This window comes from Aeribacillus sp. FSL K6-2848 (assembly GCF_038004325.1).
Lineage (GTDB): Bacteria > Bacillota > Bacilli > Bacillales > Aeribacillaceae > Aeribacillus > Aeribacillus composti.
Window position 1 is genome coordinate 723357 of sequence record NZ_JBBOQQ010000001.1, and the last position, 230686, is coordinate 954042.

219 protein-coding genes, 1 tRNA gene, 4 pseudogenes and 1 CRISPR repeat array (2 of these 225 only partly in view) are annotated in these 230686 nt (G+C 39.0%); of the genes and pseudogenes, 186 read left to right on the plus strand and 38 right to left on the minus strand.

The genetic code is table 11. From position 1 onward, the window contains the following. The 8 genes from uca to NSS70_RS03645 form a co-directional block, all read left to right on the plus strand. Positions 1–1094 carry the 3' end of an urea carboxylase gene (gene uca, locus NSS70_RS03610; protein WP_340880946.1) on the plus strand. It extends 2545 nt beyond the left edge of the window, so the window shows 1094 of its 3639 coding nt (coding positions 2546–3639); its start codon lies beyond the left edge, outside the window; it ends in the stop codon at positions 1092–1094. Further along, on the plus strand, positions 1091–2863 hold the full coding sequence (gene atzF, locus NSS70_RS03615) for an allophanate hydrolase (protein WP_144598064.1): 1773 nt from the start codon (positions 1091–1093) through the stop codon (positions 2861–2863). Before uca ends, atzF begins: the two co-directional genes overlap by 4 nt. A gap of 638 nt (positions 2864–3501) precedes the next feature. Then, positions 3502–4050, plus strand: coding sequence for an SAR2788 family putative toxin (locus NSS70_RS03620; RefSeq protein ID WP_130156700.1), 549 nt, complete (start codon positions 3502–3504; stop codon positions 4048–4050). 28 nt (positions 4051–4078) lie between these two features. Further along, positions 4079–4597 carry a DUF7878 domain-containing protein gene (locus NSS70_RS03625; RefSeq protein WP_144598063.1) on the plus strand — a complete coding sequence of 173 codons (519 nt, stop codon included), beginning with the start codon at positions 4079–4081 and terminating at the stop codon, positions 4595–4597. Positions 4598–4875: 278 nt separating this feature from the next. Further along, a complete protein-coding gene (locus NSS70_RS03630) occupies positions 4876–5394 on the plus strand; it encodes a DUF7878 domain-containing protein (protein WP_144598062.1) in 519 nt (172 codons plus the stop codon). Between the two features lie 130 nt (positions 5395–5524). After that, entirely contained in the window at positions 5525–5842 is a 318-nt protein-coding gene (locus NSS70_RS03635) for a hypothetical protein (RefSeq protein ID WP_063389257.1), read from the plus strand. Positions 5843–6183: 341 nt separating this feature from the next. Next, positions 6184–7083: an ABC transporter ATP-binding protein gene (locus NSS70_RS03640; protein ID WP_144598061.1), complete on the plus strand. Its 900-nt coding sequence runs from the start codon at positions 6184–6186 to the stop codon at positions 7081–7083. Then, complete coding sequence (locus tag NSS70_RS03645) at positions 7076–8329, plus strand: ABC transporter permease (protein WP_063389255.1); 1254 nt, start codon at positions 7076–7078, stop codon at positions 8327–8329. The genes NSS70_RS03640 and NSS70_RS03645 overlap by 8 nt, the downstream gene beginning before the upstream one ends. 274 nt (positions 8330–8603) lie before the next feature. Here NSS70_RS03645 and NSS70_RS03650 read toward each other — a convergent pair whose 3' ends face one another. Next, on the minus strand, positions 8604–10229 hold the full coding sequence (locus NSS70_RS03650) for a methyl-accepting chemotaxis protein (protein WP_340854837.1): 1626 nt from the start codon (positions 10227–10229) through the stop codon (positions 8604–8606). Between the two features lie 205 nt (positions 10230–10434). Here NSS70_RS03650 and NSS70_RS20765 point away from each other — a divergent pair, with 205 nt between their 5' ends. After that, complete coding sequence (locus NSS70_RS20765) at positions 10435–10518, plus strand: putative holin-like toxin (protein ID WP_375338799.1); 84 nt, start codon at positions 10435–10437, stop codon at positions 10516–10518. Here NSS70_RS20765 and NSS70_RS03655 read toward each other — a convergent pair. After that, positions 10487–10657: a hypothetical protein gene (locus NSS70_RS03655; RefSeq protein WP_157727905.1), complete on the minus strand. Its 171-nt coding sequence runs from the start codon at positions 10655–10657 to the stop codon at positions 10487–10489. The two genes, NSS70_RS20765 and NSS70_RS03655, sit on opposite strands and share 32 nt — an antisense overlap. A gap of 291 nt (positions 10658–10948) precedes the next feature. Between NSS70_RS03655 and NSS70_RS03660 the strand changes: the two genes are divergently transcribed. The 12 genes from NSS70_RS03660 to NSS70_RS03715 all read left to right on the plus strand — a co-directional run bounded on the left by NSS70_RS03660 (position 10949) and on the right by NSS70_RS03715 (position 26537). Beyond that, positions 10949–13018, plus strand: a complete 2070-nt coding sequence (locus tag NSS70_RS03660) for a bifunctional aldolase/short-chain dehydrogenase (RefSeq protein WP_340880947.1) — start codon at positions 10949–10951, stop codon at positions 13016–13018. A gap of 415 nt (positions 13019–13433) precedes the next feature. Next, a complete protein-coding gene (locus NSS70_RS03665; protein ID WP_066246791.1) occupies positions 13434–14204 on the plus strand; it encodes a DeoR/GlpR family DNA-binding transcription regulator in 771 nt (256 codons plus the stop codon). A gap of 126 nt (positions 14205–14330) precedes the next feature. Continuing rightward, positions 14331–14759: an RbsD/FucU family protein gene (locus tag NSS70_RS03670; RefSeq protein ID WP_340880948.1), complete on the plus strand. Its 429-nt coding sequence runs from the start codon at positions 14331–14333 to the stop codon at positions 14757–14759. Positions 14760–14825: 66 nt separating this feature from the next. Beyond that, positions 14826–16355: a xylulokinase gene (gene xylB, locus NSS70_RS03675; protein WP_340880949.1), complete on the plus strand. Its 1530-nt coding sequence runs from the start codon at positions 14826–14828 to the stop codon at positions 16353–16355. Positions 16356–16390: 35 nt separating this feature from the next. After that, on the plus strand, positions 16391–17059 hold the full coding sequence (locus NSS70_RS03680) for a transaldolase family protein (protein ID WP_066246789.1): 669 nt from the start codon (positions 16391–16393) through the stop codon (positions 17057–17059). A gap of 60 nt (positions 17060–17119) precedes the next feature. Then, a complete protein-coding gene (locus NSS70_RS03685; protein WP_063389248.1) occupies positions 17120–18625 on the plus strand; it encodes a sugar ABC transporter ATP-binding protein in 1506 nt (501 codons plus the stop codon). Positions 18626–18692: 67 nt separating this feature from the next. Further along, positions 18693–19691: an ABC transporter permease gene (locus NSS70_RS03690; RefSeq protein WP_063389247.1), complete on the plus strand. Its 999-nt coding sequence runs from the start codon at positions 18693–18695 to the stop codon at positions 19689–19691. Between the two features lie 104 nt (positions 19692–19795). Further along, entirely contained in the window at positions 19796–20752 is a 957-nt protein-coding gene (locus NSS70_RS03695) for an ABC transporter substrate-binding protein (RefSeq protein ID WP_340882465.1), read from the plus strand. Positions 20753–20898: 146 nt separating this feature from the next. After that, complete coding sequence (locus NSS70_RS03700; RefSeq protein ID WP_066246786.1) at positions 20899–21549, plus strand: class II aldolase/adducin family protein; 651 nt, start codon at positions 20899–20901, stop codon at positions 21547–21549. A gap of 29 nt (positions 21550–21578) precedes the next feature. After that, on the plus strand, positions 21579–23051 hold the full coding sequence (locus NSS70_RS03705) for a rhamnulokinase (RefSeq protein ID WP_339194299.1): 1473 nt from the start codon (positions 21579–21581) through the stop codon (positions 23049–23051). Between the two features lie 23 nt (positions 23052–23074). Then, positions 23075–24862 carry an L-fucose isomerase gene (locus NSS70_RS03710; RefSeq protein WP_094245159.1) on the plus strand — a complete coding sequence of 596 codons (1788 nt, stop codon included), beginning with the start codon at positions 23075–23077 and terminating at the stop codon, positions 24860–24862. Positions 24863–24887: 25 nt separating this feature from the next. After that, positions 24888–26537: a ribulokinase gene (locus NSS70_RS03715; RefSeq protein WP_130156712.1), complete on the plus strand. Its 1650-nt coding sequence runs from the start codon at positions 24888–24890 to the stop codon at positions 26535–26537. Positions 26538–26827: 290 nt separating this feature from the next. Here the strand turns inward: NSS70_RS03715 and NSS70_RS03720 are convergent, their stop codons facing one another. The 3 genes from NSS70_RS03720 to NSS70_RS03730 are packed head-to-tail and all read right to left on the minus strand — an operon-like array spanning position 26828 to position 29376. Continuing rightward, the gene (locus NSS70_RS03720; protein WP_063389242.1) at positions 26828–28009 is read right to left on the minus strand and encodes an acetyl-CoA C-acetyltransferase; all 1182 of its coding nucleotides are present in this window, start codon (positions 28007–28009) and stop codon (positions 26828–26830) included. After that, on the minus strand, positions 28010–28663 hold the full coding sequence (locus NSS70_RS03725) for a CoA transferase subunit B (protein ID WP_063389241.1): 654 nt from the start codon (positions 28661–28663) through the stop codon (positions 28010–28012). A 17-nt stretch (positions 28664–28680) separates the two neighbouring features. Further along, complete coding sequence (locus NSS70_RS03730; protein WP_445290578.1) at positions 28681–29376, minus strand: CoA transferase subunit A; 696 nt, start codon at positions 29374–29376, stop codon at positions 28681–28683. Positions 29377–29492: 116 nt separating this feature from the next. Here NSS70_RS03730 and NSS70_RS03735 point away from each other — a divergent pair, with 116 nt between their 5' ends. The 11 genes from NSS70_RS03735 to NSS70_RS03785 all read left to right on the plus strand — a co-directional run bounded on the left by NSS70_RS03735 (position 29493) and on the right by NSS70_RS03785 (position 44842). Continuing rightward, complete coding sequence (locus NSS70_RS03735) at positions 29493–30374, plus strand: LysR family transcriptional regulator (RefSeq protein WP_340789674.1); 882 nt, start codon at positions 29493–29495, stop codon at positions 30372–30374. Positions 30375–30926: 552 nt separating this feature from the next. Then, positions 30927–33074 (plus strand): hydantoinase/oxoprolinase family protein, encoded by a 2148-nt coding sequence (locus NSS70_RS03740; protein ID WP_063389238.1) that lies wholly within the window; start codon positions 30927–30929, stop codon positions 33072–33074. 22 nt (positions 33075–33096) lie between these two features. Beyond that, positions 33097–35376, plus strand: coding sequence for a hydantoinase B/oxoprolinase family protein (locus NSS70_RS03745; RefSeq protein WP_340880951.1), 2280 nt, complete (start codon positions 33097–33099; stop codon positions 35374–35376). Between the two features lie 4 nt (positions 35377–35380). Then, positions 35381–35881 (plus strand): acetone carboxylase subunit gamma, encoded by a 501-nt coding sequence (locus tag NSS70_RS03750; protein WP_063389236.1) that lies wholly within the window; start codon positions 35381–35383, stop codon positions 35879–35881. Positions 35882–36400: 519 nt separating this feature from the next. After that, the gene (locus tag NSS70_RS03755) at positions 36401–38389 is read left to right on the plus strand and encodes a sigma-54-dependent Fis family transcriptional regulator (RefSeq protein WP_339198815.1); all 1989 of its coding nucleotides are present in this window, start codon (positions 36401–36403) and stop codon (positions 38387–38389) included. A gap of 232 nt (positions 38390–38621) precedes the next feature. Beyond that, entirely contained in the window at positions 38622–39050 is a 429-nt protein-coding gene (locus tag NSS70_RS03760; RefSeq protein WP_339195668.1) for a DUF2935 domain-containing protein, read from the plus strand. A gap of 459 nt (positions 39051–39509) precedes the next feature. After that, positions 39510–40610 (plus strand): sensor histidine kinase, encoded by a 1101-nt coding sequence (locus NSS70_RS03765; RefSeq protein WP_340880952.1) that lies wholly within the window; start codon positions 39510–39512, stop codon positions 40608–40610. Further along, complete coding sequence (locus NSS70_RS03770) at positions 40607–41245, plus strand: response regulator (protein WP_339194310.1); 639 nt, start codon at positions 40607–40609, stop codon at positions 41243–41245. The genes NSS70_RS03765 and NSS70_RS03770 overlap by 4 nt, the downstream gene beginning before the upstream one ends. 273 nt (positions 41246–41518) lie before the next feature. Beyond that, positions 41519–42451, plus strand: a complete 933-nt coding sequence (locus NSS70_RS03775; RefSeq protein ID WP_327848465.1) for an ABC transporter ATP-binding protein — start codon at positions 41519–41521, stop codon at positions 42449–42451. A gap of 13 nt (positions 42452–42464) precedes the next feature. Continuing rightward, the gene (locus NSS70_RS03780) at positions 42465–43730 is read left to right on the plus strand and encodes an ABC transporter permease (protein WP_340880953.1); all 1266 of its coding nucleotides are present in this window, start codon (positions 42465–42467) and stop codon (positions 43728–43730) included. Then, complete coding sequence (locus NSS70_RS03785) at positions 43727–44842, plus strand: ABC transporter permease (RefSeq protein ID WP_340880954.1); 1116 nt, start codon at positions 43727–43729, stop codon at positions 44840–44842. Before NSS70_RS03780 ends, NSS70_RS03785 begins: the two co-directional genes overlap by 4 nt. 40 nt (positions 44843–44882) lie before the next feature. Here NSS70_RS03785 and NSS70_RS03790 read toward each other — a convergent pair whose 3' ends face one another. Then, the gene (locus NSS70_RS03790; RefSeq protein ID WP_130156726.1) at positions 44883–46580 is read right to left on the minus strand and encodes an ABC transporter ATP-binding protein; all 1698 of its coding nucleotides are present in this window, start codon (positions 46578–46580) and stop codon (positions 44883–44885) included. A gap of 534 nt (positions 46581–47114) precedes the next feature. Between NSS70_RS03790 and rraA the strand changes: the two genes are divergently transcribed. The 3 genes and pseudogenes from rraA to NSS70_RS03805 all read left to right on the plus strand — a co-directional run bounded on the left by rraA (position 47115) and on the right by NSS70_RS03805 (position 51451). Beyond that, positions 47115–47603 (plus strand): ribonuclease E activity regulator RraA, encoded by a 489-nt coding sequence (gene rraA / locus NSS70_RS03795; protein WP_066248830.1) that lies wholly within the window; start codon positions 47115–47117, stop codon positions 47601–47603. 946 nt (positions 47604–48549) lie between these two features. After that, positions 48550–49770 (plus strand): annotated as a pseudogene (locus NSS70_RS03800) (transposase). A gap of 76 nt (positions 49771–49846) precedes the next feature. Then, positions 49847–51451: an MFS transporter gene (locus NSS70_RS03805; protein WP_066248868.1), complete on the plus strand. Its 1605-nt coding sequence runs from the start codon at positions 49847–49849 to the stop codon at positions 51449–51451. A gap of 183 nt (positions 51452–51634) precedes the next feature. Here the strand turns inward: NSS70_RS03805 and NSS70_RS03810 are convergent, their stop codons facing one another. Further along, a complete protein-coding gene (locus NSS70_RS03810) occupies positions 51635–52513 on the minus strand; it encodes an IS982 family transposase (RefSeq protein WP_327848482.1) in 879 nt (292 codons plus the stop codon). Positions 52514–52625: 112 nt separating this feature from the next. Continuing rightward, positions 52626–53099, minus strand: a complete 474-nt coding sequence (locus tag NSS70_RS03815) for a ferritin-like domain-containing protein (protein WP_339211012.1) — start codon at positions 53097–53099, stop codon at positions 52626–52628. A 334-nt stretch (positions 53100–53433) separates the two neighbouring features. Between NSS70_RS03815 and NSS70_RS03820 the strand changes: the two genes are divergently transcribed. From NSS70_RS03820 to NSS70_RS03840, 5 genes are all read left to right on the plus strand, one after another. Further along, positions 53434–53973, plus strand: a complete 540-nt coding sequence (locus tag NSS70_RS03820; protein ID WP_066248832.1) for an O-acetyl-ADP-ribose deacetylase — start codon at positions 53434–53436, stop codon at positions 53971–53973. A 354-nt stretch (positions 53974–54327) separates the two neighbouring features. Next, positions 54328–55038 carry an AAA family ATPase gene (locus NSS70_RS03825; protein ID WP_339211014.1) on the plus strand — a complete coding sequence of 237 codons (711 nt, stop codon included), beginning with the start codon at positions 54328–54330 and terminating at the stop codon, positions 55036–55038. Between the two features lie 92 nt (positions 55039–55130). Continuing rightward, positions 55131–55604, plus strand: coding sequence for a Cys-tRNA(Pro) deacylase (gene ybaK / locus NSS70_RS03830; protein ID WP_130158380.1), 474 nt, complete (start codon positions 55131–55133; stop codon positions 55602–55604). 148 nt (positions 55605–55752) lie between these two features. Then, positions 55753–56043, plus strand: a complete 291-nt coding sequence (locus NSS70_RS03835) for a phasin family protein (RefSeq protein ID WP_063389222.1) — start codon at positions 55753–55755, stop codon at positions 56041–56043. 45 nt (positions 56044–56088) lie between these two features. Then, a complete protein-coding gene (locus NSS70_RS03840; RefSeq protein WP_144597365.1) occupies positions 56089–57768 on the plus strand; it encodes an ABC1 kinase family protein in 1680 nt (559 codons plus the stop codon). 223 nt (positions 57769–57991) lie between these two features. Here NSS70_RS03840 and NSS70_RS03845 read toward each other — a convergent pair whose 3' ends face one another. After that, on the minus strand, positions 57992–58798 hold the full coding sequence (locus NSS70_RS03845; RefSeq protein WP_066248838.1) for a glycosyltransferase family 8 protein: 807 nt from the start codon (positions 58796–58798) through the stop codon (positions 57992–57994). 201 nt (positions 58799–58999) lie between these two features. Between NSS70_RS03845 and NSS70_RS03850 the strand changes: the two genes are divergently transcribed. The 8 genes from NSS70_RS03850 (at position 59000) to NSS70_RS03885 (ending at position 69842) form a co-directional block, all read left to right on the plus strand. Then, positions 59000–61219 carry a helix-turn-helix domain-containing protein gene (locus NSS70_RS03850; RefSeq protein ID WP_130158384.1) on the plus strand — a complete coding sequence of 740 codons (2220 nt, stop codon included), beginning with the start codon at positions 59000–59002 and terminating at the stop codon, positions 61217–61219. A 142-nt stretch (positions 61220–61361) separates the two neighbouring features. Beyond that, positions 61362–62216: a 3-hydroxyacyl-CoA dehydrogenase family protein gene (locus tag NSS70_RS03855; protein WP_063389218.1), complete on the plus strand. Its 855-nt coding sequence runs from the start codon at positions 61362–61364 to the stop codon at positions 62214–62216. A 22-nt stretch (positions 62217–62238) separates the two neighbouring features. After that, on the plus strand, positions 62239–63018 hold the full coding sequence (locus NSS70_RS03860) for an enoyl-CoA hydratase/isomerase family protein (RefSeq protein ID WP_130158386.1): 780 nt from the start codon (positions 62239–62241) through the stop codon (positions 63016–63018). Between the two features lie 160 nt (positions 63019–63178). Continuing rightward, positions 63179–64732, plus strand: a complete 1554-nt coding sequence (locus tag NSS70_RS03865) for a class I adenylate-forming enzyme family protein (protein WP_130158388.1) — start codon at positions 63179–63181, stop codon at positions 64730–64732. Positions 64733–65539: 807 nt separating this feature from the next. Further along, positions 65540–67258 carry an acyl-CoA dehydrogenase family protein gene (locus tag NSS70_RS03870; RefSeq protein ID WP_327873236.1) on the plus strand — a complete coding sequence of 573 codons (1719 nt, stop codon included), beginning with the start codon at positions 65540–65542 and terminating at the stop codon, positions 67256–67258. A gap of 320 nt (positions 67259–67578) precedes the next feature. Further along, on the plus strand, positions 67579–67926 hold the full coding sequence (locus tag NSS70_RS03875) for a hypothetical protein (RefSeq protein ID WP_094245181.1): 348 nt from the start codon (positions 67579–67581) through the stop codon (positions 67924–67926). Positions 67927–68012: 86 nt separating this feature from the next. Continuing rightward, complete coding sequence (locus NSS70_RS03880) at positions 68013–69236, plus strand: FAD-dependent oxidoreductase (protein WP_340789700.1); 1224 nt, start codon at positions 68013–68015, stop codon at positions 69234–69236. Between the two features lie 33 nt (positions 69237–69269). After that, on the plus strand, positions 69270–69842 hold the full coding sequence (locus tag NSS70_RS03885) for a hypothetical protein (protein WP_340880955.1): 573 nt from the start codon (positions 69270–69272) through the stop codon (positions 69840–69842). Positions 69843–70765: 923 nt separating this feature from the next. Here NSS70_RS03885 and NSS70_RS03890 read toward each other — a convergent pair. From NSS70_RS03890 to NSS70_RS03900, 3 genes are all read right to left on the minus strand, one after another. After that, complete coding sequence (locus NSS70_RS03890) at positions 70766–72034, minus strand: phenylacetate--CoA ligase family protein (protein WP_339194335.1); 1269 nt, start codon at positions 72032–72034, stop codon at positions 70766–70768. A 118-nt stretch (positions 72035–72152) separates the two neighbouring features. Further along, a complete protein-coding gene (locus NSS70_RS03895) occupies positions 72153–72923 on the minus strand; it encodes an IclR family transcriptional regulator (protein ID WP_340880956.1) in 771 nt (256 codons plus the stop codon). Positions 72924–72937: 14 nt separating this feature from the next. After that, on the minus strand, positions 72938–73738 hold the full coding sequence (locus NSS70_RS03900; RefSeq protein ID WP_066248859.1) for an IclR family transcriptional regulator: 801 nt from the start codon (positions 73736–73738) through the stop codon (positions 72938–72940). 138 nt (positions 73739–73876) lie between these two features. On the opposite strand from NSS70_RS03900, the gene NSS70_RS03905 reads away from it, so the two are divergent. From NSS70_RS03905 to NSS70_RS04010, 19 genes and pseudogenes are all read left to right on the plus strand, one after another. Further along, complete coding sequence (locus tag NSS70_RS03905; RefSeq protein WP_340880957.1) at positions 73877–74827, plus strand: fumarylacetoacetate hydrolase family protein; 951 nt, start codon at positions 73877–73879, stop codon at positions 74825–74827. Continuing rightward, a complete protein-coding gene (locus tag NSS70_RS03910) occupies positions 74824–75303 on the plus strand; it encodes a DinB family protein (RefSeq protein WP_340880958.1) in 480 nt (159 codons plus the stop codon). Before NSS70_RS03905 ends, NSS70_RS03910 begins: the two co-directional genes overlap by 4 nt. Positions 75304–75327: 24 nt before the next feature. Further along, on the plus strand, positions 75328–76440 hold the full coding sequence (locus NSS70_RS03915) for a cupin domain-containing protein (RefSeq protein WP_063389206.1): 1113 nt from the start codon (positions 75328–75330) through the stop codon (positions 76438–76440). A gap of 643 nt (positions 76441–77083) precedes the next feature. Next, positions 77084–78694, plus strand: a complete 1611-nt coding sequence (locus NSS70_RS03925) for an IS1634 family transposase (protein WP_340880959.1) — start codon at positions 77084–77086, stop codon at positions 78692–78694. A 174-nt stretch (positions 78695–78868) separates the two neighbouring features. Beyond that, a pseudogene (locus NSS70_RS03930) lies at positions 78869–79066 on the plus strand (group II intron maturase-specific domain-containing protein); the annotation flags it as partial. Positions 79067–79460: 394 nt separating this feature from the next. Continuing rightward, on the plus strand, positions 79461–79805 hold the full coding sequence (gene flaG / locus NSS70_RS03935) for a flagellar protein FlaG (RefSeq protein ID WP_063389205.1): 345 nt from the start codon (positions 79461–79463) through the stop codon (positions 79803–79805). Between the two features lie 15 nt (positions 79806–79820). After that, positions 79821–81299 (plus strand): flagellar hook-associated protein 2, encoded by a 1479-nt coding sequence (locus NSS70_RS03940; protein ID WP_340880961.1) that lies wholly within the window; start codon positions 79821–79823, stop codon positions 81297–81299. A gap of 56 nt (positions 81300–81355) precedes the next feature. Beyond that, a complete protein-coding gene (gene fliS, locus NSS70_RS03945; protein WP_063389203.1) occupies positions 81356–81757 on the plus strand; it encodes a flagellar export chaperone FliS in 402 nt (133 codons plus the stop codon). Further along, entirely contained in the window at positions 81757–82110 is a 354-nt protein-coding gene (locus NSS70_RS03950) for a flagellar protein FliT (protein WP_130158802.1), read from the plus strand. The genes fliS and NSS70_RS03950 overlap by 1 nt, the downstream gene beginning before the upstream one ends. Positions 82111–82282: 172 nt before the next feature. Then, entirely contained in the window at positions 82283–82834 is a 552-nt protein-coding gene (gene hpf / locus NSS70_RS03955; RefSeq protein ID WP_340880962.1) for a ribosome hibernation-promoting factor, HPF/YfiA family, read from the plus strand. A gap of 187 nt (positions 82835–83021) precedes the next feature. After that, the gene (gene secA, locus NSS70_RS03960) at positions 83022–85532 is read left to right on the plus strand and encodes a preprotein translocase subunit SecA (RefSeq protein ID WP_063389200.1); all 2511 of its coding nucleotides are present in this window, start codon (positions 83022–83024) and stop codon (positions 85530–85532) included. Between the two features lie 137 nt (positions 85533–85669). Beyond that, positions 85670–86771, plus strand: a protein-coding gene (gene prfB, locus NSS70_RS03965; RefSeq protein ID WP_130158800.1) for a peptide chain release factor 2 whose coding sequence is annotated in 2 segments (ribosomal slippage) — positions 85670–85741 and positions 85743–86771 — 1101 coding nt in all. Because the reading frame shifts where the segments join, the coding sequence is not laid out codon by codon here. 359 nt (positions 86772–87130) lie between these two features. Then, positions 87131–87463: a cytochrome c551 gene (gene cccB, locus NSS70_RS03970; protein ID WP_063389198.1), complete on the plus strand. Its 333-nt coding sequence runs from the start codon at positions 87131–87133 to the stop codon at positions 87461–87463. A 314-nt stretch (positions 87464–87777) separates the two neighbouring features. Continuing rightward, a complete protein-coding gene (gene ftsE, locus NSS70_RS03975) occupies positions 87778–88464 on the plus strand; it encodes a cell division ATP-binding protein FtsE (RefSeq protein WP_340880963.1) in 687 nt (228 codons plus the stop codon). Then, positions 88457–89347, plus strand: a complete 891-nt coding sequence (gene ftsX / locus NSS70_RS03980) for a permease-like cell division protein FtsX (protein WP_340880964.1) — start codon at positions 88457–88459, stop codon at positions 89345–89347. Before ftsE ends, ftsX begins: the two co-directional genes overlap by 8 nt. Before the next feature lie 72 nt (positions 89348–89419). Continuing rightward, complete coding sequence (locus NSS70_RS03985; protein WP_340880965.1) at positions 89420–90706, plus strand: murein hydrolase activator EnvC family protein; 1287 nt, start codon at positions 89420–89422, stop codon at positions 90704–90706. Between the two features lie 499 nt (positions 90707–91205). Continuing rightward, positions 91206–92651 (plus strand): S41 family peptidase, encoded by a 1446-nt coding sequence (locus tag NSS70_RS03990; RefSeq protein ID WP_340880966.1) that lies wholly within the window; start codon positions 91206–91208, stop codon positions 92649–92651. A 127-nt stretch (positions 92652–92778) separates the two neighbouring features. After that, positions 92779–94332, plus strand: a pseudogene (locus tag NSS70_RS20770) (IS3 family transposase). Between the two features lie 551 nt (positions 94333–94883). Beyond that, complete coding sequence (locus NSS70_RS04010) at positions 94884–96074, plus strand: PDZ domain-containing protein (protein WP_340880969.1); 1191 nt, start codon at positions 94884–94886, stop codon at positions 96072–96074. Positions 96075–96389: 315 nt separating this feature from the next. Here NSS70_RS04010 and NSS70_RS04015 read toward each other — a convergent pair whose 3' ends face one another. The 5 genes from NSS70_RS04015 to NSS70_RS04035 all read right to left on the minus strand — a co-directional run bounded on the left by NSS70_RS04015 (position 96390) and on the right by NSS70_RS04035 (position 100849). Continuing rightward, the gene (locus NSS70_RS04015) at positions 96390–97436 is read right to left on the minus strand and encodes a flavin-containing monooxygenase (protein WP_340880970.1); all 1047 of its coding nucleotides are present in this window, start codon (positions 97434–97436) and stop codon (positions 96390–96392) included. A 21-nt stretch (positions 97437–97457) separates the two neighbouring features. Continuing rightward, positions 97458–98369 carry a cation diffusion facilitator family transporter gene (locus NSS70_RS04020; RefSeq protein WP_340807126.1) on the minus strand — a complete coding sequence of 304 codons (912 nt, stop codon included), beginning with the start codon at positions 98367–98369 and terminating at the stop codon, positions 97458–97460. Positions 98370–98383: 14 nt separating this feature from the next. After that, positions 98384–98692, minus strand: coding sequence for an ArsR/SmtB family transcription factor (locus tag NSS70_RS04025; RefSeq protein WP_063389190.1), 309 nt, complete (start codon positions 98690–98692; stop codon positions 98384–98386). 662 nt (positions 98693–99354) lie between these two features. Continuing rightward, a complete protein-coding gene (gene chrA / locus NSS70_RS04030; protein WP_340880971.1) occupies positions 99355–100527 on the minus strand; it encodes a chromate efflux transporter in 1173 nt (390 codons plus the stop codon). A gap of 1 nt (position 100528) precedes the next feature. Then, positions 100529–100849, minus strand: a complete 321-nt coding sequence (locus tag NSS70_RS04035; RefSeq protein ID WP_063389188.1) for a PadR family transcriptional regulator — start codon at positions 100847–100849, stop codon at positions 100529–100531. 213 nt (positions 100850–101062) lie between these two features. On the opposite strand from NSS70_RS04035, the gene NSS70_RS04040 reads away from it, so the two are divergent. Then, on the plus strand, positions 101063–103141 hold the full coding sequence (locus NSS70_RS04040) for a heavy metal translocating P-type ATPase (protein WP_340880972.1): 2079 nt from the start codon (positions 101063–101065) through the stop codon (positions 103139–103141). A gap of 146 nt (positions 103142–103287) precedes the next feature. Next, positions 103288–104175: an ROK family protein gene (locus NSS70_RS04045; protein ID WP_340807118.1), complete on the plus strand. Its 888-nt coding sequence runs from the start codon at positions 103288–103290 to the stop codon at positions 104173–104175. A 547-nt stretch (positions 104176–104722) separates the two neighbouring features. Here the strand turns inward: NSS70_RS04045 and NSS70_RS04050 are convergent. Further along, positions 104723–105277: a hypothetical protein gene (locus NSS70_RS04050; RefSeq protein ID WP_157404848.1), complete on the minus strand. Its 555-nt coding sequence runs from the start codon at positions 105275–105277 to the stop codon at positions 104723–104725. Positions 105278–105302: 25 nt separating this feature from the next. Beyond that, a complete protein-coding gene (locus NSS70_RS04055) occupies positions 105303–106307 on the minus strand; it encodes a transposase (RefSeq protein WP_152642860.1) in 1005 nt (334 codons plus the stop codon). A 156-nt stretch (positions 106308–106463) separates the two neighbouring features. Here NSS70_RS04055 and NSS70_RS04060 point away from each other — a divergent pair, with 156 nt between their 5' ends. The 5 genes from NSS70_RS04060 to uvrA all read left to right on the plus strand — a co-directional run bounded on the left by NSS70_RS04060 (position 106464) and on the right by uvrA (position 113787). Further along, a complete protein-coding gene (locus NSS70_RS04060; RefSeq protein ID WP_094245809.1) occupies positions 106464–107825 on the plus strand; it encodes an IS4 family transposase in 1362 nt (453 codons plus the stop codon). 72 nt (positions 107826–107897) lie between these two features. Beyond that, a complete protein-coding gene (locus NSS70_RS04065) occupies positions 107898–108068 on the plus strand; it encodes a hypothetical protein (protein WP_340880973.1) in 171 nt (56 codons plus the stop codon). A 497-nt stretch (positions 108069–108565) separates the two neighbouring features. Beyond that, on the plus strand, positions 108566–108796 hold the full coding sequence (locus tag NSS70_RS04070) for a CsbA family protein (RefSeq protein ID WP_063389185.1): 231 nt from the start codon (positions 108566–108568) through the stop codon (positions 108794–108796). A gap of 125 nt (positions 108797–108921) precedes the next feature. After that, on the plus strand, positions 108922–110904 hold the full coding sequence (gene uvrB / locus NSS70_RS04075) for an excinuclease ABC subunit UvrB (protein ID WP_063389184.1): 1983 nt from the start codon (positions 108922–108924) through the stop codon (positions 110902–110904). A gap of 6 nt (positions 110905–110910) precedes the next feature. Beyond that, positions 110911–113787: an excinuclease ABC subunit UvrA gene (gene uvrA, locus NSS70_RS04080; protein WP_063389183.1), complete on the plus strand. Its 2877-nt coding sequence runs from the start codon at positions 110911–110913 to the stop codon at positions 113785–113787. A 433-nt stretch (positions 113788–114220) separates the two neighbouring features. Here uvrA and NSS70_RS04085 read toward each other — a convergent pair whose 3' ends face one another. Next, on the minus strand, positions 114221–115384 hold the full coding sequence (locus NSS70_RS04085) for an acyl-CoA dehydrogenase family protein (RefSeq protein ID WP_340880974.1): 1164 nt from the start codon (positions 115382–115384) through the stop codon (positions 114221–114223). Between the two features lie 193 nt (positions 115385–115577). Between NSS70_RS04085 and NSS70_RS04090 the strand changes: the two are divergent. The 4 genes and pseudogenes from NSS70_RS04090 (at position 115578) to NSS70_RS04105 (ending at position 118751) form a co-directional block, all read left to right on the plus strand. Continuing rightward, positions 115578–116293: pseudogene (locus NSS70_RS04090) on the plus strand (amino acid ABC transporter ATP-binding protein). Between the two features lie 63 nt (positions 116294–116356). Then, the gene (locus tag NSS70_RS04095) at positions 116357–117211 is read left to right on the plus strand and encodes an amino acid ABC transporter substrate-binding protein (RefSeq protein WP_340880975.1); all 855 of its coding nucleotides are present in this window, start codon (positions 116357–116359) and stop codon (positions 117209–117211) included. An 86-nt stretch (positions 117212–117297) separates the two neighbouring features. After that, on the plus strand, positions 117298–117996 hold the full coding sequence (locus NSS70_RS04100) for an amino acid ABC transporter permease (RefSeq protein WP_340882472.1): 699 nt from the start codon (positions 117298–117300) through the stop codon (positions 117994–117996). Positions 117997–118022: 26 nt separating this feature from the next. After that, positions 118023–118751, plus strand: coding sequence for an amino acid ABC transporter permease (locus NSS70_RS04105; RefSeq protein ID WP_063389179.1), 729 nt, complete (start codon positions 118023–118025; stop codon positions 118749–118751). A gap of 703 nt (positions 118752–119454) precedes the next feature. On the opposite strand, the gene sda is transcribed toward NSS70_RS04105, so the two are convergent. Beyond that, positions 119455–119610, minus strand: a complete 156-nt coding sequence (gene sda, locus NSS70_RS04110) for a sporulation histidine kinase inhibitor Sda (RefSeq protein WP_094245206.1) — start codon at positions 119608–119610, stop codon at positions 119455–119457. A 237-nt stretch (positions 119611–119847) separates the two neighbouring features. Here sda and NSS70_RS04115 point away from each other — a divergent pair, with 237 nt between their 5' ends. The 22 genes from NSS70_RS04115 (at position 119848) to NSS70_RS04220 (ending at position 138404) form a co-directional block, all read left to right on the plus strand. Further along, positions 119848–120207, plus strand: coding sequence for a phage holin family protein (locus tag NSS70_RS04115; protein ID WP_063389178.1), 360 nt, complete (start codon positions 119848–119850; stop codon positions 120205–120207). Positions 120208–120270: 63 nt separating this feature from the next. Next, complete coding sequence (locus tag NSS70_RS04120; RefSeq protein ID WP_340880976.1) at positions 120271–121188, plus strand: metallophosphoesterase; 918 nt, start codon at positions 120271–120273, stop codon at positions 121186–121188. Positions 121189–121315: 127 nt separating this feature from the next. Then, positions 121316–122251 (plus strand): HPr(Ser) kinase/phosphatase, encoded by a 936-nt coding sequence (gene hprK, locus NSS70_RS04125; RefSeq protein ID WP_063389176.1) that lies wholly within the window; start codon positions 121316–121318, stop codon positions 122249–122251. A 25-nt stretch (positions 122252–122276) separates the two neighbouring features. After that, complete coding sequence (gene lgt / locus NSS70_RS04130) at positions 122277–123086, plus strand: prolipoprotein diacylglyceryl transferase (protein ID WP_340880977.1); 810 nt, start codon at positions 122277–122279, stop codon at positions 123084–123086. 26 nt (positions 123087–123112) lie between these two features. Then, complete coding sequence (locus tag NSS70_RS04135; RefSeq protein ID WP_340880978.1) at positions 123113–124057, plus strand: nucleoside recognition domain-containing protein; 945 nt, start codon at positions 123113–123115, stop codon at positions 124055–124057. Further along, a complete protein-coding gene (gene ppaX / locus NSS70_RS04140; RefSeq protein WP_340880979.1) occupies positions 124047–124685 on the plus strand; it encodes a pyrophosphatase PpaX in 639 nt (212 codons plus the stop codon). Before NSS70_RS04135 ends, ppaX begins: the two co-directional genes overlap by 11 nt. Before the next feature lie 5 nt (positions 124686–124690). Then, the gene (locus tag NSS70_RS04145) at positions 124691–125197 is read left to right on the plus strand and encodes an acyltransferase (protein WP_066249061.1); all 507 of its coding nucleotides are present in this window, start codon (positions 124691–124693) and stop codon (positions 125195–125197) included. Positions 125198–125374: 177 nt separating this feature from the next. Beyond that, positions 125375–126547: an ATP phosphoribosyltransferase regulatory subunit gene (locus tag NSS70_RS04150; RefSeq protein WP_340880980.1), complete on the plus strand. Its 1173-nt coding sequence runs from the start codon at positions 125375–125377 to the stop codon at positions 126545–126547. A 5-nt stretch (positions 126548–126552) separates the two neighbouring features. Then, a complete protein-coding gene (gene hisG, locus NSS70_RS04155; protein ID WP_063389289.1) occupies positions 126553–127191 on the plus strand; it encodes an ATP phosphoribosyltransferase in 639 nt (212 codons plus the stop codon). After that, entirely contained in the window at positions 127188–128483 is a 1296-nt protein-coding gene (gene hisD, locus NSS70_RS04160; RefSeq protein WP_327873130.1) for a histidinol dehydrogenase, read from the plus strand. The genes hisG and hisD overlap by 4 nt, the downstream gene beginning before the upstream one ends. Beyond that, the gene (gene hisB / locus NSS70_RS04165; protein WP_063389171.1) at positions 128476–129063 is read left to right on the plus strand and encodes an imidazoleglycerol-phosphate dehydratase HisB; all 588 of its coding nucleotides are present in this window, start codon (positions 128476–128478) and stop codon (positions 129061–129063) included. The genes hisD and hisB overlap by 8 nt, the downstream gene beginning before the upstream one ends. A 2-nt stretch (positions 129064–129065) precedes the next feature. Further along, complete coding sequence (gene hisH / locus NSS70_RS04170; RefSeq protein ID WP_327873131.1) at positions 129066–129677, plus strand: imidazole glycerol phosphate synthase subunit HisH; 612 nt, start codon at positions 129066–129068, stop codon at positions 129675–129677. Between the two features lie 4 nt (positions 129678–129681). Next, complete coding sequence (gene hisA / locus NSS70_RS04175; protein ID WP_066249069.1) at positions 129682–130419, plus strand: 1-(5-phosphoribosyl)-5-[(5-phosphoribosylamino)methylideneamino]imidazole-4-carboxamide isomerase; 738 nt, start codon at positions 129682–129684, stop codon at positions 130417–130419. After that, complete coding sequence (hisF, locus tag NSS70_RS04180) at positions 130416–131174, plus strand: imidazole glycerol phosphate synthase subunit HisF (protein ID WP_063389168.1); 759 nt, start codon at positions 130416–130418, stop codon at positions 131172–131174. Before hisA ends, hisF begins: the two co-directional genes overlap by 4 nt. Then, complete coding sequence (gene hisIE / locus NSS70_RS04185; protein WP_339194365.1) at positions 131171–131788, plus strand: bifunctional phosphoribosyl-AMP cyclohydrolase/phosphoribosyl-ATP diphosphatase HisIE; 618 nt, start codon at positions 131171–131173, stop codon at positions 131786–131788. Before hisF ends, hisIE begins: the two co-directional genes overlap by 4 nt. A gap of 81 nt (positions 131789–131869) precedes the next feature. Next, entirely contained in the window at positions 131870–133300 is a 1431-nt protein-coding gene (locus NSS70_RS04190; RefSeq protein ID WP_339194367.1) for a tetratricopeptide repeat protein, read from the plus strand. Between the two features lie 99 nt (positions 133301–133399). Beyond that, complete coding sequence (gene trxB, locus NSS70_RS04195) at positions 133400–134347, plus strand: thioredoxin-disulfide reductase (RefSeq protein ID WP_063389165.1); 948 nt, start codon at positions 133400–133402, stop codon at positions 134345–134347. Between the two features lie 289 nt (positions 134348–134636). Next, positions 134637–135095, plus strand: a complete 459-nt coding sequence (locus NSS70_RS04200) for an 8-oxo-dGTP diphosphatase (protein WP_063389164.1) — start codon at positions 134637–134639, stop codon at positions 135093–135095. A 207-nt stretch (positions 135096–135302) separates the two neighbouring features. After that, positions 135303–136187 carry an RNase adapter RapZ gene (rapZ, locus tag NSS70_RS04205; RefSeq protein WP_186439301.1) on the plus strand — a complete coding sequence of 295 codons (885 nt, stop codon included), beginning with the start codon at positions 135303–135305 and terminating at the stop codon, positions 136185–136187. Between the two features lie 2 nt (positions 136188–136189). Continuing rightward, positions 136190–137146 (plus strand): gluconeogenesis factor YvcK family protein, encoded by a 957-nt coding sequence (locus tag NSS70_RS04210; RefSeq protein WP_339194370.1) that lies wholly within the window; start codon positions 136190–136192, stop codon positions 137144–137146. Between the two features lie 23 nt (positions 137147–137169). Then, positions 137170–138120, plus strand: a complete 951-nt coding sequence (gene whiA / locus NSS70_RS04215) for a DNA-binding protein WhiA (RefSeq protein WP_063389162.1) — start codon at positions 137170–137172, stop codon at positions 138118–138120. Positions 138121–138146: 26 nt separating this feature from the next. Then, on the plus strand, positions 138147–138404 hold the full coding sequence (locus tag NSS70_RS04220) for an HPr family phosphocarrier protein (RefSeq protein ID WP_063389161.1): 258 nt from the start codon (positions 138147–138149) through the stop codon (positions 138402–138404). Between the two features lie 706 nt (positions 138405–139110). On the opposite strand, the gene clpP is transcribed toward NSS70_RS04220, so the two are convergent. Continuing rightward, entirely contained in the window at positions 139111–139689 is a 579-nt protein-coding gene (gene clpP / locus NSS70_RS04225) for an ATP-dependent Clp endopeptidase proteolytic subunit ClpP (RefSeq protein WP_063389160.1), read from the minus strand. Positions 139690–139952: 263 nt separating this feature from the next. Between clpP and NSS70_RS04230 the strand changes: the two genes are divergently transcribed. From NSS70_RS04230 to NSS70_RS04250, 5 genes are all read left to right on the plus strand, one after another. Beyond that, positions 139953–140028: transfer RNA gene (locus NSS70_RS04230), tRNA-Arg, on the plus strand. 1017 nt (positions 140029–141045) lie between these two features. After that, the gene (locus tag NSS70_RS04235; protein ID WP_066249117.1) at positions 141046–141690 is read left to right on the plus strand and encodes a LytTR family DNA-binding domain-containing protein; all 645 of its coding nucleotides are present in this window, start codon (positions 141046–141048) and stop codon (positions 141688–141690) included. 141 nt (positions 141691–141831) lie between these two features. After that, entirely contained in the window at positions 141832–142230 is a 399-nt protein-coding gene (gene tnpA, locus NSS70_RS04240) for an IS200/IS605 family transposase (RefSeq protein ID WP_094245197.1), read from the plus strand. 11 nt (positions 142231–142241) lie between these two features. Further along, entirely contained in the window at positions 142242–143354 is a 1113-nt protein-coding gene (locus NSS70_RS04245) for an RNA-guided endonuclease InsQ/TnpB family protein (protein ID WP_003353586.1), read from the plus strand. A gap of 253 nt (positions 143355–143607) precedes the next feature. Continuing rightward, positions 143608–145122 (plus strand): acetyl-CoA hydrolase/transferase family protein, encoded by a 1515-nt coding sequence (locus tag NSS70_RS04250; RefSeq protein ID WP_339198902.1) that lies wholly within the window; start codon positions 143608–143610, stop codon positions 145120–145122. Between the two features lie 1048 nt (positions 145123–146170). Here NSS70_RS04250 and NSS70_RS04255 read toward each other — a convergent pair. Continuing rightward, positions 146171–147298: a glycerate kinase gene (locus tag NSS70_RS04255; RefSeq protein WP_339198905.1), complete on the minus strand. Its 1128-nt coding sequence runs from the start codon at positions 147296–147298 to the stop codon at positions 146171–146173. Position 147299: 1 nt separating this feature from the next. Then, positions 147300–148130, minus strand: coding sequence for a MurR/RpiR family transcriptional regulator (locus NSS70_RS04260; RefSeq protein ID WP_339198907.1), 831 nt, complete (start codon positions 148128–148130; stop codon positions 147300–147302). 157 nt (positions 148131–148287) lie between these two features. On the opposite strand from NSS70_RS04260, the gene NSS70_RS04265 reads away from it, so the two are divergent. Continuing rightward, on the plus strand, positions 148288–149613 hold the full coding sequence (locus NSS70_RS04265; RefSeq protein WP_063388732.1) for a 6-phospho-alpha-glucosidase: 1326 nt from the start codon (positions 148288–148290) through the stop codon (positions 149611–149613). Between the two features lie 96 nt (positions 149614–149709). Then, positions 149710–151770 (plus strand): glucose-specific PTS transporter subunit IIBC, encoded by a 2061-nt coding sequence (gene ptsG, locus NSS70_RS04270; protein ID WP_340880981.1) that lies wholly within the window; start codon positions 149710–149712, stop codon positions 151768–151770. Between the two features lie 377 nt (positions 151771–152147). On the opposite strand, the gene tnpC is transcribed toward ptsG, so the two are convergent. The 3 genes from tnpC to tnpA (NSS70_RS04285) all read right to left on the minus strand — a co-directional run bounded on the left by tnpC (position 152148) and on the right by tnpA (NSS70_RS04285) (position 154457). Continuing rightward, positions 152148–153725 carry an IS66 family transposase gene (gene tnpC / locus NSS70_RS04275; protein WP_094245431.1) on the minus strand — a complete coding sequence of 526 codons (1578 nt, stop codon included), beginning with the start codon at positions 153723–153725 and terminating at the stop codon, positions 152148–152150. Between the two features lie 61 nt (positions 153726–153786). Then, positions 153787–154143 (minus strand): IS66 family insertion sequence element accessory protein TnpB, encoded by a 357-nt coding sequence (gene tnpB / locus NSS70_RS04280; protein ID WP_003352857.1) that lies wholly within the window; start codon positions 154141–154143, stop codon positions 153787–153789. After that, entirely contained in the window at positions 154137–154457 is a 321-nt protein-coding gene (gene tnpA, locus NSS70_RS04285; protein WP_003352856.1) for an IS66 family insertion sequence element accessory protein TnpA, read from the minus strand. The genes tnpB and tnpA (NSS70_RS04285) overlap by 7 nt, the downstream gene beginning before the upstream one ends. 479 nt (positions 154458–154936) lie before the next feature. Between tnpA (NSS70_RS04285) and NSS70_RS04290 the strand changes: the two genes are divergently transcribed. After that, positions 154937–155383: an aminoacyl-tRNA deacylase gene (locus tag NSS70_RS04290; protein WP_340880982.1), complete on the plus strand. Its 447-nt coding sequence runs from the start codon at positions 154937–154939 to the stop codon at positions 155381–155383. A gap of 646 nt (positions 155384–156029) precedes the next feature. On the opposite strand, the gene NSS70_RS04295 is transcribed toward NSS70_RS04290, so the two are convergent. Then, on the minus strand, positions 156030–157211 hold the full coding sequence (locus tag NSS70_RS04295) for an IS701 family transposase (protein WP_063388773.1): 1182 nt from the start codon (positions 157209–157211) through the stop codon (positions 156030–156032). A 223-nt stretch (positions 157212–157434) separates the two neighbouring features. Here NSS70_RS04295 and NSS70_RS04300 point away from each other — a divergent pair, with 223 nt between their 5' ends. The 10 genes from NSS70_RS04300 (at position 157435) to cas6 (ending at position 168437) form a co-directional block, all read left to right on the plus strand. Continuing rightward, the gene (locus NSS70_RS04300; protein ID WP_327847969.1) at positions 157435–157569 is read left to right on the plus strand and encodes a hypothetical protein; all 135 of its coding nucleotides are present in this window, start codon (positions 157435–157437) and stop codon (positions 157567–157569) included. 258 nt (positions 157570–157827) lie between these two features. Further along, entirely contained in the window at positions 157828–159114 is a 1287-nt protein-coding gene (locus tag NSS70_RS04305; protein WP_340734194.1) for an IS110 family transposase, read from the plus strand. Between the two features lie 415 nt (positions 159115–159529). Further along, positions 159530–161500 (plus strand): TIGR02556 family CRISPR-associated protein, encoded by a 1971-nt coding sequence (locus tag NSS70_RS04310; RefSeq protein ID WP_339198920.1) that lies wholly within the window; start codon positions 159530–159532, stop codon positions 161498–161500. 184 nt (positions 161501–161684) lie between these two features. Further along, positions 161685–162623, plus strand: a complete 939-nt coding sequence (cas7b, locus tag NSS70_RS04315) for a type I-B CRISPR-associated protein Cas7/Csh2 (RefSeq protein ID WP_339198922.1) — start codon at positions 161685–161687, stop codon at positions 162621–162623. A 15-nt stretch (positions 162624–162638) separates the two neighbouring features. After that, positions 162639–163373 carry a type I-B CRISPR-associated protein Cas5b gene (gene cas5b, locus NSS70_RS04320; RefSeq protein ID WP_339198925.1) on the plus strand — a complete coding sequence of 245 codons (735 nt, stop codon included), beginning with the start codon at positions 162639–162641 and terminating at the stop codon, positions 163371–163373. Between the two features lie 45 nt (positions 163374–163418). Further along, the gene (gene cas3, locus NSS70_RS04325; protein ID WP_340880983.1) at positions 163419–165902 is read left to right on the plus strand and encodes a CRISPR-associated helicase Cas3'; all 2484 of its coding nucleotides are present in this window, start codon (positions 163419–163421) and stop codon (positions 165900–165902) included. Next, positions 165890–166402 (plus strand): CRISPR-associated protein Cas4, encoded by a 513-nt coding sequence (gene cas4, locus NSS70_RS04330; protein WP_339198929.1) that lies wholly within the window; start codon positions 165890–165892, stop codon positions 166400–166402. The genes cas3 and cas4 overlap by 13 nt, the downstream gene beginning before the upstream one ends. Continuing rightward, the gene (gene cas1b / locus NSS70_RS04335; protein ID WP_339198931.1) at positions 166402–167409 is read left to right on the plus strand and encodes a type I-B CRISPR-associated endonuclease Cas1b; all 1008 of its coding nucleotides are present in this window, start codon (positions 166402–166404) and stop codon (positions 167407–167409) included. Before cas4 ends, cas1b begins: the two co-directional genes overlap by 1 nt. Before the next feature lie 8 nt (positions 167410–167417). Beyond that, positions 167418–167621, plus strand: coding sequence for a CRISPR-associated endonuclease Cas2 (cas2, locus tag NSS70_RS04340; RefSeq protein WP_340880984.1), 204 nt, complete (start codon positions 167418–167420; stop codon positions 167619–167621). Between the two features lie 69 nt (positions 167622–167690). Continuing rightward, positions 167691–168437: a CRISPR-associated endoribonuclease Cas6 gene (cas6, locus tag NSS70_RS04345; RefSeq protein ID WP_339198934.1), complete on the plus strand. Its 747-nt coding sequence runs from the start codon at positions 167691–167693 to the stop codon at positions 168435–168437. 199 nt (positions 168438–168636) lie between these two features. Beyond that, a CRISPR array of direct repeats spans positions 168637–170525; the repeat unit is 30 nt; unit sequence GTTTTTATCTTAACTATGAGGGATTGAAAC. A gap of 98 nt (positions 170526–170623) precedes the next feature. On the opposite strand, the gene NSS70_RS04350 is transcribed toward cas6, so the two are convergent. The 3 genes from NSS70_RS04350 to NSS70_RS04360 all read right to left on the minus strand — a co-directional run bounded on the left by NSS70_RS04350 (position 170624) and on the right by NSS70_RS04360 (position 172739). Next, entirely contained in the window at positions 170624–171847 is a 1224-nt protein-coding gene (locus NSS70_RS04350) for a tyrosine-type recombinase/integrase (protein ID WP_340880985.1), read from the minus strand. 76 nt (positions 171848–171923) lie between these two features. After that, on the minus strand, positions 171924–172385 hold the full coding sequence (locus NSS70_RS04355) for an ImmA/IrrE family metallo-endopeptidase (RefSeq protein WP_340880986.1): 462 nt from the start codon (positions 172383–172385) through the stop codon (positions 171924–171926). 9 nt (positions 172386–172394) lie between these two features. Next, complete coding sequence (locus NSS70_RS04360) at positions 172395–172739, minus strand: helix-turn-helix domain-containing protein (protein ID WP_144597896.1); 345 nt, start codon at positions 172737–172739, stop codon at positions 172395–172397. Positions 172740–172921: 182 nt separating this feature from the next. Between NSS70_RS04360 and NSS70_RS04365 the strand changes: the two genes are divergently transcribed. The 5 genes from NSS70_RS04365 to NSS70_RS04385 are packed head-to-tail and all read left to right on the plus strand — an operon-like array spanning position 172922 to position 174901. Next, entirely contained in the window at positions 172922–173179 is a 258-nt protein-coding gene (locus tag NSS70_RS04365; protein WP_340880987.1) for a helix-turn-helix transcriptional regulator, read from the plus strand. After that, positions 173176–173799 (plus strand): BRO-N domain-containing protein, encoded by a 624-nt coding sequence (locus tag NSS70_RS04370; protein WP_311066912.1) that lies wholly within the window; start codon positions 173176–173178, stop codon positions 173797–173799. The genes NSS70_RS04365 and NSS70_RS04370 overlap by 4 nt, the downstream gene beginning before the upstream one ends. A 15-nt stretch (positions 173800–173814) precedes the next feature. Beyond that, positions 173815–174120 (plus strand): helix-turn-helix domain-containing protein, encoded by a 306-nt coding sequence (locus tag NSS70_RS04375; RefSeq protein ID WP_340880988.1) that lies wholly within the window; start codon positions 173815–173817, stop codon positions 174118–174120. 6 nt (positions 174121–174126) lie between these two features. Next, positions 174127–174582 (plus strand): hypothetical protein, encoded by a 456-nt coding sequence (locus tag NSS70_RS04380; protein ID WP_340880989.1) that lies wholly within the window; start codon positions 174127–174129, stop codon positions 174580–174582. A gap of 43 nt (positions 174583–174625) precedes the next feature. Further along, positions 174626–174901: a hypothetical protein gene (locus tag NSS70_RS04385; protein ID WP_340880990.1), complete on the plus strand. Its 276-nt coding sequence runs from the start codon at positions 174626–174628 to the stop codon at positions 174899–174901. Here NSS70_RS04385 and NSS70_RS04390 read toward each other — a convergent pair. Next, complete coding sequence (locus tag NSS70_RS04390) at positions 174895–175698, minus strand: TIGR02391 family protein (protein WP_340880991.1); 804 nt, start codon at positions 175696–175698, stop codon at positions 174895–174897. The two genes, NSS70_RS04385 and NSS70_RS04390, sit on opposite strands and share 7 nt — an antisense overlap. Positions 175699–175772: 74 nt before the next feature. Between NSS70_RS04390 and NSS70_RS04395 the strand changes: the two genes are divergently transcribed. The 12 genes from NSS70_RS04395 to NSS70_RS04450 all read left to right on the plus strand — a co-directional run bounded on the left by NSS70_RS04395 (position 175773) and on the right by NSS70_RS04450 (position 182711). Continuing rightward, the gene (locus NSS70_RS04395; protein ID WP_340880992.1) at positions 175773–176537 is read left to right on the plus strand and encodes a phage antirepressor KilAC domain-containing protein; all 765 of its coding nucleotides are present in this window, start codon (positions 175773–175775) and stop codon (positions 176535–176537) included. A gap of 263 nt (positions 176538–176800) precedes the next feature. Beyond that, on the plus strand, positions 176801–176965 hold the full coding sequence (locus tag NSS70_RS04400; RefSeq protein ID WP_340880993.1) for a hypothetical protein: 165 nt from the start codon (positions 176801–176803) through the stop codon (positions 176963–176965). Positions 176966–177155: 190 nt separating this feature from the next. Then, positions 177156–177428 (plus strand): DNA-entry nuclease, encoded by a 273-nt coding sequence (locus NSS70_RS04405; RefSeq protein WP_340880994.1) that lies wholly within the window; start codon positions 177156–177158, stop codon positions 177426–177428. A gap of 207 nt (positions 177429–177635) precedes the next feature. Then, on the plus strand, positions 177636–178400 hold the full coding sequence (locus NSS70_RS04410) for a DnaD domain protein (protein WP_340880995.1): 765 nt from the start codon (positions 177636–177638) through the stop codon (positions 178398–178400). Then, positions 178401–178664: a replicative helicase loader/inhibitor gene (locus tag NSS70_RS04415; RefSeq protein ID WP_340880996.1), complete on the plus strand. Its 264-nt coding sequence runs from the start codon at positions 178401–178403 to the stop codon at positions 178662–178664. It abuts the gene before it with no gap. Beyond that, entirely contained in the window at positions 178661–179914 is a 1254-nt protein-coding gene (locus NSS70_RS04420) for a replicative DNA helicase (RefSeq protein WP_340880997.1), read from the plus strand. The genes NSS70_RS04415 and NSS70_RS04420 overlap by 4 nt, the downstream gene beginning before the upstream one ends. Next, positions 179889–180344: a hypothetical protein gene (locus tag NSS70_RS04425; RefSeq protein ID WP_340880998.1), complete on the plus strand. Its 456-nt coding sequence runs from the start codon at positions 179889–179891 to the stop codon at positions 180342–180344. Before NSS70_RS04420 ends, NSS70_RS04425 begins: the two co-directional genes overlap by 26 nt. Next, the gene (locus NSS70_RS04430; RefSeq protein WP_340880999.1) at positions 180319–180519 is read left to right on the plus strand and encodes a Fur-regulated basic protein FbpA; all 201 of its coding nucleotides are present in this window, start codon (positions 180319–180321) and stop codon (positions 180517–180519) included. Before NSS70_RS04425 ends, NSS70_RS04430 begins: the two co-directional genes overlap by 26 nt. Positions 180520–180538: 19 nt before the next feature. Next, positions 180539–180730: a hypothetical protein gene (locus NSS70_RS04435; RefSeq protein ID WP_340881000.1), complete on the plus strand. Its 192-nt coding sequence runs from the start codon at positions 180539–180541 to the stop codon at positions 180728–180730. After that, entirely contained in the window at positions 180730–181170 is a 441-nt protein-coding gene (locus NSS70_RS04440; protein ID WP_340882474.1) for a RusA family crossover junction endodeoxyribonuclease, read from the plus strand. Before NSS70_RS04435 ends, NSS70_RS04440 begins: the two co-directional genes overlap by 1 nt. 16 nt (positions 181171–181186) lie before the next feature. Continuing rightward, complete coding sequence (locus NSS70_RS04445; protein ID WP_340881001.1) at positions 181187–181831, plus strand: 2-methylcitrate dehydratase; 645 nt, start codon at positions 181187–181189, stop codon at positions 181829–181831. 67 nt (positions 181832–181898) lie between these two features. Then, a complete protein-coding gene (locus NSS70_RS04450) occupies positions 181899–182711 on the plus strand; it encodes a DNA adenine methylase (protein ID WP_340881002.1) in 813 nt (270 codons plus the stop codon). Positions 182712–182929: 218 nt separating this feature from the next. Here the strand turns inward: NSS70_RS04450 and NSS70_RS20775 are convergent, their stop codons facing one another. Beyond that, positions 182930–183016 carry a type I toxin-antitoxin system Fst family toxin gene (locus tag NSS70_RS20775; RefSeq protein WP_445290595.1) on the minus strand — a complete coding sequence of 29 codons (87 nt, stop codon included), beginning with the start codon at positions 183014–183016 and terminating at the stop codon, positions 182930–182932. A gap of 291 nt (positions 183017–183307) precedes the next feature. On the opposite strand from NSS70_RS20775, the gene NSS70_RS04455 reads away from it, so the two are divergent. From NSS70_RS04455 to NSS70_RS04475, 5 genes are all read left to right on the plus strand, one after another. After that, entirely contained in the window at positions 183308–183508 is a 201-nt protein-coding gene (locus NSS70_RS04455) for an XtrA/YqaO family protein (RefSeq protein ID WP_340881003.1), read from the plus strand. Beyond that, positions 183505–183972: a hypothetical protein gene (locus tag NSS70_RS04460; RefSeq protein WP_340881004.1), complete on the plus strand. Its 468-nt coding sequence runs from the start codon at positions 183505–183507 to the stop codon at positions 183970–183972. Before NSS70_RS04455 ends, NSS70_RS04460 begins: the two co-directional genes overlap by 4 nt. A gap of 87 nt (positions 183973–184059) precedes the next feature. Further along, entirely contained in the window at positions 184060–184506 is a 447-nt protein-coding gene (locus NSS70_RS04465) for an ArpU family phage packaging/lysis transcriptional regulator (protein ID WP_340881005.1), read from the plus strand. A gap of 157 nt (positions 184507–184663) precedes the next feature. Further along, entirely contained in the window at positions 184664–185389 is a 726-nt protein-coding gene (locus tag NSS70_RS04470) for a hypothetical protein (protein ID WP_340882476.1), read from the plus strand. A 2-nt stretch (positions 185390–185391) separates the two neighbouring features. Next, positions 185392–186144 (plus strand): Panacea domain-containing protein, encoded by a 753-nt coding sequence (locus NSS70_RS04475; protein ID WP_340881006.1) that lies wholly within the window; start codon positions 185392–185394, stop codon positions 186142–186144. Between the two features lie 284 nt (positions 186145–186428). Here the strand turns inward: NSS70_RS04475 and NSS70_RS04480 are convergent, their stop codons facing one another. Further along, positions 186429–187205 carry a DUF6602 domain-containing protein gene (locus NSS70_RS04480; RefSeq protein ID WP_340881007.1) on the minus strand — a complete coding sequence of 259 codons (777 nt, stop codon included), beginning with the start codon at positions 187203–187205 and terminating at the stop codon, positions 186429–186431. A 491-nt stretch (positions 187206–187696) separates the two neighbouring features. Here NSS70_RS04480 and NSS70_RS04485 point away from each other — a divergent pair, with 491 nt between their 5' ends. The 22 genes from NSS70_RS04485 to NSS70_RS04590 all read left to right on the plus strand — a co-directional run bounded on the left by NSS70_RS04485 (position 187697) and on the right by NSS70_RS04590 (position 204652). Then, positions 187697–188098: a hypothetical protein gene (locus tag NSS70_RS04485; RefSeq protein WP_340881008.1), complete on the plus strand. Its 402-nt coding sequence runs from the start codon at positions 187697–187699 to the stop codon at positions 188096–188098. Positions 188099–188139: 41 nt separating this feature from the next. Continuing rightward, complete coding sequence (locus tag NSS70_RS04490; protein ID WP_340881009.1) at positions 188140–189285, plus strand: IS3 family transposase; 1146 nt, start codon at positions 188140–188142, stop codon at positions 189283–189285. A 229-nt stretch (positions 189286–189514) separates the two neighbouring features. Further along, complete coding sequence (locus NSS70_RS04495; protein ID WP_340881010.1) at positions 189515–189937, plus strand: hypothetical protein; 423 nt, start codon at positions 189515–189517, stop codon at positions 189935–189937. Between the two features lie 51 nt (positions 189938–189988). After that, complete coding sequence (locus NSS70_RS04500) at positions 189989–190279, plus strand: HNH endonuclease (RefSeq protein WP_340881011.1); 291 nt, start codon at positions 189989–189991, stop codon at positions 190277–190279. A gap of 120 nt (positions 190280–190399) precedes the next feature. Continuing rightward, positions 190400–190768, plus strand: coding sequence for a hypothetical protein (locus NSS70_RS04505; RefSeq protein ID WP_340881012.1), 369 nt, complete (start codon positions 190400–190402; stop codon positions 190766–190768). Then, on the plus strand, positions 190755–192446 hold the full coding sequence (locus tag NSS70_RS04510) for a terminase large subunit (RefSeq protein ID WP_340881013.1): 1692 nt from the start codon (positions 190755–190757) through the stop codon (positions 192444–192446). Before NSS70_RS04505 ends, NSS70_RS04510 begins: the two co-directional genes overlap by 14 nt. A 13-nt stretch (positions 192447–192459) precedes the next feature. Next, entirely contained in the window at positions 192460–193656 is a 1197-nt protein-coding gene (locus tag NSS70_RS04515) for a phage portal protein (protein ID WP_340881014.1), read from the plus strand. Continuing rightward, positions 193634–194368, plus strand: coding sequence for a head maturation protease, ClpP-related (locus NSS70_RS04520; RefSeq protein ID WP_340881015.1), 735 nt, complete (start codon positions 193634–193636; stop codon positions 194366–194368). Before NSS70_RS04515 ends, NSS70_RS04520 begins: the two co-directional genes overlap by 23 nt. After that, complete coding sequence (locus tag NSS70_RS04525) at positions 194358–195602, plus strand: phage major capsid protein (protein ID WP_340881016.1); 1245 nt, start codon at positions 194358–194360, stop codon at positions 195600–195602. The genes NSS70_RS04520 and NSS70_RS04525 overlap by 11 nt, the downstream gene beginning before the upstream one ends. Positions 195603–195647: 45 nt before the next feature. Continuing rightward, positions 195648–195842: a hypothetical protein gene (locus NSS70_RS04530; RefSeq protein ID WP_340881017.1), complete on the plus strand. Its 195-nt coding sequence runs from the start codon at positions 195648–195650 to the stop codon at positions 195840–195842. 2 nt (positions 195843–195844) lie between these two features. Then, entirely contained in the window at positions 195845–196135 is a 291-nt protein-coding gene (locus NSS70_RS04535) for a head-tail connector protein (protein ID WP_340881018.1), read from the plus strand. Continuing rightward, the gene (locus tag NSS70_RS04540; protein WP_340881019.1) at positions 196116–196424 is read left to right on the plus strand and encodes a phage head closure protein; all 309 of its coding nucleotides are present in this window, start codon (positions 196116–196118) and stop codon (positions 196422–196424) included. The genes NSS70_RS04535 and NSS70_RS04540 overlap by 20 nt, the downstream gene beginning before the upstream one ends. Next, on the plus strand, positions 196417–196779 hold the full coding sequence (locus NSS70_RS04545; RefSeq protein WP_340881020.1) for an HK97 gp10 family phage protein: 363 nt from the start codon (positions 196417–196419) through the stop codon (positions 196777–196779). Before NSS70_RS04540 ends, NSS70_RS04545 begins: the two co-directional genes overlap by 8 nt. Next, the gene (locus NSS70_RS04550; RefSeq protein WP_144597948.1) at positions 196776–197090 is read left to right on the plus strand and encodes a hypothetical protein; all 315 of its coding nucleotides are present in this window, start codon (positions 196776–196778) and stop codon (positions 197088–197090) included. The genes NSS70_RS04545 and NSS70_RS04550 overlap by 4 nt, the downstream gene beginning before the upstream one ends. Position 197091: 1 nt before the next feature. Then, the gene (locus NSS70_RS04555) at positions 197092–197673 is read left to right on the plus strand and encodes a major tail protein (protein WP_340881021.1); all 582 of its coding nucleotides are present in this window, start codon (positions 197092–197094) and stop codon (positions 197671–197673) included. Positions 197674–197676: 3 nt separating this feature from the next. Continuing rightward, entirely contained in the window at positions 197677–198024 is a 348-nt protein-coding gene (locus NSS70_RS04560) for a hypothetical protein (protein WP_340881022.1), read from the plus strand. A 214-nt stretch (positions 198025–198238) separates the two neighbouring features. Beyond that, the gene (locus NSS70_RS04565) at positions 198239–201175 is read left to right on the plus strand and encodes a replication protein (protein WP_340881023.1); all 2937 of its coding nucleotides are present in this window, start codon (positions 198239–198241) and stop codon (positions 201173–201175) included. After that, the gene (locus NSS70_RS04570; protein ID WP_340881024.1) at positions 201172–201564 is read left to right on the plus strand and encodes a distal tail protein Dit; all 393 of its coding nucleotides are present in this window, start codon (positions 201172–201174) and stop codon (positions 201562–201564) included. Before NSS70_RS04565 ends, NSS70_RS04570 begins: the two co-directional genes overlap by 4 nt. A gap of 3 nt (positions 201565–201567) precedes the next feature. After that, positions 201568–201933 carry a phage tail fiber protein gene (locus NSS70_RS04575; protein WP_340881025.1) on the plus strand — a complete coding sequence of 122 codons (366 nt, stop codon included), beginning with the start codon at positions 201568–201570 and terminating at the stop codon, positions 201931–201933. A gap of 12 nt (positions 201934–201945) precedes the next feature. Further along, the gene (locus NSS70_RS04580) at positions 201946–203457 is read left to right on the plus strand and encodes a prophage endopeptidase tail family protein (protein WP_340881026.1); all 1512 of its coding nucleotides are present in this window, start codon (positions 201946–201948) and stop codon (positions 203455–203457) included. Positions 203458–203561: 104 nt separating this feature from the next. Next, positions 203562–203960 (plus strand): phage holin family protein, encoded by a 399-nt coding sequence (locus NSS70_RS04585; protein ID WP_340881027.1) that lies wholly within the window; start codon positions 203562–203564, stop codon positions 203958–203960. After that, positions 203960–204652: an N-acetylmuramoyl-L-alanine amidase gene (locus NSS70_RS04590; RefSeq protein ID WP_340881028.1), complete on the plus strand. Its 693-nt coding sequence runs from the start codon at positions 203960–203962 to the stop codon at positions 204650–204652. Before NSS70_RS04585 ends, NSS70_RS04590 begins: the two co-directional genes overlap by 1 nt. Positions 204653–204727: 75 nt before the next feature. Here NSS70_RS04590 and NSS70_RS04595 read toward each other — a convergent pair whose 3' ends face one another. The 3 genes from NSS70_RS04595 to NSS70_RS04605 all read right to left on the minus strand — a co-directional run bounded on the left by NSS70_RS04595 (position 204728) and on the right by NSS70_RS04605 (position 205484). Further along, on the minus strand, positions 204728–204934 hold the full coding sequence (locus NSS70_RS04595) for a hypothetical protein (RefSeq protein WP_144598561.1): 207 nt from the start codon (positions 204932–204934) through the stop codon (positions 204728–204730). 77 nt (positions 204935–205011) lie between these two features. Continuing rightward, a complete protein-coding gene (locus NSS70_RS04600) occupies positions 205012–205137 on the minus strand; it encodes a hypothetical protein (RefSeq protein ID WP_144598560.1) in 126 nt (41 codons plus the stop codon). A 131-nt stretch (positions 205138–205268) separates the two neighbouring features. After that, positions 205269–205484, minus strand: coding sequence for a hypothetical protein (locus NSS70_RS04605; protein ID WP_144598559.1), 216 nt, complete (start codon positions 205482–205484; stop codon positions 205269–205271). 134 nt (positions 205485–205618) lie between these two features. Between NSS70_RS04605 and NSS70_RS04610 the strand changes: the two genes are divergently transcribed. The 17 genes from NSS70_RS04610 to NSS70_RS04690 all read left to right on the plus strand — a co-directional run bounded on the left by NSS70_RS04610 (position 205619) and on the right by NSS70_RS04690 (position 223790). Beyond that, positions 205619–206113, plus strand: coding sequence for a hypothetical protein (locus NSS70_RS04610; RefSeq protein ID WP_144598558.1), 495 nt, complete (start codon positions 205619–205621; stop codon positions 206111–206113). A gap of 934 nt (positions 206114–207047) precedes the next feature. Continuing rightward, the gene (gene liaG, locus NSS70_RS04615; protein ID WP_445290579.1) at positions 207048–207959 is read left to right on the plus strand and encodes a LiaG family protein; all 912 of its coding nucleotides are present in this window, start codon (positions 207048–207050) and stop codon (positions 207957–207959) included. A 634-nt stretch (positions 207960–208593) separates the two neighbouring features. Beyond that, positions 208594–210981 (plus strand): type III-A CRISPR-associated protein Cas10/Csm1, encoded by a 2388-nt coding sequence (gene cas10, locus NSS70_RS04620; RefSeq protein WP_339194403.1) that lies wholly within the window; start codon positions 208594–208596, stop codon positions 210979–210981. Beyond that, a complete protein-coding gene (gene csm2 / locus NSS70_RS04625; RefSeq protein ID WP_339194405.1) occupies positions 210978–211562 on the plus strand; it encodes a type III-A CRISPR-associated protein Csm2 in 585 nt (194 codons plus the stop codon). The genes cas10 and csm2 overlap by 4 nt, the downstream gene beginning before the upstream one ends. Before the next feature lie 16 nt (positions 211563–211578). Beyond that, entirely contained in the window at positions 211579–212346 is a 768-nt protein-coding gene (gene csm3 / locus NSS70_RS04630) for a type III-A CRISPR-associated RAMP protein Csm3 (protein WP_339194409.1), read from the plus strand. Further along, the gene (csm4, locus tag NSS70_RS04635; RefSeq protein WP_339194412.1) at positions 212343–213395 is read left to right on the plus strand and encodes a type III-A CRISPR-associated RAMP protein Csm4; all 1053 of its coding nucleotides are present in this window, start codon (positions 212343–212345) and stop codon (positions 213393–213395) included. The genes csm3 and csm4 overlap by 4 nt, the downstream gene beginning before the upstream one ends. Next, a complete protein-coding gene (gene csm5 / locus NSS70_RS04640; RefSeq protein ID WP_339194414.1) occupies positions 213392–214489 on the plus strand; it encodes a type III-A CRISPR-associated RAMP protein Csm5 in 1098 nt (365 codons plus the stop codon). The genes csm4 and csm5 overlap by 4 nt, the downstream gene beginning before the upstream one ends. A gap of 25 nt (positions 214490–214514) precedes the next feature. After that, a complete protein-coding gene (csx20, locus tag NSS70_RS04645) occupies positions 214515–214901 on the plus strand; it encodes a CRISPR-associated protein Csx20 (protein WP_339194417.1) in 387 nt (128 codons plus the stop codon). Positions 214902–215112: 211 nt separating this feature from the next. Beyond that, on the plus strand, positions 215113–216297 hold the full coding sequence (locus tag NSS70_RS04650) for a CRISPR-associated protein (protein WP_340881030.1): 1185 nt from the start codon (positions 215113–215115) through the stop codon (positions 216295–216297). Positions 216298–216314: 17 nt separating this feature from the next. Continuing rightward, positions 216315–217646 carry a TIGR02221 family CRISPR-associated protein gene (csx2, locus tag NSS70_RS04655; RefSeq protein WP_340881031.1) on the plus strand — a complete coding sequence of 444 codons (1332 nt, stop codon included), beginning with the start codon at positions 216315–216317 and terminating at the stop codon, positions 217644–217646. An 829-nt stretch (positions 217647–218475) separates the two neighbouring features. After that, positions 218476–218622, plus strand: coding sequence for a hypothetical protein (locus tag NSS70_RS04660; RefSeq protein WP_340881032.1), 147 nt, complete (start codon positions 218476–218478; stop codon positions 218620–218622). Between the two features lie 65 nt (positions 218623–218687). Beyond that, positions 218688–218819, plus strand: coding sequence for a hypothetical protein (locus tag NSS70_RS04665; RefSeq protein ID WP_339211048.1), 132 nt, complete (start codon positions 218688–218690; stop codon positions 218817–218819). Positions 218820–219011: 192 nt separating this feature from the next. Further along, positions 219012–219140, plus strand: coding sequence for a hypothetical protein (locus NSS70_RS04670; protein WP_340881033.1), 129 nt, complete (start codon positions 219012–219014; stop codon positions 219138–219140). 382 nt (positions 219141–219522) lie between these two features. Further along, on the plus strand, positions 219523–220947 hold the full coding sequence (locus NSS70_RS04675; RefSeq protein ID WP_340881034.1) for an 8-oxoguanine deaminase: 1425 nt from the start codon (positions 219523–219525) through the stop codon (positions 220945–220947). A gap of 17 nt (positions 220948–220964) precedes the next feature. Beyond that, the gene (locus tag NSS70_RS04680; protein WP_066249138.1) at positions 220965–221747 is read left to right on the plus strand and encodes an ABC transporter ATP-binding protein; all 783 of its coding nucleotides are present in this window, start codon (positions 220965–220967) and stop codon (positions 221745–221747) included. Beyond that, the gene (locus NSS70_RS04685) at positions 221748–222608 is read left to right on the plus strand and encodes an ABC transporter permease (protein WP_063386965.1); all 861 of its coding nucleotides are present in this window, start codon (positions 221748–221750) and stop codon (positions 222606–222608) included. It begins immediately after the preceding gene. Between the two features lie 150 nt (positions 222609–222758). Further along, positions 222759–223790 carry an ABC transporter substrate-binding protein gene (locus NSS70_RS04690; RefSeq protein WP_327862679.1) on the plus strand — a complete coding sequence of 344 codons (1032 nt, stop codon included), beginning with the start codon at positions 222759–222761 and terminating at the stop codon, positions 223788–223790. A gap of 136 nt (positions 223791–223926) precedes the next feature. On the opposite strand, the gene yvfG is transcribed toward NSS70_RS04690, so the two are convergent. Next, on the minus strand, positions 223927–224142 hold the full coding sequence (yvfG, locus tag NSS70_RS04695) for a protein YvfG (RefSeq protein WP_063386963.1): 216 nt from the start codon (positions 224140–224142) through the stop codon (positions 223927–223929). Between the two features lie 74 nt (positions 224143–224216). Here yvfG and rpoN point away from each other — a divergent pair, with 74 nt between their 5' ends. The 7 genes from rpoN to gpmI form a co-directional block, all read left to right on the plus strand. Continuing rightward, positions 224217–225521, plus strand: coding sequence for an RNA polymerase factor sigma-54 (rpoN, locus tag NSS70_RS04700; RefSeq protein WP_339194458.1), 1305 nt, complete (start codon positions 224217–224219; stop codon positions 225519–225521). Between the two features lie 15 nt (positions 225522–225536). Further along, positions 225537–225788 (plus strand): glutaredoxin family protein, encoded by a 252-nt coding sequence (locus NSS70_RS04705; protein ID WP_063386962.1) that lies wholly within the window; start codon positions 225537–225539, stop codon positions 225786–225788. Positions 225789–225912: 124 nt separating this feature from the next. Beyond that, on the plus strand, positions 225913–226935 hold the full coding sequence (locus NSS70_RS04710) for a sugar-binding transcriptional regulator (protein WP_066249144.1): 1023 nt from the start codon (positions 225913–225915) through the stop codon (positions 226933–226935). Between the two features lie 49 nt (positions 226936–226984). Beyond that, the gene (gene gap, locus NSS70_RS04715; RefSeq protein ID WP_063386960.1) at positions 226985–227992 is read left to right on the plus strand and encodes a type I glyceraldehyde-3-phosphate dehydrogenase; all 1008 of its coding nucleotides are present in this window, start codon (positions 226985–226987) and stop codon (positions 227990–227992) included. Positions 227993–228138: 146 nt separating this feature from the next. Then, positions 228139–229323 (plus strand): phosphoglycerate kinase, encoded by a 1185-nt coding sequence (locus NSS70_RS04720; protein WP_130156827.1) that lies wholly within the window; start codon positions 228139–228141, stop codon positions 229321–229323. 34 nt (positions 229324–229357) lie between these two features. Continuing rightward, positions 229358–230119: a triose-phosphate isomerase gene (gene tpiA / locus NSS70_RS04725; protein ID WP_339194463.1), complete on the plus strand. Its 762-nt coding sequence runs from the start codon at positions 229358–229360 to the stop codon at positions 230117–230119. Further along, positions 230112–230686 carry the 5' end (the start) of a 2,3-bisphosphoglycerate-independent phosphoglycerate mutase gene (gene gpmI / locus NSS70_RS04730; protein ID WP_066249157.1) on the plus strand. It continues 961 nt past the right edge of the window, so the window shows 575 of its 1536 coding nt (coding positions 1–575); its start codon is at positions 230112–230114; its stop codon lies beyond the right edge, outside the window. The genes tpiA and gpmI overlap by 8 nt, the downstream gene beginning before the upstream one ends.

Below are 230686 nucleotides of genomic sequence, written 5' to 3' on the forward strand. Positions count from 1 at the left end.
CGGGCATTCGGTCTTTGCAAGTGCACATTGACCCATCGAAAATGTCCGTTCGCGAGGCTTGTCAAAAAATTTTAGAAATTGATCGCGAGCTTCCGCCGCTGGAATCGATAAAAGTCCCTTCACGTATTGTTCGGCTGCCTCTTTCCTGGGATGATCCGGCTACTCAATTGGCCATTGAACGCTACCAGAAAAACGTCCGTTCCGATGCTCCGTGGTGTCCGAGTAATTTGGAATTCATCAGGCGCATAAATGGCTTAAAAAGCATTGATGATGTAAAGAAAATTGTATTTGATGCAAAATATCTTGTTTTAGGATTAGGCGACGTCTATCTTGGCGCTCCAGTAGCCATTCCAATTGATCCTCGGCACCGTTTAGTCACAACAAAATATAACCCTGCCCGGACTTGGACGCCTGAAAATGCGGTAGGAATTGGCGGTTCGTATTTATGTGTATATGGAATGGAAGGTCCTGGAGGCTATCAATTTGTCGGCCGGACGATTCAAATGTGGAATAAATTCCGGACAACGAAGAGTTTTGAACAAGGAAAACCTTGGCTATTGCGGTTTTTCGATCAAATTCAGTTTTACCCAGTAGATGCGGAACAGTTGCTGCAATTGCGGGAAGATTTTCTTAGAGGAAGGTTTGAAGTGGAAATAACAGAAACAGCGTTTGATCTTGGCGAATATTTAAAATTCTTGGATTCGATCAAAGATAGTGCCGAAACTTTCCGCATGCGGCAGCAGGAAGCTTTTCAAGCAGAGCGAGAACGGTGGAAGCAGCTAGGATTGGCGGAATATATATCAGAGCATGAACCAATGAAAGAAGGGCAAGAGGAAAATATCCCTCCAGGTGCTGAGGTTGTTCGTTCTTCCATGCCTGGAAGTGTATGGAAAGTTCTTGTGTCTCCTGGACAGCAAGTTAAGAAAGGCGATGTTCTGATGATTGAAGAAAGCATGAAAATGGAGTTTCCGCAGCTGGCCCCGTGCGATGGACAAATAGTAAATGTTTACGTGAAACCAGGGGACGAGGTGCAATCAGGACAATTGATTGTCAGCATTTTAAAGCAGAAAGAACGAGAGGAGGTTCTCAAATGAAATCGGTCAAACATTTTCCTCAACCTTTGACGATTGCGCGGTTGAGAGAGATGTACCTTAACAATGAATTGACTCCCGAAGAAGTAGTCGTTGAAATCATTCATCGAGTTAAACAAGATGAGGATATGAATATATGGATTACCCCTCCGGCAATGGAAAGAATTCAGCCTTATCTAGACAGGCTTGCTTCACTGGATCGGAAAAGCTTGCCATTATGGGGAATTCCATTTGCTATTAAAGACAACATTGATTTAGCCGGGGTTCCGACAACTGCAGCTTGCCCCCAATATGCTTATATACCAGAAAAAAGCGCAACAGTGGTTGAGCGGTTAATTGCAGCAGGTGCAATCCCATTAGGAAAAACAAATTTAGATCAGTTTGCCACTGGGCTTGTCGGTACAAGAAGTCCTTATGGAGAAACGAAAAATGCCTTAAAAGAAGAACTGATCAGCGGGGGATCAAGCTCTGGATCTGCGGTGGCCGTTGCACGAGGCCATGCAGCGTTTGCACTCGGAACGGACACTGCTGGGTCCGGACGAGTGCCGGCAGCCTTAAATCGCTTAGTCGGATTTAAGCCGAGCAGGGGAGCCTGGCCGACCGCTGGAGTAGTTCCGGCTTGCGCAAGCCTTGATTGTGTGACAGTTTTTGCGCACAATTTGCAGGATGCATTGGAAGTTGATCGAATTGTGCGCGGCGAGGATGAAACAGATCCTTGGTCACGCTATTTCCCGAACGTATCGCCGAAAAGTCCGAGCAAAATTTGTTTGCCGAAACAACCGCTTTCGTTTTTTGGCCCATTTCGTGAAGGATATAGGAATGCATGGATGAAAACGATGAAAAGATTGGAACGTTTGCGTCTTCCGATTGAGTATATCGATTATGATTTGTTTTCCGAAGCGGCGTCTCTTCTTTATGAAGGTCCTTGGGTGGCGGAAAGATGGGCGGATTTAGGTGATTTTGTGAAAGCAAATACAGAAGATGTGTTTTCCGTTACGGAAAAAGTCCTTTCTTCCGGAGCTTCTCCTGATCATACGGCAGCATCAGCTTTTCAAGCGATGCACAGGATCCAATCAATCAAGCATAAAGTGAAAAAATTGTTAAAAGATGCAGTATTAGTTTTGCCTACTTGTGGCGGTACTTGGACGCGCGAACAAGTTAGGCTCGATCCGATTCGCACAAATAACGAAATGGGAAAATACACCAATCACTGTAATCTTTTGGATCTGTCGGCAATCGCCATTCCGGCAGAGGATGCGGAAGCAAATGTTCCTTTTGGCATGACGATGTTTTCGCTGGCAGAACAGGAAGGATTGATATTCGGACTTGCTTCTCAATTTTTAGGAGAGATTCTAACAGAAAATTTTCAACCGCAAAAAAATACGACTTTTGTTGCCGTCTGCGGTTTGCATATGAGAGGGTTTCCGCTCGAAAATGAAATGCATCAATTCGGCGGCAAATTCGTATGTGAAGCAACAACTGCTCCTAATTACCGGCTGTATAAGCTGCCTACGGATCCTGCCAAACCTGGGCTTATCAAAACAAACCACAATGGCGCCTCCATTCAATTGGAGATATGGGAAATGCCATTAGCTTCATTTGGTGCTTTTACAGCATCTATTCCAGAACCTTTAAGTATAGGAACAGTAGAACTGATCAACGGAAACAAAGTGCCGGGCTTTCTTTGTGAAGCGTATATAGCCAATCAAGCGGAGGATATTACAGCTTTTGGAGGATGGCGTTCCTATTGCCTGAAAGAACTCAATTCATAATACAAAAGCCGTCAAACATGTTGGCGGCTTTTTCACGTTCAAGCGCAAAATTCTAATTTTAAGAGATTGACAGGATGGAGTGACTGAACTATTTAGATAAAATCGACGTGTACGTACAGTGTATTAGGAGACAGAAAGTTAGCTGCATACTTCTGTTTTGTTTATTTTTTAAACTGTAAAATACGACTTTTACCTCTGCTGGTTACTTGAATATTGAAAATACCAATGTATCAATTCATTTCCAAATTGCTTGAAAAAATAGTATTTCCTCTTATTTAGATTTATTACATAAAATTTTAAAATATTGTATTTAAATTCCAATTTTGGTAAAATTACTATATATAGTAAAAATAACTAGGAGGTGTGGGAATTTATAAAAATTAAGAAAACTATTTTTTTTATAATATTCTTCATCTTCTTAGCTTCATGCAATCATCAATTATCCTATGATCAAAAAATTGATTGTAATCAGAATTGGGCTCTATGCTCCATACAGAAGGAATATGCTGATCCTAACTCTTTAACAGACACACCTATAAAAATTGCCATTATTGATAGTGGAATTGATGAAGAAAAGGCTCGTGTCAAAGTATCAAAAAGGTTCAACGAGAAAAATAATCAAATAGATTCATACGGACATGGTACAGCGGTTGCTAGTATCATTAGAGAATGGAGAAATCATTACTCAACATTTTGATGTAGTGTTGCAAGAAATTGACGGCACCGATTTTATTGCAACACTCATTGATCAAGATACTGGAGAATCTTACCAGATCAATACCATTGATGCTCAAGCTTCGGTTCTGCCGGCGGTTATAATCGGAGTAGTTGCAAAACATGGAATCAAGTATGCCATAAAAAAATTTGGAAAAAAACTTATCGTTAAGTCGATAAAAAGCTCTAAAGCCGTTCTTAACACATTTGCAAAGGCAGCCGTTAAAGCAGCAAAAAGTAAAGTTTCCAAATTCAATGTAAGTAATAAGCATTTAAAAAATGCTGGAGGTAATTTTTCTAAATTCAATACTACTGATAAAAGCCAAATACGTAATTGGGTTAAAGAAGGATTAAATTCTAAGAACGCATCTTATTCTTTAAATCCAGAGGAAGAAAAAAAGAATGCGGATTTGTCATTTGTAGTTATAGCGGACCTTGGTAAAGTAATAGGTACAAAAGGTCAGAAAAAATAAAAATTGTAGTAGGGTGGGATGGTGAAATATGGACAGCATATCCAATCAATTAGAGTTTGTCTATCACTTTACAACCGATGAATCTTACATTCCTAAAAAGTGGAAAAAAGATTCTGCTATCGTACTTAGAGTTGATGGAGATTTTGACATAAAAGTAGATGGAATCTCCTATTTCCGAGATGATATCGCATTGTTGGAGTTTTATTTATACCTAGAGAGATGGCTCGCCATTATCGAAAGTGGCAAATATGATATCCCGGAATTTCATTATTATACTCTTGAAATTGACGAAGATGAGCCGTTAATTTCAATCATCCCTTTTGACAATAACGATAAGGCTCGACTCACTTCTATTTGGAGAAAGGAACCGTTTGATCCTGTATTTAAGATGGATTATATAGTGAACCAATTGACAGAATTACGCGATCAATTAAAAAAAGATATCGAGGCACATTATAACATTTCAGTAGAACCGTTTATTGATAAATTTCCGATAAAAGCTTTAGCAGTTGTAGACAAAAAAAAGGGTAAGACGAAATGGCTTTAGTCATTGAACGTTACTTGTTAAAGACTATGTCAATGTTTGTAGTTGATAACATTTCTTGGGGCTGCCTATTATTTTTGAAGCCCCATTTATTTTTTCAAAAAGTGTCCGAATTATGCTAATTCAACACTACTGATAAAAGCCAAGTACGCAATCGAATGAAAAGGATTCAATTCTATAAATCCAGAGGTAGAAACAAAGAATGCTGATTTATCATTGTAGTGATAACCACTCGGTAAAACATAGGTACGAAAGAGTAATAGGGGATGGGATGGTGAAATATGGACAGCATATCCAGTCAAATAGAATTTGTCTATCACTTTACAACCGATGAATCTTATATTCCTAAAAAGTTGAAAAAGAATGCTGCCATTGTGCTTAGAGTTAGTGGAGATTTTGACATAAAAGTAGATGGAATCTCCTATTTCCGAGATGATATCGCATTGTTGGAGTTTTATTTATACCTAGAGAGATGGCTCGCCATTATCGAAAGTGACAAATATGATATCCCGGAATTTCATTATTATACTCTTGAAATTGACGAAGATGAGCCGTTGATTTCAATCATCCCTTTTGACAATAACGATAAGGCTCGACTCACATCTATTTGGAGAAAGGAACCGTTTGATCCTGTATTTAAGATGGATTATATAGTGAACCAATTGACAGAATTACGCGATCAATTAAAAAAAGATATCGAGGCACATTATAGTATTTCAGTAGAACCGTTTATTGATAAATTTCCCATTAGAGCTTTAGCTGTCATCGATAAAAAGAGAGGCAAGAAGAAATGGTTTTAGTATTCTGTAAAAAATTAGGGATACAAATCCTTTAGAGTATAGGAACAGTAGAACTGATCAACGGAAACAAAGTGTCGGGCTTTCTTTTGGAAGGCGTATATCGCCAATCGATTCGAGGATATTACAGATTTTGGAGGATGGCGTTCCTATTGCCGAAAAGAAGCCGAATCATAATGGCAAAAGTGGCTGTCAAAGTAGTCGATTTTTTCGGCTTATAGGTGCCCTTTCAATATTCAATGTTTATGTTTTTCGTTTCCAAAAGATTTTGGCTTTCTGGACAACTGCTTTTCCTATGTTTCCCTATCTTGATCATGTCCTTCGGGAATCTTATGAAGGACTTTTTCTATGCACGCCATTTTCATTCTGTCCTTCAAAAGTTATGACGGACATTCAGTATATGCAATTTCCTTTTTTTGGATTCCATCACCTCCATGAAGGACGTTTATAAATTTTATTAGATTATTTTTGTCCTTTACAGTGGCATTTCTTCAAAATCCATCCTCAGTTCGGATTCTAAAATCAAATCAGTGAACCTTTAAGTAATAAAAAAAGGTTTCTGCCTTTTTGTTCATCTCAACATTTATTAAATGGAGAGATGCTTCCAAAAGTTTGAACAACTTTTGTGAAGCATCCTCCTGTTTTAATTATGTGGTTTAAATATTTTTAACATAGTTTTCATATCATCATTGTCACTAACGATGTTTCACTTGTGAGTTAGACAGAAATTTAAAACGATACTGAACTTTTTTCTTGTTTGATCCGTATTAAAAGATGAGAGGAGGAAAATACATGACGTTGAAGCTAGAGCAAGTGACGAAAAAATTTGGCGATTTCACCGCTGTGGATAAGCTGTCTTTATCCATTCCGGAAAAAGAAATGTTTGGTTTTTTAGGGGCAAACGGTGCCGGAAAAACGACAACATTTCGCATGATTTTAGGGCTGCTGGCACCAACTGAAGGAACCATTACATGGAATGGAGAAAAAATTGATTATAGCACGAGCCCGTATATCGGATATTTGCCCGAAGAGCGGGGATTGTACCCGAAATTAAAGGTAAAGGATCAGATTGTCTATTTAGCCAGATTAAGAGGGATGAACAAAAAAGATGCGCTGAAGGAGCTGGCAAATTGGCTCGAACGGTTTAAAGTGCCGGAGTACGCTGAAAAAAAAGTCGAAGAGCTGTCGAAAGGAAACCAGCAAAAAATTCAATTTATTGCTGCTGTCATACATAAACCGAAGCTGCTCATCTTGGATGAACCGTTTAGCGGATTGGATCCGGTCAATGTTGAGCAATTGAAAGAGGCTGTCATTGATTTGAAAAATGCCGGTACATCCATTGTGTTTTCCAGCCATCGGATGGAGCACGTTGAGGAATTATGTGAACATTTATGCATATTACATAGGGGAAGCCCTGTAGTTCATGGGTCGCTCAAAGAAATTAAACGTTCCTTTGGCAAAAAAAATCTCGTGATTCATGCGGATTTTGATCTCAATTTCTTGAAGGATTTCCCAGGTGTCGTAAAAGCCAAGACAACAGTTGAAGGGATTCAATTGCAAATTGAAAGAGAAGAGACCGCACAACAATTGTTACAGGAGATTGTCGATAAAGGATTTATTCGCAAATTCCAAATAGAAGAGCCTTCATTACATGATATTTTTATAGAGAAAGTGGGTGCGGCCTATGCATAACTTTTGGACTGTTTTGTTCCACACTTATTTTACCAAACTAAGATCGAAGCAATTTATCATTTCCACGGTTATTACATTGCTTATTATTCTAGTTTTGGGAAACATATCAAAAATTATTGATTTTTTTAATTCTGGTGAAAATCAAGAACGCCTTGCAGTCATTGATCAATCAAATTCTTTATTTGAACCGTTTAAAAAGCAATTAAAAGAAGTTAATCCGGACATTCAATTGCAAAAAACTAATGCTTCCGAAGAAGAGCTGAAAAAGAATGTATTAAATGATGAGATCAAAGGGTATCTCGTTTTATCTTTAAATGATGAAAACCGGCCGATGGCGGTATATAAAGCAGCGTCTCTTGCAGACTCAACCGTTCCAAACGATTTGCAATATGCCCTCCAACAAGTGAGCATGGTATGGACAGCAGGTCAATTGAAATTGACGCAAGAGGAACTGATGAAGCTGAATGCGCCAGTATCTTTTGAAATGGAAGCGTTGAATGCCAACGCAAAAACGGTGGAAGAATTGAATCAAGCGAGAGGTCTCGTATATGTACTTTTATTTGTAATATATTTTGCAGTGATCATGTATGCAAATATGATTGCGATGGAGGTAGCAGTAGAAAAATCTTCTAGAGTGATGGAAATTTTAATTTCCAGTGTTCCTCCTATTACACAAATGTTTGCGAAAATTTTAGGTGTTGCTCTATTGAGTTTAACGCAGCTTGCCTTATGGCTTATTGTCGGCTACGTTTCCATTAAACAGAATTTAGAATCGATGGATGGAGGATTTTTCTCTTTCTTTGGATTCCAAAACACGTCGTTGTCGACCATTCTATATGCAGTCATTTTCTTTATTTTAGGCTATTTATTATATGCGACGATGGCTGCCTTTCTAGGCTCGCTGGTCAGTCGTATAGAAGATGTTCAGCAGTTGATCACTCCGATGATTTTAACGGTTGTGGCGGGCTTTATGCTAGCGATATTTGGTTTGAGCAATCCGGAAGCTTCCTATGTTACGATCACATCATACATTCCGCCGTTTACCCCGATGCTGATGTTTTTGCGGGTTGGAATGCTGGATCTTCCAATTTGGGAGCCGCTTTTAGGAATCGGTTTATTAATAGCATCCATTGCTATATTAGCTGTCTTCGGGGCAAGAGTTTACAAAGGCGGCGTATTGATGTACGGAAAATCCAATGCGCTTAAAGATATTAAAAAAGCTTTACAGCTATCGAAAAATAAATAAAGAAGACATTACGCAAAATGGTTTTCTTTTGATTTTGAGCAGATAATAATAAACGTAGCAAGCAGCCCGATTCCTATATACTAGGAGTTTGGCTGCTTAATTTTTTGGAAGCTTTGATAATGATGAAAATGAGTCAATTTCTGCGCAGTATTTTTTCTCAACTACCGAAGTTGGGGGATCTCCCTTTTGCATTTTCGATTATTCCTGCAAATATTCGCTTCTTGACGATGTGATTTTTAATAGTAAAGAGAAAATCCCCAGTCAATCAAGACATTTATTGTAATTGAAAGCGGTTTAAAATTTTTTGAAGATGTATGACAGCATCGGAAAGAATAACTGATTCCTTTGCAAGCTCATGGATCCCTTCAATATGTTCCTCCAATGCTGCCGTTGTTTCGTTGACTGTGTTGGTGAAATCATGTGCGATTAAGTTTACATTTTCTATTAAACCTTTTAAATTGTTGCCGTTTTCACGAATGTTTATGACGTTTTCTCGATTATGCTTTAACAGAGAATGAATGTCTGAAAACATTCGCTTAAATGTCTGCATGCTTTCTTTTGTTCCAGATATAGACAAGGAAGCTTGATCAACACTTTCTTCATTTTTTTTGACGGCAGTAACGGCATGAGCTAAATCATTTCTCGTTTCTTCCAACGAAGATAAAATTTTAGCCGCAAAAGAATTTGTATCATCTGCCAGTTTGCTCACTTCTGCAGCTACAATCGCAAAACCTTTTCCAGATTCACCTGCTCTCGCTGCTTCAATGGAAGCATTTAATGCTAAAAGGTTCGTTTGCTTGGCAATTGCTGTGATCGCAGAAGCCATTTCCATCGCTTGATCCGCTTTTTTGGATACCATTTGGATGAGAGAAGTTGCCTTTTTCGTGTCATTTTCAATATTTAGCATAAGCTGTTCCGTTTTTTCAATCATTTGTTGCCCTTCATCTGCTGAACGCATCGTTGATTGAGCGTATTCAACAACACGTTCAATTTCCGATCCCATATTTGATACACCTTCTATCATCGAATTTGCCAGTTCGCTAACTTTTTTAAACGAATCGGTCTGCTGTTTGGAGCCTTCGCGGAACACTTCCATTGTTGCAGCAACTTCATCAAAAATTTCCGATAAGCGATTCGCTTCTTTTTTTTGATCTTGACTGACCTTCTTGACAGTTTTGACGGCATTGGCAAACTCGCTTAAAATCGACCGGATTCCAAAAATAATTTTATTGATTTCATAACCTATTTGATGAAACTCATTGCGTTTGCCGACAATATCTACTTCGACATGAAGGTTGCCTGATGATACAGTACGTGTGACGTTATACCATTGTCTAAGATTAGAAGTGAACGAGCGGTAAACAAAGAAGCTGTTTACTGCACTGGCGCAAATAGTTACGAAAAATAAAATAATTGCTTGACGAAAAGATAATTGCATAAATAAAGCTGTCATGAGGCAAAGAAAGCTTGGCAAAAACGATAGCATGGCAAAATTCATTTGCAAGTACGGGCGATGAATGAGTCTTCCTAACCGGATATTATAACGTTTTCCAGTACTGTCTGTAACGAGCGGACAGCTCGCATCAACAAGAATTTCTCCTGTATCACGGATATACAGCTGCAAAAGCGGTTCTTTTGTTGTAGCGGCTTTTTTGCCGACCTCATCCGAAAATACTCTTCCTTCACGAAGGCGATTGGTATGTAGCGGAGAATATCCTGTTTCATCTACGACCAAAAAATATTCGTCTTGGCCCAGCCTTTCATCGAACGTTTTTCGAATTTTGTCGAGCTGTTCGGTTAGCGGAAGCTGAGGATCTAGCTGTTTCTTAATGATATCGCTTACATTCACGACTTTTTTGAGTGCTTGTTGAGCAGCTTTTTTCTTTATTAAACGGCTCATACTTCTCCCTCCCCTTACTACAAATGTATACCCCATTTACAGAATTTTCAATAATTATTTACTAAAAATTTAATTTCTAGTAAAAAAGGAACAAATGTTCTATTTTTATAGATTCAAAATTTAGTATTTGATATAATGAAAATGCAATTGAACGGTAGACTCAAGGGTGGTTGGCATTTACCCCGTACAGAAAGGGGGTGTGCCGATGACAGTATTCGAAGCGTTAATGTTTGCAATCAGTTTTTCAAGCCTTATAATTACAATGCTGTCAAATCCGCAAAAAAAATAATCCACCCTTGAGCTGATAGCAGTGGTGGATTATTTTTTACCTGCTGCCTGATCCCCTTGAAGGGAACCGTCTGTTGCAGGGCCAAGGGTGTCGCAGCACCTTTGGTCGTCTGGTTGTTGATGCAATTTTTCAACTTCATTATACATTATTCCCCTCGTCTTGTAAAAGAGAGCCACTATATGATTCTGCTTGATTATATTCCCTTCATATTTTGATCCTTTTTATTATGTTGATTTACCTTTTATTTTTCCCTTGAGTGAAAAATCCCAAAATAATAGACGTGAAATCAACAAGTAAACAATATACGTTTCAAATCTTAGCTATAAATAAAATATTCAAAACAAAAAAACAAAAATAAAAAAATATATTCAATAATAAACAATCATATGTTATATTTAAAATAAATAAAAACAAAAATGGAGGTCAACAGATGGTCAAAAGTTTGTGGGATTCAGAAAAAGCTAAAAAATTGTCGGAAGGTTTGGAACAGTTAGTCTACCGTTCCAATTTAATCGGAGCTGATCGCGCTGTATGCAACTGGGGCGGAGGCAACACTTCAATGAAAACAATTGAAAGCGATTTCCGCGGCCGTGAAATTGAAGTCATGTGGGTAAAAGGAAGCGGTTCAGATTTAGCGACAATGAAAGCACACAATTTTACAGGACTTAAATTGGAAGATATCCGCCCGCTTATAGAACGAGATGAAATGTCCGATGAAGAAATGGTTGCCTATTTATCTCATTGCATGATTGATCACAAGCATCCACGCCCTTCGATTGAAACTTTGCTGCACGCATTTCTTCCGTTTAAGCATGTTGATCACACGCATCCTGATGCGATTATCAGCATTTGCTGTGCGGACAACGGAAAGCAAATTGCTGAGGAGATTTACGGCAACCGATTTGTTTGGGTGCCTTACGTGCGTCCTGGATTTACGCTTTCCAAAATGATTGCTGAAGGCGTGAAAAACAACCCGAATGCAGAGTTAGTGTTGATGGAAAAACACGGCTTAGTCACATGGGGCGATACTTCAGAGGAATGCTATGCAAAAACGATTTCTATTATTAATGAAGCAGAAAACTATATAAAAGAGCGAATCGATGAAGAAAAAGCATTTGGCGGATTAAAATATAAAGCCCTTTCCAAAGATGAAAGAAAAGAAATCCTAGCGGAAATATTGCCAGTTATTCGTGGTGCTGTAAGCGATGAAAGAAAAATGATTTTAACTTGGGATGACGGAGAGGATGTTCTTCAGTTTGTTAACAGTCGAAACGCAAAAGAACTTTCTCAAATAGGCGCAGCATGCCCTGATCATTTAGTTCACACGAAGCGGGTTCCTTTATACATCGAATGGGATCCGCAAACAGAAAATAAAGAGCAATTAAAGGAAAAAATAAAAGAAGGAGTTTCCAATTATAAAAAAGACTACAAAGCTTATTTTGAGCGGAACAAAAACGAAGGGGACAAAATGTTTGAAGCTGCCCCTAGAGTAATCTTAATTCCTGGTATTGGAATGGTGAATACAGGGAAAAACGAAAAAATGTCAAGGATCAGCGGAGCTCTTTATCATCGCGCCATCGCTGTCATGAAAGGGACAGATGCGATCGGGAAGTTCGTCTCATTAAACGAAAATGAGTCTTATAATGTAGAATATTGGCCGCTTGAGCTCTACAAATTAACGCTTGCTCCGCCAGAAGCAGAATTTTCGCGCAAAGTGGCTTTTGTCACAGGCGGTGCAGGAGGAATTGGCAGTGCGACGTGCCGACGTCTAGCCAGCGAAGGCGCACATGTTGTTATCGCTGATTTAAACATCGAAGGAGCAGAGGAAAAAGCTAAAGAAATTAACGAAAAATATGGCGAAAATCGTGCAATTGCCGTCAAAATGGACGTAACAAAAGAGGAAGAAGTGCAAGCTGCCTTTAAAGAAGCTGCCCTTGCCTTCGGCGGAGTCGATATTATTGTCAACAACGCTGGACTTGCTACATCCAGTCCGTTCGATGAAACAACTTTGCAAGAATGGAATTTAAATATGAACGTTCTTGGTACAGGATACTTTTTAGTAGCTCGCGAAGCGTTTAAACAAATGAAGAAGCAAGGTATTGGCGGGAATATGGTATTTGTTGGCTCGAAAAATTCAATTTATGCTGGAAAGAATGCGGCTGCTTACAGTGCTGCAAAGGCGCTTGAAACTCATTTGGCAAGATGTATTGCTGCTGAAGGCGGCCAATACGGAATACGTGTAAACTCCGTTCTTCCGGATGCCGTTCTTCAAGGCTCTGCAATATGGGATTCCAAGTGGCGTGAAGAGCGTGCAAGAGCTTATGGAATTTCACCGGATGAATTAGAAGATTATTATAAAAAACGAACAACATTATTAGTAAATGTGTATCCTGAAGACATTGCAGAGGCGATTGCATTTTTTGCATCTTCTAAAGCTGAAAAAACAACCGGATGCATGATCACAGTTGACGGAGGTGTTCCAGCGGCATTTACTAGATAATCTTTCAACAATACAAAAGAGCAATAGCCTATTGGCCATTGCTCTTCATGAAAATTCTCCACATAACAGTTATCGGTTATTATAACGAATTCGTGAATAAGAAAGATTTAATCATTGCAGCAGGTCATCCCCCTTCAACAACGTACGGAGACTTAACCATCAGGAGGCTTCCGGAAAGCGGAAAAGGGCATAAAAACCTTTTCCGCTTTAAAAGATAATAGATGCGCTGTGAGAAAACTGCTTTGAGCCTGATGCGCTAAAAATATTGGTGACAATGATTTAATGATTCATTTTATAATGTGGTATATTATTTTCTGGCAGCGCTTGAAATCTTTAGGACATATTGGGGTAATGTGGTATATTATTTTCTGATAACTATTGAAAAACTTTTGAACATATTGGGGGGACGTGCAAGGTGCTTGTAGCCGAAAGACATAGGAAAATAGTTGAAATCGTTAACAAAAAATTAAGTGTACGAGTATCGGAGCTTAGCAAAATGTTTTCAGTCACGGAGGAGACGATACGAAGAGATTTAGAAAAGCTGGAAAAGGAAGGGAGGCTTCTGCGCAGCCACGGGGGAGCGGTCAGCATTGAAAGAGACCAGCAGCTCGAATTGTCCTATTTAGAACGTGAAGTCACAAATGCCAAAGAAAAAAAAGCAATCGCTGCAGAAGCAGTTAAGCTCATACAACCAGGAGACCAGATTGTTTTAGATGCAAGTTCGACGGCATGGTATATGGCAAAGGAACTGCCAAATGTACCACTAACAGTTATAACAAATTCCATTAGAGTAGCAATTGAATTAAGTGTCAAAGATCAAATTAAAGTCATGTCAACCGGCGGAATGCTCTCTTCAAAATCATTATCGTATATTGGTCCTCTCGCAGAACGATCTTTGGAAACATACCATGTCAATAAAGCTTTCCTATCCTGTAAAGGTGTGCATCTTGAAGGCGGACTCAGCGATTCGAATGAATGGCAAGCATTAATAAAAAAGCAGATGATGGAGATAGCAGATAAAACCATTTTACTAGTTGACTCCAGCAAGTTTGGCGTTCGGACGTTCGCTTTAATCAATCATATTGAGAAAGTAGACGAAATTATTACAGATTCCAATATCCATCCAGCATATAAAAAAGAGTTTGAGGGAAAAAACACAAAAATCACAATCGTTCCTTTATCGTAAAAGGGGTCAAATTGTTTCAAAATAAAACAAAAAAAACAAAAAATTTTTTATAATAACACTCTTTATTTTTTTTGGTATATTTGATAATATAAAAACAAACAAAAATAAACAAAGGTTGTGTAAGCGTTGTTAAAAGGTATTCCAAAGAATCTTTCTCCTGAGCTGTTAAAAATTTTGATGGAAATGGGCCATGGTGACGAAATTGTCATTGCAGACGGGAATTTTCCGGCAGCAAATTTTGCTCAAAGATTGGTTCGAGCTGACGGACATGGTGTTCCTGAGCTGTTGGATTCTATCTTAGATTTGTTTCCGTTGGATACTTTTGTGGATAAACCGGTGGCTCTCATGCAAGTAGTAAACCAAAATGAAAGCAAACCGTCCATTTGGGACGAATATAAAAAACTTCTGGAGAAAAAATGTTCCGAACCATGGGATATAGAATTTATGGAGAGATTCAGCTTTTATGAAAGAGCCAAAAATGCTTATGCAATTATCGCAACGAGCGAGAGTGCGCTTTATGCCAATATCATTTTAAAAAAAGGTGTCATTTCATAATAGATTTCATTGGGAAACTAGTACATTTTCCGTTCAAGATGGAAGCGATAGGATGGTGGAGACAATATGGTGCAAAAATTTATTCTTGCTCATGATCTTGGGACAAGCGGAAATAAATCCACATTAATATCGCCGGACGGTGAAATCATAGCTCATACTACCTATCAATATTCCACCATTTTTTTGAAGCAGCATTGGGTTGAACAAAATCCGAATGATTGGTGGGATTCCGTGGCAAATGCATCAAAACAACTTATTGCAGAAGCAAAAATTGATCCGAAACAAATTGCATGCATTACGTTCAGCGGCCAGATGATGGGGGCTGTCCCAGTCAATCATAAAGGAGAAGCTGTAAGAAATGCAATTATTTGGGCTGATATGCGTTCGGCGCAAAAAACAGAAACAATTGCAGAAAAGATAGGAATGAAAGAACACTATGAAATTACTGGAAACAGATTATCCCCATCCTATTCTGCAGCAAAAATTAATTGGATTCAAGAAAATGAACCAGCTGTTCATAAAGAAACATTTAAATATTTACAAGCAAAAGATTATATAATTGCTAAACTAACGGGTAAATTTGCCACCGACTATTCTGATGCAAGCGGCACGAATCTATTAAATATTAAAAAGAAAGAATGGTCGGAAGAATTAATAAAATTATGGCAAATTGATGATGAAAAATTGCCTGAGATTTTGCCTTCAACAGCGGTTGTTGGTGAAGTTCATTCAAAGGCGGCGGAAGAAACAGGTCTGATGCCTGGTACACCTGTTGTAATGGGCGGTGCAGATGGGTGTTGTGCTGCATTAGGTGCAGGTGCGATTGATGAGGGAGATATTTTTAATTACATTGGCTCTTCTTCCTGGATCTCATTTTCATCATCTCGTCCAGTTTTTGATCAAGAAATGCGGACATTCAATTTTATCCATTTGGATGAAAATAAATATATTCCCATCGGAACGATGCAAGCAGCAGGGACTTCCTTTCAATGGTTAAGAGACATACTGTTTCAAGACGTTTTGAAAACGGATGCAGCGAAGCATATTTATGAAATGATGAATGAAGAGGCTGAAAGCTCACCAATCGGCTCCAATCAATTGATTTTTCTTCCGTATTTAATGGGGGAGCGGTCTCCTTGGTGGAATCCAAACGCAAAAGGCAGTTTCATAGGATTAACGATCAATCATAAACGTTCTGATTTGATTCGTGCTGTTTTGGAAGGGATTTCAATGAATTTAAAACTTATTTTCGATGCTCTGCAAGAAAATTATGATCGGCCATTTCAAGACATATGGCTGTTTGGAGGCGGAGCGAAAAGCAGAATATGGCGGCAAATGCTGGCTGATCTTTTCGGTGTTACCATCCGTATACCGAAAATTTTGGATGAAACGACCTCAATGGGCGCTGCGGTTGCAGGCGGTGTAGGAGTAGGCCTTCTGAAAGATTTGACAGCAGCGAAAGCTTGGTGTGTTGAAGCTGAATCATTTGAACCAGATCAACGCAACCATCAATCTTATCAAACAGCTTTGAAAGCGTTTGAACAAGTTTATAAACAAGTGGAGCCGATTTTTAATCAATGGAACGGGGTTGAATAAATGTACAAACAATTGTGCGAGAAAGGGGGAAAATCATGGACATTTATTTAGACACCGCAAATGAACAAGAAATAGAATTTGCTTCAAAATATGGCTTTTTAGCAGGGATTACAACAAATCCAAGCATTATTTCAAGAGAAAATAGAGAGTTTCGGCAAATTATTGTGGATATTTCCTCCAAAATTAATGGAGAAGTCTGGTGCCAGGTAACAGGAGAAACAGCTGAAGAAATGATCCTTGAAGGGAGAGAAATGTCCACATGGGGAAAAGATATTGTCATTAAACTCCCGATGACTGAAGAAGGATTATCCGCAGCTTATCAATTGAAACAGGAAGGCATAAAGGTGAATATGACTCTTATTTATACACTGCCTCAAGTTGTATTAGCTGCCAAAGCAGGGGTGGATTTTATAAGCCCTTACATCGGAAGAATGGATGATCATGCGATTGACGGGCTGCAATTTATTAAAGAGGCAAAAGAAATTATTCATCAAATGCATGCGGAAACGAAAGTTATTGGAGCAAGCATCCGAAATCCGCAGGTTGTCGTTGATCTTGCAAAATCAGGCGCAGATGCTGTAACGATGCCATTTTATATTTTTAAGAAAATGTTTGCGTCAGATCTTACAAATATCGGGTTAAAAGGGTTTTTAAATGATTGGAAGCAGTACCAATCCGCGAAAAAATCTGAAAAATCTTATTAATGTAAAAGTGGAACAAAAATTCAGGACGGATAATGACAGTTACGTAAAGTAGGTGATAGGATGTCAGCTCAATTATTAAGAATGGAAGGGATAAGCAAAAGTTTTCCTGGAGTAAAGGCATTATCAAAAGTTCGACTGGATTTAAATTATGGGGAAGTTCTAGCATTAGTTGGCGAAAATGGTGCTGGAAAATCGACTTTAATGAAAATTTTGTCTGGAGTCTATCAAAAAGATGAAGGTGAAATCTACTTAGAAGGCAACAAAGTTGAAATTCCTAATGCGAAAGCAGCACAGGAAATGGGCATTAGCATTATACACCAAGAACTAAATTTAATGCCTGATTTAACGGTTGCCCAAAACATTTTTATTGGCAGGGAGCCTCGCACCGGATTTAATTTCTTTTTGAAGGAAAAGGAATTGAATGAAAAAACAGCAGAGTTGCTTGAGAAACTCAATATTAATTTAAATCCTAAAGAAACAGTATCAGATTTAACAGTGGCAAAGCAGCAGATGGTGGAGATTGTGAAAGCGTTATCTTACAATGCGAAAATTATCGTGATGGACGAACCAACTGCCGCTTTGACGGAATCTGAAATTAAAACATTATTTGATTTAATTGAAAATTTAAAAAACAAAGGTGTTGGCATCATTTATATTTCACACAGAATGGAAGAATTGAAAGTCATTTCTGACCGAATAACAGTCATGCGCGACGGTCAATACATCGACACGTTATATACGAAAGATACAGATATGAAAAAGGTTATTTCGTTAATGGTAGGCCGTCACATCCAGGATGAATCTCGCCCTACAACGACGGTTTCAAAAGAGGCTGAAACAGTCCTGGAAGTGAAAAACTTATCGACCAAAAACTTTTTAGAAAATATCAGCTTTACTTTGAAAAAAGGAGAAATTTTAGGCTTTGCCGGTTTAATGGGAGCTGGACGCACAGAAGTAGCAAGAGCCATTTTCGGTGCTGACAAAATCGATGAAGGGCAAATTTTTATCAATGGAAAAGAAGTGAAAATCAATAAGCCTGAAGATGCAGTAAAGCACGGAATCGCCTATTTGTCTGAGGACAGAAAGCGATATGGCTTAATGCTTGAAATGGACGTGAATTCGAATATTTTAATTTCTTCACTGAGCAATTATGTGAATTGGCTGACCTTTGTCAATGACTCAAAAGGATATGTAACATCAGAAGAGTATGTAAAGTCGCTGAAAATTAAAACGCCAAGCATCAAACAGCTAGCGAAGAATTTATCGGGAGGAAACCAGCAAAAAATTGTCATTGCCAAATGGCTTGCTAAAAACTGCGACATTTTAATCTTTGATGAACCTACACGCGGAATTGATGTTGGGGCGAAAACTGAAATATATCAGCTGCTAAATGAACTGGCTCAGCAAGGAAAATCCATTATTATGATTTCTTCCGAATTACCGGAAATATTAAGAATGAGCCATCGAATCATCGTCATGTGTGAAGGAAGAATCACCGGAGAGTTGACAAACGAAGAAGCATCTCAAGAAAAGATTATGGATTATGCAACACGAACTAGATCATAAATTGTAAGTTCGATTGAAGTGTCCTTTATGTCAAAAGGATTTGGAATACAAAACGAGGAGGATCAATATGAGTACAGGAACTGCACCTAACACAGAGACAAAAAAGAGTGGAAATCTATTAAAATCCAATGCACTGCAACAAATATTGGCATTTGCTAGTTTAATTGTACTTATTCTGTTTTTTACCATTTCCTCCGATAACTTTTTAAATTGGACTAATATTACTGGGATATTATTATCAACGACAGTTATCGGAATCATGGCGTTAGGAACTACATTTGTTATTATGACTGGAGGAATTGACCTTTCCATTGGTACAGGAATGACGCTATGTGCTGTTATGACAGGGGTATTTATCGTCTTTTGGGATTTGCCAATTATAGTCGGCATTTTAGGCGGAATTTTGACTGGTGCATTAATGGGATTTATAAGCGGATTCAGTGTTTCAAAATTAAAAATTCCTCCATTTATTGCAACATTGGCGATGATGATGATCGCGAAAGGATTAGCACTTGTTATTTCAGATGCAACTCCAATTTATTTTAGTGATAAACCTAGCTTCAGTGAAATTGCATTAGGTTCAATTATACCAGGATTTAATTTGCCTAACGGTGTCCTAATTTTCATTATTATGGCAATTATTGCAGGAATTTTATTAACGAAATCTATTTTTGGCCGCTTTACAACTTCTATTGGAAGCAATGAAGAAGCGACAAGATTATCCGGTATCAATACGGATAAATGGAAAATCATCATTTACACGGTTGCAGGTGTGTTTACAGGAATAGCAGGAGTTTTAATGGCTTCAAGGCTTAATTCAGCACAGCCTGCTTTGGGAGCCGGGTATGAGTTGGAAGCAATTGCAGCTGTCGTTATCGGGGGGACTTCGTTAAGTGGTGGTAAAGGAACTATTTTAGGAACAGTTATTGGGGCTCTTATTATGAGCGTATTAACAAACGGTTTGAGAATTATGTCAATCCCTCAAGAATGGCAGACAGTTGTTGTTGGATTTGTCATTTTGGTTGCAGTTTATATCGATATTATCCGTCGAGGCAAAAGCAGTTAAATTCCGTTTTTTATCTCTAGTTACAAACTAGAGTTAAAAAATAAAAAAATTATAAGGGGGAAAATTCAGTGAAGAAATGGTTGTTAACTCTATGCGGTATTTTAATGTTGTCGCTCATTTTGTCAGCATGCGGAAGCTCCTCGAAAAACGAGAGCGAAGGAAGCTCTGAATCCGCAGGAGGCGACAGTGGAAAACCCTATATCGCTATTGTCTCTAAAGGATTCCAGCATCAATTCTGGCAAGCTGTTAAAAAAGGTGCTGAACAAGCAGCAAAAGAGTTTGACGTAGAAATTACGTTTGAAGGTCCAGAAAGTGAATCTCAAGTCGACAAACAAATTGAAATGTTAAGAACAGCTATTGATAAAAAGCCGGATGCAATTGGTTTTGCTGCTCTAGACAGCCAAGCATCAATTCCTTTATTAAAAGAAGCTGATGAAAAAGGTATTCCGATTATTGCATTTGACTCAGGGGTTGACAGCGATATTCCTTTGGCAACTGCATCTACAGATAACAAAGCTGCTGCAGCGTTAGCGGCAGACAAAATGGCTGAAAAAATTGGAGGCAAAGGAAAAGTTGCGCTAATTGTTCATGACCAAACAAGTATAACTGGTGTTAACCGCCGAGATGGATTTGTTGAGAGAATAAAAGAAAAATATCCAGATATTGAAATTGTCGACATTCAATATGGCGGCGGTGACCAATTAAAATCTACAGACTTAGCGAAAGCAATCATCCAAGCGCATCCTGACTTAAAAGGGATCTATGGTGCCAACGAAGGTTCAGCGATCGGTGTAATTAATGCAGTAAAAGAAATGAATAAACAAGGCAAAATTGTTGTCATCGGCTTTGACTCTGGTAAACAGCAAATTGAAGCGATTAAAGACGGTACAATGGCAGGAGCCATTACACAAAATCCGGTCGGTATCGGCTATGAAACAGAAAAAGCTGCTGTTCAAGCAATCAATGGCGAGAAAGTAGAAAAGGTTATTGACACAGGATTCTATTGGTATGACAAAACCAATCTTGATAATGAAGAAATTAAATCTGCCATTTACGAATAATAACCTGAAAGCTGGGGATGCATTTTGCAGCCCCAGTTATACAAATACTTGAAGGGGAAAAAGATTAACCAGCTCATAAAAACAGGGTGAAACGAAACTTAAAAATTGTTTTCAAGATGATAAACATATACTAGAGGTGGAATTTAATGTCAGCAGTAATCGGAGAACTAAAAAAATATGCACATAAAATTGTAGATGCTGGTTTAGTTGTTGGAGCCGGTGGAAATCTTAGCATGCGTGATGGTGAATATATGTACATTTCACCAAGCGGCTTTGATTTAAAGGAGATTGAAGATGATCAATGGGTTAAAGTAAAAATTGACACTGGAGAAGTTTTTGGAGATTTAAAACCTTCCTCCGAATTGCTCATGCATTTAGAATGCTTTCGGCGAAATCCAGAAATCAATGCAGTGTTGCATGCGCATCCTAGCTACTCTGTTGGAGTCTCTAGTGCAGGGAAAGATATCCCAATGCTTTTCCCCGATTTTCCTGCAATGGTAAAGAAAGTTTCCTACTTAGATTATATTATTCCTACAACCAATCTTTTAGCAGATGCTGTTGGAGAAGTCATCCATGACAGCGATGTCATTGTGATGAGGAACCATGGAGTGCTCACAGTCGGCAAAACGATGAAAGAAGCATTTTTTTATATGCAATTAACCGAAGAATCAGCAAAAGTATTTACCATCGCTTCAACTGTTGGTACTCCGAGAATTTTAACGGAACAAGAGTGCGAAGATTTACGAAATTTGTCATCCGAAAAGTATCGGGCCAGTCTGTTAAAGAAGAAGTCATAAACAGGCTTTTTTACGGGAGTGCGAATGACATGAAAAGAGTACTAGCTTTTGATTTGGGTGCTTCGAATGGTCGATTAATACTCGGAGAATATGAAAATAAAAAATTAAACATAACAGAAATTCACCGTTTTCAAAATAACCCCATCACGATCGGAGATCATTTGCATTGGGATTTAAACTACTTATTTACTGAAATGAAAAAAGGAATAAAAAAATTTGTCGAGGTTTATGGAAAAAGGATCGATGGAATTGGTTTTGATACGTGGGGAGTAGATTTCGGTCTCATTTCCGAGGAAGGAGATCTATTAGAAAACCCGTATTCTTATCGGGATACACATACCGTTCTCTTTATGGATGAAGTCCATGAGAAGATAGATAAGAAAAAACTTTTTCAAATGACTGGCGTAGAGCCAGCTGCCATCAATACGCTTTATCAGCTGTATGCGATTTTGAAAACAAGGCCTGAGCTAATAGAAAAGGCAAAATATATATTAATGACACCGAGTCTGTTCGCCTATTTGTTTACAGGGGAAATCAAAAATGAATTTACAATCTCGTCGACTTCTCAACTATTAAATTGGGAAAAAAAAGATTGGGATGAGACGATTTTAAATAAGCTGTTTGCAGATAAGGTGAATTTTGCACCTCTGGCAGAAACGAATCGCATTTTGGCCAAAACGAAAGCATCTATTAATAAGGAATTAGGGATCGATCCGGCCAATGTCATCGCGGTTCCAGGACACGATACAGCTTGTGCTTTAGGTGCCATGCCGATCCAAAATGATCAAACAAGCTGTTTTATGAGCTGCGGAACATGGGTGCTGATCGGTGTCACGGTGGAAAAGCCGGTTGTTTCAGATGAAGCTTATGAATGGGGCTTCACAAATGAAGGAACATTTGACGGGAAGTTCCGTTTGCAAAAAAACAATACCGGCTTATGGTTTATTCAACAGTGTAAAAAAGAATGGAACGATAATGGCGAAGGCATCTCCTATGAAGAAGAAAGCCGGCTGATAGAAGAAGCAGAACCGTTCCGTTCTTTTATAAATCCAAATGATCCATCGTTTTTTAACCCGCCAAGTATGCTGAAAGCCATTCAAGATTATTGTCAAAAAACTTCGCAGCCTATTCCGGAAACGAAAGGGCAATTTTTGAGATGTATATTGGAAAGCTTAGCTTTTCAATACCGTTTCGTGATCGAACGGCTGGAAAATTTAATCCACCATAACATCCGGTCGATTCATATGGGAGGCGGGGGAATACAAAACAAATGGTTTTGTCGATTTATTGCTGGCGCCGCAAAGCGTACCGTTTATGCAGGGCCGGTGGAAGCCAGCGCAATCGGCAATATGCTTTCTCAATTAATTGCCCTTGGAGAAATTGCAGACTTAGAAGAAGCAAGAAAAATTGTTACCAACTCCTTTAGCTTTAAAACATATGAACCCGAAAACTGTGATCATTGGGAAAAACATTATAAATCATTTCTAGCAATCATTAAATAAATAACATACAGGAGGAATGAAAGATGGCAAAAGATCCACGATATGTAGGAAATCTACCAAAGATAGGAATACGCCCGACGATCGACGGCAGAAGAAAAGGAGTTCGTGAATCATTAGAAGAAACAACAATGAACATGGCAAAAGCTGTAGCTAAATTACTGGAGGAAAATGTTTTTTATTATAATGGACAGCCAGTGGAATGTGTGATTGCAGATACATGTATTGGAGGAGTAAAAGAAGCGGCAGAAGCAGCTGAAAAGTTTGCAAGAGAAGGCGTTGGCGTTTCGATTACTGTTACTCCATGCTGGTGCTATGGAACGGAAACAATGGATATGGATCCTCACATTCCGAAAGCAGTTTGGGGATTCAATGGAACAGAAAGACCTGGCGCTGTCTATTTAGCTGCTGTTCTAGCAGGTTATAACCAAAAAGGACTTCCTGCCTTTGGAATTTACGGTAAGGATGTTCAAGATGCAGGAGATACGAATATACCTGAAGATGTAAAAGAGAAGCTCATTCGTTTTGCAAAAGCAGGACTGGCTGTTGCTATGATGAAGGGTAAATCTTATCTCTCCATTGGATCTGTATCAATGGGAATTGCAGGAAGTGTTGTGCAAGAAGACTTTTTCCAAAACTATCTTGGAATGAGAAATGAATATGTGGATATGAGCGAATTCGTGCGCAGAATTGAACTGGAAATTTACGATAAAGAGGAATATGAAAGAGCCTTAAAATGGGTGAAGGAAAACTGTAAAGTTGGTCCGGACAACAATCGCGACGACTTTAAAAGAACAGAAGAGCAGAAGGAAAAAGATTGGGAAATCAGCGTAAAAATGGCTCTTATCGCACGCGACTTAATGGTTGGCAATAAAAAATTAGAAGAAATGGGATATGGAGAAGAAGCTCTAGGAAGAAACGCCATTGTTGCTGGTTTCCAAGGACAGCGTCAATGGACCGACTATTTCCCAAATGGAGATTTTATGGAAACGATTTTAAATTCATCTTTTGACTGGAACGGAAAAAGAGCCCCATATATTTTTGCAACGGAAAATGATAACTTGAACGGCATTTCCATGTTGTTCGGCTACCTTTTAACTAATACGGCGCAAATTTTTGCCGACGTGAGAACTTATTGGAGTCCGGAGGCTGTCAAGCGGGTAACTGGCTATACTCTTGAAGGGAGAGCGGCAAACGGAATCATCCATTTAATTAATTCTGGAGCGGCTGCATTGGATGGAACAGGAGAACAAACAAAAGACGGCAAACCAGTTATTAAACCATACTACGAATTGACAGATGAAGATATTAAAAAATGCTTGGAAGCAACACAATTTAGACCTGCTTCAACTGAATACTTCAGAGGCGGCGGATATTCAACTGACTTTTTAACAAAAGGCGGCATGCCTGTAACGATTTCGCGCTTAAATATTGTTAAAGGGCTGGGTCCTGTTCTGCAAATTGCAGAAGGATATACGGTTGATTTGCCGGAAGAAGTTCATGACGTGCTTGACAAACGGACCGATCCAACTTGGCCTACCACTTGGTTTGTTCCGAATCTAACCGGAGAAGGTGCATTTAAAGATGTTTACTCGGTTATGAATAACTGGGGAGCCAACCATTGTTCCATCAGCTATGGTCATATTGGAGCCGATTTAATCACGCTGGCATCCATTCTTCGCATTCCGGTAAATATGCACAATGTACCTGAGGAAAAAATATTCAGACCAGATGCTTGGAGCATGTTTGGAACAAAAGATCTTGAAGGCGCTGATTACAGAGCATGTAAAAACTTTGGGCCGATCTATAAATAACAAGTAACAAAGGAACGGGATGCTTATGAAAAAATACGCAATCGGAGTAGATTTTGGGACTGAATCTGGAAGAGTTGTCTTAGTAGATGTTGCAACTGGTGAGGTTGCTGGTACTCATTCCACACAATATAAACATGGAGTCATAACGGAAACTCTTCCTCATAAGCAGAAGAAGCTGAAAAACAGTACAGCTCTTCAGCACCCGCAAGATTATTTAGATGTGCTGGAAACGTCCATCCCGAGAGTGTTAGAGGATTCCGGGGTGAGCAAAGATGATATCGTCGGCATAGGAATTGATTTTACATCCTGTACAATTCTGCCTGTCGATGAACAATTAACACCATTATGTTTTCAGGAAAAATGGAAAGACGAGCCGCATGCATGGGTAAAATTATGGAAACATCATGCAGCGCAGCCAGAAGCAGATACAATTAATCAATTAGCAAGCGAGTCGAATGAAGAATGGTTAAAGCGTTATGGTGGAAAAATTTCGTCAGAATGGATGCTGCCGAAAATATTAGAAATTATACATGATCGTGAGGAGCTCTATCATGAAGCGGCATTGTTCCTTGAAGCAGCTGATTGGCTGACGTCGCTGATGGTCGGTGAAGTGAAACGAAATAGCTGTTCTGCCGGCTATAAAGGAATGTGGCATAAACAGGAAGGCTATGTAAGAAAAGAATTTTTAAAAAGACTTCATCCATTGATGGAAAATATTTATGAAACAAAACTGTCGGGTGAAGTGGTTCCGATCGGCAGCAAGGCTGGCGAGCTGACGGAAGAGTTTGCAGCAAAAATTGGACTAAAACCAAAAACACCGGTTGCCATTGGAATTATAGATGCTCATGCTGCTGTTCCAGGTGCAGGAGTTACCGCACCTGGAAGCATGGTTATGGTTATGGGAACCTCCACCTGTCATATGCTGTTAAGCACAAAAGAAGAGTTTGTCGAAGGAATCAGCGGAGTCGTCGAAGATGGAATAATCCCTGGCTACTACGGATATGAGGCAGGCCAGGCTGCTGTTGGCGACATTTTTGCATGGTTTGTCAAAGAGCTTGTGCCGGGTTATGTCGAAAGAGAAGCGGAGGCCAAAAATCTATCTATTCATCAATATTTGGAACAAAAAGCCAGCACATTGCCTCCAGGATCAAAAGGATTGCTGGCATTGGATTGGCATAATGGAAATAGAACTCCGTTAGTTGATGCCAATTTGTCAGGTTTATTAGTCGGTCTTACGCTGAATACAAAACCTGAAGAAATTTACCGTGCATTAATTGAATCAACAGCATTCGGGACACGCTTGATCATTGAAAGCTTTGAGAATGCAGGAATCGAAATTAATGAATTGGTTGCATGCGGCGGACTGCCTCATCAAAATGAAATGCTCATGCAAATATATGCAGATGTAACGGCAAGACCAATCAAGATCGCATCTAACAAAATCACATCAGCCATCGGAGCTGCAATGTTCGGAGCTGTTGCTGCAGGATCAAAACTAGGTGGATACGATACGATCGAAGAAGCAGCAGCAAATATGGCCAAATTAAAAGACAAAGTTTTTTATCCGAAACAGGATCACGTAGAAAAATATAATTTGTATTATGAAGAGTATAAAAAATTGGTAAACTATTTCGGCCGCGGAACGAACAATGTGATGAAAAAAATAAAAAATTAATACAAAATACGGGGGTGTCTAATAAGTCGCTTTTACGGCTTATTGATGCCCCCTTTAATGTTTTGAAACGTTGATATATCGATGTTTATGATTTTTTGCTTTCAATGGGGCCTGATTTTATGGAGGCTTCTTTTTTTATTTTGCACTGGCGCACAAAACTACTGATGCTAAATGTTTTAATAGAATCAAAGCTTGATGCAAAATGGCGATTATGTTTCTATTAAATCAATATAATAATTAGTTTGGTCAAATTCACTCTTTTTGTTTATAGATTTCAAATTATATCCATTTTATTTTACTTCAATCATCACGGCATCTCCCTGACCGCTTCCAGAACAGATCGCTGCGATTCCAATCCCTCCTCCGCGACGGCGTAATTCGTACGCTAGTGTCAAAAGAATACGCGCGCCGCTTGCGCCGATTGGGTGACCAAGGGCAACAGCACCGCCATTTACATTCACTTTTTCCGGATCGATTCCCGCAATTTTTATACTAGCGAGTGCAACTACTGCGAATGCTTCATTAATTTCGAACAAGTCGATATCATCGACAGATTTCCCCGTCTTTTTCAATAGCTCAAGAATGACAAGGCCCGGTGTTATTGGAAAATTTTCTGCTTCAACCGCAACTTCTGCATGGCCAATGATGGTTGCAAGAACGTTTTTACCTTCTCTTTTTGCCCGTTCATCGCTCATCAGTACAAGCGCTGCAGCTCCATCATTAATTCCAGGTGCGTTGCCGGCTGTAATCGTTCCATCTTTGTCAAATACAGGAGGTAATGTTGCCAGAATCTCTTTCGTTGTGTCTTTTCGCGGTGATTCATCTTTATAAATGACAAGCGGGCTGCCTTTACGCTGTGGAATTTCAACCGCTGCAATCTCTTCTGCCATCTTGCCTTCTTCGATTGCTGCAATTGCTCTTTTATGGCTTCTCACAGCCCAATTGTCCTGTTCTTCACGCGATATTTCATACTCTTTCGCAATTTTGTTTCCGTACGTCCCCATATGAACACCAGTAAAACTGCATGACAGGCCATCATGAATCATTAAATCAACCATCTGTGCATTACCCATTCTTAACCCCCATCTTGCGTTCTTCAATGCATATGGAGCGTTTGACATTGACTCCATGCCGCCTGCCAAAATGATTTCTTCGTCGCCTGCCCGAATGATTTGATCAGCCATTGTTACACTGCGAAGACCGGATGCACAAACTTTATTCACTGTTTCTGTTTTAATGCTCCAAGGAATACCTGCTTCACGTGCTGCCTGGCGCGACGGGATCTGTCCCTGTCCAGCCTGAAGAACATTTCCGAAAATGACTTCATTCACATCTTCAGGCTTTACTTCTGCTCGCATTAAAGCCTCTTTCATCGAAATACCGCCAAGCTGTGATGCTGTTAATTGAGCAAGCGATCCGTTAAATTTTCCAATCGGGGTACGCGCTCCTTCTAAAATAACTGTCTTTACCATTTAATTCACCTCCGAAAGTTCAGGAGAAACTGTGAATTTTGCCTCTGTTTTTGCTATCACTTCATCAACTGAAACACCATCCATTGTTTCAATCAGCACCATCCCTTGATCTGTAAAGTCAAACACGGCTAAATCGGTAATCAATCGATGGACGACGCCTTTTCCAGTAAGTGGAAGTGTACATTCTTTCTTCACTTTCGATTCCCCGCTCTTGTTCAAATGTTCCATAATGACGATGACACGTTTCGCACCGTTTACAAGATCCATTGCTCCGCCCATACCTTTGACCATTTTTCCTGGAATCATCCAATTGGCTAAATCGCCGTTCTCTGAAACTTCCATACCTCCTAAAATAGCAAGATCAATATGTCCTCCACGAACCATTGCAAATGATTCGGCACTGTCAAAAAATGAAGCGCCGAGCACTGTAGTAATCGTTTCTTTACCAGCGTTAATCAAATCGGGATCTTCCTCCCCTTCAACCGGATAAGGTCCAATGCCAAGCAGCCCATTTTCTGAATGTAATAAGATGTTGAAATTGGACGGAATCTCATTGGCAATAAGTGTTGGCATTCCGATGCCAAGATTGACAATCATTCCGTTTTCAATTTCCTTTACCGCACGCTTAACAATCTTTAATCGATTGTTAGACATCCTGATCACTCCTTCTTTTATTTAGTAACCACTGTTCTCCGCTCAATGCGTTTTTTATAATTCGTTCCTACCAGTAAGCGTTGAACATAAATACATGGTGTGTGAATTTCGTCCGGATCAAGTTCACCAGGTTCAACAATTTGTTCCACTTCCGCTATGGTGATTTTACCTGCCATTGCGGCAAGCGGATTAAAATTTCGCGCTGTTTTCCGATACACAAGATTCCCATAAGTATCAGCCTTCCACGCTTTTACAAAAGCAAAATCTGCAACGATGGCTTCCTCTAGCAAATATGTTTTTCCGTTGAACTCTCTTTCTTCTTTTCCTTTTGCGATCGGCGTTCCGACACCTGTTGCGGTATAAAAAGCCGGAATTCCTGCTCCGCCTGCTCTCATTCGTTCTGCAAGAGTACCTTGTGGTATAAGTTCTACTTCTAAATCGCCGCTTAAAAATTGCTGTTCAAAAATTTTATTTTCCCCGACGTAGGAAGCGACCATTTTTTTTATTTGTTTATTTTTGAGTAGAAGACCAAGTCCCCAATCATCGACACCACAATTGTTGCTGTAAATAGTCAAATTCTTTGTCCTCTTGTCACGTAAAGCTTGAATAGTCTTTTCTGGAATTCCGCACAACCCAAATCCGCCTACAACAATGGATGCACCGTCTTGAATGTCTGAAACCGCTTCCGAAAATGAATTCATGATTTTGTTCATGAACATCTCCTCCTTTCTTTGTCTTATGTAAGAGTTTACATTCCCATTATCTATAAGTAAAATAGATAAAAAGAATACAATTTATTCCAATAGTGAATAAATAAGGGGGGAGTATGGTGGAATTTCGTGATATTCAATCTTTCATTGATGTTGCCAATCATAACAGCTTTACAAAGGCTGCTGAATATTCCTACTTATCACAGCCTTCATTGAGCAAAGCCGTTAAAAAGCTTGAAGCTGAGCTGCATGTTGAACTGATCGAAAGGTCAACTCGTCATCTCCGTTTGACAGATGCAGGTCAAATTGTATATCAGCAAGGAAAAAAATTGATTGAAACGTTGGAAGAAATGAAAATGTTATTAGATGAACTTTCTAATCTTGCGACTGGAGAGATTAAGATGGGGGTTCCGCCGCTCATTGGAACTTTGTTTTTTCCTTCTATTGCTAGAATGTTTCATCAAAACTATCCGAATGTGAAACTTGAACTTATAGAGCTTGGGGCAAAGGTCATCGAACAATTAGTGGAAGAAGGAGAGATTGACATTGGCATAGTTGTACTGCCTGTAGACGAATCCGTTTTTCATATTCATCCGTTTATTACAGAAGAATTTGTCTTGTTTATTCATCGCGACCACCCAATTGCACAAAAACAAACAGTTTCAATACATGAATTAAAAGATGAACCGTTTATATTGTTTTCAAAAAACTTCAAACTCCACGATTACATCATCAACACATGTAAAAATGCAGGCTTTACTCCAATTGTTTCATATGAAAGCTCGCAATGGGATTTAATTCTTGAGCTTGTTTCATCAAAACTAGGTATTACTTTAATGCCGAAAATGATTTTTCATAAACAGAACAGCCCCAACATCACGATTGTTCCACTTAAAGATCCGCCTCTTCTTTGGAGACTCGGCATCATTACGAGAAAAGGTAGATATCACTCATTTGCTTTAAAAAAATTGCTGGAAATGCTTAAAGAAAATCCATTATGATTTTTCAAACGTATTTATCGTTTCGATAATGGGGACTTTCATCAAAGTATCAACTGTTTCCGGTGAAAATTTGAGAACATTCAAACTTGTTTTTTACTTAGAAACAAAATGAAACTGCAGTTATTGTTCATCAAATTTTCCATCATAAAATTAGGACGGTACAATAGTGGCTTTGTCATTCAAGTCGTCTTTGTTGTCCCTTGGAAAATTCCTTGTCGTTATTTTTATGTTTACTAGACTAAAAGATGGTCTATTTTTTTACAAAAAATCTCTTGATCGAGCTTAAGCTGTCTGTCGAATAGTATGGAGCAAGCAACAAAATTCTATGGGCAAATTGCAACAAATTCTTTTTTAGCTGTATTGTTGTACGAAAAAATTGTAGCGAAACAGTGTAGCGATTCACTACAATTCATCATTCTCTTTCACCATTCTCTAATTTACGAAAGCCTTTTCTCTCCTTAATTTTTTGATAATTTTTAATATTGGCACGAATGTTGCAAAGTAAAAAGCGAAAACAAAATCAATTTTTGAAAAAAGAAAGGAGAGAAATGGATGGAAGCAGTAACAACTCGGAATGCACAAATACTTGCTATCGATGCAGGGGGAACGATGACAGATACCTTCATTATTGACGACAATGGTGAATTTGTCGTCGGAAAAGCACAATCCACACCTGAAGATGAATCAATTGGTCTTCTCAACTCTGCAAGGGATGCACTAACTTACTGGAACACAACAGTAGAAGAAGAATTTCCTAAATTGCTTGCGGGTGTCTACTCCGGAACAGCGATGCTGAATCGTCTCGTGTCAAGGAAAGGACGCCGCGTCGGTCTGATCGTTAATAAAGGGATGGAGGATTTCCATCGAATGGGCCGGGCGATCCAGGCTTACCTAGGATATTCTTATTCAGACCGTTTACACTTGAATACTCATCGTTACGATCCTCCACTTGTACCGAGAGAATTGACAAGAGGCGTAACAGAAAGAGTCGATTTATTTGGAAACGTTGTCATTCCGCTTTATGAACATGAAGTGGAACCAGCAGTATTGGACCTTCTGGAACAGGATGTCGAAGCAATTGTGATCAGTTTGCTTCATTCTTACAAATATCCGCAGCATGAACGAAAAATTAGGGATATTGCAAAGGAAGTCATGAAGAAAGTCGGAAAAGAAGTGCCTGTGTTTGCATCGGTTGATTATTACCCTGTTAGAAAAGAGTCTCACCGCACAAATACAACCATTATTGAAGCATATGCAGCAGACCCGTCTCGGGAGACATTGTCGAAAATTGATAACATGTTAAGAAATCACGGGGCAAAATTTGATCTTCGGGTCATGGCCAGCCACGGTGGAACGATAAGTACGCGAGCAAATGAACTGGCAAGAACGCTCGTTTCAGGTCCGATTGGGGGAGTAGTTGGCGCGAAATATCTTGGTGAACAACTCGGTATTCGCAATATTGCATGTTCGGATATCGGCGGAACAAGTTTTGATATGGCGCTTATTACTCAAGGGGATTTGAGTATTAATACAAGCCCAGATATGGCAAGGCTTGTACTATCATTACCGCTTGTTTCCATGGATACTGTTGGAGCTGGGGCCGGCAGCTTTGTGCGAGTGGATCCGAACTTCAAATCATTAACACTTGGACCGGACAGCGCAGGTTCGAGAGTCGGCGTTTGTTATCCGGAAGGCGGTATAGAAACGGTAACAGTAACCGACTGCCACGTTGTTCTTGGACTAATCAACCCGGATAATTTCCTTGGCGGCGAGGTTAAGCTATATCCGGAAAGAGCCTATGAAGCATTGAAGAAGCAGGTCGCCGATCCGCTCGGATTATCTGTTGAAGACGCAGCATACGGTGTTATCGATCTGCTTGAGTCGCAACTGCGCAATTACCTTGAATCTATGATCCTTGGAAAAGGGTATTCGCCATCTCAATATGTATGCTTCTCTTATGGAGGCGGTGGTCCGCTTCATACTGCCGGCTACACAAAAGGTCTTGGCTTTGAAGATGTTCTAGTACCGGCGTGGGCAGCTGGATTTTCTGCTTTTGGCTGCGGTGCGGCAGACTTTGAATACCGCTATGATAAAACACTTGATATCAATGTAAACAACGGAGATGAAGACAGCAGTAAGCTGAAGGCAGGTAAAGAATTGCAGGATGCTTGGGATGAACTAATCGAAAAAGTGGCAGCTGAATTTGAGAAAAATAACTTTAAACGACAAGATGTGAGTTTCCGTCTTTATTTCCGCATGCAGTACCAAGGTCAGCTAAACGACCTTGAAATTGAATCGCCGATTCAAAAGTTTAAGGATATTAACGACTGGGAAGAGCTTGTCAAAGCATTCGAAGAAACGTATGCGAGAATTTACGCAAAAGCGGCCAAATCGCCTGAACTCGGTTACAGCATCACAGGAGCAATCGTACGCGGTATTGTTGAAGTGGCAAAGCCGAAAATTCCTGAGGAGCCTTTATCTGGAGAAACTCCGCCGTCAGAAGCGTTTCTTGGCCAGCGTGATGTGTACTGGAAGGGCGAGTGGATCAAGGCAAACATTTGGGAAATGGAAAAATTGAAGCCAGGGAACAAAATCGGTGCATTTTCAATTTTAGAATCTCCAGCCACAACGTTTGTGATTCCGCCTGGTTTTGAAACATATCTTGATGAGCATCGCATTTTCCACTTAAAAGAACTTTAAGGAAAAAGGAGGGTATTTTTTCATGACGATTGCTGAAAAAACAATACAAAGCCAGAAAAATATTGGTTGGCACGGAAAAACACTCAAGCAAATGCGCAAAGAAATTGATGAAATCAGCCGAGAGACAGGACATTACGCAGGTTTAAAAACATTGCCATTAAAAGAATCATATCCAATCCGCTATGAAAAGATCTTTTCAAAATTGCGGGGAGGAGTTGTGCATGCAAGGGAAACGGCCAAAAGAGTGGCGGCCTCCCCGATTGTTGAGCAAGAAGGGGAATTATGCTTTACTTTATACACTCCGGAAGGAGATTCGATTGTAACTTCTACTGGAATTATCATTCACGTCGGGACGATGGGCGCAGCGATTAAATACATGATTAAAAACGATTATGAAGAGAATCCGGGAATTGAAGACGGAGATATTTTCTGTAACAATGATTGCCAGATCGGAAATGTGCACCCATGTGACGTTCATACAATTGTTCCAATCTTTTACGAGGGCGAGCTGATAGGCTGGGTTGGCGGAGTTACCCACGTAATTGATGTTGGGGCGACTGCACCAGGAAGTATGACCGTTGGACCAGTTAGCCGTTACGATGACGGTTATCAAGTGGCCTGCCGTAAAATCGGTAAAAACGATACGCTCTTAAAAGATTGGCTTATTGAAAGCCAGCGTTCTGTCCGAACAACAAAGTACTGGCTTCTTGATGAACGGACTCGCGTTGCCGGCTGCCATATGATCAGAGATCTTGTCCTTGATATTATCAAGGAGGAAGGCGTCGACACTTATAAACAATTTATTCGCGAGGTAATTGAGGATGGACGGCGCGGTTTTGTCAATCAAGTAAAAACGTTGCTGATTCCGGGTAAATACCGCCAAGTTTCATTTGTGGACGTACCGTATAAAAACCTAGATGTTCCTCCTTACGCTCGTGTAAACACGATTATGCATGCCCCAACAGAACTGACTGTTCACAAAGATGGCAAGTTCCAAATCGACTTTGAAGGCGTTAACAGATGGGGATGGCACAGCTACAATGCTACACCTGTTTCGATTACGAGCGGAATATGGGTCATGATGTCGCAAACGCTCATCCCGAACGATCGGGTTAATGATGGCGCTTATTATGCGAGCCAGTTCGACTTGCCTTACGGTTCATGGCTAAATCCGGACGATATTCGGACCGCTCACAGCTATGCATGGCACTTCCTTGTATCTGCATGGAGTCCATTATGGCGTGCACTTAGCCGCAACTACTTTGCACGCGGGTATTTAGAAGAAGTTAACGCCGGAAATGCCAACACTTCTAACTGGCTGCAAGGAGGAGGATATAACCAATTTAACGAAAATCATGCCGTTAACAGCTTCGAATCAGCAGCCGAAGGGGTCGGAGCAAGTGCGGTAAGAGACGGTATTAACCATGCGGCAGCCATCTGGAACCCTGAAGGTGATATGGGAGATATGGAAATTTGGGAGCTCGCAGAACCGCTTCTTTATTTGGGACGAAGCATAAAACCAAATACAGCAGGGTATGGAAAATACCGGGGAGGCAGCGGCTACGAGACTTTGCGGATGGTATATGGTGCAAAAGACTGGACGATGTTCTTTATGGGAAATGGCTTTATGTCAAGTGACTGCGGTTTAATGGGAGGCTATCCAGCAGCATCAGGATACCGTTTTGAAGCACATGGAACGAATTTGAAAGAACGGATCGAAAAAAGACTGCCTATTCCTACAGGGGGAGACAGTGATCCAGATAATCCAGAATACGATACTTTAATGGAAGCAAAGGAAATTATCCGTGATAAGCAATCCATTACAACAGAAACAATTTTTGAAAATTACGATCTGTATTTAAATTACCTTCGTGGGGGTCCTGGTTTTGGGGATCCGCTTGAGCGCAAGCCGAAAATGATTGAGGATGATTTAAATGAAGGACTGCTGCTGCCGCGTTATGCAGAAAGCGTTTACGGAGCAGTTGTCAGCAAAAATGAAAAAGGCAAGTATATCGTTGATGAAAAAGCGACAGAAAAACGCCGCAAAAAAATAAGAAAAGAGCGTCTAAAGCGCGGGGTTCCTGTAAAAGAATGGATGGAGCAGGAGAGACAAAAAATTCTAAACAAAGAAGCGGCTGTGCAGGTTCGTCATATGTATGCCGGCAGCTTTGCCTTAAGTGAAAAATTTGCGAATGAGTTTAAACAGTTCTGGAATCTGCCGACAGAATGGCATTTATCAGAAGATGAGTTAGGTGTACCAACCTTTGGAGCAAAAATAAATCATCAGAAAAAAACGGGGTGAGAACATGGCACAATATGATCGTAAGACGATTGAAGAGCTGATCGACGGAACAATTGATTTTTACAAATTAAAAGAAATGCTTTCAAATTTTAAGGATACTGACCGATTTGATAAATATATCAGCATTTTGCAGGAAAGAGTTCCATGGGATGATCCAATTCTATTGCCGGCTGGACTTCACCTTTATATCGTTTTGAAGCCAGATGGCAAACGAGTCGTAAAGTGTGATTGCGGACATGAATTTTGTGAGGCAAGTGACAACTGGAAACTTCATGCGCTTATATACGTTCGTGATACAGAGGAAAAAATGGTGGAGCTGTATCCGAAACTGCTTGCTCCAGATCCGGAGTGGCAGGTTATACGTGAATACTATTGCCCAAATTGTGCAAGTCAACTGGAGGTAGAAGCTGTAACACCTTGGTATCCAATCTTAAAAGATTTTGAACCAGATATTGATGCATTTTACAATGAATGGCTGAAGCGTCCGATACCTCAAGTGAAATAAATCATCAATCAGGAGTTCGTTTCTGACTAAAGGCTGACACAATCGAACAGCAAGTGGATAACCTAGTGTTTTCATCACAAAGGTTATCCACTTTTATTTAAAGCAGTTTTAAAAAAACTATAGAAAGTTGACACATTATTTCATTTTTAGAGAGAATACCATAAAGAAACAGAATTTTTTACGACAAGCAGTTCAAAACGTATTGCTCAAAATTAATCTGTCGCATGCACACTTGAGCAAATGCGTTAAACATTTGACATCGTTTTGATAAAGCGTTGGTGAACGCATGAATTTGATTCAAAAGATTAAAAATGCGAATCTAGACACTTGATATCTTCGAGTAAATACGTTAATAATTGTGGTAACACTTGTCACTTCCTTGCTTATCATCACTGGTGTGTAATTCCTTAAGAACTACGGGGGTGGTAAGTTTTTTGCTTTTAAAGCCCCCGAATAAAGTATTTTTATAATTTATTTTCGAAAAATTTTGATAATATGTTCAAGAGGAGGGGGGAGTACATGGGCAATCCATATATATCTATTTTCTCTACGCACAACTTGCCAGATAAAAAAAGAGATTTGGAAACTTTATGGGAAATGTTTGTGGAAAGATCGTGGGAAGATAAAATATCGGGCAAAATACGAAAAAATGTTTTAGATTCTTGGAGCCGCTGTCAGGAAACTGGAGTTGACCCGATGCAATTGCAAACGAAGGCAGCTTTAACAGAATACGAATTAAATCATCTGTTAAAAGGATCTGAGCTATATCAAATTGCGAAACCGATTATTGATAATTTATTTTATAAGTTGAAAGGTACTCGGTATCTTATCACGCTGACAGATGAAAACGGTTGCATAATTTATTTAAAAGGTGAACCGTATGTTTTGCGGGAAGCGGAAAAAATGAATTTCACAGTTGGCATGGACTGGAGCGAAAATGCAGCAGGTACAAATGCGATTGGAACGTGTATCGTCACCCAAAATCCCATTCAAATTTTTTCTGCAGAACACTTTTGTCAAGGATGTCATCCATGGACATGTTCTTCAGCTCCTATCATTCATCCCTTCACAAAAGAGGTCATCGGTGTCATCGATTTTACAGGATTTTGGGAAGATGCTCAGCCTCATACACTTGGTTTAGCTGTATCCACTGCACAAGTGATTGAAAAACAGCTTGCATACGTCTATATGAAAGTGAATAACTATTTAATAGATTATTTTTTTCAATGTGCAAATAAATGGAAAAATGATCATATTCTAGTACTGAACCATGCCTTTTATGTTGTGAAGAGCAGTGAAAAGCTAATGGAATTATTTAACCTGAAACATGCAGGAGATTTGACGGTAAATCCTGATTTTCATCCTTTAATAAATGAGATGAAAAGGATGTCCAAATTCTCTGCGAAAAACGATATTTCCAGCGATTTGATGGTTCGAGATTTCAAGGTTTTAGCAATCGAGCCGATTCATTTTAAAGGGGAAGTTGCTGGATATATGGTCGTGTTGAAGGATAACAAAAAGGTATTCCGTACCACTGCGCGATACATTCTCAAGGATGAACCATGGAACGATATTATTGGGACATCGGATGCATTGTTAACAGCACTAAACAAATGTTATAAAGCTGCTCCTTCAAATGTTCCGATTCTTCTGTTGGGAGAAAGCGGTACAGGAAAGGAAAAAATTGCAAAATCAATACATCAATCCAGTCAGAGAAGAGACAAACCTTTTTTAGCAATAAACTGTGGCGCAATTCCGAAAGAATTGATTGGAAGTGAACTGTTCGGTTACGAAAGTGGAACTTTTACCGGAGGTTCGAAAGAAGGGAAGAAAGGAAAATTTGAGGAAGCAAACGAAGGAACCTTGTTTTTAGATGAAATCGGCGAGATGCCGCTAGATCTGCAAGTCCATTTGCTTAGGGTGCTGCAAGAAAAGGAGATTATGAGGCTGGGTTCATCTCAAACGATTCCAATTAATGTGAGAATTATTGCTGCAACGAATAAGAACTTATATGCCTTGTGTAAACAAGGGCTTTTTCGCGAAGACTTATTTTTTAGACTTAACGTTGTTACGGTTAATATTCCTCCTCTTCGTGAGCGAAGGGAAGATATTCCTCTGATTGCTGATTATTTCTTAAAAAAATTTGCAAAAAAGTATGCGAGAGAATCCCTTTCCATTGCGCAAGAAACTTTAAATTACTTTTTAGAATATTCGTGGCCCGGCAACATAAGAGAAATGCAAAATGTCATTGAGTATGCCGTCATATTTAGTGATTCTCCTGTTATTAGGATAGAAGACTTACCGGCATACTTTATTGAAAACAGAATGAGCCTCTCCATCAATAACCAGCTTAAAGATTTATCTTTAATTGAAATCGAAGAGCAAAAAGTGCTTGTCAGGCTTTTAGAGGAAACAGGCTGGAATTTATCAGCTGTCGCCAAAAAAATGAATATTGCCAGGTCCACTCTTTATCGGAAGTTAAAAAAATATCAGCTAAAACAAACATAAGCCGATTTTCTCGCGTAAATCCAATCATATTCACTAAACTCTTCACATGTCATCACATCTCAAATTTTTTAAAACAAAAAAATGCCTAGGCAAGGCGCTTTTTTTACGGTGTCATAGTTAATAGAAGCTAGTGTGTTGAAAAATAAAAAGATCCTCAAGCAAAATGAGCTATCATACCTTATCCATTCCTTCCATACAATTGAAATGAACGACGATCATGGGAGGATGGATGATGCAATTTTATTACGGTCAGCAAATGCCGCTTCGCATATTGGATGAAGCGGAGTTTTGGAAGCATCAAGAGGAAGAGCATACTGTTGTGATCCGAGAGCTTGTGGCAAATTTAGAGCAAAACTATGTAGATGCTTTGTTAAATTGGGAAGAAGAATTGTCGAAGACGCATCAAAAGGTTGTGCGCTATATTGAGTCTGTCATACGCTCCCCTTACTATATTCCAGCAAAGCTTTATCAACGAGTATTGAATTTGGTGTCATTTTGCTTAAAGCAAAGTCTCGATTTTATTAAATTATGCCGGCAAATTAAAACGGAAAGCGCTGCTGTTCGAAAAAATCCGACCGCCAAAGTTGTTTTGGACCATATTATTCGTGAATCAGAATATTTTGTCGGCATAGCGCAAGTGCTGTTGTATGGCAGCAAGTAAATTTTCAAGGGAATTCCTTTTTTGAAGGAGTTTCCTTTTTGTTTTCCTGGATTTTATTATTATATCTACGATGTGTAATTTAGAGAGTATGAGGATATTTTTACATACTATGGAATACTAGTAAGAAAAAATTTTATTTATAAAAACCGCTGGAATATTGATTTTTATGCGGTTTTTACATTAACTAATTAGATATAGGAATTGTTATTGTTAGTTATAGGATTTAGTTAAAGACATCGGTTAGATTAAACCGGTGTCTTTAATTATAGAGGTTGTTATTTAGAAATGTTGAATTCTAAAATCACAGGGTAATTATTTTGGAGAGAAAAAGGGAGGAGTTCAGTATTTTAATTAATTGGTACATGATTTGAGAAAGGTCCGACATTTCTTTTGAAAAGCCGTTGACATTCTTTTATAGTTTCAGTAGGTTGATAGTAGATTACAAAGGGTGGGATGTCAGTGAAGGCTTTTTTATTCAGAGTGTTCGTTTTTGCTGTTTTATGGACGTACTTTTTATTTTCAGCTTTTTTGGATCATTCAGCACATCTCACCTTATTGGTATTTTTAAGTGCTTGTACAATTGGCTGCTATTATTTTCTGCCTGTTGTCAAAAATCCTCTTCTGTTGTACATCATCGTGGATCTCTTCATTTTGTCAGCGGGATGGCTTCAGTCTGCTGCAGGCAATCATGCCTCTCTTTTATTAATTTTATATCTTTATGTCGAAGCAATTTTTCAGCTGAGAAAACAGTCCTTTCGTCTGTTTGCCGTTATTCATGTTTTTGTTTCGATTTTGATCGCCATATTCCTGCCTAATCCTTTTGAATGGCTGACGGCGTTTGCTATATTTACTTTCATTTCTGTTGTTTTAAATGAATATATCTTTGAAAGGAAGGAACAAAGGGAGCTGTATGAACAATTATTGGGGGAATATAGAAGATTAAAGCGTATCAGCTATGAAAACGAGCGGTCGGCCAGATTGGAAGAACGAACGAGAATTGCCCGTGATATTCATGATTCTGTCGGGCATAAATTAACGGCATTACTGATGCAGCTTGAGATGCTCTCGATCAAAGAGAAAAGGAAGGAATATGTAGAATTAAAATCTTTAGTTCGCGAAAGTTTAGAGGAAACGAGACATGCAGTTAGGGCGCTAAAAATGGATGAAAGTGAAGGGATTTCGTCAGTGCTCCAGCTCATTCGCAAGCTGGAATCGGAAAGTCATATTATGGTGCATTTTACGACGAAGCAAGGGGTTTTGTCGGCCCGTCTTACTAATCAGCAAAATGTCGTTATGTACCGAGTCATCCAAGAGGCGCTAACGAATGCGATGCGGCATGCGCAATCAAGGGAAGTGTATATCATATTAGGAAAAAATGCGATCGGTGACTTGGAATTTACGATAAAAAACCGGATATCGGATGCCAAACCGTTTCAAAAAGGCTTCGGTTTAACGAATATGAAAGAGCGTGTGAAAGAAGCTGGAGGAAGCTTGAACATATTTCAAACAAATGATGAGTTTGTTGTTCATGGGACTTTGCCAATAAAGGAGTATGAATGATGACCATCCGTATTTTACTTGTTGAAGATCAAGCCATTGTCCGCCAAGGCTTGAAAATGATGATCGAACAGGACGAGCAATTAAAAGTAGTCGCTGAAGCTGAGCATGGGTTAAAAGCAATCGAAATAATGGAAAAGACAATTGTAGACCTGATATTAATGGATATTCGCATGCCAGTTATGAACGGAGTGGAAGCGACTAAAAAAATAAAAGAGCGGTGGCCTGATGCGAAAATTCTTATTTTAACAACGTTTAATGATGAGGAATATGCCGTACAGACGTTGAAGGACGGGGCGAGCGGTTTTTTGCTGAAGACATCTGAACCGGCAAAGCTGATTGATGCGATACATAGCTGCATGAAAGGTGGGATGTCCATTCATGAAGATGTAGCGGCAAAAATGGTACCGAAGCTGCTGGAAAAGCCAAAAAAAGAGATGGTGAACGTGCCTTTAACACCGCGTGAGCTGGCGATTGTGAAGCTTGTCGGCGAAGGAAAAACGAACAAAGAAATTGCGTCTGACCTTCATTTGTCCATCGGAACTGTCAAAAACCACATGACGCAAATTTTAAATAAGCTTGGGCTGCGGGACAGAACACAGCTCGCCATTTATGCCATTAAACATGATATTTGCTAGCGGTTTGATTAGGATCGGCTATTTAGGCCGGTCTTTTTTTGTATTGAAATAATGCCGTGAAATTTCAAAAGCAGTATGTTAATGAAGCATTCACAATTGAAAAATGTTTGTTTCGACTCGGAATGTTTGCTGATTTTCAACGTTATTCCTAGAGACTTTGTAAATGTATGACCTAAGTCATAGTTTTTCAGTAAAAAGAGTGACTGCAGATAGTATGTGAGAAAGTGTGGACGCTGTAATATACAAATAGAACGTTGAGAGGGAGGATAAAAAATGCTGGAAGCTGTTGAAATAACGAAAAGGTTTAAACAAACGCATGCTGTAAACGGTGTGAATTTATTTTTGGAAAGAGGGGAAATCATCGGGCTTTTGGGGCCAAACGGCGCCGGCAAATCGACCACCATTTCAATTATTTCTACTCTGATTCCGCCGACAAGCGGTGATGTTCGTTTGCATAACGAAAGTGTCATCAAGAGGCCGGAAAAGCTCAGAAAAATTTTAGGGGTTGTACCGCAAGAAATTGCATTATATCCCGATTTATCAGCGCGGGAAAATTTGCTGTTTTTCGGCAAAATTTATCGGCTGTCAGGTTCGCAATTAAAACAGAAGGTAGAGGAAGTTTTGGAAATGATCGGTTTAACGGATCGCCAGCATGATCTTGTCAAAAATTTTTCAGGCGGAATGAAGAGAAGATTGAACATCGGTGCTGCCTTGCTGCACGAACCTGAATTGATCATTATGGATGAACCGACAGTCGGCATTGATCCGCAATCAAGAAATTATATTTTGGAAACGGTCAAAAGGTTAAATAAGGAGAAAAAAATGACCGTATTGTACACGAGCCATTATATGGAGGAAGTCGAATTTTTATGCAATCGCATTTACATTATGGATAAAGGGAATATTTTGGCGGCCGGTACTAAAGAGGAGATAAAAAATATTTTATCGGCAGAAAACACAATCCAAATTACTGTCGAGCGCGTGAACGATTCATTTATTCAAGCGCTGCGTGATCATCCGGTTGTCAATCGCGTGACTGTGCAAGATCGGGTAATTACCGTATTAACGCCAAAGGAAGCGAATGCTTTTTCCATATTGTTCAAAATTGCTGAGGAAACAAACACAATGTTGACATCTATCGAGATTAAAACACCTACTTTGGAAGATGTGTTTCTTCATTTAACTGGAAGAGCATTACGAAATTAAAAGGGTGATGATCATGATTGGACAATTTATTAAGAAACAATTTTTAATAATGATCCGCAATAAGCAGGAATTGCTTCTTCTATTAGTAATGCCGTTCACTCTTATATCTATTTTAGGTTTTGCGCTTACAAGTGTAATGGACAGCAAAAAAATGGATATTCAAGCGAAAGTAGCGATTGTCGAACATGGCAATGAACAAGAGGACTTCGAAAAATTTGCCAACGACGTAAAAAACGTGCAAATGCCGGATGAGGAAAAGGAATTTCTATTAAAACAAGTGGAAAAAATGATGCCTATTTCCATTTTAAAACAAGAAATTTTAGGCTCAAAAGAGCTGGAACCGTATATACAAATGGCAGAGTTTCAGCCTTCTGAATTGGAGGAAATCCGTGAAAATGACAAATATACAGTCATTGTTGAAGTGCCGGAGTATTTTTCATACACGTTGTTAAACCATTTAATATTTGGTGAGAAAACGAAGCCGAAGCTTAGTATATATGTCAACGAAGGCAAAGAAATTACAGCCCAATTTGTTCAAGAGCTCATCACTGAATTTCAAGAGCAATATTCTTTGATTTCTAAACTGGATCAGGCTGGCTTAAACGAATCACTTGAACTGCCTGTCGCAAAAGTAAAGGGAGAAATGGAAACCGTGACAAAACGGGAGCCAGTTAATTCTTTTACTTATTATACAGTCGGCATAAGCGTTATGTTTGTGTTGTATCTGGCCTCGTATATTTCGTCTCATGCTTTGCAAGAAAAACAGTCGAACGCATTCCATCGTTTGTTGCTTGCCAATGTACCGAAAAATTTATACATGGCTGCTATTTTCATAACTTCCTTGATCATTGCCTTTTTTCAGCTCTCCTTGTTATATGCTTTAGCAGCCGTTTTTTACAGTGTCAAGTGGCCGGATCTCGTCTCGTTTATCATTGTTACGCTTGCTCTTTGTGTGGCAGTCGGAGGAATAGGAACCTTTTTAACATCATTGAGCTATCGAATAAATTCAGATAATGTTTCCATTTTCTTCTCAAGCGGAGTCGTTTCTATTTTGGCTTTTCTTGGCGGCAGCTATTTCCCGGTTTCGCAAATGTCGGAATTTATGCACAAATTGGGGGATATGACGCCAAATGGAGCCGGCATGACAGCTTATTTAAAAATTTTGCAAGGCTATGATCTGTCGCAATTTATTTGGACTGTCATATACTTATGTCTTTTCGGTTTTGTTATGTTCGTATTGAGCTTGCTAGTTTTCCCAAAAAGGGGTGAAATGGCGTGATCGGAGTTTTGACAGCAAAGCTGCGTCTTTTTATCCGGAAGCCTTGGCTATTTTTAATGGTGTCGATCCTTTCTGTCGTTTTTGCTATGCTCATCAGTTCCGTAAACAAACAGACTATAGTTGTCCCAGTATACAGCGCACTGCCTGAAAGTGAAGTGAAGGAAATCATTCACTCTCTTGAGCAGTATAATCTATTTTCGTTTAAAAGGATGAAAAAAGAGGAAGTTGAAAAGCTGGTTGGCGAAGGTAAGGCGGAAGCAGGTGTGGAGCTTAAAAAGGACGATTTCCGCATAATCGTTGCTTCCAATACCCCCAATAGCTATTTGGTTCAGCAAACGGTTCAAAAAGTTTACGCAAAAGCATTACAATCCAAGTCGATCATCGATCAGGTGAAGGAAAAACAAGGAGAATCAAGCGCAAAGCAAGTGGCAAAATCGCTTGCGGAAGCGAAAAACGATCCGGTGTTTACCGTAGAGACAAAACATTTCCGTGCGGATGAAACTGTTATCATCAACAGCAAAATGCAATCGATTTTCGGCAGTGTCTTATTTTTTGTCATTTATACGATTGCGTACAACGTTTTCAATATATTAATGGAAAAGCGAAACGGCATTTGGGATCGAATGATTTTGTCGCCGGTCAAAAAATGGGAGATGTATACCGGAAATTTAATTTACAGTTTTGCAACCGGCTATATTCAGGTGGCGCTTATTTTTGCAGTCTTTCACTTTGTGTTTGATGTAGATTTCAGCGATAAATTTTGGTTTGTGCTCGTATTGCTCATCCCTTATGTACTGGCAATTGTCGCAATATCAATTTTTATAGTAGGAATTGTCAATAATGAGCAGCAGTTTCATGCGGTGCTTCCGCTTGTTTCTGTCAGCATGGCGATGCTCGGAGGAGCTTATTGGCCGCTGGAAATTGTTTCTTCGGATGCACTTCTCTTGCTTTCAAAATTTGTCCCCGTTACGTATGGAATGGACCTGTTAAAAGGGGCGGTAGTTTACGGCTACTCATTCAGCGATTTGCTCTATCCGATGAGCATCCTATTCTTGATGGCTGTTGTGTTCATGGGGTTAGGGATCAACATTATGGAGCGGAAACGGGCTTAAGCGGTCAGCTTCCATTTGTAAATTATATGCGGCTCCCGCCTTAATCGTTGGCGGGAGCAAAATTTTGCATTTGTCGGCTGACAAGCTTTTGATACAACGGATGGGACTGCAACAGCTCATTATGTGTTCCCTGACCGGTAATTTTACCATTTTCGAGGACGATGATTAAATCTGCATTAATAATAGTTGAAAGTCGATGGGCGATGACAAATGTTGTACGATTTTTCATAAGATGAAGGAGAGCGTTTTGCACTTTTTGCTCGGAGTTGCTGTCTAAATTGGATGTAGCTTCATCCAGCAGAAGAATTTTTGGATTTCTCAACAGTGCCCTCGCGATGGCAATGCGCTGACGCTGCCCACCGGATAGCTTGATCCCTCTTTCGCCGACTTCCGTTTCATAGCCGTCTTGCATTTGTTCGATGAATTCATCTACATTAGCCAATTGCGCGGCTTTTCTCACTTCTTCTTCGCTGACTGTACGATTTAGCCCGTAGCAAATATTTTCACGAATCGTGCCAGACATAATCGGGCTTTCTTGAGAAACGTAACCGATCTGTTGGCGCCACTCAAAAAGCGGAAATTCGCGAATGTCGGTATTCCCTAATTTTATTGCCCCGTTTGTTGGCTGATAGAACCGTTCAATAAGGGAAAAAATAGTTGTTTTACCAGCACCGCTTGGTCCGACGATCGCGACGGTTTGGCCGGGCTTCACTTCAAAATGAACGTTTTGCAAAATCGTTTTTCCTTTTTCATAAGCAAACGAGATGTTTTGAAACACGATTGGTTTATGAACATCAATTCTTGTATTTCCATTATTATGTTCTGTTTCTGTATTCAAAAGCTGCTGAATTCGTTCTGTCGCACCCATTGCCTTTTGGAAAGCTGTAAAAAATCCTGCCATTTGGCTAAAAGGTACAATAATTTGCACCATATATATTATGATGGCAACGAGCGAACCTGCGGATAATTCCCCTCTGGCAACACGAATTCCTCCATAGCCGATAATGACGACTAACACCGCCATAATAATCGTTGTCATTAAAGGTGAAATAATCGCTTGGATTTTTGCTTCCTTCAAGCCGAATCGGAACAACTGCTGAATTTTTTGATTTCCGTTTTGTTTTTCGACAGGTTCGGCAATGTTTGATTTTACCAACCGGATATCGCTCAGCACGCGGCCTAGATTGCCGCTGAAAGTGGCCATTTCGTCTTGGGTTTGCATGGAAATTTTATAGATTTTCTGTCCAAGTGGAAGAACCAATACGATAGCAAGCGGTACAAAAATAAACAGAATGAGCGTCATTTTCCAATCAATGATAATTAAAATAGCGACAGCCCCTAAGACCGTAACAATTCCTGAAACGAAATTAGCTAAATGCTCGGTCACGAGCGACTTTACTGTATAAGTGTCCTGTGTTATGCGGCTCATCAATTCTCCAGATTCATGGCGGTCAAAATAAGGTATCGGCAAATACAGCACATGGTTCCAAAGCTTTGAACGGATTTTTGCCACAATATATTCGCCAATATAAGACATAAGATAATAGGAGAAGCCTGATGTAGTTGACTGAAGAATAAAAACTGCAATCAATAAAAAGATTAAATGAGTTTCAATACTTGAAGTTGAAAAACGATCAATCAAATCCCGTGTAAAGATCGGAACGACTAATCCTGTAGCTGCTTCCAAAAGACTTAATACGATTGCCGCAACAAAAATCCAGAAAGGAGGGTTAGCCATTTTTATCAACTTTTTAAAATTTTGCCATGAAGTTTGATTTTTTTCAAAATTCTCCACAACGAATCTCTCCTTTACGTTCGGGCCATTTTGAATCAGGATTGCTGGATAGCTTCTCTCCTTCTTAGTTTTATCTTAAAACCTGACGTAACGTTAGAATCAATATATTTTTTGAAAAAATTGATTTAAATTTTGAAATTGTATGGAAAGGAAGAATTGCGGCTGTCTAAGTGGAACAGATTTGACGGCTCAGTCCTTTTCATATCATTAAAACGGTTACATGAAGCCCGCCTCTAAGCAAGTGGGAGGGGGGAGTTCATCGAAATATTTTAAAGAAAGAATTAATGAATCACTAAGTGCAATAGAGAAGAGTTTGGCTTTGTGTTGCGCCGGCTAGTATCCAGCAAGCCCGGCCAAACAACGAAAAGCGAGCGCGAATCTTGACCTTTGATTATTTTTTCAATTTGAAAGGGATTTACTTCTTGGTTGTCAAAATATATTTTTGTATCAATCATAGATGGGAAAGGAGAATTCATCATGAAAACTGCTGATTTATGCGATCAATATTTAGAAAAGCTTCAAGTTTGTAAATTGCCGCTTATCAGTTATGGGGGAAAAAAGAAATTTTCAGGTCCAATTGCAACGGTTGAAGTGTTTGAAGATAATGTGCTAGTTCGTCAAGCTCTAGAAACGATCCCAAAAGGTTCAGTTCTTGTTGTGGATGGAAAAGGTTCACGAAACTGCGCGCTTTTAGGAGATCGTTTAGCTCAGATTGCATGTGAACGTGAATTATCTGGCGTGATTATAAATGGATGTATACGCGACTCCGCTGAAATTGCGACGATGCCGATTGGGGTAAAGGCACTCGGCACCTGTCCGGTTAAAAGTAAAAAAGAAGGGAAAGGAAGCCGTGATGTCGCACTTGAATTTGGTGAAGTGCGCTGGACCCCAAATGCGTATGTGTATGCTGACAATGATGGCATTGTTGTTTCGGAGGAGTCCCTAAATATCGATTCATTTGATTGATTCGCATACCGTCATTATGTAGGAATCATAGTAAAGGTACGCATAAGTGATAAGCAGTCAAATGATACAGAATACAAATTGAAAAAAATGTTTTTTTCTAAATACATGCGTGTACAGCAGCATACATAATAACAACAGTTCAGCAATGTAAGATTTATGGATATAAGTCAGATTTTTGAACACAAATTTTTTCATGAAGTTCCTGTCCGTATAAGTGTGGTAAGGCAGTGACACTCGACAATGAGCCTCTGCGGGCGTGATTCTTCTGTCAAGAAGGAGATGTGTAAAACATCGGCAGGCAATCATGTCCGTTGCTCCAGTAAAGTTGCTGTAATCTCCATTCTATTTAATGTATATTAAATGTACGTTTTTTATTGGTATTGACGATTTAAAAAAGAAATAAAAGATTTTCGGGTCGTTTTTACTGTAGAAGCGGAAAAACAAATTGACAAAAAATTCAATGTAACTAAGACATTTTCCATAAAAAGGGGTGTGATATACAAAATTACTCCTCAGAGCTGAAGGATTTCTACTTCACTTGATATGACGGGTACTAGCCCGTTCGCAACTTTATTATAGAGAGTAAAGGCATATATCCTTATTTGGTAAGCCCAAAATGCTTCAAATAGTCGAGAAGAGAATACTGGTGAGATGGCACATACATTCTAAAAAGAACATTGTAATTACTGTTTGAGGAAAGAATATACAAACTAGGGGGAAACAGAAGAAATTGAAACCATTTATGTACTTTTCGTAGTAGATTAATAGGGTAACTTGACAAGCTCTTTTATCGATTGTTACAGTTTATTCATAAAATATCAAAGCAGTGTGCTAGTAATTTTACTTTTTACTGTAGATGGGCAAATGAACTACATAATCTGTAGGTGAGCAAATTATCTAACAAATATTTACATCCAAATAAGAAAATAGGCATGCCCCCGCCTCCTTGGTTAAAATAGATGTGCCAACAAACCATTTATACAAGAAGGTTCATGTCTTATGAATAGATTAGCACATTGGCACTTTATTTATTAAAAACCTATCATGAAGCATTCCGTTCATCTTGAAGATGCGATGATTATGAAAGGCTTTCTAAAACATTTACTGATCACTACCTGGGAACTTTCACCGAATCATCGCTCGACACTTAGCCATTTTTCTCAAAAAAACCTGGAATGAAGAGACATTACTTCGCAAACTCAGTATCAGTAGGGGATGCTTCATCGCATTGAACGCATTGCTAAACATGAAAATCAATCCATTTTTGTTTCGCTCGACGATACAATTTGGCAAAAAAAAACAAATCCTTCGTCACGGACAAAGCATATCATTCAAGGATGTTGATTGGAATGATTCTCACGCCGATAAATAGTTAATCTGGGTACATTCTCTCGCTTGGCTCACGGTTCATGTGATGACTCAAGACTTTCTCTTTCGTGTTTCGCCCCTACGACAATACGGCTGGGGAAAAAAGTGGAAACTTGCGGTTGAAATGCCTTCTTCTTTGGATGTGAACCGTCCCGTTTATGTGCTAATGGACTCTTGGTATCAATCTCAAACGCTCATGGAAGCTTGCTTGAAAAAAAGATTCCACGTGATTGCAACGCTCAAGACCAATCGTTTTTTATCCAAAAGACATGGCGGTTCAGGCAAAGGAGTTTGACCACTCTCTTTGAAAGACACTCATCTCGTCCATGGTGGGAGAAGAACGTTATCGCGTTGACCGCTACGAAGGGGCGCACAAAAGTATCAGATATGCCGTGGTGCTACTCTGCTTAAAAAGACGATCAACCATGACGCTTGACAATCTTCATTGCGTTTTGAGTACCGATCGAAAGCTATGTAACAAAGACATCTTTGCGCTACTATGTCGACGTTGGTCGATCGATTCTTTTTCCATCAAGCGAAAGACCACTAAGCCCGATGGGTACCGTATTAGCAGGCGTTGGGCGGTGAAACGGTATTGGATTCTAGTTTTATTAGTTTATGTGTACAGTATGACGAGAAATCCAACAGCGACTTTAACTAGAAGGGACGCATCTTTGTCGAGTTTATTTATCAGAAAACAAAGCAAGATACTCCCAAAAAAACAGTTTCATATAGCAAAAGGGATACTTGTTTGTTGTTTTTTTTAGATGACAATTGTTGTGTAATTTACATGGCGTAACTATAGTTATTTATTGTATTTTTAAAGTAAGGGAGTGACTTATTTGAAAGAAAAAGCATCTAGCCAAACATGGGCAATGATATTATTTACAATTGGCGTGTTTATGGCTGCTTTAGATAATGGAATCATTAGTGCTGCACTGACAACGATTAACAATTCGTTCGAAGTTTCTGCTAATTGGGGGGCATGGGGAGTTACCCTTTATACATTAGGATTAGCTATCAGTGTCCCGATCATCGGAAAAATATCGGATCGATATGGACGAAAAAAATTATTTATTGTTGAAATTGCTTTGTTTGGTTTGGGATCTTTACTTGTTGCTTTAAGCCCAAATTTTATTTTTTATTTAAGTGCTCGATTCTTACAGGCTCTTGGTGGAGGGGGAATCTTCATTATCGGTAGTTCACATGTACTAAGTACGATGCCGGTTGAAAAACAAGGAAAAGCCCTTGGAATGTTGGGTGGAATGAATGGGATTGCCGCCGTTTTGGGACCGAATATTGGCAGCATGTTATTAGATTTAACAGGTAAATGGCATGTATTATTTTTTATCAATGTCCCGATAGCGATATTTTTAATTATCTTTGGATGGGTAAAATTAGAAGAAACGAAAGACCCGGAAACTGGGCGTCTCGATTTGTTCGGAACGGTTTTACTATCTCTTTCCGTTTTAGGAATCATGTATGGATTGACGAATATCGAAGGTGTCGAATTTGTAGACAGCTTGTTGAGCCCAAATGTGTATGGTTTTATTTTATCGGGGATTGTTCTTTTCATTGCTTTGATTTTTCATGAAAGCAAACTCGAAAGAAATGGCGGCGACCCTGTTCTTCCTTATCGTTTGTTAAAACAACCTACGTACCTTTTAACTTTATTAATAGGGACTTTCTCTGGGGCGTTGCTGGCAGCCATGATTTTTATCCCGGCATTTACAGAACAAGTGCTCGGGATTGCGTCAGAAAATTCCGGGTATTGGTTAACACCCCTTGCAATAATGGCGGGAATCGGTGCATCTATGGGTGGAGCATTCGTTGATAAAAGAGGACCAATTTCAGCGGTGATATTATCGGGAATCATAACTTCCATCGGTTTTCTCTTGTTCCCGACATGGATTGATTCAAAATGGCAGTTCATTATTTCTTCGTCGGTTGCAGGTTTGGGAATGGGAATACTTCTCGGTGCCCCGTTAAATATTTTAGCGACAGAAACGCTGAAGTCGGATAAAGGTTCCGCACTTTCTACCTTATCGTTAAGCCGACAAATCGGTATGACCCTCGCTCCAACGATCTACGCAGGTTTCATCGCTAGGGGATTCAATCACATTCCCGAGTTATTTAAATCCCATTTTCCTATTATACTAAAGGAAAAGATAGGAGGGACGAGTTTAAGTTCGGAAGCCATGAAGGAGTTTTACCAACTATCTCAACAATTTGGTACGTCATCTGGGGAATTTTCCGAAAATCAGATGCTGGGAATCATCAATCAAGTCAAAGATCCAGGGTTAAAAGAAGTGATCCAATCGAGTGTCGATCAAATCACCTTAATGGCAGCACAAGATGGTTACAATGGACTCTTTTATTCTGCCGTAACCTTAGCGATCATGACAATTTTCGTTACTTTGATCCTAATTCCCATTCGCAAAAGAAAACTTGGGGAGACAAAGCAAGTTCATTCTTCATAAGCAGTTGATCATGTTTAAAGATGTTCACTTTTCATAAAGAATGAAGATCACCGGGAGGAGAAATGAAATTCGGTTAGTTAAGATGGTTTACATTTATCCGTTGGCTTTTACCTCCTAAATTCTTGCAAAAGAGAAATAACCTACAAAAATGTATATGACATTACCCATGGTGCTAGTTGAGCGTCAACGCTCAACTAGCCCAAGAACAACGAGCGAATAGGCCAATAAAATGGCATCAAGCGCCGTTTCAAATCCAGAGATCGAATTGGCGCGAATTTTCGTGATCCGAAATGAATCCACTAAAACCGAGAACGCGGTTTCGACGATTTTGCGTTTTCGTTTCATCCATTGTTTCCATTCTTTTGATTGCACCACACGTTGATTTTTTCGGGCAGGCGTCCAAAAAGCGATCTTGTATTCATCGTACAGCTTCTTTTGCAGGGCTTGGCTCACATATCCTTTGTCGCCAAGTGTATACGGATGAGGAAGTTGAGTCATCACTGTTTCCGCAGCTGTCCGATCGTGGCAGGATGCCTCGGTCAGGACATATCCCATCGGAAGCGCTTGGTCGGTAATCTGAAGATGAAGCTTAAACCCATAGTAAACCATCTTTTTGGATGCACAATACCCAATATCTGCGATTCCTTGAAATCGTTTGACGCGATACATTCGTGCGTGGTGGCAGAGTTCAATGGGTAAGCTGTCCACTACCGCATAAGCGTGATGTTGTCCACGTTTGGCGAGTTGGTGACGAATCCATTTGATCGCCCAACGCAAAGAACGGCATCGACGGTTGTATCGAGAGCGCTCTAGGAACTTTTCCTTGGTGAACAGGTTTCCAATGACAAATCGATGCCAAGCCCGTTCCGAAGTAAAACCCAGCAATTTTCCAAGAACGTGAATGGCGATGATAACCTCATCCTCTTGCTTCAACAAATGACGATTTCGACGTTGCAAATACATCTGAATACAAGACAGTTGTGCTGATACAACGAATAAGATCGCGGTATATTGCTTTTGAATTTTTGCTTGGTTTATTGTAAAATGAAAGTGCTCTTGCATGGAACTTCTCCTTTTGAATGTTTGTTCGCACTTTCATTTTAAAGGAGATCCTCATGCAAGGGCTGTTTTTATGTCTCGAGATTTTATCTAGCACCACGGGTATATGACATTATCATTGTACACACATTTTAGCCGATTGTATCAATCGGCTTTTTTTTTGTATGTCATGTAAAGCCTGATTCAAAAGGTCAAGATGTTTTATGTTTTTATCTAAAATTTGTTGAACAAGTCTGTAGCTTTGGTCATCTAAAGTTCCATTTACAATGTTCTGTGATATTTCAATACCACGTTTTTCACCAGCTAGTGCATCTTTTACTATATGGTCCGGTTCATTGTTGTGGTCTGTTAACATTTTAAATATCTCCATACTTTTCCCTTTGATTCCAGGATGATCAACTGGTTTTCCGCCAAGATCTTGTATTCTTTTCGTTATCTCCATCGCATGTTGCTGATGATTTTGCTGTAACTGTTGTAACAGTAATTTAAGTTCCGGTTGCTTAGCACGATTTATATATTCATTATAAGCGTGAATTGCCATATAATTTCCTTTTAAAAATTCATTTAAACTGTTTATAGCACGTCTCACTTCATGTCCTCCGCAATTTATTTTTAAAAGTATTTATAGTTTGATTTGTGTGGTAAAAAAATATGCAAGCTTTATTGTAACAGTTGGTCTTATATGTATTTTCCGATTTATATTTGTTATGATAAGACAAAGAAGAAATGGTTGTATGATGTCAATATGAAAACTCCTAAAGGTCGCACAATTGAGACATCATTGAATTGTTCAAATTCGTTCAAAAAACGATCGTGGATATAACACAATAAGGTTTAAAGTATCGTCTAATAGGGTTTCCGTAACTAGGAGCTGACTGTCAGTATACAAATTCATATTTGTATAAAAACGGAGGTTGATATTAATGAAAATCGTTATTAACGATACTGAATTGGAGGTAATAAAAGGCGATATTACAAAGTGTACTGTTGACGCGATTGTTAATGCGGCTAACAACGGACTTTTGGGAGGCGGGGGTGTCGACGGCGCGATCCATAGAGCAGGCGGGCCGGAGATTATGGAGGAATGCAAAAAGATCAGGGAAAGAACAGGAGGATGTCCGACCGGGGAAGCAGTTATTACTACTGCAGGAAATTTGCCCGCCAAATACGTTATTCATACTGTCGGACCAATATGGAAGGGAGGAGCCTATCAAGAAAGGGAGCTGCTAAGAAATTGCTACATAAACTCCTTAAAGCTTGCGGAAGAGCATTTCGTGAAAACGATCGCATTTCCAAATATCAGTACTGGTGTTTATCGTTTTCCAAAGCATGAAGCGGCCCAAATTGCTTTAGAGACCGTTAAGGAGTGTATTCAAAATCAATTCATCCGAAGCATTCAATCAATATTGTTCGTTTGTTTTGATGACGAAAATTATCATATTTACAAGACGATGATCAGATAGGAAAAAACTCTTTTTTCGAATCAATGTCCACAATACAAAAAGCATTTATTCGTTGGCGAGCTTTAATAGTAAACAATAAGTTTTTGCGACATATTTATCAAAAACTAAGAAAATATGCAGCGTTGAGACGAAAATATCCATCGCCCGTTTCGTTTATAATGAAACTTTTTCAATGAATGCAGAAATTTGGAAGTCGGAATACAACATTTGATGATTTTCAAAGCGATCAACTTCAAAGGTCGCAATATTCCAAAAAATTTTTTCCATAAAACATCAAGCAATCGGCAGTTGTTTATTTTATGTGAAATGTGCACAGTGAATATGAAAATACGAACGACTTTGGAGATGAATTCAATGTATTTGAAAAGCCTCGAAATTTTAAGAAATAAAGAAATTGATTTAAATAGCTACCCGTTTTCGATTCCTGCAATAAAAAATTTAAAATCCATTTCGTTTCGTTCCAATATTACTTTTTTTGTCGGGGAAAACGGTTCCGGAAAATCAACGCTCCTTGAGGCAATAGCTTATCAGTGTGGCTTTAATACAGCCGGAGGAGGCAAAAACAATAATTTTCATGTAGATGCTTCCGATGCGGCCCTTGGGGAATACATACGGCTGTCATGGATGCCAAAAGTGACGAACGGGTTTTTTTTGCGAGCTGAGACCTTTTATCATTTTGCGTCGTATCTCGATACAATTCCTGAAAGTCTCCCTTATTATGGAGGCCGTTCTCTTCACAAACAGTCGCACGGGGAAGCTTTTCTCTCACTTTTAACAAATCGTTTTGGAAAAAAAGCGATCTATCTGTTGGATGAGCCTGAAGCAGCACTTTCACCTGCTAGACAGCTGACTTTATTAAGGATCATAAAAGATTTGGAAAACGATGCGCAGTTTATTATTTCTACTCATTCTCCCATTTTACTCGGCTATCCAAATGCCCAAATCTTAAATTTTGATGAACATCCGCTAAAGGAAGTAAAATATGAAGAAACTATGCATTATATTATTACTAGGCGGTTTCTCGAAAATAGAAAAAAGGTGTTAAGTGAACTGTTTAACGATTGAGACACAACAGCCTGTGTTGGGGATGCCGTCCATTTATATTTTTCATCACATCACTCATCCTAAAATATTCTGCTTTTGGAGAGGTATAAACAATGAACACAAAAACAAACGCAATGCGAATTCTTGATAAAGAAAAAATACATTACAACGTGATTACTTACGATGTCCAAAAGGGGAAGGTTGATGGGATTTCTGTTGCACAAATGATTGGCAGAAGCCCTGAATCAGTATATAAAACATTAGTTGCTAAGAGCAGCGCCGGCAACATTTATGTATTTGTCATCCCTGTTGAGGCAGAATTAGATTTAAAAAAAGCTGCGAAAATAACAGGAGAGAAAAAAATCGAAATGCTGCCAGTAAAAGATTTACAAAAATGGACAGGCTATATCCGCGGAGGCTGTTCGCCGATCGGCATGAAGAAACATTACCCGACGATTATCGATTCAACTGCATTGGAACACGAGCATATTATTGTCAGCGGGGGCAAAATCGGCGTGCAAATGGAGCTCAGCGTCAAAGATTTGCAGCAAGTAACAGAAGCGAAGCTGGAAGATGTGACGAAATAACAAAAATAGCCGAATTTTATAAGATGTGGCTGTTGTTTTACACTTCGAAAAGAAAGTGAAGGAATTTTACTGAATAAAATAGAAGATTAAGGTGATAACAAGGATAAAGCCTCGTGTTGAAATTCGAAAGAAATGGAGGGCAAGCATAATGGATTTATTCAAAAAGGGATTGGCGTTCGGACTTGGTTTAGCTGTAGCAAGCAAAGAACAAGTGAAAAAATTTGTAGATGAACTCGTGAAAAAAGGCGAGATATCGATTGAAGAATCAAAAGAAGTTTTTAACCAGCTAATCAAGCGCGGTGAAGAAGAAAAAACTGAACTGCAGCGTCTTGTTCGAGAGCAAGTGGCTCAGGTGATCAACAAACTAGATATAGCAACGAAGGAGGATATCCGAGAACTGGAAGAAAAGATTCGCAAATTGGAAAAGGAAGATGAGTAAAAGAGGACCTGTTAAAAGGTCCTTTGTTGTTGAGGAGGCGGTAAAGTGGTTGGAAAAAGGATGCGGCATATTGGCCGTTATCGGGATATCGCGTCTGCTTTAATTCGCAATGGATTTGGATTCGTCGTAGAGGAAATGGGTATTTCGCAATTTCTTTCTTTGCCGCAAAAAGCTTTTTTTGGCAGAAAAACTGAGCATCATTCCAAAACGATAGGTGAACGGGTAAGGCTTGTATTGGAAGAATTAGGCCCGACATTTATAAAATTAGGTCAAATTGCGAGCACCCGTCCTGATTTGCTGCCGGAGGAGATTATTAGTGAATTGGAAAAATTGCAGGATCGAGTTCCGCCTTTTTCTTTTGATGAGGTGCGTGAGATTGTTCAATCAGAATTGGGCGGTGAAATAGAAAAAATTTTTCGGCACTTTGATCATGCTCCGTTAGCTGCTGCTTCAATAGGACAAGTTCATCAAGCCGTTTTGCATTCGGGTGAAAAAGTGGCTATAAAAATTCAACGCCCTCATATTTCGAATGTGATTGAAACGGACTTAGAAATTCTTCAAGATTTAGCGGTATTAGCGGAGCATAGGCTAAAATGGGCTGCAAAGTATCAGGTCAGGGACATGATTGAAGAGTTTTCAAAGGCTCTTCGTGCTGAGCTCGATTATACCATTGAAGCCCGAAATGCAGACAAATTTTCTAAACAGAGTGCAAATGAACAAGCTGTCTACATTCCGAAAGTGTTTTGGGAGTACTCGACGAAAAGAGTATTAACAATGGAATATGTAGAAGGAATTAAACTAAATGAGATTGAAAAACTAAAAACAAATGGATACCATTTGGATCATATTACAGAAATTTTATCAAAAGAAATTTTCCGGCAAATATTTATAGATGGTTTTTTTCATGCCGATCCCCATCCTGGAAATGTCATCATTAAGCAGGGCGGAATCATTGCCTTCATTGATTTCGGAATGACCGGCCGGCTTACATCGGACATGAAGCATCATTTCTCATCATTAGTGATTTCTTTAATGAGGCAGAGTACGGATGGCGTCATGAAAGCCATTTTGCGCATGGGCATCGTTCCTGAAGATATCGATTTAAAGCAATTGAGAGCGGACATCGAAGATTTACGGGAAAAGTATTACGGTGTTCCGTTACACCAAGTCAGCATCGGTGAAGCTGTGAACGACCTTTTTCGAGCAGCTTTCAAACATTCCATCAAAATCCCTTCTGATTTAACACTATTAGGAAAAACGCTTTTGACGGTTGAAGGCGTGGTCGAAAAATTGAATCCAGATTTTAGAATTATCGATGTTGCTGAGCCTTTTGGTCGCCGGCTGGCAAAGGAGCGCTTGCATCCGAAGTATATCGCTGAAAATGCATGGAAACACGTAACAGATTATACAGAACTGCTAATGGATTTTCCAGCTTATGTAGCAGAGATCGCTTCTTTAATGAAGCGGGGCAGACTCCGCCATGAGATCACGATTCCGGAATTAGATCTTTTTCTGAAAAAACTTGACCGCATCAGCAATCGGTTATCGTTCAGCATCGTGCTATTGGCATTCAGTATTATTATGGTAGGGATTATTATTGGTTCTTCAATGGGAAGGCAATCAACACTGCTTTGGAAAATTCCAGCGATTGAAATCGGTTTTGGCGTAGCAACGCTCATGTTTTTGTGGCTGTTATTTTCCATTTTTAAGTCAGGAAAGTTTTAGTCAAAAAGAGCCGTCCAGAAAGTCAAATCCCCATTGAAAACAAAAAATCATTAACGTCGATATATCAACGTTTTCTAAAACATTAATTCATATCTCCAAAAGAATTTAAAAAAGTACTTGACTAAATGTAAGAAAGGGGTGTCAATAAGCCGAAAAAACGACTTATTAGACAAGCCCCTTTTATTAACGCGGAGATGTGATGATAAATGTTTTTTGCCGCTCTTTATAGTATTTCGTACTTTTTATAAAAAGCTCCCAGCTCTCCTTTATAGTTTTTTTGCCAAGGCTTGTCTTTCCCGCAATAATGGATAAAAACAGTATTCTCTTTTATCCACTCCATCCCATGCTTTGCATTTGGAAGCAATTTAATAATTTCATAATATCTTGCATCATAATTGTATCGATAACAATCAACAGGTTTAATTTTATCCCAGTATAAAGCATTGAGCACATCTTGATCAGGAAGGACAAGCTTTAAACGGTTTTCATTAATAAATGCATAGATATCTTCCAATTTCACTTCTTTCCGAATCCGTTCCAAATTCATAAGCAAAACGCCCGTATTAAAATATCCTTTCGCATTCGGGGTTTTAAGCCTTAATTTATTAAAAAGGTTGGCAACTTTTGTAGAATGTGTATGTTCAGAAGCAATAAACAAGCAATTTTCAAAATCACTATAGTAAAAATCTTTGATGGGATTGATTACAACGATGTCGGGATCAAGGTACAGAATTCGGTCCAAATCGTCTGGCAAAAATTGATGGGAAGCTAATCGATAATACATTTCTGATGTATAATGGCGAAAAACGGGTGCATCTTCAAAGAGCTTAGGGTCTACGTATATTGGATATAAACTTTGGTTATGACGTTTTACAAATTGATCCAATTCGTGTAAATCTTGATCGGAAATATTTGAATACATGATATATATCGAAAATTTTTCTTCAATATTATTTTGGAATAATGAATTTAACATAACTTTCAGCGGGGGAATATAATTTGAATTCAGTGTGACAAGAATATTGATCATTTGTACCATCCTCGCAAAAGATCGTAGCAAAATTTTTAAAAGCGTGGATAAAGCCACAGCTATTTAACAAATTACCATCAACGTTTTCATTTTTCAAATAAAATTTGTACGCAGCATTTGTTTTTGTTTAAATTGAATTATAGCATGTTTTTCATTTTTTGAAATATTGACACAAGCTTCTTCAAAAAGGAGGAGTCCTCTTTGACAGAATCAAAACGGGAAAAATTAATGAGAAAGATTGAAAATCATTTGCGAAAAACGGCTAGACATCTAGTGAAAATTGATACGGAGGAAGAGGCATTGCAATTTTTGGCTGATTCCTTCCGCTCCCAGTTTTCATGTGATTTTGTCGGCATCATTTTACAAGAGGGAGAGGAGCTGAGTTTGAAAGTTTGGAGCGGAGATTTGCAGAAAATAACGGAATCCTTTCCGCTGCAGGTTCAAAACTGTTCGCCGAATCTCCTTCACCAAAGCTTAACATATGATAAAGCAGAGCAAGCAGGCGACTGTCAGTTTACCAATTTAATGAAAAAAGAAAAAGTAAAAACGTGGTTTACAGTTCCTCTCAAAGACGATATGAGCAGCTTGGGCTTTTGCATTATTGCCTATCTTGACTACGTACCTCTGTTGGATATGAAGGCACATTTTGATGAATTCGGCAAAGATGTAGCTGTTGCAATTGCAATGGCAAAACAAAAAGAAGCACAAATTAAAAAAATCGAAGGGATCGAGTGGATCAGCAAAAATTTGTCGCTTGATGTGCCGCTTGAAAAAAATATTGAAACACTTGTGGAACGCGCCGGAAAAGGAACTAATGCAAGGATGGCTTGTATTTATTTATATAACGAAAAAGAAAATCATTTTATTTTTCAGCCTCCATCCTATGGTCCATTTGAAAAACCGGAACGGATTAATATTGAAACAAATTATGTTTTAAAGGAATACTTTCCGTTTTTGGATACTCCAGGCGGGTCTGAACTGACCGTTCCATTAATATTTGATTTGAAAACAATCGGTGTGCTTCATGTAGAAGAGAAACAAAAGGGAGTTTTTAATGAAGATGATTTGGAGATATTAAAGCTGCTTTCCAATCATATTGCCGCTATTTTGGAAAATGCCCGTTTATATAAAAACGAAAAGGAGCATAAAGAACGTCTTTACTTTCTGCTTGATTATCAGCACGCCCTCGTGAAAGAAACAGTTGAACATGACAATTTTGACGGTATTACGTCTGCTTTAAGAAGTCTTTTTTCCAAATCCGTCCTTTTGTTCGACCGTTTTATGAGGCCGATTTCTTGTTCCTTCCATCATTATGATTTATCAAATAAAGATGTAGAAAGGCTGATGGGCAGCGGAAATAAAGAGAGATTGATAGAAAACGGAAGGAAACTCCACATCCAATTGGATGACGGGGAAGAGCTTCATTTCCGGCTGTGGAAGGTGAACGGCGGAGGAAATTTGCTTGGGTTTTTGGCTGTCGAAATTGGCGAAAATGACATGGATGAATTTGATCAGCTGACAATTGATTTGGCAAGAAATATTTGTTCGATCCAATTTATCAAGCAGAAGCTTGTTTTGGATACAAAAGAGCAGGTAAAGGATAGCTTTGTCAGCAAATTGCTTGTGGAACGTATAGAGGATCAAGAGCGGATTTTACAATATGCGAATTTATTCCAATGGAACTTATTTCATCAGCACCGATTAGCGGTGTTGTCGATTTTATTAGATGAGAAGGAAACGGAAAACAGTAATTTGCTTGTTCAACAATCTAAAAAAACATTGATTTGGGACCAGTTGAAAACACAAATTTCCCGTTTCAGCAAAGAAATTATCATGGCGACAAACGATGGAAACTATATATTGATTGTTCCGGTAAAAGAAGAAGGCAAGCATCCAAAAAACTATTGGAAAGTATTTTATAGAAATATAAAAAATTGGGTTCGAGAAGGCAATATTGAATGCCAAGTATTCATGGGGATCGGCGGTAAAACTGAAAATTTAAATGATTATTATATTAGCTATCAGCAGGCTATCCAAGCTTTGAATGTCGTGTTTCACAGGTTTCGCCACAAAGGGTTTGCTTTGTTTGAGGAATTGGGTGCTTACACTATTTTACATCATTTAGATAATAAAGAAGCGGTGGAATTTTTCATCAAAAGGCATCTTGAACCGTTATTGAATTATTCGGAAGGGAAAAGTATGGATTTATTCCATACGCTGCGAGCGTTCCTTTATAACAACGGAAATATTAAAAATTCGGCAGAAGAGCTGTTTATTCATCGAAGCTCCCTTCTTTATCGTCTTGAAAAGATTGAATCGCTGCTGGAAATTGATTTAAATGATGCTGATCATCGATTTAATATGATGATGGCTTATAAGCTTTATGACCTGTATTATTCAAAAACAACTGAAAGAATATAAAAGCGCCACAGCGTTTTTTCCACAAAATTGTTGATAGAAGAGAAGCTTTTTCCGTATTTTGTAGGTGTTTATTTCATTTTATATTTTCTATAATAATTTACAGAATATTAATAAAGTTATGTTTTTAAAAGGAGTTGTGACTATGACGATATCTAAAGTCGGGGTAGTTGGAGCAGGCTCGATGGGAAGCGGCATCGCCAATTTGGCCGCCATTTCAGGATTTCAAGTTATCTTGCATGATGTCGAACAAAAATTTCTTGATAACGGCTTATCAAGAATAAATAAATTTATGGAAAAAAGCGTTGCAAAAGGAAAAATGACCGAAGAGCAAAAAAAGGAAGTTTTGGAACGAATTCAAGTTACGACAAATTTGGAGGATTTTAAACAGGCTGATATTGTGATTGAAGCTGTTATAGAAGATTTGGAAGTGAAAAAAAGCGTTTTCGCGAAATTGGATCAAATTACATCTGACCATGTGATTTTGGCAACAAATACTTCTTCCATGTCCATAACAGAGATTGCGTCTGCAACGAACAGGCCGGAACGCGTCGCAGGAATGCATTTCTTCAATCCTGCGCAGATCATGAAATTAGTGGAAGTTGTTCGAGGATATAAAACAAGCGATGAAACAGTAGTAGAACTGAAGGAATTTGCGAAAAAGCTGAATAAAGAGCCGGTGGAAGTGAAAAAAGACACTCCAGGATTTATTGTCAACCGTATTATGATTCCGCAATTTATTGAAGCGATTAAGCTGCTCGAAGAAGGGGTAGCTACAGCGGAAGATATTGATAAAGCGGTTACGCTCGGGCTGAACTATCCTATGGGGCCGTTCACACTTCAAGATTTTGCCGGTGTTGATATCGGCTACTACGTAATGGAATATATGAAAAATGAGTTTAATGATAATCGTTTCGCACCTCCAATGCTTCTAAAGCAATTAGTAAGAGCAGGAAGACTTGGAAGGAAAACAGGAGCCGGTTTTTACGACTATGACTAATCATGAGAATGGAGGACTGAAGATGAGCTTGGAATTTTTAACATGCGATATTGAACAGCATGTAGCAGTTGTCACCATCAACCGCCCGCCTGTCAACCCGCTGAATTCAAAAGTATTTAAAGAGCTTGTAACCGTTTTTAACGAGCTGGAAGAAAACAGCCAAGTAAGAGTCATTATTTTAACAGGCAGCGGTGAAAAAGCATTTGTTGCCGGAGCAGATATTAACGAAATGGCTGATCTCGATCTTGTTGGCATGATGAATATGAACCGTGTGTCAAGGGAAGCTTTTTCAAAAATTGAAAACGCATCCAAACCTGTCATTGCTGCCATTAACGGTCTTGCTTTAGGCGGAGGCTTAGAGCTTGCATTGGCTTGTGATCTGCGGATTTGCTCGGAAAAAGCTAAATTTGCTTTCCCTGAAGTCGGTCTTGGCATTATTCCTGGCGGCGGAGGCACCCAGCGTCTGCAAAAAATTGTCGGTCAAGGCATTGCTAAAGAATTACTTTATTTTGGCGACATGTTTGATGCTAACAGAGCGTTGGAGCTTCATATAGTGAACAAAGTTGTACCTGGCGAAGAACTGCTGGCAACTGCCAAACAATGGGCAGAAAAGCTAGCCCAAAAACCGCCTGTAGCTCTTCGTATGCTGAAAATAGCTGTCAATGCTGGCAGCAATGCTGATCTGGAAACAGGATTGACCCTTGAAGCATCTAGTTTTGCCAATGCCTTTTCAACAGAAGATCGAAAAGAAGGATTGAAAGCGTTTGTAGAAAAGCGCAAGCCGGTTTACGTTGGAAAATAATAAAAGCGATACAACCGACTTCATGTTGAAAAGGTTATTTTATATAGAAAAAGTCATCGAACAAATCATGTAATTTCACGAAGTGTCCGATATGAAATGACTCAGGATGCTTCGTGTCTTACATGTTTTGAATATTTGCGTAAGAGGAGATGGCGAAGCAATGAACAATTATTTGTTTTCGGTGTACGAGTTGGTAGAACATACGGTGAAAGCCTATAAAGATAAAGAAGTGCTCTATGACCTGAAAAACAGATTGACCTATGGCGAATTTTTTCAAGAAGCTAACCGGCTGGCTGCGGGTTTGAAAAAGCTGGGGATCAACAAGGGAGATCGAGTCGCTGTTTGCTTGCCAAACTGGAACGAAACAGCCGTTATTTTTGTAGCAGCGGCCAAAATAGGTGCAATTCTAGTTCCGTTTAATCCGAAGTATAAGCATCACGAAGTGGAATACATTCTCAAAAATTCGGAGCCAAAAGTGTTGTTTGTAACGGAACAGTTTGATGAAAACATTGGATTTAAGCAAGCGTTCCAAGTTGTAAAAACTTTGATTTCTGTTCGTTTTGAACATCCTGATCTATTATCCTATCAAGAAGTAGCGTCTTCCGCGTCAGAAGATGCTCCAGCTGAAAAGCTTGATGTCAACAACGATTTGTTTTGTTTATTGTATACATCAGGAACGACAGGCATTCCGAAAGGTGTAATGATTAGCCATCGCGCCATTGTTCAATCAGCTAATATTATGGCTAAAACGATTAGATGTACTGAAAAAGATGTGTTTATCGTTCCTGCTCCTTTATTCCATATTTTTGGAATGGCCGTCAATTTGTTTTGTGCGATCTCTTGCGGCGCAAGAATCATTTTGCAAGAGAAATATCATCCGAAGGAAACATTAAAATTAATTGAACAGGAAAAAGTGACGATCAAACAAGGAGTTCCCGCCATGTTTATAAAAGAATTAGAACAAGAAGATTTTGAAGATTATGACCTTTCTTCATTGCGAGCGGGTATTGTCGGGGCATCACCTATTCCACCAAACAAAGTGAAAGAAATTCGGGAGCGGATGGGAATAAACTTGTGCCAATCATACGGAATTACCGAAACAGGATCTGTTACTGCGACTGACTATGATGAACAGGATGAACGAGTGATATTGGAAACTGTAGGAAAACCGATCGAAGGTGTAAAGCTGAAAATTGTAGACGAAAATCGGCAGGAGCTCCCTCCAGGCGAAGTTGGTGAAATTGCCATCCACAGCTTTGGCACCATGAAAGGGTATTACAAAATGAAGGAACAAACAGAGCAGGTTTTGGATAAAGAAGGATGGTTTTATACGGGAGATCTCGGAGTGTTGGATGAAAAAGGAAACCTTCGTTTCGTCGGGCGAAAAAAAGAAATGATCATTCGTGGAGGCTTCAACATTTATCCGCAGGAAGTCGAGGCAGTTTTAACTAAACACCCTCAAGTTGTCGAAGCAGCTGTCATAGGCTTGCCTGATGAAGTAATGGGCGAATCAGTTTGTGCTGTTATAAAGCTGAAAAAAGGCGCAGCTTGCACAGAGGAAGAATTAAAAGAGTTTGTTAAAGCGCAAATGGCATCATACAAAGTTCCAAACAAAATTATTTTCACAGAAGATTTTCCTGTCACAGCGAGCGGTAAAATTCAAAAGGTAAGACTGAAAGATCAAGTGATGGAAAAATTTAATTTCAATGCGTAAATGGTTCGATGAAAAGAAGAGTTTAAGAACAGCTTATCGGCTGAAACATTGAAACTCCGGCGATGATTTGGAAAATATCGGGATATCTTATGAAGTAAGCATCAATTCCATATAATGTTTCCTGTTGGTTTCTTTACACTGCCGGCCGGCATTATTTATGTAACTCGTCGTAACGGACAGTTTTGCCATGGTATTGAAGTCATTCATGCGTTTGATGTTCATGTGCGATTTGGAAGCTGGTTTATTGACTGAATAATTGAGTTAGAATTTCCGAAAATTCAGATAAAATAACAATATCTCAAATCTATTATTTTTACTTCCAATCTTTTGAAATTTGAAAACGATTGCAAAAAATGTTCATAAGCGTTTGATGATTGTGCATGCTCATTTGATTTCATTTGCGAGATCCGGATTTTCTTAATCTTTTGGCGGCTCCCTGCTTCTATTCTTGTCTTTTTTCGATATTGCAGCAGCAATTACTTACCTTCCATATAATTTGTCGTCTCTTGATGAGCTTTTCAGCCGTTATTTCGGCTGACTCCGCCTCTTTTTTTGGACGCAAAGGAAAATTGATGTATGATTTGGAATTTCCCGCTATTCTTTCGTGCCTTTAGCTTTTGTTCTTTCCATTATGTATGTGATGCCATTATGTTTTGCGCTTCCATTCAGCAAGCTTATACAGATGCCGGTGGTTATGGGGACTGTTTTCAGCTTATTGGTGCAAATGCACTTTTCTTGTTTTTGCTCTAATAACAGGTGAAGCAGCTTTGGGAGAAAATGAATGGTAAAAAACAGAGGTGTTATAAAATGGAACAATTTTCAAGCAACCCTTTTTTGAAAAAAGTGATTTCTTTAGATGATATATTTACACCGGAGAATTTTACTGAAGAACATCGCATGATAGCTAGCACTGCATCAGCCTATGTGGAACAAGAAGTTTTGCCTGTTTTGCCGGAAATAGAAAAACAACAATTTGATCAATCGATTGAGCTCTTAAGAAAAGCAGGAGAATTAGGTCTATTAGGATCAGATGTGCCTGAAGAATACGGAGGGCTTGATTTAGACAAAATCAGCTCGGTTATCATCATGGAGGAAATTGGAAAGACGAGATCTTTTTCAACAACATTTGGAGGGCAAATTGGAATTGGCTCCCTTCCGATTGTGTATTATGGAACAGACGAACAAAAGGAAAAATATTTGCCTTACGTAGTTAGCGGCGAAAAAATTGGTGCGTATGCATTGACAGAACCGTCGGCAGGAACGGATGCCTTAAGTATCAAAACGTCAGCACGATTGTCTGATGACGGCAAATACTATTTAATTAATGGCGAAAAACAATTTATTACTAATGCATCTTTTGCAGATTTCTTTATTTTGTACGCGAAAGTGGACGGTGAGAAGTTCACCGCCTTTATTGTCGATAAAAACAGTGAAGGGATTACAATAGGACCGGAAGAAAAGAAAATGGGTTTAAAAGGCTCTTCAACAACACCGGTCATTTTGGAGGATGTAAAAGTTCCGGTTGAAAATGTATTAGGGGAAATTGGCAGGGGACATTTGATTGCGTTTAACATTTTGAATAACGGCCGCCATAAAATATCAGCGGCAAGCCTCGGCATGGCAAAAAGAGCATTGGAGCTCGCCGTTCAGCATGTAACAGAGCGGAAACAATTTAATCGGCTGCTGTCGCAATTTCCGTTAATTCAAGAAAAAATAGCCGACATAGCTGCAAAAATATTTACGATTGAAAGCATGGTATATCGTTCTGCCGGCGAGTTGGATCGGGGATATCAGTACTGTAAAGAAAATAATATTCCGTATAGAGATATTTTAAAGCAATTTGCAGTGGAAGCTTCGATCAACAAGGTGTTTGCCTCCGAAGCGCTGGATATCATTGTGGATGAAGCGCTGCAAATGCATGGCGGATACGGTTATATTTCCGAATATGAAGTGGAGCACCTTTACCGCGATTCAAGGATTAACAGAATATTTGAAGGAACAAACGAGATTAACCGGATGATTATTGCCCAAACACTGCTGCAATCAAAAGCGGAATGGACGGATTTCAGAAAGCTGGATGAAGGTCCATCTGAAGAAATGGCGCAGGAGTGGGAGCTGCTGTCCAACTTGAGAAGGCTCGCGGGACAAGCGATGGAAATGATTTTACAGTCATCTGAAAATTATAAGGAAGAACAAGAAATTTTAGCATGGTTGGCAAATTTGGCTATTTCGATTTATGCAATTGAAAGCAATTTATTTCGAGTGGAAAAATTACTTGCAAATAAAGCTCAGAAAAAAATAAAAGAAAAGAAACTATTGGCAAAAATTTTCGCATATGAGGCATCTAGTAAAATTGTGTCGGAAATGTTCAAGTTCAGTGTGTTACACGATGAACAAATAAAGCAGCAAAAAGAAAAATTATTTAAAACGATTCAATCAAGCAACAATGATTTTGTTCATGATAAACGATTGATAGCATCTGCCGTTATATCTGCCGGAAATTATTCAGGCATTCACAAGCTATAATCGATTTTTTCTTACGTGGAAGTCCGATAAGTTCCAAAAATAATTCAAGTAGGGCTGTTCAGGAAGTCAATTCTCCATTGAAAACAAAAATCATAAGATCATATATAACGTTTCTAAAACATTTAAGGGGGCGTCATAAGCCGAAAAAACGACTTATTTGACAGCCCCCTTAATATATTTCGATTTTTGTTTGAAGGGGCTGTCCAAAAAAAGTCAGTTACCCTGACTTTTTGGAGCCCCTTTATTTTAGGGACTTATCGGACAGACCATTTTTTCTATCTTGTTTATATCCTTCAGATGTCTTATGAAGGACTTTTCTTATGCTCTCTTTTTTAATTACGTTCTCCAAACGTTTTATGACGGACATTCAGCACATACAATTGCTTCTTGTTGAACTTCATTACCTATATGAAGGACATTTGCAAATTTTATTCGATTATTTTGTCCTTCACGGTAGTATTTCTCCCAAATCCTTCATTTTAGAAATTCATCGGACAGCCCCTTTCAGCATGTATGAGCTGATGCCGCAATCCCAAACTCAACATATACCTTATCGAGCTCCCGCAAAGAAAATCTGGCACCTTGCAGACGCGAGGGGCATTCAATTTAAAAAAATAGCAAAGGTATTTTATTTGTCCCGCATAGAGGAACAAATGAGTGACGAATAAAGAAAAAATGCCATTATAATAGAATCATAGTAAGCGTTTCCATCAATCAATCCATCCATTTCATTTATGTAAAGGAGAGATATGTCATGAGCAACAAGCGTACAGTTGTCGTTGTAGGCGCCGGTCCAGTTGGCCTTGTAGCAGGATTGGCACTTAAAAAAAGAGGAATTTCTTCTGTCGTGATTGAAGCAGAGCCGAAAGGGCGGCCAAGACCTGGAAGCCGAGCAATTTATATTCATAACGCAACGTTGAAGCTGCTTGAAAGCATTGATGAAGGACTTGGTTTTGAAATTGCGAGAAATGGTGTTGTCTGGCCGATAAAACGCACGATTTATAAAGGGAAAGAAGTGTACGTAAGAAATTACGGTGTGACGGATACTAGTGATCCGACAACGCTTCCGCCATTTACGTCATTACATCAAAATCATATTGAATCGATTATATATGATTATTGTGAAAAAGCCGGCGTTGAATTTGTATGGGATACCCCTGTGAAAGAAGTGATTTCAGAAGAAGACGGCATTAAAGTGGTGACAGAAAAAGGGGATGTTTGGGAAGCGGAATATGTGATTGGTTGTGACGGCGCTCGTTCTGTCGTCCGTGAAACAGCAGGATTAAAATTTGAAGGGCCAAGAACAAAAGATACATTTCTTGTCGTTGATGTTGAAGAAGATGAAAATGATCCGCTGCCGCTTGAAAGGGTTTTCCACTATCAGCATCCGGCAATGGGCGGGCGGAATGTGATGTTTGTACCGTTCAAAGGCGGGTGGAGAATCGACCTTCAACTGCTGGAAGACGATAATCCAGATGAATATTCAGAAGTGGAAGGAGTAAAAAAATGGCTTCCGAAAGTTATGGATCCTAAATATGCAGAACGGATTACGTGGGTATCATCATACAGATTTCATCAAGTTGTCGCCAATTCATATACAGACGAAAAACGAAGAGTTCTGTTGGCAGGAGAAGCTGCCCACTTATTTGCACCATTTGGTGCTAGAGGGCTGAATTCGGGGGTTCCTGATGCTTTAATTGCTGTTAAAGGAATTGAAAAGGCTCTTGATGCTTCAAGCGAAGAGAAAAGACGCGAAGCGATTGAAAAAGCGGCAAATGAACGGAGAATTGCAGGCTTGTGGAATCGCAACAGCTCTTCGACTGCATTGCATCACCTGCAAGGAAATTCTCCAGAAATGAATTTAAAAAGGGAAATTGCTGCATCTTTAACAGCCATTGTGCCGAAATTAGGAAGATGGCTTGATGAAGGCCCTTATGGCCCGAAATTTGGTCCGCCTGAATTAACAACAAAATATTAATCGCTTTTGATTTTATATAAAGGGGTGGAAAACATGTCAATTACGCTCATTGAGAACCATGCTTCATATGATTTCAAGCATGAACGAGTCAATAAAATGGCGGATCGTCTGCTAAACATTAACTGGTACCAGCATGTCGGAACAATTCATGATGACGTCCAGAATAAAGCAGAAAAATTTTTGCAATCACTGAATATAGCAAATTACGAAATTAAGTGGATTTCAAAAGATGAAATTGGAAATATATACGATACCATTCGGTTAACTAACAGCTCTTTATGGGAAGCATTGAAGGTGCTGCCTGACAGGCTGAAAGAGAAAATTGATCAATCCGGACAAGAGGAAATTTTGAACGAAATCGTCTATCACTTGCCGGAAGCTGTATTTCATGAAGTCTATAAAGGTGCCTTCAAAACATTTTCAGATGAATCATTCATTCGGTTTTTAGTTGGCCATGCCATGTACATCAGCGTGTTGGCATGCGCTTGGGAATTGGTTGCAAATATAAACGAATGGGGAGAAAATCCATTTGCCTATTTAGTTGATATTTTAGAAATGGGACATATTCCATTAGGTTCAAACAACCAAACATTTTATATCATGTAGGGGTTCCATATGTGTGCGGCAGCCATATTTTCGTGCGAAAAGCATGTAAAGGAATCGCTGAAGCTGTTGGATGCACCGCATGTCATTATATTAAGTCATTACACGAAAAAGAAATGCAAGTTTTGTCAGAAAAAAGCCGTTTTTAAGTTTGAAGAATAAAATTATGCAAAATAGCAGCCTTGTCTTCTTACAGATGAAGCAAGGCTGCTTTATGTGCGCCCGGCATGTACATGAACTATAGGGTGTAAGTCCCGAACCCCGAAGACAGAAGTAGAGGTTAGCTCAACGAAAGGGTGTCCGTGGTGACGCGGAATCTGAAGGAAGCTGGAGGCAAAACACCGGTCTGAGGAACACGAACCTCATATAAGGCTAGGTATGATTGAGTGAGTTTGCATAACAAAACAAAGCTCTTTCTGTCGAAGGTCATATCGAGTAAATGAGGCGGATAGATGGTGTGAAAGTGCATGTACTTACCCGGGGAGGTCTGGCGGATATGTGAAGTACTCTTCATAACCTACTTAGTGATAAGTAGCTGAACCGTCAGAAGTCAGCAGAGGTCATAGTATTAGTTGGTCTAGAACAACTAAGAAGGACCGAACAATTAAGAGAGAATAGCCCTTGGCATTCAGTGAGTCATGATGAACACAGAAAACGTAGTACCTCACTTGAGGGAGGAAGCGGTGAATCCCGTGGGAGACCTCTTGGAGGGTGGAGTGACCACTGGCATAAAGAGAACAGCTATTCACGGAAGTTATGAAAACTTGCGTCAATTATCTTAATTGAACCGCCGTATACGGAACCGTACATACGGTGGTGTGAGAGGACGGGAGTTAATCGCTCCCTCCTACTCGATTTTTTGGAGATAAGAAAATCTTTATCCTTTTCTAGTTGTTCGGAAAACGTTTTCAAAAATATATAAGTGTTTATCTTTTTTTTCGATTGTCCACAACCCTTCTTGCTTTCATTGTAAAGCGAGGCAGCTCGTTGTCTGGAACTTTTTCAACTTGAATTCTTAAACCGACTCGTTCTCTTAATTTTGTTGCGAGGATAGGCACGATTTGTTCAGAATCGGATTCAATTTCCACTTTGATTTGATCCATTTCATTTTCTGTGTAGTACACGATGCGAAATTCTTTCACTTCTTTGAATTCGCGAATAATGGATTCAATGGAAGACGGGTAAATGTTAATGCCCCGTATTATGACCATATCGTCTGCGCGGCCGAGAATTCCTCCAGGGAAAAATTGATAAGAATTGCCGCATTCACATTGCTGATCAGACCGGATCACGATATCGCCTGTCCGATAGCGAATAACCGGATAGCTTTCTCTTCCTAAATTGGTTAATACTAATTCTCCTTTTTCACCAACTTCCACCGGCTCCAACGTGTTAGGATTGATCACTTCTACAATAAACTCCGATTCATTGACATGAATCCCTTTTTGTTCTGAACAAGAATAACCGTATGCTCCCATTTCTGTCATGCCTACGTGGTCATATAAAACGGCTCCCCACAAACTTTCAATTTGCTTTCGTGTAGAAGGGACAGAGGCTCCAGGTTCACCAGCCGTAATGATTTTTTGGACAGGGCCATTTTTAATATCAATGCCGTTTTCTTCCGCTACTTCCGCCAGATGTAAAGCGTAGCTTGGAGTACAGACTAGTACTGTTGCTCTGTTTTCTATCATGCTTCTCAATCGCTCAATCGAAGTTTGGCTGCCGGATGAAATCGAAAGGGCACCTAATCGTTTTGCTCCTTCAAATGCAGCCCAAAATCCAATAAAAGGACCGAACGAAAAGGCGAAAAATACTCTGTCTTTTTTCGTAACTCCGCTGGAGCGATAAACTTCCAGCCAGCATGTTTCCCACCATTCAAAGCTTTTTTTTGTATCTAAAATTTTCAGCGGTTTCCCTGAAGTGCCGGAAGTTTGATGGTATCTTACATATTCCTCTAAAGGGTATGAATGGTTTTTGCCGTATGGAGGATGATTGTTTTGATCATCGACCAATTCCTTTTTCATTGTGAAAGGAAGCTTTTTCACTTCTTCCAAAGATTGCAGCGGAAGCTTTAAACCGGCAAGTTTTTCTTTATAAAATTCATTATGATTCAAAACAAAATGTAACAATCGATTCAGTTTTTGCAATTGCAGCGACCTAAGTTCGTTTTCTTGTGTTTGTACTGTATGAACCATGAATATTCCTCCCTTTTAGACTTGTAGCTAGTTTCTTATCATAGTCAGAAAAGAAAGAAAAAGGAATATTCTAGTTCTTTTATACAAAACAAAAAATTCAAAATTTTAAAAAATGTACTCATTTTCCGTCGATATAACCTAAATGCTCTGATATGCTTTTAGCTGCTTGCGTAATATGTTCAATAAAGACTGGAAACCGATCATCTGTCATTCTGGAAGTTGAGCCAATCATGGACAGTGAAGACACCACTTTGCCGGAATAATCGCGAATTGGTGCTGCGATCCCGACATACCCGACATAAAATTGGTCTTTTGATATGGCAAATCCTTGTTTTTTAATTTTTTTTAACTCATTTTTTAAAATGTCTGGATCGGTGATCGTATAGGGAGTGTATGCATATAATTTTTTCGACAAAACTTTTTCAATTGTTCGTTTGTTTTGATAAGCCAGAATGCATAACCCTTCACTTGTGCAATGAATCGGATTTTTCCGCCCTATATATGTTAACAGCCGATCGGGCTGGCTGCTTTCAATTCGGAACAAATACACTACTTGATCCTCTTCCAGAAGACAAATATGGGCGGATTCATTTAATGTGTGAACAAGCCTTTTTACAATGGGCAGCGCTTCTTTGTACAACTCATGATTGCTGAAAATCACGCCTCCTAATGTTAGAATCGAAAGGCCTAATCGATACTTGTTTGTCCGGGGATTTTTTGATAAAAATCCTTCCTTTACAAGCAATGAAACAAGGCGATGGGCGCTGCTTTTGGAAATATTTAATTTTTTTGATATTTCGGTAATCCCTAGCTCTTTTTGTTTATGTGTAAAAAGACGCAGAATTTTCATTGCGTTCTTCACAGATGACAGCAAATATTTTTCGCTCATGTTAGTCCTCCAGTCTAGTCGTCATTTCCGAACAATTGCTTCGTTTTTCTCTGTTTTATTAATTCAGAAATTCTTTCTCCCGCATTCACCACTTTTTTTATAAGCTGCTTGATGTTAATGGAATTGATTCGCTTCGTAGAGCCGGTGATGTTCACTGCTGCAACCACTTTGTTATGTTCATTAAAAATGGGCGCACCGATTCCGATGATCCCTTTTTGGAACTCTTGATTGCAAACGGCGTAGCCTTCTTTTTTTATTTTCAAAAGCTTTTCTTTTAATTGCTCGGGTGAAGTGATCGTGTTCGGACCGTATTTTTTGAAGGGCTGCGAGCAAATTTTCTCGATTACTTCTTCGTCTTCAAAGGCTAAAATGGCTTGACCGGGACTTGTGCAGTAGACAGGATTCCTTCTGCCGATATGGGTATATTCTTTTTTTGAAGGATACGTGCATTCAATTTTTTGCAAATAAATAATTTCGGTGCCTTCTAATATGGAAATGTGCGAATTTTCGCCTGTCTCCTCTGTTAAAACATTTAGAACCGGCGTCGCCTCATTTAAAATTTTCAATTGGGAGCTAACGATGCTTGTTAATGTCAAGATCGAAGCACCTAAACTGTAATGATTTGTGTTTATATCTTTGTATACAAATCCTTCGCTGGCTAAGCTTGTTAAAAGTCTGTGGGCAGTGCTTTTTCCGATATTTAGCTTTTCGGCTATTTCTGACACACCCAGTTCCGGTTCGTCCATTGAAAAGCTTTTCAAAATTTTTAAAGCGTTTTCAACAGAAGAAATTCTTTTTTTATTTTGAGAAGTCATCCATATCACCTGTAAAAAATTTTTTGATTGATGAGGAAATCCATTTTTGTTCTGTATATAAGAAAAATAATGTATTTTTAGATTTTTTTCAATATTAAGATGGTAACAAGACCATAATCAATGAAAGGGGTTTCAATAGTGAAACTGATCACGTTTACAGAACAAGGCGTCACACGCATCGGTGCAATTGAGGATGGAAAAGTGATTGATCTGCATGCCGCATTTGAAAAAAAGCTGGAATCAGAAGGGAAATTGCGCTTCAAACAAATTGCTGAGGCGTATGTGCCGGCAGATATGAACGGATTTTTGCAAGGCGGAAAGGAAAGCTTGGACTATGCAAAAGAAGCAGTTGCATTTGCTTTAAAACATGAAAAATATAAAGGAAAGCAGCTTGTGTTTTCCAAAGAAGATGTAAAAGTGGAAGCACCAGTGCCGTCGCCGGGGAAAATGATTTGCGTAGGCCATAACTACAGGGAGCATATTTTGGAAATGGGAAGAGAGATTCCTCCATATCCTGTAGTTTTTGCGAAATTCGCGAATACTGTCATCGGACCGGAGGATGACATTCCTCATTATCCAATTTCCGATCAGCTGGATTATGAAGCTGAGTTTGCTTTTGTGATTGGAAAACGGGCGCGCAATGTTTCCCAAGCAGAAGCATTGGATTATGTTGCAGGCTATACAATTGTGAATGATGTGACTTACCGGGATCTTCAACGCCGTACGCTGCAATGGCTTCAAGGCAAGACAGTGGATGGAAGCGCTCCGATGGGACCGTGGTTAGTAACAACCGATGAGCTGTCAGATCCTTCTGGGCTGGAAGTAGTCTTAACGGTTAACGGTGAAGAACGTCAGCGTTCTAACACGAAAAATCTTGTCTTTTCCGTACAGTACTTGGTTGAATTTCTATCTGGACTTATGACCCTTGAGCCGGGAGATGTCATTTTGACAGGAACTCCAGGAGGTGTTGGTGTAGCAAGAGACCCTCAAGTATTTTTAAAAGATGGAGATGTTGTCCGCATCGAGATAGACGGCATCGGTGCATTAGAAAATAAAGTGAAAAAAGTGATGGGGGAGATCAGCGAATGACTAATATGAACGAAGCGATTGAAAGCATAAAACAATCCATTGACCAAATGATTGAAACTGCAAAAAGTCTTTCAGAAGAGACCATTCGTTGGAATCCATCAGAAGAAGAATGGTCCATCATGCAAATTCTTTGCCATGTTGAAGAAGCGATTCCATACTGGTTAAACGAAATTGAGCGGCTGCTTGAGTCGCCGGGTGCAGAATGGGGAAGAGGACTTACGGATGAAAACAGGCTTGCTGCTGTTGCTAATACAGAAAAACGTGAAGTTTCAGACGTGCTAAACAAGCTTGAAAACGTAAAAGATCAAGTGGAAAAAGTGTTGAGCAAGCTGTCAGAAGAAGATTTAAAATCAGAGGCCCCGAGCCGCAATCCTCGTTTCGGAACAAAACCGATGTCTTTTATTGTCGACCACCTGCTTGTCGAACATGCAAGCAAGCATTATAGCCAAATTCAACGTAATTTATCAAAGCTTTAAAAGAATAGAGGAGGTTAGTTCATCATGGCGGAAAAAAATGAGTTTTTTAAAAGTAAAATTGTCCGAGATTTCACAAAAGATATTGAGCAATACCATCTAGGACCGCTTTGGGATGCTATTCCAGATTTAATGCATCGCCAGCCAACTCCGCAAGCTGAAGCGTATCTTTGGAAATGGAAAACCCTTTATAAAAAATTGATGGAAGCAACTGAAATTTTTACTCCTGAGCGCGGCGGGGAAAGACGGGCGATTTATTTTCAAAATCCTGGATTGACTTATCGAAAGCCTTGGGGATGGGCATCAACAACACAAACGCTTTATGCTGCCGTACAATTAATTCTTCCCGGTGAAGTAGCGCCTTCGCATCGACATTCGCAAAGTGCGCTGCGCTTTATCAGTCAAGGAAAAGGCGCTTATACAATTGTGCAAGGCGAGCGGATTTTTATGGAGGAAGGCGATTATCTCATTACTCCGAAAGGGCTTTGGCATGGTCATGGACATCCGGGTGATGAGCCGATGATTTGGATGGACTGCCTTGATATTCCAACTATCTATTCGATTGGCGGCACGTTCTTTGATCCTTATCCAGACGGAATTGAACAACCGAAAGTTCCTGATAATTACTCATCGCAAAGATATGAAGGCGGCATGGTTCGTCCAATTTCTGACCGTGAACCAAAAATCGCTCCGTTAGGGTCTTATAAATGGAAGCAGACTGAAGCAGCTATTCAAGGTTTAAAACGCTTTGATCCAGATCCGTACGATGGATATGCGGTTGAATATATCAATCCTTCAACAGGCAAACAAGCCAATCCGACGATTTCCGCTTGGATGCAATTGCTTCCAAAAGGGTTTCATTCAAAAGCTCACCGTCATACGCACTCGACTATTTACCATGTCTATAAGGGATCTGGGTACAGTATTATCAACGGTGTGCGCTTTGATTGGGAAAGCGGCGATTTCTTCGTTGTTCCGAATTGGGCGTGGCATGAGCATGTTGCCGAAAAAGATTCTTACCTGTTCTCTGCGAATGATTTGCCGATTATGGAAAGATTTGATGTGGAACGTGAAGAAGCTTATGAAGAAAATAATGGATTCCAACAAGTGACCGATGAATTTCAACCTGTATTCGTTTAAACTTAGCAAGCATAATGGAGCAGTTGACGGTCCAAATTAAAACTGAACCTTTTGACGAGGTTTTCAAAACCCCTTTTTCACAAAGCTATTGTTGAAAAAGGGGTTTTGTTTTTTAGCGCGCCCAGCTAAGGTGTAATGGAAGATGGACAGTTTCATAACACCGAAAAGGGTACCCCGCAGGGCGGAGTCATTTCGTCTCTTTTAGCGAACAGCTACCTGCATTATATGGACACGATATGAAAGAAGAAGTTCCTACACTTAGGAGAACTGTGCGATACGCAGATGATTTCGTGATCATGTGTCGCACGAAAAACGAGGCGCTGGAGAACATTCAAGTACTAAAAGCCATCATGAAGAAACTCGACCTTGAAATCAACACAGAGATCCAAACTGGTCAGCCTATGGGACGACACAAACGGATTTGACTTTCTAGATCTACACCATCGGAAATTTCCTGTGATGAACAAGGGTGGCTCAAAAGTTTATCTCAAGTTTGACACCATTTCACTACATGTGGATAACTAAAGGTGATTATACCAATAGTTATCCACTTTTTTTATCGAAAATATAATCATTATGTAGTGTTATGTGGATAACTTTTGTATATCCAATAATATGTAATATATGTTATACTATTAGTGCTATGTATATTCGAATTAATAAGCAAAAAAATAAAAATGGTTCTGTTCGTCAATATCTACAAATATGTCGTACATTTCGTGTAGACAATAAAGTTCGGCAACAAACGCTTTGTAATCTAGGGAGGTTAGAACATTTATTAGAGAATGGCTCTGTCGATAACATAATCGAGGGATTAGCCAAATTTTCAGAGCGTTACTTTGACCGAATTCACGGGCAAGGCTCTTCCTCTTCTGTCTCCGTGCTTTGGACAAAAGAGTTTGGGCCGGTTTATCTGTTCCGAAAGGTATGGGAAAAGTTAGGGCTTGGTCGGCTATTACGTAAAATCATGGATGATTCCGAGGCTGCTTCTCAGTATGACGAAGCCATTTTTGCTATGGTGTTAAACCGTCTCATGGATTCCAATAGTAAGCATTATATCTTCAAACAATGGATCGACACGATTTATGCAGAAGGTCTTTCAGACATTCAACTCCATCACTACTATCGTGCATTAGACTTCTTAAGTGAACAAAAAGAAAAAATTGAGGAACAACTTTATGGACATTTAACCGATTTAACCTCATTAGAAGTAGATATCGTGTTTTACGACACGACAAGCACCTATTTCGAAGGAGAGGAAGCAGACGAACTGCTGGCTCACTATGGTTACTCCAAAGATCATCGTGGAGATCGAAAACAAGTCGTGATTGGCTTATTAATGACCAAAACAGGGATTCCGATTGGGCATCAAGTCTTCCCTGGAAACATGCATGATACGAAGACATTTGGCATGGTGGTTGGAGATCTGAAGAAGCGCTATCCTATTCAGAAAGTCATTCTAGTGGGAGACCGCGGAATGGTTAGTGAAGCCAACTTAGATCAAATTCGTGAACTGGGCATGGAATATATTGTGGGTGTCAAATTACGAAAGTCGAAGAAAGCCCAAGAGCTATTATCCATCCGTGGGCCATATAAGAAGGTTCTCCCGAATCTAAAAGTGAAGTCAAAGAAAATCGATGGCGAAACGTATGTACTCTGTTACAATCCGGACGCTGAAGAACGTGATCGAGCGAGTCGTCAAGTCGTGTTAGAAAACCTTCAATCGAAGCTTGATGAACTCGGTCCATCTGGACTCGTCAAAAACCGTGCGTATTCCAAGTTTTTAACGATAGAAAAAGCATCGGCCAAAATTGATGAAGAGAAGGTATCCAATGACGAAAAGTTTGACGGAAAGTACGCCATTCGGACCAACTCGTCATTAACGGATGAAGAGGCAGCACTTGCCTATAAAGAGTTGTGGAGAGTGGAACAAGCCTTTCGTAACCTGAAGTCGAATCTAGAACTTCGCCCGATGTACCATCGAGTGGAATCTCGTATTCGAGGCCATATCATGGTTTGTTTCCTTGCGCTTGTCATGGAATCCTTTTTGGCCTATAAGCTAAAAGAAATAGGATGCCAAACAAGTGTAAAGGATATTTTGCATGATGTAAGCCAGATGAAGGCCTCGAAAATACGCGTGAATGGTGAAGAGCAAATCGTTCGTACAGAATTACAAGGTCAAGCAAATCTAGCATTTGAAGCACTTGTCACACAAGCGCCTCCTAGAGTATTAGAAAAAAACACGTGCCACTAACAAGTGTAGTGGTACGGTGTTGTGGGTAAAGTCCAAAACACCAGTATTTTCGGGCTTTTCTTTAGTGTACTCTGTCAAACTTGAGTTTATGTCATGTCTCACATTTCCAAGTAAGAAAGCCATGAAGAAAATGAAAATGAATTTAAGGAATATACGAGTCCAAGGAACAAGCGATTTATGGACATCAAAGAACTGGTGAAAGGGCTCAATCGAATTTTACAAGGATTTAAGAATTACTACAGTATTTCGTCCATCGCCAAGAAGTGGCTAAATAAAGTGGACTGGTATGTATTAGAAAGACTTACTCTGTACTGGAATAAGAAGAAGAACCAAAGGAAGAAACATGCGAGAATGAAAGAAGTTATAAAATGAACACAAGGCTTATTAGTGAAATTAGCAAGTTAGACAAGAACGAAAGCCAAAGGAAGAACGTCGGAAAGCCGTATGAGGGAAAACCTCACGTACGGTTTGATGAGGGGAAGCTGAGAGCAAAAGAGACAGCATAGGCTGTCCCTTTGAAAACAGTTCTACTCTACTAGTAAATTGGAAGGCTTACCCATCTTAAACGACCTAAGCTTTTAGAAGAATAAAAAATGGTTGTGTGGATTTTAAGCAGCCCTTCAGCTTACCGATTTCATAAACTCAATATTTTAAAAATTAAGAAATCATTTCAATAAAGTTATGAATGTTTTGTCAAAAGATGCTAAAACAAGGCAATTTTTTACCGATAAATAAAATAGCAAGAATTCCTCGGAGGAGAAGGAATATGGGAATACAAAAGATAACCGGTGTTAATAATAATGCTTTTTTGCAGGATATGCAAGGAAAAGAGGAAAAATTGTCAATGCCTGAAAACCAGCAGCCTGTCCAAGAAGAAGAAAAAAAAGCTAAAGTTACGCTGGAGGAAGCAATTGAGGATTTGAACAATTTTTTGAAGCCGATTAAAACATCGATTCAATTTGTACTTCATGAAGAACTGAAAGAATATTTTGTACAAGTTGTCAATGTAGAGACGAACGAAGTCATCAGGGAAATTCCTCCGAAAAAAATGCTTGATATATATGCGGCAATGGCAGAGCTGATGGGATTAATCGTGGATCGGAAAATTTAACTAGGGGTGGAAACAATGCGAATTGTCGGTTTGGCAAGCGGAATGGACATTGACGCTCTCGTAAAAGATTTAATGAAGGCGGAAAGAATTCCGCTCGATAAAATGGTCCAACAAAAGCAAATTTTTGAATGGCAGCGCGACAGCTACAGGGAAATCAACAAGCTGTTGGACGAATTGGACAGATTGATTTTTGACGGCGTATACAGACTGTCGAATTTCCGGCAAAAAAAAGTGACGAGCTCTGATGAGTCAGCTGTTGTGGCAAAGGCAATCAACGCTTCAGCTAATACGTCAACAGCGATTGAAGTCCAACAATTGGCTAAGGCTGCCACATATAGTGCAGCAACGTTAAATAATTTTACATCTGGTGCAAGAACGCTAAAATTTGAAGTGACCGATCCAGGTTCAACAGAAACGAGAGAAGTGACGATTAATATTGGTGAAAATGATACGCTTGATGATGTTATCTACAAAATCAACAGCTCAAATCTAGGCGTTACGGGGATGAAATTAAAGGATTCATCTGGTGTGGAAAGGCTCGTTTTAACGAATAATAAAACAGGTGAAGGCGGAACGATTAAAGCTGCCGATAGTGAAACATTTGATTTTTTGCAAAGCCTAGGTTTTTCACTTAATAAAACAACGTTTAACCTAATCCCCGAAACTGCGGGTCAAAATGCAAAAGTTAAAATCAACGGCTACGAAACTGTCCAAACATCTAATACATTTACGATTGCGGGGATTGAATATACAATTAAAAATGTAACGACAAGTCCTGTTACGATTTCTACATCAACAGATGTTGATGCAATTCTCGATACTATTGTAAAATTTGTTAATAAATATAATGAAGTGATTGAAAAGATTAATGGCAAATTAACAGAAGAACGCTTCCGGAATTTTCCTCCTCTAACGGATGAACAAAAAGAGGAAATGACGGAAAAGCAAATCGAGCTGTGGGAAGAAAAAGCGAAAAGCGGCCTTCTTCGCGGCGATGCGATTTTAACAAGCGGTCTTAATCAAATGCGGTTGGATTTATATTCTCCTGTCGCCGGAGATACTTTGAAAGGGTTTAAGCAGCTTACGGATATTGGGATTTCAACAACAGCCAATTATTTGGACCGAGGCAAACTTACAATTGATGAAAATAAACTCCGGGAAAAAATTCAGGAAAATCCAGAAGCGATCTATAAACTATTTATGTCTGACGGCGAATCTTACAATGATAAAGGGATTGCCCGCCGTCTCCGCGATTCTTTGAAAGGTATGATGACAAAAATCAAAGACAAAGCGGGAACGTCTTTGTCTACAAATGACCAGTTTACGATTGGAAAAAACTTAAAAGATTTGGATAATCGAATCAATGCCTTTCAAGATCGGCTTGTACAAATCGAATCAAGATATTATCGGCAATTTACGGCAATGGAACAGGCGATTCAGCGGGCGAACCAACAGTCAGCATATTTAATGCAATTATTTGGAGGCGGCGCTTAATCGTCTGCCTTTACTATTTACTTTTTAATGGATATGATATCTGAGGAGTGTCTTAAATGGCAATGAACAATCCTTATCAATCTTATTTGGAAAACAGCGTACAAACTGCATCACCAGGTGAACTCACGTTAATGCTTTATAACGGGTGTTTAAAATTTTTAAAGCTTGCGAAAAAAGCAATAGAAGAAAAATCTATCCAACAAAAAAACGAAAATTTGCAAAAAGCACAAAGAATCATTTGTGAACTAATGGCCACGCTAAATATGGATATTGAGATTTCTAAAAATATGTACGCACTGTATGAGTACATGAATCGACGGCTTGTTGAGGCCAATTTTAAAAACGATGTCACCATTATTGAAGAAGTGGAAGGATATGTGACAGAGTTCAGAGATACGTGGAAAGAAGTAATCCAAATCAACCGGAAACAGCGGCATAGTGAAGGCGGACAAGCGTAATGGACGAAGTGGAAAAATTGTTGGAAATAACGGAAGAGTTAGTGGAATTGACAAAACGGTCTAAAGATCAACATCGCGACCGTGATCAAGTGATACAAAAAATAGAAGACTTGCTGGCAAAACGGGAGGAGTTAACAAAAAGCATGAATCCTCCCTTCACGCCCAAGGAGAAAGAAGCAGGGAGAAAAATTATCCAATTGAATCAAATTCTTGTTGAGCAGCTTAAACTAATAAAACAAGAGATACAACATGATATCGTCAAGATGAAAGCCCAGAAAGAGATGGCAAAAAAATATATGAACTCTTATGCGAATGCCACTATTGATGGCATTTTTTATGATAAGAAAAAATAGCAATATATGTACAAAAAGACACGATCATGTAGCGATGGATGAAAGTGTGAAAATCGTTTTCCCCGCTCATCAGCATTCATAAAATGTTCACGATTTTTTTTATTTTGTGAAAGGAAAAACGAACGAAACATCGAACTATATATATATCCCTTAATAAAAGGAGGAGCTCAATATGAAATACAACATTAGAGGGGAAAACATTGAAGTAACTCCAGCATTAAGAGAATATGTACAAAAAAAATTATCTAAACTTGAACGTTATTTTGATAATGGAGTACAAGCCGATGCAAATGTGAATTTAAAATATTATAATGACAAAGAATCTAAAATTGAAGTAACGATTCCAATGACGCATTTAGTGATGCGTGCTGAGGAATATCATGAAGATATGTATGCTGCGATTGATCTTGTCGTTGATAAGCTTGAACGTCAGATCCGCAAGCATAAAACAAGAGTAAACCGGAAGCTTCGTGAACAACAAGTTGATGCTAAATATTTCATCAATGCGGAAACGAATGATGATACTGATGTGAATGAAGAGGATATCGAACTTGTAAAAACAAAACGGTTCAATTTAAAGCCGATGGATACTGAGGAAGCTATTTTGCAAATGAACATGCTCGGCCATAACTTCTTTGTTTTTACGAACTCTGATACAAATAGAACAAATGTTGTCTACCGCAGAAAAGACGGCCGCTATGGATTAATTGAACCGAATGAATAAAATTTATTATATAAAAAAAGTGCAGCCTACCTTGGCTGTACTTTTTTTACCTTCAAGCAAATAAAATGTAGACAAATGGGACGGGTTTATGGAAAGACTTTCACACAGCAAAAGTTGTACGCTTGGAAAAGCAGTGATAAAATTTAAAAGAAAATAAAATAATAAAATAAATTAAGGAGCGTTAAAGATGCTTGGACTTTTAAATAAAGTGTTTGATCCGAATAAACGCACTTTAGCTCGTTATGAAAAAATAGCTGAAAAAATAAATGCTCTCGGTCCAGATATGAGAAAGCTTTCTGATTTGGAATTGAGGTCAAAAACAGCTGAGTTTGCGGAACGGCTTGAAAAGGGAGAAACACTCGATGATCTGCTTGTGGAAGCCTATGCAGTTGTAAGAGAAGCCGCTCACAGAGTGCTCGGCCTGTATCCATATAAAGTACAGCTTATGGGAGCTATTGCCCTTCACGAAGGCAATATTGCGGAAATGAAGACAGGTGAAGGGAAAACATTAACCTCAACGATGCCTGTTTACTTAAATGCGTTGACGCGGAAAGGCGTTCACGTCGTTACCGTCAATGAATATTTGGCAAGCCGGGACGCAAAAGAAATGGGCAAAATTTTTGAATTTCTCGGCATGACTGTTGGTTTAAATTTAAACGGTATGTCAAAAGAGGAGAAAAAGGCTGCTTACGAAGCTGATATCACCTATTCAACAAATAACGAACTTGGGTTTGATTATTTGCGCGACAATATGGTTTTATACAAGGAACAAAAAGTGCAGCGCCCTCTGCATTTTGCGGTAATCGATGAGGTAGACTCCATTTTAATTGATGAAGCAAGAACTCCGCTTATTATTTCTGGACAAGCACAAAAATCCACCAAACTGTATATTCAGGCAAATGCTTTTGTCAGAACGCTTCAAAAGGATAAAGATTATACTTATGATGAAAAAACGAAATCCGTTCAACTTACAGAAGAAGGGATTGAAAAAGCGGAGCGTGCTTTCCATATTGATAATTTGTTCGATTTAAAAAACGTTACACTAAACCATCATATCAGCAATGCGCTGAAAGCCCACGTCGTCATGCATAAAGACGTGGATTATGTTGTTGAAGACGGACAAGTGATCATTGTAGACCAATTTACCGGACGGTTAATGAAAGGCCGCCGTTACAGCGACGGTTTGCATCAGGCAATCGAAGCGAAAGAAGGCCTTGAAATTCAAAATGAAAGCATGACGTTGGCAACGATCACGTTCCAAAACTATTTCCGAATGTATGAAAAGCTGGCGGGAATGACAGGTACTGCGAAAACAGAAGAAGAAGAATTTCGCAACATTTATAACATGCAGGTTATTACCATCCCGACAAACAAGCCGGTTATCCGCGAAGATCGTCCGGACCTCGTTTACCGTACAATGGAGGGGAAATTTAAAGCGGTTGTAGAAGACATCGTTCAGCGGCACATGATTGGTCAGCCTGTTCTAGTAGGTACAGTCGCGGTTGAAACATCTGAATTGCTTTCTAATATGCTTAAGAAGCGGGGAATTCCGCACAATGTGTTGAATGCAAAAAACCATGCAAAGGAAGCAGAAATTATTGAACAAGCCGGACAAAAGAATGCTGTGACGATCGCGACAAATATGGCCGGACGGGGAACGGATATAAAGCTCGGCGAAGGCGTAAAAGAGTTGGGTGGATTAGCCGTCATCGGCACAGAACGCCATGAATCCCGAAGAATTGACAATCAGCTGAGAGGACGTTCTGGACGTCAAGGAGACCCGGGTGTTACGCAGTTTTATTTGTCAATGGAAGATGAACTGATGCGCCGATTCGGTTCAGAAAGTATGATGAGCATGATGGATCGGCTTGGAATGGACGATTCCCAGCCGATTCAAAGCAAAATGATTACCCGTGCTGTGGAATCGGCGCAAAAACGGGTGGAAGGAAACAACTTTGATGCGCGGAAGCAGCTTCTTCAATATGATGATGTGCTCCGTCAGCAGCGTGAAATTATTTATAAACAAAGAGATGAAGTGCTTGAATCTGAAAATCTGCGAGAAAATGTTGAAGACATGATTCAACAAACAATTACCCGTGTTGTACAGTCATTTACGCCTGAAGAAGAGCTTCCGGAAGACTGGAACCTTGAAGGATTAGTCGACTGGGTAAAAGCCAATATTTTGGATGAAGCAGATGACTTTAATGTAAATGACCTTCGCGGAAAAGAATCGGATGAAATCATTGATATCATTTGGGAAAAAGCGAAGAAGCGTTATGATGAGAAAGAAGCTGCTTTTGGCGAGGAAAACATGCGTGAATTTGAACGAGTCATTGTACTCCGCGCCGTTGATACAAAATGGATGGATCACATCGATGCAATGGATCATCTTCGCCAAGGCATTCATTTACGTGCATACGGACAAACTGATCCGCTTCGTGAATATCAATTGGAAGGCTACACAATGTTTGAAAATATGATTGCGTCCATCCAAGAAGAGGTTACAAAATATATAATGAAAGCTGAAATTCAAAACAATTTGGAACGTCAGGAAGTGGCGGTCGGCGAAGCCGTGCAGCCGAAAGAAGGAGACGCCCAGACGAAAAAGAAACCAGTCAGAAAAGCAAAAGAGGTTGGCCGCAACGAGCCATGTCCGTGCGGAAGCGGCAAAAAATACAAACATTGTTGCGGAAGATAACGATTTTAAATAGAATGGGTGTGGCGAGATGTCAGTCTCGCCTGTCCCATAAATTTTTTAACTAATGTATAAGTGGACAAAGCGAATCTGCAAAAATATAGTATACTGTGCAAAAAATTTTTAGAGGTGATGGACTAATGGATTTAGTAGAAATTCGGAATGAACTGGAGAAAATGGCTAAACGATTAGCGGATTTTAGGGGGTCTCTTTGACTTAGAAGAGAAGGAAGCACGCATAAAAAAATTAGAGGAGCAAATGGCTGCGCCAAATTTTTGGGATGACCAGCAAGCAGCTCAGAAGGTAATTAATGAAGCAAACGCCTTAAAAGATCTTGTCGGAGAATTTAACCATTTAAATGAATCATATGAAAATCTTCAAGTAACTTACGAGCTTATTAAAGAAGAGCCGGATGATGATTTGCAAAGAGAGCTTGAATCCGAATTGAAAAAATTAACGAAGGAATTGAATAATTTTGAATTACAGCTTCTTTTAAATGAGCCTTACGATAAAAACAACGCGATTTTAGAGCTTCATCCGGGAGCAGGAGGGACGGAATCTCAGGACTGGGCATCTATGCTCCTGCGAATGTATACGAGATGGGCGGAAAAGAAAGGATTTAAAGTTGAAACGATCGATTATCTTCCGGGTGATGAAGCAGGAATAAAAAGTGTAACGCTGTTAATTAAAGGACACAATGCATACGGCTATTTAAAAGCGGAAAAAGGAGTCCATCGGTTAGTGCGCATTTCTCCTTTTGATGCATCAGGCCGCCGCCATACTTCTTTTGTTTCCTGCGAAGTGATGCCAGAATTTAATGATGAAATCGATATTGAAATTAGAAGCGAGGATTTGAAAATTGACACGTACCGTTCAAGCGGTGCGGGAGGGCAGCACGTAAATACGACCGACTCGGCGGTACGGATTACACACTTGCCAACTGGAATTGTCGTGACATGCCAAACGGAGCGCTCTCAAATTAAAAACAGAGAACGAGCAATGAAAATGTTAAAATCTAAGCTATACCAATTAAAAATTGAAGAGCAGGAAAAAGAATTAGCGGAAATTCGAGGAGAGCAAAAGGAAATTGGCTGGGGTAGCCAAATCCGTTCTTATGTCTTCCATCCATATTCATTGGTGAAAGATCACCGGACAAATGTCGAAATCGGCAACGTCCAAGCTGTAATGGATGGGGAAATTGATGCATTTATTGATGCATATTTAAGAGCAAAATTGTCTTAAGGCTGTTATGAAAAGGATGATGACGCGTTTACAAAAGATGAGCGAATAGAACTGTGATGCGGAAAAATGACGAAGAAAAACTGCCCTAAATTCCATTTGATTAGAGAACTTGTGGGGCTGTCCAGAAAGTCAAAATCCATTGAAACGAAACATCATAAACATTGATATATCAACATTTAAAACATTAAAGGGGCGTCTATAAGGCGTAAAAACGACTTATTAGACACCCTTTTTCTTTTTTATCAATATTCAAGTTATTTTCACAGGATTGTCAAATGTTGGTCAATTTGTTTCAGATTGAAACCTCAATAATTAGGTTATAATATCTTCGAGACTAATTGGCGAAGGGGGATTTCGCAGTGAAAAAGTTCTTGATCTTAGTATTTGGTCTTTCACTCGTATTAGCTGCATGCGGGGGCGGCGGGAATGACCAAGAAAGCGGAACAAATGGCGGAACAGATCAAGCTGAGAATACTGCATCTGCAGAAGATCTGATAAAACAAAATTGTACAAGCTGCCATGGACAAAATCTTGAAGGTGCTTCCGGTCCGAGTTTACAGAAAGTTGGAAGCAAATATAGCAAAGATGAAATAAAAGATATTATTTTAAACGGCAAAGGCGCTATGCCAAAAGGTTTATTGAACGATAGCGAAGCAGATGTTGTCGCTGAGTGGCTTGCAGGACAAAAGTAACATAAGAAGCGAGGGGACATGATCACCCTCGCTTTTTTATGCTATAGAAAAAAATAGCAGATAATAGAAAATTTTGTACTTTTTTTTACAAGAATTTTAAAAATTTTCCCTCGGAATATGATATTGAAACAAAAATGTAATATGAAAAGGTCTATTTTTGACGAAAAATGATGTTATAATGTTTTTTGTGGAAAGGATGTAAGATTTGTTTTCTGCTTCATAATTAATAGACGAATAGAAAATAACATTAGTTTCAAGTTATAAAAATTTTTTTGACTAAGTAATGAAATAATTCAATGACTTCAGGTGATAGCATGATCGAAATGAAGGATGTTTATAAAACCTATTCGAATGGTGTTTTGGCCATTAACGGTATTTCAATAAAAATCAATCAAGGCGAATTTGTATACATCGTAGGTCCTAGCGGTGCTGGAAAGTCGACATTTATCAAATTGATGTATCGGGAAGAAAAGCCTACAAAAGGTAGTATTGTCATAAACGGTATACAACTAGAAAACTTAAAAGAAAAAGAAGTGCCGTATTTGCGGAGAAATATCGGGGTTGTCTTTCAAGATTTTAAATTATTGCCGAAATTGACTGTTTATGAGAATGTTGCCTTCGCTTTGGAAGTGATCGGGGAAAATCCGAAGAACATTAAAAAGAAAGTATTAAATGTCCTTGATCTTGTGCAATTGAAGCATAAGGCCCGTTTCTTCCCTGACGAATTGTCTGGCGGTGAACAGCAGCGCGTATCAATTGCTAGATCCATAGTAAACAATCCGCCTGTTGTAATAGCAGACGAGCCGACAGGGAATTTGGACCCTGAAACCTCTTGGGAGATTATGAGATTGCTAGAGGAAATCAACAATCGGGGCACAACGGTGTTAATGGCCACCCACAATAAAGTGATCGTGAACACGATTCGAAAGCGGGTTATCGCTATTGAGGACGGCAAAATTGTGCGCGATGAGGCGAGAGGGGAGTATGGTCTTTATGAATAAAACTCTCGGTCGTCATTTGCGGGAGGCGATAAAAAGTCTTGGGCGAAATGCTTGGATGTCCATAGCCTCTATATCAGCCGTAACAGTGACCCTTCTTTTGGTCGGCACGTTTTTGGTTATTATGATGAATTTAAATAATATCGCCAGCAACATTGAAGAAGATGTTGAAATAACCGTGCTAATTGACAGGACAGCAGATCAAAACGCTCAAAACCAACTTGAATCGAAATTGAAAAATCTAGAAAAAGTGGAGAACGTCCAATTTTCTTCCAAAGACCAGGAGCTGGAAAAATTAATTAAAAGCTTCGGTGAAAAAGGAGAGTCATTCAAGCTATTTGAACAGGATAATCCTTTAAACGATGTTTTCATCGTCAAAACGAAAGTTCCCGAAGATACTCCAGTTGTAGCGGAAGAAATTAAAAAAATGCGCTATGTCGAAAATGTTCAATATGGAGAAGAAACTGTGAAAAAATTGTTTGAAGTTGTCAACGTTTCAAGAAATATCGGCATAGTCTTGATCATAGGGCTTGTGTTTACTGCGATGTTTTTAATCTCAAACACTATAAAAATCACTATATTTGCCCGCAGACGAGAAATAGAAATTATGAAACTGGTTGGTGCAACAAACTGGTTTATACGCTGGCCGTTCTTTTTAGAAGGTTTGTTTTTAGGAGCGCTGGGAGCTGTCATACCAATTACAGTTTTAGTTGTCAGCTACAATAGCTTAGTAAATATTGCCGTTCCTTATATTCAAGGTTCTTTTGTTGAGTTGTTGCCATTTTCTCCTTTTGTTTTTCAAATATCGGCTATCTTATTGTTAATCGGCGTCTTAATCGGCATATGGGGAAGCTTAATGTCTGTTCGAAAGTTTTTGAAAGTGTAGTTTATCTTAGGCAGCTCTTGCCATACCAGATCGAATTGATTGAAAACATGAATTAAGAGGAGGAACCGGATTGTGAAAAAGAGAATAGTGACATTAAGTCTTACAGCTATATTGGGGACAAGCGGGGTATTTGTACCGCTGAGCAAAAGCGCTTATGCGTCATCCTTTGAGGAGAAAAAAGCAAGAATTCAAAATGAGCGGTCCAATGTTCAATCGAATATAGAGAGCAAGAAAAGTGAAGTAAAAGAATTAGAGACAAAACAAAATCAACTTAATCAAGAGATTAAAAAGTTAGATGAAAAATTGCTGGATACTGGTGAAAAAATCGAAGAGAAAGAGAATGAAATCAAGAAAACTAAAACTGAAATTGAACAGTTGAAAAAACAAATTGCTGAAGTAAAAAAACGGATTGAAAAGCGGAATGAACTGTTAAAAGAACGGGCAAAATCCTTGCAGGAAGCCGGAGGTACAATCAGCTATCTCGACGTTATCTTAGGTGCGAAAAGCTTCAATGATTTTGTAACTCGTATAAGCGCTGTTACAACGATCGTTGATGCGGATCAAAAAATTATTGAAGAGCATGAAAGAGATATGAAACTGAAAGAGGAAGCGGAGGCGAAATTAAACAAGCAGCTGTCCTCTTTGGAAGAAGCTTTATCTGAATTGGCTTCATTGAAACAAGAGTTAGATAAGCAAATTGATGAAAAAGATAAATTGTTGGCGCAATTGGAAGCGGAACATGGCCAGGCAATGGATCAATTAGAAGATTTGGTGCATCAAGATGCTATGCTGGAAAAGCAGCAAAAAATGATTGAACAACAGCAGCAAGAATTTTTAAAAAGACTAGAAGAAGAAAAGGCTAGACAGGCTCAAGCTTCACAATCTGCTTCTAAATCAAGCGATAAAGCTGCTGCTTCAAGCGATGGCGGATCTTCACCAGAACCATCTGTATCATCAGCTGCAGGAAGCGGATCATTTATCTGGCCGGCTTCAGGTGTTCTTACCTCTAAAATGGGTATGAGATGGGGCGAGTTACATGCAGGAATTGATATTGCGAAACGGGGAACGGTTCCAGTTTACGCTTCTGCTGGCGGCACGGTTAGTTATGCTGGACAAATGAACGGCTACGGCAATGTGATTATGATCATCCATAATATTAACGGTAAAACGTATACTACACTTTACGGGCATTTGAGAAGCATTAACGTTTCAAGTGGTCAAAAAGTGAGCCAAGGTCAGTTTATTGGATATATGGGAAATACAGGAAGATCAACAGGACAGCACTTGCATTTTGAAGTACATAACGGAACATGGCGGGGCAAATCCAGCGCGATCAATCCTTTAAGCGTTCTTCCATAAAAATTTATTAACAATGCACAATAAGCTCTTAAGGGAAGAAGAGTTTGTTGTGCATTGTTATTTTTTTATAAATTGCAAAACAGTTTTCTTCTGATCGTGTTTCATCGATGCAAAAAATAGAGGAAACGGGAGATTACATCAAGCTTCAATGGATTGATTTTCACAATAATTCTTTTTCATGTAGTGATAGATAATTACAAAAAATATAGTTTCTCCTCTCGTATGATTATGCCGGTGTAGGCAGTTTGCTTGACTAAAAGAAAAGGAAAGCGTTTCATGAGAACAAAACACCTTACCCATTTTCAAAGCAAAGATGACCGTTGGCTGATTTTCTGTTTTCTTGATGGAACCTGGCTAGAAGCGGTCAAATTCTTGTCAAAGGGCGGTATATTAAGTTTTTTTGAATTGCTTTTCCTTTTCCTGTAATCCGCACATGATTTGTACAAGCTTTGCATACGCTATAAATAATTCGGATTGTTGGAAAGGAAGGCAAAAACATATGAAACAAATAATAAAATTGATTACAGTGTTTTGGATAGTGACCAGTTCCATCGTCGTTTTGGATGTGCACGGTCATGCTGAAAATAATGAATCGCTGGAAAATAAAACAATTGCTGCATCTGCGCAAAGTGCAGATGAAACCATTCCAGGATTGGAGAAATTTATAAAAACGTATGAATTAATTTCTGAAAAATATGTCCATCCAGTCGACAAAAAACGTCTCCTAGAAGGTGCCATTCAAGGGATGCTATCTTCTTTAGGCGATCCATACTCAGTCTATATGGATAAAGAAACTGTTAGACAATTTACAGAGTCACTTGATTCTTCATTTGAAGGAATCGGTGCCGAAATCGGGATGAACAACGGCAAAATAACCATTATTTCACCATTTAAAAATTCGCCGGCGGAAAAAGCGGGCTTAAAGCCAAATGATGAAATTGTGAAAATTGATGGTAAAACAGTTTCCAGTTCAGATCTTCATGATGCAGTACTGAAAATCAGAGGAGAAAAAGGAACAACCGTCAAACTTACGATACGCCGCCCTGGAAGTAAAGATTTATTGTTTTTTGAAGTAAAGCGGGATGAGATTCCGATTGAAACAGTGTTCAGCTCCGAAATCAATAAAAATGGCAAGCGGTTAGGCGTCTTGCATATTACTTCATTTTCTGAAAGGACAGCTGATGACTTTAAACAAAAGCTAAAAATGTTAGAAAAAAAGAAAATTAACGGTCTAGTCATCGATGTTCGCGGCAATCCGGGGGGATATTTGCAGGCTGTAGAGCAAATTTTGCAGCAGCTCGTCCCTAATCATGCACCATATATTCAAATAGAAAAGAGAGACGGAAAAAGGGAGATGTATTATTCAACATTAAAAGAAAAGAAGCATTATCCTATTGCAGTCTTAATTGACAACGGCAGCGCATCTGCTTCGGAAATTTTGGCAGCTGCGTTGAAAGAAGCAGGAGGGTATGCCATTGTCGGCGAAAAATCCTTTGGAAAGGGAACAGTTCAGCAAACAATACCGCTGGATGATGGAAGCAACATAAAGCTGACGTTATACAAATGGTTGACTCCTAAAGGAAATTGGATTCATGAAAAAGGTGTGGAACCAACGGTAAAAATATCGCAGCCGGATTATTTTAAAGCTGGACCGCTCGATATTTTACAGCCATTAAAAAAAGAGATGAATAATGAACAAGTTCGCATTGCACAAATATTATTATCAGGATTAGGTTATGATCCTGGGAGAAAAGACGGTTATTTCAGTGCAGAAACCGAGCTGGCTGTAAAGGCGTTTCAAAAAATGAACGGTTTATCCGTGACGGGGAAGTTGGATCAAAAAACAGCTATAAAAATGAATGAATTGATCACAAAAGAAACTCGTTCAAAACAAAATGACTTGCAGCTGCAAACTGCCATTTCACTATTAGCACGATCTTCTTAAGTATTGAAAAAATACGGCAGCTTTTCTGTTGCATTTTGTTTAAGGGGCTGTCTAATAATGATATGCTCCCCTTAAGGTAGACAGATTAAAATATAAAAAATCTGTTTTACCTTAGGGGGAGTTTTCTATGTATAAGCAATATACTACAGAGTTCAAACTTGAAGTTTTACTTGCATATGAAAACCGAGAATGTACTATTCAAGAGCTTTGTAAAAGGTATCAAATTACTAAATATTCTTTAAGGCAATGGATAAATGAATTTGAGGAATTTGGAATAGAGGGTTTAGAACGTTCAAATTCTTGGAAAGGTTATACCAAAGAACTTAAGGAAGCAGCTGTAAAAGATTATTTATCTAGTGAGTTCTCACAGTACGAGATTGTCAGGAAATATGGTATTTCAAGTAGATCGGTACTTCAACGATGGATTAAGAAGTATAATAGCCATAGAGATTTAAAGGATACGTCGAAAGGAAAGACAAGCTCTATGACTAAAGGAAGAAAAACGACTTGGAATGAACGGATACAAATTGTGCTTGATTGTTTAGGGAACGGAAAAGATTATAAAAAAACAGCAGAGACTTATGAAGTTACTTATCAACAAGTATATCAATGGGTGAAGAAGTATGAAAATGGTGGAGAAGAAGCGCTGAAAGACAAACGAGGAAGAAAAAAAGAAGAAGCAGAGTTATCTCCAGAAGAGAAAATGAAACTGGAGATGAAAAAGTTAGAAAGAGAAAATGAGCGCTTACGTGCGGAGAATCTATTTTTAAAAAAGTTAGAGGAAATCGAAAGGAGGCGAAAGTAAACCAAATCCGTTTTGAAGACAAGTATATCGCAATCCGGGAACTTCATGAGAAAGAAAACCTAAGCATAATCTTATTATGTGAAATCGCCGGTATTTCACGAGCTGCTTACTATAAGTGGTTAAAACGTTCGCCTTCCTCCCGAGAACTTCAGAATGAAGAAATCGTAAACGAGATGAAAGTTCTCCATGAGAAAGTTGAAGGCATCTATGGTTACCGTCGAATGACGTTGAATATAAATCGAAAGCTTGGTCAGAACTTCAATCACAAACGAATTTATAGACTGATGAAAGTTGTCGATATACAATCTGTTATTCGAAAAAAGAAGAAATCTTATAAACGATCTACTCCTCAACATGTTGCAGAAAATATATTGAATCGTGAATTCACAGCGGAAAAGCCAAATGAAAAATGGGTAACTGATGTCACAGAATTAAAATATGGTTCATCAAAGAAAGCCTATTTAAGTGCTATTCTTGATCTATATGATGGATCAATTGTGAGCTATGTTTTAGGACATTCCAATAATAATCATCTTGTATTCAAAACGTTGGATCAAGCCACCGCACTTTTAAAAGGAGAGCATCCACTTATTCATAGTGACCGTGGGTTCCAATATACCTCTCATGGTTTTAAACGTAGGATAGACCAAGCAGGGATGACACAAAGTATGTCAAGAGTAGGCAGATGTTGATAATGGGCCAATGGAATCTTTTTGGGGAACGCTCAAATGCGAGAAGTATTATTTACATAAGTATCAGACCTTTGAAGAATTAGCTCTTGCGATGGATGAGTACATCCGCTTTTATAATTATGAAAGGTATCAAAAAAGATTAAACGGCCTTAGCCCCATGGAATATAGAGCTAAAGCCGCTTAGGTATATTTTTATTATTTCTACTGTCTACTTGACAGGGGGCAGTTCATAAGTCGTTTTTACGGCTTATTGACGCCCCTTTAATGTTTTAGAAACGTTGATATATCGATGTTTATGATTTTTTGTTTTCAATAGGGATTTCACTTTATGGACAGCCTCTAAATGAGATTTCGCTTCCTTGTGCAGGCTTTTCAGTTGAGAAAATTTCTGCTTTCATATCGTAGTGAAATTTACAATTATTTATGCATACAGAGGATGGACGCAGCTTTATGACAATAAGGCTGCGTTTTCTTTTAAATCATCGGGAAGTGACAGAGCGGCATTGTTAAGTGGCTGTTTCCTTGCTCAATTTTTTGATCAATTTGCTGCAAGTCTGATTCATTCAGCTTTTTAGAAAAAAGCGGTATGAAGCCAAAAAAGCCGCTGCTCCATGAATTTGGTCAATCGGCCTTTTTACCTATTTCCAGTTTTTTATATGACGTTCTAGCTTCTTTTTTAAAAGATTTGATAAAATAGAGGAAAGTCTCATATGATTCGTAAAAGGGGTGGGCCGTTTGGTTGGACAATGGCTTTTAGAATTGCTTTTCAGCATAGGCCGTTTTTTCTTGCATCCGCTTTTGTATTTCTTTCTCATTTTTTCCTTTTTAAATGGATATTGGCGGGTTAGAAGAGAACGAAAATCTTTTCATGTGCGCGTATATGATGTGTTTGACGATATTCGTTTTACTTATACGAAGGGAATTATCGCTGGCCTTATCCTTTCTGTTCTTTTCATGCTTCTAGGACTGTGGATTCCATTCGGAACACTCGTTTTATTGACTATTTGGCTGCTGGCTGTTAGTTTAACTTTTCAGCCGCGTTTTTTGTCATCAACGATCTCATTGGGCGGAACGATTTTTTTAACAGCTTTATTAAATGGAGTGGCAGATCAATCTCCTTGGATCGATGAATTTTTTGTGAGCCTTGATAAAACAAACTACAGCGTCTTGTCGCTATTTTTGAGCTTTTTGCTTATTTGTGAAGGGATTCTCATCTATCGAACAGCACATTACCATACATCCCCATTTATCATAAAAAGCAAGAGAGGAATGCCGATTGGGAATCATGTAGCGAACAGAACATGGATGATTCCGTTAATGCTTTTAGTTCCAGGCGGTTCATTGGAATCTCCTTTTTCTTGGTGGCCAATTATTTCTTTAAATGGTGAACCATTTATGCTCGTGATGATTCCGTATTTTGTCGGTTTTTATCAAAGAATTCAAGGGTCTTTGCCAAAGGAAAGCATTCAAGTAACAGGCCGGCGCATTTCGATTCTTGGAATTATTTCTCTTGTTGTTGCTGCTGCTTCGTTGTGGGCTCCATTTCTGTCGTTTGTTGCCGCGGCTCTAGCATTGATAGGAAAGGGATTAATAACTGTAAAACAAAGGATGAATGATAATTCGGCCGCTTTTTATTTCTCGAAACAAGATTATGGACTGGTCGTATTAGGCACGCTTCCTCAATCCCCGGGAGAGAAAATGGGAATAAAAGCGGGAGAAGTTATATCAAAGGTGAATGGAAAAAATGTAAAAACAACGTACGAATTTTACGAAGCGCTGCAGATAAGCAGGACGCATTGTAAGTTGGAGGTACTAGGACATAACAAAGAAATCCGTTTTGTCCAACGCGCCTTATACGAAGGGGAGCATCATGAACTCGGCTTGCTCTTTGTGCAAGATGAGAAGTGGAAGTCAGAAGCCTCTTAACCGGTATGAATGGTTCATAATCAACCGGAATAGCGACATAATTTTTAGGAATAGGCCATAATTCTTCGGAATGAGTTTTATTTTTTTCCGGAACGATAAAGGTATATTTTCTCTATCACATCAAACCACTTAGTCAATGATTGGCTAAGTGGTTTTTTACGTCAAAAAATGTTATAGCTAGCAGAATTAGGCTCGAGAAATCATTGTACAAAGGAACTGACATTGTTCAATGATATTTGAAGCCTTTCAGTAAATATGTCTAATCATGAAAATAGCCGCGGCTAGAAAAACTCTAGCTAAACATTGCAAGCACCTTCAATGGTTTAAAATATCATTTATCAAGTACTCTGCATCGGCGCCCACCCCTCCGATAAGAGCGGAGCCTCTCCGATATTGCCAAGGCAATCCTAAGAAGTACAATCCTTTCACAGGAGTAACCCCTCGTTGGTGAACGGGCTTTCCTCTATGATCTAAAACATTAGGAATTTGTATCCAGCTGTAATCAAAATAAAATCCGGTTGCCCAAATGACATTTTGAACTTGAATTTGACTGTTATCTGCAAAAGAGATAACATCTCCTGAAACACTCTCTGTTTTAGGCTTCATTTTTATTTTGCCTTCTTGTAGTAAATGTTTCAGCTCTTTACCGAAAATAGGATCGCTTTGTTTACTGATCAACCTGCCTAACGGGCTGTTGATATGGACGTCTAATAAACCTATTTTTTGAAACCACCAGAAAATACTTTTCCCCATAATTTCAAGGGGGAGAAATCTCATTTTATGACCTACTGATAAATAAACTTCTCTGTCTTCGGACAATTCAACTGCAATTTGCGCTCCAGAATTTCCTGCACCGACTACTAAAACAGAGCCATCTTGCAATTGAGATGGATTCAAATAGCCGGATGTATGCACTTGATACACTTGATCGTATAAGCTTTCGGCAAATGGTGGAAGATAAGGCTTTTGAAAAGGCCCTGTTGCTATAACCACTTTATTTGCCATATATCCCCTATGGTTGGTTGTCACTTTAAAAATCTCATTTTCTTTTTGAAGAGAAATGACTTCTGTATTCAGATGAATAGGTAATTCGAATTTTTGAGCATAATCCTCTAAATAATCGGCTATTTCATCCTTAGTTGGATATCCGTTCGGGTCACCCTTTAAGACCATTCCTGGCAAGGAGCTAAACGATCGAGGGGTAAAAAGCACTAAAGAATCGTAACGATTTCTCCAAACATCTCCGATTCGATTTTCCTTGCCGACAATGGCAAATAATATATCGTGTTGCTTTAGATAATACTCCATCGCTAATCCTGCTTGGCCAGCACCGATTATAAGAACATCAACATTTTGTGCCATTTCAATCAACTCCGAAAAAAGCTAGACTTTCATTTTTCCATGATGGATTTGAGAGGTTTCAATTTGAATGGTTGTATGCAAAATCTTAAATTTTTCTTCAATCATGTGAATGGCAGCTTGTAACACCTTTTGACTGTCTTGATGATCTTCAATTAAAATATGGCAGCTTAGTGAGTCTAAACCTGATGTAATCGTCCAAATATGCAGGTCGTGAACATCCTTCACACCTTCAATACTTTTTAAGGCTTTCTTCACTTCATTTTGATCAATGGTAACGGGCGTTCCTTCCATCAAAATGTGTATGCTATGCTTCAAAACTCCCCAAGCGCCTTTTAATATTAATAAAGCAACTAAAATGGAAATAATAGGGTCTGCTATATACCAGCCAAAGAGCCACATGATGAATCCGGCAGCAATGGCTCCGACAGAGCCTAATGCATCGCCGATAACGTGAAGATAAGCGCTGCGAACATTGACATTATGTTTCACATCACCTTTTCTCATTAACACCCAGGCACTTAAAAGATTAGCAAAAAGACCAATAGACGCAATCAACATCATCGAGCCGCTTGCTACAGTCGGCGGATTGAAAAAACGCTGAACAGCTTCCCAAATGATAAATCCAGCGATAACAAACAAGGTAACTCCATTAAACAAAGCGGCTAAAATTTCAAAACGATAAAAGCCATACGTTTTATTTGGGGAGGCTGGTTTGGCCGCAAACCATATAGCAATTAGGCTAAGAGCAAGCGAACTGGCGTCACTAAGCATATGTCCAGAGTCAGAAAGAAGGGCCAGACTGTTTGTCATTAACCCCCCGAAAAACTCTAACAGCAAAATTCCAACAGTAATGAGCAGTGCAATTATAAGTCCTTTTTTATTGTTTTCCCTGTTAAAGTCGTGATGGTCGTGAGAGTGGTGATGGCTGTTCATGGTCAAATGCCTCCTTACTGATGTTCAGAATGATCAATGGCTTGTTTTAATAATGAAAAAACGTGTTCGTCATTACAGGAGTAAATCAGTGTTTTTCCTTCACGGCGATACTTAATAAGTCTAAGATTTCGCAATATACTAAGCTGATGGGAAACTGCTGATTGAGACATTTCCAACACTTCGGCAATATGATTTACGCTGCACTCTTCTTGTGATAACAAATAAAGAATTTTAATTCGAGTAGGGTCGGCTAACACCTTAAATATTTGCGATATATGTTCAATTGTTTCAGGTTTTAAGAAAGAATGATCTTCCGTCTTCATTCATAATTCCCTCGTTCTTTTATTATATATGAGCATATGTTCATATTTTATTATATTTTGCATTCTGTTTTTTGTCAAGTTTAGGAAATCTGTTTAACAGTACATAATGAGGAGGGAACCTTTCAGATTGGAAATACGGTCGACTAGTTCTGAGGCATTTTCAGTGGGCTTAAGAAATCTAAGAGCTCTTTAAAAGTGACATTAGCAATGAGATAAATGAAGCAGTTTTTAAAAGATGATTGCTTCAAAGTAGATTGCAGCTGGAGAGAATGTTCTAAATTGATCGTATAAAGACATTTCAGGGTACTTGCGAGCAATCATTGAGAAGTCGATTCAGTTATCTTTTTGAGAAGCTGCCAAGCATGGAAATTGAGCATTTCAATATGTTTATTTTAATCATTGACTAGCAGAAGATAACCTCTCGTTCTTGAACAGCCTTGCCTAAACGTTAACTTGGTTAATTCACGCTGTCGGCTAGCCTTCATACAGGAACAGGTGAAGCCGGGCATGAATAGCAGCTTCTGCCAGATCAAAAAATGTCGGAAAAGGGCATACTTTGTCCGGTTTAGCCGTAAAGGAATCCCTCTTATGGTGGACAGGTCTACATAAGAGGGATCATATCAAATGAAACCTGAAGGATCTTTGTGTCAGCAGATCTAATTTTACAAGAACAAGCCGCCAATGGCGCCCGTTAAGACGATGATCCATGGAGCTATCTTCCAATAAGCGAGCATACTGAATAAAATTGCAGCAAAAGCAAAATCAATCGGACGATTAATGGAGCTTATCCAGATCGGATCATAAAAAGCGGCAATTAAAATTCCGACGACAGCAGCTTGTATGCCCATTAACGCACCATTAATCTTTGAATTGCTTCGAAGCTTTCCCCAAAACGGTAATGTACCAAAAATGAGCAAAATTGCCGGAAGAAAGATGGCGCAAGTTGCAACGAATCCCCCAGCCCATCCATTCATGACCGCTCCAATATAAGAAGCAAATGTAAACAAAGGACCAGGAACTGCCTGTGCTGCTCCGTAACCAGCCAAAAATTCTTTTTCTGTTAACATTCCTGTTGGAACAAATTCCTGTTCAAGCAGCGGGAGCACCACATGTCCTCCCCCAAATACGAGAGATCCAGAGCGGTAAAAGCTGTCGAACAAGCCGATCCAGTAAGAAGAAGTCCACACTTTTAATAAAGGAAGGAAAAGGAGAAGCCCGAAAAATAACAATAAACAGCTTGCAGCAAATCGTGTTGAAATCGGTACCTGCAACGAAGTCTGGGTATCTTCTTCTACTTTTTTATATAATAAAAATCCAATAAAAGCCGCTAGCAACATGACGACAACTTGGAAAAAAGCATGTTGCCATAATAAAGTAACGACTAGCGCGCCTAATGCGATGGCTTTTCTCCCTAGGTCAGGGGCAAGTTTTTGTGCCATTCCAATAACAGCATGGGCGACTACAACAGCAGCAACAATCTTTAAGCCGTGAATCCAGCCGGCATCAACAATATGTAACTCTTTAAGAATAAGAGCAAAGATCATCAGTGCGATTGCAGACGGAAACGTAAAGCCGATAAAGGCGCAAAGTCCGCCTAATATTCCTCCCCGCATGAGACCGATGCCGATCCCGGCTTGGCTGCTGGCAGGTCCGGGTAAAAAATGGCATAAAGCAACCAAATCTGCATAGCTCTTTTCATCCAACCATTTTCTTCTCCGAATATATTCTTCATGAAAATATCCTAAATGGGCGATTGGTCCCCCAAATGAGGTCAATCCAAGCTTTGTGGAAATGGCAAATATCTCGAACAGCGTTTTCCATTTTGATTCCTTCATGTTATCCTCCACCTTCATTATGTATTTCTTTAAAAAGCTCGTACGCTTTCGTCCGGGCTTCTTTCAGAACGGCTTTCCCTTTCTGTGTAGTTGTATAATATTTTCGTATTTTTCCTTCTACATTTTGTTCTGTTTTTTCTAACAGTCCGTCCTTTTCCATTGCGTGGAGAATCGGATAAAGAGTCCCTGCACTTATGTTGTAGCCATGACTTTTCAGTTCCTCAAGCATCCACAAGCCGAATATAGGATGTTCGCTTGCATGATGTAAAATATGAATATGTATAAAACCGAGAAAAAGCTTGCGCAACACTTTATCTTCCATTTTTACCCCCCATTTTGAGAATCGATATCGAATTTCGATAACATTAATATTGTAAGATTATTCATATGTACATGTCAAAATTATATTTACGAAAATATTTGACAATTGAATTACCTTTTTATAAAATGGACATATAAAATATGAACACTTATTCATATAAACACATATACTGTATACTGCAATGTGTACTCTATTTCATTGGGGGATTAGAGAATGATTCAGTATCGGGTAAAGGGATTGTCTTGTGCAAATTGCGCAAAGAATCTGGAAGAGGAAATCCAAAAGCTTGAATATGGGGAAAATGCAAAATTAAATTTTCAATCTAGCAAACTGTATGTCAATGAAGAAATTAATATTGCTAAAGTCAAAAAAATTTTAGCATCGGATGGGGCCTATATTGAGGAAGAAAATAAACATGAAGATACACATTCTTATTTATTGTGGCTCGTTTTGCTCTCGGTTTTAGCTTTTATAGCTGCTGTTGTGTTCGAAAAAACATTATCACCATCCGCCGCTGTTACAATGTATATAATTGCTACGGTGATCAGCGGATATAAAACATTTTTGAAAGGGGCCAAAAACCTCGTTCGATTGAAATTTAACATTGACACCCTTATGACAATTGCTTTGATTGGAGCTTTTGGCATCGGAGAGTGGAAGGAAGGTGCTGTTGTTGCCATTTTATTTGGAGTGAACGAATATTTAGAGGGCTTGGGAATGGAAAAGGCCCGTCGTTCTATCGAATCGCTTTTAGAAGTTGCGCCGAATGAAGCTACGATTGTTATAGATGGCCAGGAAAAGAAAGTTTCCATTCATGACATCAAGGCAGGGGATATTGTTCTTGTCAAAGCCGGTGAAAAAATTCCATCGGATGGGATAGTGGTGGAAGGAAAAAGCTCAGTTAATGAAGCGGCCATTACTGGAGAATCTCTCCCTGTTGAAAAGGAAGCAAAAGATGAAGTGTTTGGCGGAAGCATTAATAATGAAGGAATTTTGAAAGTTCGGATAACAAAGCCTTACGAAGAATCGTCTCTAGCGAAAATTTTGCATTTAGTTGAAGAAGCGCAGGAAACAAAAACGCCGACTGAGCAATTCATTAATAAGTTTGCGAAATATTATACTCCTTTGATCATGCTTATCTCTCTTGTCGTTATTTTTATTCCGCCGCTTTTCTTAGGAGTTGATTGGAGAACATCTTTATATCAAGGATTGGCAGTGTTAATTGTCGGCTGTCCATGTGCATTAGTTTTATCCTCTCCCATTGCTATCGTTTCAGGAATCACGAGAAATGCACGAAAAGGCATTCTTGTAAAAGGCGGGGTTTATTTAGAGCAATTAGGGAAAATTGGAATAATAGCTTTTGATAAAACAGGTACACTGACAAAAGGGGAGCCTTATGTAGAGAAGTTTGTAGAATATGATCCTTCTTTTTGGAGCATCATCGGATCAATTGAAAAATCCTCTACTCATCCGATCGCTAAAGCCATTATGAAAAAAATAGATGAGTTAAACGTTTCCCTTTTGGAGGCTCGCTCCGTTGTTGCAACATCAGGTGAGGGAATAAAAGCGGAGATAGACGGGAAGGAATACCGTGTCGGCAATGAAAAAACGATTCAACATCTTTCGCTCAGCGAAAATGTAAAGGAAGACATAAAGGCCTTTAAACAGGAAGGACTAACAATCGTATTGGTTTCAGATGACAAAAACATTCTCGGTATGGTCGGTATAGCGGATGAAATTCGACAGGAAAGCAGCCAGGTGATCCGCATGCTTCACCGAACAGGTGTGAAGAGAACTGTCATGTTGACAGGAGACCACGAAAAAACTGCTGAAAAAGTGGCGAAAAAGGTTGGTTTAAGTGAATATTTTGCAAACCTTCTGCCGGAAGAAAAGGTGGAAAAGGTGAAAGAGCTGTCTCTCTCAGGAAAAACGGCAATGATCGGAGATGGTATTAATGATGCGCCTGCGCTCGCAGCTGCTGATTTAGGCATTGCAATGGGAAAAGGAACAGACAGCGCAATTGAAACGGCTGATATCGTTTTAATGCAAGATCATTTAGAAAAGCTGCCTGAAGCTATTTCAACCGCCAAAAAAGTGAACAGAATCATCAAGTTAAACATCGGGATTGCTCTAGGTTTAAAAGCCGCTGCACTGCTGCTGACGATTCCAGGCTGGCTTACGCTTTGGATAGCCATTCTGTCGGATATGGGGGCGACTGTTTTAGTGACCCTCATTAGTTTAACGATTTTATGGGAACGAAATAAAAAACTTCTAAATGAGGCTTTCAGCTAATGGCTGATCGCCTTTTTTTCTTGCATTTTTTAATATTTCTCTTCCATAAACATATGACATTTATTATAATCTTATTAATTTGACAACCTGCCGCTAATGAAAAATTGGACATAACATTATGGACAAAATCATGGGAGGAATTGTGCATGCTTTTAGGTGCAATTGAAGCGGGCGGAACAAAATTTGTCTGCGGAATTGGAGATGAAAACGGAAATATCATCGAGCGGACTTCTTTTCCGACAACAACGCCTGATGAAGTGCTTGAACAAGTGGTCAAATTTTTTCGGGATAAAGATATTAAAGCGCTTGGAATTGGTTCATTCGGTCCGATTGATTTAGATCGCACAAGCGAAACATTCGGATACATAACATCTACTCCGAAGCTACAGTGGGCGAATACAAATCTTGTCGGAGCGATAAAAAAAGAATTTCCTATTCCAATTGGCTTTGATACAGACGTCAATGCAGCAGCGCTGGGGGAAATGAAATGGGGGGCCGCGAAAGGCCTGAATAGCTGCATTTATATGACGATCGGTACCGGGATCGGAGTCGGTGCCATCTCTGAAGGACATCTAGTACACGGGCTAATCCATCCGGAAATGGGGCATATGCTTGTTCGGCGCCATCCTGAAGATTCGTTTGCCGGCAATTGTCCGTATCACAAAGATTGTTTGGAAGGAATGGCATCCGGTCCTGCTATAGAAAAACGCTGGGGAAAAAAGGGGCAAGAGTTAGAAAAAAATGAGAAAGTATGGGATTTGGAAGCGTATTATATTGCACAAGGGATTGCCAACCTTATACTTGTTTTATCGCCTAAAAAAATAATAATTGGCGGCGGAGTCGCCAAACAAAAGCAATTGTTCCCCCTTATACATCAAAATGTTCAAGCTTTATTAAACGGTTATGTTCGCCATGAAGTGGTGCTAGAAAACATTGCAGATTATATTGTTCCGCCCGGATTAGGGGATAATGCGGGACTTTGCGGAGCGATTGGTTTAGCATATGAGGCGTTTTTGGAGAATAATCAAAAATAAAGCTCAAGAACATTTATCGGCAAATAATCGTTACAGATAACCCAAGCCATAAAATAAAATCAGGCATACAAAAATGTGTACAAGAAAAGGAAACTTTCAAGAATGCAGTTAAGAACCAAAAAGAATTAGATAAAGCTAAAACTAATGCTAAAGAGAATTGATCCAAGATATTGCTCGGTGACCTAACAGCTCTTTATGTTACAGCTGAGCTGATTAAGTTTAGGTGGCTGGAATCATTCATTTTTTGATAAGTGGAGTTCAGGAGTATTGCAATGTATATGCTGAAACAAAACGAATATTGAAAAATATTTTTTAATCTTTAAACAATTATTAAACATCTCTACATTTAGAGGAAGAATCAATTAAATTATATATCTTAAAAAAGACAAATTAGACTCAGGGATTTAGAAATTTATTTATTACTCAACTTTCTCACAGTAAATTGGATTTCTAAGCCTTACGGTTAATGGGTTTGTTGGTTGTTTCGAATACTTCTTGACATAAAAATTTGCAAAAAAAACTTAGACGGCACAACCAACACAATAAATTAGTTGTGCCTTTTCCATTTCTCTTCAATAGTGTTTAAATATTCATTTGGTTCTTTTTTGAATCTTCTTTGTTTTATATGCTCGCCAATACGTTGTTCCCATTTATTCGCTTCAGTTTTATATGCTGAATAATTAACATTTTTTATCATTTGTAGCCCTTCCTGTTCATTAGAGACATTTTCTACAAATACAATGTTTTCACCGTGTCGGATAATATATCGATTCCAAGTCCGACTACCAGTGATTCTTCGGTGTTTTTGCTTTATTCTTCTAAAAAAGAGTTCTAAATCATTATTCGTTCTCGGTATAAGTGGATAATCATAAAAGGTGAAAAGTCCTTTCCAAAATCCTTTACTATACTTTAATAGGTTCTCTACAAACGGTTGATCTTCTTTCCGATTGAGCTCTTTTTCCATTTGGTTTAAATATTGCTTCAATCTGTTTTCGACCCAAAAACTTGTTTTATTCTCAGAAGGTTCCATAATGGTGGCAATCCTTTTAAATCGTGTATCCCAACGTTTTACGAGTTGATAATCTTCCTTATAGTTATCCACATTTCTGACTATTCTGAACAACTTTTCAAGTAGAGGAGTCCCCTTTTTTATCCAGGCATTTTTCAATCGAATCTTTAATCGCATTCGTTCGTTCAAAAACACAAGTGCCTGGTAATTCGAATGGTGGCTTACCATCTTCTAGAAGAACGGATCGAATAGCCGCAATATAGTCACTTGCTACCTCTTCTTCTATGTTTTTAGATGGAGAATTTTCAATTTTTCTTTCAACTTCCCTTATTCCCCTTAGCTTCTTTTTGATATTCGTTTTTAGTTTTCTATCTTTTTCAACTAATGGTTTGGCTATGTCTTTAAAGTAATGAAACTGACAATATTGATACGGAATATCTGGAGCTATTTGTTCAATTGCTAAACGAATGGATTGTTGCCCATCACTGATAAAACCTTGGATTGGATAACCCCAGTCTAAAATGGGTTGAATAATACCTATCAGTTCTTGAGAAGCACTGCTTTTTAAATTATGTGCAGCTAAAATAGTACCACTAAGAACTTCACGGATGACATACAATGTTTCGTTACCTTTTTCGGGTTGGACACCATCAATAGATAAGACAAGTCCTCCATGTTCTTTCACAATATTTTCTAATGTCTCTTTCATATTTTCTTTAACGCTTGCCCGCAGTAATAACGCATATCTTTCATAAAGTTTCTGTACTTGCCTCTCAGAAATTTTCACTTCTTTTTCCGATAATATAGTAGCTATCTCAGATCGAGTCTTATGTTCTTTAAACCGTAAATATCCGATATATGCGATGACATCCATTCCATAAGTAATGTGCTTCATACTTAATTGTTCGGCTTCAGCTGAACGATATACGGTGTCATTAGAACAGGAGTTATTCTCACATCGGTATCCTAGATTTATGATTTTAAATTCACCTTTTAGGGTAGAAATTGTTTTTCTCCAAACAGGGTGACAGTATACTAATTTATTACCACATTCTGGACAATTAGTTATCTCGGGTCTAAAGTATTTTGATTCGATTGGATTTAATCTATTTTTGGTACGCATAAATAATCACCAACTTAAATAAAATTCAGGTCTATTATAACCTAAATTTAATGTTGGTGTTATTTATTCCGTCTAAGAAAAAAAACACCTCAACTTTTGGTATAGTTTAATTGTCCAGAAAAAACATTACCAAAAGCAGGTGAGGTGTCTCTTATTATGATAACGAATAACAGACTGAACAATCAACTACCAAAAGAAGTAAAAGCTATATTTGATGAACTTGAAATCTTAAAATATTTAAGGAAAGTGGGAATTAACAAGGGTTTCGGTTATTCCTGCGCCTATTTATTCCAGCTAGTTTTTAGTTTAGTTTTTGAAGGCAAAAATTTGTTTCGACTTCTTCAAAGTAAAAAAGCTAAAGATTTGCCGGAAAAAAACGCTATTTATCGCTTCTTAAATAACCCTCAATACAATTGGCGCAGGTTTTTACTTGTTTTGAGTACTTTCACCATTATGAAGGTAAGTAGTTTAACGAGACACGACCGTCCGAAAGTGCTGATCGTGGACGACTCATCTTATGAACGAAATCGCAGTAAAAAGGTTGAACTGCTTGCTCGCTGTTTCGATCATTCTTCTCAAAAAATGCGTTATTACAAAGGATTTCGTATGCTTACACTCGGCTGGTCAGATGGTGCTACATTTTTGCCTATTGATTTTGCTTTATTAAGCTCTACGAATTCCCAAATCAATGGGATTGATAACCGAATCGATAAGCGTACATCCGGTTATAAGCGGCGTGTCGAAGCTTTACAAAAAGCGCCGGAAGTTATTCCCAATATGATTAAACGGGCACTTTCTCAAGGAATCGATGCCTCATACGTTTTAATGGATACATGGTTTACCCAACAGCCTTTGATCAAGTCCATTGTGGATCAAGGGTTGGATGTTATTGGAATGGTGAAGGATACAAAACAAAGATATCAAGTGAACGGTGAATGGGTGAGCCTAAAAAAACTATACCAAACAGCTAAACCATCACAACATCAAAAGGGTATTTTGCGCTCTATTCACACAACGATGGCAAATGGCGTACCTGTTAAAGTGGTATTTGTCCGTAATCGTAATAAAAAGAGACAGTGGCTAGCTATTTTGAGTACAGACTGTACTTTATCGGATCAAGAAATCATTCGTATTTATGGGATACGTTGGGATATTGAAGTATTCTTCAAAACAGTCAAATCCTTATTGAAACTCCAAAAAGAGTTCCAAGGAAGATCTTATGATTCCATGATCAGCCATACCACTATTGTGTTTACAAGGTACATTGTTTTGTCTTGGCAAAACCGAGTAAGTACAGATTATCGAACATTAGGCGGCATTTTTTATGAACTTTGTGATGAAATCGATGAACTAGATTGGGCCTTTGCACTTCAACTACTCATTGAAATTCTTGAAGATGCACTTCAAAATGTAAATCAAAAGATTAAAAAATTCATCGAAAGTCAATTACGTAAATGGATTGTAGTTTTGCCTAATTATATCAAGGCTTATTTACCAAAATTGAGCTGCGAAAGTTGAGTTTATTATTTAAAAACAGTATGTCTATGGGATATCTTATGATCGGGGATTTAAGAAGACCTTTATAAATACATGAATGAAGAGGATATTCAACAATTTCAAAATGTAATAAAAATCTATGTATTGTCAGATGAACAGTTAAATGAAGAAGATGCAGATATTTTTAGAGGGTTTGCAATGGATTTAGTTGATGGTAAAGATTTTTGTGCATTAATACTGGATTTTCATGTAAATGGAGAATAGTTTGAAAATCTACCACTAGATCTTAAGGTGGAAGATTATCAAAAAATATTACATGCAGTAAATTCTGAATACGATATTTCATATGTAAATTTAGATCATTTGTTTTATCTATCTCAAGATTAAGAAAGAGTATCCAATAGTGAAAAAAGGCGGCTATTGGATGCTTTTTTATATGCTTAGGGTAGTCTTAGGGGGTGACCGTAAGAAAAAAGTAAATATAGTATAAAAGTTGCTTTCATAAAGGCGAATTTTTTAGCCTATGAGCTTCATTATTGCATTTAAATATAATCATAAAGCTATTTCTATTCGTTTATTTTGACTTCATCGATTTCAACTATTTCCCCTGTATCCTAGGTTTTCTGACCGCTATACATCGCATTATTTTTTATTCTTTGCATTGGCTTATTTTTCCCTTCTCTTTTGTGGTTTTGCTTGAAAGCTTTTTGAGGGCTTCAATATAATAAATGTATAACCGTTGACGAAAAGAGGTTTTTTTTATGATCAAGCTTGTGTTTGCCGCATTCGCCCCTTTTTTGCTTGTCTTATTTTTCACAAGAGTTACATATAGTCATGTCGTTGGGACATTGTTGACGGCTGGTTTATTAATTGCCTCTTATTTTGCAGGTCATATGGATACTATTTATATCGCCATTTTGGATGTAGCCAGCTTAGCAGCTGGTTTTATCGCTGCCAGAAGCATGAAAAAGGATAAGAAAACATCTACTTAAACCTGTTCAACACGATTGACAGGTTTTTATTGTCTATGAAAATCAAACGTCAGTTCGTATTTTTGGTGATTCAGCCTGATTATATGTTAAAATAAAATATAAGTTTCTGAATTGGAGGATGTTCCATGGATCGGTTTGAATTAGTTTCAAATTACCAGCCTCAAGGAGATCAGCCGAAAGCTATCAAAGAGCTGGTGGAGGGAATCAGGCAAGGAAAAAAACATCAGACATTGTTAGGTGCAACTGGAACTGGCAAAACGTTTACGATATCCAATGTGATTAAAGAAGTGAACAAACCGACGCTGGTCATTGCCCATAATAAAACGCTTGCCGGACAGCTGTATAGCGAGTTTAAAGAATTTTTCCCGAACAATGCAGTTGAATATTTTGTCAGCTATTATGACTATTATCAGCCGGAAGCGTATGTTCCGCAAACAGATACGTATATTGAAAAAGATGCGAGCATTAATGATGAAATTGATAAATTAAGACATTCGGCCACCTCTGCATTGTTTGAACGGAAAGATGTTATTATTATCGCAAGCGTTTCTTGCATATATGGTTTAGGTTCGCCAGAAGAATATCGTGAGCTGGTCGTTAGTCTTCGCACAGGAATGGAAATCGAGCGCAATGACTTGCTGCGCCGTTTAGTGGATGTGCAGTATGAAAGAAATGATGTAGATTTTCGCAGGGGAACTTTTCGCGTGCGCGGGGATGTAGTGGAAATTTTCCCTGCTTCGCGCGATGAACATTGTATCCGCGTGGAATTTTTCGGAGATGAAATCGACCGCATCCGTGAAGTTGATGCGCTGACAGGCGAAATTATTGGAGAGCGGGAGCATGTAGCGATTTTCCCGGCATCACACTTTGTGACAAGAGAAGAAAAAATGAAAATTGCCATTGCTAATATTGAAAAGGAGCTTGAGGAACGGCTGCATGAACTGCGGGAGAATGGAAAGCTTTTGGAAGCGCAACGGCTCGAGCAACGGACAAGATATGATTTAGAAATGATGCGGGAGATGGGCTTTTGCTCCGGGATTGAAAACTACTCTCGTCATCTTACATTAAGACCGCCCGGTTCGACTCCTTATACGCTTTTAGATTATTTTGGAGATGATTTTTTGATCGTCATTGACGAGTCGCATGTGACGATTCCGCAAATCCGCGGGATGTACAACGGCGACCAGGCGAGAAAACAAGTGCTTGTCGATCATGGATTCCGTTTGCCTTCAGCACTTGACAACCGTCCGTTAAAATTTGAGGAATTTGAAAAGCATATGAAACATGTCATTTATGTTTCTGCCACCCCTGGGCCGTATGAGCTGGAGCATACGCCGGTTGTTGTTGAACAGATTATCCGCCCGACTGGACTTTTAGATCCAACCATTGACGTCCGACCTGTTGAAGGGCAAATAGACGATTTAATCGGCGAAATTCAAAAGCGGGTTAAACGGAATGAGCGGGTGCTTGTGACCACATTAACGAAAAAAATGGCGGAAGATTTAACGGATTATTTGCGGGAAATCGGGATTAAGGTGACATATCTCCATTCCGAAATTAAAACGCTCGAGCGCATTGAAATTATCCGCGACCTGCGGCTTGGCAAACATGAAGTGTTGGTCGGGATCAATTTGCTCAGGGAAGGGCTTGATATTCCGGAGGTCTCTCTCGTTGCAATTTTGGATGCAGATAAAGAAGGATTTCTCCGTTCGGAACGTTCTCTTATTCAAACAATCGGACGGGCGGCTCGGAACGCAAACGGGCATGTCATTATGTATGCTGATACAATCACAAAATCGATGGAAATCGCCATAAACGAAACAAAACGGCGTCGTGCGATTCAAGAGGAATATAACCGTCAACATGGCATTACGCCAAAAACGATTCAAAAAGATATTCGCGATGTAATTAGGGCGACATATGCAGCGGAAGATGAAGCAGAATATAAAACGGAAAAGGCTGTGAAGCTGAACAAAATGTCGAAAAAAGATCGAGAACAACTGATAGCCCGTATGGAAAAAGAAATGAAAGAAGCTGCAAAAGCATTAGATTTCGAAAGAGCTGCTGAATTGCGCGATTTAATTTTGGAGCTGAAAGCGGAAGGATGATTGGATATGGCAATGGATAAAATTGTTGTAAAAGGTGCACGCGCTCATAATTTAAAAAACATTGATGTCACGATTCCAAGAGACAAGCTTGTCGTTGTAACAGGTTTATCGGGATCGGGCAAATCTTCTTTAGCATTTGATACAATTTATGCAGAGGGACAGCGGCGATATGTGGAGTCTTTATCTGCCTATGCCCGCCAATTTTTAGGACAAATGGATAAACCTGATGTCGATGCGATCGAAGGCTTATCGCCGGCCATTTCGATTGATCAAAAAACGACAAGCAGAAATCCGCGTTCAACGGTCGGAACGGTGACAGAAATTTATGACTACCTACGGCTTCTTTTTGCCCGTGTCGGGCGGCCGACATGTCCGGTGCATGGGATAGAAATTTCTTCGCAAACAATCGAACAGATGGTTGACCGGATTATGGAATATCCGGAACGGACAAGACTGCAGGTTCTTGCGCCTGTTGTGTCTGGAAAAAAAGGAATGCATGTGAAAACATTGGAGGAAATAAAAAAGCAAGGGTTTGTCCGCGTGCGGATTGACGGAGAAATGATGGAGCTTACCGATGATATTTCTCTTGAAAAAAATAAAAAACATTCCATCGATGTCGTTGTGGATCGGCTGATCGTGAAAGAGGGGATTATAAGCCGGTTGACCGATTCGATTGAAACAGCTTTAAAATTAGGTGATGGAAAAGTCATAATTGACATCATCGATGGCGAAGAGCTGCTTTTCAGTGAACATCATGCCTGCCCGATTTGCGGTTTTTCGATTGGAGAGCTTGAACCGCGGATGTTTTCCTTTAACAGCCCGTACGGAGCTTGTCATGCTTGTGACGGCTTAGGTTCAAAACTAGAGGTGGATTTGGATCTCGTTATTCCAAATAAAAACTTGACATTAAAGGAACACGCAATTGCACCGTGGGAGCCGACAAGCTCTCAATATTATCCGCAGCTTCTTCAAGCGGTTTGCAACCATTACGGTATTGATATGGACATTCCGGTTAAAGATATACCGAAACATCTGCTCGATAAAATTTTATTTGGAAGCGGCGGGGAAAAAATTTATTTTCGCTATGAGAACGATTTCGGGCAAATCCGGGAAGGCTATGTAGAATTTGAAGGTGTGGTCCGCAATATAGAACGGCGCTATAAAGAAACGACATCTGATTTCATACGTGAACAAATGGAAAAATATATGACGAATCAGCCGTGTCCGACATGCAAAGGGCATCGACTGAAAAAGGAAAGTCTGGCTGTTCTTATTAACGGACGCCATATCGGACAAGTCACTCAATTATCTATTCGTGAAGCCTATCAGTTTTTTGACCAATTGGCATTGACAGAAAAAGAAATGAAAATTGCCAATTTGATTTTAAGAGAAATAAAAGAACGGCTGAATTTTTTAATTGAGGTAGGTCTTGATTATTTAACATTAAGCAGATCAGCCGGTACGCTCTCTGGTGGAGAAGCGCAAAGAATCCGTCTTGCCACGCAAATCGGATCAAGACTGACAGGAGTACTTTATATATTGGACGAGCCGTCTATCGGTTTGCATCAACGGGACAATGACAGGCTGATCCGTGCTCTCCAAAATATGCGGGATATCGGCAATACGTTGATTGTAGTTGAACATGATGAAGATACGATGCTTGCAGCTGATTATTTGATCGATATTGGGCCGGGAGCTGGCGTGCACGGCGGTCAAGTTGTAGCTGCTGGTACACCAAAAGAAGTGATGAATGATGACCGTTCGCTTACAGGACAATATTTGTCAGGGAAAAAGTTCATTCCATTGCCGGTCGAAAGAAGAAAACCGGATGGTCGGTATATTGAAATAAAAGGAGCAAGCGAGAACAATTTAAAAAATGTAAATGTCAAATTTCCGTTAGGTGTATTTTTGGCAGTAACAGGTGTATCTGGTTCGGGGAAAAGTACGTTAGTCAATGAAATATTACAAAAAGGCTTGGCACAAAAGCTGAATAACAGTAAAACAAAACCCGGTGCCTATAAAGAAATGAAAGGGATTGAACATCTCGATAAGGTCATCAGCATTGACCAATCTCCGATTGGAAGAACGCCGCGTTCAAATCCAGCTACGTATACCGGCGTATTTGACGATATTCGTGATGTGTTTGCAGCAACGAATGAAGCGAAAGTAAGAGGCTATAAAAAAGGACGCTTCAGTTTTAATGTGAAGGGCGGCCGCTGTGAAGCATGCCGAGGCGATGGAATCATTAAAATTGAAATGCATTTTCTTCCAGATGTATATGTTCCGTGTGAAGTATGCCACGGAAAAAGATATAACCGGGAAACTCTTGAAGTCACATATAAAGGAAAAAATATTGCGGATATTTTAGAAATGACTGTGGAAGACGCACTCCAGTTCTTCGAAAATATTCCAAAAATCAAACGGAAGCTGCAAACCATTTACGATGTAGGACTTGGTTATATGAAACTTGGTCAGCCGGCTACGACAATGTCCGGTGGGGAAGCACAACGGATAAAGCTTGCTTCAGAGCTGCATCGCAGATCTACTGGAAGATCGCTGTATATTTTAGATGAACCGACAACAGGGCTGCATGTTGACGATATTGCTAGGCTCTTGAAGGTTTTGCATCGGCTTGTTGAAAACGGAGATACAGTTCTTGTAATTGAGCATAACTTAGATGTGATTAAATCAGCTGACTATATCATCGACCTTGGACCAGAAGGCGGGGACGGCGGAGGAACAATCATTGCAACGGGTACCCCTGAAGAAGTGGCAGAAGCGAAACAGTCTTATACAGGAAAATATTTAAAACCGATTTTGGATCGGGATCGGGAGAGAATGAAAAATTTCATTTTGAAAAAAGAGGCAGCGGCAAACAGTTAAATAGGCTGTTGCCAGTCTCTTTTAAATGACGAAGAATGTTCCTGAAACGGATGGTTTTACTCCATCGGTTTTCAGGAGATGAGTTGTAGATTTTTACTAGCCCTTTCAGCGAAAAATCGAGGAAATACTGATTTTCTTTGATATATGAACATTTCGCATAAAACAGAGCTTGAGCCCTTTGTGTGACAAAGGGCTCTTTTTTTATAAACTGATGTTTCTCCTTTCATTCATTCAAATTCATCATTTTGAAGACTCAATGAATCGGATTTTCCGGCGTCTTAGTTATTGTGCTCACGATGTCTACAATTACCGAATGTATTGAATATCTTTGATGCATTGCTAATTCATAAAAAAGCTGACCCAAAAAACCATATTTGACGGCCTTGAATCAGCTTTTTTAAAATCAGTCCCTATGAAAAGAGGCATATATAAATTATTTATTTTCCATTTCTTGAATAGCTGTTTGAGCCAATTTAGAAATCGTCATATCATCCATTGGCGGATTGTGAAGCCCTGCTCTCACATCACGATAATACCGCTGCAGCGGATTTGACAGTTGAAGGCTTTTTGCTCCAACTAGTCTCATCGCTTTATCGACAATGTTGATGGCTGAGTTCGTTACAATATGCTTCGCAACACTAAGCTCGTTTGTAATGTATGGACGGCGTGCTTCATCATCATAAATTTCCGCTACGCTATACAAGAAATGTCTAGCTTTCATTAATTCTAAGTCAATCTGACCAATTAAATTTTGTACATTTGGCAATTGGCTAATGGTTCCGCTTATACTATTTGGAGAATATTCTGTCGCAAATTTCACTGCATAATCACGCGCCGCCTGTGCAATACCTAAATAACAAGCCGGAATATGCAGAATCCAACCATTTATTGTATTTCCTCTCGGTCCATGGTTTAGCTCTACAAAATTTTCTTCTGCTACTTCAACGTTATCTAACACAAGATCGTGACTTTCTGTTCCTCTCATGGCGATAACGTCCCAATTTTTTTCAATTGATAAACCCTTCGCTTCTCGTTCAATTAAGAAAAATCCAATTCCTTCCTTTTCTTCAACCCATGCAGATACAAGAAAATGTGTCAGCACAGGTGACATAGTAGTATATGTCTTTCTGCCCGAAATAATCCACTTGCCATCTCTTTTCACTGCTTCCGTTTCAGGGCGCCCGCCGCGGGTTGGACTGCCTGTTTTTGCTTCACTAACTGCTCTGTTCACCAAAGCGCCGTTTAAAATTTCTTTTGCAAAAGAGGCAAGCTTTTCTTCCTTCCAAAGTTTTTTCTCATACAACTCCCCAACGACGCCCAGATGCCAACCGATGGCTAGGCCTGTAGCACCATCAAAGCTAGCAATGGTTTCTTGGAATAGAACTAGATCTGTGACACCAATGCCGCCGCCTCCATATTCTTTTGGCAGCGAGAGCTTCGTATACCCCATATTGACAAGCGCTTGGATATTTTCTTTTGGAAACTTTGTCTTTTCATCGCTTTCCCTAGAATGACTTTTAAACGACTCTTCATGCTTTAACAGCTTTTCGATCCACAATCTTTGCGCATCCGTTTTCACAAATAATTTTTTTGACACGTTCCACACTTCCTTAAGCAAACTCTGTTCAGATTAATATTTTAATAGGTTCAATGAACTATTAAATTTACGAACATTTTCCATTATAACAATTTAATTCATACTTTACAACTAGGAATAGTTGTGTTATAGTTTAGATTATTCAATTAACCCAATGTTTTGATATTTTTGATAATAAAGAGAGGTGATTCGTATAATCGAATTAAAGGACATTCAAAAAAGCTTTAAAAAAATTCAATTCTTAAAGGAATTGATTTAAAAGTAAAAAAAAGGGGATGTCCTAGTTATTATCGATTCAAGCGGATCTGGGAGAATCACCCTTTTTCGATGTATGAATGATTTAGAAAGACCTGACGGAGGTGCTATTACTATTGATGTGTTTTCCGTGGAAGGAAAACATGCGTCAAAAAAGTCATTTTAACGCTAAGACGAAAGACCGCAATGGTTTTTCAGCATAATAATTTATTTAAAAAATAAGACGGTGCTGGAAAACGTAATGGAAGGTCTTATCGTTGCAAAGAAAATGAAAGCTGCCAAAGCGCGTAAAATTGGCATTGATTTACTTAAAAAAGTTGGCCTGGAAGAGAAATGAATGACTATCTTGGCCAGCTGTCCGGCGGTCAACAGCAGCGTGTTGGTATAGCGCGAGCACTTGCTTTAAACCCTTCCGTCATTTTATTTGATGAACCTACTTCCGCGCTCGATCCTGAGATGGTTGGAGAGGTTTTGTCGATTATTAAAAAAATTGCTGATGAAGGCAAAACAATGGTGATCGTAACTCATGAGATTCACTTTGCAAGAGAAGTAGCGAATCGTGCTGTGTTCACGGCAGACGGCGCCATTATTGAATAGGGACCGCCTGAAGAAATATTAGTTCATCCAAAGCATGAGCGAACAAAACAATTTTAAAAAAGGCTTCTAATAGAGCCTGAATATACTATTTTAAAATTTACATGGGGGGAAAATTACTGCATGAATCGTAAACGTATTTGGACAAAATTCTTTTTATTCATTTTATCTATTTTCGTCATCGCTGGTTGTTCGAACAGTGAAAGTAAAGAAACTGATGACGGCAAAAAAGTGATTAAAGTGGCATTAAGTGATGAAGTAAATCCACCATTTTTATATACGGATGATCAAAATAAACCTATCGGTTATGATATGGATTATTTAGCGGAAATTGAAAAGAAATTGCCAGAATACAAGTTTGAGTATACGTTTGGAGAAGAAGAATCGAATTTAATCGGGGTTGACACAGGAAAATTCGATTTTGCGATTAACTGGTTTTTCAAAAATCCGGAAAGAGAACAGAAATTCCTTTATCCAGAACATGAGTATGGATACTCTTTAACTGTATTAGTGACGAAATCAGATCGAAATGATATTAAATCGTTAGATGATATGGTTGATAAAAAACTCGCTCCAATGGCGCCAAGCGGTGGACTTCGTGCTATTTTAAACGGGTACAACGAAAAGAATTCAGATAATCCGATCGAGATTGAAAGTATGGAAAATCCGTCAGCAGCAGATAACTTAAAACGTGTTGCTGAAGGAAAAGCAGATGCTGTTTTTTTGAACAAAACTACATTTGATGCTCTTCAAAAAGAGCTGAAATTGGATTTGAAAATAGGTGGTATCGTTTCGAAAGAGCCGGTTTATATTGTTTATAACAAAAAACATAAAGAACTAGCTGAGAAAATTGACAAAGCAACTGCTGAATTAATTGAAGACGGTACGCTTCCGAAACTTGCTGAGAAATGGTTTGGTGTAGACTTTTTCAAAGACCTTGACTATATTAAAAAAGAAGGATTCCAATACGAGAAATAATCAAAAACCGTATTGAATGATTATTTAATCATTCAATACGGTATATTTAAATTCGTATATATTTCTTAATGAAGGTGGTGAGCAAAATTAACACGAGTTTACAAGATTGGGCAGATTTATTTTTGAAAGTGTTAGATAAGCTCCCTCTAACATTGTTCATGCTGGTCACATCTTTATTTTTCGCTTTAATTTTAGGTGTTATTATCGCGATTATTCGAATCCAAAAACCGCCTATCCTTTATGGAATTGCAACATTTCACTTGTCATTCACACGTTGTACCCCGTTATTAGTTCAGCTGTTTCTTGTCTATTTCGGACTGCCTCAATTATTGCTAGTTTTTAATATTGATATTAATAGTTGGAACAGACTTGTTTTTGTTATTATTACATTCTCATTTCATACAGCAGCTTATTTATCAGAAGTTATCCGTTCAGCTTACTTAGCTGTCGGCACGGAGCAATTAGAAGCAGCATACAGCGTTGGCATGACGTATACACAAGCTCTAAGGAGAATTATTTTGCCTCAAGCTTTTGTCATTTCATTGCCTAATTTAGGCAATAATATTATTGAATTGTTAAAAGATACATCACTTGCCTTTTCGATCGGTATTATTGATATTATGGGGCAAGTTCGAATTATTTTAGGAAATAATCATGGTATGGGAATGTTTGAGATTTATGTCGTGATCTCTCTTGTATATTGGGGTACTTGTATCCTCATTGAAGGTATTATCGGCTATGCCGAAAAAGTGTTTAAAAAAGGTCGAGTTAGTTTATCTAAGTAATTTTTTGCTAAGGATCGTGATAACTCGTGGCAACAACTATTGATTTTAAATTTGCTTTAGAGCAAGTGCCTGAAGTGTTAAAAGGTGTGCCAGTGACATTGACGATTGCCATTGTTGCGATGGTGCTTGGACTTGTATTCGGGCTGCTTATTGCTCTTTGCAGAATATATAAAGTTCCTGTACTAAATCAATTGTCCATCGTTTATATTTCTTTTATTCGGGGAACACCGTTAGTTGTCCAATTGTACGTCTTTTTCTACGGTGTTCCGGTATTGTTTGATTTTCTTAATCATCATTTCGGATTGAATTTAAATGCGGATGAAGTTCCAACGATGATTTATGCATTAATTGCTTATACAATCAATACAGCTGCTTATGAGGCAGAAATATTCCGCGCATCGATCAATGCAGTAAACGCTGGACAAATGGAAGCTGCGTACTCAGTCGGCATGACAACTGCACAAGGATTATATCGAATCGTCCTGCCTCAAGCATTCGTTGTGGCTTTTCCGAATTTAGGCAATACGTTTATTGGACTGATCAAAGCAACATCTTTAGCTTTTGCTGTAAAAGTCGTAGAAATTTTAGCCATTACAAGAATTATAGCAAATAATGGATATAAATTTTTAGAAATGTATTTAGTTGCATCGATCATCTACTGGATTATTTGTTGGGTATGTGAAGTCATATTTGCCAAACTCGAAAAGAAAATGAGCCGTTATGAAAAACGGATGGATCTAAAAACAACTGCATAATCGGATGAAATTTTTCTAATTTACGGAAATATTAAAAAAACACCAAATGACATTGAACCAATTGAAAAAAAGAAGCCCCACATGTTTAAACATTGCACGTTGTGGGGTCTTTTTACAAAAAAATTAGGTCGAGATAATTAATTGTTTTAAATTTATCCCTTGATCGCTTCATGGCTTTTCGGACTAGTTGCTGCACTATTTAAATTTTCGGTTGTCCTTCAGTTTCTTTTATAGATGAAGATACGATTTGGTGAAATTTTTCCTATATAAAGTCATGAATTGTGCTGCGAACAAAGTGTGGACTAATATGATACAGCAGTGCGCGTTTCGTGATAATTGCTTGGTGGACAAATGAAAAATTCGCAGCTTTTGTACAAAAGCTGCGTTCATTGCAAATGCCAGTTTCCAACTAATTGCACACAATTTGTGCTAATGAATAAATGAAAACATATTTCTCTAGCAAAAAATTAAATTTATTTAGCATGAAAAAATGCCCTGACATCGTTCGAGAAAGGAGAACGGCCTTTTTCTTACATTGTGTCATAACGTATGAAGGGCTGTCCATAAGTCAGTTTTCTGCTTATGTAACAACCCCTTTCAGAAAAAATTATATAAACGATCATGAAACATCCATTCCAATTCAAGAAAAATTCATTTTACAAAATAACGAAAAAATGGTATAATTTTCTCCGTGAGTTTAATTTTATTGTACATTTATGTTAGGAGAGGAAAGGACAATTCCTCTTCTAACAATTTCTTCTTCTAATAAAACGATAAACTCTTCACTAGCCTCGATTTGAATGGCTTCATAATAGGCTTTCATTAACAGGTAATCAGATAAAAGATACAATGAGTTCATTTGAACTGCTGCCCCTCCTTTCTGTTAAAATAAACAAACGTTTACGTCAGGAAAGAAAGACGAGTCGTCTAGGGCGAGAAAAATATGAAAATTCAGAAAATCTAAAGCCTATCAACTCCTTTCCCATTTGTGTAAAGAATGTTACCAAAATAGTGAAAAAATGTCAATCTGTTTCATACTTTCACATAGAAAGTGTTATAATAATTTGTAAATAGAAAGTGAAAAGGACGAATTTCGATGTTTATTAGATGGTTGACAAGCATTTTATTAAATGCACTGATTTTGATTGTTGTAGCTGGGTTCTTTGATTCGTTTTATTTAAGCGGAGTTGGAGCGGCTATTGTAGCCAGTATGATTTTGTCAGTGTTAAATGTTTTTGTGAAGCCGTTTCTAATATTATTGACATTGCCGATTACGGTTTTTACTCTCGGAACATTTTTATTTGTCATCAATGCAGTTACGTTGATGATTGCCCAGGCAATAATGGGAGATGCCTTTAATATTGATGGCTTTGGAACTGCCCTCCTCGCCTCCATCTTCATTTCGTTTTTGAATCTGCTCATTCAATTGGTGTTTATGAACCGTTTTAAAGACTAATGAAAAAGATTTTTTCATTCATATCTCCTATCGTTTCGGGAATGATACGAATAGGTGATATAAATGAAAAAAATCTTTCCTCTTATTATTTTTGTTTTCATGATTTTATCTCCCGCATTTCCTAGCTTTGAGCTTGCAGCTTCGCCAAATGATTCAAACGTCTACACGATCGTATGGCTTTCAGACACTCAATACTATTCGGAAAAATACCCTCATATTTTTCGTAATCAAATGGATTGGATTGTGCAAAATCGCGATAATTGGAATATAAAATATGTTGTTCATACCGGTGATATTGTCAACCGTGCGGAAAAGAAACAGCAGTGGGTTCAAGCAGACCGCATGTTCCGAAAACTGGAACAGGTGTCTATTCCTTATGGAGTGCTTGCGGGCAATCACGATTTAGTAAACGGAAAATCATATAAAATGTTTCATCAATATTTTGGAAAAGATCGTTTTTTCACGAAGCCTTATTATGGTGGGGGATATCGGAATAATCGAGGACATTACGATTTAATTACGCTCGGACATCAACATTTTCTTTTTTTGTATATCGGCTGGCATGTTGACAAAGACAGCATCAGCTGGATGAACGAAGTCTTAAAACGTCATTCAGACCGAACAGCAATCATAGCTGTCCATAAATATTTGCATAAAAATGGAAAACGAACACTGGTTGGAAATCGTATATTTCGCAATATCGTCAAAAAGAATCCAAATGTAAAAATCGTTTTGAGCGGCCATTATGATGACAGTGAGTTATTAAAAACAAAAATTGATGATGATCATGATGGGACTCCTGATCGGATTGTTTATGAATTATTGGCGGACTATCAGGGGGCTCCTGAAGGAGGAGAAGGTTTTTTACGCTTGCTCCATTATTTTCCGAGTCGCTCCAAATTTTTTGTCCGTGCATATTCACCTTATTCCAACAAGCATTTTTTTTTCTCTCCTAAAAAAGAAGAGTTTTGGATTGAATAGCCTTTATCTTTCGCTCCGATGCCCTTGTCTCTGCTATGTCTTTGATGAAAGATGTTTGTTGCCAAAAAGAAAAGTGCTACAATAAAAAGATGAAAAAAGTTTTTTAAGTCTAAGGAGGAAAGACTTCGTGTCGAAAGTACGAACAAAAGATATTATCGAAAAATTCCAACTTGAATTGATCAGCGGAGAAGAGGGAATCAGCCGGCCCATTATTACAAGTGATCTTTCCAGACCTGGTCTTGAAATGGCTGGTTATTTTACATATTATCCAAAAGAGCGTATACAGCTGCTGGGAAGAACGGAGCTTACGTTTTTTGCAAAATTGACGCCTGAAGAAAAGAAAAGCCGGATGGAGCAGCTATGTACAGATGTAACACCGGCAATCATTGTGTCAAGAGAGATGGAGGCTCCGCCGGAATTAATTGAGGCATCTGAAAAATCAAATGTTCCAGTGCTGCGCTCACCATTGAAAACGACCCGCTTGTCAAGCCGCTTAACCAATTTTTTGGAAAGCAAGCTTGCTCCAACGACAGCTGTACATGGAGTGCTTGTTGATATTTACGGGGTGGGTGTTTTAATTACAGGAAAAAGCGGGGTAGGCAAAAGTGAAACTGCTCTTGAACTGGTGAAAAGAGGGCATCGCTTGATTGCAGATGATTGTGTTGAAATTCGTCAGGAGGATCGGGATACATTAGTCGGCAGTGCGCCGGAATTGATCCGCCATCTTTTAGAGATCCGCGGTCTTGGAATCATTGATGTGATGACATTGTTTGGTGCAGGAGCCGTCCGCAGTCATAAGCGAATTTCCCTTGTCATCGATTTGGAATTATGGGATCCGAACAAACAATACGACCGTTTAGGACTCGATGAAGAGAAAATGAAAATTTTGGATGCGGAACTGACAAAATTAACAATTCCAGTCCGTCCTGGAAGAAACTTGGCTGTTATTATTGAAGTTGCGGCAATGAATTTCCGGTTAAAAAGAATGGGATTCAATGCGGCGGAACAATTTACAAATAAATTGGCGGATGTTATCGAAGATGGAGATCACGAAGATTTTTAATTGATGAAATAGGAGAGATGAGAGAATGAAAGAGGCAATTCAGCCCATTGATCCAATCGCATTTCAGCTAGGACCATTACAAGTTCATTGGTACGGGATCATTATAGGAATCGGCGCATTGCTCGGCCTATATTTGGCGATGCGTGAAGGGGAGAGAAGAGGTCTTCATAAAGATATATTTATCGATCTTGCATTGTTTGCTATTCCTATTGCGATTATATGTGCCAGAACTTATTATGTCATTTTTCAATGGGAATATTATTCTGAAAATCTTTCGGAAATCCCTAAAATTTGGCATGGTGGCCTTGCCATTCACGGCGGGTTAATCGGTGCTGTGGCAACCGGGATTGTGTATGCAAAAGTAAAAAAACTATCTTTCTGGCAACTGGCTGATATAGCTGCGCCGAGTATTATTTTAGGGCAGGCGATCGGCAGATGGGGGAATTTTATTAACCAGGAAGCTCATGGAGGACCTGTTTCAAGAGAATTTTTGGAAAATCTCCACTTGCCTGAATTTATCATTAATCAAATGTATATAAATGGACAATATTATCACCCGACTTTTTTATATGAATCCATTTGGAATCTCGCTGGGTTCATCATCTTAATTTTGCTAAGAAGGTTTAATTTGCGGCGTGGAGAGCTGTTTTTATCATATGTTATTTGGTATTCGATCGGGCGATTTTTTATCGAGGGCATGAGAACTGATAGTTTGATGCTGACGGAAACGGTAAAAATGGCACAGGTCATTTCGATTTTACTTATTCTTAGTGCAATTGCTCTTATAATTTACCGGAGACTAAAAAAAGTAGAAAGATATTTAGATGAATATTGATAAATTGCTGGAATGAAGGTGAAACTTTGAAACAAACATTGAAAAAAGGATTACAAACAGGATTGGAAACAACGTGGACTCTCGGGAAAGTCCTTTTCCTTGTAACGTTGATTGTTTCATTTTTACAACATACTCCTTTGATTGATTGGATGGTTCATTTTATAACGCCGGTCATGAAGGTAATCGGGTTAAATGGAGATGCTGCAATCCCCCTTGTGATTGGGAATTTTCTTAACTTGTATGCGGCGATTGGAGCCATTTTGTCCATTGATTTTACGGTAAAAGAAGTCTTTATTTTGGCAGTCATGCTGTCATTTTCCCACAACTTATTAATCGAAACGACTGTCGCAAGCAAAGTCGGTGTGAAACTGTGGATCATCTTGTCCGTCCGGCTCGGACTGGCATTTTTTTCGGCTTTTATCATCAATCTTTTTTGGGACGGCGGTGGAGAAAAAGCTCAATACGGATTTATATCTCAACAAGATGCCGTGCCTTCAGACTGGGGAATGATCTTATTTGAAGGGCTTGAAAAAGCGGCAATGGGAGTCATTCAGCTTGCGGCCATCGTCATCCCGCTAATGATTGCCATTCAATTTATGAAAGATTTAGGCTGGGTCGACGCTTTCTCAAAAAAGATGGAGCCGGTAACCGAAATGCTGGGAATGAAGAGGAACACTTCAACAACGCTTGCGGCAGGATTAATTTTCGGGCTTGCCTACGGGGCTGGCGTGATGCTGCAAGCAGTAAAAGAAGATGGAGTGGAGCATCGCGATTTAACGTTGGCGTTTATATTCCTCGTTGCCTGCCATGCTGTGATAGAAGACACATTGATTTTTGTTCCGATCGTCGGTTCAGTTTGGCCGCTTTTACTCATCCGGCTGTTCGCAGCCATTCTTTTAACGATGATTATCGGTTTTGTCTGGAAAAAACAAGCACATATCGGGAAAAGGGGAACGGTTTATGAACATTGACACCGTATTGTTTGACTTGGACGGCACGTTAATAAACACAAATGAATTAATTATTGAATCGTTTTTACATACGCTGAACTATTATTATCCGGGCAAATATCAACGGGAAGATATACTTCCTTTCATCGGGCCTCCGCTTATTGACACATTTCAACGTATTAATCTTGAAAAAGCGGAGGAAATGGTCCGAAGATATCGGGAGTTTAATCATGCCCGGCATGATCTGCTTGTGAAGGAATATGATCATGTGCACGAAACGGTTCGAGCTTTAAAAGAAAAGGGATTGAAACTGGGCATTGTGACAACGAAAATTCGCGACACTGTTATGATGGGGCTGAAATTAACGGAAATGGATTCATTTTTTGATGCAATTATCACACTGGATGATGTACAGCATGCGAAGCCTCATCCTGAGCCTGTCTTGTCCGCTCTTAAATTGCTCGGTTCCGAGCCGTCTAATGCATTAATGGTGGGAGATAACCTTCATGATATAGAGGCGGGAAAAAATGCAGGAACATTAACGGCAGGAGTTGCTTGGAGCATAAAAGGGAGAGAGTATATAGAATCGTTAAAGCCAGATTTTGTGCTGGACAAAATGAGTGATTTATTGAACATTGTGATGGAGTGAAGGTTGTGAGAAGGACGGATAAATTTCCTGTTGAAGGCGCAAACTCCCTTTGGCAGGTGTACAAGACAGTTTCTTTTTGGAAAGTTGTCAAAAATGTCATCGTGATTCTTATCGCGCGCTACACTCCATTTATGTCTATCAAAAACTGGCTTTACCGCACATTTCTTGGCATGAAAATCGGACAGCAAACATCGTTTGCATTTATGGTTATGGTAGATATTTTGTTCCCGGAAAAAATTAAAGTTGGGCGCAATTCTATTATCGGATACAACACGACGATTTTAGCACATGAATATTTAATCGATGAATATCGCATCGGCGAAGTGGAAATTGGAGATGAAGTCATGATCGGAGCAAACACGACTATTTTGCCTGGTGTGAAAATTGGAAATCGAGCTATCGTTTCTGCCGGCACTGTAGTTCATAAAGATGTTCCGGAAGGCTCTTTTGCAGGAGGAAATCCAATGCAAATCATCTACACAAAAGAAGAAATGGAAAAAAGAAAGCGGTAAGCGTCATCAATTTTTGTCGCTTACCGCTTTTTGATTAAGCAGGATAGAGCGAAAGTGAAATAAAGGCGCTTTGTGAAAGAAGTTTACATCAAAAACTTATTGATTATAAATCTTTATTTTGGTAGTATGGTAACATATTAGCGAATTAAAGTGAATGCGCCATGGAGGTGTCAATGAGTGTTTATGTTTGAAAAGCCCTTGGGAATGCGGGATACATTGCCGGGCTTATATGTCATAAAAGAAAGCGTTCGTAAAAAATTGATGAATGTGATTGAAAGCTGGGGTTATCAATTTTTGGAGACTCCAACGTTGGAATTTTATGAAACAGTAGGAGTTCAGTCGGCGATACAAGAGCAGCAATTATTTAAACTTCTTGACAGGCAGGGGCATACGCTCGTTTTAAGACCAGATATGACAGCTCCCATTGCACGAATTGCGGCTTCCAAGCTGATGAAAGAAAGCTTGCCGTTAAGGCTCGCTTATTCTGCAAATGTGTTTCGTGCACAGCAGCATGAAGGCGGCAGACCGGCAGAATTTGAACAAATTGGCATTGAGCTGATTGGCGATGGAACGATTAGCGCTGATGCGGAAGCGATCGCTCTAATGATATATGCCTTAAAAAATACTGGCCTTAAAGATTTTAAAATTTCCATTGGGCATATCGGATTTATCAATGCTTTGTTCGGAGAAATTTTAGGGAAGGAAGAACGGGCGGAGAAGCTGCGCCGCTATTTATATGAAAAGAACTTTGTCGGATACCGCGAGCATGTGAAAAGATTATCTCTCTCTACCATTGACAAAGAACGCCTTTTAAGAGTCATTGATTTAAAAGGAGGAATTGAGAAGGCTGATGAAGCTTCAAGCCTTGTTGCTTGTGACAGCGGGAAGAAAGCGCTGGAAGATTTAAAACAGCTCCTTATCCAATTAAGAGCTTATGAAGTGGATCAATATATCAAATTGGAACTGAATATCGTCAGCCACATGAGTTATTACACAAGCGTGATTTTTGAATTATATGCGAACGGTGTTGGACTTCCGATCGGAAACGGCGGGCGCTATGACCATCTTTTAGAAAAATTTGAACGTCCTGCCCCGGCGACAGGCTTTGGCATACGGTTAGATAATTTGCTGGAAGCTCTGGGGAATTTAAATTTGAACAAAGATCGCTATTGCATCATATTCAGCAGAGAGAATCGGCAAGAAGCTTTTCGATATGCCAATAAGCTACGAAAAGAAGGAAAACAGGTTGTCATGCAAGATATTTCCGGTATCGATCAAATCGACAGGTTTACAGGTCAATTTACAGATATTTATTATTTCCTCGGAAAATCAGGAAAGGTGAGAGAGTGATGAGCATGTTAACGATTGCGATGCCGAAAGGGCGAATTTTTTCAGAAGCTGTCGAACTATTAAGAAAATCAGGCTACAAGCTTCCAGACGAATTTGATGAATCAAGAAAACTAATTTTGACCGTGCCGGAAGAAAATATTCGCTTTATTTTAGCGAAGCCGATGGATGTCGGAACATATGTAGAGCATGGTGTTGCAGATGTTGGGATCGCCGGAAAGGATGTCATGATGGAAGAAGAGCGGGATGTTTTTGAAGTGCTTGATTTGAAAATTAGCAAATGTCATCTGGCTGTCGCCGGACTGCCTGATACGAAAATGAATGACATCGCTCCAAAGGTGGCGACAAAATATCCAAATGTGGCTTCTAAATATTTTCGAGAGCAAGGGGAGCAGGTCGAAATCATTCATTTGAATGGATCGATCGAGCTGGCGCCATTGATTGGACTGGCTGACAGAATTGTCGATATTGTTTCGACGGGAAGAACGTTAAAAGAAAACGGATTAGTAGAATTTGAACATATTGCTGATATCACTTCAAGACTCATTGTCAATCCCGTCAGCTATCGGATGAAGGACAAGCCGATCGACATGCTTGTGGAGCGGCTTGCCAAAACAGTGGAAGAAGGAAAGGAGGATTCGGATTGAAAATTATTCACATCACTAAGGATCAAAAGCTTTCCTTGAAAAGATCGATTGACGCTGGAACAGAGGAGCAGCGCAAAATTGTGAAGGAAATTATTGAACGAGTCAAAAAGGAAGGCGATCAGGCGCTATACGAATATACGAAACGTTTTGATGGGGTAGATCTTCAATCTTTGCGCGTATCAAAAGAAGAAATTAGTCGAGCGTACGAAGCGGTAGATAAAGAATTCATTGACATTGTTCAAGAAGCAGCAGAAAATATCTTTCATTTTCATGAAAAACAAAAGAAAGAATCATGGTTTTATTTCGATGAAAAAGGAACAATGCTCGGTCAGAAATTAACGCCGCTAGATGCTGTCGGCGTTTATGTTCCCGGGGGCACAGCTGCCTATCCTTCTTCTGTTTTAATGAATATCATGCCGGCTAAAGTGGCTGGTGTAGGCAGAATCGTGCTCGTTTCCCCTCCAGATCAAAATGGGAGCCTGCCGGCGGAAGTGCTGGTGGCAGCCAATGAAGCTGGCGTATCGGAAATATATAAAGCTGGCGGCGCCCAAGCAATTGCCGCTCTAGCTTACGGTACAGAAACAATTGAACCGGTCGACAAAATTGTCGGTCCTGGCAATATATTCGTTGCTCTTGCAAAGCGGGAGGTGTTTGGAACAGTTGATATCGATATGATCGCCGGGCCAAGTGAAATTGTCGTCTTAGCTGATGATACGGCTGTTCCGCATGAAGTTGCGGCCGATTTATTGTCGCAAGCAGAGCATGACAGGCTGGCAACCAGCATCCTTGTTACACCTTCTATAAAATTAGCAAAGGAAGTTCAAAAGGAAGTTGCGGCACAATTGGCCGATTTGCCGCGAAAAGATATCGCCGCTGCTTCGATCGAACAGTTCGGTGCTATTTATGTAACGGATTCAATCGAGGAAGCGGTTGGGATAGTCAACCAATTGGCACCTGAGCATTTGGAGGTATTAACGGAAAACCCGACGGGTGTTCTGCCAAAAATTAAACATGCAGGAGCCATCTTTTTAGGGAGATATAGCAGTGAACCTGTAGGCGATTATTTCGCAGGTCCCAATCACGTTTTGCCGACAAACGGAACAGCGCGTTTTTCCAGCCCGCTTAACGTGGATGACTTTATGAAAAAGTCCAGCATCATTTCATACAGTGAAGAAGCATTCCGTGCATATGCTTCAAAAATTGCAAAGTTTGCAAGATATGAAGGATTAGAGGCGCATGCAAGAGCAATTGAAGCTCGACTAGAAAAAAGAGGAAGTGATCGAAATGAATAGAACCGCCACAATATCTCGAAAAACGAACGAAACGAATATTCAGCTGTCATTTTCAATAGATGGTGAAGGCCGTGCAGATCTAAAAACTGGAGTTCCTTTTTTAACTCATATGCTTGATCTGTTCACAAGGCATGGCCATTTTGATTTAAAGATTGAGGCAGAAGGCGACATTGATATTGATGATCATCATACGACAGAGGATATTGGCATTTGTTTGGGACAGGCGATTCAACAAGCTCTAGGTGATAAAAAAGGAATTAAACGGTACGGTCATGCCTTTGTCCCAATGGATGACTCTTTAGCGCAGGTTGTTATTGATTTAAGCAACCGACCGCATTTTGAAATGCGTGGAGAATTGCCGAAGGGAAAAGTAGGAACATTTGATACGGAGCTTGTTCATGAATTTTTATGGAAGCTGGCGCTTGAAGCCCGGATGAACCTGCATGTAATCATTCACTATGGAATGAATACCCATCATATGATTGAAGCTGTATTTAAAGCGTTGGGGAGAGCTCTTGATGAAGCGACTATGATCGACCCCAGAGTCAAAGGGGTTCCATCAACGAAGGGGATGTTGTAAAAATGATTGGCGTGATCGACTATGGCATGGGGAATTTATACAGCGTCTCGAAAGCCTTGGAACGCATGAATGCGGAATATTTTGTATCAAGTGATTTAAACGAGCTTGAAAAGGCAACAGCTTATATACTGCCAGGAGTAGGCGCATTCAAAGACGCGATGGCTATTTTAACGGAAACAAAAACAGATAAATTTTTGAAGGACGAAGTGCAAAAGGGAAAGGCTTTATTAGGTATTTGTCTTGGCATGCAGCTTTTGTTCAACGAAAGCGAAGAACACGGCTGGACTGAAGGACTCGGCTTTTTAAACGGCCAAGTAAAAAGAATTCCAGGAGAAAATGTAAAAGTCCCGCATATGGGATGGAATAAGCTGACTTTTCAACGAGATCATCCTCTTATAACTGGTCTTCAAGAAGATTACGTATACTTTGTCCATTCTTATTATGCGGTCGTAAACGATCCGGACGTTGTGGTCGCCAGCGCTTCATACGGTGTGACGGTTCCGGCTATTGTAGGAAATGGAAATGTATTCGGCTGCCAATTTCATCCGGAAAAAAGCGGCAAGCTGGGACTAGCCATTTTGAAAAACTATTTAACTTTTGTATCAAGGATGTGAGCTAATGATGAGTTTTACTATTTTTCCCGCCATTGATTTGCGCGGAGGGAAATGCGTCCGGCTGCTTCAAGGCGATTACAATAAAGAAACGGTTTACGGAGATTCACCGTTTGCTGTCGCCGAGTCGTTTGTAAAGGAAGGTGCTGACTGGATTCATATGGTAGATTTGGATGGGGCAAAAGAAGGAGTCCGCGTGAACCATCAACATGTTTTGAAAGTGGCAAAAGAGCTAAAAGTAAAGGTACAAGTTGGCGGCGGCATTCGCACAGAAAAAGATGTATACGAATATTTGGAAAACGGTATTTCCAGGGTTATTTTAGGCAGTTCTGCCGTTTCAAACAGGTCATTTGTTGAAAAAATGCTGGCTGAATACGGCGGCCGAATCGCAATCGGTATCGATGCGAAAAATGGCTATGTATCAACAGAAGGCTGGCTGAATACGTCCGAAGTTAAAGCGGTTGATCTTGGAAAAGAACTGGCGAAAAGCGGTGCAGAAACATTTATTTTTACTGATATTGCGACAGATGGAATGCTCTCGGGACCAAATGTCAAGGCGATTGTGGAAATGGCAAAAGCAACTGGAAAAACAGTCATCGCTTCCGGAGGGGTAAGCTCCATTGATGATTTGAAAAAGTTAAAGCAATATGAACAGGATGGAGTGAAAGGCGCTATTGTCGGAAAAGCGCTTTATACGAAAAAATTCAGCCTCCGCGATGCTATCCATGAGGTGAATGGGCTATGATTACGAAACGCATCATTCCTTGTCTAGATGTTAAGGACGGACGTGTCGTCAAAGGCGTGCAATTTGTCCAGTTGAAAGATGCGGGCGATCCGGTGGAGCTAGCGAAATTTTATGATGAAGAAGGAGCAGATGAGCTTGTCTTCTTAGATATTTCCGCATCTCATGAAGGCAGAAAAACGATGATTGATGTTGTCGAACGAGTAGCAGCAACATTAGCCATTCCCTTTACGGTCGGAGGCGGAATCAACTCTTTGGAAGATATGAAAAAAATTTTGCGTGCTGGTGCGGATAAAGTTTCCATTAACACTTCTGCTGTATTAAACCCTTCGCTGATTATGGAGGGAGCTGATTACTTTGGCAGCCAGTGCATTGTGGTAGCGATTGACGCAAAATACGATCCGCAGCTCGGAAGCCACCGCGTCTATACGCACGGGGGACGAAAAGCGACCGAATGGGAAGTCGTGGCGTGGGCAAAGGAAGCTGTAAAAAGAGGTGCTGGCGAGATTTTGCTGACTAGCATGGATCAGGACGGAGAAAAATCCGGCTTTGACATTGACTTAACCAAAAAAGTAAGCGAGGCAGTTCCCGTCCCAGTCATTGCATCCGGCGGCGCCGGTAATGCTGAGCATTTTCTTGAAGTTTTTCGCGATGCCCGAGCGGATGCAGCGCTGGCAGCTTCCATTTTCCATTACAAAGAAACATCAGTCAAAGAAGTAAAAAGATTTTTGCAAAAAGAAGGGGTGAATATACGGTGAACATAGCAGAACTCAAATTCGATGAAAATGGACTTATTCCAGCGGTTGTTCAAGATGCTGTTAGCAAAGAAGTGTTAACAGTAGCTTATATGAACGAAGAGTCGCTAAAAAAAACGTTGGAAACGAAAGAAACATGGTTTTACAGCCGTTCGCGCCAAAAACTTTGGCATAAAGGAGAAACGTCCGGCAATACACAAACTGTTCAAGAGATACGCTATGACTGTGACAAGGACGCGCTTGTCGTGCTGGTAATCCCGAATGGTCCGGCCTGCCATACAGGACAATACAGCTGTTTTTCAAAAGAAAGTGGCGGCCAGGTGGACGGTAGCCGTTTTGATATTATTAACAAGCTGGAGGCCGTCATTGCTGAGCGTGAAGCTGAGCGTCCGGAAGACTCTTATACTACCTATTTGTTTGAAAAAGGCTTGGACAAAATTTTAAAAAAGGTTGGAGAAGAAGCTTCAGAGGTCATTATTGCAGCAAAAAACCGCAGCCATGATGAGCTGAAATGGGAAGCCGCGGATTTATTATTTCATTTGCTTGTTCTGCTGCGCGAGCAAAAGCTTCCGCTCGATGAAGTATTGAAAGTTTTAAAAGAAAGACATGAAAAATAATCGCGAGTAAAAATAGGTTTTTCCTATTTATAAGATATGGTATACTATCCCTCGGCAAATAAAGTGAAATGGAGGGTTTGAGTGGGAAACCGTAAAGTAAAAAAAGACGAAGATTCAAAAATTGTTTCGTTTTTCCAAGACAGTGCAACGTTTTATCGCTGGGGATTAAAGGCTTATCAAAAAGGCGATTTGCAGTCGGCTTCAAAATTCGTCAAGCGGGCAGTAGATCTGGATCCGTATAACGAAGAAATGATTTGCAGGCTGGCCAGCATTTATACCGAATTAGGAAAGTTTCAAAAATCAAACGAACTATTAACATATATTATTGAACATATTCACCCTCATTCGGTAGAATGCTATTATTTTCTTGCAAATAATTATGCTCATCTCGGCTTGTTTCACGAAGCTTATAAACATGCAATGATATATAAGGAAAAGGCGCCGCAAGGCATATTTTCCGTAGAAAACAGCGATCTTCTTGAAATGATCGAAATGGAAGAAGAGGCTGAGCATTCGGATGATCTAATCGTGAAGCAAGAAAAAGCGCGCTCTTTGCTTGAAAATGGACAGTTTCAAGAATCTATTTCCATTTTAAAAGAGATTATAACTGATTACCCAGAGTTTTGGTCCGCTTATAACAATTTGGCGCTTGCCTATTTTTACCTTGGGGAAGTGGAAAAAGCGAAGGACATGATTTCCCTCGTGCTCCGGAAAAATCCAGGGAATTTGCATGCTTTATGCAATTTGCTTGTATTTTTTTATTATGAAGGTGATGAAACGAGCATAAGCATGCTAGTTGAAAAACTAAAAAGAGTTTATCCGCTTGTTTCAGAGCACCAATATAAACTGGGGGCGACGTTTGCACTCATCGGCTTTTATCCTCATGCATTCAAGAGACTCCATGCCTTGTATCGAAAGGGATTTGAGGGGGATGACACGTTTTATTATTGGCTCGCATACTCTTCTTATTTTATAGGACACTATGACTTTGCTAAAAAAATATGGAAGAAGGTTCTGTATTTAAATCCGCGGAAGGAAGGCTCTGAACCGTGGAATATGAAAGGGCTAAACGAAATGGAAAATCAAGTCCCGGAGCGACTGCTTTCTATCTATTTCGCAATGAAAATGGATGAACGAGCGTATTTAGTAAATGAACAGGAGTTTGAAACTCGTCTTGAAAGAGAAGCTGTTCAATATGCTTTAAGCGTTTTAAATGGCAAAAGGCCGACAGGTTTTCATGCTGTTCATTTCGCTTTCCATGTGGCCGATAGTTTAATGGACAAAACGTCAGAAGGAAAAGAATTGGTTTTATTTTGGTTTCGGCTTTTCAAAAATGCCTTCAAGTTCGACATAAAATTTCGCAATGTCAACGCATGGTCAGCAGCTGTCTATTATTTATGGATGAAACAGATAGGAAAAAACATCACACAAGATGGTGCGGCAAATCACTTTAACATCAGCAAAGCTACGCTGTCTAAATACGTGCGCGTCGCAAAAAAATTGAAAATGTGAGCAAATAAATAGCACGAGACATTTATTTTATATAGGATATGTTGTAGGGAATAATAATTTTGTATTATTTATTGGATCATATGATGAGGAGTGAGTCTCGTGTCTGAAGAAAAAATTTATGATTGTATCATTGCCGGAGCAGGACCTGCAGGATTGACAGCTGCTGTTTACACATCCCGCGCCAACCTTTCTACTTTAATGATAGAAAGAGGCGTGCCTGGAGGACAAATGGCCAATACGGAAGATGTTGAAAACTATCCTGGATTTGATCATATTTTAGGGCCAGAGCTATCAAATAAAATGTTTGAACATGCTAAAAAATTTGGTGCTGAATACGAATATGGAGATGTGAAGGAAATTGTCGATGAAGGCGAATATAAAATCGTCAAAACAGGCAACAAAGAATATAAAGCGAGAGCAGTGATTATCGCTACAGGGGCCGAATATAAAAAGCTCGGCGTGCCTGGAGAGAAAGAACTGGGCGGACGAGGCGTCTCTTATTGTGCTGTATGCGACGGAGCATTCTTTAAAGGAAAAGATTTGATTGTTGTCGGCGGCGGAGACTCTGCTGTCGAGGAAGGAGTTTATTTAACCCGCTTTGCGAACAGTGTGACAATCGTTCATCGCCGCGATCAATTGCGCGCCCAAAAAATATTGCAGCAGCGCGCCTTTGATAATGAAAAGATTGATTTTATTTGGAATCATACAGTAAAAGAAATTCATGAAGTCGACGGGAAGGTTGGCAAAGTCACGCTTGTAAATACGATAACAAATGAAGAAACAGAAAAAGAGATAGACGGTGTATTTGTATACATTGGCATGGTGCCGCTGTCCAAACCTTTTGAAAATCTCGGAATTACGAATGAAGCAGGATATATTGAAACAAATGAAAACATGGAAACGAAAATTCCCGGCATCTTTGCGGCAGGAGATATTCGGGAAAAATCTTTGCGGCAAATTGTAACTGCAACTGGCGACGGAAGCATTGCTGCCCAAAGTGCTCAACATTATATTGAAGAATTAAAAGAGAAATTAAAAAATGCCTAAAATTGTTAACAAAATCGTAACTATGATTTAATTGTGCTGTAACATCAATGAAATAAAATTCAGTTACTATAAAAGTAGTAATTGACCCCCTTTTATAATATATACTTTTGAGCATGGGCAACCCTTCCCATGCTCCTTTTTTTGTTGCACCTTTTCTTTTGAAACCTTTAAAAGAGAAAAAACGTATGATAAAGTAGGAAAGCATGCGCATTGAGACACTATAGCATTTAATTGTATAATAAAAGGAATAAATATTTTTTATGTACCGCAACCTAGGGGTGAACTTGCTTTGCAAAGGGTTACAAATTGTGTTCTTGTTCATGAAGGTCAGCTGCTCTTGCTTCAAAAACCGCGCCGGAATTGGTGGGTAGCCCCTGGAGGGAAAATGGAGCAAGGGGAATCGATAAAAGAATCTGTTGTAAGAGAATTTAGAGAAGAAACTGGAATTTATTTAATAAATCCAAAAATTAAAGGGATTTTCACGATCATTGTCAAAGATGGAGATAAGGTTGTTCAAGAATGGATGATGTTTACATTTTTCGCAACACAATTTAACGGGGAAAATGTTTTGGAAACTGAGGAAGGAAAGCTGAAATGGCACTCGATTGATGAAATTAAACAGTTGCCGATGGCTGCGGGCGACTACCACATTATTGAATATATGATTAAAGGGTCAGGAATCATGTATGGAACATTCATCTATACACCTGATTATGAGCTTTTGTCTTATCGGCTCGATCCACAATAAAGAAAACTTCAGCTGCAAGAAAATCGAAGCCAAGGTTCAGAGAAGAGGATATACATGCCAGTTTCAAAATTTCCGCTAAATAAATTTATGATTTGACTCTTCTCATCCTTGATCAAAAAGCTATCAGATCAAAAAAATAAATCCCGATATTTCCTATTCAACATCTGTTACTGAATATTTTTCTTTTGAAAAAACGGGGGGCTTTGAATGATGAGTGAAACTTCAAATATTAAGATGGTTATTATTACGGGGATGTCCGGGGCAGGTAAGACGGTTGCGATTCAAAGCTTTGAAGATCTTGGATATTTTTGCGTCGATAATCTTCCACCTACTCTTTTGTCCAAGTTTTTAGAGCTTATGAAAGAATCGAGAACGAAAATGAACAAAGTAGCTGTAGTTATGGATTTGAGGGGAAGGGAATTTTTTGAATCTTTCCATCAGGCAATTGAAGAAATCAATGATATCCCGTGGATCGCACCGCAAATTTTGTTTCTTGATGCACATGATCAAGTATTAGTTAACCGGTATAAAGAGACGAGAAGAACCCATCCATTAGCTCCAAAAGGTCTTCCGCTTGAGGGGATCCGCCTTGAACGGGAAATGCTGGAGGAATTAAAGGGACGTGCGCAAATTGTATATGATACATCCAACTTAAAGCCAAGAGAATTAAGAGAAAAAATTTTAAAACAGTTCGCAGAAAATGGCGATCAAACCTTTACGTTGAACGTTTTATCATTTGGATTTAAATATGGTTTGCCGATCGACGCGGACTTAGTGTTTGACGTGAGATTTTTGCCCAACCCGTATTATATTGATCATATGCGCCCTAAGACGGGGCTTGACGAAGAAGTTTCATCATATGTTTTAAAATGGACAGAGACATCTAAATTTTTAGAGAAGCTGACAGATTTACTCTCATTTATGATCCCTCATTTTCAAAGAGAAGGAAAAAGTCAAGTGGTCATTGCAATCGGTTGCACTGGCGGACAGCATCGCTCGGTGACTCTGGCTGAATATTTAGGGGATTTTTTCCGCAAAAACTACAAAGTGCATGTATCCCATCGTGATATTGAAAGGAGAAACTATCGATAACTATGGATAAAAAGAAAATCGTCATTATTGGAGGAGGAACCGGATTATCTGTTCTGCTTCGAGGCTTAAAGCTGCTCCCTTTTGATATCACGGCCATTGTAACAGTTGCAGATGATGGCGGCAGCTCCGGTAGACTTCGTGATGAACTGAACATTCCCCCGCCGGGCGACATTCGCAACGTGTTAGCTGCTCTTTCCGATGTGGAACCGCTAATCGAGGAACTTTTCCAGCATCGTTTTAAAAAAGGGAACGATTTGATTGGCCATTCTCTCGGCAATTTAATACTTGCAGCGATGACCAATATCACCGGTGACTTTATGCACGCCATTCGGGAAATGAGTAAAGTATTAAATGTTCGCGGTACTGTTTTGCCTGCAGCGAACCAGAGCGTTGTATTAAATGCGGAGATGGAAGATGGATCTGTTGTGAAAGGGGAATCGAAAATCCCTTTTTCAGGAAAAAAAATTAAAAAGGTGTTTTTAACCCCGAAAAATGTAAAACCTCTTCAAGAAACGATCGATGTCATCAGACAGGCACATATGATCATTTTAGGGCCTGGAAGTCTTTATACAAGCATTTTACCGAATTTGCTCGTTCCGAAAATTGGCGAGGAGGTTTGCAAGTCCTCGGCCAAAAAAATATATATATGCAATGTCATGACTCAGCCAGGGGAGACGCTAAACTATACAGCGAGCGATCATGTGAAGGCTCTTTACGATCATTTAAACTGTCCGTTTATTGATGTGATCCTCGTGAACAACGGATCTATTCCCGAATACATACAAAAACGCTACGCGAAAGAATCAGCTTTTCCTGTCCAAGTCGATGCAGAGGCGCTAAAAGATATGGGACTTCGAGTAGTGCAGGACAACATGGTCTCCTTCGATCAACATGTTATTCGACATGATACGAATAAAGTGGCAAACATCTTAAAAAATTTGCTTCTGGAAGAAACGTAATCGGAAAGGGCGGTAATGGAAACATGTCGTTTGCTTCAGAGACGAAAAAAGAATTGACAACACTGGAAGTAAAACAATGTTGTTTAAAAGCAGAGTTGTCCGCGCTCATCCGAATGAACGGAACTGTGTCATTTTCCAACCGGGAATTGCTTTTGGATGTGCAGACTGAAAACGCAGCGATTGCAAGACGCATTTACATGCTGATCAAAAAAAAATATGACGTTCCGATCAAGCTGCTTGTACGAAAAAAGATGCGATTAAAAAAGAATAACGTCTATATTGTTAGAATGAATGAACAAGTAAAAGAGATTTTGGAGGATTTGCGAATTTTAGGCAAGGATTTTATGTATAACCATCAAATCTCTTTAGACCTTGTGAAAAAAAAGTGCTGCAAGCGGTCGTATATGCGCGGTGCGTTTTTAGCGGGCGGATCTGTCAACAACCCGGAAACTTCTTCATACCATTTGGAAATCTCGTCGTTATATAAGGAACATAACGATTCGCTATGCAGCTTGATGAATACGTTTTATTTAAATGCAAAAACACTGGAACGGAAAAAAGGATATATTACATACTTAAAGGAAGCTGAAAAAATTGGGGAATTTTTGACATTGATCGGTGCCCATCAAGCTCTACTGCGTTTTGAAGATGTCCGAATCGTTCGTGATATGAGAAATTCAGTGAACCGCCTTGTCAATTGCGAAACAGCAAATTTAAATAAAACCATTGGAGCTGCTTTACGGCAGGTAGAAAATATAAAATTCATTGATGAAAAGATCGGATTAAGCGCCTTACCTGAAAAGCTGAGGGAAATTGCAGAATTACGGGTTATGTATCAAGATGTGACATTGAAGGAACTAGGTGAAATGGTGTCCAGCGGGAAAATCAGCAAATCGGGAATCAACCACCGATTAAGAAAAATCGATGAAATCGCTGAAAAATTGCGGGCTGGCAAAACGATTTCATTTAAATAAATTTTTAAGAAGAGAGGGATTATAATATGGTTGAGAAAAAAGTGGAAGTTCGGTTAAAAACCGGTTTGCAGGCACGACCGGCTGCATTGTTTGTTCAGGAAGCCAACAGGTTTTCATCTGACATTTTTATCGAAAAAGACGGGAAGAAAGTAAACGCCAAAAGCATCATGGGGTTGATGAGCTTAGCTATTAACAGCGGCTCTGAGATCACATTGATCGCAGAAGGAAACGATGAGGAAGAAGCATTAGAAGCGCTTATCAACTACATTCAAAATGAAAATTAATGTGAACAAACAAAAAAATTGCCACAAAATTCATCAATGGATGGATATTGCCTCTCTTGTGGGAGAAAGCAGGAAACAACCGCTGTCAGCCACAAGAGGGCTTTATTTTTGCTAAAACTGATATGAAGACGAAATGGCTTCGGGTGCGTTAATAGAAAAGTTGTGATAAATCTTATGTTGGGAGAGAGCTTCGTGAAGGTTCTTAACTGGAACTTTTGGATTCAAAGCATTGCGAAAGAGCGGGGCGAATCCGAGCAATATATTTGGTGTAAGTACTATTTTTTCATAAATCTGCGATCAACATTCAAGAAAAAACAAACGTGCTTTGATATGGTTCGAATGACTTACAGCTGAATGGATAAAGAGAGATTCTAGCCCTTTATAACATGAAAAAATCGAGTATAACACTTGTTTTTGCCAGCAGGTGTCCAGAAAAAACTTCAGCAAAATACGGTTTACACAGGCTCTCCGAAAGCATATTTAATCCTTCATCCGGCTCGATCCGCATTTTGGGCTTAGATTAAAGCAATATCGGCAGTTAACGGCCTGACGATTCCGGTCAAAAAGTTAAATGAGGAGCTGCTGTCAAGATCATTCTTGACATTTGCTCCTCATTCAAATGCGTGAAGGTATGAAGCAGCGGTTTATTTTTATACTGTCTGCTTGATATGTTTAAATTTTTTTGTCTTCCTATTTGAGGCAGCTTTTATTTTGTTAAAACTTTGTCAATCAACCCATATTCTTTTGCACGTTCAGCTGACATAAAATTGTCGCGGTCCGTATCACGTTCAATTACTTCAAGAGGCTGGCCAGTGTTTTCAGATAAAATTCTGTTCAATTTATCTCTTAAAGAGAGAATTCGTCTAGCTGCAATATCAATGTCAGTTGCCTGACCTTGCGCGCCTCCTAACGGTTGATGGATCATTACTTCACTATTCGGAAGGGCAAAACGTTTTCCTTTTGCACCTGCCGCCAATAAGAATGCTCCCATGGAAGCAGCCATTCCTATACACATCGTGGATACATCAGGTTTAATAAATTGCATCGTATCATAAATCGCCATGCCAGCAGTAATTGATCCGCCCGGGCTGTTAATGTAAAGGGAAATATCTTTTTCAGGATCCTCCGCTGCCAAGAAAAGAAGCTGAGCAACGATGGAGTTTGCAACATGATCATCAATTGGCGTACCAAGGATAATAATGCGGTCTTTTAACAATCTTGAATAAATATCGTAAGCACGTTCACCACGGTTTGTCTGTTCAATAACAGTCGGTATTAAATTCATTATGTTTCCTCCCTCGCATCAAAGTTAAAGTCATTTCTATTCCATCATACATAAAAGGTCAATAAAGGTCAAACAAAAAACTTTTATATATAATTATTTATAAGATCAATACATGTACCATCATACCCTCATTTTTTATTTTTCAAACAACGATGAAAAATGAATTTTTCAAAACAATTTTGACACGATGGATAATAAGCAAAATTTATTCTTGCATATACTGTTCGGTTCGATTATAATATAATTCGTGACATTTGAAAAATGCGCTCGTAGCTCAGTTGGATAGAGCGGTGGTTTCCGGTACCACGTCCGTCGGGGGTTCGAGTCCCTCCGAGCGCGTAAGCCTAGAGCAACAAGGGTTTAGAAGTCGTTCAACGGACGGGAACTACCGAAAAACGGACAACGTATTTTCGTAAGGTTTCCGTCCTACTGAATCAAAGAGACAAAGAGACCGCGTGCCTCCAAAATGAAAAATTTTGGAGGTTTTTATTATGCGAAAAAGGCTAGAAGGGTAGTTTCAAGACATCTGATTGTAGATGTAATCTCGATTCTATGACGGTTGCAGAAGGATTAAAACACGCTAAGATCATTTACAAAACGGAAGCTATCCAGGACGAACGAGTACCGATTATTGAAGTTCTTGAAAAAATTTTATAGATGTTGTCGGTTTTAGAGATCTTACTACTGACCAAATTAGACGGTACATTAATACGTCATCTGTAACCGTGGATATTCTTTTCGGTGCTATTAAATCGATTTATAGAAAGCTACATAAATACGGTATTATTTGAAGAAAGTCTCGTCAAAAATGCCAAAATTAATAAGGATAAACAACGAATCTTTGTGCTTACAGACACGCAAGTAAAGAGGCTATGAAACGTCAAAGATATAAGTATTTACGTGATTTCGTGACTATGGTGCTATTAAACTAATGGTAGAGTGAGAACAAAGGGCAAACTAAGTTGAATAATCAGAAATTTCAGGTATTTTTAGATAACGGTATTATTATGTTACTGGGACCAAAAACAATAGCCGTAAAAGCCGGATTGTTCCAATGACTAAAGAAGTATGTAAACTACTTGATAGAAGAAATTCGAGGATACTTCGGTAACATTTCATATGTTTTCGTTAATCAATATAGTGAAAAGTTAAAAAGAAGGAAACATCAGAAAAATATTCAAACTAAAAGACGAATGTTGCGTAAGTCTTACACTGTTTAAGACATACATTTATCGTAACCTATTTGAAAAAGGTGACGATATTCATCGCACTCGATAAGAACTATGCCAAAAAGGGTGAAAAAAATGTAAAATATTAATATCTTGAAGATTTATAGATCACGAAGGGTGTTGAAGAATGGAACGTATTTCAGTAGTTTCCATTTTAGATGTTATTGGTGAATTGTTTTCTGATGAAGTTTCGATTGCTGTTTCCAATACAAAGGAATATATCTATTACCGGCCGAGCAAACGGATTGATTTGAAAATCAGACCGGGAGACTTGGTGAGAAAAGGAACGATTGCGTATAAAGCTTTGCACACCAAACAAAAGGTTTCTGAGTTTATTAACCGCGATGTGTTTGGCGTTCCTTATCACGGGATGGCTGTGCCGTTTTTTTGGGAAGGAAAGCTTGAGGGATGCGTCACTGCGATTTTTCCTGCTTTGACGGATGGAAAATCTGTTGTGACCGTCAAAACTGATGATGGATGGGTTCCTATTCCTTTTTCGAAAGTTGCGTATTTAGAAGCAAAAGATAAAAAGACCTATGTGTACACTGAAGGATGCTCAGGAACGCATAAATACTCTCTCCAGGAATTTGAATACTTGCTTCCAAAGGACTATTTTATTCGCTGTCATCGGGCTTTTATTGTGAATGTCAACCATATTAAGGAAATCTACCCTGATGCACATTCAACTTTTTTGCTGTTGATGAATAACGGTGATAAAATTCCTGTCAGTCAGTCCTACTCCAGTTATTTTCGAAAATTGCTTGGATTTTAACGGATTTCCGAAAGAAGTCTCCCATCCTCAAGGAATGTGCAGGGCGTAGCCCAATGAGTAGGTGGGAGATGAATTTCGGTTGGCTTTAGCCAAAGGTTTTGATATAATCAGTCTTATATATAAAAAAGGATTGATATATCAATGAAATTGGATAGTAATAATCATTCAGTGTTCCTATTACATTATCATCTTGTATTAGTTGTAAAGTATCGCAGAGAAGTGTTCACCGATGAAATATCTGATTTTGCAAAAGATATGTTCATTGAGATCGGAAAAAAATACAACATTACTTTGACAGAGTGGAATCATGATAAGGATCATATCCACATCCTATTCAAAGCACATCCTAATTCTGAATTATCGAAGTTCATCAATACTTATAAGAGTGCAAGTTCTCGACTGATAAAGAAAAACTTTCCTCATATCCGAAAAAGACTATGGAAAGAGATGTTTTGGTCAAGAAGCTTTTGCCTGCTTACAACAGGCGGTGCACCAATAGAAGTCATAAAAAAATACATTGAAAATCAAGGTCAGAAGTGAGGTGATTTGATATGGCCAAACAAAACAAAGCCTTCAAATTTCGTTTGTATCCGAATAAAGAACAGAAAATCCAATTAGCCAAAACATTTGGTTGTGTTCGCTTTGTCTACAATAAGATGCTGGAAGAACGTAAGGAAACGTATGAGAAATTCAAAAACGATAAAGAAACGCTTAAACAACAAGCATTCCCGACACCAGCGAAATACAAAGATGAATTTCCATTCCTAAAAGAAGTGGATTCTTTAGCTTTAGCAAACGCACAGATCAATTTGCAAAATGCTTATAAGAACTTTTTTGAAGGTCGTGCGGAGTTTCCTAAATTCAAAAGCAAGAAAAATAAACAATCTTACACAACCAATATGGTCAACGGCAATATTAAGCTAGAAAATGGTCATATCAAACTACCAAAAATCAAAAAGCCAATGAAAATGAACCGACATAGAGAAATACCTGCTGATTATAAAATCAAATCTTGTACTATTTCTAAAACAAAGACAGGTAAATATTATATTTCGATTTTGACAGAATACGAGAAAGATATTCAGTCAGTAAAGATTCAAAAAGTAGTTGGCTTAGATTTTGCTATGGACGGTCTATATGTCGAGAGTGAACAGGGTGAGAAAGCCAATTACCCACGGTACTATCGACAAGCATTAGACAAACTGGCAAAAGCACAACGAATTCTTTCTCGCAGAAAAAAAGGTTCTGCACGTTGGGAAAAACAACGTTTGAAAGTAGCAAAGTTACAAGAGAAAATTGCCAATCAACGCAAGAATTTTCTTCACCATAAATCAAAAGAATTAGCATCAACCTATGACGCAGTTATCATTGAGGACTTAGACATGAAAGGAATGTCTCAAGCCCTCAATTTTGGAAAAAGTGTTCATGATAATGGCTGGGGTATGTTCACTACTTTCTTAGAATACAAGCTAAAAGAACAAGGGAAACAACTTGTAAAAATCGATAAGTGGTTCCCTTCTACTAAGAAATGTTCTTGTTGTGGCAAGGAAAAAGAAATGCCATTATCTAAACGTGTATATGAATGTTCTTGCGGTTTTGTATTAGATCGTGATCACAATTCAGCAATCAATATCAAAAATGAAGGATTACGCATATTAGCATAAAGAATAATAACTTTCGGAACGAGAGGGTTAGCTCGGTCAATTTCCCGTCAATAGATAGGATTACCCGAGAAGCCCCCACTTCAAGCGACCCGCAAGGGTGGTAAGTGGAGGGTAGTTCACAAAATCGTTCTGTTTTAGTATAGAAATTAAGTTGTTTATCTGAATTTTCGGTCACTTATCCCCAAAACCTTGCCCCATTAACTTTTATCGGTAAAATAAATTTTAAATTCATTAAAGGGGAGATGATGGGGAAATGGACAATAAATTGGAAAGGATTGAAGATTTGCGTTTGCGCGATCGAATAGTCACAGCTGATGAAGCCGCATCATGGATCAAAGACGGGATGACTTTAGGGTTAAGCGGATTTACACGCGCGGGTGATGCGAAAGCGGTTCCATATGCGTTGGTAAAACGTGCAGAGCGAGAATCGTTTAAAGTAAATGTGTATACAGGAGCCTCTTTAGGTTCTGATATCGATAAAATGTTCACTGAAGCTGGCATTTTAGGCAAGAGGCTTCCTTTTCAGGCAGATCCTACGATGAGAAAAGGAATCAATCGGGGAGAATTTTTATTTGTCGATCAGCATTTGTCCCATACTGCTGAATTAGTGCGCTCAAATGTTATGTATCCAATCGATTTTGCAATTTTGGAAGCGGTTTCTATTACAAGAGATGGAATGGTTATTCCGACAACCTCCATTGGAAACTCGTTGACATTTGCCCAGCACGCAAAATCGATCATTATAGAGATTAATATGGCACAGCCTGCAGACTTAGTAGGAGTGCATGATTTGTATGAACCGGAGAAACAAGGGGAAAGAAAACCAATTCCGCTGACAAAATCGAATGATCGAATCGGTACGATCGGAATACCGATTGATATCGAGAAAGTAAAAGGAATTGTATTTACCAATCAGCTGGATTCACCGTCGACAATTGTGCCTCCGGATGAAGAAACAGTCATTATGGCGCAGCATTTGATAGAGTTTTTGCGTAAAGAAATTAAAGCCGGCCGGTTAACGGAACGTTTGGCCCCGCTGCAGTCAGGCATCGGTTCCGTCGCCAATGCAGTTCTTCATGGCTTGCTGGATTCAGAATTTGAGGATTTAGAGGTGTATTCTGAAGTATTGCAGGATGCAGTCTTTGATTTGATAGATGCGGGCAAAGTCCGTTTTGCCTCTTGTTGTTCGATTACCCTTTCAGAGCCGAAAATGAAGGACGTTTTCTCGAATTTTAAGAAATACCGCGACCGTTTAGTGCTGAGACCGCAGGAAATTTCCAACCATCCTGAAATTATTCGCCGGCTCGGTTTGATTTCCATTAACACAGCATTGGAAGTGGACATCTACGGCAACGTCAATTCAACCCACGTACTTGGAACGAAAATGATGAACGGCATTGGCGGATCCGGTGATTTTGCAAGAAATGCCCGCCTGGCGATTTTTGTGACAAAATCAATAGCGAAAGACGGAAACATATCAAGTATTGTTCCTTTTGTCTCCCATGTTGACCATACGGAGCATGACGTCGATGTCATCGTCACCGAGCAAGGGTATGCGGATCTCCGGGGCTTGGCGCCAAGAGAGCGTGTGGAACTGATTATCGAACGCTGCACCCATCCGATGTATCGCGACCAGCTTCGTGAATATTATCAGGAAGCTCTTGCAAGAGGAGGGCATACACCACATGTTTTAGAAAAAGCTCTTTCATGGCATATAAATTTTGCTAAAAACGGAACGATGCGTGAAGAGATTGCACATAGCGTTTAATCGGATGACAATTTATTCGTGCATTTTCTAGACATGCGAAGAGATCGGCATAGCTTGATCAAAGAAGGAATTTATCAACTAGAGATCAATTTTGTGGATATCACACAACAAATGTTTTCACCCCCTTAGCGTTAAAAGCACTAAACGAATGGACTTATTAATTGATACTGTACTGAAAAATTTAATAAAACATAAATTCGAGTTGAAGGCAGAAAACGATTGTTTTTGCGAAAATCATCATACAGAACGGATAGTGAGCGCTTTGATCAACTGTTTTCTGAGAATAAGGACGGATTTGCAATGGTTATTGATTACAGCGTCAACTGGTATCTAATGTTAATCGATCATTTTTCTGACGCAAATTGCTGTATCAGCCGATAAACTCGATACTGAAGTCGATATTCCGGAAGTCGTCAATCTCGTGTTTTTTCAAGAAAGGACGTTCGACATCAAATTTTTGGCAAATAATTGGGTTCAGAACACGCTTATATAAAGACTTACTAGGATTGGAGAAGTTAATACGCATTCACCTTTTTGGCAATTTTGAGTTTTTCTGCGAAAATCCAAAAGGAATGGAAGGAAATAGTTTAACGGAACGGTTGTTTAACATCGAAGTCGAAATCATTAAAGAACTTTAGCATTTGCAGCACCAAGAAGAAAAGTATATGGGTTAAAAACGGAGTTATGGAATAAAAGTTGAAAGAACCGTTTAAACGTGCAGGAAGCATTATAGACTTGTTTAAAGACAACATGGATGATCGTGAGGAAAATGATCTGTATTCGATAATTTAACACAAAATTGTGAAGATATTGTCGGTGCTTAATGGAATACATCTATTATTCTTTTACCTTCATTACAAAAGAGGCATCTTAGATGTTGAACAAGATCTTAGATGCCTCTCTAATGTGGAAATTTGGAGATTTGCCGGTCAACCTTCTAGATAAAATTGAGATGGAATAAGGGGAAAGTTATTTTTGCAGTATTCAACATAAAAATCCGAAAAAAAATTTCCCCATCTGGATTATAAAAGCGAAAACCTGGATCCGATTATATCTTCAAAGAGTGAATAAGATGCATCACTTGCTTCGTCTGATTGTACAATAGCTGTTTTGCCTGATCCATACATTCCTCAATCGTCAATGGTTTAGTAATAATCGAAAAGACTCCGTGAAATTTGCTGCGGAGCACATCCAAATTGCCTGCAAGCGAGCCGGATATTAATATCGTTGGAACTCCGTATATTTGAGCGAGATCAGCGATATAGCCGGGCGCTTTTCCGTATAATGTTTGTTCATCGCTTTGTCCTTCTCCTGTAATGACAAGATCCGCCTGCTCTATTGCTTCCTTCAAGTTCGAAGCTTCTGCTACAAGCTCAGCACCGGATATAAGCTTTGCGCCTAGTACAAGGAATGCAAATCCCAAGCCTCCTGCTGCCCCTGCACCTTTCACGTTATTGAAGACTTTTCCTTGCTGCTTCTCAATAAGAGCAGCAAATCGGGCCAATGCTTCGTCGTAAATCGGTATTTGTTTGCTGCTGGCACCTTTTTGCGGTCCGTAAACTGCGCTGGCACCTTTTTCACCACATAGCGGATTGTCCACATCACAAGCAACCTTTATTGTAATATGTTCCAATCTCGGATCCAAACGGTCGAAACTTACTTGATTGACCTCCAATAAATCTTTTCCGAAAATCCCCGCTTCTTTTCCTTCTTTATCCCAAGCTTTCATGCCAAGCGCCTGTAAAAAGCCAAGGCCCCCATCATTTGTAGCACTGCCGCCAAGCCCGATAATAAACGATTTACAGCCTTTATCCAATGCATCTTTCATCACTTCGCCAAGTCCGAAAGTAGTGGTCACATCCGGGTTTCGTTGTGAAGGAGGCACTTGGACAAGCCCAGCGATATTGGCAACTTCAATAGCAGCCGTATTATTTTCGAGGATGGCATAATATGTTTTTATTTTTTTGCCCAAGGGGCCTGTACAGGTTACCTCAATGCGATCCCCGGCTGAAGAGGCTAACAATGCATCGACTGTTCCTTCTCCACCGTCAGCCATTGGCTTTGTTCTTACTGTATCACCATAATGAAGGTCAAGTATTGCTTGTTTCATAATATTTGCTGCTTGAGAAGAGGTCAGACTCCCTTTAAAAGAATCAGGTGCTACGACAATATTCATTTTAGCTGCCTCCTTTGTTTGTCTGATATCCTTCCGAATTTTTAAAAACGATAGAGTAAACGAGATAAATGGAATTAATTACACTCAGCATATTGATTTCTTCCAAAATAGGTGATTTAAAGGATTCTAGTTTGCAGCTGCTCACTTTGATGATTTGTTTCGCATTCTGTGCTAAATAGCCTTTTTCATTGCCTGTAATCGCAACGATAGGAATGCCTCTCTTCTTTAATACCTTTACTAGCTGAACGATAAATCTTGTTTCTCCGGAAAAAGAAATGACAACGGCTAAATCTCTGGGCGTAAGTGATTCTGCTTCGGAAATTTGATTTTCATGGTTGCTGTACGCAGTAGCATATTTGCCCAGACGAATAAATTTGAATTGTGCATTTCTTGCAATGAGATGCGAAAATGTTACCCCAAAAAAAGCAACTTTTTTTGAGTGATGGATTTCGTGAACAACTTGAATGATTTCCTTTGAGCGGAGAAATTGCTCTGTTTGCTTCAGAGAAGCATGTAATTCGTCATAATATTCGTTTATTTGTTTTAGATTAAATTTCGTTTTAAGGTTTTGATAGTCTACTTCGGTATCATTAAATTCAATAAATGATCTGGCATATTCTTTAAGCTCTTTAAACGTAATATTTTCAAAGCGCTGACAAAATCGGGTGATCGTTGCAGGTGATGTATGGCACGCTTCAGCTAATTCATAAATGGACATTTTCGGGATTTTTTCCACATTCCTCAAAATATATTCGGCAATAATGATTTCTGATTTTGTTTGGTCTGTTGAAGATTCAATGAAGTTTAATAATTTAGCCATAAAGTTGTACATCGAATCACTCCGGATTTCATATTTATTGTACGCTCTATTATAAATGACCATGAAAAAAGTTTCATAAAATGAAATTTTTCCTGTCTTTGTTTTTTCGTTCGTTAAGATATCGGTAGAAGCAGTTACATGAAAAATTACTACCAGGAGCTGAAACACAATGAAAAAATTCAATGTACTTATTGTTGGCGGGGGGAGTACTTGGACGCCAGGGCTTTTAAAAGCAATTTGCTCGCGTCAAGATACTTTCCCGATCAACCGATTGGTCATGTATGATATCAATTACGAACGCCAAAAAATAATTGGCGAATTTGCGAAAGTGCTCTTTAAAGAAGAGTACCCTGACATTCATTTTAGCTATACAACAGATAAAGAGGAAGCATTCACGGAAGATATCGATTTTGTTTTTGTGCAAATGCGTACTGGCGGCTATGAAATGCGTGAAAAAGACGAAAAGATCCCGTTGAAACTAGGGGTTATCGGTCAGGAAACATGTGGGCCGGGCGGTTTTGCTTACGGTATGAGATCGATCCGCGATATGATTCAATTGGTCAAGGATGTCAGAAGCAAAACGAAAGACGCATGGATTTTAAACTACACAAATCCTGCTGCTATCGTTGCGATTGCGTTACAGCAAATGTTTCCTGATGATAAAAGAATCCTCAATATTTGCGACCAGCCTGAAAACTTGCTTCGTTCGTACGGCCGTTTATTAAATATGAATGAACGTGATTTTGATCCTGTATACTTCGGATTAAATCACTTTGGCTGGTTTACTCATTTATATGATCCGCAAGGCAATGACAAATTGCCTGAGTTAAGGGAAATGATTTTGAAAAACGGCTTCCGTCCGGCTGACTACGAGCAAAGGGATAAATCATGGCTCGAAACGTATGCCATGGTGCAGCAAATGGTGCGAGATTTTCCGGACTATTTGCCGAATACGTATTTACAGTATTATTTATATCCAGATAAAGTGCTGAAAAAATTGAATCCGGATTTTACGCGTGCAAATGAAGTACAAGCCGGAAGAGAGAAACGCGTATTTGAAGATTGTGTGCGCGTTGCTGAAACAGGAACCGCAAAAGATTCCAACGTAGTAGCAAATGATGCGCATGGCGAGTTTATCTTAATTGTTGCAGAATCCATTGCATACAACAAAGGCGACAATTTTATTGTCATTTTGAAAAATGATGGAATCATCAGCAATTTGCCGGATGATGCGATGGTTGAAGTGGCTGCAAGTATAACCTCAAACGGGCCTAGACCATACGCAGTTGGAGAAATTCCAACATTCTATAAAGGATTGATTGAAGGGCAATATGCGTATGAAAAACTTACTGTGGAAGCATATATGGAAGGCTCATACGCCAAAGCGCTGCAAGCTTTAACTTTAAATCGTACAGTGGTATCTGCAGCAAAAGCAAGAGAGGTATTGGATGCCTTAATCGAAGCCAATAAAGAATACTGGCCGGAATTGCGATAATAACTTGTCCGTGCAGGGAGCCGTTATGACTCCCTGCTTGAAAAATAGCTGGAATGTATCCGCTTTCTATATCTTATCTAGGAGGGGAGCTATGAAATGAAGAAGGTATTTAACTTTGATTTCTTTCAGAGAATTGGCAAAACTTTTATGGTTATAATTTCTTTGCTTCCTGCAGCCGGTTTATTGTTGGGAATCGGTACAACGTTACAATCTCCATATTTAATCGAATATTTGCCTTTTTTAGATTTAGGATTTTGGAAAACGATTTCTGATTTAATGAAGGGTGCAGGAAAAGCGATATTTGGGAACTTAGGTGTTTTGTTCGCTATCGGTATAGCGGGGAGCTGGACCGGTGGAAAAGCGGCAGCCTCCTTATCAGCTCTTGTTGGTTATTTAGTTATGCATACCGTTATCGGGATTGTCCTTGGAATCACGCCGGAAAACGTATCGGAACCAGGGCGTGTACTTGAGTTAGGGATCCCGACACTTCAAATCGGTGTTTTTGGCGGTATCATCATCGGGTTTGTAGCAGCAGTTCTTTATGAAAAATATCATGATTTCAAAATGCCGGAAATGCTATCCTTTTTCGGCGGTTCACGATTTGTTCCTATTATAACAGCAGGTTATTCAATCATTATTGCACTGATTTTGGCCTTTGTTTGGCCGCATGTACAAGACGGCATTTATGCACTTGGAACTGCCTTATCTGGAGAAAATACGCCGCCACTTTACATGTTCATTTATGGACTAGTAGAACGTGCCCTTATTCCGTTTGGATTGCATCATATTTTCTATATCCCAATTCGTTTTTCGGAAGTTGGCGGAACGTATACAACACTTGCTGGATCTGTCGTTTCCGGGGATACGGCAATGTATATGGCTCAGCTTGCGGATAAACAAGTAAATGATGCCGTTGAAATAACAGCAGGAAGATTTATGGCAGGGAAATTCCCGTTTGTTCTGTTTGGTCTGCCAGCGGTAGCGTTAGCAATGTATCACATGGCAAAACCGAAAAACAAAAAAGCTGTAGCAGGCTTATTATTGACTGCTGCGGGAACAGCATTTTTTACAGGAATTACAGAGCCGCTTGAATTCACGTTCTTGTTCGTAGCGCCATTATTATACGTTTTCCACACATTAATGGCAGGGCTGTCATTTATGCTGATGTATGTTTTAGATGTGAATGTTGGATATGCCGGCGGATCCGGAATCATTGATTTTATCTTATTTGGTATATTACCTAGTGTTGGAGAGCCATGGTGGTATGTCATTATCGTTGGTCTGGCAATGGCTGTTGTTTACTACGTTGTATTCAGATGGGCTATTAAAAAGTGGGATCTTCTTACACCAGGACGCGGAGATGAAGATTCGAACAGACTTTATACTAGAAAAGATTACGAAGAAAAAACAAATAGAAAAAGTGATGAATCTGTTGTCAATCAAAAAGCGTATGAAGTCTTAGCAGCACTTGGCGGAAAAGAAAATATCAATAATCTTGATGCATGTATTACACGTTTAAGAGTAGGTGTAAAAAACAAAGGCGCTGTTAATAAAGAAAAACTGAAAGCTCTTGGTGCTTCAGGCGTATTGGAGGTAGGAAATGGAGTTCAAGCAATATTTGGACCTACTTCAGACACGTTAAAAAATCAAATTTTAGATATCATGAATCAGGAAACAAACGAATATAAAGAAGAATCAACTATTAGTTTCGTAGCGCCATTATCAGGAAAGGTTGTTTCATTGGAAGAAGTGCCTGATGAAGTTTTCTCTCAAAAAATGATGGGCGACGGCATTGCTGTTCAACCAACAAGCGGAGATGTCTATTCCCCGGTTGACGGTGAAATCGTCGATGTATTCCCAACCAAGCACGCCATTACACTTCGTTCAGATGAAGGAGCAGAGCTGTTGATTCATTTAGGACTAGAAACAGTGAACTTAAAAGGAGAAGGCTTTGAAATAAAAGTTTCACCTAAAGACAAAATCAAAAAAGGAGATCTTATCGCACAATTCGCCATTGATCAAATTGGCGAAAAAGGGTACAACACCATTACTCCTATTATTTTACTGAACGGAGATCAGTTTAAAATCGACCATAGTAGTTATCCATCCAGCGTAGTTGGAGGAAAAGACGTATTAATCAAGGCTCAGAAAGGATAAGATCGATCATCCATGGGATAACAGTACGATACTATACAGAATTGCTTCCGAGTTCATAAAGAATAGTATCGATTATCCATGAATTCGCAAGGAACCCAAGTCCATATAGCTTAGATCAATCATCATTCAAAAGGCTATCGAGTGCATTCGATAGCCTTTTTTGCATAGTGATTGAAAAATGTGAAAAGGCACAGTACATCTGCTGCTGTAGCGTCATAGGCTTCGGAAGAGCCGACAGCTAAATTGTAGTACGCCGCTTTGACGGGCAAGAATTTCAGAAAGAATCATTAAAGAGAGAAAAAAAGATTTTAAATTGGACGAGTAACAAAGTAAGCGTAAAATAATCCCCACCTTTTAATGATAGGGATTAAATACTATTATTGTGATAAGTTATTAAAAACCCGACAATTCAAAGGAATTGTTTTGGACCAAGGAAGTAGTTGATCAAGCTCATCCATATTGCTTATATCCATATTGGGAAGCCTTTCAAATAAGTAGCGAAGATAATAAAATGGATTTAATTTATTCTCTTTTGCTGTCTCCACAATACTGTAAATGATTGAGCTGGCCTTAGCTCCTTTCGGAGTATTGCTAAAAATCCAGTTCTTCCTTCCGATCACAAATGGTTTAATGGATCGTTCACTTCGATTATTATCGATTTCTAAACGTCCATCCTCTAAAAATGCCACGAGTTTTTCCCATTGGTTGAGGCAGTATGTAATGGCTTGACCTAATAGACTCTTTGGTAAAACATTGCTTTTCTCTGTTTTTAGCCATGCTGAAAAAGCCTCCAACAATGGTTGGCTGTGTTTAAGTCGTTTTTTATATCGTTCTTCTGGTGTACATTCTTTCAAATCACGCTCGATGGCAAATAGCTGATTACAGAAATTGAGTCCTTCCCGAGCTGTGACTGCTGAATGACGTTTGGATTCAGGAAGTACGTTTAAAGCCTCATCGAACTTTCTGCGGGCATGAGCCCAACATCCAACTAATGTTACGCCGGATACCTTATGGTATCCTGCATATCCATCGACATGCAGGTATCCTTTAAACCCTTTTAGGAATTCTTTGGCATGTTCTCCTGCTCTAGTTTCCTGATAGTCATAAAGGACAAGTGGTGGATCCTCTCTTCCAGTCCGATAAAGCCACATGTAAGATTTCGATGTGCTTGACCTTCCAGGTTCATGTAAAACCTGAACAGTTGTTTCATCCGCATGTAGAATGTCTTTAGAGAGGAGATGCTCTTTCATTCGTTGATAAATTGGCGCAAGCCATTTTTCGGCACCATAAAGCATCCAATTGGCCATGGTTTGCCTGGATAAGATCACACCTAATCGTTTGAACTGTTGTTCTTGGCGATATAGAGGTAGCCCCTCTACATATTTTTGATTCATAATATATGCCATGCTTGACGGTGAAGCTAAACTTTTTGGATACACAGATTTTGGGGCAGGTGCTGTAACGATTGGTGTCTCTATTTCATTACGCTCACAATGACGGCATCCATAGACATATCGAACGTGTTTTAAAACTTTGACTTGAGCCGGAATAATCACTAATTCTTGTCGTACTTCTGTGCTCATTTCGTGTGTTTTTTCACCGCAACACGAACAGACCTGCTCTTCTTCGGGTAAACGATATTCAATCGTTTCCATAGGCAGGTTTTCAAACGTAGCTTGACGTTGACCACGTTTCTTTTTACGACGATATGTAATTGTTTCAACAGTTGGCTCTTCGGCTTTTACATTAGACTCTACCTCTGCTTCATTGAATAAAGGTAGTTCTAATTGATTAGGATTTGTTTTTTCGCTTGAAGAGCCAAATTTTCGTTTTTGACTAAGACGATACTGTTCTTCATACCATTGTAATTTCGCCGTCAATTCAACGATTTGCTGTTGAAGTTTTTCAATTAATTCAAATGGGTTTTGGTTAGGATTCTTTAAATTTTTCATCATGTAGTAATAATTCGACGGTTTTAGCTATTTTCCTCCAAGGTTTTTGTTAAAAGTAAAAAATTCATATAACTGTTCTAGCCTTTACTTCTGGGTGTGCTTTCTTTTGCTCCATTGCAAGACCATCCAATAACCAGCGTAATTGCCGATAACTAATTTGTATCGTTCCAGTGTCATTTTCATTTGGCCATTGAAATTTTCCTTTTTCCAATCGACGATAATAAAGCCAAAAACCATTATAGTCCCAGTGAAGAATTTTTAATTTATCTCGCTTTCGATTACAGAACACAAAATAGCTTGATGAAAAGGGATCTAAATCAAATCCCTCTTTCACCAAAGCAGCTAATCCATCAATGGATTTTCTCAAATCAGTACTTCCTTTTGCCAAGTAAACTCGTTCAGCTCTTGTACCAACTAACATGTTGATTTCAACGTCCTAACCACTTCTGAAAGAAAGGCCGGATCGAAACCAGGTTTTACTTCAATTGAAATCCCACTAATTTCAATCCGTAATGAATTTTCAACTGTTTGTGAATGATCTTCTAGGGTAACGGATGCCCATTTTGTAGACTTTCCTTGATTTTTTATTGGATTTTCAATTTTTCTTAACCAGTATTTAAACTGGTGAATACTCCATTGATTTTCCTTGCACCAGTTTACTTGAGTTTGACCGCTTTTACGATAGTCAGCGATTCGTTGTTCCCAAACCTTTCGTAATTCAGGATTCTTAGGCATAAAAAAACCTCCTTCAATTTCATCTTGAGGAGATTATCTCATGAAATTAGCACACCAAGAAGGTGTGCAAGATTTGACGCTTACGTAACAAAGCGGAAGGGTACAGGACCATCAGGTTGCGGTACTTTCTCTTTTTTAGTATAGGCAATTGCGGAACTATTAATGAATGCCGATTCGGCTTCTACTGTATTCATTTGAAGTTTCAACCGGATCATATATAGATAAAAAATTTGCGGCAGCGTTCTTGGAGTTTTCATTTACATTTCAATACCATTTTAGATACTCACGAAACTCTCCAGTTTATAAATAGCATTTACTCGCAACAATCCCCATAAAGTTCCATTCAACTGTATTTCACTTCTTTTTGTAAAGAAAACCACTTTTCAAAAGGAAATTGGATTAATATGTGGAAGTAAGCTGTTGGCAATTAAATTGTAGAAGTGGCCGTTTCGTGGAATTTGTAATAGGAGGGCTTACTTATGGATCATTTAAAAAGCATTTTACAGGAAAATAGATTTCCATTTGACATCCTTTATCACGTAAATCCAATTCGCACAGCGCAGGAAGGCGCGGACTTTTTTGGAATCGAAATAGGTCAGACTGCTCCTACATTGATACTTAAGTCTGACAAAGGCTATTTTGCAATCATCGTTTCAGGAGGACGCGGTCGTGTGAATTTGGAAAAAGTGTCAGAAATCTTGGGATGCAATCAATTAAAAATGGCAACCCCAAAAGAAGTTCAAAAGATCACGGGATACACTGTCGGCAGCGTTCCTTTAGTTGGTCTTTCTTTGCCTTGTATAATCGATAAAGAACTTTTTCGCTATCCGTTCATTTACGGAGGAACGGGAGAACCAACCTCAACACTGAAAATACCTCCTCATGCTTTGGAACAACTGAATCAAGTTGTTGCTTTATTAGGTTAAAGTGTTGCTGTTGTAAGTAAATTTCCCGCCTCGTACGATAAATTCGATATTCTCTGCAATTTGAAGAATAAAATAAGATTTAAAAAGAATTAGATATGTCTATTTCTTTTGTGTTAAGAAATGTTGAAGTGGTAGAAAGCATAAAAAACTTGATAACACCGATCAATAAACGAAATAGAACGAGGAGAGATTCATAAAGTCGTGCCTTATCTGCGTTTATAGAAACTACTTTTAGTACATGGCTGTTTCAAATAAGAAAATAAAAGGTTAGAGAATACATGAATGTTCGGTAATAACAGGTACCATTTTTTATATCCCAATCCTACTTCTTATTTGCATCATATTGTATTTTTAATAATTTGCAACTGGCTTGTTTAAATATTTCATTTAATATATAATACAAATTATAGTTATCATTTTCCATATCTTAGCTTATTAAAGCATTGAAACATTAATAATATCATTATTATCTTACCTACTAAGGATTAAGTATACTTTCATAACAAAGATTTTATAATCTGTTTTTACTATTATTTAAGCAACTATTACTTAAATTGCGGTGATTTAATTTTTTGATTAAGTAACTGTAGTTGAGCAATTTTCATTACAATAATTACCATGTAAAAAGAGACAAACGGAGTACCCCTTATGCCACATGAAGCTGTTTTTTAACGACATCAATGGGAATATCTTGTTTCGCTGCATCGTAAATAAACTCCACGAGGCTATGTCCTTTCTTCTTTCGAAGGAAGTCAAGCCCGGTAGAGAAATCGCTGTTGGATTCGACCATACTGTACACATAAGCGAGTTGCACCAAGATCCAATACCGTTTCACCGCCCGACGTTGACGAACGCGGTACCCATCGAGCTTCAGCTGGTCTTTCGCTTGTCGAAAAAAGCATTCGATCGACCAACGCTGGGCATAGTAGCGCAAGATCTCTTCATCGCTTAGCTCCCGGTCGGTGCTCAAGACGCAGTGAAGATGTTCAGGTGTCATCGGCTGATCGGCTTTCCAAGCCAACAACACAACGGCATCATCGAGACCTTTCAGCGCTCCCTCGTAGCGATACACGCGATAACGCTCTTCTCCCACCGTGACGAGATGGGTGTCGTTCGGTTCGATATAGCGGGCAAACTGTTTGGCTTGGATGGCGATGCCTTTTGGATAAAGAACCCGATTCGTCTTGAGCATCGCAATGACGTGGAATCCTTTTTTCAGGCAGGCTTCCACGAGTGTTTTCGATGGGTACCAAGAATCCATCAGCACATAAACAGAACCGTGCACATCCAAAGAAGAAAGCATCTCGATGGCCCATTGACCCTTGCTTTTCCCATCCGCCTTGTCGTAGAGGCGAAACGCAAAGGGAAAGGCTTGCGTCATCGTATGAACCATGAGCCAGACGAGAGAGTGTCCCCAAATCGACTTTTTGTCCGCGTGAGAATAATGCCAATTACACCCTTCAATAGCGTGTTTCGCCTGTGACGAAGGCTTCGTTTTTCGGCAGATCGTATCATCGATCGAAACAAAAATGGGGTGATTCTTTCGCTTGGCCGTTCGTTCCACATGACGAAGCATCCACTGCTGGAGTTTGCGAAGCAAGATTTCTTCATCCCAAGGGCTTTTCGTGAAAAAATGGCTCAGTGTCGTTCGATGGTTGGGATGAAAGCTCTCATGATGCAGATCGGTCAAGGTTCCCACAAATCCTTTCGTTGTCAGCGCATCGATAATATGAACGAGATGCTTCATGACCGGCTTAGAGAAATAAAGGGCCAGCCCCAACATTGCGAAAAACTTGTCGATTCCTTGGTGATGTGGTAGTCTATTCATGAGACATGAACCTCCTTGAGAATGGTTTGGTGACACATCTATTCTAATCAAGGAATCGGGTTCATGTCTCCTTTTTTGTTCGGATGTAAATTTATGTTAGTGAATTTGCTCATCTACAGTAAGTAATTCTCATTTTAGATCCAATAAAATTCTATCATTTTTATTCCGAATAAAAAAATTAATTAACAATATAATTATAGATACTACTAAGGAGGCATAAAAAATGTTTGAAAGAAAGATTGTTAGAATATCGATAACATTAATAATAGAAGAGGAAAATGGTGTAAGAAAAATATCGAAAAAAATATATTTACGTGAAGAGATAATAAAGGATAATTGGTTATTTAGAAGGGATTAAGCCAGCTAGTACATTTTTTTGTGTTTTTGAACAAAAAATTCAATTACACAAAAGGCGTTGAAATACAAGATTGTGTTGGTAAAATTTAAATGAAAGTTGAAAAGTTTCAATAATTATTTAAAGGAGCATTCCTGTATTGAAGAAAAATGAGGCAAAATAGCGGTTTTTCGGGTTGTACAAAAATAGAGCCCTCTTGGTATAGTACGGAGTGTCAACGGATGTTGACCTCTAATTTAGGAAACCAAGGAGGACTCATACATGAATTATAACCAAAATCGCAAAATCTCTCAAATCACAGAGAACACATTGATCGTCGGTGTTGATATTGCTAAGCACAAACATGTCGCTCGGGCGCAAGATTTTAGAGGCATTGACCTAGCTAATCGCCTAGTGTTTACGAGCGATCTCAAAGGCTTTCAAACCCTGACACAATGGATAGACCATTTGAAGGGTCGTCATCAAAAGAATACGGTCATTGTCGGAATGGAGCCAACTGGTCATTATTGGATGACTCTGGCTTATTACCTAAAAACACATGATATTAAATGCGTTGTAGTCAACCCGTTACATGTGAAAAGAAGTAAAGAGCTGGACGACAATTCGCCGACAAAGAATGATGCGAAGGACGCGAAGGTGATTGCCCAACTTGTGAAAGACGGGCGCTATTCCGAACCCACGCTGCCCGAAAGCATCTATGCTGATCTCAGACAAGGCATGAAGCTTTATGATCAAATGGTTCAGGATCGCAATGCGATTAAAGCCAAAGTCCATAATGTGCTGGATCGCTATTTTCCCGAGTTTCTTACGGTCTTTAAGAATTGGGAAGGCAACGCCGCTCTTCAAATCTTACGCGCGGGCCTTTTCCCCCAAGACATTGTGAAAATGCCTGAAGAAACCATTCTTTTTGAGATCAAGAAGGCAGCTCGACGCGCGGTCGGCATGAAGCGTGTTCAAAAGCTTAAGGAAGCCGCTGCAAAATCAGTGGGCTTATCGGTAGGTGTACGATTCGCTAAAAAGGAATTGCGGTATTTAATGGAGCAATATGACGATTTAACGGCCCGTATTGACGAGTTAGCTAAGGAATTAAGCGAGATGGTTCTGACCATACCCGGGGCTAAGGAAATCAGCGCAATAAAGGGTATCGGGGTGATGACCGTCGTCGGCTTTTTTGCCGAGGTCGGCGATCTTTCGCAATATCATCATCCACGCCAAATCCTAAAATTAGCGGGATTGAACTTGCGAAAGAACGAATCCGGCGAGCATAAGGGCCGGACAACGATAACCAAAAGAGGCCGCAAACGTTTAAGAGCCCTTTTGTTCCGGGTCGCCATGCCCTTAGCCGCCACCAATCCGGCCTTTAAGCGTCTGCATGAATACTATCGTCACCGTCCGGAAAATCCGCTCACAGGAAAACAAGCGTTGATTGCCTTATGTGGTAAGCTTATTCGCGTTATGTTTGTGATAGGCCGTCGTCAATGTGCGTTTAGTGAAGAGAGAATGATTCAAGATATGCCTCATCTTCAGAATCAGAAACAGGTTGCTTAAAACGCATCAATCAAAGGAAATCGCCCAACTGTGACTTGTGACCTTGACAATTGAAGCACGGAGAAGCCGGAGTGATTTGTACCATTCGGGCATGACCCAGTAAAGGAGCTTTTCCGGCCTCCACCTCATGGATAGGTAGAACGAAGGAATGTAAGAGCTTTGACTCTGTGAGACATGGGAGGGTAAACCGCCATGAGCGTTGTGGAGATCCCTATGTGCGATCATATCTTTGTTACCAGATAAAGGTAAATAGAACCTTTGTCTTACACGAAGTCAACTCAAACATCCATTTATTAGGTAAAATACCTATAATATCCATGAATTGATTGACAAGTAAAAACAATTGGTGCAGATTTCCGGAGAAAATGCGAGTAATTCTAAGAAAAACTTTATTTTATAGAGGGAGGTGCAGACGGTGATAAAAACGATTTACACCCTTGGAAATAAGTATTTAATCGAAGAAAAACCAGCTGTTATTCAAGCAATAACGCTGCCTATTGCAAGATCATATGATTCAACTAAATATGTAATCATTGTCGACTTTTCTATTAAAGATAAAAAAGTCAAAATAACGCCAAAAGAAATAAGCGAATCTACCTCATTAGAGTTGCTATGGATTGGTACAGCGGATGGAGCAGCGAGCCCACAATGGTTTGGAACGGTGAGCAATGTCGAATATTTGCTTAGTCAAACAATTACAAATCTTCTCGAACGTTGGAATCAAGAGGATTCCTATTATTCTCTTTTAAAGAGAGCACAAGATGTTTTTTTCTTGGATCTTGGCGCGGCCAAAAAATCAGATGAACGATACCGCTATGTTTTTAATCCAGCATATGTTGGCGGCGAATTGACGGAAAAAGAGGCGAAAAAAGCGGTTAAGGAAGCAGCGAAGCAGTTTCAAGCTTTTATTGAAAAAGAAGCCAATGTTAGCATCAAAGATGTCCTCTTGTATTCCCTTGCCATTAACGGACAGCTCGCAGTTTCGCAGCCAGAATATGAACGGCTTGTTATTGCAGAGAAACTAAGTGTATTTGAAGAGTCGAAAAAGGGAGTATGCGCCCTTACAAACAAAGAAGACTTTGTGACAGGAGAAACGACAAAACTGAAATTTAACTACTACATAAACGATAAAATCAGCTTTGCGAGCGACCTTGAGAAAAAATCATTCGTTAAAAACTTATCCATCAGCAAAGATGCCTATCAAGCGATTATGGCAGGAGAAGCGTACATTCTCCGCAACTTCAATACTCGTTTCAGCGGCCTTCCTTGTTATATCATCCCAGACTTTTTATATGATGTGCCGTTTGAAGATGCTCCGCTTCAAGATATTAGCAAACGCATTAACCAGTTTGTTCGAACTGTAAAAACAGTCGAAACGGCAGAAGCATTGCATCGAGACGTAGAAGACTACAAAGAATTTGAAGATCAAATGGACAACCATATTTCGCTACATTTTCTTTTTTACACAAAAGCGCAGTCAGCTTTAAAGGTGAATAAACTGTTATCCGATGTTCCTCTCACTCATTTGCGCCGACTAGGTTACGAGATGCGAAAAGCAGGGGAAATAGGACAACACTTTTTTGGCAATGAAAAATTCAATCTCGGCTTGGAATCGATCTATTACTTAATTCCGATGCGGGTTCAACGTGGGGAAAACTTTGAAAAACGTAAAATTTTGCAAGTATATGAGTCGCTATTAATAAATAAAACGCTTTCATACCAATGGTTGATCACGCAATTTGTGCAGCTTGCCAAAGTGCATATGTATGCTAACTATAACCTTTATCAATATAGTAACGACAAGGAAGAATCCAATGATTTTCGATTAGTGAATGCGATGGTGCGAGCGCAATTGTTCTTAAAAATGCTGCAAAACCTTAACTTAATTAAGGAGGAAAGGGAGATGACAAAGATTACATATGATTTGCCTGATGCCGATATGGTCGAGTATATGGAAACCATGAATTATAATGTCGCGCAAAGTTCTTTATTTTTGCTTGGCTATTTAATCGCGAGAATTGGTTCTGCGCAAGTCGGCAAAGCAAATGAACGAGCAGAAGCGCTCGGACAAGCCCGGGGTGGCAGAACAGCAAACAAGCCGATTTTATCGAAGATTAATTATCATGGCATGAACAAGCAAAAACTGATGATGCTTTCAAGCGAAGTATTTGAAAAGCTGAGACAACTTAAAATCGCTTCCTTACAAAATGAAGCTGTTTATGCGGAACATAAACGTCTCTTTGATTCAGCATTGCAGGGAAAATGGAATTTATCCGATCGTGAAAGCGTTTTTTATTTGTTATCTGGCTACGCATATGGCACAAAGCGGATTTTAAACAGCATCAAAAAGGATAATTCCGACCCTGATTTTGAAAATGAAAAATAAAGTATTACGAATGGAAAGGAAGAAGAGATTCCCCAAATACTGCGAAAAGTCCAATCCTGTATAAGATAAGATGGGGGGAGCTCTTCCTTCCAAATAGTAAACAATTGGTCAAGGCATTTGGATAAACTGCAAAATCTCTTAAAAAATCATTTCTAACATTAATTATATACGAGGAGGAATGAAAATGAATAATAGCGATATTTTATTCCTTTACGATGCGAAGTTAACAAATCCAAACGGCGATATTGACGAAGAAAATCGTCCGCGTATGGATTATGAACGTTCATTAAACTTAGTGAGTGATGTGCGTTTAAAACGATATATTCGCGATTATTTGGAACAGCTCGGAAACGAAATTTTTGTAGGTAAAGTCGATGGAGAAACGGTCAATGCGACAGAACGTATTAAGCGTTTATTTGAGAAAAAGTATGATGGAAAAGTGAACCTTAATAAACTATCAAAAGAGGAACAAAACTGGATGCTTGAGCAATTTACTGATGTCCGCATGTTCGGTGCGACAATGCCGATTAAATCGGAGGATAAAGGAAGCTCCATGACGTTTACTGGTCCGATTCAGTTTAACTGGGGCTACTCGTTAAATAAAGTCACGCTTGTCGAATCGGCAAGTATTACCTCGCATTTCGGTTCCGATGATAAAAATGACGGCGGTAATATCGGCAAAGACTATCGTGTCTATTATTCATTTTTGGCGTTTCATGGCATCATAAGCGGTCATCGCGCGGTGCATACGAGATTGACCAAAGAAGATGTCCGTTTATTTGATCAAGCGGTTGTTAAAGCGATTCCATTGAGCGCAACACGTAGCAAAGTCGGACAATACCCTCGTCTTTACTTACGTGTAGAATATCATTCTCCTGAATTTATTACCGGCGATTTGCGAGATTTGGTGAGTTTAGAGGAAACAGAAGGGCTGCGCAGCATTTCCGAAGTTAATTTGCATGTTGATGCACTTGTGAATAAACTTTTGGAAGTAAATGGTGAAATTGCCCGCATCCATTACTGGCAAGATTCTAATTTATTGTTGAATTATGAAGGACAAAAAGGGATGCTAACAGCTCTTGTTCCATCCGAGTTGGCGGATAAACTCGTTCCTGTATTGTGAAAAAGGGTGACGTTTATGAAGATACTTATTTTTGACCTTATCGGGAAGATGGGACATTTCCGAAAAATCGATACGAACTCATCTTCGCTTTCGTACTCTTTTCCGCCGCGAACAACGATTGTTGGCATACTCGCTGGTATTTTAGGAATGGAGCGCGACAGTTATTATGAAGTGTTTTCACCGAATCAATGCCAAATTGCGCTATCTGTTCGCACGCCGATTCGCAAAGTGATGCAAACAGTCAATTATATGTTTGTGAAGTCAAAAGCCCATTTAAACAATAGTGGAGGACATACGCAAATTCCCCTTGAGTTAGTACTTCCCGGGGGAGAAGAAGCCAATGTGCGGTACCGCATTTATTTTTCCCACTCTGACCGATCTATCTATGAAAGCGTGAGGGGAAGAATCCAATCAAGCCGATATGTTTATCCGCCGTATTTAGGGCTTTCTGAATTACTTGGGCAGTTAAACTGGGTTGCCGAAGCAGAGGGAACGGTAATGGAAAGTCGTGATGCGGTGCCGATCCATTCTGTTGTGCGAATTCCTAATTTGCGTGAGCGATCGATCCAATTTTCAAAGGAAACTCGCTTTTTAAAAGAATTTATGACACGCCAGTTTACAAATGAGCGGATGATTCAAGAAACAGACTATTACTTATTTGAACGAGCGCGGCAATTAGTGGCTATTCCGGCTGTACCGTATGTATCCGTTGCTTATGGGGGAGAAAAAGAAAACATTTTATGGATGTAAGGCAGCGGTGACCTCATCGCTGCTTTATTTCTAGGGGTGAAGCATATGTATTTGTCTCATAATAATCCAGAGAAAAAATTGACTGTACATTTAAAGGAAGTATACGAATATTTGCAAGATATGCTTAAGCATGTGCCGTTGTCTAAGGGAGATCGGGCGACGCTTGAATATATAGGAAAAATTGTTGCGGTGTCACACGATTTCGGTAAATATTTATCATACTTTCAGGATTATTTGCAAACAGGTGAAGCAAGGGGAGATTTACATCATCATTCCTTTATTTCTGCCGTGTTTACCGCTCATCTTTTGCGCCATCCGGTGAACTTAAATGCTTCTTGGTTTGAATTTGCCCCGCTATTAGGCTACTTCGTCGTTATGCACCATCATGGGAATTTGCGCGATATTTCTTTAGATGTAACAAAATCGCGCCATATTGCAGAAAATACCGTGCAAGATTCATTATATTACCGAGTCATTACATTAAAACAGCAAATCGATGATATAAAGAACCATGCTTCTGCGATTGTGGAAGATTTATCTCCTTTATGGGATGAACTGTCCATTCCATTGTCTCTTTCAGAAGAACTGCACAGCTTCCTTCAAAATTATGAAAAAGCGTTCGACGAGGTATACCGCCAATATTATTTGATCGATAAACGAAGAAAACAAGAATTGACGAGGAAACTTTATTATTATGTGCTATTGCTATATTCTGTGCTTATTGATGCGGATAAATTATCGGCGGCTAACATCGAACGGAAACCGCGTGTTCACATTCCAGCTCATCTTGTCGACCAGTACCGCGAAGCGAATTTTGATGTGAACGTGACAGAGGGGACGAACGGGTGGCGCAATCGGATGTACAACGTAGTGATGGAACGAATAGAGGGGCTTTTTAAAACAAAACCAGAACAGCGATTGTTCACATTAACGGCGCCGACTGGAGCGGGAAAAACGCTGCTGTCGCTTTCGGTTGCTTTAAAATGGCGCGAGCAAGCAGAAAGGCAGTATGGCTATACCCCAAAAATTATTTACGCTCTGCCGTTTACAAGCGTTATCGATCAAAATGAAAAAGTAGTCCGTGATTTGTTAAGCCAGTTGGATGATTTTCATGCAAATGAGCAGCGGTATTTAGTTAAGCATCACCACTTATCTGCGTTTCAATACAAAACTGAAAACGAGGAACTGCCTCTCCGCAAAGCATTGTTGCTGACGGAAAGCTGGGAGGCAGAGCTGATTGTCACGACATTTGTGCAATTGTTTTATACACTGATTGGCTATGAAAACCGCGCGTTAAAAAAATTCCATCAAATTGCCGGAAGCATTATCATTCTCGACGAAATTCAAAACGTGCCGATGGAATATTGGCCTTTGTTGCGTTCCGTGTTGTACAAAATGGCAGAATTGTTTTCCTGCAAAATTTTGTTGTTAACAGCAACGCAGCCGCTTATTTTCCCCGAAGGTGAAACGGTTGAACTTTTGGAATCGGAAATGGTAAAGCCAATTGACTTTTTTAAAGAAATGGAACGGGTCGAGCTTCATTGGCTAGGAGGGGATAAAGGCGCATACAGTCCCGCAGAATGGATGGAACTGTTTCAAAACCGTTTTGAAGATGGAAAAACTTATTTGGCGATTTTTAACACAATTAAAACATCGATTGAAATTTATGAAGGGATAAAAGAATGGCTAAAAGAACGCAGTTATGACGTAATCTACCTTTCTACAAATATTGTGCCTTGTGAGCGGAAATGCTGCATTGAACAAATAAGACAGCTTTTAAAAGAGAAGAAGAAAGTTGTTGTTATTTCAACGCAAGTTGTCGAAGCAGGAGTCGATGTTGATTTTGACGTGGTGTATCGCGACTTAGGACCTATTGATTCCATTGTCCAAGCGGCGGGACGCTGCAATCGTAACGGAAAGTTACATGGACTTGGTAAGGTGTATATAACGCCAATTGAGCGAGATGGAAAGTTAGAATCACAATATGTGTATAAGGGTGTTCATACAAATATAGCGAAGGAAGTGCTACCGAAAACACCGGTATCTGAGCATCAATTTTTTGATATCATTATGCAATATTTTACTGAAATGCGCGGCAAAAAATCGTTCGATGCTTCCGATGGGATTATAAGTGCGATGGAAGAACTAAAATTTGATGCAAAAGATAAGTCGGGAAGCAAAAATAAGCCCAAATATGTATCGGAATTTCAATTGATTGAAAACGCGCATCAAGCAGTGGATGTGTTTGTCGAAGTAGATGATCAAGCGATGGACATTTGGCAGCAATATATTCAGCAGGTGATTGAGGAGAAAGACTTAGAAACTCGGTTTGAAAACTATTTGCGTTTGAAAAAAGACGTGCGCCAATATGTCATTTCCGCTCCGATTAAACTTGTAAAGAATCTGGATCGGGATTTATACGAAAAAACGAAAATGATTCATTTATCCAACGATATACTAAACCAATATTACAACAGCGAATATGGACTGATTCGCTCAAGCGAGATGGTGAATGCATGGACTATGTAATGGATGTAAATGGAACACATATTTGGTACTACTTCATCTGCAAGCGCGAGGTTTGGCTGATTACACATCAGATCGCCGCCGACCAAGAGGATGATAACCTCGAAATTGGCCGTTTTATCTCGGAAACAAGCTATCAGCGTCAGAAGAAAGAAATGCTGATCGGCAATATTAAAGTGGACCGCATTCGCCGCGAAGGGGATACGCTTGTTGTCGGTGAAGTAAAAAAATCATCCACATACGAAAAAAGTGCCTATTACCAATTATTGTTTTATCTTGACACATTGCGAAAAATGGGAATTGAGGCAAAAGGGGAGCTTTTATTTCCAAAAGAAAAGAAAGTAACGAAAGTGGAATGGACAGAAGAAGGAAAACGGGTATTGGAAGAGGCGATAGCTGAAATTCGCCGCATCGCCCGTTTGCCTGTACCGCCAGAGCCAAAGAAAATAGGATTTTGCCGAAGCTGTGCCTATCGTGAATATTGTTTTGCGGAGGAATCATGATGAAAAAGACGCTCTATATTTTTCAAAGCGGCGAACTAAGTCGCGAAGACAACAGTATTTGTTTTGAGACAACTGAGCGTAAACGGAAGCTTCCTGTTGAAGATATCAATGATATTTATATTTTTGGAGAAGTGAATGCAACGAAGAAGTTTTTAGAACTGATGGCACAAAAAAATATCTGCATTCACTATTTTAATCATTACGGCTATTACACGGGAACGTTTTATCCGCGCGAGCATTTAAATGCGGGTCACGTCATTTTAAAACAGGCCGAAGCGTATTTGAATCCAGAAAAACGTCTTGCTTTAGCGCGAAAATTCATTGAAGGTTCGATCGGGCAAATGATACAAGTGCTGAAATATTATCAAAACCGTGTTAAAACCAATAACGAGAAGTTTAAGGAGATGATTTTGGATTTCCAATCAAGCCGGGCGAAACTGGAACAATGGACAAGCGTCGAGGAAATGATGTCAACAGAAGGGCATGTACGCGAGAAATATTACAGCATGTTTGATGATATTTTAAATCATAACCGAGACTTTTTGTTTGAAAAGCGCTCGAAGCGGCCGCCGCTCAATCGTTTAAACGCAATGATTAGTTTCGGGAATCAGATTTGCTATACAACGGTGCTAAGTGAAATCTACAAAACGTATTTAGACCCGCGTATCGGGTTTTTGCACGCGACTAATTTTAGAAGATTTTCTTTAAACCTAGATGTTGCGGAAATTTTTAAACCGATTATGGTCGATCGCCTCATTTTTACTCTTGTAAATAAAAAGATGATTACGAAAAAAGATTTTGACAAACATATGGAAGGAATTTTGTTATCGGAGGAGGGGCGGAGAAAATTTATCGAGGAATTGGACAAGCGCATGAAAACAACAGTCAATCACAGGCATCTTGGTAAGTCTGTCTCATACCGTCGTCTCATTCGTCTCGAGCTTTATAAAATTCAAAAGCATCTTCTCGGCGAAAAAGAATATGAGCCGTATCGCTCGTTATGGTAGGTGTTGCTATGTTTGTGATACTAGTCTATGATTTTGATAAAAAACGTGTCGCGAAAGCGTTAAAGATCGCAAGGAAATATTTATATTGGGTGCAAAACTCGGTGTTGGAAGGGGAAATTTCCGAAGCAAACTATGTAAAGTTAAAAATGGAGCTGGCGAACATCATGGATCCCGATACAGATTCTGTAGTGTTTTATACGTTTCGCACGTAAAAATATTCGAAGCGGGAAGAGATGGGATTACGCAAAGGTGGAGAAGACAACATTTTATAGGAGGAACAGATGAGGCTTACGATTCGATTTAGACCAAAAAATGGAACCCTTATATTACCTATCAACTATGAAGAAGTGTTGCAAGGATTTTTATACCGCTCCATTCAAGATTTTGACCTTGCGGATTTTTTGCATAACGTTGGATATAAGAAGGAAAAGCGGCGGTTTAAAATGTTTACATTTAGCCGTTTGTATGGAACATACCGCATTCATCGTCATGAGAAAAAAATCGAGTTTTTTGACCAAGTAACATGGTATGTTTCTTCTATGTTAGATTCGCTTATTGTGGATTTAGCGAGAAACTATTTATTGAAAGAACAATTCATGTTAAACGGACAGCCGATTCATATCGAGGAGACAGTGGTAAAACCATTAAAGATCGCGGAAAAACATACTTATCAAATTCGTATGCTATCGCCACTTACGGTTTATAGCACTTATGAAAACCGATACGGTGAAAAGCGAACGCATTTTTTCTCGCCGTTTGATCTTGTTTTTTCAGATATGGTAGAGAAAAATTTTTGCAATAAGTTTCAAGCCTATTTTCAAGAACAGCCAACAGAGAGAGTAACTATTAAGCCGATAAAAGTAACGGAAAAAGATAAAGTTGTTACAGTGTTTAAAGAGTTTCGTATCAATGCATGGAATGGAACTTACGAAATTCAAGCTCCGCCTTCTTATTTGAAATTTATGTATGACGTCGGCATCGGGGCCAAAAATTCACAAGGATTCGGTATGTTTGAAATCATAGAATAGTTTTCTTTCTTTGTCGTCGATCCTCAATAGCGCACTAATCCCAGGGGATCGACGACACTTCATTTTTCAGAGTAACGATATAAAAAATACAGAAAATACAAGGAAAACAAAGAATTGATAAAATTGACTGTTTACGCTAAAATGAAAATAACAAAATTTCCATTATTATCAAAACCTTGCACCATCAATGATTTTTGGGGTTTTTATCTTAACTATGAGGGATTGAAACCAAAAAAACGCCGAGATCTCTCCCGGCAATGTGGGCGTTTTTATCTTAACTATGAGGGATTGAAACTACTGACTGTCCATAAAATAAACAGGAATTTGATCCGTTTTTATCTTAACTATGAGGGATTGAAACTATAGAAAAGAAAACATGGTAGATTCGTTCAAAACGGTTTTTATCTTAACTATGAGGGATTGAAACCACCAAAAAAGTAGCAGAACAAGGCGCAATACATCGTTTTTATCTTAACTATGAGGGATTGAAACTGAAATTCTTGTCAAATGATTAAAATAAGTTCTGTTTTGTTTTTATCTTAACTATGAGGGATTGAAACTTGAGGAAATGAATTTCTTTGTTTCGTTTAATTCCTTCGTTTTTATCTTAACTATGAGGGATTGAAACTTGGTCCGGAGCGTGAGGATGGAACACGCCTAGAGGGTTTTTATCTTAACTATGAGGGATTGAAACACGATTTCCGTTTCGGCTCCTCCTAGAAGGCCACCTGTTTTTATCTTAACTATGAGGGATTGAAACGAAATGGTTTCTAACAGCTTGTCAATTTTTGTTGGGTTTTTATCTTAACTATGAGGGATTGAAACACCCAAGCATATTGCCACTTTTTGCGGCGCTCTTCTAGTTTTTATCTTAACTATGAGGGATTGAAACAATCAAAAATAGGAGCATTTTTTCGATTTCTCACTTGTTTTTATCTTAACTATGAGGGATTGAAACTTGGTGCTTCTGTTATATCTTCTGTTTGTTCAGTAGTTTTTATCTTAACTATGAGGGATTGAAACTGGAAATGGGTAGATGATTTCAACGGAAATAAAAAAGTTTTTATCTTAACTATGAGGGATTGAAACAAAAGTAAATGTTCAACACGATGTAACCCTAATAAGTTTTTATCTTAACTATGAGGGATTGAAACTTTTTCTGTTTCTTTCCAAATGATCATTGATGCACCTGTTTTTATCTTAACTATGAGGGATTGAAACAACTCTGTATCTTTAACGCGAACCGTATCCCCTAAACGGTTTTTATCTTAACTATGAGGGATTGAAACACGGTTTGCCTACGATATATACGTCGAATTTACCGAGTTTTTATCTTAACTATGAGGGATTGAAACTTTCAGATATTGAAGGTCAACAATTCATCATTCAAGGCGTTTTTATCTTAACTATGAGGGATTGAAACAAGCCGATATATGCCAATTGTTTCACCCCGCTTTTTGGGTTTTTATCTTAACTATGAGGGATTGAAACCTATTCGAATAGGGCGTGGTGGAGGTGGTTCTAACGTTTTTATCTTAACTATGAGGGATTGAAACCACAGATGCGCAAAAGGCGTCGGCACTTGCTGCAATTGTTTTTATCTTAACTATGAGGGATTGAAACTGGTGGGATGAAAATGAATATGAATTCGATATTTCAGTTTTTATCTTAACTATGAGGGATTGAAACTGGGTAACGTCATAATGACGTACCACATCATTAATGTTTTTATCTTAACTATGAGGGATTGAAACACAGACCATGAATACAAAATGCTTTTGGAAGTGTATGCGTTTTTATCTTAACTATGAGGGTTTGAAACAGGTTGAACGGTTTGTATAAGTGGTGTGCGATGTATAGTTTTTATCTTAACTATGAGGGATTGAAACATAATTCTTTGAATTCCTTTTGGTACTCTTGAAACGTTTTTATCTTAACTATGAGGGATTGAAACGAGCCTACATGACCACTCATTTGACTCAAATCTTCGTTTTTATCTTAACTATGAGGAATTGAAACATTCGCTCCGATATATACATGTGTTCCAACTCACCTAAAGTTTTTATCTTAACTATGAGGAGTAGTAACATTGTGATATAATGTTACTGAAAACCTTGATATATCAGGGGTTTAAAAAGGTAGTTGCCGTCCCTTTTTCGAAGTTGGGGACGAATTGGGGACGGTTTCTATATATTTGATTTCGGGCGGCGTTGGAACCGGTCAAACTCCTGTGCTGCCCGTTCTTCCATGCTCTTGGTCACGTGGCTGTACGTGGACAAGAGCGTTTTTTCGTTTGCATGTCCAAGTCGTTCTGCTACTGCACGCGCAGTCAGACCTTGCTCGAGCAAAAAAGTAGCGGAGGTATGGCGCAGGGCATGTAATTTGATGTGCCGAAATCCATTTTTCTTTAAAAATTCTCTCCACCAGCGTGTAACATAGTTGGGGTGATAGGGTAGACCGTCTCCTTTATGGAAAAGAAATTGTCTTCCTTCCGGAGCTTTCCACTTTGATCCTGCTGCCCAACGTTGGCGTTTCCACTCTTTTGTAGCGTACTCTTTCAATTCTTCCATATACCAGGCAGGCATTTTGACTTTTCGGACGGATGAACGGGTTTTGGGAGCCTTGATGAGGTATTCCCGATCAATTTTCATTGGGATGTTTTCATCAATCAATATACTGTTGTCCCCAAAATCGCAGTCGGAAATCTCAACTGCGACAATCTCTCCGCGTCGGAATCCGCCCAAAAACGTCCCCAAGATCAGGAGCCACCAGACGGTAGGTTGCTGGTATAGCGCATCGATGATCTCCATGATTTCGGGTTCATCGTACACCTCGATCTTCGTTTCCGGCTTCTTCGGCCAGCGTACTCCGTCACATGGATTCTGGGCAATGAATTTCCACTCTACCGCAATGTTCAAAACATTGCGCAAAACTTTCAAAATGTCTCGCTGTGTACCATTTCCTAGTGTACCTGGCTTTCCGTCTTTCCTCGCCTCAGGTGTTTTCAGGTACGCTAGAAAATCAACAACGTGCATGGTCTGTATGTCGTCTAATCGCATATGACCGAAACTCGGTATAATGTGTGTGGCAAGGTGCTGGTCATACACGACGAGTGTGGAAGGGGCCAGGTTGTCCGGATCGGATGCGAATTTCGGCCGCCAATGCTTGTCTACAAATTCTTTGAAAGTTGTTTTTTCCGGTTTGATGTAGGTGCTGGACAACACCTCCCGCTTGAAAATGGCCAGTTGATCTTCCAGGTAATCCCTAAGTTTCTTCTTTGTTCGTAACAGTGCCGGATCTTCCACGGTAATCGTCTTGCTTGGGCGATTGCGTGTGCCGTCCGGATTGTATCCAAGATCGATCCGCAGCCGCCACGAATTTTTACCTCTTTTTTCGATGCTTCCTTTCATGTCAACTCTCCTTCCATGAGAATGTATGTTCGGTTTTATATATGTGAACAGCCTTGCGGCTGGAATTTGCCGAAAATCAATCGAACAATTCCATTACACCTAAAGGTTCAAAACAAATAGTGTAATTTTCAATTGAAAAGTATAAACCGTACTTTTCTTTATAACGTTTTATGGCAGCGACAAGAAAGTCCTCTGTAATGCCTAAATATTCAGCTAATTCATATCGGTTACGGACTCCACTTTTGTGGGCTTGTACAATTTTTTGTAATGGAACAAGACGTTCATATGCCCAAGTGCGAGCCCGAAGCTCTTGTTTGCGATTCGATATTTTAGACTGATCCAAAATGTTGCCAGAGGATGTGTGGTAGTGTCCTAATTCTTCAGCCAGGATGCAGGCTTTTTCGTCATTAGTAGGGATATTCTTGTTTATCCAAATCACTTTATCGGAATACAACCCCTTGATAGTCGGTGTCATCGGCTTTTCGTAAGTGTCTATACCATGCTGTTGTGCCTCCCGCAGCAAATTTTCGTACGTCATATATGTTCATCACTCCTGGCGTTTTCTTTTGGACCTTATAAATTCTTTAAAGCGTTCAATTTCCTCTAATTCTTCTTCGGTCCAATCCTCATCACCGTCGTGGTGAGCAGCTATTGTGGTTATATTATTGTTTTCATCCTTAATCCCTACTAAATAATCTGCAGATACATTGAAATAGTCGGCAAGAATTCTTATGTTTTCCATTTTCGGATCAGCAGTATCATTTTCATATCGAGAAATCATACTCTTGCTAATGTTTGTTTTGTAAATTTTATTTAATTCTGTCACTAATTCTCCAATGCTTAAATTTTTACTCTTTCTTAGCTTTTTAATTTTCTCTCCGAAAGTGCTCATCTTCTATTCACATCCTAAAAAAATATTCCTTCTACGGGAATATTTTATAATACATGTTCCATAAACGCAACATTTTTAATAAAAATAATACCGAAAAAGGAACAAATTTTATTGACACAGAAAATAAAAAGGAGTATATTTAAATTGTTCCTAAAACGGAACGATAAAGGAGGTGATATTGAATGACGAGGAAAAGGCAACCTTACAATAAGATAAAAGCATTTCTAGTAGAGAATGGAATAAAACATAAAGATGTAGCTGAATTACTTGATATGACACCAAACACAATTAGTAAGAAATTAAATGGATTCGGTGGCGATTTCACTTTAAGTGAAGTCAAACGACTTCATAATGGGTTTAGAGTTCCAATCGAATATTTTTTTGAACCAAACGTTCCTAAAAAGGAACAAAAAACTTCATGGAAGGAGGTGCGGACATGACATCTTTAAAAACCGAAATCTGGAACGGTCGCCAAATTCGGTTTGTAGAAAAGGACCCTGGCGATTGGTGGGCGGTCGCTAAAGATGTCGCTGGTGCTTTGGGTTACCGAATGGCTTCTGACATGACACGGCTTATGGATAATGAGGAAAAGGATACGCACATTGTGCGTACCCCTGGAGGAAATCAAGAAATGATCGTTATTTCTGAAACAGGAATCTATGAAGCAATATTCAACAGCCGGCGTCAGGAAGCAAAGGCGTTCAAAAAGTGGGTCAAACAGGTAATCAAACAACTCCGCCAGTCTACCGGCCTTGAAGGCTTCCAAATATTCCGCATGCTCGACAAAGAGCACCAAAAAGAAGCTATGCGCAAGCTCAAAGAATCTTTGGAGAAACCGGTCAGAGTGGATTTCATCAAAGCCAACACCATTGCTAATAAAGCCGTGTCCTCCATGTATGGATACCCGAAGATAATTAAGAAAAATGACATGACGCCAGACATGCTTGTTAAGCGGCAGCAAGTACTTGAAGACACAGTAAAACTGATGGCTTTGGTGAAAAAGTTCGGCCTTGAGCTGTCTGTTAGTAAAACAATCTATAACAAATACATGATCAGCTGATAAGGAGGATAAATCATGACCGCTGAAAAAGCGTTCGCTGCCATCATTGCTGACCTGAAAGAACAGCTCAAAACTGAGCTGCTCCAAGAGTTGCGAGCGGAGATGAATCTTTCACCCGATCGCACACTCACATTTTCAGAAGCATGCGAGTACCTGCACATGTCTGAATACACCTTGCGCCGTTTGTGCCGAGAAAAACGCATCCCACATCGGGTACACGGTGCGGACGGCAGCAAGAACCCCCGGTATTTTTTCAGCAGCAGCAGGCTCGATCAGTGGATCCGTGAACAGGAAGAAAAGAATTATGTGGAAGGGAGGTAACCGAAAATGCTCAACGATCACATCAAGCGTACAACTCGTGAAATCGATGCATTTCTTGAAAACTATACGATCGGCATACTCATTGTCGACGGCGACAGCGTATCACTCGAAGCGAAAAGCGGCGAAATCCTGCTAGATGAAACATATGTCATTGAAGTGTTTGCGGGTGGAAAATATCACCCGATCACATATGACCAAGCGCGCAATACCATGTCTCGAGACGGCTGGCCACTTTATGCTGGACTGGAAGCAAGGGTGAAAAAAGGGGGAGGAGGTGAACAAATGAAAAACATGCCTAGCGCGTATGATTTTGAAAAATTGACAGAAGCGATCGCATTTTACACACGTAAAGTTGCTGAAGTTACAAAAAATCGCGACCGCGACATGCACAATGAGGTAATGCGATTCAAAAAAGAACTGCATGAACGCATTGATCGGGAGTATGATCCAGCTGCCCTTTAGGGCTTCTTTTGGAAGAAAAGCGGACAAGTGGGAGGTGGAGTGAATGACAAAACAAAAAGAAGCCGTCGCAACAACGACAGCTTCTCTAGTGCATCAGAATAAGTTTTACATCGTCTCTTTAAAATACAAACACCTTAACTATTATCTAACAGACCCTAAAATGACCATTTCATTGGACAAAGGAAGTGCAATGCTTTTTGTTGATAAAGAATTGGCTACGGACTACGCATCGAAAGTGGAATATGCCTATACAAAATTCATGAACAGTAAGGCTTTAGGATATGTGGAATGTCATGAGCATTTATTTTCGATTCAATAATTTGTTCTAACAGATTCATCTAACTTGCGATGAACATAAGACACCATTGTTAAAATGTCTAAAGCATCTTTTTCTTCAATTGTCCATTTTAATTTTGCTTCGTGAGCATGTGGATTTCTAACCATTTTAACTAATCCAATGATAAGTGATCTAAAACCCATTAACTCATTTTGTTCGCTGGATGTTTGAAATTTATTGAAACTCAGCATCGGCCTTTTTTCGTCGAAAACCTTTATCACAAGTGGAACACCGTCTTCTTCGAGACCAGTCATTTCTCGAAGACGATCAAGAATACTTTTGACCGCTTCGAAAACTGCGTGGAAATAGTTTTTCTGAAAATATTCTGCTTCACAAAACTTTAATACGTTTGAGTGTATAGTGCGTTGAATAAGCTTTTGTCTCAGTTCACTTGCACGTCGATGTGCTTCATCTAAAGTTTCGGCTTTTCTAGTTCTGACCACTTTTCCAGAAGGATTTATCTCCAAACCGTTAAGCAAGAGGACGGCATTTAACCTAGTTCTCATGTCGTTGAACAGATTAGGATCGTCAATAAATCTCGCTGGGTCCATCGAAATTTGAATAAATTGAATGACGGGATATGGACTATCTTGTTTGCGTTGGATATGACTTAACCAATAATCAATCCGTTTCCATTTCGTCCAGGTTTGATACGGATCTTGAATACCTATTTGAGCTAATAATCTTGTTATTTCAGAGCCGGTAAAACCTTTTGAAGTGTCACCAATAATTTTGGCTATTGCTTCAATTTGGCTATCTGTAAATTTTGGAATGCTCATAAGTAATAACACTCCTTTCCATCGTCTTTATTCGACAGGAAAGAGGAAAATCCTACAAAAAGAGAGGGGAAACGATGAGTAATATTCAGGTTTTCAACCATCAGATTTTCGGTGAGCTACCAGTAATGATTGTTGATGGTGTTGAGTGGTTTGGAGCAACTGAAGCTGCTTCCGCATTATCATTTTCTAGACCGCATGATGCAATTAAAAATCACGTAGAAGAAGAGGACTCCGCGGTCCACGTAGTCCTTACAAACGGAGGTAAACAAAACAAAAAATTCATAAATGAATCTGGACTCTATAGCTTAATTTTTGGTGCAGCTAAACAAGGTAACAATCCGGAAATAAAAGAAAAGGCAAAACGCTTTAAACGCTGGGTAACCGCAGAAGTGTTACCAACAATCCGCAGAACCGGCGGCTATGTATCCAATGAAGATCTGTTTATTCGAACATACTTACCTTTTGCAGACGACCAAACAAAGATGATGTTCCGTGGTGTTCTGGAAACGGTACGCCGACAAAATGAACAAATCGCGGCGATGAAACCGAAAGTAGATTACTTTGATGCCTTGATTGATCGGAATCTTTTGACTAATTTCCGAGACACGGCGAAAGAACTGAAAGTCAAGGAACGGTTCTTTATCAACTGGCTACTCCAAAACAAATTTGTTTATCGGGATCAGAAAGGGAAACTCAAACCTTATGCGCCATACGTGCCAGAATTATTTGAATTGAAGGAGTTTGCTAGAAACGGAAAAGCGGACGTTCAAACGTTGATTACACCGAAAGGGAGAGAGACATTCCGGCTACTGTTGCAAAAGGAGGGAGCTGCATCGTGAACGTCCTTCCTGAAGACATGAAGCTAGCCACTAAATTGTATGAATGTTGTTATTCGTGTTTGGAACGAGCTCGGATGGAATTAAAACGAGACAACCTTGAAGAAGCTGAACGGCTGGGTAGATGAATTCAAACGCTGCAAACGTGACTTGGACGAGCTCATCAAACTGAAAAAGGATCATGATCAACTTGTACAGATTGCTCAGATGATGTGGGATCTTGGAATTGATGTTGATCTAACTATTGTTGAGAGGAGGAGTTACAAATGATTGTCTGTTTCACTGCCAGCCGTCTGATGAAAGTTTCTGAGATTCGTAGACTTTGTCAAGAAATGAGAGAGAATCCAACTCTCCTTATGGCAACTGAGTTGAAAGCAAAAGAGGAAGTGTACAAGCTGTTGCGACAACAAGAAAAAACGGCCAGTGCCTAGCACTAGCCATCTAAATACCCATCATACCACAACCAATTCTACCATATTTCCTCTCCCTTTCACAAGACGGGCCTAGTGCCTGTCGTTAAAGGTGAGAGCGTTGCGCTAGTTTTCTCCCCCTGACTATCAACGTTCTTGCCTTTAGCGATGTGCACTAGCACATCAGTATGTGAGGAAAGGGGTAACAAGTATGGCACAAATTTGCGGAAAGAAGGATGATCTCTCCGTTGAGTACGATAATTTTGGTCGAATGAAATATCATCCAAGCTTTCATGAAAATCATGGGGAACCATTCACAGAATCGGATCTTGAATATATTTGTAAATTTTACGAATTTGATGGTCCGGAACTAATCTCACTGGCTTTGGGGAGAACAGAAAAAACAATTATGACGAAGGTCTATGAGCTTAGAAAGCAAGGACTCTACGATTATTACAAAAACTTGAACAAGTATTGGATTTAAATAAAAAGCCTCGCTGCCGGGAACAGTGAGACAGCTAAAAAGATGAATCTTTAAAAAATGCAGCTGCAATCACCATTATAGCATCATGTACATGTAGATGTTATGGAGTAAATATGGAAGGTAAATCACCATCGGACATTTTATCCATTTTTGAAACAGCTTCTTTCCATAATTCCGATTAGTTGAATTAAATAAGGGAGTGAACAAATGGGAGTCATCCGCGTTCACAAAAACAGCAACTATGTCGTGATGAGTAAAGTTGGTTTACACGATGATCGGTTGAGCTGGAAAGCAAAAGGGTTGCTTGCCTACATGCTTTCCATGCCGGATGATTGGACGTTTTACAACGAAGAACTGATCAAACACTCTCCAGACGGCAGTTCAACATTCAAAGCAGCTATGAAGGAACTTCGAGAGTATGGATATGTGGTAAGGGAAAAATTACAAGACGAAAAAGGAAGGTTTGTTGGTTGGGAAACGATTGTCTATGAGCATCCAGTCGTAATTGACGAAGATAACCGACGGGTTGAAAACCGACCGTCGGTAAACCGTCAGTCGGTGAACCGACAGTCGGAAAATGACCAACTACTAAATAATAAAGAACTAAATAATAACTTACTAAATAATAAAGAAATAATGGATGATGATATGGAAAAGCCTAACCCTGTTACTGAATATGAAAAAGCTTTTGGTCATTTTCCACCTCACACATTAATTAGCGAGTTTAATGAATGGATTGAAAAAAGTCAATTTGTGGAGCCAGAAGAAATTATTTGTGAAGTTATAAAAAGAGCTAGAGAGCAAATACCTAGAAATCCAGCAAAATACGTTTCTAAAATCCTTAAAGATTTGCATTATCTCGGTTTATTTACTTTGGATTCGGTTAGGGAATATAACGAGAAGTTCGATCAGCAAACAAAACACAAAATTGGAAAAGCAAAAGTATCTGAAATCGATTGGGAGGCGTTATAGATGACACGGGAGCAGCTGAAAACAGTGTTTAAAATCCTCGCAAACGTCTATCCAAATTTTGAAGTGTCATCAGAAAAACTCGACATCTGGCATGAGTTTTTACTGGACCAAGATTATGAAGCTGTCATGGAACGTGTGAAGGTTCATGTGAAAGAGAAGAAATTTGTCCCAACCATTGCAGACTTACGGGAGCAAAAAGAACAAACCCCGCCTTACTACGGCGAGTTTGTGTATGACATCAACGCTGGGGAAGATTGGACATGATTGCAGAAAAAGCGCTGCTAGGGACGTTTCTAAGGCACAACTACTTGCTAAAGGACACAACACTAAAACCGGAACAATTTGAAGAGACTCGTCATCAAAAGCTTTTCAAAACCATGCTGCAGCTCACAAGGAAAGGTAAGCCCGTGGATGTTGTCACCTTATCGACGGCTCCCGAACTAGATCAACTTGGCGGCATTTCATATATCAATGAACTTGCTTCCTTTGCCGATGCCGAAAAAATCGAGGAATACGAGGAACTTGTATTAGAAGCTTGGAAAGAACGGGAGAAAAACAATATCCTAACGCGGGCCATTCAGGAAGGATGGGAAATCGGCAAAGTCATCACATCGTTGGATGCTATCAATGAATCAAAGATGGACGATCATGCATCTATCACCGATATCCTTGCAGATATGTATGAAGCCCCTTGGCGACCGGAAGAAAAGAAACGAGGGGTGCCGACAGGACTTGCTCAACTCGATAGAATGACGTTCGGATTTCAGGACGGAGAAGTGACCGTGATCGCGGCTCGGCCTTCAATGGGAAAAACGGATGTCATGATTCACCTAGCAAAACAAGCTGGCTGGCAAGGGTATTTGCCGATTGTGTTTTCGCTTGAAATGCCAAGCCGTAGCATTACAGACAGATTGATCGCTTCAACCGGCAGATTCAATCGAATGAAAATGCGGAACCTTTACAAAGGGCTAACGGATGAACAGAAAAAACTATGGCCGACCATCATTGGCAGAGTGGCGGACACCAACATTCAGATTTTTGACGGTGCTGGCCAAACCATCATGGAAATGAGAGCGAAAACGAGGAAAATGATTCATAGGTTTCCAGAAAAGAAGCCTGTGATATTCATAGACTATTTGACTTTGATACGGCCAACGAACTTTTACGGAGGCAGCGCACATTTGCAGGTAACTGAAATATCAAAAAGTCTCAAAGCGATGGCGAAAGAATTTAACTGCCCGGTTATCACACTGGCGCAGCTGAACCGTTCGGTTGAGCAACGATCGGACAAGCGTCCGGTGATGTCCGATATTCGCGAATCGGGAAGCGTGGAACAAGACGCAGACCTCATCTTTTTCCTGTACCGTGAAAAGTATTACAACAAAGAGACGGACGACGACACGCTAGAGCTTATCATCGCTAAAAACCGAAACGGCCCGGTTGGAACCGTTCGTGTCAAATACAACGAACACACAGGAGAGATTATCGATGACTACGGTCAGAGAGCTGTATGAGGAGAGCATCAGATATGAAGAAAAGACACTAGCCCACTACATACTGCACTTGCTTCAGGAAGGGAAAGTGTCACTCGAGGATGATGCCGACAAGATCGACTTTTTGCAAGCCGATCATGAAAAAGTTGCACAGATGATCCAGCAAAACCAACTGGGATTAAGCGATATAAAGTTTTTTTCTCTCAAGTATGATGAAAAGATTTTCGCTTTCGTATTTGCCGCAAGTCAGGAAGAAGCGATTGAGTTTTTCCAGAAGAAATTTAAGCGAAAACCGAAAAACTGTCACGAATACCCGTTAGATTTTCCGATGGCACGAGGACAAGAATTTCTAACGTTTCGAGATATGAGGAAAGAGCATAAAAACTTTCCGGCAATAGCAGGGATTTATGAAAGGAGTGAACTTTATGGCAGTTCTCAAAGAAGCCGTTGAGAAACAAAAATTAGTTCAAGAGCGCAAGGAATATCTTATCAATTTTCTCATCGACCATGAGGTTTACGAGGCAAAAGATGGCCGGCAGTTATATGAGCTTTCATATGTCGAACTAGAGCAGATGTATATCGAAGTGAGATGCCGAATCGGAAGGGAGATGTCCAAAAATGAATAAAAGATGGAGGGATAACCACATGAAAAAGATTTTTGCATTACTTGCTTTGTTTAGTGTTGCAGCATTAGCAGGTTGTGAGGAGACAAAAATTTATTATGAAGGCGAACTTCGTCCAGTTAGTGAGGTTGAAGAAATCATTGCTGACCAGCTTGAAGTTGAGAATCCAGATTTGGATTTAGAAGTAGGCATTTTTGAAGAGAGTGATGATTGATGATTAAATTCACAGTTTACGGCGAACCTGTTGCCCAGGGACGACCTCGAGCAACCGCAATTAATGGCCATATCCGAATGTATGACCCGAAAAAATCGAGCGATTTCAAGGATTACGTTAGATTAGTAGCTTCTGAACATCGTCCAGAAAAATTACTCGAGGGGCCTATATCCCTTGTGGTTAGGGTGTACAAGCCTACTTTAAAGAGTTTCAGCAAAAAGAAGAAAGCCGCAGCAGAAGCTGGCCAACTGCGACCAACAAGCAAGCCGGACGTGGATAACTACGTCAAAGGCGTAAAAGATGCTTTAAAAAACGTCATTTGGAAAGACGACAGCCAAGTGGTAGACTTGCATGTTTCAAAGTTTTATAGCCAAAAGCCTAGGGTTGAAATCACTGTTAAACCTTTAGAGGAAAAACAAGACCAATTATCCATTAATTAATCGGGAGGGATTAATCATGGGATATGTTAACTACAAAGCAGAAGTTAAAAAGGCAAATCTAAAAAAAGACGGGGTGATCGAAATTGGTCTAGAGGCACCTGTAAGTCTTTTAAAAGGCCAAATGGAAGCATTGTCACAAATGGTTGGATCCAAAGTGGAAATTTCGATGGAGGATTTAATCGTTAATTTCACTATAAAAGTGAATGCAAAAACGAATGAACTTCTTACCACCTACAAAGTTGACGAACGTGGAGTTGTTTCAGAAGTTAAACCAGCAGCTGAGCAACTTGAAGCTGACTTGGGACTTCCACCAGAAGAAGTGCCAACGAAGGAGCAAAATGAAGAAATAAAACGTGAAATTATTGATCAGTTTATCTCAGAGGGAATGTCACCAAATTATGAAGACTTACCTTACGATTTTGCTTACATCGTAAAGCGGTACTTGGATGGTGAAAAATATGAAAAGTTAGCAAAGGAGCTTAATACAACCTCTGCTGAATTAATTAGGATGGTTGATAGTTATCGGAAACGAGTAGCACCATTAGCTCAAAAATGGTGGGAATGGAAACAAAGTAATGAAAAACAGCAAGATGATAATGATGGAAATGAAGAACAATCTGCAGATGATACTGAAAAGGGCAATGAGAACGATGCAGCATAATATTGTGATCGGTGATCATTGTCCAAAATGGATGTAGTGAGATTCCGAAAATAAGAGGGTGAAACAATTGGGTGTACCTAGAATACTTCATTATCCTGGTTCAAAGTGGTCAATGGCAGATTGGATTATAAGTCACATGCCGAACCATCAAACGTATCTCGAACCATTCTTTGGATCTGGAGCTGTTTTCTTCAACAAAACTCCGTCACCAATTGAAACGATTAACGATATTGACAGCAACGTCGTGAATTTGTTCCGTGTTATCAGAGATCGGTCGAAAGAGTTGGCGGAGAAGATTTATTTTACCCCTCTATCAAGAGAAGAGTATTACGCCTGCTATGACGACAATACGGAAGATGAGGTAGAACGAGCAAGACGTTTTCTTGTTCGTTGCTGGCAAGCCATCGGAGCAAAGACAAGTGACAGAACCGGTTGGCGCAGCTTAATTAGCCCAAATGGTCCGAGGGTAATTCAAGAATGGTCGAAACTTCCGGAAAAAATCTTGTTAGTTGCTGACCGGTTGAAAGAAGCACAAATTGAAAATCAACCGGCCACAAAGTTAATCCAACGATACAAAAGAAAAGAAGTTTTAATTTATGCCGATCCTCCATATATCATCGAAACTCGAACAAAGCGACATTATAAGCACGAAATGACGATTGAAGATCACATAGAATTACTGGAAGTTTTGGATAAGCATCCGGGACCTGTGCTGTTATCGGGATATTCTCATCCTATTTATGAAGAGAGGCTAAAACATTGGTACAGAGATGAACTTCCGGTTCTTGCAGAAGCAGGGGCAAAACGTACAGAGGTGCTTTGGATTAATCCGGTTTCGGCTGAGCAAGGATTCTTTCAGCAAACTTTGTTTAACATTTGAGTAACAAGATGAAATTAATTAATTTATTTATTTACGTAAATATGCTTTGAAATTTGGATTTGTTAATTAAAGACAAAGAAAAAAATACTGATATCTTTTACGAAATAAAGAAAATACCAGCATTTTTTACACCTAATTCTGCTATATAAATTTATTTTAGTTCTGCCAGCAACAATCCAAGAAAGTTTTGGATTGTGCGGGCAGACCCCTTATAAGAATTACTTTTTATTGTTAAGCCAATACTCAAACAAAGCTACAATAATTCCGATTACAACGCCAACTAAAATTTTGGTGATTGTACACATAAAACATTCCCCATTTCTCAAATCAACTAATGGGGGTCTGCTTAATAAATCATATTCAATAAAGAACAACTTGTTGACAGAGATTTAGGAAATCAATATGTTGACGAGGTAGAGGGGAATTACGAATAAAATAATTAAATATTTAGGAGAAAAGGTGAAAAAACAATAAAGAATTTTGTCAAAGTGGCTACAATAAAATCACTGAACATTGCATTAAGAAATATAAAAAGCCAGGATCGCTCCCGGCACAGAAATATGGGCTAACTTTATTATAGCACGGGAGGGGTCTTTGTGAGATTAAAAGAACTTAAAATTAATCCTAGTACTATGAGACTAGAAATTGATATAATGGAACAAAAAGGAAGCTTTGCCATTGTGGTGTGTGATGGTAAGGCAAAGTTAACGGAGCTACCAGCATTCGGTGAGACAAAGATTATCACACATCAAGGCAAGGTGAAACGGGTTAAGTTTGATGAGGGGGAAGAGTTTTGAGTTCATATATAATAAGTTTTCTGAAATCCTTTTTACCTGTAAAAACAATTAAAATATTGAAACAGCAACACCTTTATAATAACTTAAATATGTATCGCTTAGAATGCATAATTGATAGTACGTTGGAAGAATTAAAACTAAAAAACTATTTGTCAGGTAAGAAAATATCAGAACTTAATGAAATAGATTTAGATTATTTTTTAGCTCATATAAACTCATTAGTTGAAAAAACTAAGGCAATCCAGTTAACAGTAGTCTTTTTAAGTCTTTTCTTTACTTTTTTAGTTAATTTTATGGTTACATTGTTGGAACCACCAGTAGACAAGGCAGAGATATTTTTAATTTTTTCAATTGCAATATTCATTACAGCTCCTTATCTTGAAAAAAATTATAAATCTACAATTGCAAACTTCACCTTTTTAAAAGAGATATTAACAATTTATAAAAATAATAAATTTAAATAGTTTGTTCTACCAGCCCTCTGGAGGACACTGAATGAGCTTAATGCTCGTTTGGTGTCTTTTTTTAATTATTTTTAAGGAGGTAGCAAGATGAAACAAATATCATTTCAATTACCCGAAATTGACCGTGATGCAACAAAAAAACGAGTAGAAGCTGCCCTGGAGAAATATCGGTTTTATCTCCTTACCGTTCCAGAGGAGAGACTACCAAAGGTGACAGCGACATATACACTTGTTCCTCCTGCTAACACCAATGCATTTCATTCATCTACAGAAACAGCAGTGATTGACAAGGTGGATTTTGAACGTGAACGTGACGAATATATTGAATGGATTAGACGTGGAGTGAATAGGCTCAGTCCAAGGGAACGGGAGCTGATCATAAAGCGTTATTTGAGTGATGAGGAGATGTACGACTACGAACTTTACAATGAAATGGGGATGTGCGAGAGTAAGTACTATCGATTGAGAGCAAGGGCTTTTTATAAGCTTGCATTCATTTTAAGAATTGAAGTATACAAAGAAGAGACACCATAATAGGTGTCTTTTTTGCTATGTTTTTACTAAATCAACAGTTATTAGCACTGAATTTGTAGAAAAACAGAATAATAGTTGCTAAAATTATCTATCAGAAATACTTTATCCCACGAGTGTTCGCAGCCTCTTTATATTTGAGGAAGGGCATGTGATTTTAATGGGTATATATAAAGATATTGAACTAAAAGAAAATCTGGAGCTTATTAAACCATATTGTTATTATGAAAATATAAAAAATCTTATATTAGAAATTTGTAAATTACATAACAACTTTTCGAAGAAATTGGCCTATGATCGTAAATTTGAACCGATTAATCTAAAAAAGAAATTAATTACAGATGTTTCATTTGTGATTGATGACAGAGGAGTTTTTATAATCGATAATTTTTTTTATACACTCATAAAGAATTATGTGTATAAGCTCGAAGAGTTAGTGATTGATATTGACTTCGAATATACTTATAGTGATCTAGATTTTCGGTTACGTGTTAAACAAAATGAGTCAATTGTAAATAAATTGAAATATTATAGAGTAGGTAAGGAGGAAAAAGGTCTCTATCCGTTGAATAAATGCTTAAATGATCTTTTAGGTTTTAGGATAATTATTGATGATTTCGATCATGACTGTGTATATTTTGATGCGTTATGTGAAAGCATAAAAACTGAATACAAAATTCGGAAAATAAATTCATCAAAAAATAATTATAAAGCTACGCACATATATTTTTATGGCGAAAGTAATACATATTTTCCTTGGGAATTGCAAATATGGAATTCAAATGACGAAACTCAAAATGAGCATTCTCATCGTATACATAAACAAGAGTATACAAAATGGGCGAATATTTATAAAAATTCGACCGAAATTGAAGGAGGTGCTTAGCTATGGCATTTCATTTTATAGCAATTGTTAGTCATTACGCTGGTGGTAAAAGGATTGGGTGGCATTATTCAAATGAGACGAGACTCGATAGGGAAGTCATTCATGAATTTTTAATGAAAGTGAAAAAGAAGTGTGGAGATGTACAATTAGGGATTCATAAATTATCTACTGATTCCGTGTCATGGGAATCCGTAGTAAATAGAGATGCTTTTTTTGCAGATGTATTTGTTACTCGCGACATTGAAACATTTATTAAACTGGTTTCCGAAGATCAGGCGTTAAGTGCATACGATGTAGCGAAATTTATATTATCAGTCATGCCATCATCACATTTAAAGTTGCAAAAATTATTATACTTCGTTTATGCAGAGTTCCTATTACGTACTGGCGAGAAATTATTTAAAGAACCGATATTAGCGTTTAGATACGGTCCTGTAGTTGAAAGTGTCTTCCGGAAGTTCAAGGTTCATGGTTCTTCTGTAATTGATTATAAAGAAGATGAAACAATTTGTATGTATACGGATGATCTGGCTGTTACTCCTTCTTTCATGAAAATTGTTTCATCTGAACACGGTTTGATAGCAATAGATTGTATATTAAAGGTCTTTGAAAAATATGGCCATTTAAGTGCAGGGGAATTAGTGGATAAAACTCATAAAAAAGGCGGGCCTTGGGATAGAGTATATGAACCAGGGAAAAATGCTGTAATAACAGATGACTTAATCATTCAATATCATCAAGTGATTGAGTATTGATTTCAATACAATGCAAAGCAATTGTATTAAGTTTTAGTAACAAAAAATGAAAGAAAAATGAAGGAAAAATGACAGGAAGATGACAGAATATTTCTGTTTAGACGTGTTATGATGATATCGTGGGATATGTTAGAGCAGCGCGTCACCCGGTCGGGTGGCGTTTTATTATGTAGAAAGGAAAAGCCCTTTTGATGAAAAAATGCGCATATTTCACCAAAAGGGATGTGACAGTATTGTACTAACATAATTTCGTTTGACATGATTAAGGCAATTTATTATGTTTTTTAGACCGGCCTTGTTTCCCACCTAAAATTATTCATAAAAGTTGCAGCATATTTAATTAAATCTGGTGGTATGACTTCAATTTGATTTAAATAAGAACTTAATAAAAGAAAAAATAACAGAAGTGAATCTTGTTCTGTTTTGATCGAAACCATGGTGGTATTAGCCTCTGGTAACAAGATAACTCTGTTTTCTGCAACATTCATGTTAAGTAAAATACCTTTGTCTAAAATACACACAAGAGATATTCGTTCAGTAGGTGGTAAGTCCTTATTTAAAATGTTTAAATTATCTCTGAGAGTATCAAGAGAAACAGATGAACTATAAGCGAATACACTTCCTAAAGTAAGTGGATTTGAGCCTCCTACCGAAATGCCGGAGGCAAGGGGTCTACTTCCTCCTAGTTTCGGTAATTTCCTTACAGAACGAATATTCTCAACGCACATTTCCAGTACTGATTTGTCAAGAGTCGATTTTATTTCAGTTACTGCACAAACACTTTCAGCCGGAAAAATTTGAGTTGATTCATTATACCACAGTGGGCATGTTGCTTTAGCGTAGATTACACAATCTAACTGCTTGCTTATCTGTCCATCGGCAGATATAGCTTGTCCGCTTCCAATATCATACTTTCCAGGTAAATGTTTCTTTAGAAAGGTTTTTATTACTTCTTCTCTGTTACTTCCTCTGTCACCCATATGTGGAATTTGGCTGGTGATATATTGGAAGTCAGAGAGCATTTTACGGGAAATTCCACGAAATAATTGTGTGAAATCCATAGCATCAACTCCTTTTATTTTATATATTATACGAATATACACTAAGGAGGGAATCTAATCTTGAAAGCATCTAGTGAACATACATGTTCAGGTTTTGAAATAAATAATAAGACTTATACAGTTGATTTTGAGAAGGTTAATAGCTTGGATGATGTCATTAGAATATTAAAGTCTCTTAATATTACCTTTATGGAGATGAGTTTATTAAGGGAATAGAGGATCTTGTTAAATCAAAGTAAAGCACCCATAGTGATGCTTTTTATTTTACCCTGGAGTGATGAACATGAAAAAACGGAAGAAAAAACGGAAAGAGAAGTTGAGTCACTGCGAATTGATCGACTTGATGGAAGTGAATTTGCCCGACGTACAAGCGAGTACGTGGTGCGATTAGGAGGAAATAGTTTGTCGAGATTTGACGAGAAATAGATGTAGGAAAATCGTCTCCTTTTGTCGAATTTATTTTAAAAATAAAAATAAAGGAGATTGAAAAGATGAGTAGTTTTTCTGCAAAAGAAGTAAAAAGATCGATAAGAAGTTTCGAATCAGCAGCTCAAGACGTCATTAATTCCAAATATCAGACTTATAAAGCACGGATTGCAAGGTTTATTGAAATCGCCCAAAAAGATAACGTTATTAACTCAATCGTAAGCCCTTTATTAAAATTGGAGCTTGATTTCGATAAGATTCACATTTCAAAAAACGGTTTCTGGATTGATGAATTAAAACTTCCAACTGACCAAGATCTGCAGATAGCGTACGTGTTGCAGATGTTTAAGCGAGTTGCTGAAGGAGAGCAATCTTTAGAAGGCATAACGCATTCTATTTATAAACATAAACGTTTTGAGGATAATATAGTTATGTGGTTGAATGATGTAGCTATAATGCTCCCATAAGGTGAGACACATGAGCGTGATAAATAAGTTATAATGATACCATGAAAAAAAGAAACCGATATACCGCAGAATTTAAAGCTAAGGTGGTTCTTGAGGTGTTGCGTGAAGAGCAAACCGTCAATGAAATAGCCGCCAAATATGAATTAAGCCCAGTCATGGTCAGTCGTTGGAAAGCAGAATTTCTAGAACGATCCTCGATGGTCTTTGAAAAAGGCTCAAGCGAAGTGGATAAAATCCGTAAAGAATATGAGGCCAAACAAGAAAATTTAGAGAAATTGGTAGGTCAGTTAACGGTTGAAGTTGACTGGCTGAAAAAAAATCTGGACTCAAATAAGTCTGTTGACGAACGAAAGGCTATGGTCGAATTCAATCACCCATCGATCAGCATCAAGCGTCAGGCACAGTTATTAGGTATTCATCGTACTAGCGTGTATCGCCAATCAAAGGGGCAAACAGAAAGCTCAGAAAACATCATGCTCATGCACGAAATGGATATGCTTTATACAGCTCATCCCTACTTTGGCTACAGGCGCATGACTGCGAAACTTCGTGAGAAAGGATTTGATGTGAATCGTAAACGCGTACGCCGTCTCATGCGCCTTATGGGTATACAAGCTATTTACCCAAAACCCAACCTTAGTAAGAGGCTACATGCCAAGTACTGCCGACCTTACCTGCTCCGTGGATTGGAGATCACCCATCCGAACCATGTGTGGGGAGTGGATATCACCTACCTTCGTATGGGACGGGGCTTTATGTACCTGTTTACCATCATCGACTGGTTCAGCCGCAAAGTGATCGATTACGAGTTATCTAGTACGCTGGAGAAAGGATTTGTCATCGACTGTCTGAAGCGGGCATTGCGTCATGGTAAGCCGGCCATCATCAATAGTGACCAGGGCAGCCATTTTACAAACGCTGACTATCTCGGGCTGTTGAAAGAGTATGGCATCCAGGTATCAATGGATGGCAAAGGACGAGCAACAGACAATAGTCGTACGGAACGATTCTTTAGAGCTTTAAAGTATGAATGTATCTATCTCAATGAATTCGAGAATCCTAAAGAGTTGCGAAAAGGCATTCGACGCTATGTTACGTTCTATAATACAGACCGACCTCACCAATCCTTGGACTATTTGACGCCAGCAACAGTGTACAAGCAACCTAAGATGGTTCAAGCATCCTAACCATCGAACGTGATGAGAGGCTTTATATGGAGAGACGGGCATGATAGGCTGTTTTAGCCATGCGATGTTATCTGTCCGTCGCTCCAGCGCAAAAAATCGTGCCCGTAGAGGCTCCATGTCAAGCCTTTATCGTACACGCACCACATTCATAGCGAAAGGAGAGAATGGATAACTTAAATATTATCAATTTGTGTCTTGACAAAGGGGTGCATTACAAGCTGCCCCTTGTTTGAGAGAACTTTCTTATCGACTCAACGATTTAATAGAAGATGAAGTTACAGGAAAGGAAGAAGTTTCAACTGCAGCGCTCCAAATATTTAACTTTGGATCGATAACAGCATCACAAGGAAGCAACGTTGCAATAGGAAAGGATATACAACAATCTGTTTCTTATGAAAATATTGTAAATAAAATTATGGATAAGGTGAGGACAGAACGAATTGTTTCTGAAGATAAATTGCCTGAAATTGAGGAAGTTGCAAATGAAATTGAAGAAGAAATCAATAAAACAGAGCCATCACCTAGTAAACTAAAGCAACTAGCTGGGAAGTTATACAATATAGGAGAAACTGCGTTACTAAAAGTTGTCTCTACAGTGGTAACGGATCCTAGATGGGGACAGGCTGTTGCTGAGACATTAATGAACATGTAATAATTTTAGAGCATCCTTCGGGGGGTGCTTTTTTATTTGGAGTTGATATTTGTGAAAGAGTGGGCTAAGCACTTCTACAAATCGAAAGCGTGGCAACAATGTCGTGACGCTTATTTTGTTTATCGGCATGGGATATGTGAACGTTGTCCAAGACCAGGAAAGATTGTGCATCACAAGATATGGTTGACACCGGAAAATATCAATGACCCGAACATTAGCTTGAATTGGGAGTATCTCGAATTGCTTTGCCAAGATTGTCACAACAAAGAACATCATGAGAAGTACAGTGCAACGAGGCATGACGTGATGTTTGATAAGAACGGGGATTTGGTGAAGGCATAGCCCCCCCTATTTCACGGTTTAGGAAGGTCGGATAGGGACCGGTGGGGGCACCTTCGCGTAACACGCAGGTCTCGCGCGTGACCCCCCTCCCAAAAATAGGCAGGAAAGGAAGGTGATTTTATGGCGAGAAAAAAGGAATTGACGAAAGAAGAACGGATTTCACGGGAAGAAAAGCGATTAAGAAAAAGTTACAAGGATTTACCGAAAGATAAAATGCAGGTTGCCGATGGACTGATTCGGCGCGCTGCTTATATGCGTGTAACACTTGAGGACATGGAAAAAGACCTGGACGAAAACGGCTTTGTCGAGATGTTCACGCAGTCTGAAAAGACAGAACCATATGAACGGGAACGGCCGGTGGCGCGCTTGTATAATACGATGAACAAAAACTACCAGAGTATCATTAAGCAGTTGTCTGATTTACTGCCGAAAGAAGAACCGAAGGAAGAGAATGACGGCTTTGAGTCATTCGTGAATGAACGTGATTAGATACCCGTTAGATTACAATCCGATTTTAGAGTATTGGGAGAAAATCCAAAGCGGCGAGGAAGTCGTATCAGATAAAGTACGGCGCGTCTACAAAAAGTTAGTGCAAGACATATTCGATAAGGATAGCGAGTGGGAATACAATCCAAAACGAGCGAATCATGCAATCGAGTTTATCGAAAACTTTTGTAAACACTCAAAAGGGAAAATGGGTGGCCAGCCGTTCAAATTGGAGTTATGGCAAAAGGCATTGGTTGCGGCAACATTCGGATTCGTTCATAAAATTGATGGCACAAGAAAGTATCGTGAACTGATACTGATCGTCGCGCGGAAAAACGGGAAATCAGCATTAGGTTCGGCGATTGCGTTGTATATGCTTGTTGCCGATGGTGAAGCAGGTCCGGAAGTTGTAAGTGCAGCGACCAAAAAAGACCAAGCGAAAATCATATGGTCAGAAGCGAAACGAATGGTCAAAAAATCACCGGCATTGCTGAAACGAGTGAAAACGCTGGTCGCTGAATTGGTTAGCGAATTCAATGACGGTTCATTCAAACCTTTATCCAGTGATTCGAACACGCTAGACGGTCTAAACGTGCATTGTGCATTAATCGATGAACTTCACGCCATTGAAGATAAAAACCTTTATGATGTTATCGTCGATGGTATGTCAGCGCGTGAACAACCGTTAACTGTTATTACTACAACTGCTGGTACTGTCCGCGAAGGGATTTTCGATATTAAATACGACGAAGCAGAACGTATCATAAACGGTTATGATGACCCGGATGGATACAAAGACGAGCGAGTTCTTCCTATTATTTATGAATTAGATAGTCGTGAAGAATGGACTGACGAGAAATGTTGGAAGAAAGCCAATCCAGGACTAGGGACAATCAAAAAATACGACGAGTTAAAACGGAAAGTGGAAAAAGCAAAAGCGAATCCTTTGTTGGTAAAAAACTTACTAACAAAGGATTTTAATATTCGCGAAACAACAAGTGAAGCGTGGTTGACATTCGAGCAATTGAATAATACTGAAACATTCGATATATCCGTACTTCAACCGAGATATGGAATTGGTGGCGTTGACTTATCCAGCACGACCGACTTAACTGCAGCGTGCGTTTTATTTATGGTTCCGGGCGATGACAAGATATATTTTGAGCACATGTATTGGTTACCGGAAGACTTATTGGAACAACGCGCCAAAGAAGATAAAATTCCATATGACATTTGGCATGAACAAGGATTGCTTCGAACCTGTCCGGGCAACAGTGTTCATCCAAAATTCGTTACGGAATGGTTTTTAGAAGTGATGAACGAGAAGGGAATCTATTTGCCGTGGATTGGTTATGACAGTTGGAGCGCAAAATACTGGGTTGAGGAAATGGAAGGATACTTTGGGAAAGAAGCGATGATTCCAGTTATCCAGGGCAAAAAGACATTGTCGGCGCCGATGAAGAAGCTTGGAGCAGATTTGGAAGCAAAAAAAGTGGTGTACAACAATAACCCAATCACGAAATGGTGTCTATCGAACACAAGTATTGAGATTGACAAGAACGGAAACATCCAACCTTCAAAAGGCAAGAATCAACATAGACGTGTAGACGGTCTAGCGGCAATGCTAAACGCTTATGTCGTGTTGCAACAAAAACTGAATGACTACTTAAACATGATTTAAAGGAGGTGAGCGCGTGGCATTTTGGAGTAGATGGTTCGGAAACAAAACGCCGGAATCGACCGGCGTAAAGTTTGAATTAATCACCGAACGAGGGAACGGTTTTTATTCCTGGCATGGTGAGCTTTACAAATCCGATATTGTCCGTTCAGCGATAAGACCTACTGCAAGGGCCATCGGTAAGCTGGTTGCTAAACATGTCAGAGAAGGTCCTGACGGCATAAAAATCAATCCGGAACCTTACATGAGGTTCTTGCTTGAGGAACCTAACCCGTTCATGAGCGGTCAGATGCTACAAGAGAAGTTAGTCACGCAGTTGTTGCTTAATAACAATGCTTTTGCACTGATAATTCGTGACCAATTCGGCTATCCAGCACAAATTTACCCGATTCCTTGTGTTTCGGTAGAGGCTGTTTATGATAAATCAGGTGAGTTATATTTAAAATTTACGTTACGAAACGGAAAAATGATGCAATTTCCTTATCGAGATGTTATTCACTTGCGTCAAGACTTCCATCAGAACGATATTTTTGGAGACAGTCCAGCCGAGGCGATTACATCGCTAATGGAGATTATTAATACAACCGACCAAGGAATCGTGAAAGCGATCAGAAACAGCAACGTCATCAAGTGGTTGTTAAAATTCAAACAAGTGTTGCGACCTGAAGACATCAAAAAGAATGTCGACGAGTTTATCCGCAACTATCTGTCGATTGACAGTGAAGCAGGAGGAGCGGCGGCAGCAGATGCAAAATACGACATCGAACAAGTGAAGCCACAAAGCTATGTGCCCGATGAAAAGCAGATGAGCAAAACGTTGCAACGGGTATATAGCTTTTTTAATACGAATGAAAATATTGTGCAATCGAAGTTTACGGAAGATGAATGGGTGTCCTATTATGAGGCGACAATCGAACCGATTGCTATACAGATGAGTTATGAGTTTACCAGAAAGTTGTTCAATCGGAAGGAGCGTAGCTTTGGGAATAAAATTATTTTTGAGGCGTCTAACCTGCAATATGCAAGCATGCAAACGAAGCTTTCACTTGTTCAGATGGTGGATCGCGGAGCCATGACACCTAACGAATGGAGACAAATCCTTAATATGGGACCAATCGAAGGCGGGGATGTGCCGATTCGTCGTTTGGATACTGCAACCGTATCGACAACGGAAGGAGGTGATGGGATAGATGAAGGGCAAGGCGAAGGATAATCTAACGAACTTGTTACAGATTAAAAACTTCACAGAAACAAGCGCCGATTTGTATTTTTACGGCGATATTGTTTCTAGTTGGTGGGGTGCATGGGATGACACCGATCAGTTTCCTAGTGCCGTGCGTGATTTTTTGAATGAAGCGAAAGGGAAGGACTTAAATATCTATATCAACAGTGGTGGCGGTGCCGTCTTTGCTGGCATGGCAATTTATAACATGTTAAAACGCCACGAAGGTTTTAAAACTGTATATGTCGATGGTCTGGCGGCTTCTATCGCATCAGTGATTGCATTAGCTGGCGATAAAATTATCATTCCTGCCAATGCTTATTTCATGATTCATAAACCTTGGATGATGGCTATTGGCAACGCTAATGAATTGCGAGATATGGCCGACACATTAGACACAGTAGAAGAAGGTATCCTCAATGTCTATAAGGAACACCTTGTCGATGGCATTGATATTGAAACTATCAAGGAAATGATGGAGCAGGAAACATGGATGACAGGCGAAGAAGCGGCACAATACTTCAATGTGGAAGTCGGCCAAGCTATTGAAGCGGTAGCGTATAGCGGTGAAATGCTGGATAAATTCCAGAACGCACCGCAACAATTGAAACAACAACTAAAAAATAAAAAAGCACAAAGTCTTGCCGAGTATCGGGCAAGGCTTAATTTTTTAAGATTAAAAGGAGGAATGAATGATGAATAAAAAAGAGTATCTAGCAAAGCGCAAAGCGTTATTAGAAACAGCAGAAAAAGCGTTAAACGAGGGGAATGTTGAAGAATTCAAAGCGAAGGAAAAAGAAATTAAAGATTTAGACGAACAATTTGAAGCATTCGCGAAAGCACAAGCTAATATGAACGCATTAAAAGATAAAGAAATTGTAGAGGTTGCTATGGATATGACTGCTCAAGACAATGGTGTTGTTGCTTCTACAAAGCCCGTTGAAGTGAAAGATGAGAAACAAGTTTATCTTGACGCATGGGCAAAAGAAATGATGGGTCAACCTTTAGCGGAACAAGAAAAAGTGGTATTTGATAAAGTGAATGCTGACATCCGTAATGTGACACAAACCGCTGCAACACACGCAATCCTTATTCCAGAAACGGTTCGCGAAGGAATTTGGAAAGAAGCGGGTGAATTATTCCCGATTCTTGGTGACGTTCGCATGACATTTGTTCCAGGTGATTTGACAATCATCAAGGAAACGAACGCCGGCGATGACGCGCAATGGTACGACGAAGAAACAGAAGTTGCAGACAGCGATTTTGGATTCGGCGAATTGAACTTAACAGGGTGCGAACTTGCGAAATCTATTCCAATCAGCTGGAAACTTCGCAAAATGTCTATCGACGCATTTATTCCTTACATTCAGACATTACTTGCTGAAAAAATGGGTGCTGCATTAGCGAAAGCGATCGTTAGTGGTCTAGGAAAACCGGGAACAGGTGATACATTTAAGCCACAACCGAAAGGAATTGTGACTGCACTTGTGGCAGAACAAGGCGTTCCTCAAATCATTGAATATGATGACGCTGATATATTAAGTTATGACAAACTTGCACAAGCAATGGGTAAAATCAAATCTGCATATAAATCCGGCGCCGCAATTTACGCGAAAAACGCGACTATTTGGGGTAAACTTGCGCTGTTAAAAGACAACGATGGTCGTCCGTTATTTGTTCCGGACGTGACAACTGACGGCGGTGTTGGTCGTATCTTCGGCTTGCCGGTCAAAGAAGAAGATAGCGTGCCGGATGAAGCTATCCTAATCGGTAACGTTGCACGTGGCTATGTGATGAATGTCAACGAAAACATGACTATCTATACAGAGGATCATGTGAAACAACGGTATACAGACTATATGTCTTATGCAATCGTTGACGGTGATGTGCTAACAACAAAAGCATTTGCTTACATTCGCAAGAAAGTCCAAGTTTAATAAGACGGGAAAGGCTCCCGTCTTTTCTTTTGGAGGTGAGTAGGATTGGCGACAAAGAAAAAGACCATTGATGAAGTGGAAGTGGTGAAGGAAACCACAGAAAAAACCATCATATACCAAGTGACACGCCCAATGACATTCGAGGAGCATATTGAGCTTTCAAAACGATTGCGTCATGAACAAGAGCAGAGTGGTGTGAAAGTGGTATTGCTGCCTTACAGCGGCAAAGTAGGTGAATAACTATGTTGGAATCCGTAAAGCGGGCTTTACGTGTCACTGTTAGTGATTTTGACGAAGAAATACAAGACTTAATCGATGCTGCAAAACGTGATCTTGAGATTGCAGGTGTAGATAAAGACAAAATTGTGGATACAGACAAGTTAATCAGGCGTGCAATCATCACCTATTGCAAAGCTAACTTCGGCTACGACAATCCAGAGGCAGAGCGATTCCAACAGTCATACGACATGCTGAAACAGCATTTGAGTTTGTCATATGACTATCGGGTGGTGGATGAAACTGCGACATCATGAAGTTATCTATCTTATTTCTACTCAAATAATTGAAGATGAAATCGGGAATCAAATTGAACAAGACACCGAACGAAAGGTATATGCCAATGAGTTTTCTGTTTCATCTAATGAATATTACAACGCGGCCATGACAGGATTACGTCCGTCAAAATCGTTTGAAGTCTATTCATTTGAATATAACAACGAGGAAAAATTGAAACACAACGGGATTATCTACCGAATTATCCGTTCGGAAACACGCGGAGAAAAAACGCGAATCATATGCGAAAGGGTGGCAGTGGATGGCTAACACCTCAATCGACCAGTTGACAAATGAGATAGTCAAGGCAGTCCAAGAATATACAGCAGAAGTAGAAGAAAAAGTACAGCAGGCCAGTGATGATGTAACAAAAGAAGGGGTTAAACTTCTTAAACAAAAAAGTCCAAAATTAACCGGTAATTATGCTAAAGGTTGGGCTCGGAAAAAACAAGAAAAGGGGTATATCATCCATAATAAAACTGATTACCAATTAACTCATTTGTTGGAATATGGACATGTTAAACGTGGTGGCGGACGTGTGCAGGCTAAAGTACACATTCGACCCGTAGAAGAACAGATTGTACGTGAATTTAAGAATAGAGTAGAGAAGGTGATTAAAGGATGACTTTACAAGAGTTATATACTATTCTCAAGGCTACTGGTTTCCCAATAGGTTATTCGCATTTTAAAGGTTCGCAAAAACCACCGTTTATTTGCTATTTTGTTAGTTATTCTAGCAATTTTGATGCTGATAATAAGGTTTATCAAAAAATCGAAAACGTGCAGATAGAACTTTATACCGACAAAAAGGACTTGGAAGCAGAGAAAATTTTGGAAGATTTACTGGATGAAAATGAAATACCTTATGAAACTACTGAAACATTTATAACATCTGAAAAACTTTACCAAAAAATCTATGAAGTGAGGTTGATATAGTATGACTGCTCCGACTTCCAATAAAATCAAGTACGGACTTCGGAATGTTCATTACGCTCCGATTATAGAAGATCCGACTACTGGTGCTATTACTTACGAGACGCCGAAACGTATCCCGGGAGGCGTGTCGTTGACACTTGAACCAGCTGGAGAAAACGTCGATTTTTATGCGGACGATTCTACTTATTACAGTGAAGCTACCAACAACGGTTATGACGGAGAATTAGAGTTGGCCAACCTGATAGACGAATTCCGCATCGACATCCTTGGCGACACATACGAAAACGGAGTAATGTATGAAAACGCGGACCAAGTGACAAAGCCTTTTGCTCTTCTCTTTGAATTTCAAGGGGACAAAAAGGCAAAGCGTCACGTCTTGTATTACTGCAAGGCAAGCCGCCCGACAGTTGCAGGACAGACAAAAGGAGAAACGACTGAACCGCAAACATCTACACTGAACTTTACCGCTCGGCCACGGCCGGATACGAAAGACGTGAAAGCTGATACGACGCCGGAGATTGACCAAGCCTTGTACGACAGCTGGTATCAGCAAGTGCACGTAAAAGCGCCGCAGGGGGTATAATCCATGGAAAAAACACTGGTGATTGACGGCAAACAAGTTCGCTTCAAATCGAACGCAGCTACACCGCTGCGTTATAAAGCCCAATTCGGAAAAGATTTTTTCAAAGAAATCTATAAACTCAATGTGATCGGGGAATTGACGGATAAAGACGGCAATTTTAATTACGAGGTATTAGAAAAATTAGATTTTGATTTCTTTTACAACATTATTTGGACGTTGGCCAAAACAGCCGATAAGTCAATTCCCGATCCGATTACGTGGCTAGATCAGTTCGATGAGTTTCCGCTCATGGATATCATTCCAGAGCTCCAGGACCTTATCATTGCGAGTATCCAGTCTAAAAAAAAGTAGAGAATCAAGATGCGTCCAGTGGTGATGAACTCACTGCTGAGACGTTTCTTTTTTTGTGCAGAAGATGCGGACTACAAAAAGATGACCTGGAAGAAATGACGATCGGTATGTGCATAGACTACATTGACGAATATATCCGGGAAATGACTGAGCCGAAAGAGCACGTGCGTGAGGCCACGCAAGCCGATTTTGATGCCTTTTAGGAGGTGAGAGTGTGGCAGATAAAAAAATCAAAGGGATTACTATAGAAATAGGCGGAGAAACAGTTGGGCTCCAGAAAGCTCTTCAGGATGTTAACAAGAAAAGCCGGGAACTGTCTTCAGAGCTGAGATCTGTTGAAAGACTTCTGAAATTCGACCCGGGAAACGTCGAAGCGGTAGCCCAAAAGCAAAAGATACTGACCGATCAGATTGAAAACACGACGAAGAAATTGAATCAACTGAAAGACGCTCAGTCTCAAGTTGAGCAGCAGTTTCAAAGCGGGGAGATCGGTGAAGAACAGTATCGGAAGTTTCGTCGAGAAATCGAATTCACCGAAGTGCAGCTGAAAAAATACCGACAAGAACTCCAAAACATGCAGGCGGAGCAGCAAAAGACGGAAGAATCGACGAGGCAGCTGGAAAACTTATTCAAAGTAACGGGAAAAAGTGTTGATGATTTTGCAGACGTCTTGGGGAATCAATTGACGAACGCGATCAAAAGCGGGAGAGCCAATTCTGCCCAGCTGGAAAAGGCGATTGACGAAATCGGCAAATCTGCGCTCGGCGCCAACGCCGACCTAGATAAGATGCGACAGGCTTTGAAACATCTGGATAGCGGCAGCAGTTTGAAGCAAGTAAAGAAGGAATTTGATCAGATTGCCCAGGCTGCAAATGACGCTAAGGATGACGTGAAGGGTTTTGGTGACGAGCTCAAGGGCATGGTTGGCGGAATTGTGGCCGGCGGCGGACTAGCCGGCGCTATAAATCAAGCGCTGGACACGTCAAGGGTAAACACACAGATCGATATTTCGTTCAACGTCCCGGAAAAATCAAAGAAAGCAGTAAAAGATGCGGTAAATACTATCAAGGCCTATGGCGTCGATGCGGCAGCGGCCCTTGAGGGTGTTCGCCGTCAATGGGCATTGAACAAAAATGCAAGTGATGAAGCGAACCGAAAAATTGTTGAAGGTGCGGGGATGATCGCATCTTCTTACGATGGCATTGATTTTACCGAACTCATTCAAGAGATTAATGAGATTTCAAGCGAATTGAACATTTCAAATGAAGAAGCGCTTGGGTTGACCAATGCGCTTTTAAAAATCGGTTTTCCGCCCGAACAGTTGGACATCATAGCTGAATATGGTCAACAGTTAACGCGGGCTGGCTTTTCAGCACAAGAAGTGCAAGCGATTATGGCGGCGGGCGTCGAGACCGGGACATGGAATATTGACAACCTTTTGGATGGCCTGAAAGAAGGACGGATTCGGTTGGCCGAATTTGGGCAAGGAGTGGATAAAGCAACCGCTGAATTGTTGCAAGGGACCGGAATATCTGCTCAGCAATTGGAATCATGGGGCCAAGCTGTTGCTGCAGGAGGAGATAAAGGAAGACAAGCGATGGTTGAAGTGACAAAAGCGCTTGCCGGCATTGATGATGAAACAAAAAAGAATGCACTTGGTGTAGCAATATTTGGGACAATGTGGGAGGATCAAGGGACTAATATATCCGAGACGATCCTCAACATGAACAAGCATTTAGGAGATGCGAAAAACAACCAAGATCAACTGAATGATGCGATTTCTAAAATCAATGCCGATCCGGCTGTAAAATTCCAAAAAGCGATGAATGATTTGAAAACGGCGCTTGAACCGTTGCTGTCTGTTATCGCATCGGTTGTCGGAGCAATCGCCAGCTGGATGTCAGCAAATCCTCAATTAGCGGCAACGATTACAGCGATTGTGGGAGCAATCGGCATTTTTTCTGGTGTACTCATGGCATTGGCGCCCATTTTGTATTCGATACAGACTGCTCTTCCGATCATCACAAAGATGCTCCCGCTGCTCGGAAATGCGTTTAAGGCGATGACTGGGCCGATTGGGCTTGCAATTACGGCGCTCACACTACTTGTTCCGGTAATTATTGAGAATTGGGAGCCGATCAAAGACTTTTTCGCAAAGTTATGGGACGGGATTAAGAGCATTTTTGAAACGACCGTCAATGCTATTGGCTCATTTCTGAGCGGCGCGTGGGAGGCAATTAAGACCGTAACTGTTGCGGTGTGGGAAGGTATTAAAACGGTGGTAGTCGCGATTTGGGACGGGCTGAAGACCGCGGCAACTACAACTTTCGAGACGTTGAAAAGCGCTATTTCCACCGTTTGGAACACGGTTAAACAGCTCACCTCTACCGTTTGGAATGCAATTAAAGCGGCCCTAACAACGGTGTGGAACGCGATCAAATCAACCAGCGAGACAGTATTCAACGCGATTAAAACAACAATCAGTACCGTTTGGAATACGATTAAGACAGTGACATCGACGATTTGGAACGGCATTAAGGGGCTAATCTCGTCTATTTCGGAGAGTATCAAGCAAGGAGTGAATGCAGCTTTTACCTTTATCAAAAATATCATTTCCGGGGTATGGAACACGATAAAATCCCTAACATCCAGCGTATGGAACAGTATTAGAAGTTTTGTGATGAATCCGGTGAATGCGATTCGTGATGCTGTCCCGTCCGCTTTCGAAGCTATGAAAAACAAGATTTCTAGCGTGTGGAAAGGAATAAAAGACGCGATCAAATCACCGCTCAACTCAATCATTTCAACGATCAACAGCTTTATCAGCCGTTTGAACGGTCTGAAAATCCCGGATTGGGTCCCTGGAGTGGGCGGCAAGGGAATCAACATCCCGAAAATTCCGATGTTGGCAAAAGGGACAAACTTTTTCCAGGGCGGGTATGCAATCGTTGGTGAACAAGGACCGGAGCTCGTACAGCTTCCGCGTGGTTCGAAAGTCTATCCGAACCGGGAAACGGAAGAGCTGCTGAGAAATCCAATTTTGATCACGGGGAATACTTTCGTTGTGCGTGAAGAAAACGATATTAAGAAAATTGCTAGAGAACTATACGTCCTGCAGATTCAAAATACAAGAGGCGGTGGTATAGCTTGACAAACGGAATTACCTTTAATGGTGTACATTCGAGAACATTTAATCTTGTTATGCTCACTTCTAAACGACCTTTATTGCCCGAAAACAAAGACACGTATATCGATATACCACACCGGGATGGTTCTATACTTATCCCGGACAAGTCGGCAAAAGACATCATTATAGAAGTTGAGTTTTTAATTAAACGACCGGCAAACTTATATGAAGCAGCTCGTAATATATCTCGATGGCTGATAACAGACGACCGAGTTCCACTTATCTTTGACGATGATCCAGACTACTACTATAATGCGAAGGTTTACGGAAACATTGAACTTGAAAAAGTTGTTAAGAGTGGTCGGTTTACAGTGAATTTCAGGTGTGAACCATATCCTTTTAGGAGGAAATAACGAATGTCCATGACAGATTATTTAGAGAGCAAAATTATGAACGCAATATTTAAACGTACATCTTACACGGGACCAAGTGCTCTTTATTTAGCACTGTTTACAGGTGAAGGAACAGAGGTAAGTGACAGTGCGTATGCAAGGCAAGAAATCATATTTAGCGAAATCACTGACGGTACCGTAAGTAATACAAACTTAATCGAGTTTGCACCGGCAGCGGTTAACTATGGTGTCATAACGCATGTTGGCATTTATGACAGTCAAACAGGTGGTAATTTATTGTTTTATAGCGAGTTAGCAACATCGATAGTTGCCGGTCAGGGTGTGGGTGTGAGTATACAACCGGGTGATTTAAGTGTGTCATTGGATTAGTGGGGTGATTAGATGACAGCAAGTGAGTATCTATCGGAGTTTACTGGAGTTAATATCATTACAAAATCATCCCTGTCAGTAAAAGCCGAAATCACTTGGAATGTCCTTAACGGTGACGTTATTTATATCGTAGATCCGTCAACCTTAGCTCGTAGACTACCAATCAAAAATGTTATCAACCCTTTAATCAGTGAACAAATAAACGCTCACTATACATTCTCTTTTGACACGGTTTTTGACGATAAAACAAAGTACATTAACAACGCAAATATTATTGAGGTTGACGATGATTATTTTCAAGTTGGTCGAATCGTAAAAAAGCGAGAAACATCGGTGACCATGTCTGTGTCGTGTGAACATGTGTCGTATAAGTTACTCGATAAGAAAAAATATCCATTACCATTCACGGAAGCGGAAGACAGTCCTAGAAATTTAATGTCTGTTTTATTGTCAGGTACACCATTTTCAGTCGGAACTGTAGAAATCGGCGGAAGCTACTATATTAAACCTAAATCTGATAATATCCGTGGTGCTCTTATTGAGTTGGCTAACCTTGTTGGCGGTGAGTTAATCTGGGAAAAATTCACTGTACATTTAGTAAAACGCAGGGGCGCTGATAACGGCTTAGAATTTAAACTTGGCGAGAATCTTATCGGAGTAACAGAAGAAATAGATACTACTGGGGAAGAACCGAAAGTGTCTTTAGGAGTCGATGTACTTGATTTGGCACAATCGGGAATTGAGGGTTATGAGAATTTAGCTAAAGTCGAAATCGGTGACACTGTTCGCTCATATGACCCATTGCTAGAGATTGATAGAAGATTAAGGATCATTGCACGTGACTATAACCCTTTTCAACGAATAAATCCGTTCGTGCAGATTGGAAATGTTGTTCGTGATATCACAACCTATATCCGCGATAAGTTGAAAGGAGAAAAAGAGACTGATCCAGAAACTCCAAATGCAAATTATTGGTTAAGTGAATTTAGATTTGGTGATATAAACTGCTTGAATTTAGATGGTGTACTGTTAAAGAATAATGCGACTAAAGATGATATTGTCGCAGAAATTGAATACGTAAAACCTGACAGTTATTTGGGACTATTTTTAAACCTAAAAGAAGAATATGCCGATTACACTATAACCGTGACATTATATCATCCTGATTTTTTTCCGGATGGTTATAGTTTTAATTGGGATGAGATAAAGGATATAATAGCAGAACAATGGTTTCCAAGTGGAATGGAAGCAATATTAATAACCATTTCTAATCAAAATAATGAAAAACAAGTTTATGGAATCAAGTTTGTTCAAAATATTCCTCAGATTTTTAAAGCAAAATTTCTTAGCAGTGAATCTGAAGGCGGTTTTAGAGTCGAGATACTTGATGAGAACTTAGACAGAACGGATATACTTGTTAATGTTCCACATATATTAGAATTACCGTATAAAATTGAATATGGGAATACAGTGTTGGTAGTCGATAATGTAATTGTGGGTAGATTCCCGATAACCAAGACATAGTCAATGGATACTATAGAGGTTTATTGAACAGCTTCTAAATCAGCATGCCGTTTTAGGTGCTGATTTTTATTTTGTTGAAACCATTTTTGTGAGGAGATGAAAACATGGATCATATTTTTAAAACGGTTGTTTCTATCGGAGGCGCTCTAGCCTCCTATTTATTTGGAGGGTGGAGCGCTTTACTTACAGTATTGCTTACATTTGTTGTGTTTGATTATATGTCTGGTGTTGTGGCTGCATATTTAGAGAAAAAACTCAATTCAGGAGTTGGTGTCAAAGGAATCGCCAAAAAAGTGGCGATTTTTTTGGTTGTCGCCATCGCCAATATGGTCGATATTGCTCTCGGTGGGGAAGTCCATATGTTTCGGGATGCCACAATCTGGTTTTATCTAGCCAATGAACTCTTAAGTATTATTGAAAATCTCGGCAAAATCGGTGTTCCCATCCCAGAAAAACTGCGCAATGCGGTGCAAGTATTGCAGGGAAAAGGAGAGGAGAAATAATGGTGAAAATCTTCATTGATCCAGGACATGGAGGCAACGATCCAGGAGCAGTCGCAAACGGATTGAAGGAAAAAGAATTGACTTTAAAAATTGCTAAGAAAATTCAATCCCTTTTGGGAGAATATCAAAACATTTCAGTCAAATTGTCTCGAACGACAGATGTATATTTATCCCTTTCTGAGCGTGCCAATCTGGCCAACGCTTGGGGAGCAGACTATTTTATTTCTGTTCACATCAATGCCGGCGGTGGTACAGGGTTTGAAAGCTACATTTACAACGGTAACGTCAGCTCAGCGACAATCGCATATCAAAACGTTATGCATCAGGAAATTATGAAGGCTATTAGTGGCGTAAAAGACCGTGGTAAAAAACGAGCCAACTATGCGGTGCTTAGGAAAACGAAAATGCCGGCAATTTTGACAGAGAACTTGTTTATTGATCATTCAACAGATGCCTCGAAATTGAAATCTGACAGCTTTCTCAGTCAAATTGCGTTCGGACACGTGCAGGGGCTTGAAAAAGCTTTCGGCCTAAAGAAAAAAGCTGCAGCTAAACCATCATCCGCTAAACCTGCAGCATCTAACCAAAAAGTCTACCGTGTACAAGTCGGAGCTTTTGCCGATAGAAAAAATGCGGAAAAATTGGCTGCAGAGCTCAAGAAAAAAGGCTATCCGGCCTTTATTACGAAATAGCAAAAAAAAGCACGGCCTTTCGGTCGTGCTTAATACTCTAATCTAAAATCATTTATATAATTGTATAGTCAATGATTATTTTAAGATTTTTTTCAATTCGTCCAGATCTTCTTTCCAAAAAAGCTGGACCTTTCCCTTCCCGGATCCAGATTCTTTGCAAGGCACAATATGTCCTTCTCTGATATGATGCTGGAAAGCTACGTTGGATAGACCAACGTAGCTTTCAGCTTCACGTCTTGTCAAAATTCGTTGCAGAAATTCTTCTTTAGTCATTTTCTCCATTGGTGATATCCTCCCGAATTGGCTTGAAATATTTTTCCTCGGCTGCTTTTCTTGCTTTTATTGCATCTTCTTTGTCATCAAAATATCCAAGTGATCCTCATTGCTTCTGCAATATAGTCAGAAGCTCTGCCACCAAAACGTTTAACACCATTTCGAGCAATTTTCCAAGCGTTGTTCATAACCGATCTCTTGGTTAATTTCATTTCCATTACCTCCCCTTGTTTGCACTTTAATTATATAATTATACAATTGTATAATAAACACCTTTTTTGAAATTTTTTGCATAAAAAAATCCACTCACTCGAGCGGAATTGACCATATCTGCCCATTCGTTTCACCCTACTTTTCGTTTCTTTATTGGACCAATTGAAAGGATGTTCGATCGTTTAAACGTTCGGAAAGTTTTTCGAAAATGACAGTAAGCACGAATGTATTTATCGTTAAAGTCTTTTACCGTAATGAATCTTTCTGTTATTACCCCTTGATCGTTCATGTAGATCATCTTTAAAGCAAAACCATGATTTTTAGCATTCAGCAGCAATCCTTTCATCTGATCACCTTCTAAGAACATTTGTTCTTATTATAACCGAATATATGTTCTGTTTAAAGGTGAAAATTTTTGGTAAATAAAAAATACAAATATGGTAATATGTAGGTAAAAAGGAATAGGAGAGAATGTATTAAATGAGGAAGTTATTTTCAATTTTAGCGGTTGTCTTTATGTTGTTTTTGGTGGGTTGCAATTCTGAAAAAACAGAATCAAAGACAGAAGTGGATCCGAAAGAAATTGAAAGCAGAATTTCAGAAGCATTAAAACAAATGGGGGAAAAGACAAATTTGAAAATCATCTCCAGTGAAGAAAATGAGGATGGTCAGCATGTTATTGCGTTATCTGAAAACATTCATGTATTTATCAAAGATAACAAGATAACCCTTGCAGCAATGCCAGACACTCTTTTCGCTGAAAAAGAGGATTTAAATTTTGCTTTTGTTCTACTGGTCGGTATAGCCGATGATTCTTTAAGCTATGGAGAACGTAATAAGGTAGTTTCTGAACTAGGACTTACCGATAGTAAAAACAATCTAATGGACTATACGAAAGTAAATAATCATAATAATGTGCAGTATACATATAAAGGCGATAAAGAATCAATTTTGTTACAAGCGGAAATAAAATAAAAGAAGGCGGAGAAAAGTCCGCCTTAAATTTTTATGGGGACAAATTGGGGACAAAAGCTACTTGTTGCCTCAGAAATTCACTCGGATTTACGCTAAGATGAAAAAGAAAAACCCTTGATTTTCAAGGGTTTTAAAAATTAGCAACAATTCACAAGATAAATGTTATAATTTATGAGGAATTGAAACCCGGAGAAACGACAAAATTGAAGTTCAATTATTATTGTTTTTATCTTAACTACGAGGAATTAAAACATTTTACATTGACAGTGTTCTGACTCCAGCGCAACATGTTGATTCTTCTGGATTTTAATGACCAGGATGATGATGGAATTTTGCTTGACATCCTGTAGGAAAGTACTAATAGTCGAAAAATGGGAGTACAATATCACTTGGCTTTAGACGCATCAAGACCATATTTTTTATTGTACGGATTAGAAACTTACGGTATACGGGGTCTTCCCTCATTACATTCACGTAGTGGGGGACAGGCCCCATAATCATTTCATCATAAATAAGTCTCAAGACTTAGTTGAATATACATTTGAGGTCCATTTTGGAAAATCACTTTTCTCTGTATTCTAAGGAAGAAAAAAGTAATTGAATTTGTTTTTCCTTTAAATTCATTTAATCAATCCAGCTTGAAGTTTTTGGATAATAGCTGTTTATGAGGCTAAAAATCTTCTCTAAAATAAGAATGCGAAAAGGTTGTGGATTTGGAGAGTCATTGCTTTTTTTGTATTTGTTTAGGCGAACTTCTTGCACTAGGGATTTGTTAATGAAGCTAGTACGTTTCATTGACATTTTAAATGAAAATTGTAAATATATGGAATAAAACTATGTAAAATTCTAGTCAAAATATTTTGTATACAAGGGGAGGATCGGTGCTACTTTGTTGCCCCTTGCTGAGCGGAGTGCTAAAGGATAAACAAATCAAGTGATAAAGCTGCGAAAAATTTTTGGGAAGGAAGGGAAAACATTGAAAAGATTTTTTGCGATTCTGTTGGGTATCATCGGATTCATTGGTTTATATATTATCTTTTTGAATCCAATCAATTTTAGTTGGTGGCCTTTAGGAAATCAAAGAACCCAGTCCGTTACATCAGAGGGAATTGAAATGATTGAAATTGATGCCTCAGGTGTTAGCACAACGATTATTCCGGAAAATCGAGAAGATTTAAAAGCTGATTTAGATGGAAAGGGAAAGCTGATTGTTAAACAGCATGGAGACAAAGTAAAAGTAAGTGCGAAACAGAAATGGAAATGGTTTGGGTGGTTGTTTCATAACAAGGCAAGATTGAATATTTACATCTCTGAAGATTATGATCGAAACATGGCTATAAATCTTGGCTCCGGGAATTTGAATTTCTCTGGCCTTTCAAAAAATGAACCGATGAAACTAGATGAATTAATATTAGATATAGGCTCGGGAAACGTCAACCTGAAGAATGTATCGGTTAAACATTTTGAGCATGATAGTTCATCGGGGAATGTCGATATAGACTCATTAACGACAGAAACAGGATCATTTGATATTAGTTCTGGAAACCTCAAAGTAAAGCATTATATCGGAGCTATTGAGGCTGAGCTATCATCTGGAAATTTAAATATACAAATGGATGAATTAACAGATTCAGTTGATATTGAAGTAGGTTCAGGAGTGGTGGATCTTAATCTTCCGACTGATGCTGACTTTACTTTAAACGGAAAGACAAACAGCGGCAATATAACATGTGATTTTCCGCTAACTAGCAAAAAAATAGATAATAAAAACATCAAAGGTACCCATGGGTCCGGTGAACATCCTATCGACGTAAGCGTATCAAGCGGCAACATTAAAATTTATTAAAATGATGTGAAAAAGCGTTCATTGATTAACTAGGGAAGCAAGAATGATGTCTATCTCTTTAATAAAATACTTAACAAGTGCCGCACTCTTAAAATATTAAAAGTCAATAGAAAAAGGAAGCAGCCTAAACCTTCTATATTCGTGTTTTAGGCTGCTTTTTAAATAAAATTCCTCGTCTTATCATTTGTATAGCTGAGCACCAATTATTTTATTTTTTGTATCCATACAATCCTTCAAAGAACGTATTAGTATTTTGGTAAGAAAACAGAAACGTTAAACAGAGAGAAAAGCTCTAATTTTATGCATTGACTTTTTTGAGTGAAAAACAATTTCATTTTCAATAGTAAAACATCAATGGTCGGAATGACTTCGTTTAGAAGTTCCGTTTCAACTGATTGTTAAATACGTTCTGTTCCATTTTTCATCTTATTACATAAATTTCATTAATAATAAATCACACAGATAGTGAACGTAACTTTAGGACATATGCTCTAAGGTTACGTTTTTATTATTTGTGACAAATTAATTAACAAATGTAAAAAAATGTGTAATTGTTAGTTTTTTCAAAAGGAATTGTAAGATTTTTGTCGTATATAGTAGAATAGTACGATTTTTTGTAGAAGGAGGTTGGGGAATGGATAAGCATCAGATGGAGAATCATATTTGGCTGGCTTCTTTATTTCATTATCTTTATCCCATGTTTATCGAAAAAAAATTGATAGACGATTCGGATACTGAAACTTTGTATATGCAAACGATCCATTCTTTAAGTAATAAAAACCGCTTTTTTCAAAAATATTATCAAAACTTATCCTCCGATCAAAGTAACATTAGCATCATTAACTTTTTTGTTAGAAGGGCTTCTCAATTAAGTACATTGGAATATGGGATACATGATGGGACGAAAGTGAATAATTTTGTTCCTCTTCAGTCTATATTTTCCAATTTATTTGATCAACAGCAGAAAAAAAGTTTTATGTACCCGTTGAAGCCGCTTGAATTGTCAAATATTTTGCCAACCGAAAATGTTCATAGCGATTCGATCGGACAATTGTTTTCTTCCTTTTTGAAAGAACTTGAGAAAATACATAAGAAAGAGCAGCTGCTATTTTTGCTAGAAAAATATTTTTGGAGTGTTGCTGACGCCAATACTGTTGATATCTCTTTATACGACTTAATGAAAACGAATGCTGCTATTGCTTGCTCTCTTTATAAGCAATATGAAAAAGGATATTTGGATATTAAAGAGTTTAATGAATCGTCTGATCGTTCAACTAAACAGTTTATGTTAATCCATGGGGATGTATCAGGGATTCAAAACTTTATTTTTAATATCCCTTCAAAAGGAGCTGCTAAAAGTTTAAAAGGACGTTCCGTGTACATAAGTTTGCTTTCAGACGTTATTGTACGTTATATACTTGATGAATTGGAACTGCATTCAACGAGCCTTTTATATAATGGCGGAGGAAATTTCTTCATTCTGGCACCTTATTGCCAACAAGAAAAATTTGTGAGCATCCGGGAAAAAATTTTGCAACATTTGCTTGAAGGGCATGATGGTGAGATTTACTTTGCGATAGATTTTGTTCCTGTTTCCATGGCCGATTTTCAAAATTTCTCAAGTGTATGGGAATCATCGAAAACAAAAACAAGTCGGTTGAAAAAAAGAAAATGGAGTGAACTTGGACTTGAGTCTAAGTTTAAGGAGATTTTTGGACCGCTGGATAAAGGTAATGATGAATCTCATGTGTGCAAAGTTTGCGGTTCATTTGGCAGCAAACGGCCTATAAATGAAGAATTTTTTGATGATGATGATTCTATGGCTGTCTGTACAATGTGCAAAAGTTTTATTAATTTAACGAATGAATTACGTGATGCTGCATATTTAGTCTTTCGAAAAGCTACCTCTAATGACCTTGACTATAACACATATCAAGATATGTTTCGGCAATTCGGTTATGATATTTCATTTTATTCCAACATGAACCAATATTCACCTAATAAGCAGGAACAATGGTACAAAATCAATGATACGAATTTTGTTGAGGATCATTGTGATGGGTTTCAATTTGGAGCTTATTTTTTACCTCAAGGAAAGGATGGACAAGTTACGTTTGAAGAATTATCACAAAGAGCTATCGTCAATGGGAGAGGGGATGCGAAACTTGCTCATTTAAAACTGGATGTTGATAATTTGGGGATGATTTTTGGTCAAGGATTAGGGGAGCGCAGCTCCATTTCGAGAGTGTCCGTGTTAAGTAGAATGCTAGGCTTATACTTTGGAGGCTATATTAACCAACTCATAGAAGAACATCGCTGGCAAGAAACGTTATACGTTGTTTTTTCTGGTGGAGATGACACATATGTGGTTGGAACTTGGAAAGATGTGTTTGCTTTTGCAGAGAAATTTTATCAGTATTTCCGATTATTTACTTGCCAAAATCGTTATATAACCTTTTCAGCAGGAATGAATGTATTTTCCTATCAATTTCCAGTTACTCGTGCGGCGGATATAACGGAAAACTCTTTAGAAGCGGCAAAAAAAGCAAGTGGTATTTCAAACGGTAATTTTCCGCCTATAAAAAACAAAGTTTCATTAATGGGGGAAGTGTTTAACTGGGAAGAGTTTAAGCAAGTAAAGGAAATTGAATCTATTTTAGAAAAAATGGTCATTGAATACGATAATCGTAGCGTGTTGTATAAAGTGAATAAAAGTACACTTGGATTTAAGCATATTTTAAAAGATTCTACACAGGGTAAGTTTCAGCACGTAAAATTTTGGAGGCTCTATTATTATTTACGGGATATTAAGAAAAATTATAACTACCGTTGCAAAAAGTTTGGCAAAGAAGCTGCAGGCGAGGATTACGTAGAACAATTAGTCCATCAATACCGTCAAATCGTTGTTCATAATCTTTTTCATTCCAAAGAAAGGGATCAAATCCGTAAAATTATGATCATTCCTGTTGCGGTGAAATGGGCGGAATTAGCGACAAGAAAAGCGGAGGAGGAGAATGAATGACTGCTAAATTAAAAGGAAGAATTAAGTTTTTTAACGTTAGGGACAACTTTGGATATATGATTACGGCTGACAAAAAAGAAATTAAGATTACGAGAGAAAATTTCGCGGGACCGCCGCTCAGTGAAAAAAATGAAGAAGTTTATTATTTATTGACGAGAAATGGTTCCAGGGAACAAATCTCAGAAATTGAAAGCCCTTATGCCTATTATTTTAAAAATAATGTATTACGTTTGGACAACTGTGATTATGATGAGTTTTGCGATAAAGCTTTAGAATACGCAACAAAATTAAGAGGTCCCAAGAATCAAGCGGAAGTTACTACCTCGATGGTAAGAAAAATTTATGACCAAATCATGAGAGCTAAAAGCATTAGCGAATTGAAACGACTTCGCCCCCAGTTTGCCTATTTGGCCGGTCGGAATTCAGATAAGCCGAGAGTAGGAGAATTAATGCATATATTGGATTACTTGGTGAAACATGCAAGGCCGACTGGAGAAAATGATACTCTCCATTTACAATACATACAACAGTTTATGGAAGCTATTCTTGCCTATTTGAAATATGCTGAAGAATTAAAATAAACGGAGGTAATGGATCGTGAAACTGTTAGGAAAATTGTTAATTACAGGCCATATTGAAGTGCTCACGGGACTGGCAATAGGAGGATCCAAAAGTGATGTGGCCATTGGGGGAATTGACAATAACGTCATTAAAAATTCTGAAGGTGTTCCTTATATACCAGGCTCATCATTGAAGGGAAAGCTTCGCAGTTTGATCGAAAAACGTGAGGGCCGTACAGAAGTTTGCTCATGTGGAACGGATAAATGCTTTATCTGCACAGTGTTTGGAACAGGCCTGCCTACTAAAAATAAAAACATAACGGCGGGACCGACCCGTTTATACGTAAGGGATGCAAAATTAAATGAGAATACAAAAAAACAAATGGAAAAAAAAGAAGGGATTTTTTCCAATTTAGAACTTACCTATACAGAAGGAAAATGGGAAAATCAAATTAATCGATTAACTTCAAAGGCAGCTCATCCTCGTCAGCAGGAACGGGTTCCAGCTGGGAGCATATTCGATTTTAATATGATTTATAATATTTTGACGAAAAAAGATATCGAATATTTTCATCAAGTAATAACCGCATTGAGATTGCTTGAAGATGACTATTTGGGCGGAAACGGTTCACGGGGCTACGGAAGAATCCAATTTCAAAATGTATCCATTTTATTGAAAACTGTCTCAGATTATGAAAGCGGAGGCACAGGCAAAGAGATTTTTTCGGGTTTGTTATCGGATTTTGAGGACGAAGAGGCAAAAAATAAATTAAAAAGTTTGGTAGAAGAGGAAGAGAAAGCATGAAAATAGCCAAACTATTGCTTAATGATCATGCAAAATTTCATTTTGGCGACTCCAGCGGTGACTTAAAGGATCATTTTTCTTCAGATCAACTTGTTTCTGCGTTAATGAATAATGTCGTCCTTTTATATGGGGATAAACAGTTAAGTGAATTTACATCGTTGTTACGTGAAGATCATATTCATTTTTCCTCCATCTTTTATGGGTTGGATTTTTTGCCGAAACAACAACATAAAAATGGTGCGACGATCTATTTTTTTCCGCGGCCAAAAGTGGATTTTATGAGCACTGAACAACATTCCGTTTCCTATAAGGAAATAAAAAAAATAAATTATGTTTCAATAAAACTATTGGAAAAGCTGTCAAAAAGTTGGAATGAAGAAGAGGAGGCTTGCAAATTTGATTTTCGCTCAATCGTTTTAATCGGGAAAAAATTTGCTGTTTTACGGGAAGAAATAGCTGATTTAGAATGTACAGAACAAGAATTACAGTCTTTGCGCTTTTTACATTTTGACAGTAAACCTGGAGTGGAAGTAAGCAGAGATTTGAAGAAGCCGGGCAAATTTTACTTTCAAGAGCATTTGGAAGTGACCTTTGACGAAACAAAATATTATCGTGTCCAACCCTTTATGTATTTTATAATTGACGGAAAGCTGCCTGTCTTTTTAAACGCGGCCATTCAATTATTGGCAGATGAAGGAATTGGAGGAAAAAGAAGTTTAGGAAAAGGATTTTTTCATAAAATTGAATGGAAAGAAACTTCCTATACATTGCCGCAAAAGGGGCGATATTTTATGAATCTTTCCACTTATTTTCCGAAAAAAGAAGAAGCAGGAAAATTGTATTTTTATGAATTGGAAAAAAGAAGTGGCTTTGTATATTCGTTAGGTGGAAAAACAGTTCGGAAAAAAAGCGCCATGGTCATTAATGAGGGGAGTTTGTTTAGGGAAAAAGTAAAAGGTGATATGATCAATGTAGAGCCTGAAAATTTTGATCATTCCGTTTATTTATATGGGAAAAGCATATTTGTTGGTTTTGGAGGGAAAACATGATGGGAAATGGCTTAACCCTCCGTTTAGAAACAGTTACTCCTCTCCATATTGGCAATGGTGACATCCTTTCTCCGTATAGTGATTATATTTTTGATGATGAAACCGGAATGGTCTATATTATTGATCCTCATAAGGTCGAAAAGGCATTATATGAAATGGAAAATAACGAAAAAGTTATTGATGAATTTGTTCAAAGGATTTCTGCAAAGAAATATACAAACGATGTTTATACCTTAAAACACTTTTTTAAAGAGTATGGTTTGAATTATAAGCAATTGGCAAGATCAGCCGTTCAAACGAATGCCGATGTAAAAAATGAAGAAATTCAAGAGTGTATTAAAAGCAGTGCAAGACCTTTTATTCCGGGAAGCAGCATTAAAGGTGCTGTTCGTACAGGTTTATTATTTGTACATCGTCAAGAAGACGGTTTTTCCCTTGATGATGTTCCCAAAAATATGAAACAATCTAATGGTGAGGATTTATTTGGTAAATTCGAAAATGATTTATTAAAACATTTACATATATCCGATTCAACGATGTTAAAACCTGACGAAATCATGATTGTGAAAACTTTGCGGTTTGATTTCAAAAAGAAAACCGGAACTATACCCGTTACAAAAGAAGCCATCCCGGAAAATACACAATTGACATTTCGGCTTCAATGTAAAGCAAAGCGGAACTATCACTCTTTAGATAAACGATTTTCTTATTTATATAGTGAAGAAGGAGAAAACGGCGAACGGAAGATTTTACATATGGTCAATTCCTTTTATAAACAACTAATTGAGAAAGAATGGAATTTACTGAAGGAATTGAAAATTCCGGAACTTAGTCTGGTAACAGACTTATATGAAAAATTGCTGAAGAGTGCACAGCAGTTTGAGAAGGAACAAAACGGTGCTGTTATGAGGCTGGGAAGCGCTAAAACGTTTTATGATAATACAATTGCCGGTTTATTTTCACCACAAGATCTTAAAAAGATTAGAAATAAAACAAATTTGGGAAGTTATCTTCCTTTTCCTAGAACAAGATCTGTTATTCAAAACGGTCAGGTTTATGAATCGGTATTAGGATGGGTATATATTATGATTTAGAGAAACTTATTTTAGGAGTTTTAAGATGAAGTTGTTTGTCATTTTGTCTCATAAATTGTCAGAAATACAAATACAAGAAATTAACCAACGTTTTAAAATTGATGATATTGTGTATCTGCCGGATTCCCTGCAAAAAATATGGTCCAATATTCCCCCATCAGGGGAATGGCAAGAAGATTTTTTAAGAGAAATAAAAAATTGGCTTTCAAAACAGTTGAAAAAAGGGGACAAACTGATTGTTCAAGGGGAATTTGGCGCAACATTTTGCCTCGTTCAATGGTTAAAGAAAAGAGGATACGCTGTTTATTATGCTACAACTGAAAGGAAAGTGATAGAAGAACAACTAAAGGACGGAACCATTCGAACGAATCGCATCTTTCAGCATGTCAATTTTAGAGAGTATCCACAATAAATAGATTTGTTGTTGCTATTTTTAAAAGTGGATTGATAAAAAATTGTTGTGCTGGTGCTGATTGCATAATTCTAAAGGAAAAACATTTATTGAAAACCAAGAACGGAGAATACTTACTTTCAAGTGAAATGAACTTTTTACTATTTCCTCAGTCTTCGCTGGTGAATTGTTTAATGAATGTGTTCCTATGAATAGAAGCGGGGGTGATACTATGTACCATACAGTAGTTATGACATGCGGTGTTTCCATTTTTGGTTCTGACAACATATTTAGCCAAAAAAGCAATGACACACCTGATATAAATGTTTCGTTGCAAGAAAAAGCCGAAAAGGAACAAATTGACTCAATAAAAGAAAAATATCTCCAGTTTGCCAGAACTGTTGATAGTGAGATTTTAGAAAAACCAACAGAAGTTTCTGCAGAGTATTCCATGTTATATGCATTAAGGGAGAAAGGGAAGCTTGGAAAACATCCAAAGGTTATCCTTCTTTTAACCAATACAGTTGGCGGGGAAATCTCGAAAGAATTGCTTTGTTATTTGTTTGAAAAATATTTTCAAGCTCATGTGGAAGCTTTATTTGTGGATATTGATGTGTCAAATCCAGCAAAATTAAATGCTACCATTGGTGATTATTTGTTAAAACTTAGTATTGCACTTGAACAGGGTGAACCGAATTCTACATGTTTTGCGCCAATTGGAGGATATAAAGTGATGACCTCCTTTGGATCAATTGTAGGTTCCTTTTTAAATTATCCCACAGCATATTTACATGAAACGAATCAAGTGTTGCATGAAATACCGCCTATTCCGCTGGATATAAAGGATGAATTTGTGCATCAAAATGTGGAGCTACTACGCAAATGCCAAAGAAATTATCAACCTTTAAGCGAATTAACGAAAGCAGAACGAAGATTTATTAAACAATTTCCTTCTTTATTTCATTTGGAAGATGAATTTGTTGGTCTGACCGCATTTGGTCTGTATTTGTTTGAACGCAGCAAATATGAGCATTTATTTGGAACAAAATATGTTGCATCAAAACAAGTCCGGGATTTTACAAAACAAAATCATCACCAGTCTATTTTTATTTATCAGCAAATGCGGGAACTTGTCAAAAAATTAAAACACGGTGAAGCACGGCAAGAAGAAATCAGGCATGAACTGCAATTTCAATTGAATCCGAAAAAAATAAATTTTCATCTTTATAAAGGAGCAAGAAATGGAAAAAACCCATTCCGCTTGGCTTATCGTTACGAGGAAGAGGAAGATGTTCTATACGCCAACTATTTATGGCTCGATCACAACCTGTATGAGCGGGAGGCTGCAAAAGGAAAGGGAATCTACCAGCAAGAGTCCGGTTTTGAAGATATAACGGAATATTTGATCAAAAATTAAAAATAGTGGTGGTTAAGATGGCAAGAAATGTATTGCTTTCTTTTTTAGGACTTAGTGATTACAAACCTTGCTTTTATACATATCAGGGGGAAACTTCCTCCTATACCCGTTTTGTTCAAACGGCCATTTATGAACTTTTTAAAAAAGATGGTGAAATGGATGTTGTAATTTTTTCAACGAAGGAGGCGGAAAAAAATAATTGGATCGATCGGGTCAATGAAGAAAATCAATTAGTGGAAGGTTTAAAAACAACTTTTCATCGCATTGATCCTAAAGCAAACATAAAATTAGTTGTAATTGATAGTTCACAAGATGAAAGAGCGAATTGGCAATTATTTGATGCTATCTTGAATGAGATTCAAGAAGGTGATTGCATTTATTTCGATATCACCCATAGCTTTCGCACTATTCCGTTCGTTTCTTTAATAGTATTAAATTATGCAAGATTAGTAAAAAAAGCATCAATTGGTAAGATTATGTATGGATTTTTTGAAAAGTTAGGAAATCCTAGAAAAGTGGATAACATACCAGTTGAAAAACGATTGGTGCCTATAATTGATGTAACCAATATGGCAGCGCTACTTGATTGGACAAATGGAGTGGATCAATTTATTCGGACAGGGGATGCAACAGTCATTCAACAATTTACATCCAATGAAGTGAAAAAAATATATACAGATCCAGATCCTACTATAGAAGAGAGGAAACAAGTTTCAGAATTAAGAGAATTAGCGAATCAACTTGATATGGTCGGAAAATTGATGCAAACAGCCCGCAGTTTGCAAATTGCAGAAGAAATAAAAAAATTCCGCGAGCAATTAAATAAGGTTCGCAATATTGAAACGGACACGGTTAAACCGTTAATTCCGTTGTTGGATGAAATGGAAAAGAAATATGAAAATTTTACGGAAGATCCCTTTCAGAATCTTTTTGCAATGGCCGATTGGTGTGAAAAAAATCAATTAATACAACCCGGACTCACTTTGTTGCAGGAAAATGTGGTGACAGCTATTTGCAGATTGTTCCGTTTGGACGAAACAAACAAAGATATTCGTACCGATTTGCATTCAGCGATTCGTATTTTATTGGAGCGAATTCCTGAGGAAGATTGGCAGGTAAAAAATCCTTCATTTGTTGCGGATATAGTTGAAAAACTTAAACCTTATCGAGATTTACTTAAACCTTTCAACCCGATCACAGAATATCGGAATGATATTAACCACGCAGGCACAAGAACGGATGCACGCCCTCCACAAAAATTTTATCAACAATTATCTGAAAGCATCCAAAAATTTAAGCCATTTTTTGAAGAAGTATCAAATTCTTCGAAAAATTACAATTTAAAATAATGAAAAATAGAATTTATGGTTGTTGACAAAATGGTAGTTTCTTGTTTCTACATAAAAGATTTTTCGTCGAAATACTCTTTTTCCTCTGGTTTCTAACTGCAAGGGTTTCTCTTGAGATAAAACAATTGGAAAATAAAAAGAGATTTTTATCAAATTAAACCATCAACAAGATTTAAAAGAAAATTAGCATTTAAAAATAACAAGTGTCCAAACGAAAAAATAAAATTCAAAGTTTGTTATGAAAATATAAGTAACTTTCATTATCCAATATAAAATGAAATCTCATTTCTAAAAAATTGTCGTCGACCTCCAATCGTGCAAAAATCCCGGGGGATCGACGACACTTTATTTTTTTGATTAACGACACAAAAATTGCAGAAAATAAACGAAAAACAGAGAATTGATAAAAATTCCTGTTTACGTTAAAATGAAAATAACAAAATTTTTTCCAGTATTATCAAAACTTTGTCATATCAACAACTTTTGGGTTTTTATCTTAACTATGAGGAATTGAAACGAAAAGGAGATGAGTAATAATGGGTAAAATGCAAGCCGAGTTTTTATCTTAACTATGAGGAATTGAAACGCAACATTTTCACCAACAACCCAAGTGGGCTTGAGGTTTTTATCTTAACTATGAGGAATTAAAACTGTATCAGACCGCAAGAAAAGCTGAAGCAACCATTCGTTTTTATCTAACCCATAAGATTTGAAACAATAATCTCGATATCACACGATAAAAGAGTAAGAAAAGCTCATAGACAAATAGATGGAAAGTTTTTTTGTACAGTAAATAATCCACCTGCAGGAGGGCTTCCTGGTAATACGTATGGTTGTAGGTACGTTACGATACCCAGCATTTGATGATGAAGAATTAAGCGAAAAGGTTGAATATAAACCGTTTAATAGCATTGTTGAAGTGAAAGAATTTTTCCAAATCAGTTTATTAGGGCGAAGAAGAAATATTTTTGGATAAGAAGCGACTTTTAAAATAAAGCAGATTATAGTGATCACAATTTTTTATGTGAGATGGTCAAGAAAATGAAAGAGGATAGTAAAGAACCTATTGTTATTAATAAAAATAAACCTGTTGATGATCAAAAAGAAAAACAAAATGAAGATACAAGATCTGATCGTTTTTCATGGAAGATAGATGATGTTGAATTCCATTAATTTTTCAAAAATTGGCGCTCCTTTTAGGAGTGCTTTTTATTTTACCTGAGAGAGGGTGTAATGTATAAGAGAAAAACGCATACAAGATTACGACGAAGCCACAAGGGTATCTGACTATTACGGCACCGATCATTCGTCCTAGCGTATTCCCTTATATGTGATCGGATAAAACGGTTCTGATGGAAGCCGAGTTTGCAGGAGGAAATCTTTTCGGACAAAACAATTCAGGCAAAGCCGGTTCCTGATGACGGCCATCCGAATGAACCAGTCACATTGCAAAATTTCAACCGGCATGCAAAAGGGATTTCACTACGGATGTAGAGTACAAGATTTAAATCTGGTCATCTCTTTTACTGTCACATTCGGATTCATTCAACATTGCCTGTTCGTTTGGAAGTCCCTATATATAACGGTTGCCGAAAAATATTTATTTAGCTCAGTTGAAAAACTGGACTTTTTATTTCCTAAATATGGAAACAAATCCACTCCCCCATATACCGCTCCCCTTAAAAAATGCCATTTATGTCATAATATATAACACAAATACGCAAATTTTTAGTTAAAATACACAAAATCACATTAAAAATTGTGAATATTCGCTAATGTTATACAGCTGAAAAGAATATATAATAAATACACATTACGTATTGTGTTATAAAAATTAACATAAAGGGGATTGATCGTATTATAAAGGGGTGAATGAATGAAGACGTTGTTCATAAAAAATGCCAAAAATATTATTACGATGGATGAAAATCGAACGGAATACCCAGGCGGCAGCATGTATGTTGTCGGTCAAGAGATTAAAGCGATCGGCTATGATTTACCTTGTGAGTCAGCGGATATTGTCATTGATGCGCGCGGAAAAATTGTTTATCCGGGGTTAATCAATACGCATCATCATTTGTATCAGACTTTCACCCGCAATATCCCTTGGGTGCAAAATGTTGAGCTGTTTGATTGGCTAATCGCTTTGTACGATATTTGGCGCCATCTAAGGCCGGAAGATGTGTATTTAAGTGCTGTTGTCGGATTAGGTGAGTTGCTTAAAAGCGGTTGTACGACATCAGCTGACCATTTTTACGTTTTTCCGAATGGGGTCAGCGGCGAATTAATTGATGAAGAAATACGGGCAGCGCGTGAGATCGGAATTCGTTTTTACCCAACTAGAGGTTCTATGAGTTTAGGCCGATCAAAAGGGGGATTGCCGCCAGATGAAATCGTTCAGCCGGAGGATGTTATTCTTCGAGATACCATGAGAGTTATTGAAACCTATCATGATCCTAGTAAATTTTCGATGCTGCGGGTAGGTGTTGCACCTTGTTCACCATTTTCGGTTAGCAAAGACTTGCTGCGTGAATCAGCGGATTTAGCACGCAGTTATGGCGTTCGGATGCATACCCATTTGGCGGAAACGATCGATGAAGAGGATTTTTGCAGAGAAAAGTTTGGCATGCGTCCTTTCGAACTAATGGAAGAAACAGGTTGGGTCGGCGAAGACGTGTGGTATGCGCATGGAATCTGGTTTGATGACAAAGAAATTGCCAAGCTGGGTGCTTGTGGCTGCGGAGTTGCTCATTGTCCGAGCAGCAATATGAAAATGGCTTCCGGAACGATGCGAATTATGGACATGCTGCAGGCAGGGGTAAAAGTGGGATTTGGTGTTGATGGTTCAGCTTCTAATGATTCCTCCAATCTATTATTAGATTTAAAAATTATGAACCTGCTCCATAATCTTCAGCATGGAACGACAGCGCTAAGTGCTGAAGATTGTTTGTCGATTGCGACGAGAGGTTCAGCTAAAGTGCTTGGCTGGGAAGATGCCATTGGTTCATTGGAAGTCGGCAAGGCTGCTGATATGTTTATGATTGATACGAATCGATTAGAATTTGCTGGTGCGCTTTTCAACGATACGGCACTTCCGATTCTAGCGGGCACACCGACAGTCGATATGACTATCGTTGGCGGACAGATTGTTGTAGATAAAGGGCGTCTTGTCAATATCGATGAAGAATCATTTGCCATGCGGGCGCAAAAAGCTGCTGAAAGAATGCTGGAAACGGCTCTTGAGCATACAAAAGTCAATTATAAAAAACCAAGAATAAGAAACTCAGCTATTCTAACTTAGATAAGGGGGGATAAGCAGTGGAAGCAATTCGAAACGAGATTGTCGCATTTCATCATGTTAGTAAGATTTACAATACCGGCACAGTCGCTTTAAGCCAATTCCATTTTTCCATCACAGAAGGGGAATTTATAAGCTTCCTCGGCCCGTCTGGCTGCGGGAAATCAACGGCATTAAGAATGGTGGCAGGTTTAGGCGAAGCTACTGAGGGCAAGGTAGAAGTATTTGGGCAAAACCCGAAAGAAGTTATAAAAAATACAAATGATGTTGCGTTTGTATTCCAAGATGCCAACTTGCTTCCATGGAGAACGGTGCTGGAAAATGTGATGCTGCCTTTAGAATTAAGGGGTTCGGATAAAAAAAGCCGCAAAGAGGATGCGATCAAAGTATTGGAGATGGTTGGACTAAAGGATCATATAAAGTCGTATCCTAGGCAGTTGTCAGGCGGAATGAGAATGAGGGTGTCTATAGCTCGAGCGTTGGCTGCAAAACCTAAATTGCTGTTAATGGATGAACCGTTTGCTGCATTAGACGAGATTACAAGACAGACCTTGCAGACGGAGCTGCTTGAAATATGGAAAAGGGAGAAAATGACAATTTTGTTCGTTACTCATAATGTATTTGAAGCTGTCTATCTTTCTACTAGAATTGCAGTGTTGTCAGCTCGGCCCGGACGATTATCATCTATCATCGATGTCGATCTTCCTTATCCGAGGGAGCGGACAGATGAACGGTTTACAGAATATGTCGATATTTCCTCGCAAAGTCTTGAGAATAGTTCAACCCGAAGGGAGTTGGTATAAATGTCTGTACAAACAGCAACCACTCAAACGAAGGAAATTGTCGCTCAATCAAATAATACTGGCAAACTGAAAATATGGAGCAAATCAAAATGGAAGATTATTGGTCCGATTGCTGCGCTTGTTGTTTTTCTTTCTTTATGGCAGTTTGTACCGATTATGGTTGGCGTGCAGCCGTTTATACTTCCAAAACCGACGGACGTCCTTCAAGCGGCGGTTGAAGATTGGGAGTTATTATGGCCAGCCATACAAATAACGGTGGCTGAATCTGTGATCGGATTTGTAATAAGCGCCATCATTGGAATTGGCTTTGCGGTTTTATTAGCAAGCTCAAAAATTTTAGAAATAAGCATTTACCCGTATGCGGTTATTTTACAAACGATACCGGTTGTAGCTGTTGCACCGATCGTTGTTATCTGGTTCGGCTCGGGCTTCAATTCGATTGTGATGATTTCATTTTTAATCGGATTTTTTCCGATTATTTCAAATACGTTAATGGGATTGAATTCAGTCGATAAAAATATGAGCGAATTATTTACTTTATATAATGCGTCAAAATGGCAAAAAATGTGGAAGCTCCGAATTCCGGCTGCTATGCCTTACATGATGACCGGCTTAAAAATATCCAGCACGCTATCGATCGTTGGAGCTATTACGGGTGAATATATAGCTGGAATTGGCGGAGGAAAAGGCGGTTTAGGGTATGCCATTACGGTAGCAGCCGTTCAATTAAAAACACCATATTTATTTGCTTGTGGAATTGCCGCTGCTATTTTTGGGATTGTCTTTTACTTACTCGTAAGTTTGTTTTCTCATTTCATGCTGAGATCATGGCACGAATCCGCGATGAAGGGAGAAAAATAAAAAATTTGATCAAAAATTAAGTTGACATAATCACTATTGCTTACAAGAGCTGAATTTATTTGCTAATTTTTTTTGCATAAAAATGGTTTGCTGCGTTAGGGAACGAGCTTTATTGAGTTTCAAAAAAAGTGCAAAAAGGGGGAAAAAGAATTGAAAGCATGGCGCAAAGCGAGTTTTCTATTAATCGGGATTATATTCATGTTCTTCCTCACCGCCTGCGGCGGACAAGAGTCGAGCAGCTCAACAAACGAGGGAGACAGCGCTTCGAATGAAGAGAAAAAAGACTTAAAAGATGTAAAAATTGTATTAAATTGGTTTCCGAAGGCGCAGCATGGCGGTTTGTATGCAGCACAAGAAAACGGATTGTTTGAAAAAAACGGTTTAAAAGTCACGATCGAACCGGGTGGGCCGCAAGTCTCGTCTATTCAAATGGTTGCATCTGGAAGTGCTGACTTTGGGCTTGCACATGCTGACCAAATGGTTATTGCTAGAAATCAAGGAATTGAATTAGTCGCTGTAGCTGCTGCCATGCAAGGAAGCCCGCAGGCATTAATGTTCCATAAAGGAAAGGGAATTGACGATTTTGATGAATTAAATGGAAGAAAAGTATATATACAGCCTGGTATTACGTATTGGGACTTTTTGAAATCTAAATATAATTTAAGTAATGTACAAGAATTGGCTTATACAGGACAGCATTCGAATTTTATTAGCGATCCCAATTCTGTAAGCCAAGCCTTTGTGACTTCAGAGCCGTTTTTCTTAAAAAAAGATGGAGTAGATGTAGAAACGAAGCTCATATCTGATGCAGGTTATAATCCTTATAACGTTGTGTTATATGTTACAAAAGACTATTTAGAAAAAAATAAAGAAACTGTCAAAGCATTTGTGGATGCTTTTGTCGAAGGATGGTATTTATACAAAGATTCTTACGAAGAGATTAATAAAGTGATTCAGAAAGACAACGCTGATATGGAATTAGAATCATTAAAATTTGAAGCCGAAACACAAGTGGATTTTGTATATGGAGGAGATGCAGCAGAGCATGGAGTCGGATATATGACGGAAGAACGCTGGGCAACATTAATTAAACAATTGCACGATCTCGGTTTATTAGAAAAAACATTTGATGCAAAGGAAATTTTTACGACAGAATATTTGCCAAAACATGAATCGAAATAAAAACGAAAACGAAAGCTGGGCAGCTTATATTTGCTCAGTTTTTTGTTTTAACCAAAAGCTTTACTGTAAAAAAAAGAAATCGGCTTATATGCCGACTTCAAAAACTGATCTCATACATTAAAATTTAAAAGTCCTTTTACTCCTCGTTTTTCACTTGATTATATGCTTGATCAAGATTTTGCAGTCTTTTCAATATTTCAGCATTTTTGGTTAGCTGGTCGTAAATTAAAGTTGAGACGACAGATCGGTAGTAGCTGTTCATGGCATCAATCTTTGAAGATTTTTCTTTATTCATTTCAATGTACTGTTTAAAGTTTTCTTTAAAATAGGAAACAGAAAAAAGCTGTGTCATGTTCGTTCCTCCAAAATTTTAGATTCTTTTTTTAAATTCTTCATGTAAAATAGAACTAAAGGGGGGGAGTTCTGATGCATATAAAAATGGACTTAGTCCAAAACCAATCCTTGAGATTGGCGATGACGAAAGAGCTGAAGCAAGCCATTGGGCTTTTGCAATATTCTACAATCGATTTAGTATCTTACTTGAGGGAAATTACGCTTGAAAACCCCTTTGTGGAATTGGAAGAATCCCATCCACCGATATTTTATCATAATCAAAGAAAGCAGCAGAGGGCTAGCAAGGAGGATGGCCGCTGGATCGAAAATATGCCGAAAAAAGGGATGGGGCTAAAAGATCATTTGCGAAATCAGCTCGTAGAATTTCGTTTTACCGAAAACGAACGGCGTGCTATTCATATTTTAATCGATGCAGTGGACTCAAATGGTTATATGTCAGAAGACTTATCCCGCCTATCGGAAAAGTTCCAAATTTCGATCGATCTTTTGGAAAAACAGCTGTCTGTACTGCAATCATTAGATCCAATTGGCGTCGGGGCACGTTCGCTTCAAGAATGCTTGCTTTTGCAGGCTAAAGAAATTGAGGAAAAACCTGAAGGCTCCGAGTTCGTGTTAAAAGAGCATTTTCATCTGTTTGCCACAAAAGCTTGGAAGGATCTTTCCAAAAAGACAGGTCTGTCGCTGAATGCTCTTCAGCAAATTTTCGATTTTGTTCAAACATTGAATCCAAGACCTGGTCTGCAATTTGATGAGGAAACCCCGAATTATATCATCCCTGATTTAATGATTGAAGAGCGAAATGGAGATTGGATTGTATATTATAATGAAGATCTTTTGCCGCAAATTAAAATCAATCGGGACTACGAACCGATTGTACAAACAGAAAAAGAAGTAAAATCTTACGTACAGACTAAACTCCATCAAGGACGCTGGCTGTTAAAATCGCTTGAGCAGCGGAAGGAAACGCTTGTCAAAGTTATGCAGGAAATTATACGATTTCAGAAAGACTTTTTCTATTTGAAAAACAACATTTTGAAACCGTTAACATTAAAAGATATCGCTGATTCTCTTAACATTCACGAGTCGACTGTAAGCAGAGCGGTCAATGATAAATTTGTTCAAACTCCTTTCGGTTTATATGAGTTGAAATATTTTTTCACTAACAAAGTGGGAGAAGAAGATACATCAAGTGCGAATGTTAAACAGGTCATTCAGCAATTAATTGATCAAGAAAATAAGCAAAGACCGCTTTCAGATCAAAAAATTGCCAACCTGTTGAAAGAGAATTATAATATGAATGTTTCGAGAAGAACAGTGGCCAAATACCGCGATCAGCTCAATATCCCTTCGTCCAATTTGCGAAAAAGATATAATTAGAAAGGAATTGGATTCGTGAATCAAGTGGTTCTTTATACGAAGCAAACATGTCCATTATGTGATGAAGCAAAGGAATTGCTGTATAAGCTGCAAGCTGAAATACCCTTTGATCTGAAAGAAAAAGATATTTATCAAGATGACCGGCTGCTGGAAAAATATCAACTAATGATTCCAGTGATTGAAGTGAATGGAAAGATTGTTATTTTTGGGAAAATTGAAGAAAATTCTTTAAGAAAACGTTTGCTGGAACTTGTTTCTGTTGATTAACATTTGCGCTCCTGCTAAAATAATATATGTAGCAAGGGGTGAATTTTTTTGCTATAATTGGGACATAATTTGTCTTATAGGGACAAAAAAAGTCCCGGAAAGAAAGAGCTGAAGGGTCTTGAAAATGCAATCATTAATTGAAGCTCAAAAAAAATTATTGCCTGATCTTCTCCAAACTATGCAAAAGCGCTATCAAATTTTGCAGTCCATTCGACTGATGCAGCCTGTAGGAAGACGAAGCTTGTCAAACAATTTAGGCATCAGTGAAAGAATTCTGCGTGGAGAAGTGCAATTTTTAAAAGAACAAAATTTAATTCATATTCACCCCTCGGGAATGACCTTAACGAAAGAAGGGGATGATCTTCTTTCATCATTGGAAGAAATGATGAAAGATGTTTTAGGTTTAACTTTTTTGGAAACTACATTAAAAGAGAAGCTTCATTTAGATGAAGTGATTGTTGTTTCAGGTGACAGCGACCATTCGCCCCTCGTGAAAAAAGAAATGGGAAGAGCTTGTGCACAATGCATCATGAATCATTTGCAGGATGACGAGGTTGTTGCTGTGGCAGGCGGCACAACGCTGGCAGCTGTTGCTGAAATGATGATTCCGTTAGGTCATCGCCGAAATGTTTTATTTGTCCCTGCAAGAGGCGGACTAGGGGAAAATGTTGAAAACCAGGCGAATACGATTTGCGCCAAAATAGCTGAACGTGCACATGGGAAATACAGGCTGCTCCATGTTCCTGACCAGCTAAGCAAGGAAGCATATGAATCCATTATCGAAGAACCGGAAATAAAAGACCTTTTAAAAATTATACGTTCAGCGAAAATGCTTGTTCATGGCATCGGGGATGCTCAAACAATGGCGGAGCGAAGAAAGACTCCGAAGGAAGATTTCGAAAAAATTAAAAAAGGAAATGCAGTAGGCGAAGCTTTCGGTTATTACTTCAACCAAAAAGGTGAAGTCGTCCATAAAGTTCAAACGGTTGGAATGCAGCTGGAGGACTTAAAAAACATACGAAATGTGATCGCGGTTGCTGGAGGAGCCTCTAAAGCAAAAGCGATCAAAGCGTATATGAATCAATCATTAGCCACGATTTTAGTAACTGACGAAGTGGCAGCTAAAGAGTTATTAAGGGAACTGTAAAGCTCCCTCAATATAAACATCATTCCTAAAATTGAAGGAGGACTTAAAGATGGCAGTGAAAATTGGTATTAATGGTTTTGGTCGTATTGGACGCAATGTATTCCGCGCAGCATTAAAAAATCCTGAAGTAGAAGTAGTAGCAGTAAACGATTTAACAGATGCAAACATGCTTGCACATCTTTTACAATACGATTCTGTTCATGGAAAACTCGATGTGGAAGTCGGGGTAAATGGAAATAACTTGGTCGTGGATGGAAAAGAAATTCAAGTATTATCCGAGCGCGATCCAGCTCAATTAGGCTGGGGAGACCTTGGCGTTGACATTGTAGTAGAATCTACTGGTCGCTTCACAAACCGTCAAGATGCAGCAAAACACCTTGAAGCAGGTGCGAAAAAAGTAATCATTTCTGCGCCGGCTAAAGAAGAAGATATCACAATTGTTATGGGCGTAAACGAAGACAAATATGATCCAAGCAATCATCATGTCATTTCCAACGCTTCATGTACAACAAACTGCTTAGCTCCGTTTGCAAAAGTTTTGCATGAAAAATTTGGCATTGTTCGAGGCATGATGACAACTGTGCACGCTTATACAAATGACCAACAAATTTTAGACTTGCCTCACAAAGATTACCGCCGCGCTCGCGCTGCAGCAGAATCTATCATACCGACAACAACTGGTGCGGCTAAAGCAGTTGCGCTCGTATTGCCTGAATTAAAAGGAAAACTTAACGGTATGGCAATGCGTGTTCCGACACCAAATGTGTCCATCGTTGACTTAGTGGCTGAGCTTGAAAAAGACGTAACAGTGGAAGAAGTAAATGCGGCGCTTAAAGAAGCAGCTGAAGGAGAATTGAAAGGTATTTTAGCGTACAGCGAGGAGCCGCTTGTATCCAGAGACTATAATGGTGATACTCATTCTTCTACGATTGATGCGCTTTCTACTATGGTGCTTGAAAACCGCATGGTGAAAGTTGTTTCTTGGTACGATAACGAAACAGGATACTCAAACCGCGTGGTAGATTTGGCGGCTTACATTGCAAAACAAGGTTTATAATCTTTAAATACGGACTTGTAGCTTGCCTGTTTAAAAAGCTATAATGAAAAGCGGGAAGGGGAAGGGGACGTTTACATTCCCCTTTCCCTTTCAACATGTAGGAAGAATTTTTTCCTGATCGTTATTGTGAAGGAGGAGCTTGAGCCATGAACAAAAAAACGATAAAAGATGTCGATGTGAAAGGGAAAACGGTATTTTGCCGAGTTGACTTTAATGTACCGATGCAGGATGGCAAAATAACCGATGATACACGCATTCGAGCTGCACTCCCAACGATCCAATACTTGGCGGATCAAGGAGCGAAAGTATTGCTTGCCAGCCACCTTGGCAGACCAAAAGGACAGGTTGTGGAAGAGCTTCGATTGACGCCTGTAGCGAAGCGTTTAGAAGAACTGTTAGGCAAAAAGGTGGTCAAAGTAGATGAAGCTTATGGTGCGGCTGTAAAAGCGGAAGTAGACAAGTTAAACAATGGCGACATTCTCGTTCTGGAAAATGTACGCTTTTATCCTGGCGAAGAAAAAAATGATCCTGAGCTAGCTAAAGCTTTTGCTGAATTGGCTGATCTATATGTTAACGATGCCTTTGGCGCCGCTCACCGCGCACATGCATCCACCGCAGGCATTGCGGAATATTTACCATCTGTTGCAGGATTTTTAATGGAAAAAGAAATCAATGTTTTATCTAAAGCGCTTGATAATCCTGACCGCCCATTTACAGCGATTATCGGGGGTGCAAAAGTAAAAGATAAAATCGGAGTTATCGAAAATTTATTGGAACGTGTAGATAATTTGATTATCGGCGGAGGACTTGCTTATACGTTTGTAAAAGCGCTGGGTCACGAAATCGGCAAGTCTTTGCTTGAAGAAGATAAAATAGAACTGGCAAAATCGTTTATGGAACGTGCCAAAGAAAAGGGCGTTCGCTTTTATATGCCTGTAGATGTTGTGGTAGCAGATGATTTTTCAAATGATGCCAATACAAAAGTAGTGGATATTGACAGCATTCCGGCTGATTGGGAAGCACTTGACATTGGACCTAAAACGGCTGAAATTTATGCGGATGTCATTCAACAATCAAAGCTTGTTGTTTGGAACGGACCGATGGGCGTTTTTGAAATGGATGCTTTTGCAAAGGGAACAAAAGCTGTAGCGGAAAGCTTGGCGAAAGCAGAACATACTTATACGGTCATCGGCGGCGGTGATTCAGCAGCAGCAGTAGAAAAATTCGGCCTTGCGGATAAAATGAACCACATCTCAACCGGAGGCGGAGCATCTTTAGAGTTCATGGAAGGAAAGAAACTTCCGGGAGTTCAAATATTGGAAGACAAATAACCACAACCATTTCCGTAAAAAGGAAGGTGTAAAGATGAGAAAGCCGATTATTGCAGGGAATTGGAAAATGCATAAGACGTTGGAAGAAGCAAAAAGCTTTGTAAAGGAAGTTAAATCACTCGTTCCCCCACAGGATAAAGTTGATTCCGTTATATGTGCACCTGCCTTATTTTTAGGTCAGCTTGTGGAATTGGCTGAAGGCTCTGAACTAAAAATTGGCGCTCAAAATATGCATTTTGAAGAAAGCGGAGCTTATACAGGGGAAATCAGCCCTGTTGCATTGGCGGATATCGGTGTTGATTATGTGATCATTGGACACTCCGAACGCCGGGAAATGTTTGCCGAAACAGACGAAACCGTGAACAAAAAAGTATTGGCTGCTTTCAAACACGAATTAACTCCGATCGTATGTGTAGGCGAATCATTAGCTGAGCGTGAAGCTGGAAAAACGAATGAAATTGTTGGCGATCAAGTCAAAAAAGCGTTGGCTGGAGTCGATGCGTCGGCTGTGAAAAACATCGTGATTGCTTATGAGCCGATTTGGGCGATTGGCACAGGAAAATCGTCTTCTCCGGAGGATGCCAATGAAGTATGTGCCCATATTCGGGGTGTAATTGCCGATATTTATTCCGATGATGTTGCAAACGAAGTTCGCATTCAATATGGCGGCAGTGTTAAACCGGAAAATATTAAAGATTTTCTAAACCAGCCGGAAGTTGACGGAGCATTAGTCGGAGGCGCAAGCCTGGAACCACGCTCTTTCTTGCAGCTATTGGAGGCAGGCCAAAATGAGTAAAAAGCCAGTAGCGTTAATTATATTAGACGGTTTTGCTCTGCGTGACGAAGTGAAAGGAAATGCTGTGGCTCAAGCGAACAAGCCGAATTTTGATCGATTTTGGAATACATACCCGCATGCAACGTTAAAAGCATGTGGAGAAGCTGTCGGCTTGCCGGAAGGTCAAATGGGAAATTCTGAAGTTGGACATTTAAACATCGGTGCAGGCAGAATTGTATACCAAAGTTTGACACGCGTTAACATAGCGATTCGTGAAGGCGAATTTTTTGAAAATGAAACATTTCTTTCAGCTATGAACCACGTGAAAGAAAAAGGAACGAACCTTCACATTTTCGGCTTATTATCGGATGGCGGTGTTCACAGCCACATTAACCACTTATTCGCCTTGTTAAAATTGGCGAAAGATCAGCAAGTGAAAAATGTGTTTATTCATGGATTTTTGGACGGACGCGATGTTGGTCCGCAAACGGCGAAGCAATATATTGATGAGCTGAATGAAAAAATCAATGAATACGGAGTAGGACAGATCGCAACGATTTCAGGCCGCTATTACTCGATGGACAGAGA

Excerpts from the sequence above, each read along its gene's own strand:
- NSS70_RS04465 (WP_340881005.1), top strand. The coding sequence starts at position 184,060 with ATGAAACAAATATCATTTCAATTACCCGAAATTGACCGTGATGCAACA.
- uvrA (WP_063389183.1), top strand. The coding sequence starts at position 110,911 with ATGGCAATGGATAAAATTGTTGTAAAAGGTGCACGCGCTCATAATTTA.
- NSS70_RS04650 (WP_340881030.1), top strand. The coding sequence starts at position 215,113 with ATGTACCATACAGTAGTTATGACATGCGGTGTTTCCATTTTTGGTTCT.
- NSS70_RS03780 (WP_340880953.1), top strand. The coding sequence starts at position 42,465 with ATGATTGGACAATTTATTAAGAAACAATTTTTAATAATGATCCGCAAT.
- NSS70_RS04485 (WP_340881008.1), top strand. The coding sequence starts at position 187,697 with ATGAGTAGTTTTTCTGCAAAAGAAGTAAAAAGATCGATAAGAAGTTTC.
- csm4 (WP_339194412.1), top strand. The coding sequence starts at position 212,343 with ATGAAAATAGCCAAACTATTGCTTAATGATCATGCAAAATTTCATTTT.
- uvrB (WP_063389184.1), top strand. The coding sequence starts at position 108,922 with ATGGATCGGTTTGAATTAGTTTCAAATTACCAGCCTCAAGGAGATCAG.
- NSS70_RS04430 (WP_340880999.1), top strand. The coding sequence starts at position 180,319 with ATGGCAGTTCTCAAAGAAGCCGTTGAGAAACAAAAATTAGTTCAAGAG.
- NSS70_RS04410 (WP_340880995.1), top strand. The coding sequence starts at position 177,636 with ATGGGAGTCATCCGCGTTCACAAAAACAGCAACTATGTCGTGATGAGT.
- csx20 (WP_339194417.1), top strand. The coding sequence starts at position 214,515 with ATGAAGTTGTTTGTCATTTTGTCTCATAAATTGTCAGAAATACAAATA.
- NSS70_RS04435 (WP_340881000.1), top strand. The coding sequence starts at position 180,539 with ATGAAAAAGATTTTTGCATTACTTGCTTTGTTTAGTGTTGCAGCATTA.
- NSS70_RS04120 (WP_340880976.1), top strand. The coding sequence starts at position 120,271 with ATGAAAAAAATCTTTCCTCTTATTATTTTTGTTTTCATGATTTTATCT.
- NSS70_RS03745 (WP_340880951.1), top strand. The coding sequence starts at position 33,097 with ATGACGATTGCTGAAAAAACAATACAAAGCCAGAAAAATATTGGTTGG.
- NSS70_RS04265 (WP_063388732.1), top strand. The coding sequence starts at position 148,288 with ATGAAAAAATTCAATGTACTTATTGTTGGCGGGGGGAGTACTTGGACG.
- NSS70_RS04355 (WP_340880986.1), bottom strand. The coding sequence starts at position 172,385 with ATGACGTACGAAAATTTGCTGCGGGAGGCACAACAGCATGGTATAGAC.
- hisG (WP_063389289.1), top strand. The coding sequence starts at position 126,553 with ATGTTAACGATTGCGATGCCGAAAGGGCGAATTTTTTCAGAAGCTGTC.
- NSS70_RS03855 (WP_063389218.1), top strand. The coding sequence starts at position 61,362 with ATGACGATATCTAAAGTCGGGGTAGTTGGAGCAGGCTCGATGGGAAGC.
- NSS70_RS03620 (WP_130156700.1), top strand. The coding sequence starts at position 3,502 with ATGGTACAGCGGTTGCTAGTATCATTAGAGAATGGAGAAATCATTACT.
- NSS70_RS03915 (WP_063389206.1), top strand. The coding sequence starts at position 75,328 with ATGGCGGAAAAAAATGAGTTTTTTAAAAGTAAAATTGTCCGAGATTTC.
- NSS70_RS04425 (WP_340880998.1), top strand. The coding sequence starts at position 179,889 with ATGACTACGGTCAGAGAGCTGTATGAGGAGAGCATCAGATATGAAGAA.
- sda (WP_094245206.1), bottom strand. The coding sequence starts at position 119,610 with ATGAACTCATTGTATCTTTTATCTGATTACCTGTTAATGAAAGCCTAT.
- NSS70_RS03910 (WP_340880958.1), top strand. The coding sequence starts at position 74,824 with ATGACTAATATGAACGAAGCGATTGAAAGCATAAAACAATCCATTGAC.
- NSS70_RS03845 (WP_066248838.1), bottom strand. The coding sequence starts at position 58,798 with ATGATCAATATTCTTGTCACACTGAATTCAAATTATATTCCCCCGCTG.
- NSS70_RS04365 (WP_340880987.1), top strand. The coding sequence starts at position 172,922 with ATGACGAGGAAAAGGCAACCTTACAATAAGATAAAAGCATTTCTAGTA.
- NSS70_RS03875 (WP_094245181.1), top strand. The coding sequence starts at position 67,579 with ATGCTCTCTTTTTTAATTACGTTCTCCAAACGTTTTATGACGGACATT.
- NSS70_RS04440 (WP_340882474.1), top strand. The coding sequence starts at position 180,730 with ATGATTAAATTCACAGTTTACGGCGAACCTGTTGCCCAGGGACGACCT.
- NSS70_RS03820 (WP_066248832.1), top strand. The coding sequence starts at position 53,434 with ATGAAAATCGTTATTAACGATACTGAATTGGAGGTAATAAAAGGCGAT.
- cas7b (WP_339198922.1), top strand. The coding sequence starts at position 161,685 with ATGAATAATAGCGATATTTTATTCCTTTACGATGCGAAGTTAACAAAT.
- NSS70_RS04575 (WP_340881025.1), top strand. The coding sequence starts at position 201,568 with ATGTCCATGACAGATTATTTAGAGAGCAAAATTATGAACGCAATATTT.
- NSS70_RS03650 (WP_340854837.1), bottom strand. The coding sequence starts at position 10,229 with ATGAGCCGTTTAATAAAGAAAAAAGCTGCTCAACAAGCACTCAAAAAA.
- rapZ (WP_186439301.1), top strand. The coding sequence starts at position 135,303 with ATGATGAGTGAAACTTCAAATATTAAGATGGTTATTATTACGGGGATG.
- tnpC (WP_094245431.1), bottom strand. The coding sequence starts at position 153,725 with ATGATGAAAAATTTAAAGAATCCTAACCAAAACCCATTTGAATTAATT.
- NSS70_RS04385 (WP_340880990.1), top strand. The coding sequence starts at position 174,626 with ATGACAAAACAAAAAGAAGCCGTCGCAACAACGACAGCTTCTCTAGTG.
- NSS70_RS03900 (WP_066248859.1), bottom strand. The coding sequence starts at position 73,738 with ATGACTTCTCAAAATAAAAAAAGAATTTCTTCTGTTGAAAACGCTTTA.
- NSS70_RS03730 (WP_445290578.1), bottom strand. The coding sequence starts at position 29,376 with ATGAACAAAATCATGAATTCATTTTCGGAAGCGGTTTCAGACATTCAA.
- hisF (WP_063389168.1), top strand. The coding sequence starts at position 130,416 with ATGATTACGAAACGCATCATTCCTTGTCTAGATGTTAAGGACGGACGT.
- NSS70_RS04095 (WP_340880975.1), top strand. The coding sequence starts at position 116,357 with ATGAATCGTAAACGTATTTGGACAAAATTCTTTTTATTCATTTTATCT.
- NSS70_RS04305 (WP_340734194.1), top strand. The coding sequence starts at position 157,828 with ATGAATTATAACCAAAATCGCAAAATCTCTCAAATCACAGAGAACACA.
- NSS70_RS04600 (WP_144598560.1), bottom strand. The coding sequence starts at position 205,137 with ATGAAATTAACCAAGAGATCGGTTATGAACAACGCTTGGAAAATTGCT.
- rpoN (WP_339194458.1), top strand. The coding sequence starts at position 224,217 with ATGCATATAAAAATGGACTTAGTCCAAAACCAATCCTTGAGATTGGCG.
- NSS70_RS04295 (WP_063388773.1), bottom strand. The coding sequence starts at position 157,211 with ATGAATAGACTACCACATCACCAAGGAATCGACAAGTTTTTCGCAATG.
- cas1b (WP_339198931.1), top strand. The coding sequence starts at position 166,402 with ATGAAAAAGACGCTCTATATTTTTCAAAGCGGCGAACTAAGTCGCGAA.
- NSS70_RS03640 (WP_144598061.1), top strand. The coding sequence starts at position 6,184 with ATGACGTTGAAGCTAGAGCAAGTGACGAAAAAATTTGGCGATTTCACC.
- ybaK (WP_130158380.1), top strand. The coding sequence starts at position 55,131 with ATGAACACAAAAACAAACGCAATGCGAATTCTTGATAAAGAAAAAATA.
- NSS70_RS04675 (WP_340881034.1), top strand. The coding sequence starts at position 219,523 with ATGAAGACGTTGTTCATAAAAAATGCCAAAAATATTATTACGATGGAT.
- NSS70_RS04665 (WP_339211048.1), top strand. The coding sequence starts at position 218,688 with ATGAAAGAGGATAGTAAAGAACCTATTGTTATTAATAAAAATAAACCT.
- fliS (WP_063389203.1), top strand. The coding sequence starts at position 81,356 with ATGGCAATGAACAATCCTTATCAATCTTATTTGGAAAACAGCGTACAA.
- NSS70_RS04245 (WP_003353586.1), top strand. The coding sequence starts at position 142,242 with ATGGCCAAACAAAACAAAGCCTTCAAATTTCGTTTGTATCCGAATAAA.
- hisH (WP_327873131.1), top strand. The coding sequence starts at position 129,066 with ATGATTGGCGTGATCGACTATGGCATGGGGAATTTATACAGCGTCTCG.
- NSS70_RS04400 (WP_340880993.1), top strand. The coding sequence starts at position 176,801 with ATGATTGTCTGTTTCACTGCCAGCCGTCTGATGAAAGTTTCTGAGATT.
- NSS70_RS04015 (WP_340880970.1), bottom strand. The coding sequence starts at position 97,436 with ATGGCACAAAATGTTGATGTTCTTATAATCGGTGCTGGCCAAGCAGGA.
- NSS70_RS03715 (WP_130156712.1), top strand. The coding sequence starts at position 24,888 with ATGAAAAAATACGCAATCGGAGTAGATTTTGGGACTGAATCTGGAAGA.
- NSS70_RS04555 (WP_340881021.1), top strand. The coding sequence starts at position 197,092 with ATGACTGCTCCGACTTCCAATAAAATCAAGTACGGACTTCGGAATGTT.
- NSS70_RS03880 (WP_340789700.1), top strand. The coding sequence starts at position 68,013 with ATGAGCAACAAGCGTACAGTTGTCGTTGTAGGCGCCGGTCCAGTTGGC.
- NSS70_RS04115 (WP_063389178.1), top strand. The coding sequence starts at position 119,848 with ATGTTTATTAGATGGTTGACAAGCATTTTATTAAATGCACTGATTTTG.
- NSS70_RS04560 (WP_340881022.1), top strand. The coding sequence starts at position 197,677 with ATGGAAAAAACACTGGTGATTGACGGCAAACAAGTTCGCTTCAAATCG.
- cas6 (WP_339198934.1), top strand. The coding sequence starts at position 167,691 with ATGAGGCTTACGATTCGATTTAGACCAAAAAATGGAACCCTTATATTA.
- rraA (WP_066248830.1), top strand. The coding sequence starts at position 47,115 with ATGAAAACTGCTGATTTATGCGATCAATATTTAGAAAAGCTTCAAGTT.
- NSS70_RS03625 (WP_144598063.1), top strand. The coding sequence starts at position 4,079 with ATGGACAGCATATCCAATCAATTAGAGTTTGTCTATCACTTTACAACC.
- NSS70_RS03825 (WP_339211014.1), top strand. The coding sequence starts at position 54,328 with ATGTATTTGAAAAGCCTCGAAATTTTAAGAAATAAAGAAATTGATTTA.
- csm5 (WP_339194414.1), top strand. The coding sequence starts at position 213,392 with ATGATGGGAAATGGCTTAACCCTCCGTTTAGAAACAGTTACTCCTCTC.
- NSS70_RS04250 (WP_339198902.1), top strand. The coding sequence starts at position 143,608 with ATGGACAATAAATTGGAAAGGATTGAAGATTTGCGTTTGCGCGATCGA.
- NSS70_RS03775 (WP_327848465.1), top strand. The coding sequence starts at position 41,519 with ATGCTGGAAGCTGTTGAAATAACGAAAAGGTTTAAACAAACGCATGCT.
- csx2 (WP_340881031.1), top strand. The coding sequence starts at position 216,315 with ATGGCAAGAAATGTATTGCTTTCTTTTTTAGGACTTAGTGATTACAAA.
- NSS70_RS04235 (WP_066249117.1), top strand. The coding sequence starts at position 141,046 with ATGGAACGTATTTCAGTAGTTTCCATTTTAGATGTTATTGGTGAATTG.
- NSS70_RS03990 (WP_340880966.1), top strand. The coding sequence starts at position 91,206 with ATGAAACAAATAATAAAATTGATTACAGTGTTTTGGATAGTGACCAGT.
- NSS70_RS03695 (WP_340882465.1), top strand. The coding sequence starts at position 19,796 with ATGTTGTCGCTCATTTTGTCAGCATGCGGAAGCTCCTCGAAAAACGAG.
- hisA (WP_066249069.1), top strand. The coding sequence starts at position 129,682 with ATGATGAGTTTTACTATTTTTCCCGCCATTGATTTGCGCGGAGGGAAA.
- NSS70_RS04470 (WP_340882476.1), top strand. The coding sequence starts at position 184,664 with ATGGGTATATATAAAGATATTGAACTAAAAGAAAATCTGGAGCTTATT.
- NSS70_RS03710 (WP_094245159.1), top strand. The coding sequence starts at position 23,075 with ATGGCAAAAGATCCACGATATGTAGGAAATCTACCAAAGATAGGAATA.
- NSS70_RS04390 (WP_340880991.1), bottom strand. The coding sequence starts at position 175,698 with ATGAGCATTCCAAAATTTACAGATAGCCAAATTGAAGCAATAGCCAAA.
- NSS70_RS03870 (WP_327873236.1), top strand. The coding sequence starts at position 65,540 with ATGGAACAATTTTCAAGCAACCCTTTTTTGAAAAAAGTGATTTCTTTA.
- NSS70_RS03770 (WP_339194310.1), top strand. The coding sequence starts at position 40,607 with ATGATGACCATCCGTATTTTACTTGTTGAAGATCAAGCCATTGTCCGC.
- NSS70_RS04380 (WP_340880989.1), top strand. The coding sequence starts at position 174,127 with ATGCTCAACGATCACATCAAGCGTACAACTCGTGAAATCGATGCATTT.
- NSS70_RS04585 (WP_340881027.1), top strand. The coding sequence starts at position 203,562 with ATGGATCATATTTTTAAAACGGTTGTTTCTATCGGAGGCGCTCTAGCC.
- NSS70_RS03705 (WP_339194299.1), top strand. The coding sequence starts at position 21,579 with ATGAAAAGAGTACTAGCTTTTGATTTGGGTGCTTCGAATGGTCGATTA.
- NSS70_RS04480 (WP_340881007.1), bottom strand. The coding sequence starts at position 187,205 with ATGGATTTCACACAATTATTTCGTGGAATTTCCCGTAAAATGCTCTCT.
- NSS70_RS04535 (WP_340881018.1), top strand. The coding sequence starts at position 195,845 with ATGTTGGAATCCGTAAAGCGGGCTTTACGTGTCACTGTTAGTGATTTT.
- NSS70_RS04540 (WP_340881019.1), top strand. The coding sequence starts at position 196,116 with ATGAAACTGCGACATCATGAAGTTATCTATCTTATTTCTACTCAAATA.
- NSS70_RS04045 (WP_340807118.1), top strand. The coding sequence starts at position 103,288 with ATGCTTTTAGGTGCAATTGAAGCGGGCGGAACAAAATTTGTCTGCGGA.
- NSS70_RS04490 (WP_340881009.1), top strand. The coding sequence starts at position 188,140 with ATGAAAAAAAGAAACCGATATACCGCAGAATTTAAAGCTAAGGTGGTT.
- NSS70_RS04420 (WP_340880997.1), top strand. The coding sequence starts at position 178,661 with ATGATTGCAGAAAAAGCGCTGCTAGGGACGTTTCTAAGGCACAACTAC.
- cas10 (WP_339194403.1), top strand. The coding sequence starts at position 208,594 with ATGGATAAGCATCAGATGGAGAATCATATTTGGCTGGCTTCTTTATTT.
- ftsX (WP_340880964.1), top strand. The coding sequence starts at position 88,457 with ATGAATAAAACTCTCGGTCGTCATTTGCGGGAGGCGATAAAAAGTCTT.
- NSS70_RS03740 (WP_063389238.1), top strand. The coding sequence starts at position 30,927 with ATGGAAGCAGTAACAACTCGGAATGCACAAATACTTGCTATCGATGCA.
- NSS70_RS04510 (WP_340881013.1), top strand. The coding sequence starts at position 190,755 with ATGAACGTGATTAGATACCCGTTAGATTACAATCCGATTTTAGAGTAT.
- NSS70_RS04070 (WP_063389185.1), top strand. The coding sequence starts at position 108,566 with ATGATCAAGCTTGTGTTTGCCGCATTCGCCCCTTTTTTGCTTGTCTTA.
- NSS70_RS03685 (WP_063389248.1), top strand. The coding sequence starts at position 17,120 with ATGTCAGCTCAATTATTAAGAATGGAAGGGATAAGCAAAAGTTTTCCT.
- NSS70_RS04710 (WP_066249144.1), top strand. The coding sequence starts at position 225,913 with ATGCAATCATTAATTGAAGCTCAAAAAAAATTATTGCCTGATCTTCTC.
- NSS70_RS04520 (WP_340881015.1), top strand. The coding sequence starts at position 193,634 with ATGAAGGGCAAGGCGAAGGATAATCTAACGAACTTGTTACAGATTAAA.
- hisB (WP_063389171.1), top strand. The coding sequence starts at position 128,476 with ATGAATAGAACCGCCACAATATCTCGAAAAACGAACGAAACGAATATT.
- NSS70_RS04580 (WP_340881026.1), top strand. The coding sequence starts at position 201,946 with ATGACAGCAAGTGAGTATCTATCGGAGTTTACTGGAGTTAATATCATT.
- tnpB (WP_003352857.1), bottom strand. The coding sequence starts at position 154,143 with ATGTTAGTTGGTACAAGAGCTGAACGAGTTTACTTGGCAAAAGGAAGT.
- NSS70_RS04260 (WP_339198907.1), bottom strand. The coding sequence starts at position 148,130 with ATGTACAACTTTATGGCTAAATTATTAAACTTCATTGAATCTTCAACA.
- NSS70_RS04375 (WP_340880988.1), top strand. The coding sequence starts at position 173,815 with ATGACCGCTGAAAAAGCGTTCGCTGCCATCATTGCTGACCTGAAAGAA.
- NSS70_RS03925 (WP_340880959.1), top strand. The coding sequence starts at position 77,084 with ATGTATATTCGAATTAATAAGCAAAAAAATAAAAATGGTTCTGTTCGT.
- NSS70_RS03660 (WP_340880947.1), top strand. The coding sequence starts at position 10,949 with ATGGTCAAAAGTTTGTGGGATTCAGAAAAAGCTAAAAAATTGTCGGAA.
- cas3 (WP_340880983.1), top strand. The coding sequence starts at position 163,419 with ATGTATTTGTCTCATAATAATCCAGAGAAAAAATTGACTGTACATTTA.
- NSS70_RS03810 (WP_327848482.1), bottom strand. The coding sequence starts at position 52,513 with ATGCAAGAGCACTTTCATTTTACAATAAACCAAGCAAAAATTCAAAAG.
- NSS70_RS03885 (WP_340880955.1), top strand. The coding sequence starts at position 69,270 with ATGTCAATTACGCTCATTGAGAACCATGCTTCATATGATTTCAAGCAT.
- NSS70_RS03790 (WP_130156726.1), bottom strand. The coding sequence starts at position 46,580 with ATGGCTAACCCTCCTTTCTGGATTTTTGTTGCGGCAATCGTATTAAGT.
- NSS70_RS04060 (WP_094245809.1), top strand. The coding sequence starts at position 106,464 with ATGATAACGAATAACAGACTGAACAATCAACTACCAAAAGAAGTAAAA.
- NSS70_RS04445 (WP_340881001.1), top strand. The coding sequence starts at position 181,187 with ATGGGATATGTTAACTACAAAGCAGAAGTTAAAAAGGCAAATCTAAAA.
- NSS70_RS04350 (WP_340880985.1), bottom strand. The coding sequence starts at position 171,847 with ATGAAAGGAAGCATCGAAAAAAGAGGTAAAAATTCGTGGCGGCTGCGG.
- NSS70_RS04020 (WP_340807126.1), bottom strand. The coding sequence starts at position 98,369 with ATGAACAGCCATCACCACTCTCACGACCATCACGACTTTAACAGGGAA.
- NSS70_RS04025 (WP_063389190.1), bottom strand. The coding sequence starts at position 98,692 with ATGAAGACGGAAGATCATTCTTTCTTAAAACCTGAAACAATTGAACAT.
- ftsE (WP_340880963.1), top strand. The coding sequence starts at position 87,778 with ATGATCGAAATGAAGGATGTTTATAAAACCTATTCGAATGGTGTTTTG.
- NSS70_RS04360 (WP_144597896.1), bottom strand. The coding sequence starts at position 172,739 with ATGAGCACTTTCGGAGAGAAAATTAAAAAGCTAAGAAAGAGTAAAAAT.
- secA (WP_063389200.1), top strand. The coding sequence starts at position 83,022 with ATGCTTGGACTTTTAAATAAAGTGTTTGATCCGAATAAACGCACTTTA.
- NSS70_RS03720 (WP_063389242.1), bottom strand. The coding sequence starts at position 28,009 with ATGGTAAAGACAGTTATTTTAGAAGGAGCGCGTACCCCGATTGGAAAA.
- NSS70_RS04685 (WP_063386965.1), top strand. The coding sequence starts at position 221,748 with ATGTCTGTACAAACAGCAACCACTCAAACGAAGGAAATTGTCGCTCAA.
- NSS70_RS03645 (WP_063389255.1), top strand. The coding sequence starts at position 7,076 with ATGCATAACTTTTGGACTGTTTTGTTCCACACTTATTTTACCAAACTA.
- cas4 (WP_339198929.1), top strand. The coding sequence starts at position 165,890 with ATGGACTATGTAATGGATGTAAATGGAACACATATTTGGTACTACTTC.
- NSS70_RS04550 (WP_144597948.1), top strand. The coding sequence starts at position 196,776 with ATGACTTTACAAGAGTTATATACTATTCTCAAGGCTACTGGTTTCCCA.
- lgt (WP_340880977.1), top strand. The coding sequence starts at position 122,277 with ATGAAAGAGGCAATTCAGCCCATTGATCCAATCGCATTTCAGCTAGGA.
- ptsG (WP_340880981.1), top strand. The coding sequence starts at position 149,710 with ATGAAGAAGGTATTTAACTTTGATTTCTTTCAGAGAATTGGCAAAACT.
- NSS70_RS04405 (WP_340880994.1), top strand. The coding sequence starts at position 177,156 with ATGGCACAAATTTGCGGAAAGAAGGATGATCTCTCCGTTGAGTACGAT.
- NSS70_RS04660 (WP_340881032.1), top strand. The coding sequence starts at position 218,476 with ATGGTTGTAGGTACGTTACGATACCCAGCATTTGATGATGAAGAATTA.
- tnpA (WP_003352856.1), bottom strand. The coding sequence starts at position 154,457 with ATGCCTAAGAATCCTGAATTACGAAAGGTTTGGGAACAACGAATCGCT.
- ppaX (WP_340880979.1), top strand. The coding sequence starts at position 124,047 with ATGAACATTGACACCGTATTGTTTGACTTGGACGGCACGTTAATAAAC.
- NSS70_RS04605 (WP_144598559.1), bottom strand. The coding sequence starts at position 205,484 with ATGAAAGGATTGCTGCTGAATGCTAAAAATCATGGTTTTGCTTTAAAG.
- NSS70_RS04505 (WP_340881012.1), top strand. The coding sequence starts at position 190,400 with ATGGCGAGAAAAAAGGAATTGACGAAAGAAGAACGGATTTCACGGGAA.
- NSS70_RS03630 (WP_144598062.1), top strand. The coding sequence starts at position 4,876 with ATGGACAGCATATCCAGTCAAATAGAATTTGTCTATCACTTTACAACC.
- NSS70_RS04395 (WP_340880992.1), top strand. The coding sequence starts at position 175,773 with ATGAGTAATATTCAGGTTTTCAACCATCAGATTTTCGGTGAGCTACCA.
- NSS70_RS04035 (WP_063389188.1), bottom strand. The coding sequence starts at position 100,849 with ATGGAAGATAAAGTGTTGCGCAAGCTTTTTCTCGGTTTTATACATATT.
- NSS70_RS04300 (WP_327847969.1), top strand. The coding sequence starts at position 157,435 with ATGTTTGAAAGAAAGATTGTTAGAATATCGATAACATTAATAATAGAA.
- NSS70_RS03690 (WP_063389247.1), top strand. The coding sequence starts at position 18,693 with ATGAGTACAGGAACTGCACCTAACACAGAGACAAAAAAGAGTGGAAAT.
- xylB (WP_340880949.1), top strand. The coding sequence starts at position 14,826 with ATGGTGCAAAAATTTATTCTTGCTCATGATCTTGGGACAAGCGGAAAT.
- tpiA (WP_339194463.1), top strand. The coding sequence starts at position 229,358 with ATGAGAAAGCCGATTATTGCAGGGAATTGGAAAATGCATAAGACGTTG.
- NSS70_RS03755 (WP_339198815.1), top strand. The coding sequence starts at position 36,401 with ATGGGCAATCCATATATATCTATTTTCTCTACGCACAACTTGCCAGAT.
- NSS70_RS04370 (WP_311066912.1), top strand. The coding sequence starts at position 173,176 with ATGACATCTTTAAAAACCGAAATCTGGAACGGTCGCCAAATTCGGTTT.
- NSS70_RS04720 (WP_130156827.1), top strand. The coding sequence starts at position 228,139 with ATGAACAAAAAAACGATAAAAGATGTCGATGTGAAAGGGAAAACGGTA.
- NSS70_RS04475 (WP_340881006.1), top strand. The coding sequence starts at position 185,392 with ATGGCATTTCATTTTATAGCAATTGTTAGTCATTACGCTGGTGGTAAA.
- NSS70_RS20765 (WP_375338799.1), top strand. The coding sequence starts at position 10,435 with ATGACAGTATTCGAAGCGTTAATGTTTGCAATCAGTTTTTCAAGCCTT.
- NSS70_RS04610 (WP_144598558.1), top strand. The coding sequence starts at position 205,619 with ATGAGGAAGTTATTTTCAATTTTAGCGGTTGTCTTTATGTTGTTTTTG.
- NSS70_RS03865 (WP_130158388.1), top strand. The coding sequence starts at position 63,179 with ATGAACAATTATTTGTTTTCGGTGTACGAGTTGGTAGAACATACGGTG.
- NSS70_RS04055 (WP_152642860.1), bottom strand. The coding sequence starts at position 106,307 with ATGCGTACCAAAAATAGATTAAATCCAATCGAATCAAAATACTTTAGA.
- csm2 (WP_339194405.1), top strand. The coding sequence starts at position 210,978 with ATGACTGCTAAATTAAAAGGAAGAATTAAGTTTTTTAACGTTAGGGAC.
- NSS70_RS04595 (WP_144598561.1), bottom strand. The coding sequence starts at position 204,934 with ATGGAGAAAATGACTAAAGAAGAATTTCTGCAACGAATTTTGACAAGA.
- NSS70_RS04220 (WP_063389161.1), top strand. The coding sequence starts at position 138,147 with ATGGTTGAGAAAAAAGTGGAAGTTCGGTTAAAAACCGGTTTGCAGGCA.
- cas5b (WP_339198925.1), top strand. The coding sequence starts at position 162,639 with ATGAAGATACTTATTTTTGACCTTATCGGGAAGATGGGACATTTCCGA.
- NSS70_RS03725 (WP_063389241.1), bottom strand. The coding sequence starts at position 28,663 with ATGTCTAACAATCGATTAAAGATTGTTAAGCGTGCGGTAAAGGAAATT.
- atzF (WP_144598064.1), top strand. The coding sequence starts at position 1,091 with ATGAAATCGGTCAAACATTTTCCTCAACCTTTGACGATTGCGCGGTTG.
- NSS70_RS04210 (WP_339194370.1), top strand. The coding sequence starts at position 136,190 with ATGGATAAAAAGAAAATCGTCATTATTGGAGGAGGAACCGGATTATCT.
- tnpA (WP_094245197.1), top strand. The coding sequence starts at position 141,832 with ATGAAATTGGATAGTAATAATCATTCAGTGTTCCTATTACATTATCAT.
- NSS70_RS03835 (WP_063389222.1), top strand. The coding sequence starts at position 55,753 with ATGGATTTATTCAAAAAGGGATTGGCGTTCGGACTTGGTTTAGCTGTA.
- NSS70_RS20775 (WP_445290595.1), bottom strand. The coding sequence starts at position 183,016 with ATGTGTACAATCACCAAAATTTTAGTTGGCGTTGTAATCGGAATTATT.
- NSS70_RS03760 (WP_339195668.1), top strand. The coding sequence starts at position 38,622 with ATGCAATTTTATTACGGTCAGCAAATGCCGCTTCGCATATTGGATGAA.
- NSS70_RS03890 (WP_339194335.1), bottom strand. The coding sequence starts at position 72,034 with ATGGTTCATACAGTACAAACACAAGAAAACGAACTTAGGTCGCTGCAA.
- NSS70_RS03655 (WP_157727905.1), bottom strand. The coding sequence starts at position 10,657 with ATGAAGTTGAAAAATTGCATCAACAACCAGACGACCAAAGGTGCTGCG.
- yvfG (WP_063386963.1), bottom strand. The coding sequence starts at position 224,142 with ATGACACAGCTTTTTTCTGTTTCCTATTTTAAAGAAAACTTTAAACAG.
- NSS70_RS03940 (WP_340880961.1), top strand. The coding sequence starts at position 79,821 with ATGCGAATTGTCGGTTTGGCAAGCGGAATGGACATTGACGCTCTCGTA.
- NSS70_RS04255 (WP_339198905.1), bottom strand. The coding sequence starts at position 147,298 with ATGAATATTGTCGTAGCACCTGATTCTTTTAAAGGGAGTCTGACCTCT.
- flaG (WP_063389205.1), top strand. The coding sequence starts at position 79,461 with ATGGGAATACAAAAGATAACCGGTGTTAATAATAATGCTTTTTTGCAG.
- clpP (WP_063389160.1), bottom strand. The coding sequence starts at position 139,689 with ATGAATTTAATACCGACTGTTATTGAACAGACAAACCGTGGTGAACGT.
- NSS70_RS04590 (WP_340881028.1), top strand. The coding sequence starts at position 203,960 with ATGGTGAAAATCTTCATTGATCCAGGACATGGAGGCAACGATCCAGGA.
- whiA (WP_063389162.1), top strand. The coding sequence starts at position 137,170 with ATGTCGTTTGCTTCAGAGACGAAAAAAGAATTGACAACACTGGAAGTA.
- NSS70_RS04525 (WP_340881016.1), top strand. The coding sequence starts at position 194,358 with ATGATGAATAAAAAAGAGTATCTAGCAAAGCGCAAAGCGTTATTAGAA.
- NSS70_RS03860 (WP_130158386.1), top strand. The coding sequence starts at position 62,239 with ATGAGCTTGGAATTTTTAACATGCGATATTGAACAGCATGTAGCAGTT.
- gap (WP_063386960.1), top strand. The coding sequence starts at position 226,985 with ATGGCAGTGAAAATTGGTATTAATGGTTTTGGTCGTATTGGACGCAAT.
- NSS70_RS03950 (WP_130158802.1), top strand. The coding sequence starts at position 81,757 with ATGGACGAAGTGGAAAAATTGTTGGAAATAACGGAAGAGTTAGTGGAA.
- NSS70_RS04415 (WP_340880996.1), top strand. The coding sequence starts at position 178,401 with ATGACACGGGAGCAGCTGAAAACAGTGTTTAAAATCCTCGCAAACGTC.
- NSS70_RS04290 (WP_340880982.1), top strand. The coding sequence starts at position 154,937 with ATGGATCATTTAAAAAGCATTTTACAGGAAAATAGATTTCCATTTGAC.
- hpf (WP_340880962.1), top strand. The coding sequence starts at position 82,283 with ATGAAATACAACATTAGAGGGGAAAACATTGAAGTAACTCCAGCATTA.
- NSS70_RS04040 (WP_340880972.1), top strand. The coding sequence starts at position 101,063 with ATGATTCAGTATCGGGTAAAGGGATTGTCTTGTGCAAATTGCGCAAAG.
- NSS70_RS03680 (WP_066246789.1), top strand. The coding sequence starts at position 16,391 with ATGGACATTTATTTAGACACCGCAAATGAACAAGAAATAGAATTTGCT.
- NSS70_RS04545 (WP_340881020.1), top strand. The coding sequence starts at position 196,417 with ATGGCTAACACCTCAATCGACCAGTTGACAAATGAGATAGTCAAGGCA.
- chrA (WP_340880971.1), bottom strand. The coding sequence starts at position 100,527 with ATGAAGGAATCAAAATGGAAAACGCTGTTCGAGATATTTGCCATTTCC.
- NSS70_RS03750 (WP_063389236.1), top strand. The coding sequence starts at position 35,381 with ATGGCACAATATGATCGTAAGACGATTGAAGAGCTGATCGACGGAACA.
- cas2 (WP_340880984.1), top strand. The coding sequence starts at position 167,418 with ATGTTTGTGATACTAGTCTATGATTTTGATAAAAAACGTGTCGCGAAA.
- NSS70_RS03895 (WP_340880956.1), bottom strand. The coding sequence starts at position 72,923 with ATGAGCGAAAAATATTTGCTGTCATCTGTGAAGAACGCAATGAAAATT.
- NSS70_RS03805 (WP_066248868.1), top strand. The coding sequence starts at position 49,847 with ATGATATTATTTACAATTGGCGTGTTTATGGCTGCTTTAGATAATGGA.
- NSS70_RS04065 (WP_340880973.1), top strand. The coding sequence starts at position 107,898 with ATGAATGAAGAGGATATTCAACAATTTCAAAATGTAATAAAAATCTAT.
- NSS70_RS03700 (WP_066246786.1), top strand. The coding sequence starts at position 20,899 with ATGTCAGCAGTAATCGGAGAACTAAAAAAATATGCACATAAAATTGTA.